Genomic DNA, 230,686 nt, shown 5'->3' on the forward strand with positions numbered 1-230,686 from the left:
CAGTTCCGGATCACTCGCAGGCAACGACCTTCGCCAGCAAAACACAATCCAGAGAACCTAGTATGTTAACATACGAGGTTGAACGTATTATGTTCACATGCAATATGTGAGATGATCCGCTCATGGTTGAGCGCGATCCCTACAAGCCGTTGTACCTGGTCATCGCGGAGGATCTTCGAGACAAGATCGAACGTGGGGAGCTGAGGCCAGAGGCCCGCCTGCCCAGCGAACGGGAAATCTGTGAGCAGTACGAATGCTCGTCGATCACGGCTCGACATGCGATAACTGAGCTTCGCAATGCTGGTCTGGTCCTCACGCGCAAGGGCAAGGGAGCCTTCGTCGCCCCGAGTCCGCCCCCACGAGTGGTTCGCGTCGCTCCAGACCGCTTCCAGCGTCCACACAGTCGGCCGACCTACCAGCAGGAAGCCGACCGCGCGGCTATGGAGCTGGATATAGAGCACTCGACGGAACATGTTGACGCTCCTGCCGAGGTCGCTGAGCGACTAGGGATCGACGAGGAATCGCCCGTCACGGAGACGACATACAAGATCAGCATGGCTGGTCAGCCGGTCTCGATCAGCGTCGCGTGGGAGCCCCTCGCGCTCACCGGCGGTACCGAAATCGAGAATCCGCACGATGGACCCTACGGCGGAAAGGGAATCGTTCCGCGATTCGACGCAATCGGATATCACGTCGACACTGAGGAAGAGTTTCTCATTGCTCGCCTCCCCAAGGCACACGAGATCGAGCAGCTAAAGGTCCCTCCAGGCACTCCAGTGATCGAAATTTGGCAAACTTTCTGGGCCGGAGATGTCGCCACCGAGGTCGCAAAGATTATCTTCCGCGCCGATCGATACGAGTTCCATTACCGGCTGCTAATCGGCGCGACAAAGGAGGGCGCATCAGATGGAACAGAAGATTAATCAAGTGCCTTCGTCAAAGATAGTTCGACCACAGTTCTTGCAGACCTTGCACGCGATCTCCTCGCCAAACGCGAGGTCTATCGTCGTGGAGTCTTCAGTCTGATCCGAGCCGCAATAGGGGCACTCCTGTGCCTCGGGTAGTTCCGGCGAGGTGCCGTGTTCCTCGCTCATTTGTTCCTCGCCAATGACAAGACGTCGACGCGCGTTGTCTCTCCCGGCCAGACCGTCATCGTGTAGTCGATTGGCTGACCATCCTCGTCTTGTGTGACATCGATTCGGACGAGAACGCATGCGGTCGGAGTAAGTCCTAGCATTGCACCCTCTGCGTCGCTCGGATGGCGGGCAGAGATCGCGCTCTCAGCCAGAGTCAAGCGCCTTCCCGTGTGTTCGGACAATGCTTTGGACCATGGCTTGTCGATTGCGTCTGAGGTTTCGAGAGGTGTGCCCTCGCCAACCTCGCAAGCTGTGTAGCTGACGCGCAACTGCACAGGACTGCCATTAGCGTCTACGGCCACGCTGCGACGCACGATCGCGCGTGCATGTGGATCGGTCGCATGCAGAGCATGCGCCACTTCGACGGGGACGGGCTCTGACCGTACCTCGCACGCGGACGTCACGACCTCTAGAGAGCCATTCGCGGTTACGACTTGAGGGACTCGGGCGGCCGATAGTCCGGCTATCGGCTGCGGCATCGCGGCGCCCTGGTCCTCAGAGGTGCGCGTGCTCTCCCCCTGATCGGGGATCGCGGCTACGTAGCCTTTCGTACCTTGCGAGCGCGCCCAGCCGGACGCCGCCAGCTCTGAGACCACTTTGCGCGCCGTCGTGGTGCTCACGGTCCATGTGACCGTGATCTCTCGTACGGACGGCAGGAGCGCCCCCGGCGCGTACACGCCGGACTTGATGGCCTCAATCAGCTCATCTCTGACGATCTCGTAGAGCTTGCCGCCTGCCTGGGCTTCTTTCGCGGGGCCCGTCATGGCGCACCCTGCCTCCTCCGTCTCGGTCACGTGGTCACGACCACCCTAACGCGCATAGCTTCATGCGTCATGGTGTGCGCGTCAAGATTTTCGCGCACAGATGTGCGCGCAGGACTTGACGCGCGAAGCTGTGCGCGCACAAGATGGATGCGATCGCGCTGCCCCAGAGCGCGACAGGTCGAGAGGAGTGATCCAGATGGCATACGCGGACATGAACCAGCGGCCTCGGCTCATCGCGGGTCTACGCGCACTTGCGGCCTACCTCGAAGTGCACCCCGAGATCCCGGCCCCCACCACCGCAGAACTCATGGTCTTCACCCGTGGCAGCGACCACGCCAAGCGCGTCGAGATCGACCGCATCGCGGCCCTCATCGGATCGAAGACCTTCGGTAACGACTCGTCCAGCAGCCACTATCGCGCCGCACGGGACTTCGGCCCCGTGACCTACAGCGCGGTCGCGATCCCGAACGCCGACCTCGCCAACCACAACGCGCTGATGTCTTACGACGGCGCCGTGAACGCAGACACCTCCGAAGGGATGTGACCTGATGTCTTCCGGGATCTTCATCCTTCTACTCGCCGTGTTCCTGGCCGGTAGCGCCCTCGGCGCCTTTGTGTTCCTACTCATCGGCATCCACGCCGAGGAACACCACATGAGCCTGACCGGTACGCCCGGCTCCCGAACCACGGCGTCAACGCGCCGACTCCTCGGCGTCACGGTCCGATGCCGTACTCCCGAGACGACTCCCAAGCCCACCAGCCTCAAGAGGTGAATGTGCGAATCCCGAACGACATCCGAGGACGTTCCTGCCCGTGCGGAGCCCGTACCGAGATCGGCACCCGACGGTGCCTCAAGTGCCGGTCCCGCTCCCGTTGGCGCCGCCGCAAGTCCCGCAACGACGAAATTTGAGAGGACGGTCCCATGCCCCCGACCGATGCACACCTGACCGCAGTACCGAGCGCCGTACCCACTGACGACGGCACGGTACGGGACTGGTGGGTCGTGATCGGCATGACCATTGCAGCCGTTTCGGCTGCGGTCGCCAGCTTCACCGGCCTGTACGGGCTAGCCACCGTCGCTGGTTGGCCCGTACGGCTGGCGTGGCTCTTGCCGCTCACCATCGACGCACACGCCATGACCTCGGCGCGCGTCTGGTTGGCCACCACGACCCGTTCCGCTTCCGCACGTCGCTTCGCTCGGACGAACGCCATCGGCGCTATCGGGATGAGCATCACCGGCAACGCTGCGTACCACGCCATCGGCGCCGGATTGATCGACCTGTCATGGCCGATCGTCGTCCTCGTCGGTGCCGTTCCGGCCGCCGTCCTCGGACTCACCGCACACCTTCACGCGCTCCACAGTCGGACCGACACGCCATCCACCGTCGAGGACGCCTCAGGGAGCAGGACGAAGGACGCCTCGTCCCCGCGATCGAAACGCCGGGTACGGCGTTCGCCGCGCCGTACCGATGACGAACTGTTGGAAGCTGCACGGTTCGCCGACGCCCAGTACCGACAGGCGAACGGTCGTCCTATCACCCGCGACGCCCTTAGGACGTCGCTGAGGATCAGCACCCCGAGAGCGACCGAACTCCGGCGCCAACTCAACGACCCTGACCAGCCCAGCCCCGATGAAACCGACCGTTCGTAGGGGCTGTGTTCCCGACCCTCTTCGCCCTCGAAGGGAGGTGATGCACCTCATGAACGTTTCCATTCCGCTCGTCGTCGTCCTCGGCGTAGTCGCGTGGATCGCATGGCGTTTCCTCGGCTTGCGCGTATGGCACGCGGTCATCTGCCTGTTGTTCGGGTTCTTCCTGGCAGCGACCAGCGCCGCGCCGGAGATTCGCCGCCTGGTGGCCGTGATCGTCGAATCGCTCAGCTCCGGTCAGTCCTGACGCTGGCTCTCGGATGTCCAACGCCCCCTATCTAAGGAGGGGATGCCTAGTGACCAACGCTCCGTATCACCCGAAGATTGACCTTCAGGAGGCCATCAGGCGCAGCCGCACAGCACGCCGCATCATCGCGAACACGTGGCCTGACGAATCTCTCCCGACCATCCTTCGTAGAGCCCTCGATACCGCGCTCGACGCCGTTCCGGCTCTCGCCGAGGAGATCGAGCGCCTCAGCACCGAACTACGCGACACGCGCATACGTCGCGCCAACCTCGCAGCCGCCGCACGGGCCTCACTCAGCGCACAGCGTGACGGGGAACGCGACCCGCTCTCATACCTGCGAGACGAACTCAGCGCCCAGGGATACACCCCTGAGGGGCGCGCGTGAGAAATCGGCAGATGAAGCGACACGCGCGCCGAATGCGTCGCAACGGCCTTCAACCAATGGTGTTCATCGACTCCAACGGGCAACTTCCCGACCTCGCCGCAACCGTCATCGCCCGCGCACTTTGGCGCTACCGTTCCGAACTCGGACCGATCGCGCTCGCTCTCGTCCTCAACATCGCAGCCGTTACGCTCCACCTCTGGCACCCCGAATGGTGGATCGGCATCTTCATCTTGGCCATCATCACCTCGTCGGCCTTGCCCCTCGTCGGTGCGCGTATCGGTCTCTCGCTCCGAGTTGAGCGACTGTACGCGGCAACCATCACCGCAGGCGCCGGAGGTTGGCTCGCCGCAGCCACAGCGATCGGTGCCACCCACCGACCGCTGCCTCAAATCATCCTGGTCGGCACGCCCATCCTGGCCGTGCCGTGGTGGGCACATCGACGGAGACGCGCCCGCGTCCGCATCGAGCGCACGCTTGACGCCTGGCCCGACATCTCGCAATCGGTCGGACTCGCAGGCTCCCGCGTGATGTCGACCGTGGTGGACATGTGGGGATGGCGCGCCCGCTTCGGCCTCGCCCGCGGCCAAACCATTCAGGACGCGACCGCAAAGATCCCCGAACTCGAATCTGCGCTCGGCACCTTCCGTGGCGCCGTCCGCGTCTACCCGACTCGCGACGACAAAGCCAACCGCTTCGAGTTGCGGGTACTCAACATCGACCCGCACGCCAACGCCATCACGTGGCCAGGACCGTCCATCTCTACCATCACGGAACCCATCGACCTCGGGCCCTTCGAGGATGCCGCGCCCGCTCATGTCCTTTTCCTGCGTAGGCATGCCCTCATGGGAGGTGCCACAGGTTCAGGCAAGAGCGGCATCATCAACGTCGTCATGGGCAACCTTTCCGCGTGCCGTGACGTGGTCATCTGGGCAATCGATCTCAAACGAGGCATGGAACTACGCCCATGGGCTGCATGCATCGATCGACTCGCCACCACAGCCGAGGAGGCACGCGCCCTCCTGCGTGACGCCGTGGTGATCCTTGAGGGGCGTGCCGAATACCTCGCCTCCACTGGCCGTCGTGTCTGGGAGCCGACACCGGACATGCCCGCACTAGTGATCATCATCGACGAGTACGCGGAACTGACCGATGAAGCTCCGGAAGCTGCGGTCTCTACCGATTCCATCGCGCGGCGCGGACGGGCCGTCGCCGTGCAGCTCATCGCGGCAACGCAACGACCGACACAAAAGGCCATGGGAAAGGGAGCCGTCCGGTCCCAGATGGACGTACGGATCAGCTTCCGCGTCAGGGAACGTAAGGACGTTGACCTCATCCTCGGTCAGGGGATGCTGAGCGCAGGATGGCATGCTCAGACACTCAACGCCCCCGGCAAGTTCCTCGTGTCCGCCCCCGAACACACCACACCTCGACGCGCCCGCGCCTACCTCCTCACGGACGAGGCAGTCACTCAGACAGCCGCACAGAACGCCCAGAAACGTCCGACGCTGGACGAGGTGTCTCGACATGCTCTCGACGCGCACAGGGCGTCTGAGGAACGCTCAGCACCGTCGATCGACGAGGCTGTAGCCGACGCCTCTGAGAGCGGAGAGAGCCCAGAAGCAGGGCTCTGGGCCATGCTGGTGGCAGCCCCTGAGGAGGGTGTCCCTGTGCCCCTCCTGATCAAGGCCAGTGGCAAGAGCCGTAGGTGGGTCTACTACCAACTCGGCGGCCATGCGAGCGCCGGACGTGCTGTCCAAGTCAGCCGTGGACGGTGGCGCGCCACCTCACACGCTGACGACGTTCCGTGATCGTGCACAGGTTCGTGCAATGCACAAGTCTCACGCGCGTCTGCACGTAAGGGGCCGTGATTGCACGATGCACGTGCACGTTTCACACCTCCGCTTCGACTACACACAGTAGGGAGGTGAGGCCACACGGGGAGACATTCGAGAGAGCAAGCGCCAAGCCAACGCGAATGTTGGGATGAATTTTGGAAGGTAGCCGCTCATGTGCTCGCCAATGTCGAACGCAGACGGCGCGCTCAAACCGCAGAGCGACGAGACGACCTCAAGCGCTGAGACTTCCCCCTGCCGATGGATCACGGCAGGGGGAAAGTCGTATGACGGGTCACTCCCTGACCCAACGCGGCACGATACGCGCCTTGTCAGGGTTGGCCCACGTGCCCGGCTGGACCTCGATCCTCTTGACGACCCTGGTGAGCATCTCGTTTCGCTCGTGCGGCGTTGCGTCGTCCCAAAGGTCGGCAAGAGTCGTGAAGACGGACCGGTAGTCCTCGTCCAGCTCCCTCGCTTGTGCTTTGGCTATGCGTTCGTTGTGCTCAGCCACCGCCATCGCCTCGTCTATCTCGGCCTTCTGCTCGTCGTAGTCCTCACGTTCCACGGCGCCATCCGTGTGCAGAGCGAGGAGACGCTTGCGCTTGGCCTTCAATCGCTTGATCTCGGCGCTTGATGCTTCGAGGTCGGTCGTGGCCGCACGTGCCGCGATCTCACGGCGTGCGTCCGCTTCGATCGTCTCCCCGCCCTTTGCGTTCTTGAGAACCCACTTGCGGACGTATGCCTCAAGTCGTGAGTTGCTTGCTACCGCGCCAGGGCATGACTTGGAGTCTTGCCGCTTGCGGCATCGCCAGACGTGATACTGCCGGGCCCCGTTGCGGGCACTGATCATCGTGGTAGTACACGCCTTGCAGACGACCAGGCCGGAAAACGTGTGTGCGACGGTTCGGAGACGAGGGGTCTTGAGACCGTTGGCTATCCGCTTGTCGCGATACCTCTCCCAGAGATCGGCCGAGATGATCGCTTCATGCGCTCCCTCTCGCCAGACGTCGAATGCCGCGATCTTGCGTCCGTTCGTTGCGGCGTCCGGTGGCTCTGACCGCTCACGGATCAGCCCAGCGGCGAACCCTGTGTCCATGGTTCGGCCCAGAGCGGTTGGGGTGAAGAGGTTGCCGCGCGTGGTCCGGTAGCCGTTGGCGTTGAGTTCGAACGTCAGAGACCGCATGGACTCACCGTTCACGAACCGCTCGTAACACGACTTGAGGGCGGGCGCGGTCGTGGCATCGATGACGTAGCCTTCGCCCCTCACGTACGTGTAACCGAAGCGTTGGGCGGTTGTGTGCGGCAAGCCGAGACGGCGACGGCGGGCATGTGCCTCACGCCAGCTTTCTGCCATCTGGTTGGACTGGAGTTCCGCGATGGCAAGCATCTGGTCACGGGTGAACTTGCCGACGCTCGTCGTCGTGTCGAAGTCCTCCGTGACGGCGATGACATGTCCGCCAGCCTGTTCTACCTCCGAGAGGTAGAGCCGCGACTGTAGAAGGTTGCGGCCCCAACGAGACCACTTCCACAGGAGGACGGTGTTCCACCGTCCGGCCTTGACGCCTTCAACGATGTAGTCGACCGACCGACGAGCGAAGTCACGGCCGGACAGGTCGAGGTCTTCCACGCGTTCAACGATCGGGAATCCGTGCCGCGCGGCGTAGGTGTCTTGTTCGTGCGCCTGAAGTTCGGGGCTGACCATCTCTTCGCGCTTGGTGGACACTCGCGTGTAGGCGACCGCGAGAACGGGGGACTGGTCGGCGCGCTCAGGAGGGGGCATCGTCCGCTCACCTGCTCCGTAGAGTGTGTTGTTTAGTGCAGTCTACGAACATCGGCGCCATCTTCCGGTGCGCGGCGGCGCTCGGCGTGGACGCCGCCGTCCTCGCGCCCCGCTGCGCCGATCCGCTCTACCGCCGGTCGGTCAAGGTGTCGATGGGCGCGGTGTTCGCGCTTCCGTACGCGCGGATGACCGACTGGCGGGACGGTCTGTCGGCGCTCCGCGACCGCGACTTCCAGCTCCTCGCCCTGACCCCGGCGCCCGACGCCGAGCCGATCGACGATGTGAAGGCGGCGGAACGGCGGGCGCTGCTGCTCGGCTCCGAGGGGGACGGGCTGTCGTCCCGCTGGCTGCACGAGGCGGACCACCGCGTCCGCATCCCGATGAGCGACGCCGCCCTGGCGCGCGGCGTCGACTCCCTCAACGTCGTGGCCGCCGCGGCGATCGCCTGCTACGGCCTCACGCGCTGATCACTTGCCGAACGAGCCGCGGCGGGGGCGGCGGTGCGTGCCCTTCGTCTTCTTCGCGGCGGCACCGGCCGGGAGGCGGCGCCGTCCGAGCCGCAGCTGGGTCAGCAGCAACGAGAACGCCACCAGCAGCGCCGCCAGCCACGCGATCTGCGTCCGCGCCATCCGGTCGAACGTGAGGTCCTGCGCGACGGGCGCCTGGTTGCCCTGCAACCGGCTCTGCGGCGTCATGTTCGGGCTCGGCGCCGCGACCGACGGGTCCTGCGCGCCGGGCGGCGCGATCGGCGGCAGCGCCACCTGCGGGTTCCGCGGGTCGAACGACGAGTTCGGCACGGGTGGGAGCACGCCGCCCGTCGACGGTCGCGTGCTCGACGAGCCGCCGGACCCGGAGCTCTTGCTCGAACCACCGCTCCCCGACGCGGGCGACGACGGTGTCTTCTTGGTGGGCTTCGCCGGCTTGGACGGATGCCCCGTGGTGTTCTTGCCCCCGCCCGGGGTCTCCGACGACTCCGACGGGTCGGGCGACGGGTCGGGCGGCGGCGAGAACTTCACGGTCGCGGGCCTGCTGTCGGTCACCGGCTGGCCTTCCACCGTGCCCTCGACGGTGATGGTGACCGTCACGTCGACCGGCTCCTCGATGGTCGTGTCGGTGAGGGAGACGACGGTCTTGACCTCGACGAGTTTTCCGTCCGTGTTGAGGAGCCCGCAAGGCTTCGCGTCGGCGCCGCACCCACTGGCGACGTGCGGTTTTCCCTTGTCAGGGACTGCCTTCAGCTCGACCTTGGTGAGATCGAGCTTGGTCACCTTGCCGGTGTTGACCTTGGCGGTGGTGAGGATGGTGGCGGACTCGCCGCGGTCGACACTGTTGTCGGTGGCGGCGACCGTGATGCTCAGGGTCGGATCCTCGGCGCCCGCGATGGCCGTGGCGCTGCCAGTGGCCACCACGGCGGCCGCGCTGATTCCGATGGCCATGGGTATGACCGCTGATCGGCAGATCACTGCCGAAACACCTCCGTCGCATCGCCGTTAGCGCGCATATGTCATGACGCCGAGGGTTCGCCTCGGGAGACATGCCAACACGGATCTCGGGGCCAAAGCAACCCCATCCGGAATCATGTCAATTCTTCCCGAACGTCCTCAACTTCCGATCGTGGGGCCCATGCCTGCCAGATGCCCTGGTCGACGCGGTCGAGCCCGAGATTCTCAGCCGCGGGGGCGCGTCCCCCGGCGAATTCGACCCGCAGCCAACTCTCGTGCTCGCCGACGACGATGAAGCGTTCACCGCGCCACCGGCAGGTCGTCCGGACGTAGCGGAGCTCCTCGACCTCGGACGCCGGGACGACGCGGCGGAACCGTCCTGGCCGCAGCTCCTCGAACCCGTCCGTCGGTTCGGGCGCGTACAGCCTGATCTCACCGTCGGCCCCGGGCGCGGCCTCGAAGTCGCGGCCGAGCCAGCGCGCGACGTATCCGTCCCGGGTCATTGCGCGGCCTCCGTTCGTCCGCCTCCCCAGGCCTCGGCGTTCGCGTCGGGCCGGAGCCAGGCGAGCTGGTCGGGGTCGTACATGGCGACGAACCGTTCGTTCCGGTCGCCGCCGAGATAGTACATCTCCGCCCCGTACGGCAGCCGGACGCTGTTCACCTTGTACTCGCGGATGGATCCGGCGCTGCCCGGCGCGAACCCGGTGCCGAGGAACGGTGCCTGTTCGATCACCCATCCGGCGTCGCCCCAGGTGGACAGCTCCTCCTCGTCCCGTCCGCCGAACGGGATCCGGTACAGGCCGGGACAGTACGCGGGCCACCGGACGACGTAGACGCCCTCGTCGTTGGGTGTGAACGGCGACCCCTCGTACAACAGGCCCAGCGCCTCGTACAACTGGGCGGGCGTCTGGAGTTCGCCCACGTCGCTCGTTGAGTGCACGAAACCGCCCACCCGGTCGTAACCCTGTTCCAGATACCAGGCGACGTGCGCGGGCGGCACGACCTTCTGCATGATGACCGGCGCCGCCGCACGGTCGTCGGGGTCGGGCAGGACCCGCGGCATCTGCTCGGCCCGCTCCACCGGCGGTTCGGCGCGCTCCACGGGCTCCGCCGGTTCGAGACGCTCCGCTTCCGGCTCGCGGGGCCGGGGCGGCGGCGGAACCTCGGGCCGCGCCGGGACGAGTCCGACCCGCGCCGCCCACTCGCTCAGCACCCGCACCTGGTCACCGCGCAGCGAGGCGCCGATGCGCGTCCCCGGGTTGAGGACCATCGTCCATTCATCCCGGGGCCACGCGCCGATCAGTTCGCGGAAGTCGGCGTACACGAACCTGGACTCCGGCAGCACTTCCCGCAACCGCACCAGCGACGTGAACACCTGCACGGCCGACTCGCTCCGTAGCGCCGCGTCCCACCGGAACTCCCGCTGGACGGGCGTCACCTCGGGCGCCCCGTCGTCCGGGATCGGCACCAGCACGTTCGCGTTCAGCAGGACCCGCAGGAATGCGTCGGCGTCACCGCTCGACGCCATCTCGTACAGCTCCTGGTCGATCCGGTTCCCGGGCTCGAACGGCACCTCGGGCTCCGGCACGGCCCGCAACCGCCGTCCGCCCCCAGCGTCCTCGCGCACCTCGCCACCGGACGGAGCAGGACCGGCCTCCGCGTCACCACCCGACGTCGACACCGCGCGCTCGTCGGCCGCTTCCTGCCCCTCGTCGGCACCGGCGGCATGCCTGCCCCGAGACCGCGCGGGCGCGTCCGGCGACTCCACCGCCTCCTCGTCCACGCCCGGAGCCGGGCCGAATGCGGCAGGCGGCGTCAGATCGACGGGCGAGCTCGGCGCCAGGTCCGCGACGGTCGCCGGAGCCGAATCGGCAGCCGCGGGCGGCGTCAGGTCGACGGGCGCGCTCGGCGCCGGGTTCGTGGCCGCGGGCGGGGCCGGATCGGCGGACGCGGGCGGCGTCAGATCGTCGGGCGCCGGTGGGGTCGGGTCGCCGGACGCGCTGGATGTCAGGTTCGCTGCGGCGGGCGGAGCCGGATCGGTGGGCGCCGGTTGGGTCAGGTCAGTGGGCCCGCCGGGGGTCAGGTTCGCGGCGTTAGGCGGAGCCGGATCGGCGGCCGGGGGCGGCGTCGGCCCGGTGGGCGCGGGCGGGGTCAGGTCGGTGGGCGCGCTTGGGGTCAGGTTCGTCGCGGCGGGTGCGGCCGGGGTGAGGCCGGTGGACGGTTCGACGGTCAGGTCTGTGGCCGTTTCGGTGGGCAGGCCGATGGGCGGGAGCGGGGTCAGGTTTGTGGTGGTTTCGGTGGGGAGGGCGGGGGCCGGGGCGTCGGGTTCGGCGGGGACGGCGGGTGCCACGGGGACGTCGGGCGTCTCCGGCGGTGGCGGGGTGGACGCGGACGGCGGGGTCGCCGCCGCTTCCGGGCCGCGCAGTGAACGGACCTGGTCGCCGGGCATCGTCGCGTCGATGGGGGTGCCCGGGTTGAGGACGAGCGTCCAGCCGGTGTCGGGCCAGGCGGCGACCAGGTCGGCGACCGTCGGCATGACGAAACGGGTGGAGCCGATGGCCTCGTTCATCCACTTCAGGGACGTGAAGATCTGGACGGACGCGCGGCCGTGGACGGGCACGGGCTGCCACGGGAACGCCGCGTCGCCGGGGTCGATGCCCCAGGGCGTCTCGACGTCGGCGGACACGAGCACCTGCGCGCCGAGGAGGATCTTGAAGAAGGTGTCGGTGTCGCGGCGGCGGGCGGCGTCGAACAGGCGCTGCTCGATGTCGTTCTGCGGGTCGAAGCTCTCCGTCATCCGTTGGGCGGCGCGCTGGTCGGCCCAGGTGGCGAGCCCCGGAAGCTGCTGCGCGAGAACCGTCCCCCCGGCGGGCGAACCGGAGTTGATGGCGAGCAGCCACTCCCCGTGGGGCCAGTAGCGCAACGCGACGGTGAACGGCAGCTTGATGTACTCGGTGCCCGTCCCGGCGGCGCGGGCGGCCTCGATGAGCCGCTCCGGCGAGGTGAAGACGGGCACGACGGTGGATCCGTCGACCTCCCGGGTCTGCCAGGGGAACCCGGGACGTCCCGGACGCATCGTGTAGTCGGTGTCGTCCGGGACGGGCAACAGCACGTCCGTCGCCGCGAGGGTCTGCAAGAACAGATCGTGGTCGTTGTCCACCGCCGCGCGGAGCAGTTCACGTTCCACGTCGTTGGCGGGCTGGAATTCCTGCCGCGACGTTTCGGGACCAGCCCCCGCCGGGGTTTCGGGTGTTTCAGCGGACGCCTCGCGCGGCAACTCGCGATGCTGGTCGCGGAGCTCCTCCCACGGCGCGGCAGCCCGGCCGACCTGTGGCGGGCGACCGTCGCCCCCCGCCACCTGGCGGACGAACCAGGACGGAAGCCGCGACTCGATGGGCAGGGACGCGCCGCCGCCGGACGCGGGCACGTCGACGGCGAGCCACCAGCGGTCGTCCGGCCACGTCTGGGCGATGTCCGCGAACGTGACCGTCATGAAGTGCTGGTAGGCCGGGCCGAGGCAGGCGCGCATCGCCGCCCCCGAGGTGTACACGAGCACGTGGACGCGGCCGTCCTCCTCCTGCGTCGGCCACGACGGCTGGGCCTCGTTGGCGAGGACACCGTCCACCAGCTCGGGCGGGACGGGCACGAGGAGCTCGCTGCCCGCCAGGAGGCGGAAGTAACTCTCCTGGTCGCCGGCCCGCACCGTCTCCTGTAGTCGGCGTTCCAGTTCCGATGTGGGTCGCCACACGTCGGCCACGGTCGCCACCCCCTCGTTCCTTCGAGCTCGTCCCCGCGCGACTGTCTACGCTACAGGGGCGAACAGGGCCGGAGCGCATCATCACCCGGCGGCCCGCGCGACCGTACAGGTCAGCTCGGCGAGGGCGTGCAGGAGCCGGTCGACGTGCTCCTCGCTCGTCCCGAGGCCGAGCCCGGCGCGGACGGCCGAGTCGTTCCCGTCCAGCAGGTGCCGGACGAACGGGTGGGCGCAGAACCTCCCGTCCCGTACGCCGATCCCGTACTCCTCGGACAGCGTGCGCGCCACGTCACCGGCGTTCCAGCCGTCCACGGTGAACGACACGATTCCCACACGCGGCGCGTCATCACCCCAAAGCCTCAGTTCCCGGACGGACGGCAGCTCCGCCAGCCCCGACCGCAGGCGCCGCAGCAATGCCTCCTCGTGTGCGGCCACCGTATCCCGGGCGTCCGACAATGCTTCGCAGGCGGCGGCGAGCGCGAGGGCGCCCAGCACGTTCGGGGACCCCGCCTCGTGCCGCTGCTCGGGCGCCGCCGTCCACCGGGTCGTCCGCCCGACGGACGCACTGGCCCCACCGCCCTTGAGGTACGGGTCGGCGGCACGCAGCCAGTCGGCCCGCCCCGCCAGCACACCGGCACCGAACGGCGCGTACAGCTTGTGCCCGGAGAACGCGACGTAGTCGACGCCGAGGGCCGTGATGTCGATCGGACGGTGCGGGACGAGCTGCGCCGCGTCCACCGCGATGCGCGCCCCGTTCCGCCGGGCGACCCGCGCCAGCTCCTCCACCGGCCACAGCTCGCCGGTGACGTTGGACGCGGCGGTCACGACGAGCAGCCGCGGCCCGATCGGACACTCCCGCAACGCCCGGTCGGCGGCCGCCACGGCCTCGGCCGCGCTGGCGGGCGCGGGCAGCCGCACCGACCGCCGCCACGGCAGCAGGCTCGCGTGATGCTCGGTCTCGAACACCACAACGGTCGTCCCCGCAGGAGCGACGTGCGCAAGCAGATTCATCGCGTCCGTGGTGTTGCGGGTGAACACGACGGCGGACCGCCGCCAAGCGCCGACGAACGAACGGACGGTCTCGCGCGCCTCCTCGTACGCCTCCGTCGTGAGCTGGGACAGGTGACCCGCCCCGCGATGCACGCTGCTGTAGTACGGCAGCGCCCGGGTGACGGCCTCGTGCACCGCCTCCAAACAGGGCGCGCTCGCCGCGTGGTCCAGGTTGGCGTAGGGGACGTGCCCGCCGCCCCGGACCGGCACCGGGACGTCCTCCCCGATGACTCGCGGAACGGGGCAGCGAACCGGGACCCCCTCCGCGCGCGTCACAGCGGGCGTGATCGGGGATCGGGGGAAGCGGGCGAGAGGCGTGCGCATGCCGGAACCTTCCGGGGTCAGGGACCCCGGGCGACGCACCGGGATCCGCGCTTGCCGGAACGCGGTCCCGCGTCCGGCCAGGTCTTCTCCCGGGGCACCCCGTCGCGGACGAAGGGTTGCCGGCCAGCGAGCCGGGGCTTGGCACTGGCACTCATGACCTATGCGGGATTATATGCGGGGATCAACCGGGAGGAAACTATGGGACAGCGGATGGTTCGGACACTCGCCGGAGGCGCGCTGGCGCTCGGCGCGTCCGTCCTGCTCGGCGGATGCGGCGCGCTCGGCGGCGGGACCGGCGAGGTCTGCACCGATACCAAGGCGGCGTTCCAGCAGTACATCACCCAGGTGAGATCCCTCCCCGCCGCCGAACCCGCCCAGTGGCAGCAGGCGACCGAACAACTCGCCGGACGCCTCGACGGGCTCGCCAAGGAGACCGGCGACGACGACCTGAAGAAGGCCCTCAAGGCGGAGGCCACCAAACTCCACGCCGCCGCCCCCGCCGTCGGCACCGGAGACGTCGCCCAGCTCGACTCAGTGATGAAGGACACCCCCGCCAGCATCGGCAAAGCCTGTTAGGGCTTCGACCGGGCGGTCAGTTGTCGGGGATTCAGTTATTGGGAATGGGGCCCCCGCCGCCCGGGTCGGGGCCGCCGCCTCCGTCGCCGTTACCGCCGTCGTCGGGCCCTCCTCCTCCGCCGCCGGGGTCGGGTGGGTCGATCGTGGGCGGGCCCGATGGTGGCGGTGGGATGTCCGGCTCGTCGGTGTCGTTGGACGGTGGCGGTTCTGAGGGGCCGTCGTTGCCCGGTTCCTCCGTGTTGCTCGGACCCAGGCCGTCGGGTGGGCCGTTTCCGCCGCCGGGACGCATGGACGGGTCGCCGAACGGTTCGGGGTCGTAGCCCTTGATGTTCACGGCGTCGCTCATGTACGTCCGCCAGATCCGGGCGGGGAGCTGACCGCCGTAGGCGCTGACGCCGGGGATCTTCAGTGGTTTGCCGTCGCTGCGGAACATCGCGACCGACGTCGCCATCTGCGGGATGTAGCCGTTGAACCAGATCGCGCGGCCCTGGTCGGTCGTGCCGGTCTTACCGGCGACCTCGCGGCCGTCCGGGAGTTGCGCGCCGGTCCCGGTGCCGCCGCGGACGACCTGCTGCATCGCGTACGTGGCGTCCCGCGCGTTCTGCTCGCTGAGGGCCCGCTCGCCCTCCTCGGTGAACGTTCGTTTGTGGCCGTCGTTGTCGTTGACGGACTTCACGACGTACGGGTCGCGGTGGACGCCCTCGGCCGCGAACGTCGCGTACACGCCCGCCTGCTGGACGGGGTGCAGCGACACGATGCCGAGCGGGAACGAGGCGGCGGTCCGCTGCTCGGGCTTCATCTGCGAGCCGGGGATGCCCATCTTCTCGGCCATCTCGACGATCTTCTTGTTGCCGATGTCCTCGCCGAGGTTCACGTAGGCGGTGTTGACGGAGTGCTCAGTGGCGGTGACCAGGTTGATCGTCCCGAAGTTCTCGCCGCTGTCGTTCTCGATGGCATGGCCGTTGAAGTACTGCGGGGAACTGCCGTTGTAGGTGGACGAGAGGGACCTGCCGTCCTCCAGGGCGGCGGCCAGCGCGATCGGCTTGAACCCGGACCCGGCCTGCGCCCAGTCGCCGAACGAGCTGCTCAGCGCCTCCTCCAGATAGCCGCGGCCGCCGTAGAACGCGACGACCTGGCCGGTCGCGGGGTCGACGGACACGGCGCCCGTCCGGATCTTCTCGCTCGTCGTCTTGGGGACGTTCTGGGACACCGAGCGTTTCAGCGCGTCCATCAGCCGCTTGTCGAACGTCGTGGTGATCTTCAGCCCGTTGCGGTTGATCTCGTCCTCGCTGTAGCCGCGGCGCTCGATCAGCTCCTTCTTGGCCACGTTGACCATGTAGCCCCGCTGGCCCTTGAGGACGTCGGTGATGTGCTGCTTGCGCGGCACGGGGAACTGCATCGACGCCGTCTGGGCGGGGTTCAGGGCCCCGTCCCGCACCATGTTGTCGAGGACGGAACGCCAGCGCTGCTCGGCGTGGGCCCGCTTCGGGCCGGACGGGTCGGCGAAGTTGCTCGGCTGCTGGATCGCGGCCGCGAGGTAGGCGCCCTCCGCGGGGGTCAGCTCCGAGACGTCCTTGCCGTAGTAGGCCTTGGCGGCGGCCTGCACCCCGTAGGCGTCGCGGCCGAAGTAGATGGTGTTGAGGTACTGCTCAAGGATCCAGTTCTTGGGCTTCTCGCGGCCGACCTTCAGCGACACCATCACTTCTTTGAGCTTGCGGGTGACGGACACGTCCTTGCCGATGCCGCCGTAGTAGTTGCGGACCATCTGCTGGGTGATCGTCGACCCGCCCTGGAGTTGCCGTCCGGTCACCGTCGACCAGAAGGCCCGCGCGGTGCCCGAGACCGACACCCCGGGGTCGTCGTAGAAGCTGCGGTTCTCCGCCGCGATCACGGCGGCGCGGGTGCTCTTCGGGATCTGGTCGAGCTTGACCGCGTCGCGGTTGACGCCGGTCTTCGCGATCTGCGTCTTGCCGTCGGAGTAGTAGAACGTCGGGCCCTGCGCGATGGCCTGCTCCTGCGGCGACGGCACCGGCGTGAACACGTAGGCGATGGCGAACGCGACGATGAAGAATCCGGCGCAGCCGAGGAGCGTGAACAGCGCCCGCCGCAGGTACCGCGACCGGCGGCTCCTGACCTTACGCGGCCTCCCCGCTCCGCGTCCGCCGTCACGGCCGCCGTCGCCGCCGCGTGCCGGTGGTTCATCCCGCCCGGCCACGTTCGCCCCCCTTGTCGCCGTTCTGAGATATGTCGGTCTGGTGGGCGAATTCTGTGCCTTGGGCGGATTCTTCGGTGCGTCTCGTCAGCCCGGCGGTCGTGGAACCGTCCCCGCCCGCCGGTGGCGCGACCTGGGAATGACGCAGGTCCGCCTGGTGCGGCCCGGTGCGCTCCCCACCCTCCGGGCCGTTTCTTCCGTTGCTCACAAGCCCCCCGTGATTAATGCGTAACCGACGATACCTGAGGGGATCGATGGGATGGCCGCCCAATGCACAGTCCCATGACTTCCCAATAGGTGGACGGGCAATGCGCCGCCCAGGTTGTCGTGACGGAGCCCCGGTTGTCGTGATGGACGGCCCATCGAGGGACGTTCCGGAACGCGAAGCGGCGGGGACCCGTCCGGATCCCCGCCGCTGTCGGCTCGGGTGGCGCGGCCCTACCGCGCCGCCCACCGCCCTACCGCGTCTGCGGAACTACCGCGCCCACGGCACTACCGCGTCCGCGTCACTTCTGGATCTTGGCGATGATGTCCACCACGAACACCAGGGTGTCGTCGCCCTTGATCTTCGGGGGGCTGCCCTTGTCGCCGTAGCCCTCCTTCGGCGGCAGGATCAGCAGCAGGCGGCTGCCGACCTTCGCGCCGGTCAGGCCCTTGTCGAAGCCGGGAACCGTGGCGCCGGTGCCGATCGAGAACTTGGTGGGAGCGCCGCCCGTCCAGCTGGAGTCGAACTCCTTGCCGGTCTTCCAGATCGTGCCCTGGTAGTTGACGATGGCCTCGTCGCCCTTCACCAGCGCCGGGCCCGTGCCCTCGACGAGCGTGTTGACCTGGAGCTTCTTCGGGGCGTCCTTGCCCTTGGGGATCGTCACCTTGGGAGCCTTGCCCGCGCCCTTGTCCTCCACCTTCGGCAGGGACTTGTCGGTGAGCTCCTTCTTGGTGCCCTCCGGCGCGGGGCTCTTCGGGACGACCGCCTGGACGTCCACGATGAACACGACCCAGTCGTCCTTGGCGAGCCCGAGCTGCTCGCCGTCCTTGAGGAAGCCCTGCGACGGCGGGATCTGCAGAACGACCCGGCTTCCGGCCGTCTGACCGAGCATGCCCTGGTCGAAGCCCTTGATGCCGCTCTTGCCGACGACGAGCGGCTGCGTCGCCTGGCCCTGCGCCTCCTGCTTGTAGGACGATCCGAGCTGCTTGTTCGTGCTCTTCTTGGAGCTGTCGTCCTCGTCGTTGTCCTTGGCCCACTGGTAGAAGGCGTACTGGACGAACAACGTGTCCCCGGTCGCGATCTTGTGACCGGCGGTGCCCCTGATCGGGACGGTCACCTTCCGGCCGCCCCGCGGCGCGAGATCGGTGGGAATCTTGACCTTGGGCTCGGCGGCGAACTTGCCGGTGACCTCGATCGAGGGCCCGGGCCGGTTCACCCACCACACGACGCCGCCCGAGATCGCCACCGCGACCGCGACGACCCCGGCGATCACCAGGATCCGGCGCTGTCTGGCCTTCTTGGCGGTCAGCGCGGACGGCGCGGAACGCCGGTTGAGCCCGCTGCCGCGCCCGGCGCTGATGCCGTGCGGCGTGAATTCCGGGCTGCGGATGCTCTTGGCGTTCGGGATCTTCGCCTTCGCCTTGATCGCCGGCTTGCCCCCGGGCTTGTCATCCTCGGACATGTTTCCTCACTCGCTCCGGGTTCGACGACATCAGGAACGTGACCACCCTTCCAGGGCCGGTCTAAGCACAGCGTGAAAACCGTGCAAAGGAGGCCGACCCGCAATCTATCGGTCACGCGGCCATGGGGGGGCGCCACGTGACCCGGACGGGTCCGACCCGCAATGTACCGGTCACTCGGCCACCTCAGGGGCCGCGCGCCGGGGACGGGGGCCGCCAGGATACCGCCGTCCGGCCCGCCGTTCACGCCCCGGACGCTTTCGGCGGTTCCCACGTTCAGGGGCGCAGGCCGGTGACCTCGTATTCGTAGAGAGCCTTGTTGCTGTTGCGCTTACGGATTGTCGAGATCTCCACATCGGCGAAGCCGATATCGCGCATCAGCGCGGCGTACCACTGCTCGGCGGGAACGAGATGGCCGTAGAAGGTCGAGTTGCCGATGATGTACGAGCACCGGCCGCCGCTCTTCACATGCTTGAACGCGGCCTCGAAATGCGCCTGCATGTCGCAGAAGTACTTGGCGACGTACGCGCTCAGCAGGGGGCCGTTCTTGCCGCCGTCCCGTTCGATCAGGGCGCGGACGTCGCGCATCTGGTCGTCAATGGGGAGCGTCCGGCCGTCGGAGGCCCATTCGTTGAGGCGCGACGTGGCGACGCCCCAGGTCCCGCCGATCGCCTGCCAGTCCAGCTCTCCCGCGTCGCTGGACTTGTCGAGGAACCTCAACCAGTACATGTAGGGGCGAAGCTCTCGGATGTAGGACATGCGGTTGACGTAGGGCGGGGACGTGAGAAGCAGGTCGCAGGGCTCCAAGGCGCCGCTCGTCTCCATGCCGCGCGAGTCGCTGAGGACCACCTTTCCCGTGCCCGGCAACGTCATCGCCGCGCTGTCCAGCACCTCCGCGCAGTCTCCGGAGAACTGCCGGATGGTCTCGGTGGATGCGTCCATGTCGACAAGGGTGTTTGTGTTGTCGACGTCCTTGAACGACATGCTCTGGTGGTTGAAGGCCGCGTTGCTCGCGCCGATGACCGTCCGGCAGAAGGCGAGATCCAGCAGGTCACGGCCTTCATGGGGCAGATCCGCCTGGTCGAGGGCGTGCCGGATCGCCTTGAGAGCGGCCAGCGTTCCCGGCGACCACCACCGCTCGATCTTGTGGAGCTTCGGCTTCCACAACTCGTGCGCGTCGCCGATGAGGGCCTCGGCCTGCTCGCAGATCGCGTGGACGGCGCCCCTAGTAAAGGTGAGCGTGTCGGTTGGATAGTGGCGAACCTTGACGTTGCCCAGCCAGACCAGGAAGGGGTTCACGTCCAGCGACTGGCCCGCGCAGCCGTGCTCGGCCGCCGCGAGCGTGGTCGTCCCGGTGCCCGAGAAGGGGTCGGTGACCACGGCGTTGGGTGGAAGACCGTTGACGCGATCCCGCACCAACCGGACGGAATAGGCGGGAGTGAGCCGCAGCCAGCCATGACGGCCGACGCCCGCGTTCGCCTTGTGCGTGAGGTGGGCGTTCTGCCGCTGGCGGGCCGGGGGCATGCGCGGGAGTCTACCGAGGATGTCCGTCGTCGCCGTCGGGTGGCAGGCTTGGGGGATGCGCCTCGCGACCTGGAACGTCAACTCCGTCAAGGCCCGCCTGCCACGACTGCTGGCCTGGCTGGACGAGAACGCGCCCGACGTCGTCTGCCTCCAGGAGACCAAGTGCCGTGCCGACCAGTTTCCGGCCGCCGAGGTCGAGGAACTCGGTTATACCGCCGCCGTGCATGGTGACGGGCGATGGAATGGCGTGGCCGTCTTGTCCAGGGTGGGTGTCGACGACGTCTCCATGGGGTTTCCCGGCGAACCCGCCTATGCGGGTGAGCCCGACGACCAGCAGTTGACGCTGGCCGAGCCCGTCCCGCAGGTGCCCGAGGCCCGAGCGATAGGCGTGACGTGCGGGGGCGTCCGGGTCTGGTCGTTGTACGCGCCGAACGGCCGGACGCCCGATTCGGCCCACTACCGCTACAAGCTCGAATGGTTCGCGGCACTTCGCGAAGCGCTCGCCGCAGAACTCGCTTCCGGCACGCCACTCGTGGCGTGTGGCGACTACAACGTGGCCCCCACCGATGATGACGTCTGGGATCCGGCCGTGTTCGTTGACTCTACGCACGTCACGCCCTCCGAACGCCAAGCGCTGGCTGATCTGCGTGCCCTCGGCCTACACGACGTCGTTCCCACGCCCATGAAGGGGCCCTTTCCCTACACGTACTGGGATTACCGGGCTGGGGCCTTTCACAAGAACCTGGGCATGCGTATCGACTTGTTCTACGCCTCGGCGGATGTCGCCGGACGGGTTCGTTCGGCCTACGTCGACAGGGAAGCGCGTAAGGGGAAGGGTCCTTCCGACCACGCCCCGGTGGTCGTGGACATCGACTAGGGGTGCGACGTTCGGCGGGCTAGGAAGCGGCGTTTCCCGGTGGACGGATCGTCGTCCTGCTGGATAACGGTGAACCCGTCGGGGAGCAGCGACGCGGGCTCGCCAGGCGCCAGGCACCATTCGGCGGGGAGAGTGGGGCGTTGCTGACGTGCGTCCTCGGTGAACGCCTCCCAGCCGAGCAGGCCACCGTCCAAGACGGCACGGGCTGCGTAGTCGAACACGACGCGATCCCAGAAGCCGGTGCAGAGGACGAGCGCGTACCCGGGCGGGTGCGGCGTCCAAGCGCTCAGGTCCGCTTGGACGAGCGTGAGCAGAGAGTCGAGCCCGCGACGGTGCGCCTCGGAGGCGAGCCGTCGCAGCGCGACCTCGGAGACGTCCACGGCCGTGACGTCGCGGCCCGTCTCCGCCGCGCGCAGGGCACTGCCGGACGGCCCGCACGCCAGGTCGAGCACGGCCCCGTCCGGCGGAGCGAGCGACAGCGCCCGCTCCGCCAGAGGGGGGACCGGCGAGAGTTCTGGAGCGTTCCCGTACTTGGCGTTCCACCGCAGCCTGTCCGGATGTTCGGCGAGGTCCGCCGGTACGTCGTCCATGCGGACGACTCTACGGCTAGCGCAACTCCGCGATGAGAAGGATGAACATGGCCGTCGGGAAGCCCTCCCGCCACCACGGGTCGTCGCGGAGCTGCTCCTCCGACGGGTGCGGTTCACGGAGGTCGGCGATGACGAATCCGCTGTCTCGGAGCGTTCCAGCGTAGAACTCCAGCGGCCGGAGCCACGATGTGATCTCTGAAGGTGATTCCAAGCCGTCCACAAGGAAGCGCTGGGCAATGCCGCGACCCCCGAAGTACTGGGCCGCCGGGACGCTGTCCCGCGCGCCCCGCTCGGAGTGGTGCACGTAGAAGCAGGGGTGCAAGGTCAACAGGATCAGCCGCCCGCCGCTCTTCATGACCCTGCCGAGTTCACGGAAGGCGTCGGTCGGGTCAGGCAGATGGCTGAACAAGTGGTTGCAGACCACCAGGTCGAACGTGTCGTCCTTGAACGGCAGGTCGTCGACGCTGGCGTAGGTGAAGTTGGCCGTCCCCTCCGGCGACGGATAGCTGGACGCCGCCTCGACCAGGGCCTCGCAGGCGTCGATCCCGTCGACTTCGGCGCCTGCGGCCGCCATCGTGCGGGACAGATAGCCCTCGCCGCAGCCCGCGTCCAGGACGCGCAGCCCCGCGCAGGGGCCGATGGCGTCCAGCACGGCCGCGTCGGTCAGCTCCGTCCGGTATCGGTCGCGGCGTTCCCTGATGACCTTGACCCAGTAGTCCGCGTTCGCCTCCCATCGTGAATGCGTCAGATTCGCCAAGGCCTGCACCGTGTCCTCCACCCGGCTCTCCCCATTCTCCAAAGCCGGTTCAGACGATGCTCTTGAGTCGCCGAACCAGCATGTTGCAGGTCTGTCTGATCCTTCTGTCCTGGCAGTCGATCCCGCGCAGTTCCAGCGCCTGGATCAGCTCGGTGAGCTTGCCGCCGAACGCGGGGTCGCGTTTCAGCGCGAGCGGAATGTACGTCGACACCAGGTAGTACAGGTAGGCGTCGTTGTACACGGCGATCTCGCGTAACACTTCGATGGCCGTGTTGCGCAGTGACAGCGAACTCGGCAGGGTGAAGTCGCTGCTGATGCGACCGTCCCGCGTGTAGGTGGGGAACGCCCACTCCTCCAGCGCCTTGTACACCGGCGCCGTCTCCAGCTCCCTGCGGTACCGCTCCGCCAGGTCGAAGTCGTTGGAACTGATCAGGAATCCCATCACGACGCCGCGGGTCATCCACGCGGTCTGCCGGGCGGGGACCTCGAACCCGAGATCGGCCTCTATTCCCTCGGTCACCTTGCTGACCTGGTGCGCGATCACGTTGAGCGCCAGGATCGAATGGAACGAGTACGCCTTGCGGTTCAGCCGGGGAGCCAGGTCGATGGACGCCTCGCGAAGGACCCGGGTGTCCTCCAGGATTCCCCGTCCGGGCTCGTCCGAATAGATCAGCTCAAGCGCGCGGTCCTGTTCGCGTCCCCAGAAACGGGCGATGAACGACGACGTCTTCTGCGTCGGCTCGCCGCGCACGATGCACAGCGCAGCCTCCAGCGCGTTCAGCAGGTGCTGCTGCGGGACGGGCGAGTTCTCCAGCGCGTCCAGATTGACGGCGAGTCCCTCGGCGTGCAGGTGGCCCAGGAGGACGTCACGCCTTTTCCGCACGGAGTGCGCCCGCGAGTACTCGGCGATTCCCGGGATGGACGACATCAGGCTCTGTAGGGACCGTCCGCTGACCCGGTCGAGCCATTCGACGTTGTCCCACAGCCGGAAGACCGTGCTCTCGTCGAGACCGGAGAAGGCCGCGACGTCGGACATGCTGAGACCCATGTCCCGGGTGATCTCGGAGAGTGACTTCGGCTCGCCGTCCGCGGTCATCGCTCGCCCTAGATGTGGCACTTGTTGGCGCTTCGATCGTAGCGAAGCGCCGGGCGGGTGGCGCGGGCCGACGGCGGTAATTTCCGCTCCGTCGTCGATGACGGCGAGCATGGCGGGAGGTCACCCCCTTCCGGCGTCCGGAATCATGGAATACGGCCTGTGCCTGGACGTGTTTCGCAGGCCCGTTTTTCGTCGGCCTGTGTCACGTCGGCCCGGGCGTCGTTGGAACACGGCGCGGGACGTCCGCGACCGTCCGCTGGTCGGGTTCGGCTCGGGATCGCCCAGCAGGGCGACGGGGTCGCGCACGTCCCCCTCGTACGCGACGCTGCGCCCGTGCACGGCGAGCAGCGCGCGTCCGTGCGCGACCACCATCGGGTCGTTGTCGATGTAGACGACACGGCAGGACGGGTCCGTCCGCCGGACGACGTCACCGACGTTGACGGGCCTCGGCGACCCGCGACCGCTGTCCAGGAACCGCCTGAGCCCCGCCTTGGTGGCGAGTAGCCCCGCCGCGTCGTCCAGGAAGCCCCTGTTCGCCTGGACGAGCGACCCCACGATCGGGCTTTTGCGGAGTGCCCATTCGGCGAGTTCCCGGTCGGCCGCGAAGGTGTCCTTGCCGCCGCGGAGATGGTCGTACACGTGAGCGACGCTTGGGGCCGACGCATCGAGCGGCCCGCGGGTGTCCGCCTCACCCACCCGCGGGTCGAGCTCCGCCCATCGGGCGGGGCTGAGCGTCGGCCCCGGCGTCACGGCAGCCGCCAACCTTCCCGGACGCCCACCCCGAACCAGAACGTGGCTCCGTTCTTGCCCCGGTGGGTGCCGAAATCGGTGGCGAGCGCCTTCATCAGTTGGAGCCCCCGCCCGTGTACTGGCAGTGGCTCCTCCGCCGCGCGCGGTCTCCCGGGCGCGACGCCCCCGTCGGTGACCTCCACGCGGACGTACCGGTCGATGTGCATGACCGAGAGCGTGACGGTCCCGTCCTGGCGCGGCCTCGCGTGCAGCACCGAGTTGGTCATGGCCTCGCTGGTGAGAAGTTCCAGGTCACCGAGCTCGGTCCGGTCGGCCCCGAAATGCTGGCCGATGAGTTCCCTGACATACGATCTCGCGAGCCGCACCGCGGCCGGGGTCGCGGCGAGATCGATCTCTCCGATGAGCCGCCCGCAGGACTTGCCGTTGTTCCAGGCGGACGGGATTCCGAGTTCCAGCGACGGTGCGGGGGCCGGGACGAGCACTGGTGTGCCGGACCACGCGTCTGATGCGTTCATGGCGGTGTGGGCTTCACGTCTCCGTGTCGGGCTGTATGCGAACATGTGTTCTTCGGCCTGGTCGAAGAGAACATCCCCATTCGGCCTGTCCGCGCTGCCGTGTGTGCTGTGCGGGCCTGCCGAGGATGGAGGCTGTTCGGTGGACGTGGAAGTGAGACGACACACACTCTGACGTACCGCGCGCGAGACAGTCACCGGCTCTTGCGCGCATGCAAGAGACTTACCGTACGCTGCGAACCTTCACTGTCAGTTAAGGATTCGCCACACTGCATCGACGGCGATTCGGTGGCGAATACGGATTCAGCCTCCGGCGCCCGGGTTCTGGACCAGGCTCGTCAGGGGATGAGCGTGGGCAGAAGGGTGTCGCGGAGGTCCGCCAAAGTTCTGTTCTCGTGGACGGCGGCCTCGACGCGCCGGGCCAGGGGCCGCACGAACTCGTCGAACCGGCGGGCGTCGCCGTCGCCCGTCCACGGGACTTCGTAAGCGGCGAGGTCCGGCCATTTGGCGCGCGGCATGCGCGTGCCGTCACCGACCGCCGAAGCGTGCGCCACGACATCGTCACTGGACAACGCCGCCAGCAGCCAGCCCCGATGGGTCTCCCGTTCCGGACGGACGACGAGAATGTCGGTCGACGCCACGCCGCCGACGAACGCGAGACCCACCTTGTGGAAATAGGGGCGGAGCCTGCCGAACAGCACATCGCCGGGTTGGAATCGCCTTTTCGGACTCGTCACGGCGGACGCGCCCGTCCACGAGGCGAGCCACAGGTGACGTTTCGGCATGTGCTCCAGCGCGATGTAGTTCTCGTCCGGACGGATCCGTTTGGCCGCGACGGTCGAACGAACCGGCGACCCGAGTTGGTCGATTCGGATAGAGGTGGTGGCCCCGGCGGTGAGTTCTTCATAACGGGCGCGCACAAGGTCGTCGGCCAGCGTCGCGACACGGCCATTCGCGGCGATCTTGTCATCGAGGGCGCCGAGGACGGCCACCGCCGAATCCTGCTCGTCCCGCGCCACGCGCCTGACGGTCAGGCGGCGGAGGATGCCCTGCGTGAGGAGCGGCTGACCCGACCCGATGCGGAACCGGTTCAGGTCGAGCCTCTTGAGCAGGTAGTAGACGTAGCGCGGGTTCACGCCTTCTCTCGCCGTGGCGATGATGGCGTTGTCGGTGACCCAGCATCGGTCAGGGCTGTAATGGACGGCACCGCAGTACGAGCCGACCCGTCCGATGACACTGGTGCGGCCCTCGGCATTGCAATGATCGGACGCCCCGATGACACCGTTCGCGCCATAGGTCAGGTACGCGATGCCATCGCTCGCCGGGTGCGGCTTCCCGTTGGCAAAGTCCACCAGGTCGCCCAAGGCCACATCATTCATTCAGCCGCCCCAGCTCCGCGCGGACGACCTCGTCGAGACGTGACGACTCCTCGAACTGCGCGAACAATTCCTTGGTGAGGCGCTCGACCCTGTTGGCCGCAGGCTCGTCACCAGTATCGGGACGGGCGGTGCCGACGTAGCGTCCTGGGGTGAGAACGTGGTCGCGGGACCGGATCTCGTCCAACCTGGCCGCGTGACTGAACCCGGGCACACCCGAATGGTTACCGTCGCGCCAGGAATGGTAGGTCCCAGCGATCGTGCCGATGTCAGTATCGGACAGGACACGCTCGGTGCGATCGACCATGATCCCCATCGCGCGGGCGTCGATGAACAAAACCTCGTCCCGCACAGCCTTTCCCCTGTCAAAGAACCAGAGACACGCGGGAATCGGAGTGCTGCGGAACAATTGCCCAGGCAGTGCCACAACGCATGACACCAGGTCGGCCTCCACCATCGCCGCGCGGATACCGCGCTCGGCGGACTGCCGGGACGACATCGACCCGTTGGCCATCACCACCCCGGCGGCGCCGCCGGGACCGAGCTTCGCGACGATGTGCTGCATCCACGCGAAGTTGGCGTTCCCCCCAGGCGGAACACCGAAGCGCCAGCGCGGGTCATTCGCGTCCCGGTACCAGTCCGACATGTTGAAGGGCGGGTTGGCGAGGACGAAATCGGCCCTCAACTCAGGATGCGCGTCCTTCTCGAACGTGTCGGCCCACCGCGTCGAAAGGTCACCGGCGATTCCATGGACGGCCAGGTTCAGCTTCGCCAGCCGCCACGTCCGTTCGTTCGCCTCCTGCCCGTGGACGGCGATGTCGTCCCGGCGTCCCCGATGGCTGAGGACGAACCTCTCCGCCTGCACGAACATGCCGCCCGAACCGCAGCACGGGTCGTACACCCGCCCCCTGAACGGCTCCAGTATCTCGACCAGAAGCCGCACCACACTGGACGGTGTGTAGAACTCACCGCCGCGTTTTCCCTCGGCCCGCGCGAACTTCTCCAGAAAATACTCGTAGACCTCACCGAGCACATCGCGGGTGGCCTCTCGCCCACCGAACCGCACATCACCGATCAGCGTCACCAGCTCACCGACGCGGCGCTGGTCTACACCGTCCCGTCCGAAAAGGCGGGGAAGCACACCGGAAAGCGCCGGATTGGCGCGCATCACGTCGTCCATCGCCGAGTCGATGACCGCACCCACCGTCTCCGACCCGGCCCGCTCGGCGATGTCGGCCCACCGCGCCCCGTCCGGCACACGGAACGAACCTTCACCAGACGAGTCCGACACGTACTTGAGGAACACCAGCCCGAGCACGAAATCCCGATACTGCGCCGCGTCAACGGACCCGCGCAACTTGTCCGCGGCCCTCCAGAGCGTCTCCTTGAGATCCAGACCAGAACCCATACCCGAGATCCTCCCGCGCCCCAACCCCCGACCACCCCCCCGCCACGCTGAACCCGTCTCGGTTCATCGACCACGACACCACCGGACACGACGACCTCGGACGTGCGTCAGAAAGATTTCACGATCGCGAAGACATAGAACAAGATCGTAATGCCGGCGACGACATATGCCGTCCCGTAGAAAAGGCGTTTCCGTCCCGGAACCTGCTGAGGTGGCGGTCCCAGGTTGGAGAGTCAGTTCGGCGTCGGTGGCCTTCTTGAGGTCGGCGGCCAGTTTCGCGAGATCTTTTCCGGCGTTGGCCCAGTTGTCGGGCATCGGCGCCGAGGCGTTCGCCGTTGCCGGTGACGAGCCCGAGAGCGTCCTCCAACGGCTGGACCACGTCGACGAGGAACCCCAGTCCTACTCCGATCAACCAGCGCCAGCGGGTCGATCCCGATAGCGACGGCATGCAGGCCTAGCTCGGTCAAGGACCCGGCGACGTCGTTGAGTTCCGGTCCGGTGGCAGAGCTGTAGAGCTTGTCGAAGGGTTCGGCGAAGGGAATGTTCTTGCCGGGGTCGACGGTGATGGGGCCGCTGGAGAATGGGGTGTTCTCTGACATTTGGGCCGGTCACCCGCTCTCGATCTCGCCCAGGTTTTTGAGGACCTTGGAAAGGTGTTTGATGATCGCCTCGTCGGCCACGTGGTAGTTTTCCGCTGACTTGTCGAGCGCCAGGCTGCTCTTACCGAGGAATTCGGCGATGTCGTCCAGCGAGTCGTAGATGGATTCCGCCAGGTCCTGGTATTTGTTTGGCAGTTGGACGAGCTGGCCGAGGCCGCCCCAGGTGAGGCCGTCGACGTCCGCTTGATGGGCGTCGGCCCGGATCTTCGAGGCGCTGTCGGAGAAGCGGTCCATCGTCTTGGCGGCATTGCGGAGCCCGCTCTTGTCGACACCGAACTGTGTCATCGGCGGTGCTCCCGTCCGGTGGTGTCCTCGTCGAGTGACTTCTCCGGGAGCCGGGCGTTGACCATGCTGACCACGTCGAATGTGTCGCCGACGGCGTCCTGGACACGTTCGGCCATTCGCGACGCCACCTGCGCCGCGGCCTGCTGGATGGTTTCCACCAGTAGGCGTTCGAGTTCTCCGTTGCTCTTGCGCATGGCGCGCACGGTGAGCTTGATGTTCTTGACGGCTCCACCGGGCAGGACCGTCACGGTCACGGTTTCGTCGTCGGACGTCACCGTGGATTCCATATCGGCGAGATCGGTGCGGAGCTGCCGGTACTTCTTGATCTTTTCCCCGGCCTGCCCTTCCAGATTCGAGATGAATTCGTCAGGTTCGATGCCCTTGGACGTCACGTGTGAAGGCTCTCCTGGGAGCGAACGGTGGGAGCGGGGATTGCAGGAGCATATTAGTTTTGGTCAAACAAGGTCAATGTGTCCGACAAATACGCCCCTGACCTGCGAATCTGGCGAGACGATAAGATCAAATTGCGGGGTTTTCGTGGGTTTGGGACTTCGGCAAAGGTCTATTTTCGGAACCCGAAATTCGTAGGCTGGGGCGGTGCTCGACGCGCCTGTTGGACGGACAGCGCGGGGTGGTGCGAGGCTGCGGGCGTGTTGGTCCTCGGTGTTCTGGCGTTGGCCGCGCTGGTCGGATGGCTGTATCTGGCGCTGGGGCACGGCGGCTTCTGGAGGACTGGGCCCGGTCTTCCGGCCAGCTCTGACCCGGGGGAGTGGCCGGACGTTGTTGCGGTAGTTCCGGCCCGTGATGAGGCGGCTGTCTTGCCCGAGACCCTGCCGACCTTGCTGGATCAGGGGTATCCGGGAGAGTTCCGCGTGGTCTTGGTCGACGATGCGAGCGATGATGGGACTGCCGAGACGGCCGAGCGTCTTGCCGGTGACCGGTCGAACTTCCAGGTGGTGCGGGCGAAGGACCGTCCCGAGGGGTGGGCGGGCAAGGTGTGGGCTATGTCGGAGGGTGTTCGGGCGGCGGGTGGGCCGGAGTTTCTGTTGTTCACGGATGCCGACATCGCGTATGCGCCCGGAACCGTGACCAGTCTTGTTAGCGCGGCGCAGGCTGAGGGGCGCGATCTGGTTTCGCAGATGGCGACGCTCAGCGTCCGTACCGGGTGGGAGCGTGTGATCGTTCCGGCGTTCGTGTACTTCTTCGCGCAGCTGTATCCGTTTCGCCGGGTTGCGCGCGATGGGGCCCGTACTGCGGCGGCGGCAGGTGGTTGCATGCTCGTCCGGCGTGCCGTGCTCGTGCGTGCGGGCGGGCTTGCGGCGATCACTGGTGCGCTCATTGACGATGTCGCGCTGGGACGCCTGATCAAGCGGAATGGGGGGCGTTGCCGCCTCGATCTGAGCAGGGATGTCGTCAGTCGTCGTCCTTACCCGCGGCTGGCGGATCTGTGGATGATGGTGGCTCGCAGTGCTTACGTCCAGCTCCGCTACTCGCCGGTTCTGCTGGTGGGCACGGTTCTCGTCCTGCTCTTGATGTATGCGGTGCCGCCTGGCGCGGCCCTGGCGGGGATGGTCGGGCTTGCGGCGGGGGTGGACGGTGCCGTGCTACCTGTGGCGGCGGGGTTGGGCGCTTGGATGGTCATGGCGGCGACTTTTGCGCCCATGCTTCGCTACTACCGGCTGTCGTTCGTCCGCGCTGTGGTTCTGCCGCTCGTCGCGCTTCTGTACGCGGGCATGACCGTCGACTCGGCCCGCAGGCATTATGCGGGCACTGGCGGCGCGTGGAAGGGCCGGACGACGCCAAGGTGATCACCTCGCGGATTCCAGTCTCCGGAACGGTCACCGGGCTCTCCGCCGCCGCACTGGGCAGGATGGCCTCATGGACCTAGTGGAATTCCTCCGGGACCGGCTGGCCAAGGACGAGCGGATCGCGCAGGCGTGCTCTGGTGGGCCGTGGAAGACCGCGCCGTCCGGGACGGTCACCGCCGACGCCGATGACCCCGGCTTCGTCGCGACCGCCGAGAACGAGGCGTACGCCGAGCACATCGCCCGCCACGACCCGGCGCGGACGTTGCGCGAGGTGGCGGCCGCGCGTCAGATCGTCGACGACTACGAGAAGGAGACCTGGATGCTCGGGCAGGGCCACCGGAGCCCGGAACTCGAAGCCGCCCACGAGGCTCGGGCGTCCGTGCTGCGCCTGCTCGCCCTCCCGTACGCCGCGCATCCCGCCTACCAGGAGGAATGGCGCCCCTGAGGCGGTTCGCGCGGCCCGTCCGTCCGACTGATCCGGAACGCCCCTGACAGAACGGACGATGGGCCTGTAACCTCGATGACGAAGCCGAGAGGCGCTGCAACGGGTGAGAGCCCGCCACGCTCGGCCTCGTCTCACGAGCAACAAGGGCGCCTCCCACATCAATGGGAGGTGCCTGGAATTGACCGAGACCAAGCTTCGTGACCTTCTGGACGAGCGGATCGCCGTCCTCGACGGTGCGTGGGGCACGATGCTCCAGGGCGCGAACCTGACTCCGGCCGACTACCGTGGCGACCGCATCTCCGCCGACCATCCGAAGGACGTCACCGGCGACCCCGACCTGCTGAACCTGACCCGGCCGGACGTCATCCTGGACGTCCACCGGCAGTATCTGGCGGCCGGGGCCGACATCACCACGACGAACACGTTCACCGCTTCGCGGATCAGCCAGGCCGACTACGGCCTGGAGAGTCTCGTGCACGACATGAACGTCCAGGGCGCCCGCCTCGCCCGCCAGGCCGCGGACGAGTTCGACGGACGGCTCGTCGCCGGTTCCGTCGGCCCCCTGAACGTCACGCTGTCCCTGTCGCCGCACGTCGACGACCCGGCGTTCCGCGCCGTCACGTTCGACGAGGTCAAGGGCGCGTACGCGGAGCAGATCCGGGGCCTCGCCGAGGGCGGCGTGGACGTCCTGCTGATCGAGACGATCTTCGACACGCTGAACGCGAAGGCCGCGATCGCCGCCGCCCGCGAGGTCGCCCCGCACCTGCCGCTGTGGATCTCGGTGACGATCGTCGACCTGAGCGGGCGGACGCTGTCCGGCCAGACCGTCGAGGCGTTCTGGCGTTCCGTCGCGCACGCCGAACCGCTCGTCGTCGGCCTCAACTGCTCCCTCGGCGCGGCGGAGAACCGCTCCCACGTCGAGGAACTGGAGCGGGTCGCCCCCACCAACGTCGCCTTCTACCCGAACGCCGGGCTCCCCAACGCCTTCGGCGGCTATGACCAGACGCCCGAGGAGATGGGCCGCAGGCTCGGTGAGATCGCCGCGTCCGGCCTGGTCAACGCGGTCGGCGGCTGCTGCGGGACGAGCCCGGAGCACATCGCCCGCATCGCCGCGGCCGTCCGCGGCGTCGACCCCCGCGAGCGCGTGACGCCCGCCCCGGCGCCCCGCTTCAGCGGACTCGAACCGTTCGAGATCGGCCAGGACACCGGCTTCGTCATGATCGGCGAGCGCACCAACGTGACCGGGTCGAAGCGGTTCCGCAGGCTCATCGAGGCGGGCGACCACCAGGGCGCCGTGGACGTGGCCCTCGAACAGGTCCGCGGCGGCGCGAACCTCCTCGACGTCAACATGGACGCCGACCTGCTCGACAGCGAGCGGGAGATGACGACGTTCCTGAACCTGATCGCGACCGAGCCCGAGGTCGCCCGCATCCCGATCATGGTGGACAGCTCGCGCTGGACCGTCCTGCTGGCGGGGCTGAAGGCCGTCCAGGGAAAGGGCGTCGTCAACTCGATCAGCCTCAAGGAGGGCGAGGGCCCGTTCCTGGAGCAGGCCCGCCGCATTCGTGACTTCGGCGCGGGCGTCGTCGTCATGGCGTTCGACGAGACCGGCCAGGCCGACACCGCCGACCGCAAGGTCGACATCTGCGGGCGCGCCTACGACCTGCTCACCCAGAAGGCCGGTTTCGCCGCCGAGGACATCGTGTTCGACCCGAACGTCCTCGCCGTCGCGACCGGCATCTCCGAGCACAACGGCTATGCCAAGGCGTTCATCGACGCTCTGCCCCGTATCAAGGAACGCTGCCCAGGCGTCCGCACCAGCGGCGGCATCTCCAACCTGTCGTTCTCCTTCCGCGGCAACGAGGTCGTCCGCGAGGCGATGCACTCGGCGTTCCTGTTCCACGCCGTCCGCGCCGGTCTCGACATGGGTATCGTCAACGCCGGACAGCTCGCCGTCTACGAGGACATCCCCGCCGACCTGCTCGAACTCGTCGAGGACGTCCTGTTCGACCGCAATCCCGACGCCACCGACCGGCTCGTCGCGTTCGCCGAGAACGTCAAGGGCAAGGGCACCAAGCGCGAGATCGACCTGTCCTGGCGGGACGCGCCGGTCGCCGCGCGACTGTCGCACGCGCTCGTCCACGGCATCATCGACTTCATCGAGGACGACACCGAGGAGGCCCGCGCGCAGGCCACCCGTCCCCTCGACGTCATCGAGGGCCCGCTGATGGACGGCATGAAGGTCGTCGGCGACCTGTTCGGCTCCGGCAAGATGTTCCTCCCGCAGGTGGTGAAGAGCGCCCGCGTGATGAAGCGGTCCGTCGCCTACCTGGAACCGTTCATGGAGAAGGAGAAGCAGGAGGCGCTGCGCGCCGGGCGCGTCATGACCGACCGCGGCCAGGGCAAGATCGTCCTCGCGACGGTCAAGGGCGACGTGCACGACATCGGCAAGAACATCGTCGGCGTCGTCCTCGGCTGCAACAACTACGACGTCGTCGACCTCGGCGTCATGGTGCCCGCCGCCAAGATCCTCGACACCGCGATCGCCGAGAAGGCCGACGCCATCGGCCTGTCCGGGCTGATCACCCCGTCGCTGGACGAGATGGTCTCCGTCGCCGCCGAGATGGAACGCCGCGGCCTGCGGCTGCCGCTGCTCATCGGCGGCGCGACCACGTCCCGCCAGCACACCGCCGTGAAGATCGCGCCCGCCTACGAAGCGACGACCGTGCACGTCCTGGACGCGTCCCGCGTCGTCGGCGTCGTCTCCGACCTGCTCGACGAGGGCCGCGCCGAGACCCTCGCCGTCACCAACCGCGCCGAGCAGCAGAAGCTCCGCGAGCAGCACGAAACACGGCAGCGCAGCCCAATGCTCACCATCGGGAAGGCGCGGGCGAACCCCGAGAAGGTCGACTTCGGCGACCTGCCGACGCCCGACTTCACGGGCGTCCGCGTCGTCCAGCCCGACCTGACCGCGATCCGCGAGATGATCGACTGGCAGTTCTTCTTCCTCGCCTGGGAGCTGAAGGGCAAGTACCCGGCGATCCTCGACCAGCCCGTCGCCCGCGAACTGTTCGACGACGGCAACGAACTGCTCGACCAGATCATCGCCGACGGCTCCTTCGAGGCCCACGGCGCCTACGGGTTCTGGCCCGCGCACTCCGACGGCGACGACATCGTCCTGCCGCAGGCCCGCTTCCCGATGCTGCGCCAGCAGACCGCCAAGCCGGAGGGCCGTCCGAACCGCTGCCTGGCCGACTACATCGCCCCGTCCGGCGACCACCCCTTCAGCGACCACCTGGGCGGCTTCGCCGTGACGATCCTCGGCGCCGAGGACCTCGCCGCCAAGTACGAGGAACAGCACGACGACTACAAGTCGATCATGGTCAAGGCCCTGGCCGACCGCCTCGCCGAGGCGTTCGCCGAGTACGTCCACCTGGAGGCCCGCCGCGCCTGGTTCGAACCGGCCGCCGACCCCGCCTTGGCTGACCTGCACGCCGAACGGTTCCGCGGCATCCGTCCCGCCCTCGGCTACCCGGCGAGCCCCGACCACAGCCTGAAGGAGACCCTGTTCGACCTCCTGGACGCCAACCGCCTGGGCATGAAGCTCACCGAGTCGTTCGCGATGATCCCGGCGTCCAGCGTCAGCGGCCTCATCTTCGCGCACCCGTCGTCCCGGTACTTCACGGTCGGCCGCGTGGGCCGGGACCAGATCGAGGACTACGCCACCCGCTGCGGCCTCCCCGTCCCCGAGGTCGAACGCTGGCTCGCCCCGAACCTGGCCTACGACCCGTCCTGACATGTCCTAATTAATCGCAATAATACCCAGCGCTTGTTCGAATTTTCTTTCATCAAGTTCGAAGAAAACGCTCCGTAAACTGTCGGCAACGGTTAGTCTTCAGTCATGCCAACAACAGCCCATGAGCTGCCGCTGGAGATGGTCCGCAACCAGCCGCAACTCGCCCCGACAATCCTGCGGACCGTCTTCGGCATGAACCTGCCCTCGGATGACCGAGCCACCTCGGCCTCCGAGGCCGTCGGCGACGTCAAACCAACCGAACTACGCTGCGACGCCACCATCCTCCTCGACGGGCCCAGCGGCCCGACCTGGGGCATCATCGTGGAATCGCAGATGCGCTTCGACAAGAAGAAGGCCTTCAGCTGGCCCGCCTACCTGTCCATGCTGCGGCAACGACACAAGTGCCCGGTGACCCTACTGGTCTTCTGCCCCACGGAGACAATCGCCCACGCCTGCGCGACCCCCATCGAAATGGGCCATCCCGAATGGGTGCTCAAGCCCCTGACCTTCCACCCCGGCATGCTGCCCCCCGTCACCGACACTGACCAGGCCGTCCAGATCCCCGAACTAGCGGTCCTGAGCACCCCCGCCCACTCCGACGGCCCGCACTCCAAGGCCGTCCTGACCAGCGTGGCAACCGTGATCGAGAGACTCGAAGACAACCGCGGTGCGTTGTACCATGACTACCTGATGACGCACCTCTCCGAGAATGCCCGCAAGCTCCTGGAGGACATCGTGAAGACCGCCGGCTACCAGTGGCAGTCCGACTTCGCCAAGTCCCACCGCGCCGAAGGCCGCGAAGAGGGCCGCGTCGAGGGCGAGGCGAAGATGCTCCTCCTCATGATGGAGAACCGTGGGATCGCCGTCCCGAACGACATCCGTGAGCGGGTGATGAGCTGCGCCGACACCGCCCAGCTCGAGCGCTGGGCCAAACGCGCGGCCGTCATCGACGACGCGCGTGACCTCCTCGACTGACTCTCGACGGGTTCCTGGACGACGCTGTGGACATCAAGAACCACGAGTGGCAGGTCCGACTTCGCCAAGTCCCACCGCGCTGCGGGCCGTGCGGAAGGCTACGCCGAGGGCTTTGCTGAGGGGCGGGTTCAAGGTTGGGTGAAGGCGGTTCTGGTCGTGCTGGAGGCGCGGGATCGCCGTGCCGGACGATGTTCGTCAGCGCGTGACCGCGTGCGCTGACCTGGATCAGCTGAGCGCTGGCTCAGGCGTGCGGCCGTTGTCGACGACGCGCGAGACCTTCTCGACTGACGGTCGCGGCGGGTTCTTGGAGGTCCCTGTGGACATCAGGAACAACGAGTGCAGTTCGACTTCGCCATGTCCCACCACGCTGAGGAGCTCCTTGGGTGATGGGTGTGGTGGTTGGTTTGTTGTCTGGGCGGCCGGGGGGTCGCCCAGACACTCAGGTTGGGGTGAACCGGGGGCGGGGTTGTTGCGTCGGTAGGGGGACGTGGTTGTCGATGAGGGGTAGCGGTGCTGAACGTTCACGGGTGGGACGCGATCGATGGGGTGCTGAAAGCGCGGTACGGGGACGTGGAGCGGGTGGTGTGGGACGCGCCGATCGCGCATCGGCCGTTCGGAATGCCGGTGCCGGTGGGGCGGTTCGTGACCAATACGATCGTGATGTATCCGCGGGACGAGCCGGTGCCGCACTGGCATCTCATCGGCTACGCGTTGACCGCGCCGTTCGAGGAGCGGGGGTACGAGTTCACGATTCGGGTGCCGCGTGGGCCGGGGGAGTCACACCCGCCGAACTGGGCGCTGGGGCATCTGGAGAGCCTCGCGTCGTATGTCTCCAAGAGCGGCAACGACTTCAAGGCCGGTCATTACATCGAGTTCCCGGATCCGATTGATCCGGATCGGCCCGGGTCGATGGTTCGGGCGGGTGCCTTTGTGCTTGATCCTGAGCTTGGGCGGGCGCGGACGTCTCTTGGCGACGTTGTCTTTCTTCAGTTCGTCGGTATTACCACCGAGGAGCTTCACGCGGCGCAGTCCTGGAACGTTGCGGGGTTCGTTGACGCTCTCGCGCCGCACCTGCCGGTGCTGCTGACCGACCTGGGCCGCTCTTGTCTGGCTGGGGTTTCTGAGGTGGCTGAGGTTGTGCGTGAGGGATCTGCTCGGGATGGGTCTGGTACGGGGTTCTTGTTCTTTCATCGGCTGGGCGTTGATACGTCTCAGGGCGTTACGTTGGAGATCGGTGCGCAGCATGTCGCGCAGTTCACTCGGGTTTTGCCCGCTCGGGTTCCGCATGGCAATCCGTTGGTTCTGCGTGGGCCCGGGACGCCTGTGGTGTTGCTTCCGGGGCGGGAGTTCACCCATCGGCGGACCGAACAGGCCCTGGAGATCACGCTCCCGGACGCTGTCAGTCGCGCCATCGCCGACGTGGTCCGTCCCCGGCCGGGGAACTATGCGATCCTCACCGCGCCGGGTCTCACTGTGGCCGTTGTCCCGTAGGTGACTGAACCAGTTCGGTGCTGGCGACGAAAGGGTGTGGGGGGAACGCCACGATGTCGGCCTGGGGGGTGGGCGGTTCGCGGCGGGAGAGCGGGTTCGTCGAGGGCGATCCGCTTCTGCGGTCGCCGGTCTCGCCGGTGGCGCCTTCGAGCCGGGAGAGGCCGCGGAGAAGTTCGGGGAAACGTTCCTCTCCCCGTTCCCACAGCCGTAGCTCGGTGATCCAGGCCGTCTCGCGCTCTTCTTCCAGCTCCAGAGCGGGTTCCAGCCTGTTGGGCGGACGCTCCGGCAGGGGGGGCAGATTCACAGCACGTCCTTCCTGACAAGCTGGATTATGTCATTGACGGTGTCGTCCAGACTCGTTCTCTTGGCCCGCCATTCGTCGCCGCCGTTCGCACCGGCCTGGACGAACTCGCGGAGCCGCCCCCGCAGCAGCTGGACGTTGGCGACGGTCTGCTGGCAGCCGATGATGTCCATCCGGCCCATCGCGGCGTTGACCTCGGAGAAGTCGAACCGTTTCGCGGTGGCCGCCGGGTCGTCGCCGGGTTCTGGACGCGAGTGGGCGACGCGCAGCTTCGACACGGCCAGCTTCAGGTCGACGGCGGCGCGCACCCTTTCCTCGCGGAGCCATTTGCGTTGCTCGTGGCTGGTGTTCATCCGCGCGACGATGATGACGGTCACCAGCGACAGGACGGCCGCGATGCCCGACATGACAGGCGCGATCCACATTCTTCGTTACTCCTGATCGTCATCGTCGTCGGACGTGCCGCTGGCGTCGTCGTCCGTTCGTTCCGCCGCGAGCAGTTTGCGCTTCCTCAACCAGTCGTCCAGGAAACTGCTTCCGCTGGATTTGGGGCGTTGGCCGGGGGATAGGTCTCCCTCCTCGTCGTCGGCCTCGCCTTTGTCCTCGTCCGCGGCGGGGACCTCCCGGTTCATCGAGGGAATGGTCACGGACGCCCTGGCCCGCGCCAACGCGTCCCGTGCGAAGGCCGCGGCGACGGTGGCGGCGACGACGCCGGGGCGCTCGTTGGAGTCGTTCAGGTCGACGGTGAACGGTTCGAGCCGTTCACCGTCGACCGTGAGCACCACGGCGGCCTCGTACTTCTTGATCCGGGTGAGGCCCTCCGGGGCGATCCCGACGTCGTCGGCGAGGCGTTCGGCGTCCCGCTTGTTGACGCCTTGGACGATGAGGTTTCCGACGTTGCCGAGCAGGGTGTCGGAGAGGTCGTCGCTTGACCTGCCCTCATGCTGGGAGAAGTTGCGCAACTGGCTGATGGTCTGGTTCGCGACGGTGATGGCGAGGTTGAACTTGCGGGCCTCGGGGATGAGGGTCGCGAACGGCGTGCCGACGAAGTTCTGGAACTCGTCGACGATCAGGCTGGCGGGCGTCTCGCTGGTGAGGAACGCGCCGTCCATCGTGTACTGGAGCACGCGGTCCACGATGAGGGAGCCGATGAAGCGGCTGGGTCCCGTGCCGAGCGTGGTCTGCGGGATCTTGACCAGGATGGCCGCGCCGCGCCGCAACTCCTCCTCCAGGTTCGCGCTCGGCCGCCCGCTGGTCGCCTTGATCAGCGTTTCGGACACGCGGAAGTCGCCGAACTTGGCGATGAACCACTGTTCGACCTCGGCCTGTTCGGTCTCGCTCATCCGTGAGTGCAGGGTCCAGCGGCGCAGGAGGGTGTCGCGTTTCAGTTTCCGCAGTTGCCGCAGCGCCCACGCCCGGTGGTCCTTGTCCTCGATCAGCCGGACGACGTCACCGAGATAGGCCCAGTTCCCCGCCTCCTCGTCGGCGATGGCGACGAGTGTTTGCAGGCAGAGCCGCAACAGGTCGGAGAAGCGCGGCCCGGCCCACTGGAAGTACATGCTGTTGCGGACGAGTTCGATCAGCTTCTCGATGTTGGCGTCGACGGCCTGGTGGTCGGCGGCGTCGAGGTAGAGCGGGTTGAGGCTCGGCACGTCGTCGCCGGAGAAGTCGAGCGCGAGGAACGAGGACCGGGACGTCGCGTGCCGCACCGCGTAGTCGAACAGGTCGCCGTGCGGGTCGATGACGATGGTCGGCCCGGGCCTGCTCAGGTCGTATCTGGCCAGGTTCTTGAGGGTGTTGGTCTTGCCGACGCCGGTGCGGCCGATGATGTAGGTGTGCACCAGCCGGTCGGGGTCGGGGATCCGGATGTCGATCTCTTCGTCGACGTAGGGCCGGGCCGCCTTGGCGGTGCCGATGACGGCGCCCTCCCCGACGACGGAGAACCCGGTGACCGGGATGGACAGCGGTCGCCGGGATCCGAGGCCGCGCCCCCCGATGTGCCCGTGCGGGGGGTGCAGGATGCGATGCGCGACCTCGACGGGGAAGACGGGCGTCGGGAGTTGCTCGGGGCTTTCGGCGCGGTCGATCGTTTCGAACCGTTCGCCGCTGAAAAGGGCGGCGCCGACGAGGTTGGCGAGGGCGTCGTTGGGTTCCGGCGTGGTGAGCCGGACGTGGATGCCGAGGCCGACGGTCGAGGTCGTCTGGGACGCGAACCATTCGGTCGCCTCCGCCTTGTCGTCGGCGTCACCGGACGCGGACGTCGGCCCGGTCGCCTCCGGGGGCAGCGTGTCGACCTCCCCGTCCCGCCGCAGCCCGCTGATCTCCAGGGCGCAGCCGCCGCCGATCGCGCGGAGCACGTCCACGAGGAACCCGAGGTCCTCCCGGACTTTCGGGAACACCCCGTCGCCGGGCACGATGTCGACGGTGTGCCCTTTGACGACGGGATCACGTGAGGTGTAGATCGACCAGCCGCGCAGGAATATCGGACGCGCTATCCGCTCCAGTTTCTTGAAGTATTCGACGCTCTTCTCGTCGGAGGGGCCGCAGTAGTCGATGAAGAAACGGGGGGAGATATTGCCGGTCGCCGGGTCTTGTGACGTTTCCAACCGGTAGGTGACGCGCGAGTCCGGCGGCGCCGATTTGGCGAAGGTGAGGAGCAGGTCCTGCTGGTCGGCGAGCGTCGCCAGCGCGGAGCCGGACTTGAACGTCCCGAGGCCGAGCGAGAAGTGCCGCCGCAGTTCGAGGGCCTGGTCTTCGCTTTCCGGCCGGTCGGATTCGATGGGGTGGTCGGTCCGGGCCGCCTCGTAGGGCCCGGCGGCGGCCAGCAGGAGATTGTTCTTCGCGGGGCTGTGGTCCTTGGCGATCTCGTCCCTGATCCGCCCGGACACGAGTTGGACGGCCTGCTGCCGGTGACCGCGCAGCGAAAGTGTCTGCTGCGAGACGAAATGGGTGGACAACTGCTCGGCGATGTCCGCCGTGACGAGGTCGTCGGTGTCCAGTTCCTGGTAGTACCGCAGGGCGTCGGCGATGAGGGCGAAACGCGGGTCGCTGTCGAGGTGGGTCAGCCAGCCCGGGAATTTGCTGAGCGTGTCCGGGCCGGCGGTCGTGTTCTGCGCGAGGCCCTGGAACTTGCGGACGATCTCGGCCACGGACTGCCCGTCGTCCTGCGAGATGATCGCACTGCGGAGGGTGACGGAGTTCTTCTCCTGCCGCAACCCGGTGGGCTTCTCGGGCGGCCCGTACCATTTGACGCCGATGACGCCCTCGGACTGCGCCGGGACGGGCCGAAGTTTTCTGTCCTCAACGAACCGGTCGCCGTCGAGCCCCGCCGCGAAGATGGTGGAGCCGCCGAACCTCGCGTTGTTGGCGAGGACCCGGGGGAAGTCGCGGGCCTCCTCCGGCTGGAACGCCGCGACGTTGCCACTGAACGCGGGAATCGCCGCGATGTCGGGTGCCGGTTCGATGTCGGCGAGATTGTGACCGGCCCTGAGATAGTCGATGCAGATCGCGACGGCGAGGTTGATCCGCTGACCGCCACAGGTCACGGGAACGCACCGGATCCCGCTTCCGGGGGTGAGGTCCTCGCCGTCGGCCGGGTGTTTCTTCGCGACGATGTAGCGGTCGTCTCCGCTGAACACGATCGCCACGTTGGATTTCGGTGCGATCTTCTCGTCCGTGTATTTCGACAGCAGGTCGAGCTGTTTCCCGCGGATCATCCCCAGCCCGGCGACGATGGTGATCTTCGGGGCGAACCCGGCGAAGATGTCCAGCGTGGCCTCGTTGGCGAGGAAGGCGTACTCGGGAAAGACGCACAGATCAACGGATTTGTCATCGAGGAACGACAGGATCTGTTCCAGCCGCCCCTTCTGGTAGGCCATCAGATCGCCTTCGACCTTCTTGCGAAGGCTCTCGAAGACGGGCATCTCGTTCTTGAGGTAGGAGAGGGTGGCCTCCCGCTTGGGTTTCTCCTCCCCCCAGGCGAGGGGTTCGGCCGGTGCCCACATGCCGAGCCCGCTGATGTTCGCGCCGGGAATGAAGTCGAGCTGAACGGATGCCAGATGAAGCACGGCGCCTTCTCTTCGTCGGTGTGGCGGCGAAACCACCGGTCCCCGAAGCGGCCCCCCTGGCACCGCCTCCCCCACCTCCGATTTTGCCCACAACGACAGGTCGCGCCGCCCGCATGATGCGGTTTGTCCGCTAACGGCCAGTTACCGGTCCGTATTCGGCCGCGCGAACCCGAAACATCATCCGGAGACGACGCTGGAGGTGACCAGGGACAGCCCCGCCGAAACCAGCGCGAGAATGATCCCGGGGATCACGACGTGTTTGTGGCCGTAACGGTCGGCGGCACGTCCGGCGACCGGCAGCGCCGGTACGGCCTCGAACGGCGCAGCCGCCTGCGCGCCGAGGACCTCGACCAGCGCGTCCCGAGCTCCTGAACCTGGTCGCGCGAACCGGCTGATCCACCCGGACCGCTCCCGGCTGGCCGGGCCGTGTGGTGGACGGCGTGGGCGTCAGACCTGGAGCCGCCGGGCGAGTCTCTTGACGGGGCCGATGCCGCCCGCCACGACAAGGACCCCGAGCCCGATTCCGACCCCCACCAGCAGGTCGTTTCCGATGCCCCTCGCCATGAGCGCCAGCACGATGCCCGCGATGATCACCATCAGCATCAGCAGGATCCCGGCGAGCATCGCGAGCGCCTCACCCAGCGGCTTCCCGTCGTAGAACAGCAGGAATCCCACCCAGACGGCGATCGTGACCAGCCCGATCGCGGTGAACCCGATCGTGCCCGCAAGGTCGACGATCTTCTCGTTGTGCTCGCCGTGGCCCGACGCGGACGCCAGTTGGCCGCGGAGGAGACCCCGGTTCTGGAGGGCCATGGCGAAACCGGCCAGGGGCGCCGTGAGTACGTAGAGCGTCCCGCCGAACGCCCGCTCCAACGCCAGGGCCAGGGTCACCCCGCCGAAGTAGGGGACGACGAAGAGAATCGCCACGGGATGAACGGACGCGGAATCGTCCTGCCGCCCGAGGACCACCTGCAACAGGGTGAAGCTCTGGCTGACGAACAGCACCCAGAAGACGAACGCCCACGTCTTGCGCGCGTGAGCGGTCGGCCCCATCTTGCTCAGCAGCCAGTGAACGGCCCAGTGGCCCAGGCATTTCGGATCGCCGTGCTTGCGCCGCGTCGCCGGTCGGCCGCATGGGGACGTGCCCTCCACGTCCGTCGTCCGCGTGTAGGAGCAGGTGAAGGAGAACCGCCTCATCGTGACGCCTCGCCGGGCCTACCGGACGGAAGCTCAGCGTCGCGCGTCGCCATGACCCGTTTGTGCAGCCACTCGATGGCCGCGCGGCGGTTCGGCGCCCAGATCTTCCACCACGGCGCCTCGTTCGATGGCGCGGAGAACCACGCCTTGAGCTCGGTGATGGAGACGCTGTGCTTCACGACGTCCTCGACCACTCTGCGACGCCTGCGAAAGCCCCTGCTCATCAGCAGGTAGGTCACGGTGAGGAGCCCGGCCGCGACCCCGAACGTCATCCAGAGCCAGGACGGCAGCATCCACGGGTCGCCGCCAGTGTCCGGCGGGTTGGCGGGGTGCGCGGCCTCGCCGGGGGTCGGCGCGTGGCCGGTTTCGGGCGCCTTCTCCGAATCGCCGAAGAACATGGGTGCGAGTCCGGCGCAGCAGACCGCCAGCATCGCGGCGAAGAAGCCCGCGGCGAGGCGGGAACGCAGGAGGTTTCGCCGCATCGTCATGAGTTCTGTCGCCGCCCAGCCGGGAGTGTTGACGATCCACAGGGCCCATTTGCTGAACCGGTCCCACTCGCTCGGTAGCAGATCGCGGTGCAGGCCCTCACAGCTCATCCGGTCGGACGCGACGAGGATCTCGTGCCAGGCGTGGGTCAGCTCGTCATAGCCGAGTTCGAAGTTCGGCCGCCCTTCTTCCCAGTCCTGGAAGAGCCTGCGGTCGAACGGCAGCCAGTGGAAGGCCGTCCCCGGGGAACTGAAATCCGGATTCCCCCAATGTTGCACCAGGGCCTCCCTGCTCGGAGCCCGGTTGACGACCGTCTCGACCCGCATCCGGTTGAACTCCGGAACGGTGTGAGTGGAGTTCGTCAGCATCGCCTCGCGCTTCTCCCGCGCACCGGCGCGCGCGGCGGCGACGACGAACGGATGGTGCGCGGCGGCGAAGGCGTTCACCACCAGGGGGTCGAACTGGGCGCCGCAGTCGATGACGATGCAGGTCGCGCCCTGCCGCATCCCCCGTTCGAACGCGGCGTCGAGGACCTGCCGGCAGATGGCGTTCGAGCGGCGGTCCTTGATCTCGGCGACCAGTTCGAAGCTGAACACCTTGTCGCTCGCCCGGGCCGCCGGAAGCAGCAGGATCCGGCCGCATTCGTGGCGTCGCAGGTATTCCGGGGTGACGTCCACCAGGTGGTCGGTGAGATGTCGCGCCGCCACGCGGTTCTTGGCGCGGGACTGCACGGCGACATGGTCGGCGAACGTGCGGGTGTGCCCGATGTCGGTGCCCGCCCGCTGGCACCATTCGCTCGTGCCGCCGTAATGCTCGATGTCGACGTCGAGGTACATGACGGTGTTGCCCGCCTCGGCGAGGAGTTCGGCCGTCATCATGGCGAGCGTGGTCTTTCCCACGCCGCCGGACGTCCCGATGAAAGCCCAACTCGGCACCGGCGGCTGGAACGGGGCCGGGGGCGGCAGCGGAATGGTCCAGTCGGAGCCGACCGCCGACTGGTGCAGGGACGGGGTCTGCCCGTTCCTCGTTATCCGGTGCACCTCGTCGCGAAGGCTGGAGGTCAGGGCGGGCACGCTGGCCGTCCGCACGCCGTCCGCGGCGCCCCGGTCGAGGACGGACAGCAGCGCCCTGGTGAAGTGCCCGTGCCCCTGTTTCGGGTCTTCGCGGGCGACCTGGTTCGGGCCGCAGGCCGTCACCACGATCCGGCCGTGGCCCTCCATCTTGAGGAAGTCGTCGGTGAGCGCGGGCGCCCCGCGCGTGTCGCCGAGGGCGAAGCCGCGGCCGAAGCCGTCCCCCGCGAAGGCGCCGCTGAAGCAGGTGTCGAGCAGGACCAGGAGCCTGCGGGTCCTGAGCCTGTTCAGCAGTGCCCACACGTGCTGCACGGCGAGCGCCGTGCTCATCGGCCGCTCGACGTCCGCGTCGAAGGGCAGCAGGAAGGTGGACCACTCGCGTTCGGCGTCGCGCAGGTCGGTCAGTCCGTGGCCCGCCCAGTAGACGAGGACGGGATCGTCCTCGTCGGCGGTGCGGTCGTCCAGGCCGCCGTCGAGTTCCCCTTCGATGGCCTTCTGGGTCGCGTTCTCATTGGTCAGCGTCACGACCTCGAAGCCCGCCGATTCCAGCCGCTTGGATATCTCGAGCGCGTCGTTGACCGCGCATGTCAGCGGACGTATCCGTGGAGCGGAGTACCGGTCGATTCCGATCACCAGGGCTTGTGGCATCTTCATGTCCCTCCCTTAACGGACGTCGTCGGGCTCTTCGTGCGCCCGGATCAGTTCGGTCAGCTCCGCCGCGAGCCGCTCTGCCTCGCGGGCGGAGTAGCCGTGGATGGAGAACGAGCTGTCGTCGACCCTGATACGGGCCGCCTTTCCGCGGTCCCGTCGCAGGTAGGCGACGATGGTGGCGCCCAGCGCCGTCCAGGCGCCCGGGTTGGACGCCGTCGCGATGATGGTTTCCGTCAGGACGGAGCGCGCGTTCTCCGCCTGGTCGTCGACGACGAAGCCGTGCGCGCTCAGGTGCCGACAGAGATCGGCCATGTCGGTGACGGAAAAGTGAACAATGATCTTATTGGCGTGGTCGGGAGACGTCAGGGTGAGCTGACTCGTCTCGTCGTCACTCGCGCGGCCGGGAGCTGTCATCGATATTTCCTCTTGAGGGAAACCGGGGCCTTGGAGACCCGAGGCTATCCGCCGAAGAATCGACGCATGGCGTCATTTCTGAATGTCTGACTCGCGGCAATTGACCGCTTTACTCGGATTCCTGGCGGTGCGGCGTGAGCGCGGAAGCGGGGCGCGATCTCTGCCGGGTCCGGGGCCGGCTCGGCTGGACGCGCCCGTGGCGCGCAGTGAAGAGGGGCCTCCCGCGGCAACGGAAGGCCCCTCGTGCCAATCGGTTCCGCCCGAGCCATCAGACGGATGCGTCGATCGGGTCGTCCGGTCGAGAAGACGGCGGTTACGGCGCTTCGGACGACCTCTCTAGGTAAGCCCGCGAAGGCGTTGTCCGGCAACCCTCCTGTCGAGCAGGCTTGACAGGTTGGGCGCGGGATCGAGAGTTGCGCGGCTGACCTGCGGAAACGCGCGACGTCTGACCGTTTTCGTTGTTCCGATTTCTCGCTGGCCCGGCGTTGTTCATGCTCTGCATGAACGTCTGCTTGTTCATCCGGACGAACTTCCGAACAACCAAGCCTTGACGGGGCCAGGTTTTCGCGGCTATAGGCCCCTGCCTGGTGAGACTCCGAACAACACGTGGCGCCGAACGCCTCCCGATTCCATCCGCCGTCCGCCACGATGATGCATAAGGCGGGAATAGGACGATCCCCTCGGCGGCAACCGGGTGGGTCGTAGCGACCCTGTTCCTCGCCACACCACCGCCCGAGCCATCGAACGAACCAGTCCCGAGAAGAGAGATGCGTCGATGTATTCGTCAGTCCCCCGCCGCCCCGGTCAGGCGTGGCTCCGATCCCGGCCGCTGATCATCGTGCTCCTGATCGTGGCCGCGGAGATCGTCGCGCTGGGCGGGATCGTCCTTCACCAGAACCGCCCGCGTCGCGGCGCGCACCGCGTCGGTCGCGGCGGCCGGGCCCGCCGTCCTGTTCGGGGGTGTCCGCGACGGGACCCGCGTTCGGCGTCCGCTCCCTCCACCGGCTATCTCGTAAGTCCCGAGGGCCATCGGCGGAGACTCTTGTGACGGGGCGGGCCGATGCCACGACCAGAGAATCCTCTGGACCCCACGGCGGGGCCCGTCGCCGCGTTCGCGGTGGCGTTGCGCCGGCTTCGCGCCGACGCGGGCGGCATCAGCTACCGCGCGATGGCCACCCGCTCGTTCTACGGCTACACGACCTTGGCCGAGGCCGCCTCGGGGCAGCGCTTCCCCAGCTGGGAGGTGACCCGTGCGTACGTCCTCGCCTGCGGCGGCGACCTGCGGGAATGGGAGCGGCGGTGGCGCGAGGCGGCGGACGTCCTCAGACGGGGGGGCGGTGACAAGAACGGGGAGCGGTCACCGCCGCGCCGGACGCCCTACGCCTCGCCGCGTACGCCCGCCGTCAGGGCAGCCCAGGTCGACCCCACGCGCGCCAGAACGTCGCACGAGCTGGTGGAGATGCTCGACGAGCTGCGTTCCCGGGCCGGGCTCAGCCTGAGACAGCTCGTCGAGCGTTCCCGAAGCGAGACGAGCACGGGGCCGGTCGCGGAGCTGGCGCGTACGACCGTTTCCGAGATCCTGCGTGGCGAACGTCCGCCCCGCGTCCAGGTGGTGCTGCGGATCGTGGAGCTGTGCGGGGGCACGTCGTCCGATCTGCGGAACTGGGCCGCCGCCTGCCACCGGCTGGCGCGCCCCCCCGAGGACGGCGTCTCGATGCTCTCGGCGCCGCCCGCGGTGGGGGAGACGGCGGCGGCGACCTGGGGGACCGTCCGGTTCGCGCCCGCCGGGTACGAGGTGAGCGCGGACGGGCCCTCGTCCGTCCGGGCGTTGGAGCACGGTCGGCGCGCCGGGCCGACCGTCCTGCGGATCCTGCTCGGCGCGCGGCTGCGCCGGTTGCGCGAGGACTGCGGGATCTCCGTCGAGGACGCGGGTTATGTGATCCGCTCCTCCGCCTCGAAGGTCAGCAGGATGGAGCTGGGACGGGTCGGTTTCAAGGAGCGGGACGTCGATGACCTGCTCACGCTCTATCGTGTGGCCGATTTCGACGAGCGGGTGTCGTTGCTGCGCCTCGCCAGGGAGACCAACGGCCCCGGTTGGTGGCATCGGTACGGCGACCTCGTGCCGAGCTGGTTCGAGACGTACCTGGGGCTGGAGGAGGCCGCCTCGGTGGTGCGTTCCTTCGAGCTGCGGCTCGTCCCCGAGTTGCTGCAAACCGAGGGCTACGCCCGCGCGGTCGTCCGGCGCAGCCGCCTCTCGGCCTCGGAGGGGGAGGTCGAGCGGCTGGACGAGATCCGTGCCAAGCGGTGGGAGCGGTTCACCTCTCCCGGGGCGCCGGAGCTGTGGGCCGTCCTGGACGAGGCGGTCGTGTACCGTCCGGTCGGCAATCGCGAAGTGATGCGGGCTCAGATCAGGCACCTCATCGAAATGTCGGAGCTGCCGCACGTGACATTGCAGATCATGCCGTTCGGGGCGGGCAGGCACGCGGCGGAGGGCGGCCCGTTCACGATTCTGCGTTTCGCCGACCCCGGCCTGTCCGACGTCGTCTACCTGGAGCAGCTCACCAGCGCCCTCTACCTCGACAAACCGGCGGAGGTCGAGATCTATGGTCGGGCCATGACCGCGCTGACCGCGGCCGCCGCGGAACCCGAGCTGACCGTGGGGTACCTCACGCGTTTCCTGAAGGAGCTGTGACCGGGCCCTGTGAAGCGGCCCGGTACAGGGGTAAGGGCGCCGGTATGCGTACTTTCATCAATGGGTTGATCGCGGGGGCGGCGGGGACGAGCGCGCTCAACGCGACCACGTATCGATCCGTGGGAGTGGTCGGCGTCGAGTTGGGTGTCGGACGTGGTGCCGCACCTGGTGTACGGGGCCGCGACCTACGCCGCGTTCGAGCGGATGCGCTGAGAGCCCGCCACGAGTCCTAAGCCGATGGGACCTTACGGTCTGGGTCCCGTGGCCGACGCGGCGGGACGGGCGGGGCGGGCAGCCTGGGGGGCATGACCACGATCCAAGGCTCCGATGTCGCCGGGAAGGCGGTGGACCGCCCGTCGACGCCAGGCTGGGCGGCGCTGCTGGCAGCGTCGATCGGGCAGTTTCTCGTTGTTCTGGACATCTCCGTCGTCAACGTCGCCCTTCCCGAGATGCGGACCGGGCTGGGGCTTGGCGCGACCGGGTTGCAGTGGGTCGTGAACGCCTACTCGGTGTCGTTCGCCGGGTTCCTGCTGCTCGGCGGGCGGGCCGCCGACCTGTTCGGACGCAAGCGCGTCTTCCTCGGCGGGCTCGGACTGTTCACCGTGGCGAGCCTCGCGGGCGGGTTCGCGCAGGACGGCGGCATGCTGATCGCCGCCCGCGCCGTGCAGGGGCTCGGCGCCGCGATCCTGGCGCCCGTCACGTTGTCGCTGGTGACCGCCACGTTCCCGGACGGGCCCGCGCGCACGAGGGCGATCGCCATGTGGACGGCCGTCGGCACCGCGGGCGGCGCGACGGGCGGCCTGGTCGGCGGGCTGCTCACCGACTATCTGAGCTGGCGCTGGGTGTTCCTTATCAACGTGCCCGTCGGTGCGGTCGTGGCGTTCATCGCGTTCACGTGGCTGCATAACGAGCGGGGCGCCACCGGGCGGCAGCGGCTGGACCTGCCGGGGGCGGTGCTCGTCACGGCCGGGGTGGGGCTGCTCGCGTTCGGCATCGGACGGATCGAGGAGCACGGCTGGTCGGCGCTCGGCCCGATCGCGGCGGGGCTTGTGCTGCTGGCCGCGTTCGTCGCGGTGGAGGCGCGGACCGCGCAGCCGCTCGTCCGGCTGGGGCTGTTCCGGCTGCGCAGCGTCGCGATCGGGAACCTCACCACCGTCGTGACCATGATGGCGGGGTTCGCGCTCTGGTACTTCCTGTCGCTCTACATGCAGAACGTCCTGCATTACAGCGCCGTCCGCACCGGCTTGTCGTTCCTGCCGCACACGGCCGGGATCATCATCGGATCCCGGCTGGCGCCCACGCTGATGGCGCGCGTGGACGCGCGGCTGCTCGCCGGTGCGGGCGGGCTGCTCGCCGCCGCCGGGTTCGCCTGGCAGAGCGTCGTGCTGGACCCGGACGGGACGTTCCTCGGCTCCGTTCTCGGCCCCGGCGCGACCATGGCGCTCGGCTTCGGGCTGCTGATGACACCGCTGGTGGAGGCGTCGACGGCGGGCGCGCCCGCGTCGGAGGCGGGTGCCGTGGCGGGGGTCGTGAACACGTCCCGCACCATCGGCGGGGCCATCGGCCTCACCGTTCTCGGCACGGCCGCGGCCCGTTCCGGCACCGACCTCGTGGACGGCTACTCGACCGCCTTCGTCGTCGCCTCAGTCATCACCACCGCCGGGACGGCGCTCGTCCCGTTCCTGCCGAGGCCGGGTAAGCGAACCTGAGGGCGCCTGCCGGAAGGAACGGACGCCCCCAGGTCGCGTCTTGGGTGGGACAGGGCCTGGGGCGCCCCCCGCCGGGCACCGCGCTCCGGCGGAGGGCACGCTCATCGGACGGTCAGCGCGTCGCGGCGCCGCCGATGATCTGGGTGATCTTGTCGCGGTAGGCCGAGGTGTCGCTGTAGATGGCGGGTCCCGCCGCGCAGTTCTGACCGCCGCGGCTGGTCGCGCCGACCAGTTCCCAGGAGCCGGGTCCGCCGATCACTGCCGGGCCGCCGGAGTCGCCGTAGCAGGCGCCCTTGCCCTGTTCGCCGCCGGTGCAGATCTCGGTCGACGCGGTGATCCCGTCGCACTTGGCGTCCGCGATGATGCTCGTGTCGAGCTGCTGGAGCTGGTCGGCCAGGCCACCGCAGCCGGGCGTCGGGCAGGTTTGGCCCCAGCCGAGCAGCCGGATGGCCGACCCGACGGGCGCGGACTTGGCGACGGCGATGGGCTTGCTCTTCGACGCGCTGGACAGGTGCAGGATGGACAGGTCGCCGCCCACCACCTGGGCGCTGTCCACCTTGATGACCTCACCACCCGACTTGTGCGTCTTCGTTCCGATCCTGACCTGTTCGGGCTGGCCGCAGTGCGTCGCGGTGATGACCCATTGGGGCGCCACGAGGGAGCCGCCGCACGTGTGCGAGCCCCCCTCCTGGAGCGACGCCATGAACGAGTAGGCCTCCGTCGCGTTCACGCCACCGACGATGGTGGTCCTGGGCGGTGGTGCCGGTTCGGTCGCCGCCGCCGCGACCGACGTGCCGGACAGTGTCAGCACGGCGAGCGGCATCGCTGCCCACAGTGTGCGCTTCCTCATGAGCGGGGGGTCCTTTCACGGGGTGGGAGAAGAAACGGGGTGACCGCCTGGCCCTGCCGGTCCCCGGCCGGTGCCACGGCAATGTCGTCACACCGGCCCCGTGCTCCCCGACTATTGACTACCGATGCGGAATGCACCACATCCGGATCTTGGCTCCAATCCCGGATAGAACGCGTTCGACAACCTTGGATGGGGCGACCTGCGCGCCTTCGAGTTCCGCGCCGCGTGACTGAACTGAAGCCCACTTTTTCAACCCGCCCGAAGGCTGTGAAACGGGTCCGGGCCCGACTACATGTCCGAGGTCGCGCCAACCCGCATTGTGACGGGGTGGGTGGACGCGCGGCGGGAGAGGGTGAGCGTGGCGGCACCGAACCTGGAGGTCGGGATTGGACTCGGGATGGGACGGGGACGCGCGGATCACCTGCGTCGGATTCAGCATCGGAGGGTGGCGGCGGCTGACCACGCCGGAACGGATCCGGGCGCGCGTGGAGTCGGTCGAGAGCGTGCGGCGGTCCGGGGGCGGCGAGGTCGAGGCGGTGTTCGCGACGGCCGAGACGCTCGTGCTCGTGCTCCGCGCCGAGCCCGTCGATACGGCGGTGGCGCTGGTGGACGCCCTGCGCCGCCACGACACCGAACCCTCGGAGCGAGGAGACGGCCCGGCATGGGCGGGACGAAGCGGAACACGAATCGGTGTCACGGGCGGCTCGGGCGCGGGCGCGCTGTCGAACGCCGAGGCCGTCGCCGAATCCATCCGGCTGATGGAACGGACGCGCGGGCACGAGGCCGAGGCGCCGTCGGCCGTCCTGCTGGGTGACCTGCTGCACTGGCATGTGACGAGGGCGTTCGCGTCGTCCGCGCCGAAGTTCCAGCGGATCACGGGCGACGCGTTCGGGCCGGGATTCTGGCTCTGGCGGGCGGGCACCCCCACGGACACGGACCCAGACCCGGACACGGACCCAGACCCGGACGCGGCCCCCGACGCGCAGCCTGAGAGCGAGGCGGGGACGGAGGTGCCGGTGACGACGTTATGGCGCCGGGTCCGGACGCAGATGCGCGCCGGGGAGCACGGCTCGGCGGCGGAACTGCTGCGGCGGATCCTGCGCGTCCGCCCCGGACCGGAACCCCTGCTCGCGCTCGGCGAATGCCATCTGCGGCTCGGCGAGCGGCGGCACGCGGTCGAGACGTGGCGCTACCTGCTGCGGCGCCACCCGCTGACGCCGGGCGCGTACCCGCTGCTGGACCTGGCCGAGCCGGACGACGTGGCACGCGCCTATCTGGAGGACGGCCTGCGCGTCGTCCGCGCGGGACCCGATCTGGCGGCGGAGCCGGAACGACTCGAACACGACCTGCTGCTGGCGCTGGCCGCGCGCGCGTACCGGCGGGGCGATCAGCGCGCGGGCGACCGGCTGGTGAACGCGGCGGTCGACGTCCACCCCGGGGGCGCCGCGCCGCTGCGGACGCTGGCGGTCGACGCCCTCCGGCGCGGGGACCAGGCGGGCGCGCGGAGGCTGCTGTCCGCCGCGCTCGCCCGTGGCCCGGAAAGGACATGGCCGGAACGGGCATAGATATGTGTCATGTGACCCGGTTCGGCCATGGTGGTCCTGCGATACTTGGTCCCCGTTCAGGCGATGTCCGGCCCTGGGGGGTCGATGCGGCGAGACGCGCGTGCGCGAAGGAGACGTCTGTGACGAGCTCCGGCTGGCATGAGCTTTCCTATCTCGGACGGCTGACCCCGTCCGCCCAGCGGACGATGCTGCGGCTCGGCCGGACCAGGACCCTGCGCCCGGGCGAGCCGCTCATGCACCAGGGCGAGCCGGGCACGGCCGTGTTCGTGCTGATCGACGGCCGGGTCGACGTGACCAGGGTCGTGGAGAACGGTTCGTTGTCGCTGCTCAGCATCCGGCACGCGGGCGACCTCGTCGGCGAGATGGCCGTGCTCAACCAGGAGGCGCGCAGCGCGACGGTGACCGCGTTGGACCGGTGCGTCGTCTCCATCATCCCCGCGCGGGACTTCCTGCGCTGCCTCGCCGAGCTTCCCGAGGTGCTGTTCGCGCTCAACCGCATGACCGGCGACCGGCTCACGCAGGCCAACACGTACCGCGCCGACGCCGCCGGGTACGACGTCGACGCGCGGCTCGCCCGCGCGCTGCTGTACCAGGCGCGCCGTTCACCGGACAGGGAGAACGGCCGTCCCGTCGTCAAGCTCAGGCAGCGGCAGCTCGCGATGCTCATCGGCGCGCAGGAGGGCACCGTGCAGAAGGCCCTGAAGGGCCCGGCGATGCGCGAGCTGGTCGAGTGCGGCCGGGGCTGGGTGGTGCTGCGGGACGTCCCGGCGCTCGCCCGACTCGCCGACATGCCGGTGCCCCCGGAGCTGTCCGGCTGAGGACCCTCCGCGCCCGAGGTCCCCGATTCCCGTCGCGTGATTAATCCCGGCCGAATCCCGCCTTGCCCGTACTGGTGCGGGTTGCGGCGCCGTCCGGGCCGCGAGACTTCATGCCGAGCCCCGGAGAACGGGCCGGAAGGGGGGTCGCATGGATGCCCGGTCGCGCCGTTCGCTGTGCGCGGGAATGGACATCGAGGGGTGGAGCAGGCGGCTCGTCCCGGAGCAGATCCGCGCGCAACAGGCGCTGGTCACGGTGGCCCTGGCGGCGTGCCGGGAGGCCGGGGTGCCCGAGGAGGTCGTGCAGAGCAGCGGCGACGGCGTGCTGATCATGCCGCCGAGCGACATCGACGAGAGCGTGGTCATCCCGGCCCTGATCGCGGAGCTGGAGGTCGCGCTCTGGCAGGAGAACCGGCTGCTGGCCGACGGCGCGCGGATCCGGCTGCGGCTCGCGCTGACCAGCGGCCTCGTCACGCCGGGCCCGGCCGGGTTCAGCGGCACCGCCGTGATCGACTGCTTCCGGCTGCTGGACGGCCCGCCGGTGCGGGCCGCGCTGGTCGACTTCCCCCGGGCGCAACTCGCGGTGGTCGTCTCCGACCATCTCTTCCACGACGTTGTCCGCAACGGGTTTCGGTCGCTGCGCGCTGAGGATTTCTGGAAGGTCCGCAGTTCCCTTCCCGGCAAGGGATTCTCGATGGACGCCTGGCTCTATGTCTCCGACCGCGTCGGTGGTCCGGCGGTGCCGCCGTCGTCCGGTTCAACGGGAGCATCGGACGCCGCGCGGGCCGCGGCGCGGGCCGATGGGGCGACCGGCGCGGTCGGAGACGCCGATCCGGCCGGGGCGGGCGCCGCGCCGTCCGGCCGCGTGGCGGAGGCGCGGGCGCTGCTCGCCGAGGCACGACCGCTGGACGCGATGCACCGGCTGGACGAGGTCTCCCCGGACGGCCGCGAGGAGTGGGCGGCGCTGCTGACCGTGCGCGCGGAGACGCTGATGCGGCTCGGCGAGTACGGGCGAGCGCGGCTCGACTTGGAGGAGTTGCTCGGCCTGGGCTGCGATCCGGTGTCGTCCGCGGGGGCGTCGACGCTGCTGCTGCTCGGCCGGTGCCACGCCGCGCTCGGCGCCGAGCAGGAGGCGCGGCAGACCTGGATGTTCCTGCTGGAGCACCAGCCCTCGTCGGTCGAGGCATACCTGGAACTCGGCGGGCTGGAGCGCCGGGCCGGACGGTACGCGACGGCGCAGACGCTGCTGGTGGAGGGGCTGCGCCTGGTCCGCAAGGAACCGCGCGGGACGGACGCCGTGACGGCCGACCGGCTGCTCGACGGGTTCCTGCGGGAGTTGGCGGCCCTCCCCGTGCTCGACGACCCGGAGGACGATACCGCCGGCTAGATCCGGAAATTCGGAGAACGATCTTAATTGCGCGTTCCGGTGGGGCGCACCGACGTTCCCCACTGAACGGGTCGATGCCATCCATAAGTGGAGCAATTTGGACATCGGGTCCTGTGTGATCTCAGGGATGGATGCCATGGGGCGAATTGGTAACAGTCGGATAACCGAGACCCACTCTGATGTAACAGTGGGGTAATCATCGGGATAGTCGGGGGAGTGGGGGTGACCTTATGCAGGGGGTCGGGAGAATGATGCGAAGAACAGGCCGTTCATTCGCGCGCCCGGTGGTAATGATCGCCTTGGCGCTGGCGATCATGGTCGTCCCAATGTGGCCATCGGTGGCGGTGAACGCCGCGCCGAGCATAAGGTCGAAGGCGACGCCGAACAGCGCGACGGGCGCCATTGTGAACGCGAAGTCGTTCGCGCCCGAACCGACGCTGACCGACGTGTCCATCCTGGTGGACGAGTCGGGAAGCCTGACGGAGGCCGACGTCCGGGAAGAGATCAAAGCCGCCACGACCATCGCGTTCAGCGGCCTGAATTCCCGCAGCCGGGTCTCGATCTACGGATTCGGCAGCCAGAACAAGACCGGGCAGAACGCGATCACCGCGGCGTGTCCGCCCCTCGTCCTGGACAGTTCCGTGAAAGCCGACGCCATCGGCGCCTGCGTCCGGAAACTGCATCACCGTGACGACTCCGAGGGCGCCGACACCGACCATGCCGCCGCGTTGGCCCAGGCGATGAGCGCCCTGAGCAACGGCGGGCCGCAGGGCGCCCTAAAAATGATCTTCCTGCTCACGGACGGGCGGCTCGACGTCCACGCCAGCCCTATTTACGGACGGATCGAAAGCGACCGTAATGGGGAGGCGCTAAAGCAGGTGGACACGCAGCTCGCGCTCGCGCGCACGAACGGCACGCAGGTGTGGCCGCTCGGCTTCGGCGACCAGATCGACCGGGCCGCGCTGGACCGGTTCGCGGCGGGCGGCTCGCAGGGCGGGTGCGACGAACGGTCCGCCTCCAAGCCGCGGGCGAGGGTCGTCCACGACTCGGGCGACGTGCTCGACTCGCTCACCGAGGCGTTCGCCGCCGCCGGATGCACGGGCCGCAGCCGCGGTGGCGAGACGACGCTCGGCGCGGGCGAGACCCGCGAACTGAAGATCAACATCCCGATCATCGCGACCGACGGCACCATCACCGTCGCGAAGGGCGACCCCCGGGTCCGGGTCGACTTCCTTGACCCGGACGGCAAGACCGTGCCCGCCGACGGGAAGATCGGCGACAGCGAGTTCGAACGCGCCGGTGAGAACGCGACGGTCGAGAAGCTGAGCATCGTCAACCCGAAGAACGGCGACTGGAAGGTCAAGCTCACCGCCCCGGACAGGCTGTCCAAGCAGCTCGTCAGCGCCACCGCGATCTGGCAGGGCGCGGTGAGCTCCTCCCTGGTCGTCGATCCGCCGAGCGCCCGCGTCGGCCAGCCGCTCACCGTGCGGCTCTCGCTGGTCACCCGCCGGGGCGCGATCACCGACGCCAAGGCCCTGTCCGGACTGACGTTCACCGTCCAGGCCCAGGGCCCGTCCCTCGGCGCGGCGAACAGCATCGTCGTCCGCGACGACGGCAGGGCCCCCGACGACCGGGCCGGGGACGGCCGGTACGCCGGGACGTTCGACGCGCCGCCGCGCCCCGGCGACCTCACGTTCACCGGGGTCGTCAGCGGCTACGGCGTCCGCGCCGAGAAGGTCCCGGTGACCGTCGCGGTCACCGCCGAGGGGCTGCCCGTCCAGGGCCGCGTGGCGTTCTCGTCCGGCGCGGTCGTGCACCCGGGCGGCGAGGTCCGGGGCAAGGTCACGATGGAGAACAAGGCCGCGCCCGCCCGCGGCCGGCTGGTCCTGGAGGGTTCGGGGAGGGCGCGCGCCACGCTCGCCGGTGCCACCGACCTGGCGATCGGGTCGGGCACCACGACGCATCCGTTCACCGTGCGGTTCCCCCCGGACGCCGGTCTCGGCGGCACGTCGCTCACCGTGAAGGTCGTTGACGCCGCCGACCCGTCCAAGACGTACGCCGTCAACCAGCTCACTGTCACGGTCAAGAATCCGCCCGGCTGGTTGCAGCGGCACTGGCACGAGATCGCGGGCGTGCTGCTCCTGCTGCTCCTGGTCGCGTTCCTGGCCTACCTGCGGCGCCGTGCCCGTCGTGCCCGCGTCGACGTGCGCGGCCTGCGGGCCTCGTTGCGGCAGGACGGCGAGGAGCTCACCGTCCTGAAGGCGCCGGGCAAGTGGGCGCCGGAGTTCCGGTTCGTCGTCCACGACTCCTCCGACGGCCGCGATCCCGGGCTCGACTACCCGCACCCCGGTGACCGGCCCGTCCGGGCCCGGCGTGGCGCGCCGGGCAAGGTCGTGGTGCAGATCCCGGACGGCCCGCGCTACGAGATCGAGATCGGCACCGGGGGCGAGCCGTACGAGGAGACCGGCCTGATGCTGGCCTTCACCGACGTGACCCGGCGCCGCTCCGTGCGTCCCCGCCGAACCGGGGACCGCGCCGGGGACAGGGCCAGGACCAGGGCCGACGCGACGTCCACCGACCGGCCCGACGACCTCGGCACCTCCGGCGGCCGTCCGGACGACCCCGGTTCCGGTACGGGCCAGGCGGAACCGTCCACCACCTCCACATCGTCGACCTACAACGACCCCTGGCTCTAGCGGCCGGTCAGAAAGAGGTCCCCCCAGTCATGAAGCTTTACCAGCCGGTCCTGTTCGTGGGGCTCGGTGGCACGGGCTGTCTGATCGGCGCGGAGCTGGAGCGTCGGCTCAGGGAGGAGATCTGCGGCCCCGACGGCACCGCGTTCCAGCGTCTCCGCGAGGACGCGCTGCCCTACCAGCTGCCGGGCTGCCTCCAGTTCGTGTACGCCGACGTCAACCAGGCCGACCTGGACCGGTTGCCGACCAGCGTCGTGCCCGGCCCGCAGCACGTGACCGCCGCCCAGCGGACCGCGCACTACGTCCGTGGACTGGTGCCGCTGGTCGACACCTACCCGGAGGTGGCGCGCAACCTGCGGGTGAACGTCGGGCGGGAGGTGGAGCCGTGGCTGCCGCCCGACCCCGGCGAGCCGAGGGTGACGCCGCTGCAACGCGGCGCGGGCCAGCTGCCGACGATCGGCAGGGCGGCGCTGTTCGAGACGTTCCGTGGCGGCACCGGCCCGGCGACCACCGACCTGAACGCCGCGATCGGTGGTCTGTCCGGCCCGCAGGCCGCCAGTGACCTGTACAAGCTCGGCGGCAAGTCCAGCAACAAGAACGCGGTGGACGTGTTCGTCGCGTTCTCGGTCGCGGGCGGGACGGGCGCCGGAATCTTCTACGACTACCTGCACCTGATCGGTGAGCTGTTCGACCGCACGAACCTGCGGCCCAAGATCTACCCGCTGGTGCTGATGCCGTCGGCGTTCGTCGACGGCCTGGGCGGCGGCCGTCCCGCGCAGTTGAACGCGGGCCGCGCCCTGCTGGACCTGTTCCGGCTCGTCGACCACCAGAACGGCGGCGACGCGCAGCGGGACCTGCGCGGATACACGGCCCGCGCCGACATCGACCCCGACGAGGTGGCCGTCCACTACCCGGTGGACGGCCGCATCGCGCTGCGGCCGGGCACCGCGCAGACGGCGTTCCTGTTCTGCCGTCCGGTGGGCGCCGAGCCGGGCGACCTGCGGCGGTCGGTGGTGTCGCTGATGCTGTCGCTGCTCGGCACCGAACTCGACCAGCGGACCAGGTCGGACGGCGAGCAGCACCAGTCGTTCGCCGACAGTTTCATCAACGCCAGCGTCGACCGGCAGATCCCGGCCGAGAACGGCATCGGCAACCGGGGCGCGTCCACCGCGCTGGTGGCGTCCCTGACGGTGCCGGTGGACGAACTGGCCGACCTGGTCGCCGGACGACTGCTGCGCACCGGGGTCGACGACCTGCGCGGCCCGCTGCCCGGAGTGGAGACGAACCGGACGCTGATCCAGGAGTTCTTCGCCGTCGCGAACATCGCCGAGATCTTCACCCGCCCGGCGCAGGACCACGCCGAACCCGACCCGGTCACCGGGGCCAAGGACGTCACGACGGCGCTCAACGACCGGGCCGAGGCGATGCGGGTGGCGCTGACCCGGCTGCGCGCCCGGCTCGACCGCGACATCCCCGACCGGGTGAACGCGTTCGATCCGCGCGACGCCGTGCCCCGGATGCTCGCGGGCGTCGACCCGTTCCGGCTGGCGCGGGCGCTGTTCGGCAACCCCGAGTCGGCCGACGAGGTGGAGCGCGGCGGCGCGGTCGGGCTGATGCAGCGCCGCCGCGTCGAGCCGCCCGCGCCCGAGGGACTCGGGCCGAACCCGCCGCCGCTGCCCGCGCTGCGCGACCGGAGCCTCGGCATGGTCAAGGTGAAGTGGGCCGACCCGGATCCGGTCGACGCCCGCCAGCGCCAGGACCAGTGGTACCGGTGGCGGACCAACGTCGCCTGGACCGAGCCGTGGTCGCAGCTCGCGCCGCGCTGGCGCAAGCCGATGGACCAGGTGGAGGCGATCCTGCGCGCGATGACCCGGGCGCTGGCCGACCACGCCGGGCAGGACCGTGAACGGTTCCGCGACCGGGCCGCCGACCTGTCCAAGGCCCGCGTCGGCGTGTCCTATCTCCTTCCGCCGGGCGGCGACCTGGAGCAGTTCTACGCCCGGGTCGTCCGGCGGATCACCGACGACCTGGTCGGTAAGGGGCAGTTGCAGCCGAGCGCGTCCGGGGCCGACCTGCTCGGCGTCCTGCTCGGCGCGGACGCCTGGCGGGAGGCGTACCGGACGGCGTGGGAGGCCACCCCCGAGGCGGCCGTGGCCGAGCTGCGCGAACGGGTGAAGGCCGAGGTCAAGACGTACTTCCGGATGGCCGAGCAGGGCCGGGTGCCGCTGCTGCCGACACTGCACGACCTGGTCGCGCAGGCCGCCGGGCAGGCGCCCGCCGAGTTCGGCGAGGCGGAGCTGGAGGAGTTCCGCAGCAAGCTCGCGGGGCTCGTCCCGGCGAACTTCAGCCCGCAGGGCACCGGCCGGTTGAAGGTCCTGGTGTCCTACCCGGCGGGCGCGGACGACCCGGGGATCGAGCAGTACCTGCGGGAGGCCGTCAACCTGCCCGCCGGGCCCGACATGGTCTACGACTTCACCCACACGACCGCCGAGTCGATCGCCGTCGTGCTCTTCCGGTCGTCCATGGGCATCACCGACGTCCGCGAGGTCCGGGACGTCCTGCGCACCTGGGCCGACGCGATCGACCGGCCGCAGCGGCAGGACTACCTCAAATGGCGGCAGCGGCTCGGCTACGACTTCGGCTACCTCGCCACCCACGAGGAACACCGCGTTCAGATCCTCCACAGGATGCTGTGCGCGATGTGGAACGGCAAGGCGACGGTGGACGGTGACCCGGCGTCGCCGATCAGCGTGTCGGTCCAGCTCGCGGGCGGTGTGTCGATGACGCTGGAGTTGACGCCGCTGGAGCACGCGTCGTCCTGGGGAAGCCTGCTCCAGTCCTACGAGCTGTGGACGTTCGCCGACAACGCGGGCATCCGCCGTGACTTCTGCTCGCAGCTCATGCAGGAGGCGCCCGACGGCGTCGGCAGCATGCCGAAGCCGCCCGGCGACCTGTACCTGGTGCTGCGCGACATGGCGGAGGGCCAGGTGCGGCGGCTCGACGAGATGCTCGAAGAACTGCATTCCTCCAGCCGTGCCCGCGCGAAACAGCTGCGCGACTTCTGGGCCCGCACCTATCCGGCCGCGCTGGACGCCGAGTTCACCGACGTGTCAGCGGTGCGCGCCAACCTGCGCGCCCTGGAGCGGCCCGCCATGGACCAGCCAGGGGAGGGCCGGTGAGCACCCGTGTCGTCCGGCTCGACCTCAAGGACTGCGACGCCGGTGAGGCCGCCACCCGCGTCGAGGAGCTGCTGCACACCTCCCAGGACCTCGGCATGCTCCTGGTCGAGGACACCGCCACGGCCGTCGTGCGGCATCGCGCCGCGTTCGAGGCGCTGGACGGGTCGCACCAGGTGACGCAGATGCTGTGCCTGGTCGTCGGACGCCAACCGGACGGCGCGGGCGCCGGCGACACGGACGGCGCGGGGCCGGGCGGCGGGGCCCCCGGCGGCGGAGGGCCGGGCAGCGGTCTGCGGCTGCCCGGCAACATCCAGCGGCGAACCCTGTGGGCGATCGAGGAGATCGGGGTGGACTGGCCGCTGCGGCCCGGTGCCCGCGCCCGGCGCCGCGACGCCCGCGACGGCGACGGCCTCGGCCGCCTGTCGGAGCTGCTGCGGCTGCCCGGCGTGTTCCGGCGCACCCATGAGCTGCTCGGCGACGTGCCGTTCGGCGCGGCCGTGCCCGGCCTGCGCATCGCCGGGGCCGCGGGCACCGGTCAGGAGGACTTCCTGCGCGTGCTGCGGGCGGCGATCCGCGGCATGCTCGCCGACGACTCGCCCGTCCCCGCGCCGCGCGACGACGACGCCCCCGCCGGACGGGTCGCGCTGCGGCTCGCCCAGGACGGTCCCCTGCGCCGCGCCGTCGACGCCGCCGACCTCGCCCTGGACGACGCCCAGGAGATGGCGGCCGAGCTGCCTGGCGTCCGGGCGCTCGTCCGGGAGCTGCCGATCGCCGCGTCCGTCGAGGCCGTCGGCGGACGCTTCACCGAGCTGCGGGAACGGGTCGCCGCGCTGTTCCAGGCGGTCCCCGGCGACGACCGGATGACCGAGGACCGGCGGGCCGCGATCGCCGCGCACGGCGTCCACCCGCCGGTGCCGGAGCCGTTCGAGGCCGAGCGGTTCCAGGAGACGCTGCGCTCGTGGGTGCGCGCGAGCCTCCGGGGCGGCGCGTCACTGCCCCGCATCGACCTGGACCTGCGCGCGTGGACGAGCACGCTGGAGCAGCACGGCGGGTACCCGCGCCGCCTCGGCCAGGTCTGCCCCGACGAGACGTTGCGGCGGCTTCGCTCCCCGGGGCCGTTCCCGCCGCCGCAGGCGTGGTCGCCGCTGCCCGGCGCGGTGTGCGCGGCGTTGGCGGGCCTGACCCCGATCGGCGTCGCCGGTGGGCTGGTCATGGCGCTGCTGTGGACGGCGCTGGTCGTGCTGACCGTGATCCGCGGCCCCGGCGGCCGGATGGAGGACCACTCCCGCGCGCTGGCGGTCAACGCGATCGGCGCGCTCGGCGGCGCGATCCTGGGCGGTCTCGGCGGCGACTCCGCCGCGTTGCCGGCCGGGGCGTGGGCGGCGGCGGTGTTCGCGGCCGTCGCGGGCGGGCTGGCCGTGATCGTCCATTCGTGGCGGTCCCGCGCGATCCGCTGGGTCGACGAGGCCGGGCTCGACCTCGCCGAACGAGCGCTCCAGGACATGCAGCACCTCCTCGGGCAGGCGGTGACCGGCTGGTCCCGGCTGAACCGGCGGCTCGACACCGTCGACGAGCTGAACCGGATGCGGCAGGGGCTCGGCGGGGTGCGCACGGAGCTGACGGAACGCTGCGGCGCGCTGGACGCCGAGGTCCTCCCCGAGGCCGCCGGGTCGCTGGCCGGGTACGGCGACTCCGTCCAGGTCTGGCTCGTCGACCTGGTGTTGCAGGCGCTGCGGCCCACCCGGCAGGCCAGGGCGGACGGCGAGGCCGAACGGCTCGCGCGCAAGGAGACCGGCCACCTCGTCGACGAGTGGGAGAGCGCCGTCGAACAGGGCCTGTCGGCCGAGGCGCTTCCGTTCGTCACCGACGCCCGGCCCGCCGCCCGCATCGAGGGCGAGGACCTGGCCTTCCTCACCGAGCAGGTCGGCTACGACCCGGCGGGGGAGATGTGGCAGCTGTGCGCGCCGCGCGACCTCGGGTTGCTGGACACCGCGGCGGGGGCGCGCGCCGTCCGGTTCGGCCCCGTCACCCGCGACCGGGCCGACGGCGGGGCCTTCCCGCCCGAGACCGTCCCGGTGTCGTCGTCGGCGCACTGCGGGGTGCTGCGCCTCGTCCCGTTGCACGCGCGGGTCGTCGAGTGGACGTGGACCGAGGACGAGCACGAGGCGGGTCACGAGGGAGGCAGGGCGTGAGCATCAAGCTGAGCTACCGCGACGTCCACGGCGCGAGGGTCGAGGCGAAGGCCGTCGAGCTGGAGGCGGGCGAGCCGTACCTGGCGCCGCCGCTGGAGGCCGGGCGACTGGATCTGGAGCTGCCCGACCGGACGGTCGTCGTCCGCCGCGTCCGCCCGATCGACCGGGGGCCCGGTGGGCTGGCGGCCGGATACCGGCAGCTCGACGCCGAGATCCTCGCCGGGCTGCGGCTGGCCCGGCTCTGCGACGGCCGCCCCTATCCGCGGACGGTGTCCCAGCTGGTCGGGTACGACGCCGACGCCGCGGAGCCGTTCGCGCTGCTGGAACCGCTGCGCGGCGTCGAGGTCGGGACCCTCGCCGGGACCCTGCCGACCGACCAGCGGCGCCGCTTCCAGATCAGCCTGCTGCGCGCCGTCCGGCTGCTCGGCGCGGCGGGCGTCGCGCACCGCGGCATCGGGCCCGGCAGCGTCCGGTGGGACGGCGCCGACGTGCAGATCACCGACTTCTCGCAGGCCGCGCTGATCGGGTCGCCGCGGGCCGTCACCGGCGCCCTGCCGTGGCAGGCGCCCGAGCAGCGGCCGGACACCCCGCCGGGCTGGGACCGCGGCGACGTCGGCCCGACCGACGACATCTGGGCCGCCGGTCGGCTGATCTTCCACATCGTCACCGGCGACGACCTCGACGACACCGCCAAGCTCGCCGCGCGGCCCGATCTGGAGTCGCTGCTCGCGGGCGTCATCGACCGCCCGGAACGCCGCCCGGACGCGCAGGCGCTGCTGCGCCGTCTCGGCGAGGCCGACGCGCCGCCGCGTCCGCTGCCCGCCGACCCGGCGTTCACGCGGGGTCGCGCCGAGTTCTTCGCGCAGCGGCACCGCAAGCATCCGCACACGGCGCCGCAGGCCGCCCCCGAGGCGCGGCCCGATCCGGCGGCCCCGCCGCCGCCACCGCCCGTGGAGCGGCGGCGGCGCGACGGTTCGTGGCTGCTGTGGGCCGGTGCCGCGGTGCTGGTCGTCCTTGCCGTCGTCCTCGTCCTGGGGCGGTGACCGTGGCCGCGTCACTGCTGCATCAGACGCTGTACCGCTGGGGCACGGCGGGACGCCTCGGCGACACGGCCCAGCCCGGGCTCCGGCCGGTGGCCAGCTCGCTCGACCTGTCGTCCACCGACGAGCTGCGCCGCTGGGACGGGCTCGTCAACGAGTGGCTGCGGGTCGGCGACCGCGGCATCCCCGCGCCGAGCCTGTTCTACGCGGCGTTCGGCGACGAGGCCGCGTTGATCAGACGCAGCCAGCCGGGCGTCGCCGACAGCGCGTCCGCGCACCTGCTGTTCGGCTCCGCCGACGTGCTCACGACCCGGTTGGCGGTGGAGGTGCACGACTGGTCGTGGGCGCCCGACGACATTCCCGGCCGCGCGCCCATGGTCAACCCGAACTCGCTGACGCCGTTCCGGTCCGACCTCAACGGCCCGGCCAGAGCGGCGGGGCTGCGGGAAGCGCTCACGACGCTGCTGTCCCGCGTGCTGGCGGGGCTCGGCCCGATCGAGGCCCCGGCCGGTGGCGAGGCCATGGCGCTGCTGTGGGCGCTCGACGACATCTGCGCCACGATCGGTTCCGGGCTCCAGGACTGGCCGCACTGGCGGATCGCGTTCGAGACTCTCGCCGGTCGGCGCCAGTCCGCCGAACCGCCCGGGGTGTTCGTCCGGTTCCGCCGGGAGGCGCTGCGCCCGACGCCCGATCCCACCACCCGCGCGGCCGCCGCCGCGCTCGTCGGGATGTACGAGGAGGGCGGCGCCGACGCGCTGCGGGGGATGCGCGACACCGCCGAGCTGGCCCGGCTCGACACGATGGCGGCGCGCGTCGCCCGGCTGATCGAGACGGCGCCGACGGGGGCCGCGCCGACCGGCACGACGCCCCCGGCGTCCGACCCGAAGCCCACCACGCCCGCCGGGTCGGTCACCGAGCCGTCCACGGGCGAGGCGGTCTCCTGCCCCATCTGTCTCGGACGGCTCAACTGGGGCAGGCTTCCCCTCTACACCTACGACCGGGGGCTCAACCAGTACACCGAGCTGACCGTCCCGCACGACACCAACAACGACCAGCGGGCCAGGATGCTGCGCACGGCCTCCGTGCGCTGCCCGAACCCGGGCGGCACGACGACCGCGCACTACCTGCCCGCTGGATATGGGCGGTACGGGCCGCCCGCCGTGTACGGGTTCATCGGCGGCACCACGTCCGGGAAGACGCACCTGGCCGCCACGATGGTCGCGGCCATCGAACGCGGCGCGCTCGGCGCCTACGGGATCACCGCGCTGCCGGTGGACCTGGACCGGCACCAGACGTTCCTGCGCGACATGGTCCGTCCGCTGTTCAGCGAGTCGACCTGGTTGACGCCCACCCGCGAGGGCGAGGTCGCGTTCGCGGACGCCTTCGTCGTGTCGGGCGGCGGGACGCCCCGGGCGATGGCGCTGTTCGACGTGGCGGGCAGTGAGCTCGGCGACGTCGGCGACGCCAAGCGGTTCCTCGACATCGCCGACGGGCTGATCTTCGTCGCGGACCCGACCCGGTTCGGTCCGGGCAACCTGGGCGACCCCGCGTTCAACACGGTGCTGAGCCTGCTGCGGTCCTCGGGACGGTTGTCGCGGGTCAGCGCCGCGATCGTCCTGAACAAGGCCGACCTGTTCAAGTTCGACGACCCGATCGCGCGCTGGCTGGACCGTGACGTCGCCGTCCTGGACCCCGCCGAGACGCTGGAGGAGAGCGCCGACGTGTTCGCGTACATGCACCAGCGGGACGCCGAGGCCTGGACGCGCCCCTACCAGGAGTGCGACCGGGCGACCCTGCACGTCGTCTCCGCCACCGGCACCGACGCCGTCGAACGCGGCGTCCGCCCGCTGCGCGTGCTGCGGCCCCTCGTCTCGCTCATGGCGATGACGGGCCTGCTGACCTCCGCCGAAGCCCAGGACATGGGGATCTGAGATGACCGAGGCATCCATCGACCAGATCGAGTACCGCTGGGACTCCGGGGACGACCTCACCGGGATCGCCAGATCGTTCGGAAGCGTCGAGTTCGACCGCTGGAACGGCCTGCTGCGCCCGTACACCGGCGTCTCGGGACGCGGCAGGTCGGCGGCGGCGGACGCGCCGTCCAGCGCGGTGTACCTCACCCAGCCGGACGGGATGGCGGCGCTCATCCTGCGCAGCCGCGACCCGGCCGCGCGACCCCTGTACGACCGGGACGCGCCGCGCGCGCACGGCGCGGGCGAGGGCCGCCTGGACCTGGTGGCGCGCGCCTTGGTGGCGCCGTGCACGTTGTTGACCGCGGAGATCGCCATGCGGATCGTGGTGTCCCATCCGCAGGGCCTGCTCGACCCGATACCCGGGCAGGCGGCCCGGGGCATGCTGCCCCGGCTGCCCTGGCAGAAGTTGCAGGCGAACATCAATCCGGCGCACACCCTGGAGCGGCCCGCCAAGCTCGCGGCGGGCCTCGCGCCGGTGATCGCCGCCGTGCTGGCCGCCCCCGCGCGGCCGCTGATGGTGGTCATCGGGCCGGAGGAGATTCGCCGAGCGGCGTGGCAGAGCCGGGCGCTCCCGCTGCTGTGGGCGTCGCGGTTGCTCCTCGAACCGCTGCTCAGGGACCCCGACGACGGCCGCGAGCTGTTCGGGTGGCGGCCCAGCTTCTCCACCTGCGAGGCGCCGCTGAGTTCCGGTGACGGCCGCGAGGGGCTGTGGCTCACGTTCCGGGAGCGGGGCCCGGACGGGCCGCCGCTCGGCGAGGGGCCCATGGTGGTCGACCTCGGCCGTCCCGTCGCGCGGCAGACCGTCTTCGAGGACGCGGCCAACCGGCTCGCGGAGGCGTACGCGGCCGACGGCGAGGAGTGCGTCAGCCTCGTCGAGCGGGCGGTGCGCGGGCACCGGACGCTGGAGGCCAGGATCGAGGCCGTCGCGTGCAGCGAGGAGATCGCCCGCGTCCTGTCCACGCAGGCGCCCGCCGTCACGATGCGGCGGACGCCCGCGCCGCGCCAGGTGCCCGCCGCGCCCGTGCCCGTCGCCGAGCCCGTCCCGGCGGTCGGCGTTCACCGGCCGACCGCGCCGCCCCTCGAAACCGCACCGCCCGTCCACACCGTCCCGCCGGTCCCGGAGCCGGTGGCGCCGCGTCCGGAATCGGGGGCGCCCGGCGCCGACCCGTACCTTGTCGGGCTCTACCACCGGCTGGAGACGACCCGTGACCCGCGGATCTTCCGGCGCCAGGTGGCCTGGATCGCCGCGCGGGCCGCGAGCGGCGGCGGGCTCGACCCGGACGGCTTCACCACCGTCCTGCGGATCATGGAGCAGCACCGCTGGTTCACCGACCCGGTGCGCGAGCTGGACGACCCCGCCGAGCGGATGGCCGACCTCATCCACGCCCTCTTCACCTGCGTGGCCGGTGAGGGCAGGCTGGAGGAGCGGCTGGAGGCGTGGCACGCCAACGGCCCGCCCTCGGCGCTGGTCGCCGACGCGCTCGCCGTCCTCGCGGGGCGGCTGGAACCCGGCCGCGCCGACTGGCTCGCCCACCACTGCCTGCGGCAGCGCCAGCCGGTGGCGCGTGCGGCGCAGGGCGCCGTGCTGCTCACGCTGGTGCGGCTGCCCGCGACCTGGCCCGCCGTGGTCGTCGGTCCGCTCGTCTGGCTGTCGCTGGTGCTGCTCCCGGTCGTCGTCTACCTGCTGCTGACCTGACGCCGATGGTCGAGTGGTTCCGGAGGCACCGGATGAGAATCGCCTGGGGGGTCGCGGTCGCCGCGCTCGGGCTCGTCATCGCGCAGGTGGCGTGGGACGACCCGAAGGACCCGGGCGACGAGGCACGCGCGGACGCCAGGCGCCTGCACTGCCTGTCGGCGAGGCAACGGCCGGGGCTCGTCGAGGCCGCGGTGCGCCTCGGCGTGGCCGCGCCCGGCAGCACCGCCACCGGCACCGGCTTCCGGCCGAAGCACGGCGACCGCGTCACGGCGGCCACCACGCTGGACGCGTGGAACCGGACGTCCCGCGCCGACTTCGACTGGGCCTGCACGGCGCTTGCCGCGCTGACCGGCCCGAAGACGGTGCAGGATCCCGCGCCCAAGCCGACGCTGTGGCGGCGCGTCGCCGCCAACCCGACGTTCACGCTCGTCCTCGGCGCGTTCCTCACTCTCGGAACCCAGCGTTCGACCGAGCGGAGCGTCCGCCGCCAGGCGCTCGCCGACCAGCTCAACACGGCGGCGGCCGAGTACCTCAAGGCCGCGCACGCCGCCCGCCTCGCCCGCGCCGCGGACAAGGCGACGGACCGGGCCGGGCTGGAGGGCCGCCGCGTCGACCTCGGGTCGGCGATCCTGCGGGCCGGGCTGCCCACCGCGGAACGGCGGAACCTGGACGGCCTCCTCGGAACCGCGCACGACGTCCTGGTCGGGTCGGCGTTCCGGCCGCGACCGGCGGAGGAGGCGGTCCGGCGGCTGGAGACCGCGCTGGGACGGGCCGTCCGCGGCGAGAGCGTGGTCGAGGTGGTCGCGCCGTGAACCCGTTCGAGGGCGACCTCAAACGCATCCGCGCGTGCAGGGACGGCCATACCTGCCCGTACCAGCCCGCCGACTTCTGCCGTTTCGGCAACGCTCCGGCCGTCCTGCCGCTGACGCAGGTCCAGGGAGGCGTCGTGGTGATCGCGGGCTGCGCGGGGCACGGCAAGTCCGTCTACGGTCACCGGCTGTTGCACGAGTACCGCCAGAAGGGCCTGGCACCGGTCGACCTCCACGGCTCCGCGCCGTACCGGGCGTGCATCGCCCGGCGGGCGCAGGTGCTGCGCAAGCTGAGCAGCAGGAACGGTCTTCTGGACGCCGACGACGTGGCCGACGAGAAGGCCGATGACACCCATTGGCCCGCCAGGCTGCAAACCGTCCTGGGCCAGACGGGCGAGGAGATGGTCGTGCGGCTGCCGAGGATCGAACCGGAAGCGTCCGACGCGGGCACCAGGAACATCGCCTGGGAGATCGCCTGCTACGCGAACGCCGCCGAGGAGAGCAAGAGCGTCATCATCTACGAGTACAACGCGACGGACTGGCCCAGAGACTGGGAGTCCCTCCGCAGCGCGATCGACCAGAACTATGACGCCAACGTCCGTGCGTGCGTTCTCGATCCGGTCGCTCCCGCCGATCTGTGGGCCTACGCGCAGGGCGTCATGGACCGGTCGCCGCATCAGCGGTTCACCATGGAGGAGGGTGTCCCCGAGTGGCTGAGACGACTCTTCGGCACGTTCTCGGTGTCCCCCACGAAGGCCCACGACCTCATGCGCCGGGTGTTCGCCAACGCCATAGCCGCCCAGAGCACGAAGGTCACCCTGGAGCACCTGATGCCGGAGGTTCTCGAGCCGGCGGCATGGAGCGGGGCGGCATGAACGTCGGCGCCGCTCCACTGGAGCACAACCCGTTCCCCGCCCGGCTGCCCGACCTGGGCGTCCACGACGCGTACTGCGCGGGGCCCGAGGGGCGCGACGGGTACTTCGCGTTCGCGGACCGGCCGGAGCCGCCGGACGCCGACGAGGGCGGCGTCATCCTGATCGGCGGCCGTCCGCATCTCGGCAAGTCCGTGCTGGCCCACCGCTGCCTGCACCGCCACGCGGACGCGGGTCGCCTTCCGGTCGACCTGGCGGGACGGACATCCGACGGGCTGCCGGGCCCGGCGGAATGCCTGGCCCGGATGCGCGGCGTCCACCCGCTGCCGGACGAGGTGCGCGCTGCGCTGCGCGAGGTGCGGTCCGCCGACCCCGTCGAGGCCCATGACGAACTCGGCCGGGCGCTGGACGGGCGGCGCCTCACCGTCCGGTTGCCGCGCCCCGACCCGAACCTGCGTCCCGCCGCGATCGCCGACCGGGTGCTGGCGTACGCGCGCGCCGCCGTGGCCGCGAACACCGGCGTCTACCTGTTCGAGTACCCGTACTGGGTCGAGGACCAGTGGACGGAGGTCACCGAACTCGTCGAGCGCGACCCGGACGGGCCGCTCGTCACGCCCGTCGTGCTGGAGCCGTTCAGCGACCGCGACCTGATGGCGTTCATGCGCGCCCGCGTCGGCGGCGGCGACGCGCTCGACGCGCTGCTCGACCTCGACCCGAAGGTCCTGCTCCGGGCGCTCGGACGGCAGCGCGCCAGCCTCAGCCCCAACAACCTGACCTGGTTCAACGTGCTGTGCCACCAGGCGTTCGCCGCGGCCATCAGGGCGGGCGCGGCCAGGGTCGCGGTCCACCACTACCTGGAGGCGGCGGTCAGGGTCGGTGCGCCGTGAACCGTCCACAGCCACAACCCGAACCGCGCGGCTCCGCCCGCAACCCGTTCCCCGACGTGCCGGAGGTCCGGCTCGACGGGGACGGCGGATTCGTGCAGGTGGAGACCGACGCCGTCCGCGCCGTCCGGCTCCTCGCGCTGGACTTCCTCACCTCCCGCCCCGACGTCGGCGGGTACCAGGATCTGAGGCGCTCCGGGCGGGTCGCGGCGATCCTCGGCGACTACGGCGTGGGCAAGAGCCACCTGGCGCGGACGTTGATGGACGAGGTCGGCCGCATCGCCGGGACCCGGCCCGTCGTGCTCGTCGCGTCCGGGCAGCCGAAGGACACCGTCCTGTCCATCTACCGGCGGCTGCTCGCCCCGCCCGGCTCCGGGTCCGGCGGCCGGATCCGGCCCGTCGACACGGCGGCGGGGGTGCTGCTTTTCGGCGCCGTGGAGAAGATGGTGGAGGCGCTGAGCGTGGGCCCGCGCGGCGCCGCCGGGCCGGACGCGCCGCCGCCGACCGCGTCGGACGACCTGCCCGTCGACCGCGTCTGGGACCTGCGCGCGCGGCTCGCCGAGATCGTCGGTGAGGACGCGGACGTCGCCACCGTGCTCGGCCTGGTCTGGCACAGCTCCGCCGGGGCGGCGGCATGGCGGTGGCTGCGCGGCGACCAGGACCAGACGGAGGACGAGCGGCGGCTGCTCGCCGACCGCGGGGTGGAGTCCCCGCCCGTCGACACCTCCGAGCGCGCCATCCAGGTGCTGCGCGCGCTCGCCCGGCTGTGCGGCGCCACGGGCGGGCGGATGGTGCTCGTCCTGGACGAGCTGCACCAGATGAGGCCGCAGCGCGGCGACGGCCTCACCGAGACCGCCGTGACCCTCATGGAGCTGATCGGCTGGGCCGGGGACACCGGGGCGCTGCTGGCGGTCTGCGGGCTGCTCGACTTCTGGGAGGCGCTGCCGCAGAGCGTGCGGGGGCGGGTGCCGGTCGCCAGGATCGTCCCGTCCGGGCTCACGAAGGCGCAGATCGGCGCCTACATCGACGCCGCGCGGCACCCGGACGACCCCGAACCGGCCGGGGCGCCGGTGTTCACTGACAAGGCGGTGGAGGAGCTGTGGAAGATCGCCGAGGGGCATCCGCGGCGCACCATCACGCTCTGCCACCACGCCTACGACCTGGCCCGGGGCGGGCTGATCGGGCCACGGCAGGTCCAGGAGGCGGGCCGGGCCCTGTGCGCGCCCGACACGCCCGACCACGTCCGCGAGAAGCTGTTCCGCTGGTGCACCGAACTCGGCTACCACGTGCGGCGCGCCGCCCGCGACCAGCCGTCCCGCCGGGAACCCGACCTGCGGGTCGGCTCCCGGCACGGTGACGGCGCCTGCGCGCTGGTGGTCAGCGGCCCCGTCGTGGAGAAGTCGGAGCTGGACGACCTGCACGCGCGGGGGTTCGCGGTCGCCGGGCGCGGCGCGGAACCCGGGCGCGACGTCGTCCTGGTGATGGCGGGCTCGCTGGCCGCCGCCTACACCCGCGAGGTCGAGGACCTGTTCGCGCACGTCCTGTACTGGGACAGCGACACCTTCAGGGACGACCTCGCCGCGACGCTGCACTCCTACGTCTCGGCGGGCGACCTGGCGGCGATGAACGCCGGGCTGTACGACCTCGTCCTCGACATGCGCCGGGAGATCCGCGAACTGGGCGCCGGGGCGCCGGTCGCCGCTCCCGTCCCGGCGGACACGGCGGCGGGCACGGCGGCCAAGGTGTGGACGGACCCCGACCGCCGCGTCCGCTTCGAGGAGGCCGACCGGCGCTGCCGGGACGCCCTGGAGTTCCTGGGCGGCGCGCACGGCAAGGCGCACGAGTTCTGGCGCGGCCGGTTCCACATCGACGCCAAGGGCCCGTCCGTGCGGCGCGACGCCGCCTCGGGCGAACGGCCGGTCGCGCTCAGCGACGCCACCGGCATCGAGATCCGCCTGGCGCGCGGAACGCTGCTGTTCCTGGAGGACGCGGTGCGGGAGCTCGCCCAACTCGTCCACGACCTCCTCGCCGACGAGGCCAGGCCCCTCTGGGAGATCCGCGGCGACCTGCGGTATCTCACGACGAAGTTCGACCATTCCGTGCGCGACCTCATCCAGCTGTTCCCCGACCGGAACAGCATCGCCGGACGCTTCCTCGGGGTCAGCCAGCCCCGGCTCAAGGAACACCTCGCCGGGCTCGGCGAGACCGTCTACAGCGTCGTCGTCACCGCCCGATCCAAGGACGGCACATGAGCTACCGGACAGTCATGGCGGTGGACCTCCAGGGATACGGGTCCACGCCGCAGAACGTGCAGCACGTGCTCCAGGCGAACCTCGTCGACTGCCTGCGCGAGGCGGCGACGAACGCGCGTCTGGACGCCGACCGCTGGGAGGACCAGGGCAGCGGGGACGGGAAGCTGATGGTGCTGCCGCACGGCGTCGCCGTCGAGGCTCTCGCCGGACGGTTCGTCCGCGACCTGAACGGCGCGCTGCGCGCCCGGAACAGGCTGGCCAGCGTGGAGGCGCGGACGCGGATGCGGCTCGCGATCCACCACGGCCCGGTCGCCGAGGCGCCCAACGGGTACACGGGCAGCGCGCCCGTCGTCGTGACACGGCTGGTCAACGCGGACCCGCTGCGGCGGGCGCTTCACGCGGCGGGCACCGACCTCGCCGTCATCGTGTCCGCGTTCGTGTTCCGGGGCTCGATCGAGGCGGGCATGACCTCCCTGGACCCGACGGAGCTGCGCCACGTCCACGTGCCGGGCCTCGGCGCCGACTCCGACGCCTGGTTCTGGCTGCCCAACGGCCCCGACCCCCGCACCCTCGACCTCGGCGACGACCCGTCGGCCGACACGGAAGCCGGAGGAGACGCCGGAGGAGACGCCGCAGGAGACGACGGCCCGGCGCCGGAGCCGCCTCCGTCGTCGGGCGGGAACGGCGGAGCCTACGGAGCGAACGGCGTCCACATCAACGCGCCCGGCGGCACGGTCATCCTCCGTGACCAGAACAACACCCACTACTACGGAGACCGGTCATGAGCGAGCCGCCCGCGCCGCCCAAGGGCTCGCAGCCCAAGGCCCAGCAACCGAAGGCGGCGCAGCCCAAGGCCGCGCAGCCCAAGGCCGAGGAGCCGAAGGACGACGAGCCCAAGGCGCCCGAAGCGGCCCCTCGCGGTGGCGCGGAGGAGAAGCCGCCGTCCCGGACTGACGTCCTCAACGACCGCGGGCAGCGCGGCACGATCCAGGACCGGATCGGCACCGAACAGGACGCGCTGTCCGGCTACTACGCCCCCGGCGGCACGATCGTCGGCCGTGACCTGAACAGCGTCCACTACTACGGCGCGCCGGGCGGGACGCTCAGCCGGGTCGCGCCGCTGCGGCCCGAGGAGGTGCGGGAGGCGCGGGGCGCCTTCGTCGCGCCGGAGGACTTCGACGAGCTGTGCCGCATGGCGCAAGGCCGCCGCATCGTGATCCTCCAGGCCGACCGGGGCAGCGGCCGGTTCGCCGCCGCGCGCCGCCTGCTGTGCGTCCTCGCGGGGGCGACGGAGCCGAGCCTGTTCGGCGTCGACCCGGCGGTCCGGCTGGACGAGCTGACGAGCGACGACCTCACCAAGGGCGCCGGATACGTCTACCCGGACCCCCCGCGCACGGACACCCTCACCGCGTTCGGGCTCGACAAGGCCGCCGAGCTGCTGGAGAAGGCCGGCGCCACGTTGGTGATCACGGTCGACGCGGCGCGGCCGCTGCCCGGCGACCGCGCGGCCGAGCTGGTGCTGCGGCTCGGCCGCGTCCGCGACCGGCGCGAGATCGTGCGCGGCCTGCTCGTCCTGGAACTCGGCGCCGACCGGGCGGAGCTGGTGCTCGCCGAGCCGGACGTCCGCGATCTGCTCGACGCGCAGCTCGGCGAGGACGGCCCGCCCCGGCACGCCAGGACCGTCGCGGTCGAGCTGCTCGGCGCGTACCGGCAGTCGCTGCCGCTCGCCCGGACAGCCGAACAGGCGCTGCGGCTCCGGGACGACGAGCAGCGCGCCCAGTGGTTCGCGGGCCTGGAGACGCTGTCCTTGCAGTGCATGGCGGTCGCGACGGCCGTCCTCAACGGCGAGTCGTACGAGACGGTGGCGCTCGCGGCGATGAAGCTGAAGGACGGCCTGGAGACCACCAACCCGCACTCGGATTCGCTGCGCAAGCTCGACGGCGCGCTGACGCCGACCAGGCGCAAGTGGTTGAGCAGTCTCGGTGCGCGGACGGTCCGGTCCACGGTCCGGCTCCGGTTCGGGGCGACCGCCCCGGCCGAGGCGATCCGGTACCTCGACCGGTACGCGCAGGGGAAGGTCCTCGGCTACTTCTGGAGCGAGTTCGACGAGCAGCGGTCCGATCTGCTGGTCTGGTTGCGCTGGTGCGCCGAACATTCGCTGGAGAGCGTCCGGACGCGGACCGCCGTCGCCATCGGGTTCCTCGCCGCCCGCGCGTTCGACCTGGTTCGCGCCACCGTGATCGAGCCCATGGCGTACGACGAGGACCCCAGGTCCCGGACCGTCGCCGCCGCCGCGCTGCACGCCACGGTGACGCAGCGGCCCGCGCTGCGCGAGCCCGTCCAAGAGCTGCTGCGTTCCTGGGCCAAGCCGGGCGTGCTGGACAGGCTGCGTGCCACGGCGGCCCGGGCCTGGCGGGTGGCGTACGGCGACGACGACGCCGACGCGGCACTGGACTGGCTGGAGGAGCACGCCGCCGACGACTCCGTCGTGGTCACGGCGGCGGTGTGCGACTCCGTCACCGAGCTGTGGGAGACCGAGCAGGCGGGCGGGCGGACACCGGCGCGGCTGCTGGCGTGGATGTCCGGGAAGGACGAGACCCGCCGCCTCACCGCGCGGCTGGCGTTCCTCTGGGCCGCGGAGCAGCTCGTGCGGCGGCTGCCGGGCGACGACTTCGACTGGCCGGGCCTCCTGCACATCGCCGCGATGGACGCCGACCGGATGCGCGACGTCGCGGCGCTCTGGCGTGACGTCCTGAACGATCCGCTGGTGCAGGAGGACGCCCAGCAGATCCTGCGCGAATGGGCCCGCACCGTCGACGAGGCGCCGCTCGTCCGCCGCTGGTTCGTGCGTCTCGCCCGGGCCGTCGCGACCGATCCCCTGATCACCGGGCGGCTCCGCTACGCGGCCCGCTCGTGGACCGAGGGCGACCGCGCTCCGGCGAGTTCCGCCGACGTCCTGACCGCACTCAACGGAAGGTGACCGCCGTGGCCGAGAACCCCGAGGACCCCCGACACGCCGCCGACCAGCCCGACCCCGGGGCCGCGCCCGTCCCGGCCCCCGACCCGGGCGCCGGACCCGACCCCGGCGGGCACCCCCGTGCCGGGGTCGCCGCCGTCCCGGTTCCGGCGCTGCCCGAGGCGCTGCCCGAACGGTTCGCGCGGGTCGAGTCCGGACCGTCCGCGCCGCTCATCGTCGGACGGCAACAGGTCCGGGGCCCGCGGCCCGCGGCGGCGATGCCCGGCCGCGCCTTCGTGTTCTCCGACCGCGACGGCGGCACCGTCCATCTCGCCTCGCAGCCGCGCCGGTTCCCGGGGCTCGGCGGGCCCCGCTACGAGTGGCGGATCGAGGTCGACACGTCCCTGCGCTCCGACACGTTCGTGGACGCGATCCCGAGCCGGACGGAGGCGGCCCGGTTCATCGTGGCGGTGGAGGTCGAATGGTCCGTGACCGATCCGGCGTCGGTGGTCAACCGCGGCATCGAGGACGGCGCCAGAATCGTCCGGTCCCGGGTCATGAGGGTCGTGCGGGCGGCGGGCCACGACTACCGGATCGAGCAGATCTCGGAGCTGGAACGGATCCTCACCGATCAGCTGGCGGCCGCGTGCCGCGAGCTGCCGGAGGGGATCACCCTCCACCGCTGCTACGTGACCGCCGAACCCGACCAGCGCAGCCGCGCGATCCAGGAACGGATCGACGACGCGCGCGTCCAGCGGCGGCTCAGCGAGGAGGAGATCGGCGCGCTGCGCGCCTCCGTGAACAGCAGCTCCGACCTCTTCCTGCTCTACCTGGCGCAGGACCGCGACCGCGTCGGCGACCTGATCGTCGACATGCGCAAGCACGAGATGATCAAGGAGGATCGGGTCATCGACCTGTTCAACAAGGCCGTCGAGCAGAACATCATGCAGCCCGCCGAGATCAACGACATGTTGGGGCGGCTGCTCGGCCCCATCACGGGCGTGCTGCAACCGGGCGGCCGGACCGACATGTTCGGCACCCAGCAGATCCCGCAGGCCGCGGCGGCGCCACCGGCGATCCAGGGGGCGCTCGCGGGGTCCGGCGCCGATTCCGCCGACGAGGACGAGGACGTCATGCCCGCGGAGCTGCGGCAGCGCGCCGAGGACGGCGTGGACGGTTGGAGGCCGATGCCGTGGGATTCCTGAGCCGCCGCCGACGGCCCGTCCCGCCGGAACCACCGGATCCGGACGGCCCGTCCGCGATGGAGTTCCCGCGCCCGTTCGGCGCGGGCGCGCGGCAGTCCGGAGAGCCGTGGCGGCTGCCGGACGAGCCCGCGATCTCCGGCATCGCCGCCGACGCCGTCCGGGTCGGGTCGCTGACCGTCCGAGCCGCCTCGCTCGTCGGCCCGGGGCACCGCTGCGCCGAACCCGCCCAGCACCGGCAGGACGCCTACCGCCTCGGCCGCGACCCGGACCGGCGGCATCTGCTCGTCGCCGTCGCCGACGGCATGTCCGACAGCAGCCGCTCCCATCTCGGCGCGAACGTGGCGGTCACCGCGCTGATCGGCAGGCTCCGCGCCGACCTCGGACGCGGCACCTCGCCGGACGGGCACGCGCTGTTCCTGGACGCCGCCCGGCAGATGTCGGGCATGGCGGTCCAGCAGGGGCTGGCGGAGGACGACGTGCGGGCCGCCGCGCTCGCCGCGATCGTCCCGGTCGAGCCCGCCGCCGACGGCCGCCGCCGCGTCTGGGCGTCCTGGATCGCCGACGTCGGCGTCTGGGCCCGCGCCGACGGCGGCTGGGCGCGCCTCGTCGGAGCCGACAAGGGGGGCCTGGACGGGGACGTCCTGACCGAGTTCCTCCCGTTCCACCCGGACCGGGCGCAGACGGCGGAACTCACCCTCGAAGAGGGGGCGGTCCTGGCACTCGCCACCGACGGGATCGGCGACGTCCTCGCCGACGGCGGCGCGCCCTGGTTCGCCGACCGGTGGGCGGCGCCGCCGCACATCGCCTCGTTCGTCGCCGACGTCGGCTACGATGCGCGCGGCAGGCTCGACGACCGCACCGCCGTCGTGATCTGGTGCGACCGATGAGGGCCTGGTCGGACCGGCCGTTCGGACCGGTCACGCCACTGGCGGAGGTCCGTGCCTCGGGCGCCAGGATCGCCGGTGAGAACGGGCAGTCCACCGAGGTGTACGAGAGCGCCGCCCATCCGGGCTGGCTCGTCAAGCGCTTCAAGCCCGGGTTCCCCGACGAGGGACCCGACGTCCTGGACCGGCTGATCGGGCTGCCCGCCGCGATGACGCCCGCCGAACTGGCCGTGGTGGACGCGGCGACCTGCTGGCCCGTCAGCCGCGTCGTGTCGGACGGGACGACGGTCGGGGTCGTGCTGGCGAAGGCGCCCCCGGAGTTCTTCACCGAGGTGCGGACGCCGTTCGGGCCGCCCGAATGCGTGCCGCTCAGCCTGGACCAGCTCGTCCAGGACGACCCCGACTTCTACGCGGCCCGCGATCTTCCCGTCCCCGACCTGCGGGAACGGTGCCGCGTGGCGCGAAGCCTGCTGCGCGTCGGAGCGCTCTTGGAACGCCGCGACGTCGTCTACGGGGACTGGTCGTACGCGAACCTGTTCTGGGAGCGCGGCGAGGGCCGGGTCTTCCTCATCGACATGGACAGCTGCGGGCTCTCCTCGCGGCCCTGGGTGGAGTGCAACTCCTGGAACGACCCGGCGGTGCCGCAGGGGCAGCGGCTCACCGTCCGCACCGACCGGTACAAGGTCGCCGTGGCCGTCCTGCGCGCGCTGACCGGCGTCCGCGGCGAGGACCCGCACCCAGCCCTGGACGCTCTGGAGCCACGGCTGCGCACCGCCCCGTTCGGCGAAGCCCTGCGCTGTTCCCTGGACGACCCCCCTGACCTGCGACCCAGCTCCGGCGAACTCCTGGAACTCCTGGAAAGCGAACTGGACCCCCGCACCCCCAAACGTCCCACCACACCACTCGCCGCCCCCCCACCCCCACAGCCCGCACCAGCCCCACCGCCCACGCCATCGCCCGCACCAGCCCGACCCGCGCGTCCGACGGCCTCGGCTCCGGCCGTGTCGCGTCCGGTTCGGGAGCGTGAGGTTCCCGCGCCGCCGCTCGGGGAGAACGACCCGTTCGCGGTGGACTTCCATGGCGGAGGCGGGCGCGGGGCCGAACGGTTCGTCGTCCCACTGATCATCGCGTGTCTCGGCGCGCTGGCCCTGCTCCTGCTGATCGGCGTCGCCTCGGCGCTGCTGCCCTGATCCGCCGTCCCACGACAAGGACCCGACATGACCACCTCCACCGAACCGGCGCCCGGCCGCGGCAAGGGCATGCCGACCTACCTCGCGCTCGACGTCTCCAGGTCGATGCGGGAGCACGAGACGCTGCTCAACGAGACCCTCGCGGAGATCATCAAGACGCTGTACCTGAACCCCCGGGTCTCGGAGTTCGTGCACCTGTCGATCGTCACGTTCTCCTCGGAGCCCACGGTCGTGCTGCGGATGACGGAGCTGACGAAGATGCGGCAGATGCCGGTGCTGCGCTGCCGTGGCGGCACCAACTTCGGGCCGCTGTTCGAGCTGCTCCGCGATCGGATCGACATCGACGTCCCGCTCCTCCAGGACCAGGGCTACAGCGTCGTGCGCCCTGTCGTGTTCCTGCTGACCGACGGCGCGCCGACCGACCGTCCGACCACCGCGTGGCAGGAACCCCACCGCGCCCTGGTCGACCCGGAGTGGAAGCGGCACCCGCGCGTGATCTGCTTCGGGTTCGGCGACGCGGTGGAGGAGATCGTGCGCAGGATGTCCACCGTCCAGACCTATATGGCCGACCCGGCGCTCGGCGACGCCACGAGCGCGCTCCCCGAGGCGATGAACGGGATGCTGGGCAGCATGGTCGCCTCCGTCCAGGCGCGGGAGCTGCGGCTGCCGACCGAGGTGGCGGGGTACCGGGTGCTCTCCGAGGACTACGTCGAGCAGTGACACCCCCGCCGCTCAGGAGGCGAGGATGTGCGGTTCGACGCTCGGTTCGGTCCGGGCGGGACGGATGAGGCGGCGGCCGAGGCGTTGCGCGGGCGCCTCGATCCAGCGCTGCGACGCCCAGCTCACCGCCAGCAGGACCAGGAGGAAGAACGCCAGGCCCACGAGGTCCTCCCGGCCGGACACGTCGAGGAACTGGGCCGCCACCATCAGCAGCAGCGGGTGCAGCAGGTACACCGAGAAGCTGATCGTGCCGAGGCCGGTGGCCCAGCGGGGGAACCGGCGGCCTCGCGCCCACCAGGCCGCCGCGAACGTCGCCGCCGCCGCGAGGACCGTGGCGCACCAGGCGAGCTGCGCCTCCCGGCCGTAGGGCGCCGCGCGCCAGGCGCCGGTGCCGACCGTGCCCGCCAGCACGACCACGGCCGTGATCGCCGCCGCGCGCCGGGAGATCTGGCCGTGCTCGGCACGGTGCACGGCCGTCCCGGCGAACATGATCGCGAGCAGGGTCAGGCCCTCCCAGATCTGGACGCGCCCGTTCAGCACGACCAGCATGGCGGCGAGCAGCCCGCCGAGCAGGCCCCCCGCGACGCGCGGCGCGGCACGTCCCGACACCGCCGCCGCGATCGCCACCACGAGCCCGAAGGCGGCGACGGCCACGACGGCTCCCGTCCCCACGGTCCGCGACAGCAGCACAGAGGGTGAGTGATCACCCACCAGGATCCCGCCCGTGGTCAAGGCGGCAGCGATGAACGCCGCGACGGTGAGCCCGGTCGCCGCGGTCGCCGACCGCCGATGCCCGCCCACCACGAACATCGCGACGATCAACAGATAGAAGGCCATCTCGTACGAGAGCGTCCACAGCACGTTCATCACGTTCGGCACGGCCAGCAGGTCCTGCATCATCGTGAGGTGCGCGAGGACGGCGGTCGCCGGAGAGTACGACTCCAGCCCACCCCGAAGCCCGAGCACCCCGAGCAAGAACGGCAGCACGGCCAGAAAACACGTCACGGCCAGCAGCGGATAGATCCGGAAGAACCGCCCGACCCAGAACCCCCGAACGCTGCCGCGCCGCTCCAGCGACGCCGGGACGATGTAGCCGCTGACGAGAAAGAACACCAGCACCCCGTACATCCCGGGGTCGAACCAGTCGATCAGCTGGACCCGCAGCGACGGCAGGTAGATGTAGCTGGCGTGATGCAGCGCCACTGCCAGGGCCGCACCCCCACGAAGCGCATCAAGCCACCCAAGCCGGGATGTCACGGGGGAAACAGCCAAAGGGGGAGCCATCCCGACAGACTAGACGCCCGACGGCCCCCCGCCACGGGGTGCGCGAGTAAAGATCGCGGGTTGCGGGGGGCCGGGCGAAGCCGGGGCGGACATGGTTCAGGGCCGGTGCCGTGCTGGCGCAGGCGGCACCGGCCCTGACAAGGGAAGGGTCAGCCGCCGAGACCGTCGGACAGGGTCTTGGTCAGCACGCCCGGGTCACCGGACATTTCCCAGATCATGGCGCCGAGCAGGCCCTTCGACTTGAGCCACTCGACCTTCTTGCCGATCGACCAGGGGTCGTCGAACGACCACCACTGGCCCTTGTCGCCGGTGAAGCAGGACGTGGCGACCGCCTGTTCATCGTGGATGATCTTGCAGTTCGGCACGCTGGCGAGCAGGTTGCTGTAGCCGCGCGTACCGGCCTCCTCGGCGAACTGCCCGGGGGCCGCGCCGTTCGCGTCCTGCCATTCGCCGCTCTTGCCGCCGTCGCTGACTTCCTTCCAGCCGCGCCCGTAGTAGGCGAGGCCGATCGTCAGCTTGCGGGGGCTGACCCCGGCGTCGAGGTACGGCTTGACCGCGTTCTCGACGCTGAAGTGGAACGAGTACGGGTCGTCCTTGTCGGTGTACAGGTTGCCCGCGTGGCCGGTCCGCTTGGGCTCCCAGGAGTCGTCGCTGCCGGAACCGTGGAAGTCGTAGCCCTGGATGTTGAAGATGTCCATGTACTTGGCGACTTCCGCCAGCTCCCAGCCGGCCTCGATCTTGGCCGGGTCGGCGGGCGTGAACGCGCTGAGCAGGTACCGGTTGCCGGTCTCCTTGGTCAGAGCGTCGAGCTGCTCGCGGAACTCCTTGATCAGCAGGGTGTTGTTCTTCTTGTCGTCCGCGCCGATGTGGTTGCCCGGGTGCCCCTCGGCGCCCGGCCACTCCCAGTCGAGGTCGATGCCGTCGAAGATCCCGGCGGCGGCGCCCTGGCCACCCGCACCGTTGTAGCTGGGCAGGTTGCCCTTGATGTAGGTGTCGAGGCAGGACTTCACGAACTTCTTGCGGGACGCGTCGGTCTTGGAGACGTCGGAGAAGTACTTCGAGTATGTCCAGCCTCCGATCGAGATCAGGACCTTGAGGTTCGGGTACTTGGCCTTGAGCTTCTTCAACTGGTTGAAGTTGCCGCGCAGTGCCTCGCGCCCGCCGTCGGCCTTTCCGTCCACCGACTCGGCGGCGGTCATCGCCCGCCCGTAGTCGGCCTCGGCGTCGCCCGCGCCGTCACCCTGGCTCGGGTCCTGCGGGTCCTTCGTGGTGCCCTTCGTGACGCCCTGGAGGCACGTCAGGTTCTGCGGGTCGATGTTGCCGAAGGCGTAGTTGATGTGGGTCAGCCGCTTGGCGTTGCCAGTCGTGTCGAGGTTCTTCACGAAGTACTGGCGGCCGTAGATGCCCCACTGGACGAAGTAGCCGACCTTGGCGTAGCCGTCGCCCATCACGTCGTCGGTCGTCACCTTGACGGCCGTGCTGACGCCGGACAGGTTGTCGTACATGTCGCGGGCCCGGACGGTGAAGGTGTACTCCGTCGACGGGGAGAGCCCGGCGACGGTCGTGGACGTCCCGATGACGGTCGTCGCGACCTGCCCGTTCACCAGCACGTCGTAGTTGGCGACCTGCTTGTTGTCGGTGGAGGCGTTCCACGCGAGCTTGACGGTGACCGAGTCCTTGCCGGTGCTGTGCAGCCCGCCGGGGACGGACGGAGCCTCGGTGTCGTCGGCCGGGTTGTTGGTCTTGACGGTGAGCGCCTCGCTGGCGGCCGACAGGTTGCCCTTGCGGTCCCGCGACTTGACCGTGAACGTGTAGTCGGTGTTGGGCGTGAGGCCCGTGACCGTGGCGTTCGTCTCGGGCACCGTGGTGGCGAGCTTGTCGCCGTTGTACACCTCGTACGCGGTGATCGGCAGGCTGCCGGGCTTGGCCGCCTCCCAGGCCAGCGAGACGGTCTTGGTCGTCTTCACCGGCGAGGTCAGCTTCCCGGGCGCCGCCGGGGGAGCGTCGGCCGCGCCGTCGCACCGCACGTCGTTGACGCGGCAGGACGTGGGCTCGGCGCCCGACCTGCTGACCGTGAACGTCGGGCTGTACGGCTCGGTCGTCCTGCCGGCGCCGATGGTGGTGTTGTAGTAGGCGGGGGACAGGGTCACGGTCCGCCCGCTCTGGGTGACCGAACCGTTGTCGCCGCCGCTGGCGGTGACGCCTTCCGGCAGGTCGAACACGACCGACCAGCCGTTCACCGTCTCCGACGAGTTGTTCGCCACGACGAACTTGGCGCGCGAACCCTCGATGGAGTACGTGGCGATGACGCCCGCCGCTTCGGGCGGCGCCTCGCCTGTGCCGTCACAGTTCGCGCCGTTCAGCAGACAGCTCGTCGGCTGCGCCGCCGAGCTCAGCGAGAACGTCGGGCTGTACGGCTCGGTGTTGCCGCCGCTGCGGATGGTGTCGATATAGAACTGCGGACGGAGGGTGACCTTCGTGCCGTTCTGCGACAGCGTGGCGTTCTGCGCGTTGCTCGCGGTCACGCCCGCGGGCAGCTCGAACACCAGCGTCCAGCCGCTGACGGAGGACGATCCGGGATTGCTGACAACATATTTTCCGGTCGTCCCGGACAAGCTGAAGGTCGCCGTCAGTCGATCCGCCGCGCTGGCCGGGGCGACGGCGAGCGCGGCCACGACGACGATGGAGAGCAAGATTCCGATCATTCGGCGCATGCCGAACACCTACTTCCGGTGGGAGTCTTCCGGGGGTCGGGGTCCTTCCGGGGATTGGGGGCCGAGAATCTTCAACATCTGGTGGATCTGCGCCGACCGGGAGTGGTCGACGCGTTCCGCGAGCCGTTTCGTCCAGCCGTCCTCGCCCTTGCCGGTCTCCAGGCGGGCCATCTGGACCGCGTCGTCCTGATGGCCGATCAGCAGGTTGAGGAACTCGCGTTCGAAACGGTTCGGCGGGGTCTGGTCCAACGCCTCGAGCTCGGCGTCGGTCGTCTCGGGCACGCCGCCGTGCGCGGCATGCTCGTTCGTGTTCGCGCGCAGCGGCCTGCGCCATTCACGCAGCCGCCGCTGGATCTGTTCCGCCTCGGCGATCTGTGTGGTCTCGATCGCCGCGGCCAGCGTCCGCACCTCCGGGCTGACGGAATGCCGTTTCGCCAGCCGCACGAGCTTCACGCCCTGCTCCTGATGGGGAAGCATCATTTGCAGGAACATCACGTCGTCGCTGTTGAAGCCGTTTCCGCCTTTGGACGCTGGGGCGGGGCCGCCGGACGTTGAATGGTCGGCGGCCCCGCACTGGGCGAACACCAGGACGACACACGCGGCGAGGAGCGCCAGCGCGCCGTATTTGACTACGCCGCGCACAGCCGCCGGACGTTCCGCCGCGTCGCCGTCCGCCACAGGGGGTTCGGCCGCAGGGGAGTCGGCCGTATGGCGGTCGGACGAGGAATGGACGGGGGCCCGGGGGCCGGCCGCGGGAGGTACGGCCGCGGGGCGTTCGGTCACGTGGCGCTTCATGAGGTGCGACTCGTCGCGTGCGTCATCCGCCCTCGCTCAGACCTTCTGCCAGAGCGCGGCGGTGTTCGCTGGTTCCCAGCCCGTGAGCGCGGTGTGCGCTTGCAGGCACTTGTAGGTCGCGCCGTTGAACGTCACCTGGTCGCCCGCCTTGTAGGCGGTGCCGGTGGCCCAGGTGCCGCTCGACGGCGGATCGGTCGGCGGGTCGGTGGGGGGGTCGGTCGGTGGGTCCGTGGGTGGGTCGGTCGGGGGGTCGGTGGGCGGGTCGGTCGGGGGCGTCGTCGTGCCGCCGAAGTCGACGTCCGAGCAGGTGTAGAACGCCTCGTCGCTGTACAGCACGCGCTGCCAGATCGAGTACAGGATGTGGCGGCCGGTGCGCTGCGGGATGTTGATCGTCCACTTGGTGAACGTGGTCGGGTTCTGGGCCGTGAACGTCTGGATGTGCACCAGGTCCGACCAGCGCAGCGGTTGCGTCGGGTCCCAGCCCTCACGGGTGATGTAGAACTCGAAGTTGCTGCCGCCGTGCGGCGCGGTCGCGTGGTAGGTGATCGTCTGCGGCCCGGACGACATCTTCGTGGCGGGCCAGTCGGCGCGCTGTAGGTCAAGGCCCCGGTACTTGGCGCGTCCGGCGCTGCACAGTTGCCCGTCGGGGATGAGTTCGCGGTGCCGCCCGCCCGCGTTGAGCAGCGACACCTCGTTCCAGTCGTAGAACGCCTGGGTGCCGCTGGCCGCGACGGCCGCCTTACAGGCGTCCGACTGCGGGTGCTCGGGGCCCTCCTGGTCGCAGACGTAGACGCGGCTCGGCGGGTCCGACATGGTGCCGTGGGCGCTCGCGGCCGTCGCGCCGCCCAGCACGACGAGGACGGACGCCGCCGGGACGGCGACCGCCGCCGCGGCCGCCCTTCTCGATCGGGTCGATCTCATTGGGTTCCTTCCGGTGGGGGTGGGGGTCCGCCGGGAGCCCGGGGGCTCCCGGCGGGGTGAAACGTCTCGGAAAAGGCCCGGAAGGCCTGGGGAAGAGCTGGGAAGAGCTAGGGAAGGCCGTTGAGGAATGGTTCGTGGCTGTCCATGAATTCCCACTTGTAGTAGTTGTCCCAGTTGATCGACCAGGTCATCAGCCCGCGGAAGCCCGGGGACGTCCCGCCGCGCAGCGTGTACGAGCCGCAGCCCGTGCCCTTGACGAGGCAGTTCACGGCCTGCTGCACCTGCGCGGGCGGGGTGTAGCCGTTGCCCGCGCTGACCGCGGCGGGCAGGCCGATGGCGATCTGGTCGGGCCGCAGCCCGGGGAACGTGTGGCCGGTGTTCGCGACCGTGAAACCGGCCCTCACCATGTCGGTCATCGCGATGTGGAACTCGGCGCCGCCCATGTTGTGGTACTGGCCGTCCAGTCCCATGACCGGTCCCGAGTTGTAGTCCTGGACGTGCAGGACGGTCAGGTCGTCGCGCATCGCGTCGATCACCGGAAGGTAGGCGCCGGTGCGGCCGTCGCCGCCGCCCGCGCCACCGTAGAACTGGTGGCCGACCTGCACGAAGAACGTCTCCGGCGCCATTGTCAGGACGAACTTGGAACCGTATTTCGCCTTGAGCGTCTTCAGCGCGGAGATCAGGTTCACGATCACCGGGGTGGTGGGGTTGCGGAAGTCGGTGTCGCCGCTGTTGAGGTACAGCGAGTGGCCCTCGAAGTCGACGTCCAGACCGTCCAGCCCGTACTTGTCGATGATCGCCGAGACCGACCGGACGAAGGTGTCGCGCGCCGCCGTGGTGGTGAGCTGCACCTGCCCGTCCTGGCCGCCGATCGAGATCAGCACCTTCTTGCCCTGCGCCTGCTTGTCGCGGATCGCGGCGATGAACTCCTCGTCGCTCTCCACGTTCTTGCACTCGCTGACCGGGCACCGGTCGAACCGGACGTCACCGGACGTCGGCGACGTCGGTTCGCCGAACGCGAGGTCGATGATGTCCCAGGCGTCGGGTACGTCCGCCATCCGCACGTACCCGGACCCGTTGGCGAAGCTCGCGTGCAGGTAGCCGATCAGCGCGTGCTTCGGCAGGCCGATGTCGGTACAGCCGCTCGTCCTGCCGCTGACCTGCGCCGACTTGGCCGACTCGCCGACGTCGTTGTAGGCGGCGACCGTGTACCGGTGCGTGGTGCAGGCGTCGAGACCGGTGAGGGTGGCGCTGGTACCGGTCACGGTGGCCCGCAACGCGGAACCCTCGTAGACGCGGTAGCCGGTGACCGTCCCGGAGGCCGGTTCCCACGACAGGGCGATCGAGTCGTCGGTGACCGTCCCCACCTTGGGGCCGTCGGGTGCGCCCGGCACGCCCGGCTGGGGTTCGCCGCCGGGGCCGTCCAGCAGGACGTCGTCCGCGTAGTACGCGGAGTTGCCGTACCAGCCGTGCAGGAAGATCTCCACGGTCTTCTGGTCGGCGCCCGTCGTGAACGACAGGGACAGTTTGGTGTAGTCGGACGCGGACGGCGTCCACGTCTGTGTCCCGCCGGTCACGCCCATGTACACATAACTGCCGCGAACCCATGCCGACAGTGAGTAGGCCGTGTTCGGTTGGACGTTGACGGTCTGCGTGCACTGCCCGGTGCTTCCGGTGCTCACTCCGCCCGCGAGGGCGTACGAGCCCGTCCGCACCGGGGTGCTCACGACCGAGCCGCCCGCGCAGGTCCACCCGCTGAGCGACCCGCTCTCGAAACCGGCGTTGGCCAGGACGTTGTCCGCGTGCGCCGGGCTCGGAAGCCCGACGAGCAGCCCGGCGGTGAGGACCGCCGGGGCCCAGATCCTCTTCATGTCCGTCCCTCTACGGAAGCGTGTCCAGGTGGGGGCCGACGGTCCCCGCGAACCGGCCGCCGTTGGTGACGTCCCAGTTGATCGACCAGGTCATGGCGCCGCGGATGCCCGGGTAGGTCTTCGGCGGCTTGAAGGACCCGCAGTTGGTGGCCTTGGCCAGGCAGTCCAGCGCGTTGTTCACCAGGCTCGGCGAGACGACTCCGCCGCCCGCCGCACCGGCGCCCGCGGGCAGTCCCAGCGCGACCTGGTCGGGACGCAGCCCGTTCTCCAGCTGGATGCAGGCGAGCGACGTCATGAAATCCACTGTTCCCTGGGAGACCACTCCCTGGTCACAACCCAGCATCGTGCCTGAGTTGTAGTACTGCATGTGGACGACGGTGAGGATGTCCTTGATGTTCAGCGCGAGCTGGAAGTACGCGCCGCCGGTGGACTGCATGTCGAGCGTCTGCGGTGCCATCGTGATGATCAGGTCGTTGCCCGCCTTGGCGCGCAGGGCGCGGAGTGCCTGCCCCATGTACTGCGGGCTGATCCCGTTCTCCAGGTCGATGTCGACGCCGTCGAAGCCCCACTCGGTCATCAGGCTGGAGACCGAGTTCGTGAACAGGTCGGCGGCGCTGGCGTTGCCGACCCAGACCGCGCCCTTCTCGCCGCCGACCGACAGGATGACCTTCTTGCCCTTGGCCTGGAGCGCCTTGATGTCGGCCTTGAACTGCTCGTCGGTGTAGCCGCCGACCGCCTTGGCCAGACCCGGGTCGACCTTGAAGCTGACCTCGCCGAACCGGCTGGTGGCCTCGCCGAACGCGACCGCGACGACGTCGTACTCGTCCGGGACCTGGGAGAGCTTCAGCGCGCGGGCCGAGTTCACGAAGTCGTGCCAGTAGCCGGTGAGGAAGTGCTTGGGCAGCGGGCCGGTCGCGCACCCGTCGGTCGAGCCGGTGACGGCCGTGCTGGCCGGGGACTCACCGTCGTCGCCGTAGGCCTTGACCGTGTAGCTGTGCGTGGAGCACTTCTCCAGCCCGCTGATCGTGGCGGTGGTGCCGGAGACGGTCGCCCGCAGGGTGGAGCCCTCGTAGACGTGGTAGCCGGTCGGCGTGCCGGTGCCCGCCTGCCAGGCGAGCGTCAGCGAGCTCTCGGTGTGCGCGCTGATCGTCGGTGCGCTCGGCGCGCCGAGCCCGCCCGGATCGGGATCACCGTCGCCGCCGCCCGCGCAGGAGCCGCCGTTGAACGTGCAATTCTCAGGGGCGCCGGGACCGTTCCCAAGGAACCCGAATGTCACCGAGCCGCCGGAGGGTATAGCGGCGTTGTATTCCCTGTCCGTGAACGTGAGGTGTTGCCCGTCCTTGGTCATCAGGGCGTTCCAGTAGGATCCGACCGTCGTGCCGGACGGCAGGTCGAACTCGACCTGCCAGCCGTCGACCGCGGCGCCGGACCCGTTGGTGAGCGTGAACCGGCCCTCCCATCCGGAGCCCCAGTCGGACGGCTTGCTGAACGTCGCCGTCGCCGTGTCGGCGGCGTACGCGGGAGCCGGTAGGAGCAGTGCCAGGAGCAGGACGGCGAGGACACTGAGAGCAGAACGGGGGCGCAAGGGCTCCTCCATCGCGATCGGAAGCTTGGCGGATTCCCCCGAACCCCGAAATCCAGCGCTATTTGATAGGAAGGTTTCCTATCAGTTTTGGAAGCAAGGTAACCGCCCGCCGTGACCTGGGCAAGCCCCTCGCCCAACCTCGTCCACGCCCGCCGGGCAACCACCCCAGCTTGTACACCGAACCAGCCCGGGCCCCCGCGAATATCGGCACTACCTGCCAATGCCGGCGCCATTTCACAGGCGTTAGTCGACGATTAGCCCGTGTTAGGTGCCACCCGGAACAACCGGCGAGTGTGCCATTCGCGGTGTTCCGGACGCGTCGGCTCCCGACCCGGGCATGGCCCGTCCCGCCGCCCGGGGCACCCCGCCGCACCGGGTGTGGCCTGCGACGGCACGGGTATCGGCGGCCATGACGGAGCGGTCAGGAATCGAGAAGCACCGGTCGGGACGCCGTGGCTAGCGTGACCGCCACGAGCTTCGGGATCGCCCGCTCGGCGCGATCCCGTCCTGAACCGAGTGGAGGCGGACGATGACGCACGGCCAGCAGGCGGGCGGCCACGACAAGCGCAGGCCCGGCACGCCCGGGGCGGTCTCGCGGTGGATGCAGCACCGGATGAACACGCGGATGAACCGCAAGATCCGACGAGGGAACGGCACGTTCATGAGCATGGACGTCCTGATCCTGCACACCGTGGGCAAGCGGAGCGGGGAGCCCCGGGAGACGCCGGTGGCGTGGTTCGCCGACGGGGAGGACGCACGGCTCGTGGTCGCCTCGGGCGGCGGCAGCCAGCACCCGGACTGGTTCGCCAACCTGATGGCGCATCCCGAGCGGGCGTCGATCGAGCTGCCCGACAAGGACGCCGTCGAGGTCACGCCGGAGCGGCTGGAGGGCGCCGAGCGCGAGCAGGCCTGGCAGCGCATCGCGGCCGCCCAGCCGCGTATCGCGAAGTACCAGAGCAAGTCCGACCGGGAGTACCCCGTCGTCCGCCTGACCACGCGGTGAGGCCCGGAGCGGGCACGCGGAAGGGTGCGGCCCGCGTCCCCGGAGCTGGGACGCGGGCCGCGTGGGGAAGTGGCTAGAAGCCAGCCGTGATCTTGCAGAACTCCCACGGCTGCTGGTTGGTGCCGCTGTCACCCGGACGGTCGCGGTTGACCGCCCAGAAGGTGAACCGGGACAGGTTGTGAGACTTCGCCCAGTCGCGGATCTGGGTCCAGATCGCGGTGGTCGTCATCTCCTGCTGGTCCGACGCGCCGTTCATGCCGGAGATGCCCATGTGGGTGTAGGCCTCCGTGTCGGAGTACTTGAACGCCGACACCAGCGCCGCCTTCAGACCCTCGGACGCCTTGACGGTGTTGCCGTACATGTCCGAGCCGCCGCCGAAGTCGAACGGCATGATCGAGAAGATGTCCACCGGGACCTGGAGCTCGGCCGCGCGGTCGATGAGGCGCTTGCCCCACGAGTTCGGGCCGCTGGTCAGGGTGGGCATCGTCAGGATGGTCTGGATGCCGGGGTTCTTCTGCTCGACGATCTTGAGCGCGCCCAGGATGCGGTCCTGCACGGCCGGGCTCTCGAACTCGTCGGTGTTCTCGATGTCGACGTCGATGGCCTTGAGGCCGTAGGCGTCGATCACCTTCTGGTAGGCACCCGCGAGGGCCTCGTTCGTCTGGCAGTTCGGGCCGAGCTTGTTACCCGACCAGCCGCCGATGGACGGGATGATGTCCCCGCCGGCCGCGCGGATCTTCTTGATCGCGGTCTCGTCCACGCCGCCCTTGAGCGGACGCTGGCTGTCCCAGGACGGGTTGCACCCGTTCTGGGCCAGGATGAAGGCCATCGTGAACACCTTGATGCCGGACGCGCTCATCACCGTGGTCGGGTCCGGGGGGTTGCCCCAGCCGAGGTACAGGTAGGGCGCGGCGTGCCTGCCCACGTCCGGTGTGGTGCACCCGGACGTCGTCCCGCTCACGGTCGCGGCGGACGACTCACCGGCGGCGTTGTACGCCTTCACGGTGTAGGTGTGGCTGGAGCACTTGTCCAGGCCGGAGACGGTGGCGGTGGTGCCGGTCACCGTCGCGCGGACGTCGGAACCCTCGTAGACGCGGTAGCCGGTGACGTCACCGGACGACGCCGACCACGCCAGGGTCAGGGAGCTCTCGGTCTTGGCGGTCACCGACGGCGCGCCGGGCACGGAGGGCGCTCCCGGCGTGCTGTCGTCGCCGGTACACGACCCGTCGTTCAGCTCGCACCCGTCCGGCGCTCCGGAGCCGTTGACGAGGAAGCCGAACGTGACGGACGCCCCGGGCGCGATGCCCGCGTTGTAGTTGCGGTTGCTGAAGGTGGCGTGCTGCCCGTCCTTGGTGAGCAGCGCGTCCCAGTAGGAGCCGACCGTCGAGCCGGACGGCAGGTCGAACTCGACCTTCCACGACGCGAGCGCCGCTCCGGTCTCGTTCTTGATCGTGTACTTGCCCTCGTAGCCGGACCCCCAGTCGGAGGCCTTGGCGAACGACGCCGTGACTGTCCCGGCGGCGTTGGCCTGGACCGGGGCGACCATGGCGAGGACGAGAGCGGACGTTGCGGTCAGTGTGATGCCGGGGAGAAGTCTTCTTCTCAATGTCACTCCCGGGTAGGAGGGGTATGGACGAGCGGGAATCCCCCGAACCCCGAGTCGGTCGCGATGCGCGTGCTCAATCGGGTGGCGGGGGGCGATCGCGGCATTTGGGGCCTGCCTCGAATCTGATAGGAAACTTTCCTGTTAATCGACGTGAACGGTAATCGGCCCGCCGCCCTCGGGCAACCCCCGTCCGGGCGACGGGTGATCAGCCCAGTGCAGCTAATGGACCGAACCACGCCCTTGTGCGAAGAATGTCGGCACTTCTTGCCGACGCGAGACCTTTCCTTGGGCAAGATCAGGACAGTGGTGCAGGGAGCGGTCCTGTTTAGCCGACTCTCGTCTGCGCAGATTGTGAGGGAAGAGAGCCGATCTGTCACGGGGGGATGGCCGGTGCGGATTCATGGGTGCGGTCCCAGTCGTGTCGCGGGGCTCGGGGCCGTCGCCGGGTTGTGCCTGGCGATGCTGGCCGCGTGCGGGAGCTCCTCCGACGACCGGACGTCGCCGTCCCCGACCATGGGCGGCTCGTCGCCGGGCACCGGGGGGTCGCCGGGCGGGACGCCGCCGCCCGCCCCGGCGGGGGTTCGCGGCAAGGTCATCGTCATCGACCCGGGGCACAACGGCGGCAACGCCGACCATCCCGAGGTGATCAACAAGAAGGTGTTCGTCGGCAACGGCCACAAGCCCTGCAACACGACGGGGACCGCCACCGCCGAGGGCTACAGCGAGCACGCCTTCACCTGGGACGTGGCCCAACGCCTGGTGAAGGTGCTCCGGAGCCAGGGCGCCACGGTCACCCTGACGCGGCAGAACGACACCGGAGTCGGGCCGTGCGTCGACGAGCGGGCCGCGATCGGGAACCGGGCGCACGCGGACGCCGCCCTGTCGATCCACGCGGACGGGTCGACGGCGTCCGGCCACGGGTTCCACGTCATCGAGCCCGTCGCCGTGGGGAAGAACGCGGCGATCGTCAAGCCGTCCCGCAGGCTCGGCACCGCGATCCGGGACGCCTACCACTCCGGCACCGGCATGCCGTACTCCACCTACCGTGGCAAGGACGCGTTGGACCGGCGCAGCGACCTCGGCGGGCTGAACATGTCCACGGTCCCGGCCGTGTTCATCGAGTGCGGAAACATGGGAAACCCGGGTGACGCGGCGAAGATGTCCAGCGCCCCGTTCCGGCAGCGCGCGGCCGAGGCACTGGCCACCGGGCTCGGGAACTACTTCCGGTGACTCGTTCCCACGGAAAATATTCCGTGGGGCGTAGGTCAGGCGAGCCGCGCCGACATCCTGGTGAGCAGGACCTTGAGCAGCGCCAGCTCCTCCTGGCCCACCGCGTCCTGTACCCGGCGCCACTCGTCCTCGATCGCGCCGGTCAGCCGAGTGGTCGTCTCCTTGCCGTGTTCGGACAGGAACGCCAGCACCCTGCGCCGGTCGGCCTCGTCCACCCGCCGGAACACCAGCCCGGCCGACACCAGTCGGTCGACCACCTTGGTGAGGGTCGGCGCGGGGAGCAGCGCGAACTCGGCCAGTTCGGTCATCGTGTGGCCGGAACCGTCGGCGAGGAGGGAGATCACGCGCCATTCCTCGACGGTGGAGCCGGCCGCCTTGAGCGCCGTGCCGAGCCGGGCCGCGATGCCGCGTTCCACCTGCGCGAGCACCCGCGGCAGGTCCAACTCGTCCTGCGCAATACCTGTTTTAGTCATCGCGAGACCCAAGATTACCGTCTCTTCAAAACTATTTTGGGCGAGGATCCACTAACGTCCAGGACATGGACGACTTGGACGTCGCCCTGGTGGTGCCGCGACGGGGGCCCGCGGGACTCTTCGGGCCCTCCGCGGAGCTGTGCGCCCGGCTCGCGCAGGAGGAGATCAACGCCGAGGACGGCGTGCTCGGACGCCGGCTGCGGCTCACCGTCGTCGACGGCGGCGCCCCGCCCGCGCGGGTCGCCGACCAGGTCGCCGACCTGGTCAACGTGGGCGCCGTGCAGGCGGTCACCGGCTGGCACGTCTCGACCGTCCGGCAGCGGCTCGTGCCGCGCATCGCCGGGCGCGTCCCCTACGTCTACACCGCGCTCTACGAGGGCGGGGAGCACGCGCCCGGCGTCTTCCTCACGGGCGAGACACCCGAGGGGCAACTGCGTCCGGCGCTGCGCTGGCTGTCGTCCGAACTGGGCGTCCGCCGCTGGACGATCGTCGGCGACGACTACGTCTGGCCGCGCGGCACCGCCCGCGCCGTCCGGTCCTACCTGGCCGAACAGGGCGCCGTGCTGTGCGACGAGATCTACGTCAGCCTCGGCACGGAGGATTTCAGCGAGTCGCTGCGCCGGATCGACACGAGCGGCTGCGAGGCCGTCCTGATGCTCCTCGTCGGGGACGACGCGGTGGCGTTCAACCGGGCGTTCGGGGCGTCCGGGCTGCCCCAACTGCGCTTCAGCCCGCTGATGGACGAGAACATGCTGCTCGCGTCGGGAGTGGAGGGCACCCGCGGCCTGTTCGCCGCGGCGGGGTTCTTCGAGTCGCTGCCCACCGGTGACGGCCTGGACTTCAGCGCCCGCTACCACCGCCGCTTCGGCCCGCAGGCGCCGCCGCTCAACAGCATGGGGGAGTCGTGCTACGAGGGCGTCCGGCTGCTCGCCGAGCTGTTCCGCCGCAGCGGTGACCTGGACGTCGACAAGATGACGGCCGTCTCGGAGGGCCTCGGCTACGACGGTCCGCGCGGTCCGGTCGAGGTCCGCGACCGGCATCTGCGGCAGAAGGTGTTCCTCGCCGCCGCCGACGGGCTGGAGTTCGACGTCCTGTACCAGCTCACCCCTTGACCATTGATTCAAGACAAAATAGTTTCGGCAGGAACTAAGGGGGGCTTATGGCCACGACGTTCGATCTCGGCGACTTCGTCCTGCAAGGCGGCGCGACCCTGCGCGGGGCGCAGCTCACCTACGAGACCTACGGCGACCTGGCGGCGGACAAGAGCAACGCGATCGTCTACCCCACCTGGTACTCCGGACGCCACCAGGACAACGAGTGGCTCATCGGCGAGGGCATGGCGCTGGACCCGTCCCGATACTTCATCATCGTGCCGAACATGCTCGGCAACGGCCTGTCCAGCTCGCCCAGCAACACCCCGCCCCCCTACGACCGCGCCCGCTTCCCCAACGTCACCATGTACGACAACGTCGAGGCCCAGCACCGCCTCGTCACCGAACACTTCGGCATCGAACGCATCCCCCTCGTCACAGGCTGGTCCATGGGCGCGGGCCAGACCTACCAGTGGGGCGTCAGCTACCCCGACATGGTGGAACGCATCGCCCCGTTCTGCGGGTCGTCCCGGTGCAGCTACCACAACAAGGTGTTCCTCGAAGGCGTGAAGGCCGCGCTGACCGCCGACGGTGCGTTCGAGCACGGCTGGTACACCAGCCCACCCACCACGGGCCTACGCGCCGCGTCCCGCGTCTACGCGGGCTGGGGCTTCTCCCAGGCGTTCTACTGGGACCGCCTCTGGGAAACACTCGGCTACAGCTCCCTCGAAGACTGGCTCGTCGGCTTCTGGGAGGGCTTCTTCCTGGACGACCGCGACGCCAACAACCTCCTCACCATGTTGTGGACGTGGCAGAACTCCGACGTCGGCGCCACCCCCGGCTTCAACGGCGACACCAAGGCCGCCCTCGCGTCCATCCGGGCCCGCACGCTGGTCATGCCCGCCGAGAAGGACCTGTACTTCCCGCCCGAGGACGAGGCGTGGGCCGTCCAGCACATTCCGGGCGCCGAACTCCGCGTCATCCCCGGCGTCTGGGGCCACTTCGCCGGACACGGCAGCAACCCCGTGGACACCGCCTTCATCGACGCCGCCCTGAAGGAGCTCCTCGCCCGCTGACTTCGTCGGGAATTGCCAGTACCCCGCCAGTGCGGTGATCACTAAGTTTGGAGGCTATGAGACCGCGCTGGATCTTCCCCACGCTGGCCGTCGCCCTGACCGCCTCCCTCCTCCAGATGGGAGCCGCCGAGGCGTCTCCGGCGCCCTCCGTGGCCCGGTGCGTGTTCACCCCGACCCCCGACAACCCGCCCGCGAAACGGGTGCACCCACCCCGCTCCAGGGCGCGCTCGCACGGCAAGGTCGACGTCGCTCTGATCACCAACTACGGCATCGTCGCCATCCGCATGGACCGACGAAACGCCCCGTGCGCGGTGCACAACTTCGTCAGCCTCACCCAGCAGCGCTTCTACGACCACACCCGCTGCTGGCGGCTGACGAACTCGGCGCGACTCGGCGTCCTGCAATGCGGTGACATCTACGCGGCGGAAAAGGGCGGCCCCGGCTACAAGTTCGACGACGAACTGACTGGCAAGGAGACTTACCCGCGCGGCACAGTCGCGATGGGCAACTGGGGCCCGGACACCAACGGCAGCCAGTTCTTCCTGGTCCACTCCCGCGCCGACATCCCACCCGCCTACACCATCCTGGGCGAGGTCACCTGGGGCCTCCCCGTCCTGGACCGCATTGTCAAGGGCGGCATAACCCCGGGCCCCAACGGCCCCGAAGACGGCGAACCCACTCACCCCGTCAAGATCCACAAAGTCCTCATCTGGAATTGACCAACACCCGCCAAGCTTCCGCTCCCCTCGCGAACAGCACCCGCCCAACGAATTGTTCGTCGGCATTCCCACCACAAGCTTCCGCCCGGGAGGCGGCCTCCGCATCAGCAAACGCGTTTCGTCTGATCGCCCTGCCGAACCAGAGGGGTGCATTTTTCGGGCGCACGCGATTTCATTGACGGGCGGCGTTTCCGGAGGTTGTCTCCGCGCGTTCCGGAGGACGTCCCTGCCGGGCTGATCGGCCCGGTGCCGTCCAGCGGAAGGGCTGATGGTGGGCGTCGACCACACCAGCGGAACCGACACCAAGGTCGAGACCGACAAGCCACAGCCGCCCGACGACACCTACCAGCCGCCACCGGACCGTCCAGGCTCACCCGGCCAGCCGTCCCGCCTGGAAAGCAAGGCCGCAGCCCAGGCCCCCACGGAAACCAGCGACGACGATCCCCCGGCAGAGGAAAGCGGCCCCACCACAGAGTTACAGGCCAAGGACTTACCGGACGAGCCCGAACCCCCGGCAACCACCGAGCCGCCCACTCGAGACCGGTACCTCGACCCCAACGACGACCCAAACCGAGTAGGCACGCCGCGCGCCGACTCCTGGGCACGCGCAGCAGAGCGCAACGAGGAAACCACCGACCAGCGCGCCCCCGAGCCCACCGACCAAGCCTCGCCCGGCCCAGAGCAGCCCGCCGAATGGCCGGACGTCCCCTTGGGACCCCGCGCGGAGTCAAGAGCACGAGCAAGAGAAGCACAACAAGCAGCACTGACAGCCGACACCGACCAGCCAGACGCGCCGGACGCCCACGCTGAGGCGCAACCAGGCGCGAACACAGACCAGCCCACAGCGCCGGACACCACCGAGGCCACAACAGACCGTCCGGACCCAGAGGACGAGCAGCCCAACGACCGCGACGTCCCACCCCAGGACCAAAGCGCCGAGGCCGAGCCGCCGACAGACGACTACGACCTCCAGTCCCTGGACGACGCGGAAACCGAGCCTGACCCAGTCGAGCCCGAGCCCGAAAAGCCCGACACCGATCGCCCCGACGACCGAACGCACGACGCCTCCGCCGACGACGGCGAACGCTTACCCACCGACCGTGACGATCCGCGTCCGCTCCCAGACGGCACGGAAAGAAACGAAGAAATGCCGGACGGCACCGGCGACGGCAATGACACCCGTGGTAGTAATTCGGAGGACCAATCCGAATCCCCGGCGCCCGAAGAGAACGAAACCGACCAATTCGCCGGATTGCCGACCCGCGCCGACCTGGACCCCGCCTCCGCCGGAGAAATCACCGCAGAACGCGGCGAACCCCTCCAACCCATAAACGAAACCCAAGACCTCCGCGAACCCGATCCGGAGCGGGACTCGGACTGGAGGAAATTGCTGCGTAATGTCGGCAATGACGCCGACGACGCCCTCAGTACCAGTGATGGTATGAGCAGTACCACACTCAAGCTCACCAACCACAGACCGCCGACGGACCTCCGTACTGGCACGAGAGAAAACACTCCCGAAGTCGGCAATACGGACCACTCGGCCAATTATCCAAGTGCGGCAGTGGGGGCTTTGGCTGCTGTTATGGTGATGTACAGCTTTGTGCGGGGCCTTCGTGCGACCGGCCGTAAAATTATGAGGAGAAATAATGACAGTAGTGACTGATGATCAGGTGGCCGCCCTGCGTGCCCAGCTCGCTGGCCAGGGCGATGAACACCGACGACTACTGAACCAGCTCGACCCGAAGGCGGCCAACATCGGATACACGGCACTCGTCACCGGGGCCTTCTTCGAAGCCGTACGCCGCCGCTTCCTCAAGGATGGAAGGCCGGCGGATGATGGCGAGATCATTGACTTTGTCACCTCTGTGCGGCTGAGGCTCGAAGAGGAGGAGAGCAAGCTCGATCCGAACGTGGGCGAGATAATGATTAAAGTAGCCCTTGGTAAGCTTCCCGTTGAGGCCCGAAAGAGCATCAGCGGCGATGTCGGCCATGGAAGTCAGATCCTGTTGCTCGCCGGGATGATCGGGGACGCGGGGTTCACTCCGGATGAACTCGATGAATTCCTAAGGAAGGCGCGATTCTTCGCAGAGGAACTGCGATCGTGATCGACCTCTCCGAGTTGGTGCTGGGAGACGGGCATATCGATCTTCTCCGCCACCTTCTGAGTGAGGATGACGACGAGCCCGGGCAGTACGATGAGCCGACCGCCCCAAACGACATCGTGATTCACAACCTGATGGGCTATTCGGCGTTCGTGGTGGCGGTCCTGCGGAAATTCTCGCCAACCTTCTCAGTTTCGGAAATCATTCAGTACGTCTCAGATCTGCGGAAGTCCCTCATCGGGGACGAGTCGTTGCAGGTCAATCCCCGTGTCGCAGAAGGCCTGATTCGTGACGTTCTGCAAGACAAGACTTTCAAGGACACGCCACCGTTCGGGGCCGACAACGAGACCATGGCGAAGACCAGCTTCGTGATCCTGCTGGACCTCGTCCAAAATCTGCAGCTCGACGGGCCGGGGCTGGAGGAGTTCTTGCGGGAGTCGGTGGACTATGCCCGGCGTTGGCTTGTGGCGCAGCAGGCCCCGGACGTTGAGGAGCGGGCGGCCACTCCGTAATTGCGGTCGCGAGGGCCGCACGTGTGTCGCGGGTTCGGTATGGCGCGGGGTGGCGATAGCGGATGAGCAGGTGGCGGCCCTGCGAGCGCGGCTGCCGGGCGTTACGACGAGCACCGACAGATCTTGCAGCGGGTTGGACCGGCGTGTGGACAATGTCGCGTACAACGTTGGGTGACGGGGCATTTGGGATTGCCTTTGGGTACTGATTGGTTGTGTCCCTCATTGTGCCCGGCGGTGCCTCGGCAAGCTTCTGTCAGCGATCTAGCCTGCTGGGATGAACAAGATCATTTTTGTTGGTTACGACACCTTGAGAGCCCTGGCACGGTCTCGGCGCGTGGTCCAGGGCTTGGCCGCGGCGTTGATCGCGATGGCGGCCGTTGTGGTCGCCCCGGCCGCGCCGTCGGCGCGGGCCATCATCGGCGGCGACATCGCGGCGCACCTGTGGGGGCAGGTCCAGGTGGAGCAGGACGGGGAGTATATCTGTACCGGATCGCTCATCGCGCTGGACTGGGTCCTGACCGCCGAGCACTGCCTGGACGATGACGTTCCCATGTCCGTGCATGTCGGCTCCAAGATTCTGGGCAGCGGCGAGGCCAGACGGGTGGTCACCCGGGTGAGACATCGCAGCGCCGATGTCGCCCTGCTCCAACTCAACTCCCCGGTGACCCAGCCCAACTGGGTCATCTCCTACGACGACACCCGCAGGCCGCCGAATGCCAACAATGTCGGCATCCACGGCTGGGGAAACACCGTACCGGGCGATTCCGTGCCGTCGGCGGGCCTCAAGAGCGCATCTCTCAGGGTGGACCTCAATCGCGCCGACGCGCCGGGGGCCCCTCCCACGGGAGCCCTGGGGATGCGACCGCTCCATGGCATCCCCACCCAGGGCGACTCCGGAGCCGCAGTGGTCTATAACCATCGGGTCATGGGCGTCTATATCGGTTACCGGGACGACGCCACCCAACTACAGTTCGCGGTGGCCCTGGAGGCCATCCGCGGATGGATCGAGCAGCACACGGGGCGGCCGCCGGCCAACACAGCGCTCGCGACCAAGAACCTGCGGGTCATGCCACTGGGCGACTCCATCACCTACGGCACCGGCAGCTCGACCGGATCCGGCTACCGGGCCGAGCTGTGGCACAGCCTGGACGGCACGGCCAAGGACCTGGACCTCGTCGGTTCACAGCAGTCCGGGGATCTGCCCGATCGTGACAACGAGGGCTATCCCGGCGCGATGATCAACGATATCGCGCGCAGAGCCGATTCCGCGGTCCCGTTGTACGACCCCAACGTCGTCCTGTTGCACGCCGGGACCAACGACATGGACCGCGGCGACGCCGCCGCCGCCCCGGCCGCGCTGGGGTCGTTGATCGACCAGGTGTTCGAGGACGCTCCCAAGGCCACCGTTCTGGTGTCCACGCTGGTGCCCTCGAAGAACTCGGCGACCGAAGCCAAGATCGAGGCCTTCAACAAGCAGATCCCGGGGGTGGTCGACCAGCGGGCCAGAACCGGCAAGCACGTCGCCGTGGTCGACATGAGCGAGGTCACGACCGACGACCTGTCCGACTACCTGCACCCCAACGACCGCGGCTACACCAAGATGGGCGACGAGTTCGAGGACGCCATCCTCGCGGTCGCGCAGGAGGGGTGGATCGCCGACACCGACGACCAGACATGCACGGACACTCCTGGACGCTGGCTCCCGCGCGGGAAGATCGCCTCCGGCACCGGTCTCGCCGACGACGAGGAGGTCCAGTTCGCCGACATCGACGGCGACGGACGCGACGACTACCTGGTCGTCAACGACGAGTCCGGCGCGGTGAAGGCGTGGATCAACGCCGGCGGCGACCAGGACGGCAAACCCGGCTGGATCGAACGCGGACAGATCGCCTCCGGCGTGGACCTCGGTCAGAACGACCACATCGACTTCGCCGACATCAACGGCGACGGGCGCGACGACTACCTGGTGTACAACGTCGGGTCCGGGGCGGTGAAGGCGTGGATCAACATCGGTGGTGACCAGGACGGAAAACCGGGTTGGATCGAACGCGGACAGATCGCCTCCGGTGTGCCGGACGCCCCGGCGCGACCGGTGTTCGCCGACGTGGACGGCGACCGGCGCGCCGACTACCTGTTGGCCAACCCCAGAACCGGGGCGGTGAGGGCATGGATCAACGCCGGCGGTGACCAGGACGGCAAGCCCGGTTGGATCGAACGCGGGCAGATCGCCTCCGGCGTGACGCCGATGGGGGCCGGGCCCTACTTCGCCAACGTCGACTGCGACATACGCGCCGACTACCTGATAGCCGACCTCAAGACCTCGGCGGTGAAGGCGTGGCTGAACCGGGGTGGTGACCAGGACGGCAAACCGGGCTGGATCGAACGCGGACAGATCGCCTCCGGCAGTGTCCCGGAGGGCCACACCCTCGCCTTCGCCGACATCGACGGCGACGGACGTGACGACTACCTGGCCGTCAACGTCAAGGACGGAAGCGTGCAAGCGTGGATCAACAAGGGCGGAGACCCCGCCTGACAGCAGGCTGACCACCGTTACCGTCCAGGCGGGCCCCTGAAATCTGGATCAACACAAAGCAGCGCCCCCGTCCTTTCGGGCGGGGGCGCCTGGTGGGCACAGGGCGGGGACGTCACCGCTTCAGCGCCTTGGCAATGCGGACGCGGCGCGCCTGCTTCGCCTCCTGGCGCAGTACCGGCGGGGAGAATTAAGGAGTCGGATACTGCTTGATCCGCTCCACCAGCCTCCTGAACTGTGCGCCGCTCAGGGTGAGATGTCCACCGTCCCGGTCCATTGAGTCCCGCACACCGACACCTGAGGTGAGACGTCCCAGTTCAACGCACTGGTGGTCATTAGTGCCGCCGCTGTAGCTGCTCTTCCGCCACTGGCCGGGCATGGCTACCGATCCCGCTTGATCTGCTCCACCAGTTCCGTGAACTGGGCATGGGTCAGCGTGAGGTGACCGGTGCCCGGGGCCTTCGAGTCACGCACGCCGACGCCCGACGGGAGACGTCCCAGCTCAACGCACTGCTTGTCTTGGACGCCGCCGCTGTAGCTGCTCGTTCGCCAAAGAACTCTCATGAGTGCTGCTCCAAGTACCGCTCGATGAGGGCGCGCGAGGCATCCTCCGGGAGGGCTTTCGCGCCGATGCGTTCGAACATAGTCGAAAAGTCCCGCACCTCGCTGGGCCCTTCGATCAACCGCCCACCGTTCTGCGCGCCCGCGTACGCGACATCCCGGTCAGCCTGACAGATGACCTGGAACGGCCCGTCGAATCCGTAGTGCGCGCCCTCTGAATTCGGCACTATCCGCATGACGACGTTCTGCTGGCTTGACATGATCAGCAGGTGTTGCAACTGGGCTTTCATGATCTCTGGGCCGCCAACGGGGCAGCCGAGCACGTTCTCGTCAACCAGCATCCAGAGTGTGGGTTGGTCTGAACGTTCGAGAATCAAACTCTGCCCTGCCATGCGTTCGGCGACCTCGGCCTCGACGTCCTTGTACGGTCCCGCTTCGACCAGCGCGCGGATGTAGCCCTCCGTCTGGAACGGGCGGGGGATCGCCTTGCCGTGGTAGGTCTTGATCGCCGTGGACGTCTTCTCGTACTCCATGCACTGGCGCGCCCAGTCTGGATCATGGGCCATTCGGGCAAACCAGAGAATAAGCTGAAATAGAAGGCCCGTCCCGAAGTGCTTGTCGAGCAGGCGCATTTGATCGTCCTGTGGACGACGCCTGCCCGCCTCCAGGTTGGAAACAGTCGAGCGGGCAGCGCCCATGATCTCGCCGCACTGGGTGAGCGACAGGCCCGCCTTCTCCCTCATGAAACGCATGAAGAACGCCAGGAAGTGCCACATCGAGATCCGGGGGTCGAGAGGTTCGCGAACCGAGGGCATTCCGTCTCCTTCGTTTCAACCCTTGCGGGTACAACGGAAGCCTAGACATCATCCGTGATCCTTGTCACGAGAAATCGGAACCTCGGGCGAGGAGGGGAATGATGGTGATGACGGCGACAGGGGAAATGATCGTTCCCCTCATGGGCACACCGGCGTCGGTGGGGCTCGCAAGGACGCTTGCGGCCTCGCGGCTGTGCAATTGGGACTATTCCCGCATTCTTGACGATGCACTTCTTATCGTCTCCGAGCTCGTTACCAACGCGGCTCGGCAGACGCCGAATGAGGAGATCCGTCTCCAGATCAGTCGGGACGCGGGCGGCGTCATCATCGCCGTGTGGGACCGCGACTCTCAGTACCCGCAGGCCAAGCGGCATCGGCAGCCGCTCACTCTTGAGGAACTGGACCTGTCGAGTGAGGCGTTCGACGACAACGGTGGGTGGGGGCTGCACATCGTCCAGGCCCTGTCCCTGCGGTGTGGGGCTACGCGGGACCCGGCCGGGGGGAAGTGGGTCTGGTCGCGAATGCGTCCGTAGGGGGCGCTTTGTGCTGGGTCGCGGTGTGCGGCGTCAGGCGGGAGGGGGCGTGATGGCGGACACTGCGGCTCGCTCGGCGGTTAGTGGGGGCTGGTGATGGTTCGGCGTGCCCAGAATTGGGCGTGGCCGGTTTCGCCTTCTGGGATGAACTGTTGGTCGGTGACTTGTAGACCGCTGTGTGTTAGCCAGGAGCGGTAGGTGGTGGCGTCGGCCTGGCTCCACCACATGGTGGCGGGGCCGTCGAGCCAGTTGTCCTGGCTGCCGGTCCAGGCGTCCTGGCCGGTGGTCGCGAGGAGCCAGCCGCCGGGACGTAGCCACCGGGCGATGTTGTGTATGAGGTGGGGTTGCTGGTCGAGCGGCATGTGGATCAGCGCATAGAGGCAGATGACGGCGTCGAACGATTGGGGTGGGAGGTCGAGTGTTGTGGCGTCGGCGCGAATGAATGTGGCGCCGGGAACCAGGGATCGGGCCCTTTCGATCTGGACGTCGCTGATGTCCACGCCGGTTACCTGGTGTCCGGCGGCGGCCAGGCTCCGGGCCATCGGGACGCCGCAGCCGCAGCCGATGTCCAGGACGTTTCCACGCTCGGGGAGGCGAGCCAGGACGTCGGACAGCCAGCGGTCGTACTGTTCGGTTGTTTCGTCGTCGCCGCGGTAGTGGCGCGACAGAGCGTCGTAGCCGGAGCGGACCAGGTCGGTGGGGTCGGGATCCACGGTCGCTCAGTCGATGATGGCGGTTGCTTCGACTTCGACCAGTAGGTCGGGTTCGGCCAAGGCGGCTACGCCGATTCCTGTCAGTGGTGGGGCGATTGTGACGCCCAGCTTTGCGGCGGCGCGGGAGACGCCTTCGGCGAAGAGGGGGAGCTTGTCTGGGGTTAGGTCCACGGCGTAGACGGTCAGCTTCACTACGTTGTCGAAGGTGGCGTCTACCTCGGCCAGGGCGGTGTTGAGGTTGAGGTAGCACTGTTCGACCTGGGCGACCAGATCGCCTTCGCCTACCTTGCGGCCGTCCGCGTCGCGGGCGACCTGGCCCGCGATGAAGACCATCTTGGACCCGGTCGCGACGGACACCTGGCGGTAGAGATCGACCTTCGGGAGCCCATCAGGGTTGATCAGTGTGACGACCATGCTCAACTCCTTGTCGTAGTTGAAGCACACAACGGCCGCCACCCTGCGGCTGTTCCTTGATCACTGCTGGAACATGCAACCTTGCTCGGTGGGCTCTATGGGACGTCTGGGTCGGTGGACGATTCCACCAGCTCGGGCAGGTCACTGACGTCGGGTACGTCGAAGCCGAGTTCGCGCATCCTTTCCGCAACCTTGGCGATGGGAACGTCGGCCTGTACGGCCCCGGTCACTAGGTTCCACAGTGGCACTGGCTCCTCTTGGTCGAGCCACCAGCCGCGCTGGTCATGGCGGTGCAGGCGCCAGGCTTCGGGCTGTGGAAAGCGAGCGAGTCTGCGGCTCATGAGAAGGAGTTCGGTGGCGCCGACGGGTTCGTTAGGTGTCGGCGGCACCGTGAACCCCAGTTCCGTGAGGCGTTGGACGATTTGCGTAGGTTCGCGCTCAAGGTGCCGGGCGGCCGTAACAACATGGCCCAGTGGCACGACGCGGTCCGTGAGCCATGGCCATTCTGCGGTCAGATCCCTGCTGGTGAGCACTAGGTCGCCCGGCTGGGGAACGTCCAGGTGAGCGAGGGCGGACGGGACGAGGAGGCCGAGCTGTGAAAGGCGGCCAGCGGCTTGGCCGATCGAACATTCCAGCTTTTCCGCCGCCGCGATGATATGACCGGGCGGTACTTGTACCAGGCCCTCGTCATTTTCCCACTGGTCTAGGTAGGGAGCGTGTTCTTCCAGCCCCAGCCTGATGAGAAGGTGATCGTTCGGTTGGACGTCGCCCGAGTCAAGGATTCCTTCGGGCAAGTCGAAACCGAGCTCGGCCAGCCTGTGAGCCACTTGTCCCAACGGATGCCGGACCTTGATCGCAGCGTTGAGTACGTGGGAAGAACGAACGTGCTCCTCCACGCTCAGCCAGGGAGGTTCGCCATTCGAGTTTTTGCTCAGGATGCGCAGATCGGCGGTACGAGCCTCGGTGAGCGTGTCCGGGATGTGAAAGCTCAGTTCGACCAGTCGTCGGGCGACGTCGTCGATGCTCTTGCCGAGCCTCTCGGTCGCGAGGAGTAGGTGTCCGAGGGGAACCGGGTCGGCCCCGGACAGCATTCGCGGTCGGCCGTTAAGGCCCAGGCTGAGAAGCTTGCGATCGTCTGCGGCGACCTGGCCCCGTACGGGAATGTTCTTCGGTGGGGTGAAACCAAATCCTGTCAGCCGGTCGGCGACCTGGGTCCCCGTAAGGCCGAGTTGTGCCGCCGCGGACACGATGTGGCCCGGCGGGATCGGTACCGGATTCCCCTCGGCGTCGTGAGAGCGCAACCAGGGTCGGCTTCCGTCGAGATTCCTGCTCACCAGGATGCGGTCTGCCGGTTCGGCGATGCCCGCGTCCATGAGGATCCGCGGCACGCTGAATCCAAGGGCCGTCAGGCGCTCCGCCACCCTGGAGATCGGCCGACCGAGTTGGGCCGCGGCGGCGACGATATGCCCCGTGCTCACTTCGTTCGCGTCATTGCCCGGATCGCATTGGGGCAACCATGGCGAGGACGCGTCGATGTCCTGGCTGATGATCAGAAGATCCGACGTCTCGATCTCCCCGACACCGAGCAACTTCGGCGGTAGGCGATATCCCAGGTGGACGAGGCGCTTCGCCACCTCGCCAATGGAGTACCCGGTGCTTTCGGCGGCCCGGATGATTCTGTCGATGGCAGCCGTCTCGCCTAGGGGTGTCCGTTGTTCCCTCCGGCGAGCGCGGTCTTCCCTGAAGAGTTCTTCGATGATGCCGAGAACTATTTCATCTGAGGGTCTGGCCTTGGGGTCCGGGCTGGAAGAACGGGGGCCGCGCGACTGGTCAAGGCTCGAAAGCCGCCATCTCAGCATACGATCCGTGAGCCGTGTGTTGCGGCTCCTCCTCATCGCTCCCAAAGACTCAAGACGTTTCGATCTGTAGGCGGAAGGCGCGGGCCTGATCAGGAAGCGGTCGGGGGAGAAAAGGCCGGGCCGTGTCAAGTCGAGTTCCTGCTCGTTCACGGTGAAGACGTGGCCGACGTCGAGTGCCGTTTGAAAGATCAGATCTGCGATGACGGGCTGCTGTTTGACGAGTTCGGTGATCCAGTCGAATGTCGCCAGCGGGAGCTCGGGGGACGCGAACGCTTTTACCGCGCTCGACAGGACGCGAGTGACCATCCGTTCGTTCTTGGGGGAGGCGAGCAGCGATTTGCGGTCCACGGACAGCTCGGGTTTGTTCTCCCCGGTCAGGTTGACGATGTAGCCGAAGCAGGTCTCATCGGTGATCAGGCCGTCGGCCAAAACGGAACCAAGGCCATCGCACCACCAGACCGATGTTTCAGAAACTGGATAGACTTTGCGGTCGTACGTGTGCAATTTCAACTGGTGCGGCTGCCATGTCTCGGTGGCCGCGCCGTCCCAGGCCTCCACGTGAAACTCCGAGTAATGGAGCACCCGGCTCAGGGTCAGCCTGCTGGACACGGACGTCATTTCGCCCGCGGTGCGGAGGTGGAGTCGTACTGTGGTGCCCGCGTCCGTTCCGGGGCCGAGGGGTTCGATATGGAAGAGCGTGCCCGGACCGGCGATCGACACCCTGAGCTGGTCACCGGGTCTGCCATCGCGGCCGAGGCGGCAGGTGGTCACCGTAATGTCGTCGGCGAGCATGAAATAGCTGAGCACGCCGATGCCGAACCGGCTGTTCGGGTAGAACTTCACCGATTCGTCGAGCGATTCCCACTCGGCCTGTTCCTCCAGGAACTCGGGCAGTTCGGCGAAGCGGGCCCCGGCCTGTGCGAAGACGTCGCGCAGTTCCCTGACGCCCATCCCGATGCCGTTGTCCTCGCATTCGATGTAGGGGCGCCCCTGATCGTCGATGCCCTGGCTGAAACGGATGTGCCCGTCCCAGTCGGGCAATGACGTCCCGGTGCGCCGTAGGTACTCGGTGCGCGCCCGGCGGTAGCGGCAGGCGTCCAAGGAGTTCTGGTAGATCTCGCGGATGGCGAGGTCGGCGTCCCCGTAGAGGTTCTCGCCCATGAGCAGTTCCTGGACCCGGTCCTCGTCGAGTTGGAACCGGATACCCGCTGACGCGTACGCGGGGCCTTGTTCCGTTTCCGCCGCCCGCACCTGGGAGGCGTCCGCGTACCGGGGGAGCCGTTTGAGTCCCGCGAGGGACGGGTCCTTGGAGTTGCAGAGATCGGCGAGGAGCCGGTCGAGGGCGCTGACATGCTCGCGCAGTGCCACTTCCACGGCGGGATGGGAGCAGGCCGCGCGAAGCGCCCGTCCGGAGCCGCGCGGTTCCGGACGGGCTTCGTCCAGGGTTCGCAGCACCTCTGAGGGGACCACGGACTTCGGAATGCCAATGTGCTCCACGAGGACGGAGGGCAACCGGGTGATCTCGATCGCCATCCGGTGCGCGACCACGAGGAGATAGATCACCAGCCGTTCGCGCAACTCCTGTTCCCCGAGGCGCCCCGGAGCCACGATGAGCGATGGGGAAAGGCCGTGCGGACGGTCGGTGCGGGCGATGAACCCTTGGTCCGCGTACAGGAGCCGAACCATTTCGCTCAAGCGGCGGGTGCTCAGGACCTCCTCGGCGAGACGGCTTCCCGGCGTCCAGCCCGTGAGTGACCCGGTGAGCGCGGGGTCGCCGTAGAGCTCCGGACGGCCCATGCACCACTGGTGCAGAAACCACCAGCCGATCTGTCCCGCCACTTCGCGGTCGCCGGTGGCGTTGGCCGCCGCGGCACGGCGGAGGAGACGGGGCCGGTCGCGAGCATAGGACTCGAAGCTCTCGCGGGCCGGGGACGGCGCGGTCGCGGGCACGGGGTCGAAGGGGTCGACGGCTCTCGCCTCGGCGGCGGCCCGGGACCAGTGGGCCTCATGGACGAAGGGCATCGCGACCAGCAGCGCCGCCTCGGCGGGTGTCAGCAGCAGGTCGTCGAGGAGCGAACCGAGGATCAGGCTCATCCGCTCGTTCATCCGCAGGGCGAAGCGCCGGTCGTGCCACGGGTCGTCCGCGAGCATCGACGCGGACTCCCGGCGCGCGGCGGCGAGGTGCCGGACGAGGGACGTCACCTCGTCCTTCAACGAATCGCGGCCGTGGACGTTGGCGGTCTTCTCCCACGCGATGTGCTTCTCCGCCGCGGTGGCCCAGTCTTCGGTCTCGCTGTCGACCATCGAGCCCGGCAAGACGACGAAGGTGGTGCCGTCGGCCTCTCCGGCGACCCGTGTCTGCTGGGGTTCCTTGTTGTGCTCGGTCGTGAGCGCCGCCATGTTCGCGGCGATGGCGTTCGCGAAGTCCGTCAGCGTTCGTGGCGCGGCCCCGGCGTTGATCGCTTCCTCCACGGCGGCGGCGAAGAGGCTGAACGACCGTCCCTCCGGCTCGACCGTGGCGAACCGCGAGACCTGGCCGGGTGAGCACGGGAAGATCCAGGCGACGTTCCGGCGGTCGGAGTGGGCGACCTTGTCCGGCGACCACGCGGTGCGCGCGGCGATGGACATGGTCTGCTCGTGGAAGCCCTCCCGGCAGGCGTCGACGAGGAACACGATGCCGCCCGCCCTGCTGGACTCGATCGTCGACGCCCACCCGTTCAGCGGCACGGCGCCTTCGGCGAGCGGCAGCCACTCCAGGTCGATGTCGCTGGGCAGCAGATAGTCGACGCCCTCGCCGTGAGCGCCGTGCCCGCTCAGGTAGACGAGCAAGGTGTCCTGGGGCTCCGCCGTCTTGAGGAAACGGTTGACCTCGGCGCGGATCTTGGTGGGTCCCAGCCAGCCGCTGCCGTCCGGGAGCTCGGTGGAGTAGCCGCGCGCCTCCAGCGCGGCGGCGACCCTCGCGATGTCGTCGGTGACGAAGGGCAGCGGCAGGAGGGCGGGGGTGTCGTACTCGGCGACTCCCAGGAGCAGTGCCCGGAAACGTCCCACGGTCGTGCTTCTCAGTCGCCGAAGACCAGGACGATGTTCGCCTTGGCGCCGACCTTGGCGGTGCCGATGAGCTGGATGCCTCCCTCGGAGGAGATCTCCACGCCGAGATGCGCCTCCTTGAGCCGGAGGCCGTCCTCGCCGGTGGTCAGGCCGGAGAGGACGGAGCGGAGGGAGTCGGTGGTGCGGCGCAGGTTCTCGCGGAGGATGTCGATCGGGACGTGCCTCAGCGCCGCCTGACCGTCCCCGCCGGAGAACAACCCCATCGTGGTGTCCTGCTCCCTGACCGAAACGATGAAGGGAAGAGTGTCACCCTTCCCTTCGGTGTCGCCGTGTCCGTCAGAGTGAACCCGCTGCGCCGCGTCCCCGCCCACCGTCACATCACCGTCCATAATCCAGAAACCGCTACGTTCTGGCACAGAATGCTAACGTGCGCGGTCGTCCGGATCGGGGCAGTGGCCACAATGGGCGGGGCCGCCTGCCGGGGTTAGAGCGGGTACTGCGGCGGGGTGCCGCGCATGGTGATCCAGCGGGTTTCGGTGAAGGCCTCGATGTTGGCCGCCGCGCCGCCGAAGCGGGAACCGGTGCCGGACGCGCGGACGCCGCCGAACGGGGCGTTGGCCTCGTCGTTGACCGTCTGGTCGTTGATGTGGACGATGCCCGTCGGGATCTGTTCGGCGACGGCGAGGCCGCGCATGGCGTCGCGGGTCACGATGCCGAGGGACAGGCCGTACTCGCTGGCGGCGGCCAGCTCGATCGCCTGGTCGATCGACGAGACGCGCGTGACCGGGGCGACCGGGCCGAACACCTCGTCGGCGAACGCGGGGGCCGCGACGGGGACGTCGGCCAGGACCGTGGGCCGGTAGAACAGGTCCTCGTAGGTGCCGCCGGACGCCAGGGTCGCGCCCTGGTCGACGCTCGCGGTGACCAGGCCGTGGATCTTGTCCCGCTGGCCCGCGTCGATGACGGGGCCGAGCGCCACCTCACCGGTGGCCGGGTCGCCGACCGGGAGCTTCCCGGCCTTGGCGGCGAGACGCTCCACGAAGTCGTCGTAGAGACGGTCGGAGACGAGGTGGCGGCCGGTCGTCATGCAGATCTGGCCCTGGTGGAAGAACGAGCCCCAGGTGGCCAGGTTCACCGCTTCGTCGACGTCGGCGTCGTCCAGGACCAGCAGGGCGGAGTTGCCGCCGAGTTCGAGGTGGGCGCGCTTGAGGTGCTTGCCCGCCAGTTCGCCGATGCGGCGTCCGACCGGGGTGGAGCCGGTGAAGGAGATGACCCGGATGTGCGGGTCGGTGATCAGCGCCTCGCCGACGTCGGCGCCGCCGGGCAACATGTGCAGCAGGCCCGGGGGCAGCCCGGCCTCCTCGAAGATCCGGGCCATCAGGGCGCCGCCGGTGACGGCGGTGCGCGGGTCGGGCTTGAGCAGGACGGCGTTGCCTAGCGCGAGCGCCGGGGCGACGGAGCGGATGCCGAGGATGATGGGCACGTTGAACGGCGAGATCACCGCGACGGCCCCGGCGGGCATACGGCGCGCCATGGAGAGGCGCGGTTCCTCTGACGGGAGCACCTCGCCGATCGCGCGGGCGGGCAGCGACGCCGCCTCGTAACATTCCTCCGCCGCGACGTGCAGCGCGAACCCGGCCATGCCGGGGACCGCGCCGACCTCGCGGACGTTCCAGCCGCTGATCTCCTCGGCATGCTGTTGCCACAGGTCACCGGCCTTGCGCAGGACGGCGGCGCGCGCGGTGTGGGGGAGGGCGGCCCAGTCCCGCTGCGCCTGCGCGGCGTTCGCGGCGGCCTCGGTGACGTCCTCGGGGGTCGCGCGTCCCATCCGGCCGAGTTCGGCGCCCGTGGCGGGTTCGACGACGGCGTAGTCGCCGCCGTGCGACGCGGTCCACGCACCGTTCTTGAAGATGTTCCCTTGCCAGTCGACGCTGTCGAGCAGTCCCACGGCGGTTCCTCCCTGTCAGTGGTTCATTCGCAGTACGGGTTTGAGCACCTCGCCGCGTCGGCTGTCGTCGAGGGCGCGGTCGATGTCGGCCAGGTCGTAGAACTGGACGAGCCGGTCGAACGGGAAGCGGCCCTGGCGGTTCAGGTCGACGAGGGCGCCGATCAGGACGTGGCTGCGTCCGCTGCCGCCGAGGGTGCCGACGACGCGCTTGCCCCAGAGCGTGTCCAGGTGGTCGAGGGCGAACTCGGCTCCGGCGGGCGCGCCGCCGATCAGCACGCAGGTGCCGAGCATGCCGACGCTGTCGGCGGCCTGCCGGACGACCTTGATGACGCCGGTGCATTCCAGTGCGTAGTCGGCGGGGCCGCCGCAGATGCGGTTGACCTCGGCCACGGGGTCGGTCGCGTCCGTCTGGATGGGGTGGGTGGCGCCGAACTCGGTGGCCAGGGCGAGGCGGGACGGGTGCCGGTCCACGGCGATGATCGTCGTGGCGGGGGAGAGGCGGGCGGCCATGACGGCGGCCAGGCCGACAGCGCCGACCCCGTAGATGACGAGGCTGGAGCCGGGGGTCGGTTTGAGGGTGTTGAAGACCGCTCCGGCGCCGGTGGAGATTCCGCAGGCGAGGGGGCCGAGGAGTTCGAGGGGCGCTGTTGGTGGGACGACGACCAGCGCGTCCGCCCAGGTCAGTGAGTAGGTGGAGAAGGAGGATTGGCCGAAGAAGTGGCTGTGGACTGGGGAGCCGTCGGTGCGGCGGAGGGCGCTCTGTCCGGCGCGGGGGCCGAGGAGGCGTCCGCCGCCGCAGAGGGCCTCGCCGAGGCGGGCGCAGTAGCGCGGTTCGCCGTCGCGGCAGTTGCGGCACGATCCGCAGGACGGCCAGCCGATGACGACGTGGTCGCCGGGCCGGACGGCGGTGACCCCCTCGCCCACGGACTCCACCACGCCCGCGCCCTCGTGGCCGAGCACGCTCGGGAACGGCATCGGCAGGTCGCCGTGGCGGGTGATCTCGTCGGTGTGGCAGATGCCGGACGCGACGATCCGCACCAGCGCCTCGCCGGGGCCCGGCTCGTCCAGGTCGAGTTCCTGGACGCGGAACGGGCCGCCCAACTCGTCGACGACGGCGGCGCTCACTCTCATGACTCGTTGCTCCTCTGGCCGAGGTCGGGACGGGGCAGGCGCGGGGTCAGGCGCTCGACGAGGCGGGCGGCGGCGAGGACGGCGCCGTCGCGTCCGGCGGCCCCGGCGAGCTGGACGCCGACGGGCAGGCCGTCCGGCAGGGCCACCGGCAGCGAGATCGCGGGCAGCCCGGCGGCGTTGAACGGGGAGGTGAGACGGGTCAGCACCGGCTCGATCGGCAGCTCGCGGCCCGCGACGGCGACGGTCATCGCGCCGATCGGCGGCGCCGTGATCGGGACGGTGGCGCTCGCCAGCACGTCGTAGGTGGCGAGCGCCTGGGTCAAGAACGCCGTCATGCGCGCGGTCGCGGCCTCGTCGTCTTCCGCCTCGTCGGAGGTGCGGGGTGGCTGGTGCAAAAGGTCGGCCAGGTCGGGCGCGAACAGGTCGGGGCTCTTCTCGAACGCGCGGCGGTGGAACGCGCCTGCCTCGGCGACGATCCTGTTCAGCAGCGCTTCCGGGAGGCGCGGCTCGGCGGGGACGACGACGTCCTCGACTTGGACGCCGTGCTCTTCGAGGCGAGCACGGGTCGCGGCAAGGGCGGCGCGCACTTCGGGGGCGAGCACCGCGTCGAACCAGCCGCCGAGCCAGCCCACGCGCGGCACGTCGGACGATCGCAGAGGCGCCGATGGCGCGAGGGCGGAGAGGAGCAGTGCGGCGTCGTCGACTGTCGCGGCGAGGACGCCCAGATGGTCGAGAGACGGGGCCAGCGGCAGCACTCCGTCGAGCGGGAGCAGTTCGCGGGACGGCTTGAACCCGACGCAGCCGCTCAGAGCGGCGGGGATGCGTACGCTGCCCGCCGTGTCCGAGCCGAGGGCGCCCAGGCAGCTGCCCGCGACGACGGACGCCGCCGAGCCCCCGGACGACCCGCCGGGGATGTGTCCGCGCCTGTACGGGTTGTGCGTGGGGCCGAAGAACGCGCTGTCGGTGCGTCCTCCCCAGGCCAGCTCGTGGGTGGTGTGCTTGCCGACGATCACCGCACCCGCCACCCGCAGACGCCGAACGATTTCCGCGTCGCGTGTTGGGACGTGGTCGGCGAAGAGGGGCGAACCGTAGGCGGTCCGGACACCGGCCGTGTCGATCAGGTCCTTGATCCCAATGGGGATGCCGTGCAGCGGGCCGCGCGCGGGTTCGTCGGCCAGTTCGGTGGCGCGGGCGCGGGCCTCGTCCGCCATGACCGTGGCGTAGGCGTTCAGATGTGGCTCGCTGGCCTTGATCGTGGCCAGGGTGCGTTCGGTCAGGTCGACCGGCGACACCCGGCCGGTGGCGATGGCCTCGACCGACTCAGCCAAGGACATGGGGCCTCCCGCACGGACAGTTGAGGTGACCGTATGTGCCCCCTGACCGGCAGGGCAACCTGTCGTTCCGAGGGCTCGAACGCAATTCAGCTATTCGGAACTCATGGGGCGAAAGCCGAGGCGTCGGGAGATCTCGGTGGTGGTGCGTCGCAGGGGCGGTTCGATGCGTGTGGCCAGGGCCTCGATGGGCGCGGGGGCGACCGTCAGGTGGACGGCTACGTTCACCGCGGCGACGACCGCGCCCGAACGGTCGCGTACCGGTGCCGCGAACGAGCGCAGGCCGGGCGCCAGCTCCTCGTCGTTGACGGCGACACCGCCCTGGCGGACGCGGGCGAGCGCCGCCGTGAGCTGTTCGCGGTTCGTGATCGTCTTCGGGCCCCGGCGGGCCAGGTCGATGCGATCGAGGATCTGCCGTAGCTCTGCCGCGTCCTTGTAGGCCAGCAGTACCTTCCCCATCGCCGTGCAGTAGGCGGGGAGCCGTGAACCCACGTGCAGGTTGAGGTCCATGGCGAGAGTGCTGCGCCGTCCGCTGCGCCTGCGGTCGACGTAGACGACGTCGGGGCCGTCGCTCAAGGCCATGCTGACCGTGTAGCCCGTCTCGTCGGCCAGCGCTTGGAGCGGGGGACCGGCGAGGCGCGTCAGGTCCATGGAGTCGATCGCCGCGAAGCCGAGGTCAGCCGCGCGGGGGCCGAGGGTGTACTTCCTGGTCTCCGGGTCCTGCTGGAGGTAGTCGAGCCTGGTCAGCGTGGCGACGTAGCGGTGCGTCGTGCTCTTGGTGAGGCCCACGGCGCGGGCCAGGTCGGCGATCCCGAGCACCGAGCGGTTGCCGGTGAACGCGGACAGGACGCGCAGCCCGCGCTCCAGCGAGGCGGAGAACGATGGGTCGGTCACGTTATTCAGAATACGTGCTCAGAGTTCCAGATATTCGAACGTTTCGATGATCTTCGCGTCCGGGATGGCAGTCTTCTGACCGTAGGCGACCGCGTGAGCGAGGAGAACGAGCCCCATGGCCGGAGCGGGCCCTGCTGAGAGCGGCTGGCGCAAGCCGCGCGTCGGGCACTTCATCGGCGGCGACTGGACCGACTCCGCGTCCGGGCGTTCGTACCCGAAGCGTTCGCCGTGGTCGGGGGAGACGCTCAGCGAGGTCGCGGCCGGTGACGCCGAGGACGCCGACCGGGCCGTGGCCGCCGCCCACGCGGCGTTCGACGGCTGGGCGGCGGCGCTGCCGCACGAGCGGCAGCTGGTCTTCCTCCGCGCCGCCGACGTTCTGGAGCGGCGCGAAGAGGAGATGCTCGGCGCCCTCGCGGCGGAGACCGGGTGCGGACGCGTCTTCGGCGGCGTGCAGCTCGCGTTCGCGGTCCGGCTGCTGCGGCAGGCCGCGCAGCTCGCCTACCGTCCGGCGGGGGAACTGCTGCCCTCGGACGTCGCGGGCACCACGGCGATGGCGGTGCGGCGCCCGGTGGGGGTGGTCGCGGCGATCGCCCCGTGGAACGCCTCGCTGACCCTCGCCGGACGGGCGATCATCGGGCCGCTCGCGCTCGGCAACACCGTGGTGCTGAAACCGTCCGAGGACTCGCCCTACACCGGGGGCGCGCTGTGGGCGGAGGTTCTGCATGAGGCCGGGCTCCCCGCCGGGGCGCTCAACGTCGTCACCCACGCGCCCGGCGAGGCGGGCGGGATCGGTGACGCGATGCTGGCCAACCCGCTCGTGAAACGAATCAACTTCACCGGCTCCACGGCGACCGGACGCCGCCTGGCCGAGCAGGCCGGGCGGCACCTGAAACGGCTCGTCCTCCAGCTCAGTGGGCAGAACCCGCTCATCGTCGCGGCCGACGCCGACCTGGACTACGCCGTGGACGCCGCCGTCTACGGCGCGTTCATCCACCAGGGCCAGGTGTGCATGTGCGCCCGGCGTGTGTACGTCGAGCGGCCGCTGGCCGAGGAGTTCGCCGGACGGTTCGCGGCCCGCGCGGCGGCGCTGCCGACCGGCGACCCGTCCGACCCGGCCACCGTCGTCGGGCCGGTGATCAACGAGTGGGCGCTCGCGCTGATCGACCGGCGCGTCCGGGAGGCGGTCGGACTCGGCGCCCGCGTCCTGGCCGGGGGCGTGCCGAGCCCGCCGTGCTATCCGGCGACTGTGCTCGCCGACGTCCCGGACGAGGCCGAGATCGCCCACGGCGAGACGTTCGGCCCGGTGGTGGTGCTGGAGACGGTCGACTCGGCGGAGGAGGCCGTCGCCCGCGCCAACACCTCCGACCTGGGCCTGGTCGCCTCGGTGATCACGGGCGACCGGCCGCGCGGCCTCCGGCTGGCGGCCGCGCTGGAGGTCGGCATCGTGCACGTCAACGATCAGCCCGTCAACGACGAACCGCACATGCCGTTCGGCGGCGTCAAGGACACCGGGTGGGGACGGTTCGGGCTCGGGTTCGCGGCCGAGGAGTTCTGCGAACTCCAGTGGATCACCGTCCGCGACCAGGACCGCGAGTTCCCCATCTGATCTCCGCGGACGACCTCTCAGACGATCTGCACCGGATGCCGGACGACCGCGCCGAACAGGTACCCGAAGGTGTTGAACGTCGTGCGGTCGGGCTGGACGCGTCCGGCCGCGTCGGTGGCTCGTGCCAGCAGCGTCGTCGACCCGGTGTGGGTGGGACGCCACGCGATCTCCCAGCGGCGCCATCCCCGGTCCGGGCCGAGCAGGCGCGCGCCACGCCAGGACGCGCCGCCGTCCGTGCTGACCTCCACGCGATGGACGGGCCGACGCGGCGACCAGGACCGGCCGCGCAACACGACCGGACGCCGCGCGCGCACGGTCGCGGGATACGGCAACTCGAACGCGCTCTTGGTGACCTGCTCGCCGAGCGGCGCGCTGCCCTCCGCCGGGTAGTCGGGCCCGAAGAAGCGGTAGAACTGCGTGTTCCACGGCGAGAACAGCGGATGGTCGGCGACCTCGATCGACCCGAGCCACTTCACGCAGGACACCCCGATCCAGCCGGGCACCAGCAGCCGGACGGGGAAGCCGTGGTCGGGCGGCAGCGGCTCGCCGTTCATCTCGTACACCAGCAGCGCGTCCTTCAGCGCCTTGGCGATCGGCAGCGGGCGCCTGACCCGGCCGATGTTGACGCCGCCGCTGACGACCTCGGGGTCCAGTCCCTGCGGCAGGACGTCCACCGCCGAGGGAAGTAGCCCGGCACGTTCCAGGACGGTCGCCAGCGGCACCCCGCGCCAGCGCGCCAGTCCGACGCCGCCGAGATGCCACGGCGTGCCCTCGGCCGGGGTCCCCTGCTGGAGGTCGAAGAACGCGCGCCCGTTGCCCGCGCACTCCACGACGGCGCTGGTCGTCCGGGCGGGGAGGGCCAGCAGGTCCTCGTAGCTGAACGTCCTGGCCTGGTCGGCGGTGGGCGTGCCGTGCAGGCCCGAGCCGAACAGGCGAAGCCGCCAAGTGCGGGCGTCGACGAGGGGCGTGCGGGTGTGGTTGCGGACGAAGAACCGGTCGTTCGGGACGTAGAGGCCCTGGCCGCGCATGGCCTCCCAGCGCATCTCGGCGTTGGACCCGTGGTTGACGAACAGGTCCGGGGGCAGCGGCTTGACGATCGGGCCGTCCTCGGCGGCGGCGCGCGCCGTCCCGGAACCGGCGGCGAAGCGCCAGGTGGCGGCGGCGCCCCCGGTGACGAGGAGCGAACGCAGCAGGTCCCGGCGGCCGGGGACGCCGGGGGCGGCGAGAAGCTGCCGCGCCCGCGTCCGGTCGTAGTGGTGCTCGGAGGTCAGTTCGTCCTCGTCCATCCGATTTTCCCTTTATAGTCTACCTATTAACTAGGAATCTAGTCCGATCCTCTGGTCAAGGCAAGGAGACGAGCGACCGCCGCGCGTACGCTCGGACGTCTGCGTCGACGTCGGAACTGGCCCGGCGCAGCGCTTCGGCGGCGTCGGTCTCGGTGTCCGCCCAGCGGCCGAGGGCGATGACGGCGGCCTTGCGGACGTCCAGGTTCAGGTCGTCCAGGGCCTTCACCAGTGGGCCGACGGCCGACGGCGCGGATGCCGCCGCCAACGCGCGGGCCGCGCCGACGCGCACCTCCCAGGACGGGTCGCCGAGCGCCCCGGCGGCCGTCGCGTCCAGCGGCGCGGGGCAGCCGATCCCCGCGAACGACGCCAGCGCGGCGGCCCGCACCAGGTCGTCGGGGTCGTCCGCCAGCCCGGCCAGCAGGGGAGCGGTGGCCGGGTCGCCCGCCGAGCCGAGCCCGTGGGCAGCGGCGACGCGTACCTCACGGGACGAGTCGCGCGCAGCCGGAGCCAACTCCTCGGGCGCGCCGACCGAGACGAGCCCCTCCACGGCGCGCAGCCGGACCCGGTGGTCGCCGTCGTCCAGCGCCGCCGCGAAGACCGGACGCTCCGCCAGCCGCAGGACGCGGAGGACGTCGAGCGCGGCGGCCCGGACGAGCGCGTCCCCGTTGTCGAGCGCGGACGTCAGGTCGTCGCGCAGCCCGGACGTGGCAGGCAGCACCTCGACCAGTTCGCGCAGCGCGGTCGCGGCGGCGCGGCGCACCGAGGCGTGCCCGTCACCGAGCGCGCCCGCCAGTGCGCGGCCGAACCCCTCCGGCACGACCTCGGTCAACGTCGCCACCGCCGCCCGCCGCACCTTGGGATCGGGGTCGGCCAGGTAGGACGTGAACGCCGCCAGCTCCGGCTCCGTGTCGGCGAGACGCTGGACTTCGAGGATGCGCGGCGACCGGCCGAGCGCGGGCGCCGCCGCCGTCCCGATCCGGGCCGGGGCCGCCCCGCCGGGCTCCGCACCCCCAGCGAGGGGCCCCACCGGCCCGAGGACGACCGTCTCGCCGCCCTCCGGGACGGTGAACTCCTCCACCGGCACCAGATAGGGCGCGACCGGACGCTTCAGGAACTCCATCGCCCCGTCGCCGCGCCGCCGCAGGTTGAGATGGCAGAACCAGGAGTCGTCGTCGCGTCCCGGCAGGTCGGCGCGGTCGTGGTAGAGGCCCCAGCGGCTCTCGGTCCGGGCCAGGGAGGCGCGCGCCGCCATCTCGGCGCAGTCGCGGATGAAGCTCACCTCGACGCAGCGCATCAGCTCGTGCGGGGTGCGGGCGCCCATCGCGGCGATCTCGTCCTCCATCCGCACGAAGGACTCGACGGCGATCTCCAGCTTCCGCGCCGTCTTGGCCGGGGCGACGTAGTCGTTGACGAACCGCCGCAGCTTGTACTCCACCTGCGGTTGCGGCGGGCCTTCCGGATGCCGCAGCGGCCGGTAGACGAGCGCGTGGGCGGCGGCGATCTGCGCCTCGTCCAGCGAGCCCGGGGCGGTGTGGGCGGCGGCGTGCTCCCCGGCCAGGTCGCCGAAGACGAACGCGCCGATCATGTAGTTGTGCGGGACGCAGGCCAGGTCACCGGCCGCGTACAGGCCGGGGACGGTGGTGCGGGCGTGGTCGTCCACCCACACGCCCGACGCGGAATGCCCTCCGCACAGCCCGATCTCGGAGATGTGCATCTCCACGTCGCGTGTCCGGTAGTCGTGGCCGCGCCCGGCGTGGAACGTGCCCCGGGTCGGCCGCTCGGTGGTGTGCAGGATGCCTTCCAGCGCGGTGATCGTCTCATCGGGCAGATGGCTCAGCTTGAGGTAGATCGGCCCGCGGGCGGAGTCGATCTCCCGCTTCACCTCGGCCATCATCCGCCCGGACCAGTAGTCACAGTCGACGAACCGTTCCCCTCGGGCGTTGACCTGGTATCCGCCGAACGGGTTGGCGACGTAGGCGCAGGCGGGCCCGTTGTAGTCCTTGATCAGCGGGTTGATCTGGAAGCACTCGATGCCGCTCAGCTCGGCGCCCGCGTGGTACGCCATGGCGTAGCCGTCCCCGGCGTTGGTGGGGTTCTCGTAGGTGCCGTAGAGGTAGCCGCTGGCGGGCAGGCCGAGGCGTCCGCACGCGCCGGTCGTCAGGATCACCGCACCGGCCGCGACGGTCACGAACTCGCCGGTCCGGGTGTCGAAACCGACCGCGCCGACCGCCCGCCCCTCGTGCGTCAGGACCCGCACCGGCATCACCCGGTTCTCGATCGTGACCTTCTCGCGGATCGCGCGGCGCCGCAGTACCCGGTACAGGACCTTCTTGACGTCCTTGCCCTCCGGCATCGGCAGCACATAGCTCCCGGACCGGTGGACGCGCCGGACGGCGTACTCCCCGCGCGCGTCCTTCTCGAACTTCACGCCGTAGCCCTCCAGCCGCCTGACCATGGCGAAGCCCCGGGTCGCGGTCTGGTGGACGGTCCGCTGGTCGACGATGCCGTCGTTGGCGCGGGTGATCTCGGCGACGTAGTCCTCCGGCGTCGCGCGGCCGGGGATGACGGCGTTGTTGACGCCGTCCATGCCCATGGCGAGGGCGCCGGAGTGCCGGACGTGGGCCTTGTCGAGCAGCAGCACCGACGCGCCGCGCTCGGCGGCGGTGATCGCGGCCATGGTGCCCGCCGTGCCACCGCCGATGACGAGCACGTCGCAGCGCAGTTCGCGGCGCTCGGTCGGGTCGGGGACGCGCATCACGCGGCCCCCTCGGCGACGAGGCGAGCCGGGACGGCGCCCAGCTCGGCGAGGATCTCCGACCGGAGCCGATCGTGATCGTGCCGTCCCGTCACCGCGAACTCGGCGGTGATCCCGGCGGTGCCGAGCACCACCACGCGGTCGCCGAGCGTCAGCGCCTCGTCCACGTCGTGGGTCACGAACACGACGGTGGCGGGCGCGTCCTCCAGCACCTCCGCCAGCAGCCGCTGCATGGACCCGCGGGTCTGGGCGTCGAGGGCGCCGAACGGCTCGTCCATCAGGATCGCGCGCGGCGACGCGGCCAGGGTGCGGGCGAGCTGGACGCGCTGCCGCATCCCGCCCGACAGCTCCCGGGGCAGCCGGTCGGCCGCGTCGCCGAGGCCGACCCGCGCCAGCCAGTCGTCGGCGGCCCGGCGCCGTTCGGCCCGGCGCGCGCCGCCGATGGCGGGGGCCAGCTCCACGTTGCGGCGCGCCGTCCGCCAGGGGAGCAGCGCGTCGTCCTGGAACACCAGCGCCCGGTCGCGGGACGGTCCCGTGACCGGCGCACCGCCCGCCAGGATCCGGCCGCTGGTTGCAGGCAGCAACCCGGCGAGGGCGCGCAGCAACGTCGACTTTCCGCCGCCCGAATGGCCGACGACGACGAGGAACTCCCCGGCGGGCACGGTCAGGTCGAGGCCGGTGAGCACCGGTTCGCCGCCGTAGCCGAGGGTGACGCCGTCCATCCGCAGGTCGAGTCCGGTGGTCATCGGTCACTCCCTTCCCGCCGGGGCAGCCAGCGGGTCGTCCACCGTCCGGCCAGCTCCACCGCCCCGGACGTGAGCCAGCCCAGCACCCCGATGGTGATCATGCCGACGAGGACGCCGGGATAGTCGACGATCGTGTACGCCTGCCAGGTGCGGTAGCCGACGCCGAAGTCCCCGGAGATCATCTCCGCGGAGATCACGCAGATCCACGCGACGCCCATGCCGACCGACAGGCCTCCGAACACGCCGGGCAGCACCCCCGGCAGGACGACCCCGAGCAGCACCCTGGCCCGTCCGCCGCCCAGGGTCCGGACCGCGTCCTCCCAGGCCGTCGGCAGGGCCCGCACCGCGTGCCGGGTGCTGACCAGGACGGGGAAGAACGCCGCCGCGAACGTGATGAAGACGATGCCCTGCTCGTTGGCGGGGAACAGCAGGATCGCCACCGGCACCAGCGCGATCGCCGGGATCGGCCGCACCACCTCGAACAACGGTTGGAGCAGGTCGGACGCCCACCGCGAACGGCCCACCAGAATGCCGAGCGCGATGCCCGCGACGGCCGCCAGCGCGAAGCCGGTGAGGATGCGCACCAGGCTCTGCGTCACGTCGGCGTAGAACTGGCCGTGCCGGAGCTGGCGGCCGAACTCCTCGGCGACCTCCGCCGGTCCGGGGAAACGGTCGAAACGGACCCACAGCCGCACGTTCGCGGCGGTCAGCAGTTGCCAGGCGCCGAGCGCGGCGGCGAGCGAGACGACCCGCAGCGCCCAGCGGGGCGCGGCCGCCGCCCGCCGCTGGGCGGCCCGGACTGTGGGACGAGCTGCCAGCACGGTCATGACCGCTTCACCGCCTCCGCGTAGGGCACATCCTTCGCGCCGGAATGGGCCGTGACGTATTTGCGGGCGCCCTCGGCGGTCGCGAACGGTTTGAACCGGTCGTCCTTGGCGGCGCCCGGATCCTCAACCCACGACATCCGGTCGGCGAACCATCGCGTGCCGGTCACGGCGTCGGGGATGTAGACCGCGCGGGTTCGCCTGCCGCCCGCCTGGACGGTGCGCAGCAAGCACACCGGGCTCGCCACCGGACGGATCGTGCTCTCGCCGTCCACCCACACCTCACCGGCGCGGGCCGGATCGTCGACCTTCGTTCCGCAGACCTGGTCGGTGCCGGTGATCGCGGCCGGGTTCGCCGTGGACGCGACCGCGCCGTCATAACCGGAGCCGTAGACCTTGCGCAGGTAGGAGTCGTTGACGAACGACTTCAGGTCGATCGAGTCGCGCAACACCCCGATCGACTTCAGGAACGGCACGTCATGGGCGAGCGCGGCACTCAGCCGGGGCTTCATCGTCGTGTCGAACGTCGCGACGCCGCCGCGCCCGTTGTAGAGGTAGATCGTCTCGACGGGCAGCCCGGTCACGGCGGCCACCGACTCGGACGCCTTCAACGGCTCGCGATGCAGGTAGCCGGTGGCGTCGATCTGCGCCCGCAGGAACGCCGCCAGCACCTTCGGCCGCTCCTCGGCGACCCGGTGCGGCACCACCACCCCGTGGAAGGTCGGGACGTCGAGGTCGCCGCCGTCGTACAGCAGCCGCGCCCCGTCCTTCTGCACCAGCAGCCCCGGCCAGGCCACGAACTGGGCGAGGCCCGCGACGCCGCCCGACTGCAAAGCCGAGACGCCGACCGACGGCGTCTGGTTCTCGATCTTGACGCCCTTGCCGGGGTCGATGCCGTACTTGCCGAGCGCCTGCACCAGCGTGCCGTGCCCCGCCGAGCCGACGCTCGCCGAGACGCTCTTCCCCTTCAGGTCGGCGAGCGTCCGGGCCCGCGAGTCGCCCGCCACCACGACCCCGTTCAGGGATCCGCGCAGGTTGTAGCCGGTCACCGACACGAACTCGGTGCGGGCGTCCGCGCCCTGCGCCTGCGCGCGGGTGCCGTTGATGAGCAGCGGATAGTCGCCCATCGACCCGATGTCGATCTTCTCGGCCAGCATCTGGGCGGTGATGGACGCGCCCGTCTCATAGTCCTGCCAGACGACGCGGTAGGTGCGTCCCTCCGACTTGCCCAGTTCGGCCAGCCGCTTCTCGAAGTAGCCCAGGGAACGCAGCAGCGTCCCGGCGGTGACCGTGTTGATGGTCTTGGACTGGTAGCCGACGACGACCGTCGTGGCGCCGTCCCCGCTCGCGGCGTTCCCGGCCACGGTGCAGCCGCTCGCCACCGCCACGGAGAGGGCGGCGACGGCGGCCCACCGGGTCGGTCTCGGTTCGCTCTTGGTTGTCATCGGATCCTCAACGCAGCAGGTAGGGCATGTTCACGGTCACGGCGCCCGTCGGGCAGCGGTCGGCGCAGGGCCCGCAGTACCAGCACTCGTCGACGTGCATGTAGGCCTTGCCGGTCTCGGGGTGGACGGCGAGGGCGTCCAGCGGACACACGTCGATGCACAGCGTGCAACCGTCGATGCACAGGGCCTCGTCGACCGTCACGGGGACGTCGGCGCGGTTCTCCACCAGCGACATGGGGATGCTCCAGAAGGTCGTGGGCAGGACGAGCGGGTCGTGGGCAGGACGAACAAGACGCACGGCGACGCGGGCGTCAGAAGCGAGGGGCAGGGGCAGGGGCTAGCCGGGCGACGCGCGGGGCCCGCGCCGCGACGTGCCGCGCAGGGTGATCCGGTCGCCGCGGAACCGGATGTACTCCAGGTCGACCGGGCGGCCGTCCGCCAGATGCGTCATCCGCTCGACCATCAGCAGGGCCGCGCCGCGCGGGACGTCCAGCGTCGCGGCCGAGTGCGGGTCGGCGTTGACGGCCTCCACGGTCAGTTCCGCCCGTCCGAGGGGCTGCCCGGCGATCCGCTCCAGCAGGACGAAGATGTCGTTGTGCGCCAGGTCCTCGGCCAGCAGCGGCCCGCCGAGGTCGCGGGCGACGTAGGTCAGGTCGAGCGAGAGGGGCCGCCCGTCCAGGCGCCGCAGTCGCTCGATGTAGACGACGCGCTCTCCCGCCGCCACCTCCAGCCGCCGCGCGATCTCCCCGGGCGGTTCGATCAGCCCGGTCGTGCGGACCTGGTTGGTGACCTCCCCATGTCCGCCCAGCGTCTCGGCGAGTCCGAGGAGAACCTCCAGCCCATGCGCGTACTTCTCCCCGGCGACCACGGTGCCGACCCCCGGACACCGCTCGACCAGGCCCTCGCCGCACAGCAGCCGCAGCGCCTCGCGCACGGTGTTCCGCGACGTGCCGAACTCGATCATCAGCTCGGGCTCGGACGGAAGCGCCCCGTCGGCGAAACCGCCGAACAGCACCTGCCGCCGCAGCACGTCCGCGACCTGCCGGGCACGGTCGGCGCGCAGCCGCCGTGCGTCGGTCAGGGAGAGGGGTTCCGCCACCGCGTTCTTCCTGGTCACTCGGTCAACATACTAAAGCAGTCGGAATAGTGGAATAGAGGACGTGTTACGCCACCCGGCCACTCCCGGAACCCCTCTCCCACCTGCGGTTTCACCGAACGGCGAGCCCCGCTCCGCCACCCCGTGACGGGCGGGCCGTCTCAGCGGAAGTCGTCGACGTGGTCGGCCGCCCAGGTGTCGAAACCGGTCGGGGGGTATCCCAGGACGTCCTGGACGGTGGAGGTCGCCGGGGAATTCCCAGCGGCCGCGTCATCGAAGAAGCGCACCACCGCTTCGGCGTCGGAATCGGACATGTCCTGTGAGAACGCCCGCAGTGCCGCCTCGCGCGACAGCTCCGTGACCGGGATCTCCGTGCCGAGGGCCCGGCCGATCGCGGCGACCTGGCCGCGCAGGGAGAGCCGGACCGGGCCGGTCAGCATCCCGCTCACCTCGGACGCCGCGGCCCCGGTCAGCGCGGCGCAGGCGACGGCGGCGACGTCCCGCTCATGGACCGGCGCGGTCATCGCCTGCGGCCGGTACAACTCCAGGCCCCCGGTGGCGCGGATCTCGGACGCCCAGCGCAGCGCGTTCGTGGCGAGGACGAGCGGACGGATCGGCACCACCGGCACGTCCGAGTCGGCGAACGCGGCCTCGACCTCACGGTGCTCCCTGGTGATGGGGTTGCCCGCCGAGGTCGGATGGATGACGCTCCCCGACGACAGCAGCACGACGCGCTCCACCCCGGCGGCACGGGCGGTCTCGACGACACCGTCGACACCCTCGCGGTGCGCGTAGAGGAACACCTGCCCGGCACCGTCGAACGCCGGGACGAGGCTCGCCGGGTCAGTCAGGTCGGCGGCGAACACCTCGACGCCATCCGGGAACTGGCCTGGCCGTGGCCGCCGGGCGGACGCGCGAACCGGGACGCCCTTGTCCAGAAGCCGCCTCAGAACGAACTTGCCGACACTTCCGCGGGCTCCCATGACCAGGGTGGGCTTGCGTAGAAGATCTGGCACAACCGGCTCCAATGCGTGAGTCGCGATGCGCCATGGAGACCCGGTCGGCCGATGGGGCGTTCCGACGCGGCACCCCACCACGGGTCAGCATAGCCCGCCAGGCCCGTGCCCATGACTCTGTACCTACTAGTATGTATAGTAGGTGTGTGAACGCGAGAGAACGGCTTGTTGAGAGCACCCGTGAGCTGCTGTGGGAGCGGGGCTACGTCGGGACGAGCCCGAAGGCCATCCAGCAGCGGTCGGGTGCCGGGCAGGGCAGCATGTACCACCACTTCGCGAGCAAGGAGGCTCTCGCCCGCGCCGCCATCGACCGCACCGCCGACGACCTGCGGACGGCGGCCGACGAGCTGCTCTCCGCCCCCGGAACCGCCATCGAGCGGGTCGCCGCGTATCTGCATCGCGAGCGTGACGTCCTGCGGGGCTGTCCCATCGGCAGGCTCACCCAGGACCCCGACGTCATGGCCACGCCCGCGCTTCGGGAGCCGGTCGAGGAGACCTTCGCCTGGTTGCGCGGTCGGCTGGCCGAGGTGCTGCGGGAGGGCGTCGACGGTGGAGAGCTGAGCCCCGCCCTGGACCCGGCCGCCACCGCGTCCGCGATCGTCGCCTGCCTCCAGGGCGGCTACGTCCTGGCCCGCGCGGCGGACACCACGGCCCCCTTCGACCAGGCGATCGAGGGCACCCTCGCGCTACTCCGCCTCCACGCCGTCGTCACGCACGGCATCGGGCGTGTGCAGGGCCGGGGCGGGGCCGTCTCGGCCATTCGGGCCGGTGACACCGTCCGCATCGCGCCCGGTGAATGGCAATACCGTCTTGCCGACGATGCCGAGAACGGTTCGCCGGTCGTTCGGTCGCCGGTTCTGGACCAGTTCTTGGCAGAGCCCCACAACACTCATCGGGTCGAGGTTCGGCGCATCACCATCGCTCCGGGGCACGCGGCCGGACGGCATGTGCACAATGGTCCGGTGTTCGGGAGCATCGAGACCGGCTCGGTGGTCTATCAGATCGAGGGTGTGACGTTTCTGGGCTACTTCCTGCTCGCCGCCGATGAGAAACCCGAGATCGAGTTCATCGAACAATGAGAAACTTAGGGCGCGTGACCGGCTGTGCCACCGCGATGCTGGCAGGCGTCATCGACCTTCCGGTGACGCCGCTGACGTCCCAGCTCGACCCGGCCAAGGTCCGCATGGGGAAGCCGAGGGTCCTCGGCCTGCGGACCCTCACGGAGGGCGCGGAGCAGTCGGTCGCCGACGACGCCGACGACCGGTCCGTGCGGTTGTCCGCCGACGTCCTGTTCGCGGTCGACAAGGCTGACCTGACGCCGCGCGCGGACGGATCCGATCCGAGTCCGCAGAGGATGGGGACCACCGGCGGCGTCACGCTCGTCGACTCCGCCCGGCAGACGCGCTACAACCCGCTGAGCACCCAGAATGGCCCCTGCACGTGCAGCATGATGGCTTTTCAGGAGGCCAAGCACGTTCTCGGGCCGGGCGAGAGCCTCGTCTTGTGGGACGCCTACAAGCCTCCGTCGGACGCGACGAACCTGGAGTTGCAGATCCCCTGGGAGAAGGGCGCCGACGCCGTGGTGGCACCGCACGAATACCTGGTGTCCCGGCGGATCGACGCGGCCCGCGCGCTGGTGAAGACCGGCCTGCCGCTGCCTGAGATCGCGCAGCGCACCGGATTCGCCGACCAGAGCCATCTGCACCGGCACTTCACCCGGATCGTCGGGGTCACGCCGGGTCGCTACCGCCGGGCCTGAGCCGGGACGCCTCGTCGGCGAGACGCTCCAGCAGCGCGATCACATCCTCGATGTCGCGGGCCGTGGTCTCGGGGTGGGTGACGCACAGGCGCAGCACCGGCCGTCCGTGGATCTCCGTCGTCAGGATCAGCGCGAAACCGTCCTCCAGCGTGCCCGCCGCGATCCGGCGGGTGAGGGCGTCGACCTGGTCTTTCGTCGCCCCGGGCACGCGCGGACGGAACGTGACGATCGCGAGCTGTGCCGGGCTGACGATCTCCCACCGGTCGCCGCCGAGCTGTTTCTCGGCATGCTCGGCGAGTTCGATGCCGTGCTCGATGGCCTGCTGGAACCCGTCCAGGCCGAACGTCTTGAACGACATCCACAGCTTGAGCGCCCGGAAACCGCGGGTGAGCTGCGGCCCGATGTCGTAGTAGTTCAGCGGGGCGGACCCGTGCCGCGTCTCCCGCAGAATCTCGGCGTTCATGCTGTAGGCGTCGAGCAGCGCGCTCTCGTCGCGGACCAGGACGCACCCCGCCTCGTACGGCTGGAACCACCACTTGTGCGGGTCGAGGGCGATGGAGTCGGCGCGTCCAAGCCCGCTGAGCAGCCCTCCGGCCCGCTCGGACAGAACAGCGGCGGCCCCGTACGCGCCGTCCACGTGCAACCACAGATCATGCTCCGCGCACAGGTCGGCCAGCTCGTCGAGAGGGTCGACGGCACCGGTGTTGGTCGTGCCCGCCGTCGCCACGACGCAGGTGGGCCACAGCCCGGCGTGCTCGTCCCGGGCGATGTGCTTCCGGAGCGAGGCGACGTCCATCCGCTGGTGGGCGTCGGTGCCGACGACCCTGATCTGGTCGGGGCGGAAACCGATGAAGCCGAGTCCCTGACGGATCGAGCCGTGGGTCTGGGACGTGACGTACACCAGCCCGTCCCCGTCCCCGTCCCCGTCCCCGTCCCCGTCCCCGTCCCCGTCCCCGTCCCCGTGCCCGTGCCCGTCGCCGTTCCGGGTGCGCGCCGCGTGAATCGCCACCAGATTGGCCATGGTGCCGCCGCTTACGAACAGCCCTCCGGCGGTCGCGGGGAAACCGCAGACCGTCCGCAGCCAGTCAATCGTGATCCGCTCCATGACGGCCGGACCCGCCCCCACCAGCCACTGCCCGGCGAACACGTTGAGCCCGGACGCGAGGAAGTCGGCCACCGCCCCCACATAGGTGCTCGGACCGGGAATGTACGCCAGGAAACGCGGATGGTCGGTGTGCACGATGTTGTCGCGCACCTGCCGCACGGCCTCCGACATGACCTCGAAGGCGTCGCCCGGCTCGATGGGGAGCCCGCCGTCGAGAAGAGCCTCGATCTCCTTACGGTCCGAGGGCCCCCCGACCGGCCGCTCACGCAAGGTCGCCAAATGGTCGACGACCTGGTCCACCGCCTGATACCCCAGTTCCCGCATGTCCGTGGCGGAAAGCCGCAAGGGAACGTCCACAGATCCTCCTCAAACGCACGTGAACGCAACCCTCGCAACGACCAGCCCAAACCGTCTTGAACGATCTGCTCAGACTGCGAAGGCGGGCGACGAGGAGGGCCCTATTGCGGCTGGCCACTCTGGACAGGGCCGCTCGCAGGGGTGGACGGTGTGCCCGAAGCGGTCAGTGACGCGGACGGCGTACGCATGGTCGCTGCCGGGAGTCAGCCCGGTATCGGCGTAGCTGAGGGTCGGCGGATTCCAGAAGTCAGAGGGCGAGCTGTCACCTATGTCATTTGGACATTTGTCCAATCGGGCCGCACCCGAAGTGTCGACCGGGACGCCGATAGTGTTGGCGGCGGCGCGGTCCAGGCGCCCACCATGCAGGCAGACCCACTACATTCCGAGCGTCCGAAAAGTCGCCGATCACGATCACGAACGCGCCGTTGACGGCAAGAGGCTGAAAGCTCGACCTGGTATGCCCGACCCGCCGGTCAGGCCAGGGCCAACGCTCCAAGCGGAGTGGCCGACAGCGTCGGCCGCGCAGGGTTCGCGCCTCGCCATTATTCGGATGACTTGAGCAAGTTGGCAGGCAATAATACCCATGTAAGTACGATGAGGTGAAGGTGGATTGCTGTGAGTGATCTTTCGAGGCGAGCGTCCCTGGCTCGATGGAAGTGGAAAGCAGCTAAGGCGCGTGTCGCTGTGGCAGACGTTTTCGAAGCTCACGGTCAGTATTTGACTGGAGACTGGTGTGACCATGGAGACTGCCTGAGCTTGACGCAAAGAGCCCAGCGTCTCGGTGGCTCTCCTGATCGCTTCATTCAGCGCTGGCCTGTCAAACGTCAGCTCATGGACGCGACGCAGTCGTGTGGACGCTCAATATGCGAGTTCGAGTATGTCTTTGTCTCCATCATGGACGAGCCGGATTCTGAGTGGATCCGTGTGTCGACGCCAATCATTCTGGACGAGCTCGTCCCGGCCGCATGCGAGTGGATGACTGATGGGTTCATCTCGCTCGAGGCAGTGACGAATTCCATACTGAGCGTGGACGTGGAGGAAAAGCGTGGTCGGTCGATCATTGAGACGACGCTGATCGGGCATGGCTTTGCGGAGCTTCTGAGTTGCCTCAGTGAATCTGGTCCGGCGCCGCAAACCATCGTTGATCAGGACCGGCTGCGTGAGCAGAGAGGGTACGGGGAGGGGCGTCATGGGCGTGCACGTAGTCCTGATGCGCGTTCAACAGCAAGGGACCAGCCCCAGGCGACGACGTTTGAGCTATGTGGAGTCCGCCTCGGATGAACGGGACAGGTTTGCCCGGCTATGCGAAGCGAGCGAGCTTCCGATGCTGAGCCGAGTGGACCCTTATCGAACGTTGATCCTTACGTCTCAAGAGATGGAGCAATTCATTTCTGAAATAGGGGTGGAGCTGGCGCGTTCGGGTGATCGGCAAGTTCGGGACGTTCTGGAGGAAATACTCCGGCTGGCTCGTGAATGCAAGGATGATCGCGCGACGGAACTTCATCTTCAAGGCGATTGATCCCGCAGGGGATTCTTCGTCAGGATTCTGCGTTGGGTGGGGTGCGGCGGAGGAGGTAGGTGTCCATGATCCAGCCCTTGCGGGTGCGGGCCTCGGTGCGGGCGGCGCGGATCTGGTCGGCCACCTCGGTGACCGGGCCGGAGATCAGGATCTCGTCCGGGGTGCCCAGGTAGGCGCCCCAGTAGATGTGGAAGTCGTCGGCCGCCTCGGTGAACGCGCAGGCCGCGTCCAGCATGACCAGGACGTCGTCGGCGGTGGTGCCCTCGGCTGCGAGGCGGCGGCCCGTGGTGATGTGGACGGGGCGTCCCACCTGGGTGAGGGGGACGCGGTGCCGGGCGGTGAGGGCCGAGACGCTGCTGATGCCGGGGATCACCTCGTGCTCGAACTCGGCTTCGACCTCGTCCAGGGCGGCGAGGGTGCTGTCGTAGAGGGCCGGGTCGCCCCAGACCAGCAGGGCGCCGGTCTGACCGTCGGCGAGTTCGTCGGTGATGAACGACTTGTAGATCTGCGCGCGGCGGGAGCGCCAGTTCTCGACGGCGGCCGTGTACGCGGGGGCGGTGCGGTCGCGTTCGGGGTCGCGGGCCTCGACGATCCGGTACGGGTCGCGGGCATGCGCGGCGATGAGGTCGTGCCGCAGCTGGGACAAGTCGTGTTTGGCCTCGCCCTTGTCGACCAGGAGGAAGACGTCGGTGGCGGCGATGGCCTTGGCCGCCTGGAAGGTGAGGTGGTCGGGGTCGCCCGCGCCGATCCCGATGAGCAACAGCCGCTTCACCCGAGTAAGTGTGACAGAACGGCACGGACCCTCTGTGGGGGACGACCCCCACACCCCCCAGAACGGCGTGTATAGGCTTGGCGCCGCATGTTGGGTTAGGAGGCCAGTGGACGCGCGGGTCATCACGGTCGTGGGCATTGGCGCGGACGGGTGGGACGGGCTCCCGGAGACCTCCCGGGCGGCGTTGCGTGAGGCGGACGTGCTGTTCGGCAGCTCCCGCCAACTCACTCTCGTGCCTGACTGCGGCGCCGAGCGGGTCGCGTGGCCGTCCCCGCTGTTGCCGGAGCTTCCCGGGCTGATCCGTCGGCACGAGGGGCGCGCGATTGTCGTCCTGGCCAGCGGTGATCCGATGTTCTACGGGATCGGGTCGACTCTGGCCGGGCTGGTCGGCGCGGAACGGCTTCGGGTGCTGCCGCATCCGTCGTCGGTGTCGTTGGCGTGTGCGCGGCTCGGGTGGCCGCTTGAGCGGGTGGACGTCCACAGTCTTGTCGGTCGACCGGCGGAGACGCTGAACGTGTCCATTGCTCCTGGGCGCCGCCTTCTTGTTCTCGGTGCGGGACGTGACGCCCCGGCGGTCGTCGCGAGGCTGCTCGTCGGGCGGGGGTTCGCGCCCAGTCGGATGACTGTGTTGTGCGACTTGGGGGCGGAGAGCGAGAGCGCGCGGTGCGGTGTCGCGGGGGAGTGGGACGAGCCTGCGGACTCCGCGTTGAACATCGTCGCCGTTGAGTGCCTGCCGGGCGCTGATGCGGCTCCGCTGCCACGGGTGGCCGGGCTGTCTGATGATCTTTTTGAGCATGACGGGCAGATCACCAAGAGCGAGATCCGCGCGATCACGCTGTCGCGCCTGGGGCCGTTGCCTGGTGAGCTGCTCTGGGACGTTGGCGCCGGGGCGGGGAGTGTCGCGATCGAGTGGGCGCGGACGCATCCGTCGTGCGCGGCCATTGCGATCGAGCGGGACGCGGAGCGGGCCGCCCGGATCGGACGTAATGCGCGGGCCCTCGGCGTGCCCGGCGTGCGCGTTGTGGAGGGCTCGGCGCCGGATGCGTTGGACGGCCTGCCCGCCCCTGACGCCGTGTTCGTGGGCGGGGGCCTCACCGTCCCCGGCCTGCTGGAGCGTTGCCTGGACGCGCTGAAGCCCGGCGGACGGCTCGTCGCGAACGCCGTCACCCTCGAATCGGAGGTCCGGGTCGCCGAGGCCCGTCGCGTTCATGGCGGCGACCTGGTCCGCGTCGGCGTCGAGCGCGCCGCGCCACTCGGCGGGTTCACCGGCTGGCGTCCCGCGATGCCCGTCACCCTCTGGACGACCTGGAAGGACCACCCATGACCGTGTACTTCATCGGGGCTGGCCCCGGCGCCGCCGACCTCATCACGGTGCGCGGCCTGCGGACCCTGGAGGCAGCACCGGTCTGCCTGTACGCCGGGTCGCTCGTCCCGCGCGAACTGCTGGACGCCTGCCCGGACGGCGCCCGGCTCGTCGACACCGCGAACCTGACGCTGGACGAGATCGTCGCCGAACTGACCGCCGCGCACCACGGCGGCCTCGACGTCGCGCGCCTGCACTCCGGCGACCCGTCGGTGTACAGCGCCGTGGCCGAGCAGATGCGGCGGCTCGAAGCGGAAGGCGTCCCGTACGAGATCGTCCCTGGCGTGCCCGCGTTCGCGGCTGCGGCGGCGTCGCTCGGGCGGGAGCTGACGGTCCCCGGCGTCGGGCAGACGGTGATCCTGACTCGGACATCCGCGCGCGCGACCCCGATGCCGGACGGCGAGGATCTCGCGACGCTCGGGCGAAGCGGCGCCACGATGGTGCTGCACCTGGCCGTCCAGCGCATAGAGCAGGTCGTGGCGGAGCTGCTCCCGAACTACGGCGCGGACTGCCCGGTCGCCGTCGTCGCCCGCGCCAGCCGTCCCGACGAGGTCATCCTGCGCGGCACGCTCGCCGACATCGCCGACCTGGTGCGGGAGGCCGGGGTGAAGCGCACGGCGGTGATCGTCGTCGGACGGGTGCTGACCGCGTCGGCGTTCCCCGGCAGCCACCTGTACTCCGCCGAGCGGGACCGGGGATGCGCCGCGTCCTGATCCTCGGCGGCACGGCGGAGGCACGGGCCCTCGCGTCCCGGCTCGCCGACGCCCCGAACGTCCAGGTTGTGTCGTCCTTGGCCGGACGAGTCACCGACCCGCGCCTGCCCGTGGGGGAGGTGCGCATCGGCGGCTTCGGCGGCCCAGACGGGCTGGCCGCGTGGCTGCGCGAGCACCGGATCGACCGCCTGGTGGACGCCACGCATCCCTTCGCGGAGCGGATGCGCGCGTCGGCAGCGGCGGCGTCACGGTCGACGGGCGTGCCGCTTCTGGCGTTCCGCCGCCCTGGCTGGACGGAGGAGGATGGGGACGACTGGCGGCGCGTCCCGTCCCTGCCAGATGCCGCCGCCCACCTCCCGGCGGGTGCCCGTGTGTTTCTCACGACCGGGCGGCGGAGCATCCCCTTGTTCGCCGCCCGGACGGACGTGTGGTTCCTCGCCCGGTCCGTCGATCCGCCGGAACCACCCGTCCCACCGAACGTGCGAGTGCTGGTCGCACGCGGCCCCTACACGGTGGACGGCGAGCGCGCGCTGATCAGCGAACACCGGCTCGACGTCCTCGTGACCAAGGACAGCGGCGGCGAGTTGACCCGCGCGAAACTCACGGCCGCCCGCGATGCCGCGATCTCGGTGATCATGGTCGACCGTCCGAGTCCACCGGATGGCGTCCGGACGGTCGGCGACCTCGCGGAGGCGGCACGCTGGGCTCAGGGATAGCGGCGCGGCGTGTAGACCACGCCCCGGTCGGTGATACGGGTCATCGACGATCCGACGATGAGCAGGCACCGCATGTCGACCTGCTCAGGGTCCAACTCGCCGAGCGTGGTCACGGTGACGCACTCCCCAGGGCCGCCGACGTCGCGTCCGACCACGACCGGCGTCTCGGGCGAGCGGTGTTTCAGCAGCAGGTCACGGGCGGCGGGGAGCTGGTGCCTGCGGCGGCTGGACGACGGGTTGTACAGCGCCAGCACCAGGTCGGCCTCGGCTGCGGCGGCGAGGCGGCGCTCCACCACGTCCCACGGCTTGAGCAGGTCGGACAGCGACAGGACGCAGAAGTCGTGTCCGAGCGGTGCGCCCGCCCGGCTCGCCACGGCCTGCGCGGCCGTCAGCCCAGGGACGACCCGCACCGGCACGTCGGCGAACTCGTCCTCCGCCGCCGCTTCGAGGACCGCCGCCGCCATGGCGAACACGCCCGGGTCCCCGGACGAGACGACGGCGACGCGCGCCCCGTCCCGAGCCAGTAGCAGCGCGTGCCGGGCCCGGTCGGCCTCCACCCGGTTGCCGGACGGGTGCCGCCGCTGCCGCGCGTTCGCGGGCACCCGGTCCAAGTACGGGCCATAGCCGACGAGGTCCGTGGCCGACGCCAAAACGTCCTGCGCCTCGGGAGTGAGCCAGGGACGCCCCGCCGGGCCCAGCCCCACCACCGTGACGCCGCCGGGCCCCTCCGGCCGCTCCGGCGGTGGCGCCTGGAACGACTGTTCCGCCGGGCTCGTCAGCAGCGCCAGCGACATATAAGGGACGTCTTCCGCGTCGACCTCTGCAAACGACGCGATCCGTTGCCGGTCGGTCGCGGCCCGTTCGACGTAGCGGGCGTCACCGAGGCGTCCGGCGTCCTCGAACGCCTGCCTGACCTTGGGGAACGTGCGCCCGAGCTTGAGGACCGCCGCCGAGTCCGCGCCCCGCAACCGCTCGGCCAGCACGTCGCCGGGCAGTGTCCCGGGAAGGACGGTGAGCGTCTCGTCCCCCTCCACCAGCGGATGGCCTGCGGCAGCCGACGCGGCGCTCAGCGACGTCACACCCGGCACCACCTCCGTCAGGTAATGCGGCGCGAGCCGTTTGTGCAGGTGCATGTACGAGCCGTAGAAGAAGGGATCGCCCTCGCTCAGAACGACGACGGTGCGCCCGGCATCCAGATGCTCGGCGAGCCGCGCGGCGCAGTCGGCGTAGAACTCCTCAAGGGCACCCCGGTAACCACCCGGGTGATCGGTTGTTTCGGTCGTCACCGGATACAGCAGCGGCTCCTCGATCTGACCGTCACGCAGATAGGGCGCGGCGACGGAACGCGCGATGCTGCGGCCGTGGCGCGCGGAGTGGTACGCGACCACGTCCGCCGCCTCGATCAGCCGCACCGCCTTCACCGTGACCAGCTCCGGATCACCGGGCCCGACACCCACGCCGTACAGCCGTCCGACCATCACTCCGCCCTACCTTTCCGGGAGGCGCGCCCCCGACCCCAGGAGGGGAGACGCCGAGATCCTCGCTCCACCGCCGTCATTGCGCCTCACTGGCCATGGCGTTGACCGCCGCCGCCGTCATCGCGCTGCCGCCGCGCCGTCCGCGCACGGTCAGATGGTCGAGCCCGCTCGCGGCGAGCGCGTCCTTGGACTCGGCCGCGCCGATGAACCCGACCGGAATCCCGATGACCGCCGCCGGACGTCCCGCGCCGTCCTCGACCAGTTCAAGCAGCCGGAACAGCGCGGTCGGAGCGTTGCCGATCGCCACCACGGCGCCGTCCAGCCGGTCGCGCCACAGGTCCAGCGCCGCCGCGCTCCGCGTGGTGCCGAGCCGCGCCGCCAGCTCCGGGATGCCCGGCTCGCCCAGCGTGCACACGATCTCGTTATCTGTCGGCAGCCGTGCCCGAGTGATCCCGGACGCGACCATCCGCGCGTCGCACAGGATCGGCGCCCCACCGAGCAGCGCCGCCCGCGCTCGCTCGACCACCCTCGGAGACCAGGCCAGATCGTCGACCAGATCCGTCATCCCGCAGGCGTGGATCATCCGGACGGCGGCCCGCGCCACATCGTCCGGCAGACCCGACAGATCAGCCTCGGCCCGGATGGTCGCGAAGGACCGCCGGTAGATCTCGGCGCCGTCCCGGACGTACTCCATCATCGCTCCGCTCCGCCCACCATCTTCAGAACGACCGGGCCGCGGGGCGTCCCGCAGCACCGTTCGCATCCCACCCAGTGCACGGGCGTCTCAGGGGCACCGTCCAACCCCCCGACCCACCCACGGGCCTCGCCCTGAACGTCGCCGCGTGACCGCGCACAACCAGGGCTCCCCGTGCACGCCGTGACACCGACCCACGGCGACGCGGCATCAGTCGCGAATCCCGCTGCCGCCAACCTCTCCGCAGTAGCCCGCACTTCGCCCGGAGCCAGGTCGCGCAGCACGACACTCCGCCACGGCGTCACCCGAACCTCCCCGGCGACCTCCGCGAGCACCTCGGCCTGCGCCCCCGACAACCGCCCCAGCGGCGGCACGACCTCAAGCGAAACAAGCCCGTCACGCTGCTCGATCACCCCGGCGAACGGCGACGCGCCCTCCGCACGTACCGGGCCCTCACCCGCCACCGTCCGGCCGAGCCGCGCGGCGACGACCGACGCACCGTTCGGCACCTCCGCCAGCCGCCAGGCGTCCCCTCGCACATCGAGGAACGCCCCAGCCGCAGCGAGCATCGTTCCCACCGGATCCTCCCCGCCCGCCAAATCAACCGGCGTCCCGCCCAACCGAAACCCGGCGGGGCCATAGGCGACATCGGCGTCCAACGCGGCTATATCGCCGGTGCCGTCGTCGAACGCGAACAGGAACCGTCCCGGCAACCCGGCCAACCGCGGGTTGGCGCACAGCCGCCGGTCGAGCGCCGCCACCAGCGGATCTGTCGCAAGCGTTCCGCGCGGCCCACGCCCGCCGAGCGGCGACGCGACGATGTTGCGCACCCGCTCGTGCGATGCCGAGGGCAGCAACCCGGCGTTCGCGAGAAGCACCGCTAGCCGCTCAGTGGCGCGCACGCCGCGCACCTGCATGTTGCCTCGCGAGGTCAGCTCGATCACATCCAGCCCCAGCTCACGTGCGGCGGCGCCAAGCACCGCGAGCTGCGCGGACGTCACTGCCCCACCCGGCGTACGCACCCGTGCCAACGGCCCATCGGCGGCGTCGTGCGTCCGCAACGCCCCGGGACAAGCATCGGGCCCCGACCGCCCCGCCCGGACATTAGTCACAGTTTCCACGCGGTCTCCGCTGTCGTACGCTTCTGCCCAGACGATGGCAATGGGAGGAAGCCGGTGAAAATCCGGCACGGTCCCGCCACTGTGACCGGGGAGCGAACCCCGCTTTAGGCCACTGTCCCTTGTGGACGGGAAGGCCGGGGCGAGCACTGATCCGGAAGCCAGGAGACTCCTGCCGTCGCGATACCCGCGACCGGGGCGAGGACCCCAGGGGGAGGATGCGCCGTGTCCGCTGAGGAGCGCGCGGTTCTGTTGCTTTCGACATCTGACACCGATCTGCTGAGCGCGCGTGCGTCCGGTGCCGAGTATCGGCTCGGCAATCCCGCTCGGGTTGCCGTGGACGACCTGGCGGAGCTGGTCGAAGGTGTTGATCTTGTTGTGGTGCGGCTGCTGGGTGGGCGTCGTGCCTGGGAGGACGGGCTCGACGCGTTGCTCGCGGGGCCCAGGCCCGTTGTTGTGCTGGGCGGTGAGCAGGCGCCTGACGCGGAGCTGATGGAGTTGTCGACCGTCAGTGGTGGTGTGTGCGCCGACGCGCATGCCTACCTCGCGCACGGTGGGCCCGCGAACCTGGTCGAGCTGCACGCCTTCCTGTCGGACACCGTGTTGCTGACCGGCCGTGGGTTCGCGCCGCCCGCGCCCACGCCGACGTGGGGGCGGCTTGAGCGCGATGTCCGTGACGTTGAGGGGCCCGTGGTCGGGGTGTTGTACTACCGCGCGCACCACATGGCCGGGAACACCGCTTTCGTGGAGGCGTTGTGCGCCGCGATCGAGGACGCGGGCGGACGGCCCCTGCCCGTGTTCTGCTCGTCGCTGCGCACGGCCGAGCCCGAGCTGTTCGGCACGCTCGCCGAGGCGGACGCGCTGGTCGTGACCGTGCTCGCGGCGGGCGGGACGCGGCCCGCGACGGCCGGGGCGGGCGGCGACGACGAGGCGTGGGACGTCGGGGCCCTCGCCGAGCTGGACGTCCCCATCCTCCAGGGTCTCTGCCTGACGACGTCCCGCGCCGACTGGGAGGCCAGTGACGACGGGCTCTCGCCGTTGGACGCCGCGTCGCAGGTCGCGATCCCCGAGTTCGACGGCCGGATCATCACCGTCCCGTTCTCGTTCAAGGAGACCGGCGAGGACGGTCTCACCGTCTACGCCGCCGACCCGGAGCGGGCCGCGCGGGTCGCGGGGATCGCCGTCCGGCACGGGCGGCTGCGGCACACGCCGCCGTCGGGCCGTCGTGTCGCGGTGATGCTGTCGGCGTATCCGACGAAGCACTCGCGTGTCGGGAACGCCGTCGGACTGGACACCCCGGCGAGCACCGTCCGGTTGCTGGCGCGACTCGCGGACGCGGGCCACGACCTCGGCGACGGCTTCCCCGGCGTCGAGGAGCAGGACGGCGACGCGCTCATCCACGCGCTGATCGCGGCGGGCGGGCAGGACGAGGACTGGCTCACCGAGGAGCAGCTCGCGGGCAATCCCGTGCGGATCTCCGCCGCGTCGTACGAGCGCTGGTACCGGACGCTCCCCGAGGATCTGCGCGCGGACATGGAGCGCCACTGGGGGCCGCCGCCCGGGGAGTTGTTCGTCCAGGACGGCGACATCGTGCTCGCGGCGCTGCGGTCCGGCAACGTCGTCGTCATGGTGCAGCCGCCGCGCGGCTTCGGGCAGAACCCCATCGCGATCTACCACGACCCGGACCTGCCGCCCAGCCACCACTATCTGGCCGCCTACCGGTGGCTCGGCGAGGAGTTCGGCGCGCACGCGATCGTGCATGTCGGCAAGCACGGCAACCTGGAGTGGCTGCCCGGCAAGTCGGCGGGCATGTCGGCGTCGTGCGGCACCGACGCCGCGCTCGGCGACGTGCCGCTGATCTACCCGTTCCTCGTCAACGACCCCGGCGAGGGGACGCAGGCCAAGCGCCGCGCGCACGCCGTGCTCGTCGACCACATGGTCCCGCCGATGGCGCGGGCGGAGTCCTACGGCGACATCGCCCGCCTCGAACAGCTCCTCGACGAGCACGCGACGATCGCCGCGATGGACCCGGCGAAGCTGCCCGCGATCCGCGCGCAGATCTGGACGCTGATCCAGGCCGCGCGGCTCGACCACGACCTCGGCCTGGACGACCGCCCGCACGACACCGAGTTCGACGACTTCATCCTGCACGTCGACGGGTGGCTGTGCGAGGTGAAGGACGCGCAGATCCGCGACGGCCTGCACGTGCTCGGCGAGGCGCCGCAGGGGTCCACCCGGGTCGACCTGGTGTTGGCCATGCTGCGCGCCCGACAGTTGTGGTCGGGACGGGAGACGCTCCCCGGCCTGCGTGAGGCGCTCGGCCTCGTCGAGGACGGCTCCGCGGCGCTCGGCGATGTGGACGCCGCCGAGTCCGCCGCCCGCGCCCTCGTCCAGGCCATGGAGGACGAAGGCTGGGCCGTGGCCGCCGTTCCCGAGGTCGCTCGGCAGGTTTCCGACGAGCGCCGTGACCTTGTGACCCGGGTCCTGGAGTTCGCGGCGACGGAGGTCGTCCCGCGCCTGGACCGGACCTCCGACGAGATCGACCACGTCCTGCACGCCCTGGACGGCGGGTACATCCCGGCCGGGCCGAGTGGGTCGCCGTTGCGGGGTCTGGTCAACGTGCTGCCGACCGGCCGGAACTTCTACTCGGTCGACCCGCGCGCCGTCCCGAGCCGCCTCGCCTGGGAGACGGGGCAGGCGATGGCCGAGTCGCTGCTGGCCCGGTACCGCGACGACCACGGCGAATGGCCGCGTTCGGTGGGCCTGTCGGTGTGGGGGACTAGCGCGATGCGCACGGCGGGCGACGACGTCGCGGAGGTGCTGGCGCTGCTCGGCGTCCGCCCCAGTTGGGACGAGGCGTCCCGCCGCGTCACCGCGTTGGAGCCCGTTCCGATCGCCGAGCTGGGGCGGCCTCGCGTTGATGTGACCGTCCGCATCAGCGGGTTCTTCCGGGACGCGTTCCCGCACGTCGTCGCCATGCTGGACGACGCCGTCCGGCTCGTCGCGGAACTCGACGAACCGGACGACGACAACTACGTCCGTGCCCACGTCCAGGCCGATGTCCGGGAGCACGGCGACGATCGGCGCGCGACCCTGCGCGTGTTCGGGTCCGCGCCGGGTGCCTACGGGGCGGGGCTGCTGCCGCTCATCGACAGCCGGAACTGGCGCGACGACGCCGACCTCGCCGAGGTGTACGCGGTGTGGGGCGGCCACGCCTACGGCCGCGACCTCGACGGCGTCCCGGCCCGCGCGGACATGGAGAGTGCCTACCGGCGGATCGCGGTGGCGGCCAAGAACGTCGACACCCGCGAGCACGACATCGCCGACTCCGACGACTACTTCCAGTACCACGGCGGCATGATCGCGACCGTCCGGGCGCTGACCGGTCGGGCACCGGAGGCGTATGTCGGCGACAGCACCCGTCCGGACGCCGTCCGCACCCGCACCCTGTCGGAGGAGACCGCGCGGGTGTTCCGTGCCCGCGTCGTCAACCCGCAGTGGCTGGCCGCGATGCGCCGCCACGGCTACAAGGGCGCGTTCGAGCTGGCCGCGACCGTCGACTACCTGTTCGGCTACGACGCGACGACCGGTGTCATGGCCGACTGGATGTACGACCGGCTCACCGCCGCCTACGTCCTGGACGAGGAGAACCGCGCGTTCATGGAGCAGTCGAACCCATGGGCGCTGCACGGCATCGCCGAACGGTTGCTGGAAGCGGCCGAGCGCGGCATGTGGGAGCACCCCGATCCGGAGATCTTCCAGGGCCTTCAAGACGCCTACCTCAAGTCCGAGGGTGACCTGGAGGACGACACCAACCGCTGAGCCGCCTCCGGATGCCCCGCCCAGTGCAGGTGCAGGTAGGACGCGGCGATCCGGGCGTCGCCGTAGCCGTCGCCGCCGTTCTGCCACCGGAACAGCGGCGGCGCGTCGGTGGTGAGGGTCGTCCGGTGGAACTCGTGCCCGTGGAACCGTTCGCCGGGACGGGTCAGCGGCGACTCCGCCACCGCGACGGCGTCCCGGTATCCGAGGGTCAGCCGGGACGTCATCGTGGCGCGTCCCGGCACCCGGCCGCACATCGTCTGACCGTCCAGCTCCTCGCACAGGTAGAGGAGCCCGGCGCACTCGGCGGCGATCGGCCCGCCGAACGCCGCGACCTGCTCGCGCAGCGGCGCGTTCGCGGCCAGCTCGGCGGCGTGCACCTCGGGGAACCCGCCGCCGAGGACGAGCGCGGCCGTCCCGTCCGGGAGCGCCTCGTCCCGCAGCGGGTCGAACACCGCGACGTCGGCGCCCGCCGCGCGCAGCAGCTCCACGTGCTCGGCGTAGCCGAAGGTGAACGCCGCGCCGCCCGCCACCGCGACGACCGGCCCGCTCGCCACCGACACGACCTGCTCGGACGGGTCCCACGGCGTGCCGGGCAGTGGGGGAGCGGTGTGTGCCAGCCGCAGCAGAGCGTCCAGGTCGCAGGATTTCCCGATCAGCTCGCCGAGCCGCTCCACTGCCCGCACGGCCTCCGTCCCCCGCTCCGACGCCGGGATCAGCCCCAGGTGCCGGGACGGCGTGACCACCGCGTCGTCCCGCCGGATCGCGCCGAGCACCGGCACGCCCGTCGCCTCCAGCGCGTCCCGGCACAGCTCCGCGTGCCGGTCGGACCCGACCCGGTTGAGGACGACGCCGCCGAGCCGCACGCCCGGTTGGAACGTCGCGAACCCGTGCACGAGCGCCGCGACCGACCGGCTCTGCGCCGCCACGTCCACGACCAGCACCACGGGCGCGGCGAGCAGCTCCGCGACGTGCGCGGTGGAGGCGAACCCGGTCTCGTCGCGCCCATCGAACATTCCCATGACGCCCTCGACGACCGCGATGTCGCAGCCGTCCGCGCCGTGCCGGAACAGTGGGACGATCCGTTCCTCGCCGACCAGCCACGGGTCGAGGTTGCGACCGGGGCGTCCCGCCGCGAGCGCGTGGTAGCCGGGGTCGATGTAGTCGGGGCCGACCTTGTGCGGCGACACCGTCAGGCCGCGCGACCGCAACGCCGCGATCAGCCCGGTCGCGGCCGTCGTCTTCCCGCTTCCGGACGACGGCGCCGCGATCACCAGCCGGGGTGTCACCACTCGATGCCCTTCTGGCCCTTCTGGCCCGCGTCCATCGGATGCCTGACCTTGCCCATCTCCGTCACCAGGTCGGCGGCGTCGACGAGCCGGTCGGGCGCGTCCCGTCCGGTGACGACGACATGCTGGTCGCCGGGACGGGACGTGAGCGTCTCCACCACGTCGTCCAGGTCGAGCCAGCCCCATTTGAGCGGATACGTGAACTCGTCCAGGACGTAGAAGCGGTGCGTCTCGGCGGCCAGGTCGCGTCTGATCTGCGCCCAGCCCTCGCGCGCGTCCGCCGCGTGGTCGTCCTCGGTGCCCGGCCGCTGGATCCACGACCAGCCCTCGCCCATCTTGTGCCAGGCCACCGGACCGCCCTCGCCGGTGTCGCCGAGCACCCGGAGCGCCCGTTCCTCACCGATGCGCCACTTCGCCGACTTCACGAACTGGAACACCCCGATCGACCAGCCCTGGTTCCACGCCCGCAACGCCATCCCGAACGCGGCCGTTGACTTGCCCTTGCCCGGACCCGTGTGGACGATCAGCAACGGCCGGTTGCGGCGCTGTCGAGTGGTGAGTCCGTCGTCGGGGACGGACGCGGGTTTCCCCTGGGGCATGTCAGGCCGCCTTCCTGCGCTCGTGTTTCCGGTGATCTCGGAAGATCCCGTCGAGATCGCCCAGCGGAATCAGCCGGGCCCCGAGTCGGACGGCGAGCTTCCCCGCCAACCCGAGCCGGACCGGGCCGTCCTCGCAGTCCACGACGATGCCCGCCGTGCCCGCGAGCAGACCGGCCGCCCGGTCCACGTCGCCGCCCGCCGTGGCGCGGCCGTCGGTCACGACCACGAGCAGCGGGCGCCGGGACGGGTCGCGCAGCCGCTCCGCGCGCAGCACCTCGGCGGCCCGCACCAGACCGGCGGACAGCGGTGTGCGGCCCCCCGTCGGCAGGGCCCGCAGCCGCGCCGCGCCCGCCTCCACCGAGGACGTCGGCGGCAGCACCAGATCGGCGTCCCGGCCCCGGAAGGTGATCATGCCGATCTTGTCGCGGCGCTGGTAGGCGTCCAGCAGCAGGCTCAGCACGGCCGTCTTCACCGTGGTCATGCGGCGGCGCGCGGCCATCGAACCGCTGGCGTCCACGACGAACAGCACGAGGTTGCCTTCGCGCCCTTCGCGGACGGCCTCGCGGAGGTCGTCCGGGCGCAGCACGAGCCCCGGGCCAGATCGGCCCCGCGCCCGCTGGTGTGGGGCGGCGGCCAGCAACGTGGCCAGCACATGCGGATGGCGGACGCGCGTCTCCGGCCGCCGCGCCCCGGTGACCCGCCCTCGCGACGTCCGCGACCGCGACCGGCGACCCGCCGCGCCATCGCCGACGCCCGGCACCTCCAACAACGGCACCGCGTGCGGGGCGGCAGCCGCCGCGACGCTGTCACCGCCACCCGGGCCGTCCACCTGCCCGCCGTCCGATTTCGTTTCGCCTCCACCGTCCGGCGACGGCTCATCCCCCTCCGGACGGGTGCCACCGGACGGCGGCGTGTCATCGGGCCCGCCGTCGTCCTCCGGGGAGGTGTTGTCGAGAAGCTCGTCGAGCAGCGACTCGTCCAGCCCGGGCGCGTCGAACGGGTCGCGGCGGCGGCGATGCGGCAGCGACAGCCGGGCCGCCGCGCGGACGTCGTCGGCCGTCACCTCGTCCCGGCCCTCCCAGGCCGCGTGCGCGAGCGCCGCGTTCGCCGTGACGAGGTCGGCGCGCAGCCCGTCCACCTCGAACCCGGCGCACACCGTCGCGATCTGCTCCAACCGCTCGTCGAGGAGCCGCACACCGCCCAGCCGGTCCCGCGCCCGCGCGATGTGGTCCGCGAGGGCCTTCTCGGCGTCGACCCAGCGCGCGGCGAACGCCACCGGATCCGCCTCGAACGCGAGCCGCCGCCGGACGACCTCGGCCCGCTCCCTCGGATCCCGCGACGCCCGCGCCTCGACGGTCAACCCGAACCGGTCGAGGAGCTGCGGACGCAGCTCGCCCTCCTCGGGGTTCATCGTTCCGACGAGCAGGAACCGGGCCGCGTGCCGGACCGACACCGACTCCCGCTCGACATAGCAGGTGCCGAGCGCGGCGGCGTCCAGCAGCAGGTCCACGAGGTGGTCGTGCAGCAGGTTCACCTCGTCCACGTACAGGACGCCCCGGTGCGCGGCCGCCAGCAGCCCCGGTTCGAATGCCCGGACGCCCTCGGTCAGCGCCCGCTCGACGTCCAGCGACCCGGAGAGCCGGTCCTCGGACGCCCCGACCGGCAGCTCCACCAGCGCGGCCGGACGCCGCACCGCCGGAACGTCGTGCGCGCCGTCGTGCGGGCCGTCCGGGCAGGACGGGTCCGGCGCGGCCGGGTCGCAGGCGAACCGGCACGCCGCGACGACGTCCACGGCGGGCAGTTGCGCGGCCAGCGCGCGGACGATCGTCGACTTCGCGGTGCCCTTCTCGCCGCGCACCAGCACCCCGCCGACGCGCGGAGACACGGCGTTCAGCAGCAGCGCCAGCTTCAGGTCGTCCATGCCGACGACGGCGCTGAAGGGAAAGGTGGTGTTCAAGCAGGAACCTTCCGATTGACGTGGGCGACCCGCCAGCCGCCCCCGGCGGAGGTGAGCCGGGTCGTGGACAGGGGCGCGAGGTCGAAACGATCGGCCGCCATGACGTCCAGACCGAGAACGTGGGCGAGCGCGGCCCGGATGACCCCCGCGTCACAGACCGCGATCCCCGACGCGCCGCTACCGAGCCAGTCGGCGACACGGTCCGCGAGGTCGGCGCGGCTCTCCCCGCCATGCGGGACGGCGCGCGGATCCGACAGCCACGAGGCGAGCGCGTCCGGCTCGTTCTCCGCGACCACCGCGTAAGGGACGCCCGCCCAGCGCCCGCACTCAGCTTCGGCCAGCGCCGCGACCGGCCGGGCGTCGAGACCGAGGGCGGCACAGGTCTCCCGCGCGGCGCGGGCGGGCGACGACCACGCCTCGGCGTCGCGCGGCAGCGTCCCGCCCAGAAGCCTCGCCCTGGCCAGCCCGCTCGCGTCGGCCGGGCCGTCGGCGGAGTCGTCGGCGGGGAAGCGAACCTCTCGCATCCCCGCCGACGTCGCGTGCCGGACGAACAGCACCTCGCTCAGGCGGGCACGGCAGGACGCCGGGCCCGGTCGCACACCCACCCGAACAGGACACCGAACGCCGCCCAGAACACCAGTTGCGTGCCGAAGGAGACGATGCGGAACTCCCACAACAAGCTCGCGGGGAACCCGTCCGGCACCTCGTTGACCCCGGGCAGCAGCAGCGACGCCACCACGACCGGGACGAGGAAGGCGACCACGGCGGCCGCGCCACGCTCCCAAGGCCCGGCGGTGACGCGCCTCGCCGCCGTCACGGCGGCCACCGCCGCGAACAATCCGACACCGACCATCGCCAGATAGAGCAGCGTCCGGCTGGTGATGGTCTCGGGATCGCCCACGGCGGGGGGATTCGCTGGATATTTCAGGAACGGGACGACGATGACCGCGGCGAAGGCCGTCCCGGCGGAGGCGAGCGCGAGCCCGCCGTCCGACCGGGGCCCGACCCGTCCGCGCAACGCCGCGTAGACGAGCGCGAACACGCCGCCGACGGTGAGCCCGTACAGGCCGGTGGCGAGGAAGAGCCCGGCCTTCTGACCGGTGCGGCTCACCTCCGCCTCGTCGCCGTGCTCATGCTCCGCATGGGCCTTGCCAAGGTCGTGCGCGTGGTCGTGGTCGTGCGCGTGCTCGGCCGCGGCGGCGTTCTCGAACGCGATCGCGTCATCAATTCTGGGCTCGCCCGCGGCGAACGCGAACGCGCCCGCGACGAGCCCGGCCAGCAGGCCCAGCAAAAGGCCCCTGACCAGCAGGGTTCGGATCACAGGGCGGCCCTAGTGGCAGGGGACGCCGAGCAGATGCCGCCCGTCGTGCATCAACTCGTGCAGGTACCCGCCGGTCTGCGAGACGGCACCGTTGTCCATCAGGACGAGGTAGCCGATCAGCAGCAGCACGGGAACCGCGAGCAGCCATGGAACGAAACGGGGAAGGGGAATGTTGCCTGGAGCCGACAGCGTGCTCACAGTGGTGCCTCCGCAGGGGATCTGGCGCGTCCCGGACAATGAGGTCGCGGCCGCCCGAGCGACCTGGCTCCCGGGATCGTCGTCCCGGATACAGTGGCGCGTCCGCACCGGCATCTCACCGGATTTCCCTCGGGCAACCGTGAATCACGCGAACCGTACGGTTCCGTCCGCGCGGTTGTCAAGGGACGATCCTGTTACCCCGGCGGCGGCTCGCAAAGATACGTCTGTGCTGGAGGCAAGGCTTCCGCCGGGCGGCTATCCGGCGCCCGGCGCGCGGGCATTCGCCGGTCATGAGCGAGCGGCGTCCCACCGGCGTGATCGTGATCCGTGGCGCGCGGATCTTCGACGGGCTGAGCGACCAGGTCCGGACCGGGCATGTGGTGACCGAGGGCACCAAGATCAAGCACGTGGGATCCGGGGACCCGCCGCCCGTCCCGGCGGACGCGACCGTGATCGACGGCCGCGGCCGGACGCTCATTCCCGGGCTCAGCGATGCGCACGCTCACGTCCTGCTAGCCGGTGCCACTCAGGAGGAACTGCTCCTCGGGGGCGCGGGCGTCGGCTACCTGAAGGGCGCCGCCGAGGCCGAGGCGATGCTGATGCGCGGGTTCACCACGGTGCGCGACATGGCGGGCGACACCGGAGACCTCAAACGGATGATCGACGCGGGCGCGCTGCCCGGCCCCCGGATCTATCCGAGCAACGCGGCGCTCTCCCAGACCGGCGGGCACGGCGACTTCGGCATGGTCTACGACGTGCCGACGATTCTCGGCGGAACCCAGAGCCGCGCCGAGAGCCTTGGGATGATGCGGGTCGCCGACGGGACGTCCCAGGTGCTGGCCGGTGCGCGCGAACAGCTGAAGAAGGGCGCGTCCCAGATCAAGATGATGGCCGGGGGCGGCGTCGCGTCCGCCTACGACCACCTGGACGTCATGCAGTACACCGCCGACGAACTGCGCGCCGGGGTGCGGGCCGCGTCCGACTGGGGCACCTACGTCTCGGTTCACGTGTACACGGGGGCCGGGATCCGCCGGGCGGTGGAGGCGGGCGTGCAGGTGATCGAGCACGCCCACCTGGCCGATGAGGACGACGTCAGGTTCATGGCCGACCACGGGATCTGGCTGTCCACGCAGCCGTTCGCCGAGTCCGACCACGCCTACGCGAACCCGGCGTCGGCCGCGAAGAACCGGGAGGTGTGCCGGGGCGTGGAGCGCCTCTTCGGCTGGGCCGCCGACCACGGGGTGCGGCTCGCGTTCGGCACGGACCTCCTTCTGGCCCCGTCCAAGTCCACCCTGCAAAGTGAGATGCTCACCCGTCTGGCCGGGCTGACCGGCAGCGCGCTGACCGGGCTGCGGATCGCCACGTCCGGCAACGCCGAACTGTTCCGCAAGTCCGGCCCTCGGGACCCTTACCAGATCCCGACCATCGCCGACGAGGCCGCGTTCGGGACGGCGCCGCACCTGGCCCGGCTGGGCGTCGTCGCCGAGGGCGCCTGGGCCGACCTCCTCCTGGTCGACGGCGACCCGACCCGCGACCTGAGCGTCCTCGGCGACCCCGCCACCACCCTCAAGGTCATCATCAAGGACGGCCGCGTCCACAAGAACACCCTGTGACCACGGCCGTCAGCGGAAGGAGCGGCGGTAGGCGGCCGGGGTGGTGCGCAGGGCGGTGTGGAATCGGCGGCGGAGGTTGACCGCCGAGGAGAGCCCGACGCGGGTGGCGATGGTCTCGACGGGCAGGTCCGTCTCCTCCAGCAGGGCGCGGGTGGCGGCGAGGCGGCGTTCCAGCAGCCAGCGGGCGGGCGGGACGCCCAGTTGGTCGGTGAACTGGCGGGTCAGGGTGCGGGCGGAGACCCCCGAGTGGGCGGCCATGTCCTGGACGGTGACCTGGTCGGGCAGACGGGCCAGGAGCCATTCGAGCAGCGGCGCCAGCGAGTCGGGCATGGGGCCGTTGGTCGGGAGGGGAGGGAACTGCCGCTGGCGGCCCTCACGATGTGGACCAGCGGCGAACTGTCGTCCGACCCGCATGGCGTGGGCCGCGCCGTGCTCTCGGCGGACCTGGTGGAGGCAGAGGTCCAGGGCGGCGGCCGAGGCTCCGGCTGTCGCGACGTCACCGTGGTCGATGTAGATGACGGTGTCGTCCGGGACGACGCGGGGATGGCGGACGGCGAAGTCGGCGGCGAGTTCCCAGTGGACGGAGGCGCTGCGACCGTCCAGCAGGCCGAGCGCGGCCGGGATGAAGATTCCGGCGCACACGGCGACGACACGGGCGCCCCGGGAATGGGCCCGTGACACCGCGTCGAGGATGGCGGGCGTCGGATGGATGGTCCAGCCCGCGATGAGCACGGTGTCGGCGTCGTCGATGGCTTCGAGCCCGTCGTCCACCTGGACGGGAACGCCGAGCGTCGTCGTGAGCGACCCGGGCCGCTCGGCGCACAGCCTGAAGCCGTAGTGCTGCGGAATGTCGGGCCCGTGGTACCCGAAGACGGCCGACGCCGACGTGACCGGATACAACTCCTGGTTCGGGGCGACCAGCGCGACCACACGATGCGGGTCCAGGGGCCGGGGCGGCGTCTCCCGGCAGTTCACGACAGCCATGGCGCAAATGTACCTAATGATGTCATCTGGGACACCGGCGGTCTGATCTGGAGAAATCCAGAATTGGGGCCATGTGGACGAGGACCTTCACCCTCTACTTCGCCGCCCGCACGGTCTCCCTGCTGGGCGACGCGATGATGCCCGTCGCCTCGGCGCTGGCGATCGGGGACGTGTACGGAATCGCGGGTGTCGGCTACGTCCTCGGCCTCTGGACCGCGTCCGCCGTGCTCGTCATGCTGTTCGGCGGCGTCGTCGCCGACCGCATCGGCGCCCGCCGCATAATGATCTTCGCGGACGCGGTCCGGATCATCACCCAGGGGACCGTCGCCCTCGCCTTCCTGGACGGAACCCCGCCCTACACGTTGCTGCTGGTGACGGCGTCCTTCTCCGGGATGGCCGCCGGACTGTTCGAACCGGGCGTCTTCGGCATGGTCCCCCTGGTCGCCGAGGACCCGCAGCGGGCCAACGCGACCCTGAAGATCTCCGAGGCGGTCACCCAGCTGGCGGGCCCCGCACTGGCCGGAGTCCTCGTCCTCGCCACCGGCCCGGTCTTCGTCTACGCGCTGGACGCCACGACGTTCCTGGTCAGCGGGCTGTGCCTGACCCTGATCCGGGTCGCCGTGCCGAAGCCGGAGCCGTCCGATGTGCTGAGCGACCTGCGCCGGGGCTGGGACGAGTTCCGCGCCAGGACCTGGATGTGGTCGGTCATCCTCGTCTGGGTGTTCTGGGGCCTGCTGGTGATCGGCCCGTCCGTACCACTGGCGTCCCAGCTCATCGGCGCCGACTACGGCTGGGTGATGGCGGCGCTCGGCCTCGGCACCGTCCTCGGCGGCCTGGTCGCGATCAGACTCCGCCCACGCCGCCCCCTCGCCGCCGGAGCGATAGCGCTGACCGGCTACGTCCCGGCCCCCCTGACGATCGCCCTCGACCTACCCCTCCCCGCCCTGATGGCCGGACACCTCCTAGGTGGCTGCGCGATGGCCTTCTGGTCCGTGATGTGGTCGACGACCGTCCAAACCCAGATCACCCCGGACGTAATGAACCGCGTCAACGCCTACCAGGTCGCTGGCTCAGTAACAGGAATGGCGATAGGCCAGGCCCTGGCAGGCCCAGCCACCAAGCTGGTAGAACCACGCACCTTCATGCTCGGCTCAACCCTAATAACAATCACCACGATCACAGCCCTACTCCTGATCAAGCCAATCAGAAACCTACGCCACACAACCCCAAAAGCCCCCGACCAACCCACTCCCACCCCGGCCGCCGCGTCCACATAGCCACGGAACGACCTCACCCACGGCCCACGTCCGAACCGCTGCGGCACGGTTCAGGGGCTTCTGTACGACGAGAGCGTCGAGCTGCCAGTCCTCCAGATCCTCGCTCGCAAGCGGAAGCTGTTCGACGTCTTCTCCGCGCGCGCAAGTGAGACGCCCCGAGGCAGTCGACCTTTGTCATTGCTCGAGAGGGTGGAGAGTAAGGAGAAGGGCTTGTTCGGCGGGATGGGAATCCCATGCCTTTGCGAGGCATTCGTGGACGTGTTTCCGGGCTCGTGGGTCGAGTTCGAGTGCTCGGGCGGTGTCGTGTAGGAGTGAGATCTGTTGGTTGAACGATTCGGGCGTTCGCGTTGCTTCAGCGATCTGATGTGCGTAGACGACCTGTGCGTGGGTGCTCATCGCGGGTATGGGCAGCGTGCGACGAAGCGGTGCGGCGGGTGTGTGGGCGCGCTGTCGGCACCGTCTCTGTGTCTGCGGCCGCCCTCCAGCCACCGCAGGTAGGCGGCACGACACTGAGGGGAGATCTCCGCGTAGGAGGGCCAGTAGCCCAGGTCCTTGCCCGTCCAGTCAGGCGAGCCGAAGTCGGCTGGGAGACGCGGATCGATCAGCGCCGGTTCGACATCCCGTCCAGAGACCGCGGGAAGGTCCGCGCCCACGTACAGCATGCCTCCCGGCAAGGTGCGCCCGGCGACACGGCACGCTTCTCCCGGCCCCCACCAACGGACGGCCGACGGCCGCCGCACACCCCCCTCCACGCCCGCCCACGACACGCTCGCGCCCCCTCACCACCCCGAACACCCCGTTCGAAGCTCACAGCCGATGCGCTAGTGATGACGCTTCTCTCCGGTGCTCGGATGACGTCCGCGTGGCCGCGAACTCGCTTGTGACGGCATCGTGACGTACGCGGCGGGGACGCGTTCGTGCGCGACGGCGTGGGTTGATGGGGCGTGGGTGGGGAAGCGGGGGTGTGGGTGGGTAAGGAGAGTGAGGGAGCCATGGCTGGGCGGGAGCACGCGGGGGAGAGTCGGGATCTGGAGATCAATCCGATTTTCAGTCGGGAGCCGATCCGGGTGCCGCGATTCGCCTTGCCGGACGGGGAGATGGAGCCGGGGACCGCTTACCAGGTCGTGCATGACGAGTTGATGCTTGACGGCAACGCGCGGCAGAACCTGGCGACGTTTGTTGCGACGTGGGCTGAGCCGCAGGCCAGGGAGTTGATGGCCGAGTGCGCCGAGAAGAACATGATCGACAAGGACGAGTATCCGCAGACCGCCGAGCTGGAGCAGCGGTGTGTGCGGATGCTCGCTCGGCTCTGGCATGCCGAGGATTCGCGGCACGCCATGGGGTGTTCGACGACCGGGTCCAGCGAGGCCGCGATGCTCGGTGGGCTTGCCCTCAAGCGGCGGTGGCGGGAGCGGCGGCGAGGCGAGGGGAAGTCGACGGACCGGCCCAATCTGGTGATGGGCATCAATGTGCAGATCTGCTGGGAGAAGTTCGCCGACTACTTCGAGGTCGAGCCCCGGTACGTGCCGATGGAAGGCGACCGGTTCCACCTCACTCCTGACAAGGCTGTCGAGCTGTGCGATGAGAACACCATTGGGGTTGTTGCTGTTCTTGGCTCGACGTTTGATGGCAGTTATGAACCGGTTGCTGACATCTGTGCCGCGCTCGATGATCTGTGCGCGCGGACTAGCCTGGATATTCCGGTTCATGTGGACGGTGCGTCGGGCGCGATGATCGCGCCCTTTCTCGATCCTGATCTGGAGTGGGACTTTCGGCTGCCGCGGGTCGCGTCGATCAACACGTCCGGGCACAAGTACGGGCTCGTCATGCCGGGTGTCGGGTGGGCGCTGTGGCGCGATGGGGACGCGCTGCCCGACGACCTGGTGTTCCACGTCAACTACCTCGGCGGCGACATGCCGACGTTCGCGCTGAACTTCTCCCGGCCTGGGGCCCAGGTCGTCGCCCAGTACTACAACTTCCTGCGGCTCGGCTTCGAGGGTTACCGGCGTGTGCAGCAGACCTGCCGGGACGTTGCCAAGCGGCTGGCCGCCGAGATCGCCGCCCTTGGTCCGTTCGATTTGGTCACCGATGGCTCGGAGGCTCCGGTCTTCGCGTTCCGGACGCGGGAAGGCATCACCGACTTCACCGTTTTCGATGTTTCGGCGGCCCTGCGTGAGCGTGGGTGGCTGGTGCCCGCCTATACGTTCCCCAAGAACCGTACCGATTTGGCGGTGCTGCGCATTGTTGTTCGCAACGGTTTCAGCCATGACCTGGCGGACCTGCTACTGGACGATCTGCGCCGCGTTCTGCCGAGACTGAGCAGGCAGGGGAAGCCGCACCGTGATGCCGATGACCTCGGTGGCTTCGCTCACGGGGCCGAGACCAAGAACCCGCGTCGGCCGGGGCGCCACTGATTCGTTCAGGGAGGAAGGTAGGAGATCATGTGCCGTCTTTTCGGTCTCAGCAGCGCACCGCAGCCGACGCAGGCCACCTTCTGGCTACTGGACGCTCCCGACAGTCTCAGCGCGCAGAGCCACCGCGACCCCGACGGCACCGGGCTGGGCTTTTTCACCGCTGACGGGACGCCGCAGGTGCACAAGGCGCCGATCGCGGCGTATGAGGATCGTTGTTTCGCGGCGGAGGCCACGCATGTCGAATCCACGACTTTCGTGGCGCATGTTCGTTACGCCTCCACCGGTGGGCTGCAAGCCCGCAACACGCATCCGTTCCAGCAGAACGACCGGCTCTTCGCACATAACGGGGTCATTGAGGGGCTGGACTTGCTTGATCGGCACCTGGGGTCGGATCGGTCGCTTGTTCAGGGCGATACTGATTCTGAACGGTTCTTCGCGTTGATCACCCGTGAGGCTCGGGCCCATGGTGGTGATGTCGGCGCTGGGATCGAGCGGGCCGTGCGGTGGATCGCTGAGAGTCTTCCTGTTTTCGCTCTCAACCTTGTTCTGACCACGCGCGACGAGCTGTGGGCGCTGCGCTATCCCGACACGCATCGGCTGTACGTGCTCGAGCGTGAGGCGGGCGGCCACCATGGTGACCGGCGCCTTGACCACAGCGGGACGGACGGGCACATCCGGGTTCATTCGCAGACCTTGACGGACGCCCCGGCCGTCGTGATCGCCAGTGAACGCATGGACGACGACACGCGATGGCGGCCGCTGGACCCCGGCGAACTGCTCCATGTCGACTCCGCCCGCCAGGTGCACAGCAAGATCATTTTGGCGCGGCCGCCGACGCATCGGCTCACCCTCAAGGACCTGCGGCCTGACGCCGCTGCCTCCCAGCAGGCCGCCTGACCAGGAGCCTTGTGGTTGTTCGAGTTAGTCCTCGGCGCGGACAAGGGCTTGGGCGACGATGACCCGGTCTCCGCTGAACGTGAGGGACGGGGCGCCGTGCAACTCGTATCCGAGGTCGAGCGCCTCGCTGACCCGCCAGCAGAAGGAATCGTCGTCGGGGCCGGTGAGAACGCGGTATCGGGGGAGTCGTCGATCGTCAGCCATGCGCCGATCCTACGGCGGCGGTGAGCCGTCCATGAGTGTGGTGGACGGCTCACCGGAGCGGGGGGGACGCGGTTCAGCGATTGCGCTCGTTTCGGGCGAAGAAGAATGTGCCCACGAGCACGAAGACTGCGAAGAACTCCAGCCCGCTGGTCGGTTCGTCGAGGAAGAGCGCGTCCGGCGAGCACATGAGCGAGCGGATGATCTCCAGGCTCCGCTTCATCCCGCCCGAGAATGTTCTGAGCGGCTTGAAGAGTTGGCCGCCGATGCCGATGCCGATGCCGATGAGCTCGGTGAGCTGGCCGACTTGATCACGATAGCTCCGGGGCATCACCCGGTAGAATCGTCGTGGTCTTTCCCGCGCCGTTCGGGCCGAGGAAGGCGAAGAACTCTCCGCGCCGCACCGAGAAGCTGATGTCGTCGACGGCGTTGCGATCGGCTCGGCGATATCTCTTCACCAGATTGGAGACCTGGACGGCAGGATCTCCGGGCATGTGGCCCCTGAGTGCGAATCCTACACTGTAAGACTTGAATTCTACGGCGTGAGATTAGCTATCGCGCGCGCGATGGAGTCAAGTCCGAGGAGGAGACCCATGGCACTGCAACGGCATGAGGTGGTCGACGCCGCCCTCCAGCTGCTGGACCGCGACGGTCTCGAAGGCGTGACGCTCCGCCGGTTGGCGAAGGAACTGGAAGTCCAGGCCATGTCGCTGTACTGGTACGTGCGGAACAAGCAGGACCTGCTCGACGAGATGGCCAACGCCATCCTCGGCGTTCAGTTCGACGACCATCCGGAACGTCGGGCGGACCAGCCCTGGCAGGATTGGCTCACCGATTCGGCTCACGCACTGCGTGATGCGCTGCTGTCCCGGCAGCATGGCGCGCGAGTGGTCGTCGGCGCGAACCTTGACCGGGCGGTGCGGTTCGCCGATATGTCAGAGATGTTGATCCGGACGCTCGTCGAAGCCGGATTCGACCTCCTGAGCGCCCGCAATGTGACGCTGACGGTCATCCATTACACGTTCGGCCAGGTCATCGAGGAACAGGCGTTCAACGAACTCTCAGGGGTCGATGAGGCGGCCATGAAGGAACTCAACGAGCGCGTTCCGACCGTCGCCGCGTCGATCGGCGAGGTCATGGCGAGCGGGCGGACGCCCAGAGACCTGTACGACGACGGCCTCCAGCTGATCATCAGAGGAGCCGCCCCCGTCCAGGCCGGACCTGAACGAACCCGCCCCCCGGCCTGGCACCGGTCGCCGCCCGAACATCATCGATATCCCGTGTAATCCGAGGGCGCCTTCTCCGACTTCTTGGCGTATCGCTCCGAGAAGAAAGGAGGTGGCGTGGACGAGCAAGAGGCCCGATTCACCCGCCTCTACGAGACGTACTACCGCAACGTGTTCGGCTACGTCGTGCTGCGGGTCCCGTCCAACGCGGCCGAGGACGTCACCGACGAGGTGTTCACGATCGCCTGGCGGAAGATCGCGGACATCCCGGAACGGGCGCTGCCGTGGCTGCTGGGCGTCGCGCGGAACCTCGTCCGGCGGTCGCACGCCGACGCCGGGCAGGCGCGGCATCTCGTCGACCGGCTGGCCGACCTGTCCACCGACACCGACCGGTACGCCTGGGACGCCGCCGACCACGTGGTGGCCCGTGACCAGGCGCTGGCCGCGTTGCGCACGCTGTCGGCCAAGGAAGCGGAGGCGGTGACGCTGGCCGCCTGGCACGGCCTCGATCCCGCCGACGCCGCCCGTGTCGCCGGGTGCTCCCGCACCGCCTTCGTCGTCCGGCTGCATCGCGGACGACGACGGCTGGCCCGGGCGCTCGACGCGTCCCCCGAGCCCGCCGAGCCCCGCGAGCCCGCCGAGTCCCCCGAGGCCCGTGGGCCCGCCGTGCGGATGCCCGAACCCACCCCGTCCGCCCGAGCCATTCCGGAGAAGCGATGAAGCAGAGCGAACTCGACCGAGTGATCCACGACCTGAAGCCCGTGTCGGCCGACGAACTCGCCGACGCCGCCTACGCGCGGCACTCCGACGCGGCGATGGTCCGAGCGCGCGCGGGACGGCCCGAGGCACGAGAGAGGCGACGGCCCGTCCGGCGGCTGGCGTTCGCCACCGGCGCCGTCGCGGCGGTGACCGCGACGGCGGTGCTGGCTACCGTCGCGCTGTCCGGAGGCGACCAGGGCGCCCATGACGGCAGGGCCAAGGGCCCCGGCGAGGTCGCGACGATCGACGCCCGCACGTTCCTGCTGGCCAGCGCCGAAAAGGTCGCCAAGGAGCCCGCCACCCACGGGACCTGCTGGTACACCCGGACGCGCACCTGGCAGGACCTGGCGCCCCGCAAGCCCCGTCCCGGCGAACCGATCTCCCGGGACCCGCGCCAGACGTTTCGAGCGCAGACCGCGAGCAGCGCGGAGACCTGGTCGTGCACGCTCCCGGGCGTCACCCGGATGAGGTTCCGCACGCGCGTGCCGCTCGACATCAAGGTCACCTTCCCGACCGAGGAGGACGAGAAGCGCTGGCGGGCAGCAGGGTCGCCCCCGATCTCCTTGGACGGCGGCGACACGACGTCCAAGCCGTTCACGACGACGTACGAGCAGCGCTCGCACCTGGTGAACCCCGTGATCGGCTCCCATGAGATCGAGTGGAAGAACATCGCGAAACTACCGGCGACGAAACAGAGCCTGAACAGCTACCTGCGGAAACTCTGGAACCAAGACCGCAAGGGTGGCGCGAACGGGTACACGGCGCCCGCCGACTACGGTCAGTACGTCTTCGTCAGCGCCTGGGATCTCTTCATGGCCCCGACCACCCCCGGCACGCGGGCGGCGCTCTACCGGATCCTGTCCGACGACCCGTCCATCCAGGTCACCGGCCGGATGAAGGACCGGGACGGCAGGTCGGGCGTCACCGTCACCGCGCGCGGCACCGGCGTCCGCCTCGTGATCGACCCGTCGACCGCCCGGCTCCTCGACTACCTGGAATTCGGCGACGGCGGTACGGTCAACGAGTACCTCGCCTTCGAACGCCAGGGCTGGGTGAACAAGATCGGCACCACTCCCGCGAGCTGACCGGCAGGACGGCTCTCCGGCCCGTCACGCCGTCAGGGAGGCGAGCCAGCTGTCGAGCGCCTGTTGGGAGCCCTGCAACTGGCTGATCGTCTGGCTGATGCGGGCGCGTTCGCGGCGCAGGTGGGTGACCATGCCGGGGCAGGGCGACGGGATCAGCCGTCCGCCGTCGTCGTGGACGCAGTCCAGCAGCTGGGCGATGACCGCCGTGGGCAGGCCCGCGTCGAGCAGCGCGCGGATGTGCCGGACCGCGTCGACGTCCGACTCGCTGTACTGGCGGTAGCCGTTGGGCAGGCGGGTCGGACGCAGCAGGCCCTGTTCCTCGTAGTAGCGCAGCAGCCGCCGGTTCACTCCCGTCTGGTCGGCCAGGTCGCCGATCCTCATGCGCGCGTCCTCTCGACCTGCTGGTTCCCGTGGTTGACCTTCACATGATGTGACGCCATAACGTCACGACCACCAGGGATCTTCCATCCAAGAAGGGGGCAACGATGTCCGGAGCCGTGGTGGTCGGGGCAGGTCCGGGGATCGGCCGGTCGGTCGCGCTCAGGTTCGCGCGGGAAGGGCTGCCCGTCGCCGTCGTGGCCAGGACGGCCGCGACGGTGCGGGCGGTCGCCGACGAGGTCGCCGCGCTGGGGGTCCGGGCCGTGCCGTTGACGGCGGACGTCGCCGACGAGGTGTCCGTGCGGGCCGCGCTCGACGCGGCGACCAGCGAGATCGGCCTGCCGGACGTCGTCGTCTACAACGCGGCGCTCGTCCAGCCGGACGCGCTCGGCGAGCTGACGGCGCGCGCCCAGCTGGACGCCTGGGCCGTCAACGTCGTCGGCGCGTTGACGGCCGCCGCGCACGTGGCCCCGGAGATGGCCCGGCGCGGCACCGGCTCGTTCCTGATCACCGGCGGGATGCCCGAGCCCAAGCCGCAGTACGTGAGCCTGTCGCTGGGCAAGGCCGGGGTGCGGACGCTGGTTCGCCTCCTCGACCAGGAGTACGGGCCCGCGGGCGTGCACGCGGCCTCGGTGACCGTGGACGGTCCCGTCGCCCCCGGCACCCCGTTCGACCCGGACCTCATCGCCGAGCACTACTGGCACCTGCACGGCCAGCCGCAGGACCAGTGGCAACAGGAAGTCCTGTACAGCGGGCTGAGCCCGGCGCACGACCATTGATCAGGCGTGCCGGTCACACGTCAGGATCGTCCAGCACCCACGGGTGTGAGGTGGCCGAGGGCCTGGAGGATGTCGTTGACCCGTTCCTTGGCGTCGCCGAAGAGCATCTGGGTGTTGTCGCGGAAGAACAGCGGGTTCTGGACGCCCGCGTACCCGGTGGCCATCGACCGTTTGAACACGATGACCTGCTGGGCGTTCCAGACCTCCAGGACGGGCATCCCGGCGATGGGGCTGGTGGGGTCCTCCTCGGCGGCGGGGTTGACGATGTCGTTGGCGCCGATCACCAGGACGACGTCGGCGGCGCCGAAGTCGTCGTTGATCTCGTCCATCTCCAGCACCAGGTCGTAGGGCACCTTGGCCTCGGCGAGCAGCACGTTCATGTGGCCGGGCAGGCGTCCGGCGACCGGGTGGATGCCGAACCTGACCTGGACGCCGCTGTCCCGCAGCCGCGCGGTCAGCGCGGCGACCGGTGCCTGGGCCTGGGCGACGGCCATGCCGTAGCCCGGAACGATGATCACTGAGGAGGCCGCGGCGAGCGCGCCGGCGGTCTCCTCGGCGGTGATCTCGCGGTGCCTGCCCTGGTCGCCGCCGGAAGCGGCGGGCGCCTCAAGCCCGAAGCCGCCCGCGATGACCGAGAGGAACGAGCGGTTCATCGCCCGGCACATGATCGCCGACAGGTAGGCGCCAGAGGAGCCCACCAGCGCGCCGACGATGATCAGCAGGTCGTTGCCGAGCAGGAACCCGGACGCGGCTGCCGCCCACCCCGAGTAGCTGTTCAGCATGGAGACGACCACTGGCATGTCGCCGCCGCCGATGGAGGCGACCAGGTGCCAGCCGAGCAGCAGCGCCACCGCGGTGACCGCGACGAGCGCCCACGCCTGGGGTTCGACGACGAAGACGACGGTGAGCGCGACGAAGGCGACGAGCGCCGCGACATTGAGCAGGTTCTTGCCCGGCAGCATCAGCGGCGCGGACTTCAACCTGCCCGACAGCTTCCCGAACGCCACGATCGAGCCGGTGAGGGTGACGGCGCCGATGAACACGCCGATGAAGACCTCGGCGCTGTGGATGCCGAGCATGTCGTCGCGGGCGAGCGCGGCCGCCTCCGACCCGTCCGGATGGCGCTCGACGTGCAGGTAGCCGCTCCAGCCGACCAGGACGGCGGCCAGCCCGACGAAGCTGTGCAGCAGTGCGATGAGCTCGGGCATCGCGGTCATCTCCACCGCCCGCGCCCGGTTCAGTCCGATCAGCGCGCCGACCGCGACCGCGGCCACGAGGAGCGCGAACGCGGGGACGCCGATGCCGTCGTCGATGGTCAGGGCGATGGTCGCGACCAGCGCCACGGCCATGCCGAGCATGCCGTAGGTGTTGCCCAGGCGTGCGGACTCGTGCCGGGACAGCCCGGCAAGCGCGCGAATGAAGAACAGTGCCGCGACGATGTACGCCGCGGTCGCCGTGGTTGCGATCGTCATCGGCTAGCTCCTGACGAACATGGCGAGCATGCGGCGGGTGACCGCGAATCCGCCGAAGACGTTGATGCTCGCGAGCAGGATCGCCGCGAGCGAGAGCACGGTGATCGCCGCGTTTCCGGAGCTGATCTGCACCAGCGCCCCGACCACGATGATCCCGGAGATCGCGTTGGTCACCGACATCAGCGGGGTGTGCAGCGCGTGGTGCACGTTCCCGATGACGTAGTAGCCGATCACGATGGCCAGCGCGAACACGGTCAGGTGCACCTGCAACGCCGCCGGTGAGAGGGCGATCAGCCCGAACATCGCGGCGGCCGCGACCGCGGTCCCGATCCGGCGCAACGCGGGATTCGCCGTGCGGGACGGGGCGTCCGCCTCGGCCTCCTGCCGAACCGGTTGGGCGACCGTGGGGGCCGCCGAGACCGACACGGGGGGCGGCGGCCAGGTGAGTTCGCCCTCGCGGACGACGGTCATCGAGCGTTGCACGACGTCGTCGAAGTCCAGGACGAGTTCGCCGTCCCGCTCCGGGGTCATCAACTGCATCAGGTTGACCAGGTTGGTGCCGTACAGCTGGGACGCCTGCGCGGGCAGCCGCCCGGCCAGGTCGGTGTAACCGAGGATGATCACGCCGTTCGGGGTGACCACCCGCTCGCCGGGAACCGTGCCCTCGACGTTGCCGCCGTTGGCCGCGGCCATGTCGACGATCACCGAGCCCGGCCGCATCGTCGCGACCATCTCGGCGGTGATCAGCGTCGGCGCCGGTTTGCCCGGAATGAGCGCGGTCGTGACGACGATGTCGACCTCACGACACTGGTCGGCGTAGAGCGCGGCGGCGCGGACGTTGTAGTCGTCCGACATCTCCTTGGCGTAACCAGTGTTCGGGGCGCTGTCGGGCTCGTTCTCGGCGACGGCGAGGTAGTCACCGCCGAGCGAGCGCACCTGGTCGGCGACCTCCGGCCGCGGGTCGGTGGCCCGCACGATCGCGCCCAGGCTCCCGGCCGCGCCGATCGCCGCGAGCCCGGCGACACCGGCCCCCGCGACCAGCACCTTCGCCGGTGGCACCTTGCCCGCCGCGGTCACCTGGCCGGTGAAGAACCGTCCGAACTCGTGCGCCGCCTCGATCACCGCCCGGTATCCGGCGATGTTGGCCATCGAGGACAGCACGTCGAACGACTGCGCCCGGGAGATCCGCGGCACCGCGTCGAGGGAGAGCGCCGTGATGGGACGCTTCGCGAGCTCCTCCACCAACTCGGGCTTGAACCGAGGACTCAGCAGACCGATCAGCGTGGCACCGGGCCGCAACGCGTCCAGCCGCTCAGGGGAAGGCGGGTTGACGCCCAACACCACGTCCGCGGCGTCCGCGTCACCGATGGCGGCGCCCGCGGCCTCGTACTGGTCGTCGGGAAAGCCCGACTCCGCCCCGGCCCCGGTCTCGACGACCACCTCGTACCCGAGCTTCTGCAGCTGGAGGACGGTGTCCGGCGTCACCGCCACCCGCCGCTCACCGGGTGGATCCTCCTTGAGAACCCCAACGATCATGACAAACACCTCACATCTCTTGCGCATCAGCGGCCAACGGACGCAGCGCGGGCACCGCGCGCCGGGCCGGGTCGCCCGCCTGTCAGGAGCGGGCGCGGACGAGCGGACGGCATCAGGTATCTCGGTATCAAGCTAATTCTGCCGCGCCCACACTCGCATCCGCTTTGCGCTGTGTGCCAGTCTTCGTCACCAAAGTTTGGGCACATGGGATAGTCCCGCTACCCACAGCGACGACGGGAATGCGCTCAGACTCACAACCGGCGAGTCTGTCCCCTTCACCGTACGTCCCCGTCCCAAGCGGGTGACGTGCCGCCGAGCGCGGCGGCCGAGGGGGGCCTTCGGGCGTCGCGGTGGTGGTGCTAGCCCGAAGATCGTTTGTGCGGGCAGCACCAAGGGGATTCTGGGTGATCACCGCAGTGTGTCCGGGTGGGGGCCGCTTCTAGCGTTCTCGCCATGACGACAACTGAATCGAGGCGGAGCCGTGCCGTCCGCGGGACGGTCGCGGTGCTGGCCGTGGGCACCGCGATCGGCGGCACGGTCGCGGTCCCGACGTCCGCGCGGGCCGCGCCGCCGCGCGGGTGCGGTGATCGCGTCGCCGTCCGGCAGGTCCTGAACCGGGTGACGGGCGTCCACGGGCTGACCGGCGCGGCCGTGCGCGTGGACGACCCGCGCTGCGGACCGTGGACGGCCGCGAGCGGAAAGGCCGACCGGCGCACCGGACGGCCGATGAGCGCGGACATGCGGGTCCGGATCGCCAGCATCACCAAGACGTTCACCGCGACGGCGGTGCTCGGGCTCGCCGCCGAGGGACGGATCTCGCTGGACGCCCCGATCGACCGCTACCTGCCCGGCCTGGTCGATCGGAACGGCTACGACGGGCGCACGATCACCGTGCGGAGCCTGCTGCGACACACCAGTGGGCTACCCGACCACATGGAGACCTTCGAGTCCACGGAGGAATACCGGTTCCGGCACTTCGAGCCCGAGGAACTGGTCGAGCGGGCCCTGTCCCTGCCGCATCCCCCGGCGGGCTGGAACTACTCGACCACCAACTACGTCCTGGCGGGGCTCATCATCGAGAAGGTGACCGGCCACCGCGCCGAGGACGAGATCAGGCACCGGATCATCGACCCGCTGCGGTTGCGCGACACCTACTGGCCGGGCGACCAGGTCCGGATCAGGGGCTCGCACGCGCACGGCTACGTCCGCCAGGAAGAGGGTGGAACGGTCCGATGGGCGGACTACACCGCGCTGAACTCCACCGTGGCCTGGACCGGCGGCGCGCTGATCTCCACTCCCCGCGACGTGAGCGTCTTCCTCGGCGCACTCCTCGGCGGGCGGCTGCTCCCGCCACGGCTGATGGCGGAGATGAAGCGGACCGTCGCCGCGGATCCCGACCGCGTGTGGGAGGGCGCCCGGTTCGGTCTCGGCCTGATCGGGACGCCGCTGCGCTGCGGCGGGACGTGGTGGGGGCACGCCGGTGACATCGACGGCTTCACCACGATCGCGGGCGTCGCGCCGTCCGGCCGCCGCGTCTCCATCGCCTTCAACGAGAACCCCTCGACCTGGGAGGCGTTCAACGAGGAGCTGAACCTCGTCCAGACCGCCCTGTGCGACCCCCGATGAACGGAGTGACCTTGAGCAGGTTCCGAACGGCGGCCTCGCTGGCCGCTGGTGCCACGATGGTCGCCACGGTGATGGTGTCGGTGGCGCCCTCGTCGACGGCCGCCGCCCCGAAGGCGGGCGATCTGGACCGTTTCTACCACCAGCGCCTGGACTGGAAGGCGTGCACGCTGGGCCCCGACGACCAGGTCGGCAAGGAACTGGACGCGGCCGGAGCCCGGTGCGCCGACGTGACCGTCCCACTCGACTACTCCAAGCCGGACGGCCGCACCATCAAGGTCGCGATCTCGCGGCTGAAGGCGTCCGGCAAGGCGCCCAGGCTCGGCATGATGCTCCTCAACGGCGGCGGTCCGGGACCGGCCCTGGACATGCCGCCCTACATGCGGCAGCTGATGGGACCGGCCGGGCCGCGCTACGACCTGGTCGGCATGGACCCGAGGTCGCTCGGCCGGAGCGCCGGGGTCGACTGCGGCTGGAACGTCGGCACCTGGATCAAGGGGGCGGGGCCGAACCGCCGATCGTTCAGGCGGGCGGCTCGCTTCGCCAAGGACCTCGCGGACCGCTGCGCCCGGACGAACCGGAGCGTGCTGCCCCACATCAGCACCCGCAACATCGCCCGCGACATGGACGTCATCCGGGGCGCGCTCGGCGAGCGGATGATGTCCTACAACGGCGCGTCGTACGGCACCTACCTCGGCGCGGTGTACGCGACGATGTTCCCGGGTCGGCTCGACCGCGTCGTCCTGGACAGCTCGGTCGCCCCCGACATCTGGGGTCCGCGTCTGATCGCACCCGCCGTGGACGCCAACGAGGAAGCGTTGGCGGCCTGGGCCGGATGGGCGGCGGAACACGACGACAAGTACGGGCTGGGCGACAGCAAGGCCAAGGTTCTCAAGCTCGTGCACCACATCATCGCGGTGTCCGCCAAACGCCCCTTGGAGATCGGCCAGTACCGGCTGGACGCCACGCTGGTGCCGGTCTTCCTGCTCGACAACATCAGCACCGATGAGGAACCGGCACGTGCCGCCCTCGCCGAGTCCGTGCGGCTGATGCGGGAGGCCGCGGCGGGACGACCCGTCCAGCCGTCCCCGGACTTGGCCGCGGAACTCGAGTTCCTGACGGCGGCGACCCGCGAGGACGGAGCGGGAGGCAGCGGACAGGCCGCGATCATCTGCGGGGACGTCGCCGCGCCCCGCGACCCGGCCGTCTACTGGCGGGACGTCCAGAAGCACCGGGCCGAAGCGCCGATCTTCGGTGCGGTGGGCTACGACATCGGGCCCTGCGCGTACTGGCCGACGCGCCCCGTGGAGCCGCCGACCAAGATCAACATCGACCTGCCCGCCCTGATGGTGGCCGCCACCGGCGACACCCGCACCACGTACGAGAGCAACAAGACCCTGCACGGGCTGCTGCACGGCTCCAAGATGATCACACTGGACGCCTATGTCCACGCGCCCTACCAGCGCGGATACCCCAACAACTGCATCCTCGACCGGGTCAACGACTACCTCGTCACCGGCCGCCTCCCGGCTGACGACCTGACCTGCGCCCCAGAGATGTAGGCACCTGACAAGGCCCGGGAAGCGCACCCCACACCAGGAACGCGCCTCCCGGGCCTTTTCACCATTTCAGACGGCCCTGCCTCCGCTCTACGAGCGCTGTCGGTCGTCCAGGAAAATGGGGTTGGTCATGGCCGCCATCGCGCCGGACCTGCGCACTTCCGCGCGCACCCAGCGGCTGTACCGGCGGTAGGTCGTCCAGCGCGTCGTCAGGGTGCCGGTGTCGGGGACGACCTCGGTGTGCTGCTGTCCGACCTGGTCAAGAAGCCGCACCTTGGTGCCCGGAACGCCGCTGACCGTGAGTTGGAAGGTGACCGGCGTGCCGATGTCCACGGGGAGTTGTTCGCCGATTCCGACGGTTCGTTTTCCGTCTGTTGCGGTGAAACTCAGGTTCACCTTGGACGATTCGGCCAGCCAGGAACGTCCGGCGCGCAGGCCAGCGATCAGCGAGTCGCGGCGCAGGTGATCGGCGAACACCACGGTCTGCGGGGAACCGACGGTGTTCTGCGGGTTGTGCGCGTCGGAGTTGCCGATCGCCGGAATCCACCGGCCAGAACGCAGGAGGCCGTCCCAGTGGTTGAGCGCCGCCTCCTCTTCTTCGCTCCAGTCCTGATTCCATACCTCGACGAGGTCCGCCAGTTCATAGGCGAATTCGTAGCTGCAACCGAAACAGCTGGCAAAGGGGTGCGCGGCGGTGACCAGACCGCCCGCCTTGTGGACCTGGTGGACGAAGCGCCGGTAATCGCGCGAGTCCCCGGCTCTGTAACGCCAGTCGACCCACATTCCGGCGGGCAGACCGATGGCGGGCCAGTGCCCGGAACGCGTAGTGACCTCTTCACCATTGAGGATCAGCAGGTCGTCGGTGGCGTGATAACCCCACTGCAAAGACGCCGACGAAGTGTTGTGCTCGGTGGAGGTGATGAAGTCCAGCCCGGCGCCACTCGCCGCGGCGACGAGTTCCTCGGGCGTCCGGCGGCCGTCCGAATGGACGGTGTGCAGGTGGCAGTCGCCGCGATACCAGGAACGGCCACGGTCCCGAGCCGGGGCGCTCTGCGGAGCCGGTTTGGGCTTGAAAGGTGTGCCGGCGGGACCGAACCGCAACGTGATGTCGACGCGGTAGGCCATGCCCTGCGGAGCGACGGTGTACGGACCGAGAATGACGTGCCACGTGCCCCGCTTGATTGGACCCGCCAGATACCCCGGGGTGGCGCTGGACGCGCTGATGGTGAAACGGTCCCGGAACCCGCCGGACCAGCCACGGAAGCCGCGCGCGTTGCCCAGCTCATGCCCCTCCGGCCCGAAGATCCCGATGTCGCAGGCGTTGCCGCGCGTGCCCGCCGGGACCGTGGGCCTGTCGTAGGAGTAGACGACCTCGATCTCCTTGACCCCGTGCGGCACGTCCACCGGCAGGTAGAACCAGTCGTCGATGCTCGGCGGGAGGGTGCCGGTGACCGTGCGGGTCCTGTCGCCCCCGGCCTGCTCGGCGAACGCCACCCCCGGCAACAGATTCGCCGCCGCGACGACACCCCCGGCGGCGAGAAGACCGCGTCTGCTCAACTGGTTCACACTGACCTCCGATTCATTTATGGCCAGAGGAAGTCAGCCAGCTCCCCGTAACCATTCCGGGTATGGCAGGTAAATGGGGCGCAGCCGGGCCGAGATACCTGCGCCATTGCGGGTCGACTCTCAGCCGCGCAGGTAGGTGAGGACGGCCAGGACCCGGCGGTGGTCTTCCTCGGTGCGTGGGAGGTCGAGCTTTGCGAGAATGTTCCCGATGTGCTTGGCCACCGCCGCCTCGCTCACCGTCAGCGCCCGCGCGATTCCCATGTTGGTGCGTCCCTCCGCCATCAGGGCGAGCACCTCCCGTTCGCGGGCGGTCAGCCGGGCCAGCGGGTCGTGGCGGCGGCGCAGCAGGCGCCGGACGACCTCCGGGTCGACGACCGTGCCGCCCGCCGCCACCCGCTCCAGCGCGGCGCGGAACTCGTCGATGTCGCCGACCCGGTCCTTCAGCAGGTAGCCGACGCCGTGGCCGCCGACGGAGTCGAACAGCTCGGCCGCGTAGGCGTGCTGCACGTACTGGCTGAGCACCAGGACCGCGAGCCCGGGGTGGGCCGAACGCAGCTCCACGGCGGCGCGCAGCCCCTCGTCGGAGAACCCGGGCGGCATCCGCACGTCCGTCAGCACCAGGTCGGGCGCGTGCTCGGTGACCGCGGCGGCCAGCTCCCCGGCGTCGCCGACGGCGGCCACCACCTCGTGGCCGAACCTGGCGACGAGGCCGATCAGCCCCTCGCGCAGGAGCACGCCGTCCTCGGCGATGACTAGGCGCAGTGGTCGCCCGGGTCGCACGGCACCTCCAGCCGGACGAGGGTGGGCCCACCGGGCGGGCTGGACAGGTCGAGCGTGCCGCCCACGACGGAGATCCGGTCGATCAGCCCGGCCAGCCCGGTGCCCCGCGCCACCGCCGCGCCGCCGATCCCGTCGTCGCCGATCTCGACGGTGACGCGGTCGCCGTCCAGCCGGGCCGTGACCCGGGCGCTGGACGCCGCGCTGTGCTTGGCCACGTTGGCGAGCGCCTCGCTGACCGCGAAGTACAGCGCGCTCTCCACCGGCTCGGGGAGGCGCCCCGGCAGGTCGAGGTCGGCCGTGACCAGGACGGGGGAGCGACCGGCCAGCTCGTCGACCGCGGCGGGCAGGCCCCGGTCGGTGAGCAGCTGGGGATGGATGCCGTGGATCAGCTCGCGCAGCTCGTCCAGCGCGCGCTTCGCCTCCGCGTGCGCCTTCGCGACCAGGTCGCCGACCTCGCGTCCCGCGGCCGCGCCGGCGAGCCCCAGCGTCATGGTGAGGGCGACGAGGCGCTGCTGGGCGCCGTCGTGCAGGTCGCGTTCGATCCGGCGCCGCTCGGCCTCGAAGGCGTCGACGAGCCGCGCCCGCGAACGGGTCAGCTCGTCGACCCGCTCGGCCAGCTCCGGCTCGCGCGAGGCCACCAGCAGCAGCCGGGTGAGCGCCGCCCGCGCCGCCGCGACCGCCGTCATCAGGTATGCCGCGACCAGCGACGCGACGGCGCCGAGCGGCACCATGGCCCAGGACTGCCAGGCGGCGGTGAGCGTCCACGTCTTGAGCAGCCGTATCTCGCCGTCCGACCCGGCCGCCGCCATGATGGCCGGGGCCGAGAGCAGCGCCCCGGGCACCGCCAGCCCCGCCACCAGGGCCGCCAGCTCCAGCGGCCACAGCACGGTCGCCGACAGCAGCGTGAACGCCAGGTCCCGCCAGGTGGCCTGCTCGCGGAAACGGGTCCGTAACCAGGGCCAGAAGCCGGGACGTTCCGGGACGCGATGCGGGCCGGGCGCGGGCTCACCGTCGACCAGCCGCAGTCGACGCCGCTCCGCCGCCGCGACCGGCAGGCCGGACAGACCCAGCCCCAGCAGCAGCGGTACGCCCACGAGCAGCACGGCCGACACGATCCCGACGCTGAGCGCGACGGTCAGCAGGACCAGCTCCAGCGCACCGGCCACCGTCCCGGTCAGCAGGTACGCCACCGCCCGCCACGGCCAGCCGCTGATCAGGAACCCGCGATCGGTCAGCGCCTGCCAGGCCGTGCGTGATCGCATGGGACCGACCGTACCGGCGTGCCCCGCCCGGCGCCCATGACGGAAGGACCACCACCGAGGTAGTACCAGGACTACCGCGAAGACTCGTATCAGGGCCAGTGCGATGACGGCGCCCGGACGGTTGGCTGACGCCATGAACGGTGCGGAGGCAAGCGGCACGGGGACGAATCCCGCCGGGACGAACACCACGGGGACGGTCGTGTCCGATGTGGCCGTGCGGCTGGACGACGTGACCAGGACGTACGGGTCCGGGGACGGCGCGGTGACGGCGCTCGCGGGGGTGACGCTGGAGTTCGCCCGCGGCACCTTCACCGCGGTCATGGGGCCGTCCGGCTCGGGGAAGTCGACGCTGCTCCAGTGTGCCGCCGGGCTCGACCGGCCTGACTCCGGACGGGTCGTCATGGCGGGCACCGACCTCACCGGCCTCCGCGAGACGAAGCTCACCCTCCTGCGCCGGGACCGGATCGGGTTCGTCTTCCAGTCGTTCAACCTGATGCCGTCCCTCACAGCCGAGCAGAACGTGGGGCTCCCACTGCACCTGGCCGGACGCCGTCCAGGAAAGGCCGAGATCGCCGCCGTGCTCCGGGACGTGGGCCTCGCGGACCGGGCCGGGCACCGGCCCAGCCGCATGTCGGGCGGCCAGCAGCAGCGGGTCGCGATGGCGCGGGCCCTGGTGACCCGGCCCGACGTGCTGTTCGCCGACGAGCCGACGGGCGCGCTGGACAGCTCCACCTCGCGCGACGTCCTGACCATGATGCGCGGCCTGGTCGACCAGCGCGGCCTGACGATCGTCATGGTGACGCACGATCCCGTCGCCGCCTCCTACGCCGACCGTGTGGTGTTCCTGGCCGACGGTCGACCGGCGGGCCGGTTGGACCGGCCGACCGCCGAGGCCGTCGCCGCCCACATGGCCCGCCTGGAGTCGGCGCCGTGCTGAGGATCGCGCTGCTGACCGTCCGCGCCCGCTGGACCGCGTTCACCGGGTCGTTCGTCGCCCTCACCCTCGGCGTCGGGCTGGTCGCGACCATGGGGCTCGCGCTGGCGGCGGCCCCCGAAACCAAGCCGACGTCCGCCGAGAAGGGAAGGGTGCGGTACGGTGCCGCGCCCGCCGTAGTCCGGGCACCCGGCAGCCTGAGCGTGCGGATCGGAGACAAGACCAAGACACGCGACCTGGAAGCGCCGCGCGGGCTGGACCCCACCATCGCTTCACGGGTCTCCGCGCTCGGCGGCGACACCGTCCAGGACCGCGTCTTCTACGCGCAGCCCGAGACGGGCGGCGGTCCACGGGTCACGATCGGCCGTCCATGGTCGGTGGCCCGCTACGCGCCCTACCGGCTGGTCGCGGGCCGGGCCGCCACCGCGCCCGGCGAGATCGTGCTCCCTGCGAGCGCGTCGCGTCTGGGTATGGCGGTTCCCGTCCTCACCGCTCAGAGCGTGACGACATACCGGGTGGTGGGGCTGGTCGACCCGGACGAGGCCGAACCGGCGGTCCTGTTCACCGACGCCGAGGCCGCCCGCCTCTCCCCACGGATCGACGCCGTGATCAGCAAGGCGCAGGCGGCGAGGCTGCGCGACGCCGTCGGCGGCTCCGCCGTGGTGCTCACCGGCGACCGGGCCCGGACGGCGAGCGCCGGAGTCGCGACGACCGGCGGCACGGACACGCTGGCCGGAACCAAGATCATGCTCGGCACGGCGGGCGGGATCTGCGGGTTCGTCGCGGTCTTCGTCGTCGCGTCCACCTTCGCGCTGGCGGTCGTCCAGCGGCGCCGCGAGCTGGCGCTGCTCCGCGCGATGGGCGCGACGCCCCGCCAGGTCCGGCGGATGCTGTCCGGTGAGGCGTTCGCCGTCGGGGTGATCGGCTCGACGCTCGGCTGCGCCATCGGGCCCGCCTGCGCCCCGGTGCTGGGCGGCTGGCTCGTCGACCAGCGCCTGGCACCCGCGTCGTACACCGTCCCGACGACGGCGTGGCCGCTGGCCGTGGCGTTCGCGACCGGCCTCACGGTCGCCCTGCTCGGGGCGGGGGCGGCGGCGCGGCGGGCCGGACGGATCCGTCCGGCCGAGGCGCTGCGCGACGCGGCGCTGGAGACCCGCGCCATGACCGTCGGCCGCTGGGTGCTGGGCGTCGGCGGCATGCTGGCGGGCCTGTGGATGCTGGCCTCGGTGCTCGGCGATCCCGGTGGCGCGACCACCCGCAAGCAGTACATCCCGGTCACGATGCTGCTGATCGTCGGCGTCGCGATGCTCGCGCCGATCGTCGTCTCACCGGTGGCCCGGCTGGTCGCCTGGCCGCTCGGCCTGCTGCCGGGCGCCGGGGCGATGGTCGTCCGGGAGAACGCGTTGACCGCCGCCCGTCGGACCGCCTCGACCGCCGCGCCGGTGCTCGTCACCGTCGGCCTGGCGCTCTCCCTGCTCGGCGCCACCGCCAGCGTCGACCACGCCGAACGGGCCGAACTGCGCGACCAGCACCGGGCCGACTTCATCGTGACCCCGGACGGGACGCCCGGCCTCAACCGGGCCGTGATCGCGGCCGTCGCGGCCGTGCCCGGCGTGGACACCGTCGTCCGGACGCCGACCGCCCTGTTCGCCCTGGAGGACGGCGAGGCCCTGGTGAAGTATCCGGCCCAGGCGGTGACGCCCAGGTCGCTCGCCGATGTCGCGAAGCTGCGCGTGGTGTCGGGCGACCCGTCCCGCCTGGCGGACGACTCCTGATGGTCGGCATCGGCGCGGTGCTCGCCCTGCTGGTGTCCGCGTTGGCCGTGGGCGGGGTGGTGTTCGGACTGCTGAACCTGTCCGGGCGTCTCGACCTCGCGGTGCCGTGGCCACCGATGGCCGGAATTGTCACCGCCTGCGCGGTCATCGCACTACTGGCCTCGACACTGCCCGCCCACGCGGCGATGCGGACCCGTGCCGTCGAGGCGTTGGGAACCCGTGAATAAACGGCGCGGCCACCATTCCGCTGCACATCGGACACGACCTGAAGGACGTGGGTGAAACCTTGGGTTGGTCGCCATCGCTTCCGACATCGACGTCCTAGTCCACCCGGCGAACCTGGCACGCGGCGGACGCGAAACGCCGAACAACAAGTGACCGACCGTAATCGGCAATGGTCACGTCTGTCGGAGTGGACGTGCAGAAGACGGCTCACATGAAAATGTTGTGGTTCGCGGCGACGGCAGTGGAATACCGGTAGCGTTCGTGATCACCGTATTCGAGGGGAATGCGGCTATGTCGCGTCGGGGGCCGTAGCGATGCCCATTTGGGGGATGTTTCTCTCCGCGATCGCGGAGATCCGTACCAGTAAGGTGCGGGTCGCCCTGTCGCTGATGTGCGTGTCCGCGCTCGTCGCCGTGGTCACGTTGGCGATCGCGTTGGGCGGAATGGCGCGGCAGGCCCTCGTCCAGACCTTCGAGCAGGAGGTCGGCCGTCCGGTCACGCTCACCGTGATGGCCCCGACCGACAACGGCCCGTCCGCGATGTCGGACGAGACGGTCGCCCGGATCGAGTCGGACATGCGCCGCTACCAGATCACGGGGAGTCCGCTCCGCGAGGCGGTGAACGTCTCCTACCGGCAGGTCCTGCCCGGCGGCACCCGTCCGATCAAGGGCGACGAGGACACCGGCGGCGAGATCCGGACGGTCGGCGCCAACCCCGGCCTCGACCGGATCCGCCGCATCCAGGTCGCGTCCGGCCGGTGGCTGGTCCCCAACGACAACGCCCGGCTCGAGCCCCAGCTCGTGGTCAGCGCGAAGTTCGCCGAGCAACTCGGCCCGCGGCCCGTCGGCGCGATCGTGGAACTCAGCGCGCCCCGGCTGTGGGTTCGGGCGAGGGTCGTCGGCGTCCTCAGCGGAGGCACGCCCTGGTCGCAGACCGAGATCTACATGCCGTACCGGACGATGGCCCGCTGGGGCATCGGCGCGGACCAGACCCAGTACGTCGTCCGCGTTCCGAAGGCCGACGCCCGGCAGGTCATGGAGCGGTTCCGGTCGGACGCCGCGACGTCCTGGGGCCTGGGCAAGGCGGAGATCTACCGCGAGGAGGGCGACACCGGGGCCATCAGCGGCACGTTCGGCAAGGTGCTGGTGGCGGCGGCCTTGTTCCTGCTGCTCCTCGGCTCGCTGCCGGTGCTGGTGCTCGGCCTGATGGCGGTACGGCAGCGCCGCAGCGAGCTGGGCGTCCAGCGTTGCTTCGGCGCCACCGGCTCCGACCTGTTCCTCGGCGTCCTGCTGGAGGGGCTGATCGTCTCCTGCGCGGGCGGGCTGATCGGCATCACCGGCGTGTACGCGATCAGCGGGCCGCTGTTCGGCCTCCTCAAGGACCGGGGGCCCTTCGCGAACGCCGATCTGGCCATGACGTTCCCGTGGCGGGCGGCGCTGCTCGGCATGGGCGTCGCGGTCTGCGTCGGCCTCATCACCGGCCTGATCCCGGCGATGCGCGCGATGCGCCGCTCGGTCATCCAGGCGATCCGGAGCTAGGAGACGATCATGTTCCGCGTGGGGAACCGCCTGGCCAAGGCCGGGATCATCGTGGCGGTGCTCGGTGTCGTCGGCGGCACCGGCTGGCTGGCGGGCAACGGCGCCGCCGAGCCCCCGGCGCCGTCCGACCCGCTTCCGTCCGTCGACCTGTCGGCCAAGGTCGTCACCGTGGAGAAGGGCACGATCGTCAGCCGCATCACGGTGGACGCGGTCGTCCGGGCCGACCCGCCGGTTCCGGTGCGGGTCACGAAGGCGGGCACCGTCAGCGCCGTCCGCCACAAGAACGGGCAGCGGGTGAACAAGGGTGAGCCCCTGCTGACGGTCAAGGTGCCCCCCGAGGACGAGAAGGCCAAGCCCACCACGATCGCCGTGACCGCGCCCACGTCCGGCCGGATCTCCGGCCTGAGCGCGACGGTCGGGCAGGAGCTCAACCCGTCCGACACGGTCGCGCAACTCGACCGCGGCCGCTACCAGGCCGTCGCCACCATCTCCAGCAAGGAGATCTACAAGCTCTACAACCGGCCGGAGTCGATCAAGATGGCGATCGACCACGGCCCGGCGCCGTTCACCTGCCGCCTGCTGGCCTACGGCGCCGGGGTCTCGAACACGCCCCCGGCCGGACAGCCGGAGGGCCCTCCCGGCGGCGGTGGCACGGACGACGGATCCGGCGGAGGCGGCGGGGACGACGTCGAGGTGACCTGCCGGATCCCCACCCGCCAGAAGGTCTTCGCCGGGATCCGCGGCAAGATGGCCATCACCACCGACTCGGTGACCGGCGCCGTCGTGATCCCGCTGTCGGCCGTCCTCGGCGAGGCGTCCAAGGGCAAGGTGACGGTGGTCGGCGACAACGGCGAGCGCCAGGTACGCGACGTCCGCCTCGGCATCAACGACGGCAAGCGCGTCGAGGTCGTGGACGGCCTGGAGCCGGGTGACAAGATCCTCGACCGGGCCCCGGACGACGCCGCGTTCGACGCGCCCGCCCCGCCCCCGGAGAACGGCGGCGGCGCCCCGGTGGAGGGCGGCCCGTGAGCGCGGTCACCCCGGAGCCCGGCGACGTCCGCGTGGCGGAGGCGCGGGAGCCCGTCCTGGCGATCAGCGGCATCACCAAGCGGTTCACGCTGCGCCGCCGCAAGGAACCGCTGACCGTTCTGGAGGACGTGTCGCTGACCGTCCACCCGGGTGCGACGGCCGCGATCGTCGGGCTGTCCGGTGCGGGCAAGTCCACGCTGCTGAACATCCTCGGCCTGCTGGAGCGTCCCGACGCCGGGACCGTCCGGATGTACGGCAGGGAGACCACCACCCTGCGCGAACGCGAACGCGCCCAATTGCGCGGCGAGACGATCGGCTTCGTGTTCCAGCAGCTCAACCTCCTGCAACGGCGCACCGCCCGCCAGCAGGTCGCGGCCCCGCTCCTGTACGCGGGCGGCCGCAGCCTGCGCCGCCGCTACGACCTGGCCGACGAGACGCTCCGCCGCGTCGGCCTGGGCGAACGCCTGCACGCCACCCAGTCCAGCCTCTCCGGCGGCGAACAGCAGCGCGTCGCGATAGCCCGCGCCCTCATCCGCGACCCCCGCCTGATCCTCGCCGACGAGCCCACCGGCGCCCTCGACCCGGTCACGGCGGGCCAGGTCATGGACCTCCTCTTCGACCAGGCCCGCGCCGACGGCCGCGCCCTCATCCTGGTCACCCACGACCACACCCTCGCCCGCCGCGCCGACGCCGTCTACGTCCTGGAGAACAGCACCCTCACCCCGGCCTGAGACGGGCGGCGGTGCCGAGGTCACGGCCTCCAATGTCGGGGCAGCGTCACCGCGGGGGTGTGGTCAGGTACACCTGCGTCCGGTGTTCAGGCCCATCGAGCGCCGGTGCCGCCAGCCCTAGCGTCGCGGGTATGACGAAATCCAAGGCTCGTACGCGGCGTTTCCGCTGGGCCATGCTGGGTGGTACCGGGATCGCACTCATCGCGCTCCCCGCCACCGTTATCACCCTCGCCACCGGAAGTCAGGACGACGGCCAGCCGGTCGCCGTGGCCGCTGCCTCGTCCGTCCAGCGAGGAAGTGTCGTGTCGGCGACGCGGGTCGCGCGGATGTCGGCGGCTGAAGCGGGGGCCTATCTCACCGAAATCGATCCCCGTTTCGGGTCGCCGCGCCCGCGCAACGGGGTGGACACATACCGCGTCGTCTACCGGACGATCTCTCCCACCGGGGCGCCAACAACGGCAAGCGGCGTGATCTCGTTGCCCCGGAATTCTGGGAAGGCGACACTGCGACCGGTCAGTTTCGCCCATGGAACCCACGTCTCCAAGAATTACGCGGGCTCGGTCGCCGAGGACGGCCAGGGCCGGGCCGTCGCGATCTACTACGCGGCGGCCGGATACGCCGGGGTCGCGCCCGACTATCTCGGGCTGGGGCTCGGCCCGGGCCCGCACCCGTATATGCATTCACCGTCCGAGGCGTCGGCGTCCTTGGACATGCTGCGCGCCGCCCGTTCGGTCGCCGCCGCGCATGGCGGACGGTTCGAAAGGCGGGTCCTGGTGACCGGGTTCTCCCAGGGCGGTGTGGCCGCCATGGCGCTGGGCCGGGAACTACAGCGCGGCGCCGACCCGTATCTGCGGCTCGGAGCGCTCGCTCCGATCAGCGGGCCTTTCGACCTGCGGCACGCGCAAATCCCGGAGTCGTTCCGCCCAGGGTCGACGATCGCGCCGAAGGCGTCGGTCTTCTATCTCGCCTATGCGACGGTGGCATGGAACCGTCTCTACGGGCTGTACGAGTCGCCGTCCGAGGTTTTCAGGGCCCCTTACGACAAAATCGTGGAAGGCCTCTTCGACGGCACCAAGGACCAGGACACCGAGGTCATGCCGCGCCTGCCCGACACGCCGCAGGAGCTGCTCACCCCGTCCTACCAGCGCTGGGCGCTCCATCCCTCCGGGAAGCTGCTGCAAGCCATTCGGTCATCGGACGGCACCTGCGATTGGCGACCGCGCGTCCCGGTCCGGTTGTCGGCCGGATCCCATGACGAACAGGTCGCCTCGTCCAACACCCGCAACTGCGCGGCGGCCCTGCGGGCCCACGGCGCCGCACCCCAGGTCATCGACTTTGGCCCGAACACGCAGCACATGGAGTCGTTGTCCCGTGGCGTCCCCGCCACTCTCCGCTGGTTCCGGTAGCTGACGAGAACGACCGGGAATTAGCCCGTCCCGGGAGCGGAAACAAGGCCATAGTGGGGGTCGCGCTCTAACGGGAGGTTCGGGGGATGGACGGCGACGCCCGGCGGGAAGTCATCCTGAAGGTGCTCGGCTGGGGAACGGTCGTCTACTTCCTCATCATCGGGTTCGCCTTGGACAAGCACGCGCTCTTCGAGTTGAAGTCACCGCCCGGCTCGGCACGCCTCCAGCAGGCGCAACTCGCCCACGCCGACGCGCTCGACTCGAAGTCCCGCGGCCTGACCGGGGCGGACCCGGTGGCGTCCGCCGACCTCAAGGCCCAGGCCGCCAGAATCCGTTTCGACGTGGCCACGGCCCGCGGCGACCAGTCGGACGGCCGCTACCGCGCGATCGGCCTCATCGCGGGCACGGCGGCATTCGCCCTCCTCTATCCACCGCTCATCTATTTCACCTACCGCCGCACAACCCCAACCTCGTCCGCCCCCACGCCGCCCGATCTGATTCCCCTCAAAACCGCCCTCGGCTATGGCGCAGTCATGAGCACCATCACCTTCATCGCCGGTTTCACCACCGCCTACCAATAAGCACCACCACCAGACGGACAGCACCCGGCCCCGCCACGGGGGACGGCGGCGATTGAGAGGCCGTCCGGGCTTTTGTGAACAGTGGGGTCGCGTCTCCGCCGAGGTGCCGTCGTCAGCACCGAGCGCTGGCGGCTCGCACGTCGTTCAGGATTCGCCGGGCGAGTTGGCCGAAGTCGTCGTCGTTGGCCGTGTCCCTCCAGCGCTCGTAGGCGATTTTCCAAGCGAGCGCGCCCAGTTCGGCGGCCACGCGCGCGGTCAGGTCGGGAACGCCGCGCCGCTTGAGCGCGTCGACCATCGACGCGGTGAGGCTGAGTTGCTTCAACGCGTCGCGTTCTCGCAGCTCCGGATTGGCGGCGATCACCGCCGACCTCCGGGCGCCGAACTCGCGACGGTCGGGGGTGAAGGCCTTCTTGCCGATCACGTCCAGTGCGTGCGCCACCGTTTCGAGCGGGCTGGCCCCCGCTGGCGCCGCGTCGAGCCCGTCGACGAGCAGTCCGGTCATCGTGCCCCCGCCGAAGAGCACCTCCCGCTTGTCCGGGAAGTGCCGGAAGAAGGTGCTCTTCGTGAGCCCGGCACGCTCCGCGATCTCGATCACCGTCGTGTTCTCGTAGCCTCGTTCCTCGAACAGCTCAAGGGCGGCGAGGACGAGTCGCTCGGACGCGTTGGGTTGCCATCGGGCCATGAGGACATTCTACGGGACTTGGTGCCGTCACTCGTGTACAGTGATGAGACCAAGTCCCATCACGCTCCGTTGGAGATGTTCATGAGCCGAGCCGTCGTCTTTGAGTCGTTCGGAGGTCCCGAGGTGCTGGAGGTGCGGGACGTTCCGGAACCGCATGCCGGGCCGGGCGAAGTCCGCGTCCGCGTAACGGCGGCCAGTCTGAATCCCATGGACTGGGGCATCGCCTCGCGCCCTGAGGTGGCGGCCCGGTTCGGCATCACCCTGCCGTCCGGCTTCGGATACGACCTTGCCGGGGTCGTCGACGAGGTCGGCGCCCACGCCACGGGTTTCGCCGTGGGCGACCGTGTCCACGGCGGCGCGCTGAGTAGAGCCGTTGCCGATTTCGTGGTGGTCAAGACCCCCACCGAGGCGACCGAGCCGCTCTGGCATACGCCGGACGGCATCAGCGACGAGGTGGCGAGCACACTTCCGGTGGCCGGAATGACCGCCGCCGCCGCGTTGGCGGCGATCGACCTGCGGCCCGGCGACACCGTCCTGGTCGGCGGCGCCGCAGGCGGCGTGGGCGTGTTCGTCATACAGCTCGCGAAGCTCATCGGTGCCCGAGTGATCGGGACCGCAGCGGAGGGCACGTTCGAGTTCCTGCGCCAATTCGGTGCCGAGCCCGTGACCTACGGCCCAGGACTGGCAGACCGGGTGCGGACCCTGGCTCCGGAGGGCGTGACCGCGGCAACCGACTTGTACGGACTCGAAACGGCCGAGACCGCGCTCGCCCTCGGTGTGCAGCCCGAGCGAATCTCCACGATCGCCGCAGGGCCCAATCCTCCCGGCGGCGTCCGCGCGACCGGTGGGTTCGACGCGGCAATGGAGGCCATGGAGCGCATCAGCGACGCGATCCTCGCCGGCACGATCACCGTGCCGATCGCCGCGACCTTCCCGATCGAGCAGATCCGCGACGCGGTGACCCTGCAAGCCGAAGGCCACGTCCACGGCAAAATCGTGATCACCGGCTCGACGACGGGCTGATTCGGCGGGGGCGCTAACCGCTGCGACCGTGCCCGGCTCTCGACGCCAATATGAGCGGCGGCCGTTGCTCTAGGACGGCTCCCCGAACGTGCACAGCGGACTAGGGCCGTGGACGGGTGGGTGGGGTGGTGCGATGCTCACAGGTATGGGCGTGTTCTCCGGAGATGCGGGTGGGCGAGTTCGGGGGCCGGTTTGAGCGATGGGGCGCGGACGCCGCTGCTGGTGCTGATGGGATCGGGTGAGACCGCCCCGACGATGGTGAGCGTGCATCGGGAGATCGCCGCGCGGCTGTGTCCCGCGCTGGCGGTGTTACTGGACACGCCGTACGGGTTTCAGGAGAACGTCGCGGAGATTTCGTCGCGTGCGCAGGCGTATTTCGAGCGCAGTGTTGGGCTTCGTGTGGACGTCCCGTCCGGCCTGCGCGGGTGCGCCGAGATCGGTGTGGACGCTCGCGAGGCCGGGACGCGCGCGGACGTGGGTTTGGCGGCGGTGCGCGGCGCGGACTGGGTGTTCGCGGGTCCTGGAAGTCCGTCGTACGCGCTGGCGCAGTGGCGCGGCGGGCCGGTGGGGGAGGCGCTGGCCGATCACGCCCGGACGGGACGCGCGGCGCTGGTGTTCGCTTCGGCGGCGGCGTGCACGTTGGGCGCGTACGCGCTGCCGGTCTATGAGATCTACAAGTCCGGCGTGCGCCCGCACTGGCTGGAGGGCCTGGACGTCCTCGGCCATCTCGGGCTGAAGGTCGCGATGATTCCGCACTTCGACAACGCCGAGGGCGGCACGCACGACACCCGGTACTGCTACCTGGGTGAGCGCCGGTTGCGGGTGCTGGAAGAGGATTTACCGGACGACGCGGCGGTGCTCGGCCTGGACGAACACACGTCCGCCATGGTCGACGTGGGCCGTGACCTGGTGGAGGTGCGTGGCCGGGGTGTCATGACCGTCCGGCGGTGCGGAGACAGCGCGGTCGTCCCCTCCGGTTCGTCGATGAGTCTGACCGAGCTGCGGGCGTTGGTGCGCGGTGAGGTCGCGCGGCGGGACGCCCGGCCCGAGGAGGAGATTCCGGAACCGGCGGTGCCATCGGTGACCTTGCGAGACACGGTCGTCGGATGCGAGCGACGCTTCGAGGTGGGTGTCCGCGAGGGCGACGCCGACGCGCTGGTGCGGGCCGTGCTGGAGATCGACGCCGCCGTGGCCGAGTGGGCCGGGGACACCGAGGAGGACGAGGGCGGCACCGACTGGGCCAGGGACGTGATGCGCAGCCTGGTCGTCCGGCTCGGCCAGACGGCGGGACGCGGCCTGGCCGACCCTCGCGACGTCCTCGAACCGGCGGTGGAGCCGCTGATCGGTGTCCGTGCGGAGCTTCGCCGCACCGGGGCCTTCTCGCTCGCGGACACCGTCCGCGACGCACTCCAGGCGGTCGGGGTGGAGGTGCACGACACCCCGGACGGTACCCACTGGCGGTTGGGTGCGTCGTGAGGAGGGTGCGGCGTGACGCACTTACTGCGCGTGAGATGCTGTTGCGATGGGGTTGCAACAAGCCGTCGTGGGGGGCTCCGCGGTCGTGGTGGAGGTGCTCGCCCTCCGCGTGACCGGTGACGGTGGTCTGGCCTTCCGAGTGTTGGCGGGCGAGCTGGGCCGCGAACGGCACCCGGACGAGGTCGCGCGGGAGTTGCTGGGCCTGTCCCGCGACACCGCCGCGTACCTGCTGCACTCGACGAGCTGGCGGCACGAGCCGTCCGGACGGGTGCTGCTCACCTACGCCTGCTGCCCCGACCCGCGGCCCGACCTCCCGGCCGTCCCGCTGACCGCCTGGACGCTGGCCCACGGCGACGGCCCGGCGAGCCCGTCACCGGACAGGCCGCGAGCCGAGCACGTGGCCGCCCACGCCGTCCGTCACCTGGCGTTCCTGCGGCACACCGATCCCACCGCCCGCCGGGTCATCGAAGCCGTCCCGGGGCTGTCGGGCATCCTCGCCTCGTGGTCACCGGCCCCCGCCGGCCAGTTGCCCGGCACGGGCGGCCAGGCAACTTTCGCGTCCCGCTGAGCCACGTCCCGCTGAGTCACATCCCGAAGCCCTCGTGCTCGCGGCGCTTGGCGCTCGTGCCTGTCGTCGGTACGGCCAGGTGATGGCGGGGTGAGCGTCGGGTGGAGAATGCGGAGCGGCGCCCGCCGGACCCGGGGAACGTGTTCTGAGCATGATCCGGGGTCCGGTGGGCGCCGCGGTTCGCGGGCCTGAACCGGTGTCAGGCGTTCTTGGCGGCGGTGAGACGGGCGCCGACGTCGTTCCAGTTCACCAGGTCCCAAAGTTTCTGGACGTAGTCGGGACGCACGTTCTTGTACTGCAGGTAGTAGGCGTGCTCCCAGGCGTCGAACACCAGCAGCGGCGTGGAGCCCATGCCGACGTTGCCGTGGTGGTCGTAGACCTGCTGGATGACCAGCCGCTGCCCGAGCGGCTCCCAGCCGAGGACGCCCCAGCCCGATCCCTGAACGGTCGCGGTCGCGGAGGTGAGCTGCTTCTTGAACGCCTCGAACGACCCGAAGTGCTCGTCGATGGCCGAGCCGAGCTCGCCGTCGGGGCGGTCGCCGCCGTCGGGGGACAGGTTGTCCCAGAAGATCGTGTGCAGGACGTGGCCGGACAGGTTGAACGCCAGGGTCTTCTCCAGGCCGACGAGCCCGCCGAGCTGGTCCTTGTCGCGTGCCTCGTCCAGCTTCTCCAGCGTGTCGTTGGCGCCCTTGACGTAGGCGGCGTGGTGTTTGGCGTGGTGCAGCTCCAGGATCTCCCCCGTGATGGCGGGCTCAAGGGCGGCGTAGTCGTAAGGAAGGTCCGGCAGTGAGTAGGCCATGACGTCCACTATTGCAAAAGACTTGCAACTGCATCAACAATGCAGCGATGTCGCCCCCCGGACTCGACCCGCCCGGATCACGCGCTGCGCCACTCCTGGGCGCTGTCACGGGTGCGCGGGGCCGGTCACCGCAGGACCCGTCCGCGCACCCTCATCCTGGCCGTCCTCGCGGAAGCGGACGGTCACCTGACCGCCGACGCCGTTCGTGAACGCGCCGTCGCCACGAGCGGCATGGACCCGTCCACCGTCTACCGGACGCTGGCGCTCTTCGAACGCCTACAGATCGTGCACACCCTGACGATCGGGAAACGTGTCACCTACGGCCTGGCCGACCATCCGCACGCGCACACCGTCTGCGACGGATGCGCCCGGGTCACAGCGCTCCGCGACGCTGAACTCGGCGACCTTCGGACGCTGGTGCGGCGCGACCTGGCCGGTTTCGCCGCCACGGGGATCGTCATCCGGGGTCGCTGCGCCGCCTGCCGACCGGCCCCGGACGACTGATCTCGCCCCGGTGAGGTCAGCGATCGACGGCGGTGTCGGCCAGGAGCCGGGCGAGGACGGTCAGAGCGGCCGGCGGATCGTCGGAGAGCCTGCCCTGGGCCAGCCGGGCGGTGCCGCCGCCTCGTCCCGCCAGGACCTGCTTGATCAGTTCACCGGCCGACAGGCCGAGGTCCTGGGCGGCCCGGTTGGCGGCCACCACGAACCCCGACGGCGACGTCACGGCCATGACGCCGGGGCGGCGGCCGGGCAGGCGGTCGATGACCAGTTTCGCGAGCCTGCGCGGGGGCGCGTCGGTGTGGGCGCAGGCGAACCGGCCCCCGCCCGCGTCGGTGGCCGGGGCCGCGACCTGGTCGAGTAGCCGCCCGTTGGCGCGCTCGGCCTCCCTGAGCCGTTCGACCAGGGCCACGACGCGGTCGGGGAGCTGGTCGCTCGGCGCGGGGCCAGCGGCAGAAGCCGCCCATCCGCCTGCGCGGCGGGGTTTCCGGCGGTCACCGGATGAGCGTGCTCATGGCGTGGCTGAGCGGGTGCGCGCGGTGAGTCACTGGGGGTGGTCGCGACAGGCCCGCGACATTCGAGCGAACACGGGGACATATCGGGACATAGTTTGGGATCTTGGCAATGGTAAGACCGCAGGTTGGGGGTGGCGCGCCCGGCAGGATTCGAACCCGCGACCGTCGGATTAGAAGTCGGCTATCGGTGCTGTCGGCGCGTTATTCCAGGTGCTGAAGCCCGTCAGTCTATCTCGTTCTGTATAGCCAACAGCGGCCAGCGCTGTCGCTTCGTACCGCTGGCTACCAAAGCGCTCCGCAACATTCGAGCAAACAACGAGCGAACACGATCCAACGCTGCGCAGGTTCGAACCCGGTGCAGGGCACGCAAAACATGGGAACAGGCTTGACCGGGCTGCTCATCGTGGAGGAGCGGTTCTCCCTGCCTGGTACGCCGCGAGGGAGGGGGAATGGCCGTGGCCGAGGGCTGGAGCGATCAAGCGATCCGGTGGGCGACCACCATCAGCGTCATGGTGCTGGCCGCGATTCGCGGCCGTGCACGGGGCCGAGCCGGTCTGGACGTGCGGCGCGATGCACCGACGAAGGGGGCGAATTCGCGCGTCCGATAGATTCCGGCAATTCGCCACAAACGGACCGTTCGGCGCACCGATCGACCGTTTGGCGGACAGCCCTTGACCGCCCTCCTGACCAGCCGTCGTGATCATGCGATGCTCCGCCCGACGACGTCGAACGGTCGGTCGGGCGGCCCCGCCGCCCCGGCCAGGAAGGAGTTGCGGCGATGCGCGCGAGACGGCGGACGACCTGGGCGAACAGAAGAAGTCGCAGTTGGCGGCTGTCCCTTGTAGCGGCGGCCGTGCTGCTGCTGGGTGGCGTCGCCGCCGCGCCCGTTGCGGCGGCCGACGCCCCGCCGAAGGCGGAGGAATGCGAATTCAGCGTCCAGAAGGACGTCCCGGCCACTATGCGGGACGGGACGGTGTTGCGCAGCAACGTGTTCACGCCGAAAGGGGACGGCGAGTTCCCCGTCATCCTGATGCGGCTGCCCTACAACAAGGAGGGCGCCCTGAGCTTCGTCTATGGCCCTCCCGACCGTTACGCCAAGGCCTGCTACCTCGTCGTGGTGCAGGACGTCCGCGGCGAGTACAAGTCGGACGGCACCTTCTACCCGTACCAGAGTGAGGCCGAGGACGGCTACGACACCATCGAGTGGTCCGCCGCTCTGCCGCACTCCAACGGCAAGGTCGGCATGTACGGGTTCTCCTATCCGGGGCTCACACAGTGGCTGCCCGCCACCCTCACGCCCCCGCACCTGGTCACGATCGCCCCGGGGTTCACGTCCTCCGACATCTACGACGGATGGACCTACGAGGGCGGCGCGCTGTACCAGTCGTTCATCCAGGACTGGCTGCTGAGCTTCCTCACCGGAGGCGTCACCAGCAAGCTCCCGGACGGCGCGAAACTGCGGGCGGAGATGAACCAGGCGTCCAAGGACCTGCACGCCAAGTGGTACCGGCACCAGCCGCTGAACAACTTCCCGCCGCTGTACCCGGAGGACGACCGCATCGCGCCGTACTACTTCGACTGGATCGACCACCCGAGCTACGACGACTACTGGAAGCGCTGGGCGATCCGCGACCACTACCCGCAGGTCAAGGTGCCGTCGCTGAATTTCAGCGGCTGGTCCGACATCTTCCTCAACGGGACGGTGGAGAACTTCGCCGGGATGCGCGCCCAGGGCGGGTCCGAGGTCGCCCGGCAGGGCACGCAACTCCTCGTCGGGCCGTGGACGCACGGCGGCTCGGGCCGCAAGGTGGGCGACGTCGACTTCGGTCCGGAGGCGGTTGTCGCGTGGGGCGATCTGCACCTTCGCTGGTTCGACCACTGGCTGAAGGGGATCGACAACGGCGTGGACAAGGATCCGCCGGTGAAGGTCTTCGTGATGGGCGCCAACAAGTGGCGCACAGCTGACTCCTGGCCGATCCCCGGCACCGCCAACACCACGTACTACCTGCACAGCAAGGGCGACGCGAACACGGCGAACGGCGGCGGCGCGCTCGATACCACCGCGCCCGCGACGGACGAGAAGGCCGACCAGTACCAGTACGACCCGGCGAACCCGGTACCAAGCGTCGGCGGCCGTTTCCAGAGCTCGGTGCCCGGCGGCCCGCGGGACCAGCGGTCCGTCGAGCAGCGGCCGGACGTGCTGGTCTACAGCACCCCGCAGCTCACCAAGGACACCGAGGTCACCGGCCCGATCTCGGTCACGCTGTACGCCAGGTCCTCGGCGAAGGACACCGATTGGACGGCGAAGCTCACCGACGTCCAGCCGGACGGCACCTCGATGCTGATCAGGGACGGCATCCAGCGCGCCCGGTACCGGGTCTCGCTGGAGAAGCCGGAGCTGATCACCCCCGGGGAGGTCTACAAGTACACGATCAAGCTGTGGCCGACCAGCAACATGTACAAGGCGGGCCACCGCATCCGGCTGGAGATCTCCAGCAGCAACTTCCCGATGTACGACCGGAACCCGAACACAGGCGGGAAGTTCGGCGCCGACACGACCACGCAGCCCGCGTCGCAGACCGTCCTGCACGACCCGGAGCACCCGTCGTCGATAACGCTGCCGATCATGCCGGCGCCCGTCCGCTGACCCCGGCGTAACGGCTGGCCCGCGCCCCCGCCGCGGGTCAGCCGGAGGCCAGGCAGACCTGCTCGAAGTGGGCGTTGCCGAACGTCCGTCCGGAGAAGTCGTTCTTGGGCCAGCCGCTGGTCCGGACCTTGTAGGCGTTCTCGACGTTGGCGAAGAACGGATGATCCAGCCGCCGCGCTCGAACTGGATCCGGTACATCCGCTCGGTGAGCCGCAGCCGCTCGGCCTGGTCGCCGGTGGCCTGCGCCTTCTCGGAGATCGACCGCAGCTCGCGGAGGTCGGCCTCGGGCGGGTGGGCCAGCGTGGTGGTGTCGCTGAGGTCGGTCAGCGTCATCAGGGTCAGGTAGTCGCCCTGCGGCGTCCACTTCTCGACCGAGAACTTCCAGTCGTGGAATTTGGGGCCGAACAGCGTGGGGGGTGTCGACCTGCCGGACCTTGATGGTCATCCCGATCTCGGCGGCGTTCTTCGCCAGCACCGTACACATGGGCACGGCCTCGGGCGAGATCGGGCCGGTGACCAGCTCGACCGTGACGCCCTCCTTACCTGCCTCCTTGAGCGACTGACGCGCTCGGGCGACGTCCCGCCTGCGCACCAGCGACTGGGATAGCCGGGCGCGAACGGCTCGGGCAGGTCGTTCGCCACCACGCCGTGCCCGGACGTGCACGCCGTGAGCGCCTGCTCCCGGTCGTTGTCGTCGATCACCATCGCCTCCGACACCTACACCAGCGTCCTGCCCGATCTGGCCCGCCAATCGGCTGAGGACGCCGCTGCGGTCATCCTCAACGCCCGCACCCAACCGGACAGAACGGCAGCACCGGGCCGGGTCGTCCGAATTTCAGAGACGTCGAGGCGATGACCCGCGCGGGTTGACCATCGGATTCGCGACGTTGGCGTCCGCTCCCGAGCCGTTTGCGGGGGCGGACACCGGCGCCCGTATGGTCGCGCGGCCGACGGGGAGAAGCCCGCACATCCGCCTGCGCGGCGGGTTTCCGGTGGTTACCGGGTGGGCGTGCTCGGGGGGTGGGTGAGCGGGTGCGTGCGGTGAGTTACTGGGGGTGGTCGCGACAGGTCCGCGACAATCGAGCGAACATTGAGCGAACACAGGGACGTATCAGGACATAGTTGTGGATCTTGGCAGTGGTAAGACCGCAGGTCAGGGGGTGGCGCGCCCGGCAGGATTCGAACCCGCGACCGTCGGATTAGAAGTCCGATGCTCTGTCCAGCTGAGCTACGGGCGCTCGGCGCCCGGCGGGACGCCGGGACACAGTGTAAGGGGGGCGGTCGCTGGGCTCCACATCTATTTGGGGCGTTGTCGCGGGGGAGTGGATCAAGGGTTCTATCTTTGGTTGGTGTGGTGGTGAACTTTGAGGTCCCGCTCTTCGGTGGAGGTGTGTCGGAGGGCGTGGTTCGGGTCGGGGAGACGGTGCGGAGGCCGTTGCGGGCGCATAGTCCGGCCGTGCACGAGTTGTTGCGGTATCTGGAGTCGGTGGGGTTCGACGGGGCGCCGCGGGTGTTGGGGGTCGACGGGCGGGGGCGGGAGGTTCTGAGTTGGGTGCCGGGGGAGGCGCCACGGGTGCCGTTGCCCCCGTATGTGGGGTCTGAGGAGGTGTTGCGGGGTGTTGGGCGGTTGCTGCGGCGGTATCACGAGGCGGTTGCGGGCTATGAGGCGCCGGACGGGGCGCCCTGGGACGGGGAGACGTCGAACCTCGACGGGGAGCCGGAGGTCATCGGGCACTGTGACGTGACGCCGGAGAACGTGGTCTTTCGTGGTGGGGTGCCGGTGGCGCTGATTGACTTTGATCTGGCGCGGCCCACGACGCGGTTGTTCGACGTGGTGACGGCGTTGCGGCATTGGGGGCCGATCGCCGATCCTGCCGATCGGGACGCGGTGCTCTACCAGGTCGATGTGGGGAGGCGGCTGCGGGTTTTCTGCGATGCCTACGGGTTGGAGCGGGAGCTGAGGAGGGATGTCCTGCCGACGGCCCAGGTAAGGTTCGAGCGGTCTTATCGGGTGATGCGGGCTCGGGCCGAGAGTGGTGGGGGCTGGGCGCGGATGTGGCCGGGGTCCGGGCAGCGGATTCGGCGGGCGCAGGATTGGCTTGAGCGGAACTGGGATGAGCTTGATGCGTGTCTCTGGTGAGGGGCTGCTTCTCGGGGTGGCGTTGGACGCTCTGTTCGGGGATCCGAAGAGGTGGCATCCGGTCGCTGGCTTCGGGAAGGTCGCTTCGGCGGCCGAGAAGTGGGTTTACGGGGATTCCCGGTGGCGTGGGGTTGTGTATGCCGGGGTTTTGGTCGGCGGTGCGGGGGCCGTTGGGGTCGCGCTTGAGCGGGTCGCCGGGAGGAGTGTTCTGGTGACGGCGGGATGCACCTGGGTTGTGCTCGGGGGGACGTCGTTGGGGCGCGAGGGCCTTGTCATGGCGCGGTTGTTGGAGGGTGGGGAGCTTGAGGGTGCTCGGGGACGGCTTTCGCATTTGTGCGCGCGGGATCCGAGGGGGCTGGACGAAGCCGGTCTGGTGCGGGCCGTTGTCGAGTCGGTGGCGGAGAACACGTCGGATGCGGCGGTCGCGCCCTTGGTGTGGGGTGCGGTGGCGGGGATTCCGGGGTTGTTGGTCTACCGGGCCGTCAACACGTTGGACGCGATGGTCGGGTACCGGAGTCCGAGGTATGAGCGGTTCGGGTGGGCGGCGGCGCGGTTGGACGATGCCCTCAACTGGGTTCCGGCGCGGGCGACGGGCGCCCTTGTCGCGTTGTTCTCGGGGCGTGATTCGTGGCGGGTGTTGTGGCGGGACGGGAAGAAGCATCCGAGTCCCAATGCCGGACGGTGTGAGGCGGCGTTCGCGGGTGCGCTCGGGGTTCGGCTCGGTGGCGTCAACGAATACGGCGGACGGGTCGAGCGGCGCCCCGAGATGGGCGACGGGCGTGCCCCCGAAGCGCGGGACATCAGGAGGGCCGTGGGCCTTTCGGCGGCGGTGACGTTCGCTGCGGCGGCCATTGTCTGGAGTCTGCGGTGAGCGGGCTGCTCGTCGCCGGGACGACGTCGGACGCGGGGAAGAGCGTGGTCACGGCGGGGTTGTGCCGGTGGCTCGCGAGGCGGGGCGTGAAGGTCGCGCCGTTCAAGGCCCAGAACATGTCGCTGAATTCGATGGTGACGAGTGACGGTGCGGAGATCGGCCGGGCCCAGTACATGCAGGCGCAGGCGGCGGGCGTCGAGCCGAGGGCGGTGATGAATCCGGTGCTGCTCAAACCGGGCAGCGATCGGCGCAGTCAGGTCGTGGTTCTCGGACGTCCGGTGGGAGAGGTCGACGCCCGGCAGTACGGGGAGCGCAAGGCGTGGCTCGCGGGCGTGGTGGAGAGGAGTCTCGCGGAGCTTCGGGACGAGTATGACGTGGTGATCTGCGAGGGCGCGGGAAGTCCGGCCGAAATCAATCTGCGGGCGGGCGACATCGTGAACATGGGGCTCGCGCGAGCCGCCGACCTTCCCGTGGTCGTGGTCGGGGACATCGACCGGGGCGGTGTGTTCGCCTCGCTGTTCGGGACGGTGGCCCTTCTTGAGCCCGCGGACCAGGCACTGATCGCGGGGTTCGTCATCAACAAGTTCCGTGGCGCGCGGGAACTGCTGGAGCCGGGTCTCGACCAGTTGGAGAAGCTCACGGGCCGTCCGACGCTGGGTGTGCTGCCCTGGAAACTCGGGCTGTATCTGGATTCCGAAGACACCTTGGCTCTGGACGCGCCCCGACCCGACGCGAGAGGCCCGGTCGGAAAGCAGACCCTGCGGATCGCGGTGGTCAGGTTTCCACGGATTTCCAACTTCACCGATCTGGACGCGCTGGCCTGCGAGCCGGGTGTCGTCGTCCGCTACGCGGCCAGCGCCGGGGATCTGGCGGAGGCCGATCTGGTCGTCCTGCCGGGAACCCGCGCGACGGTGAACGACCTGGCGTGGCTGCGGGAGCGCGGAATGGCCGACGAGATCCTCAAGCGCGTCCGAGAAGGGCGCCCAGTCCTCGGCATTTGCGGCGGCTATCAGATGCTCGCCCGTGAAATCGTCGATGACGTCGAGTCGGGCGCCGGACGGGTCGCCGGGCTCGGGATTCTGCCCGCGACGGTGGAGTTCGGGAAAGAGAAGACCCTCGGACGTCCGTCCGGGCGCGCATACGGCGAAGACGTCCACGCCTACGAGATTCACCACGGCACGGTGACGGCGGAAGGAGAACCGTTTCTCGACGGCTGCCGTGAAGGCGCCGTCTGGGGGACGACCTGGCACGGCGCAATGGAGAACGACGGGTTCAGGCGCGCCTTTCTCAAGGACGTCGCGGAGGAGAGCGGCCGCGATTTCACGCCCGCGCCCGACGTGTGTTTCCAGGCGTTGCGGGAGGCGACGTTCGACGCGCTCGGCGACCTCGTCGAGGAGCATCTGGACACCGACGCCGTGTGGCGGATCATCGAGGGCGGCGCGCCGCGCGGCCTTCCCGTCGTGCCGCCGGGCGGGGCGCCCGCCGCGACGGTAGGGTGATCCATCCGAGACACCGGGCGCAGGCTTCAGGAGGACTCCCGTGACCGACCCGCGGTCCAGTCTGATCGTCCCGCTGATGAGGGCGCGGGTGCCGGCGGAGGTCCAGTTGGAGTTCCCGCTGCCGCCGGACGAGGAGCCGATCCGCGACCCGTTCGCCGCCGACCTGTACGCCACCTACGCGCTGGAGATCGTCGACGAGGGCGTCCCGTCCGGCCGCCGGCACGAGCATGTGGCGCGGCGGCACTGCGACGAGCTGGGCGTCCCGCCGGGGGAGCTGCGCCGCCGCGCGGTGCTCAACCTGCGGAACCTGCGTCCCGACCTGCGCCTGGAATGGTCTCCGGACGTGCGCGCCGTGACGGTGTCGCTCGGCGGCGGTGACGCGGCGGCGTCCATCGGCACCCTGGAGTCGGGCCTGCTGCTGGACGAGGGCTTCCTGGACAAGCTCGCGCAGGACGTCGACGGCGACCTCGTCGTCGCGGTCCCGGCGCGGGACGTGTTCGTCGCGTCCGGCACCGGCCACCCGGACGGCGTCGACAAGCTCCGCTGGACGGTGACGCAGGTGTGGGCCGGAGACCGCGCGGACCGCGGCGACCCCGGCGGCGACCCGGCATGGGACGTCCCCGCCGGAAGCCTCCTCACCCACGACCTGCTGGTACGGCGCGGCGACATCTGGAACGTCTTCCAGTCTTGATCACAAACGCCGCTCGACGCGCCGGTCCAGCCCGGGCCGTCTGGAGCGGTGGAGGGCCCGGAAATTCGGTGGGACGGGCGGGACGGGCTGCGTAGTGTCGCGGGCATGGTGTCGATGCATCAAACGCTCGCGTTCGCCGTGATGGCGTTCGCGATCATTATCATTCCGGGGCCGAACGTGCTGTTCGTCGTGGGGCGCGCGCTGGCGCACGGTCGCCGGACGGCGCTCGCGGGCGTCGGTGGCGGGGTGCTCGCCTCGCTCGTGCTGACCGTCGCCGTGGCGATCGGCGTCGGCTCGATCGTGGAACGCTCCGCCATCGTGTTCACCGCGTTGAAGGTGGTGGGTGCCGTCTACATCGTCTATCTCGGGGTGCAGGCCTTCCGGCACCGCCGGTCCCTCCAGGAGACGATCGCGGCGGACGAGGAAGGCCAGGGCGGCGACGGGCGAGCCCTCCTGCAAGGGTTCGTGGTCGGTGTGACGAACCCGAAGACGACCGTGTTCTTCGCGGCCGTCCTCCCGCAGTTCGTCGTCCGGGAGCAGGGGCACGCGCCCGTGCAGATGATGGTGTTCGGGCTGGTCTTCGCGGTGATCGCGCTGCTCAGCGACAGCGTGTGGGGCATCGCCGCCGGGACGGCCCGCGAATGGTTCGCCCGCTCGCCCCGCCGCCTGGCCGCGATCGGCGGCACTGGTGGGCTGATGATGATCGGCCTCGGCGTGACCGTCGCGACGACCGGGCACAAGGACTGAGGCCCCTCGGAGGGCCCCGCCGGGCTCCGGTCTGTACCGTTCAGTCACGGTGACGTCTGTGACGAGGGAGGCGGCGTGGAGGCGACGACGGATGTGCTCGGCCCCGGGTACGAGGCGATCGAGCTGCCGCTTGGCCGGGACGCCGAAGGGGAGGTCGTCGCGACGCTGGTCCGGCGGCGCGGTACTGAGCCGTCCCGGCGTGCGGTGCTGTATCTGCATGGGTTCATCGACTACTTTTTCCAGAAGCACCTGGCCGACTTCTATCTGGGCCTGGGTTTCGACTTCTACGCGCTGGACCTGCGCAAGTACGGGCGGTCGCTGCGTCCACACCAGACGCCGAACTACATCGAGAGCCTGTCGGACTACTTCCCGGAGATCGACGAGGCCGTCCGGATCGTCCGGGACGTGGACGGGCACGACACCCTCCTACTGAACGGCCACTCGACGGGCGGGCTCATCGCCGCGCTCTGGGCCGACAAGGCGAAAGGGCAGGGCCTGGTCGACGCGGTCTTCCTGAACAGCCCGTTCCTCGACATCGCGGAGCCGCTGCTGATGCGCAAGCTAGGCGCCGGTCTTGCGCGGGCCCTGCGGCCACGGTTTCCGAAGGCGAAACTGCCTGCGAGCGTGTCAGACCGCTATCCGCGCAGCCTTCACCGTGACCACGATGGCGAATGGGACTTCGATCTGGGTTGGAAGCCGATCCCCGGGTTCCCGGTGCGTGCGGGGTGGTTGGCGGCCGTCCGGCGTGGTCAGCTGCGCCTGCACAAGGGTTTGGACGTTGATGTCCCTGTGCTGGTCATGGCGTCCACGCGCAGCGTCCGTCCCACGCGCAGGGTGCCCGACGTGACGGGCGCCGACGCCGTCCTGGACGTGGAGCACATGGCGCGGTGGGCGCCCAGGATCGGACGGCACGTCACGCTCGTCCGCATCGACGGCGGCCTGCACGACCTGGTGCTGTCGGCCGAGCCCGCCCGGTCGCAGGTGTTCACCGAACTGGCCCGCTGGACGAGCGGCTACCTGCCCGCAGACGACGGCGAGGGCTAACCGCGAATCTTCGACATGTCGAAGTCGTCGAACTGGGCGCTCACCTGCTGGGCCTCGTTGCCGCCCCGGTCGACCTCCATCCCGACCCAGCCGTTGCCCAGCGGCTGGTCGGAGTCGGTGGTGTCGATGACCTGCTTCCCGTTCACCCACAGGCGCAGCCGGACCTGCTTGCCGCCCTTCCCCTCGCAGGCGATCTGGAGCTTGTTCGGGCCCTTGTCGGAGTAGCCGGGAACCGAGTCGGGCGCGGCCAGTTCCTTGATGCCCTGGTCCCCGTTGGTCTTGCGGAGCACCGCGCCCTTGCCGTCGTTGCGGACCATGAACAGGTACTGGGAGATCTTGCTGTTCTGGTTGTTTCCCCGGCACAGAAGCCCGAACAGCGCGTCATCGGGGCCCTGCGTGACGTTCACCGTCACGGTCGCCAGGACCGGGTCGGGGAAGGCGTTCACGTTTTCCTTCGGCACCCACCGGGTGACGGACGCGGTGTAGGTGGCGGTCTGCATCCAGTACTTGCCGTCGCGGTAGCCGTAGTCGGTCCCGATGTTGCCCCAGCCGGAGTCGTCGTTGGAGAAGTCGTCGCTGAACGTGGTGGCGAGGTTGTCGGGCGGGCCGTCCGGGCGCAGCACGGTGAACCCGACGACGGCGAGGACCGCGAGCACGGCCACCGCAGCCCCGGCGATGATCAGCGGACGGCGGGGCGCCCCACCGGCTCGGCGGCGGGGGCCTCCGGTGTCGCGGCGCGTGACGTCGGCGCCGAGCATCGCCGTCGGGCCCTGCTGGAACGCGGTCTGCCCGGCGGGCGGACCGGCGGCTGGTCCGGAGGGCTGCCCGGGGTGGGCCTGCACGGTCGGGTCGGTCGGGGTCGCGTGCCAGCCCGCCTGGACGGTCTCGGCGAGCGTCGCCGGGTCGGCCTTGCCGTTGCCGACGAGCCGTCCCAGCAGGTCCTGGACGGACGGCCGGTTCCGTGGGTCCTTGTCGAGCGCGGCGGCGACCACGTCCCGCAGGCCGGGGTCGAGCCCGTCCAGCTTCGGCTCGTCGTGCGCGACGCGGTAGAAGATCTCCGGGACGGTGTTGCCCGCGAACGGCGCGCTGCCCGTCCCGGCGTAGGCGACGACGCAGCCCCACGAGAACACGTCCGACGCGGGTGTGACCGGTTCGCCGCGCAGCAGTTCGGGCGGCAGGTAGTTGGGCGTCCCGACGAACTGGCCGGTGCGTGTGGGCCCGTCGGCGGCGTCGAGCGCGCGGGCGATGCCGAAGTCGATCACGCGGGGGCCGGTGGACGACAGCAGCACGTTCGCGGGCTTCAGGTCCCGGTGGACGATCCCGGCCCCGTGGATCGCGGCGAGCGCCGTGGCGACCCCGACCGCCACGCCCTCCAGGTCGGAGCCCGGCAGCGGGCCGCGCTCGGCGACCGCCCGTTCCAGGCTCGGGCCCTCGATGTACTCGGTGACGACGTACAGCGGGTTCTCGTCCAACTCGGCGTCCAGCACGGGCGCGGTGCAGAACCGGCGGACCTGCCGGGCCGCCGTCACCTCGCGCCGGAACCGGTCGCGGAACGCGGCCTCCCCTGCCAGCTCCCGGTTGATCACCTTGACGGCGACGCGGCGACCGGTGCGGTCCGCGCCGAGATAGACCGTCCCCATGCCGCCGCGGCCGAGCCTGCCGACGATCTGGTAGGGGCCGAGTTCCGTGGGGTCGTCAGGGCGCAGCGCCTCGCCGTTCTCTCCCGCGTGCGTAGTCATCGTGGTCCTGAACTGGATATCGGCAGTCGTTTCCGTGGAAACCCTAGTGGGTGCGCTATTTCGGACGCACAAAACGGTCAGCGCGTTCGACGTTCCGGGGGAAGAGACCGGAACGGCGGGAGTTTCTCGCCGGTGAGACCGAAGGCGTACGCCACCACGCGGCCGGACCAGCGCTGCCAGCCGACGACCAGCCGGTACAGGCCGCGCGGGTAGCGGCCGGTGAACGGAATGACCAGCCAGCTCAGCACCATCACGGCGACCAGGATCGCGAACATGGCCGTCATCAGCATCAGGTGCGGGAGGACGAGCAGGCCCCTGATCAGGGTGAACCAGCGCCGCGGCCCCTGCCACTGCGCCGGGTACGGCAGGTCGACGACCACGGTGTCGGTGTCCGCGGCGGGTCCGCTCCGGGCGGGGGAGGGCGCCTGCGTCGGGGGCGTCGAGGGTGCGTCGGCCGTGGTCGACCGGTCCGCCTCCGGGGCGAACCTCGGGCGCGGTACGTCCTTTTCCGGCGCCGGGTCGGGGGCGGGTCCCTTCCAGGTCGCCGTGATCGTCTCCACGGCGTGCTCCGGGCTCTCCTGGCCGACGAGCCGGGTGAGGATCTGCCGCGCCGTCGGACGCTCGCGCGGGTCCTTGACGAGCGCGGCGGCGACGATCTCGCGCAGCCGCGGGTCGAGACCGTCGAGATCGGGTTCCTCGTGGCTGATCCGCTGGAACGTCTCCGCGACCGACTTGCCCTGGAACGGTGGACGGCCCGTCCCGGCGTAGGTGACGACGCAGCCCCATGAGAAGACGTCCGACGCCTGCTCGACGGGCTCGCCGCGCAGCACCTCGGGCGCGATGTACGCCGGGGTCCCGACGAACTGGCCGGTGCGGGTCGGGCCGTTCGGCGCGTCCAGCGCGCGGGCGATGCCGAAGTCGATGACGCGGGGGCCGGTGGACGACAGCAGCACGTTCGCGGGCTTCAGATCCCGGTGGACGATCCCGGCCCCGTGGATCGCGGCGAGCGCCGTGGCGACCCCGACCGCGATGCCCTCCAGGTCGGAGCCGGGCAGCGGCCCCTTGCCCCCGACGGTGCGTTCCAGGCTCGGACCGTCGATGTACTCGGTGACGATGTAGGGCGGATCCTGGTCGAGCCCGGCGTCCAGCACGGGAGCGGTGCAAAAGCGATGAACGCGACGGGCCGCGGTCACCTCCTGCCGGAACCGGGTGAGAAACGCCTGCTCCCCGGCCAGTTCACGGTTGACGACCTTGACCGCGACCCGGCGTCCGTCGGGCTCCGCGCCCAGGTAGACCGTTCCCATGCCGCCGCGGCCGAGCCGTCCGAGCAGGCGGTAGGGCCCGAGGACGCGTGGTTCGTCCTGCTCCAGCGGTTCGGCGGCGTATGCGGTCATGGCGGGCGGTCTCCTCGAAGATCGTCTATACGAGGCCAACCCTAAGGGAGCCGCCGGGCCGCGGCGGACGGTCAGGGAATCAGCAGGAGCTTGCCGGTGGTCCGCCGTCCCTCCAGATCGGTGTGCGCGGCACCCGCCTCGGCGAGGTCGTAACGGCGCCCGACATGGACGTTGAGGTCGCCGGACTCCACCCACCGGTAGACGTCGGCGGCACGCTCCAGCAGCTCGTCGCGGGCCGCGACGTAATGGGCCAGTGTCGGCCGCGTGAGGAACAGCGACCCGCCCGCGTTGAGCCGCTGCGGATCGAACGGCGGCACCTTCCCGCCCGCGGCCCCGTACAGCGCGAGCATCCCGCGCGGACGCAGGCTCGCGAGGCTCCCCTCGAACGTGGGCGCGCCGACGCCGTCGTACACGGCCGCGACGCCCGTCCCGCCGGTCAGCTCCCGCACCCGGTCGGCGAAACCGTCGTACCCCATCGTGACGTCGGCGCCCGCGTCCTTGGCGAGCTTCTCCTTCTCCGGGGTGGACGCCGTCGCGAGCACCGTGGCGCCGAGGGCCTTGGCCGTCTGCGTGAGCAGCAGACCCATGCCGCCCGCCGCCGCGTGCACGAGGACCGTGTCGCCCTCCTGGATCGGGTACGTCGACCGTGTCAGGTAGTGCGCCGTCATGCCCTGCAACAGCGCGGCGGCCGCGTCGTCGAGGCCCACCCCGTCCGGGACGGGGACGACCCTGTCCGCCGCCGCGATGGCCTTCTCCGCGTACGCGCCCGTCACGTTGGCACTGGCCACGCGGTCGCCGACCGAGAACTCCGTCACACCCTCCCCGACCGCCGCGACCGTGCCCGCCGCCTCCATGCCCGGCGTGTACGGCGGCGTCCGCGGGTACGCGCCCGTCCTGAAGTACACGTCGATGAAGTTGACGCCCGCCGCCGCCACGTCGATCAGCACCTCCCCGGGACCCGGCTCCGGGACGGGAGGCTCCCCGATCACCAGCACCTCGGGGCCGCCGTTCTCGGTGATCACGATCGCGCGCATGTCGTTCTCCTACCGGTCGGAAGATCGCTCTCGCGGAACCTGCCCGCCCGGCGGCCTATTCCACCCGGCGCTCAGACCCAGTCGCGCATGGTCTCCCCGACCAGCGCCACGGCGGTCTCGACCCGTTCCGCGACCGTCGCCGGATCCCAGATGTCCAGCCGGGCGCAGTCCTCGAACGCGATCTTGGTGGCGGACATGAAGAACGCGACGACGACCCGGGGGCGCAGATCGTCCAGTGGGTCCACGCCCTCGCGCCGCGCGATCTCGGCGGCCAGCGCCTCCGTCGACGCCGCGTACCGCGCCATCTGCGCCGCCATCAGCGACGGCGTCGCCTCGATCACCTGCCGGACGCGGCGGAACCGGACGCTGTCGGCCGGGTCGCCCGTCGCGATCGTCCGCAGGATGGCGCGGAGCGACTCGTACAGCGCGGTGAACGGCCGCTCCCCGGCCGGTCTTGCCGCCAGGGCGTCCTCCATCCCCTGGTCGTGCTCGCCGAGGAAGCCCGTGACGACGTCCTCCTTGGTGGCGAAGTAACGGAAGAACGTCCGCTGCGACACGTCCACGGCCGCCACGATCTCGTCGATCGTCGTCTCCTCGTACCCCTGGGAGACGAACAGCTCCAGCGCCGCGTCGATCAGCGCGAGCCGGGTCCGCTGCTTCTTGCGCTCGCGGAGCCCCGCCAGCGCGGGATCAGACGGGTCGCCGGGCGGCACGGCGCTCATCGGCTCGCTCCTAACTCTCCGCGTCACGCGGACGGGTGAACGCCCGTCCTTTGAGAGGCTTTTATCACGGACGTCACCTCCGCATGAGCGACGGGCCACCCGATTCCGCGGGTTTCCCTGCGCGGCCCGACGATCCGGGTCATGCTGATGCTGGTCACCAATTGTCGCCGGACGATCGCCCGTGGTCATTATCCGGCGCCCCGGACCACTGAGGCGGCTGATGTGTCTGTAGTCGGTGGGCGGGAGATCGCCGAGACGCGCCGGCGTCACCTCGCGGCGCTCGCACGCGAGGTCGAGGCCCGCGGCCTCACCTGGCGGCTCGCCGGCCCCGAGGAGTCCCTGCTGAGCGTGTCCGGCGCCCGGACGCGCCGCCGCCTCATGGTCGTCGCCACCCCGTCCGGCGACGGCTGGTACTACCTCTGGCCCGGCGGCGGCATGGCCGACGTAACCCAACCAGAAACAGTCGCCGCCCGCCTCGCCCAAATGCTGTGTTGACCCAGGGGGGCGACCCCCTGGAACCCCCGTCGCGACGCAGGCGATCCTCACGGCGCTGTCGCGGTTTTTGGGGCCTGTCGCGGTTCGTTTGCGTCGCTGCGGTCGCCTGCGTCGTCGGGTTGGGTGGCCGGAGGCGCTGGGGCGCCTCCGGCCACCCAACCCGTGATTGTGGTCGCGGTTTGTCCACGTGGTGGGGTGCCTTGCTCCCGGGGTGGGGCGTTCCCTAGACTCTGTGCGAACGTTTGTTCGAATAGGCCGCATGCTCTCTTCCCCTCGTGCGGTGAGGTCGAGGGGGAGGCAGATGACGCGTGTGTTCGGTGACCCGGTGGACGTGTGGGTGAGTGACGGGCGTCCCGTGCGGTTCGTGTGGGGTGGACGGCTCTACACCGTGCGGCGGGTGTTGGAGCATTGGGTCACGACGCGTGACTGGTGGCGGGAGCGGTATCCCGACGGGGAGGCCAGCGGGGAGCGGGAGTTCTGGCGGGTCGAGGCGGCTCCCGGGCGGGAGGTCGGCGTTTACGAGCTGCGTTACGACGTGGTCGCCGACAGCTGGTTGCTTTCCCGGGTATGGGACTGACGTGCACCTTCATGTCGCCTCGTGCTACTCGCTGCGGTACGGCGTCGCGCCGCCCGCCGCGCTGGCCGAGCGGGCGGCGGGGCTCGGGATGGAGACGCTCGCGTTGACCGATCGCGACGGTCTGTACGGTGCCGTCCGTCACGTTCGGTCATGCGCGGAGGTTGGGATCGGGGCCGTTGTCGGTGTCGATCTGCGGGTCGCGTCCACCGGCGAGGAGCGGATCGTGGTGCTCGCCGAGGGACGGGACGGGTGGCGGTCGCTGTGTCGGCTCGTGACGGCGGCGCATGCTGTGGGGGAGCGCGGAAAGCCCGTGGTGACGCGGCAGATGGTCGGGGCCCATGCCGAGGGGCTGGTTGTGCTGCTCGGTCCGGAATCTGATGTGGGACGTGCTGTCGCGGGGCGTCGGCCTGACTTGGCGGAGGGGCTGTTGGGGCAGTGGCGTGGGGTGGCCGAGGTCGTGGTGGAGATCGTGAACCGGTTCGACCGGGGGGATGGGCACCGGGCGGCGCGGATGTTGGCGCTCGCGCGGGCGGCCGGGGTGCCTGCCGTGGTCGGCAACGCCGTCCGGTATCTGGACGCGGCCGATTATCCGGTCGCGCAGGTCTTGGACGCGACGCGTCGCCTTGCTCCGCTGGATAGGCGGCACCTCGACGATCGGACCGGGCATGCCTATCTGAAGTCGATACCTGAGCTGCGGCGTGCCGTGGAGTTGGGGTGCGGGCTTGATGAGGCGGACGTGTTGTTGGCCGAGACCCGGCGGCTGTCCGAACGCTGCGTCGTCGATCTTGACCTGGGTGGCCTTCACCTGCCGGATGTTGATGGCGATCCGTATGCCCTGCTCATGGCTCGGTGTGCGGACGGGATGGTTCGGCGGGGGCTTGTCGGGTCGGGGGAGGCGGGTGCTCGGCTTGATGACGAGCTGGGTGTGATTGGGAGGAAGGGGTTGGCTTCCTACTTCCTGACGGTTGCCGATGCCGCCGCGTTGATCAGGGGGCGGGGTATTCGGTGTGCTGTACGTGGGTCTGGTGCGGGGAGCCTGGTCAATTACCTGCTCGGGATCGGTGACCTTGATCCGTTGCGGCACGACCTCGTCATGGAGCGGTTCCTCGCCGACAGTCGTGAGGGGCTGCCCGACATCGACCTGGACGTGGAGTCGGCGCGGCGGCTGGAGGCGTATCAGGCGCTGTTCGACCGGTTCGGGGCGGAGAGCACCGCCTGCGTGTCGATGATGGAGACCTACCGGGCGCGCAGCGCGATCCGGGACGTCGGCAACGCGATGGGGCTGCCGCCGCTGGAGATCGACGCGATCGCCAAGGCGTTTCCGCAGATCAGGGCGAACCAGATCCGGGCGGCGCTCGACGACTTGCCCGAACTGCGGCAGAGCGGTCTGGGGAGTGCGCGGTTGGAGGTGCTCTTCCGGATCGCCGAGCGGCTGGACGGTCTGCCCCGGCATATCGCGATGCACCCCTGTGGCGTCCTGCTGTCGAATCCGACGCTGCGCGACCGGACGCCCGTCGAGCGGGCCGCGGTGGGGTTCCCGATGAGCCAGTTCGACAAGGACGACGTAGAGGCGTTGGGCCTGCTCAAGCTCGACGTGATCGGGGTGCGGATGCAGTCGGCGATGGCGCACGCCGTGGCGGAGGTCGCTCGGCTGTCGGGGGCGGAGATCGCGTTGGAGGACGTCCCGCGCGACGATCCCGCGACGTTCGAGCTGATCCGCACATCCCGGACGCTCGGCTGCTTCCAGATCGAGTCGCCCGGCCAGCGGGAGCTGATCGGCCGCCTTCAGCCGCGTGACCTGGACGATCTGATCCTCGACATCTCGCTGTTCCGTCCGGGGCCCGTCAACTCCGACATGGTGTCGCCGTTCCTGGAGGCGCGCGCGGGCGCCCGGGAGCCCGCCTATCCGCATCCGGACCTCGAATCCGTGTTGCGGGAGACCCTCGGCGTGATCATCTTTCACGAGCAGGTGCTGTGGGTCTTCGACGTCATGACCGGGTGCGGCCTTTCGCGGGCGGAGGCCGCGCGGCGGAGCCTCAACCACGAGCGGGGGCAGGCCGTGGTCGGCGCGTGGTTCCGGAAGAGGGCGCTGGCGCGGGGGTACGAGGAGGCGTCCGTCGAACGTGCCTGGCGGATGCTGACCGCGTTCGGGGCGTTCGGCTTCTGCAAGGCGCACGCCGCGTCGTTCGCGCTGCCCACCTACCAGTCGGCGTGGCTGAAACGGCACCACACCGCCGAGTTCTACGCGGGCGTCCTCACCCACGACCCCGGCCTGTACCCGAAGCGCGTCATCCTGGACGACGCGCGGCACTTCGGCGTGCCGATCCTGCCCCTGGACGTCAACCGCTCGGCCGCCGACTGGCACGCCGAACCCGTCTCCGAGGGCGGCCCGACCGGCATCCGGGTCGCGTTGAACGAGGTCAAGGGGATCTCGGACGCCGAGGTCAGCACGATCGTCGAGTCCCGTCCGCACACGTCGCTGACCGATTTCTGGCGCAGCGCCCGGGTGTCCAGGCCGACCGCCGAGCGGCTGGTCCTGGCCGGTGCGTTCGACGCCGTGCACGGTGGCGTGGGGCGGCGCGACCTGCTGTGCCGCGTCGGTGTCCTGGACCGGCTCGGCGCCCGTCCCGCCCGCGTCATGGAGGGCCAGCTGCTTCTGGACGACGACGTGGTGCCCGGCCTGGAGGAGCACATTCCCGTGGGCGAGCTGCCTCCGATGACGCCCGCCGAGATCGTCGAGGCGGAGCTGGACGTCCTGGGCATGGACGTCAGCCGTCACGTCATCACGTTCTACGGAGACCTGCTCGCCGACCTGGGCGTCGTTCGTGCCGTCGAGCTGCCCGGCCGTCCCGACGGAAGTGAAGTCCTCGTCGCGGGGGTCAAGGTCGCCACGCAGACCCCGGCGGTCCGGTCGGGGCAGCGGGTCATCTTCGCCACGCTGGACGACGCGACCGGCCCCGTCGACCTCACGTTCTTCGAGTCGGTGCAGGACCGGTGCGCCGCGACCGTCTTCGGCCACTGGCTGCTCGTCGCCCGGGGGCGCGTCCGCCGCGCCGGGGCCCGCGCCGTGTCGATCACCGCGAACGCCTGCTGGGACCTGAACGCCCTCCACGAGGAATGGCGCCGTGGCGGACGGGACGCCCTCCGCGCCGCGATGGCCGTCGCGTCCCCGCCCGCGCGTCCGGTCGGACGACGGATCGTCCAGCCGACGGGGTTCGCGATGTCCCCGTACTCCGACATCGGGCACGCGGGCGGGGCCGTCAAACGGCCGCCGTCGACGCGGCTGTGGCACACCAGCCCGGGCAGTTCGGGCTCGTAGGTCAGGCGTTTCCGGGCGTCTGGGCCGAGGACGACACGGGCAGGCACTGGAGGCGGGTGATCTGGAAGACCGTCGCCATGCACAGGGTGGCGGCCAGGGCCTGGAACGCGGCGGCGGCGACGCCGACGTGGACGTCGAAGCGGGCGTCGGCGAGGGTCTCGACGCTGCCGTGGGTGAACGCGCGGCCGAGGACGAGGCCGAGCAGCGAGCACGCCCACCAGGCGGCGACCACGAGGCCCGCCGCCTGCCGTTCGGCCGTCCGGTACCGGCCACTGTTGACCCACACCTCGTACACCATGCGGGGCGGCAGCCACAGGTTGACGACGGGACAGAACCAGCCGAGCAGGACCCAGGCGCGACGATGCCGGTGCGGGCCGGGCGACTGCCGGTAGGCGCGCCACAGCCACGTCAGGTACAGCGCGCCGGTGACGACCGCCATGATCGCGCTGATCGTGAACACGTCGGCGTAGGGCGAGAGGGCGTCGCCGGTGACGGTGGCGCTGTAGCCGTCGTGCGTCTCACCGCGCAGGGGATGGGCGAGGCGGAGCAGGCTGATGCCGGAGCCGAGCGCGACGAAGGCGTTGAACCCGAGCAGCATGAACACGGCGACGCCGACGGCGCGGAAGTCGCGGCGCCGCGCCCAGGCCCCGCACGCCGGGCAGCGGGCGACCTCAGCCGGGATGATGTCGCCGCACAGCGCACACGGCATGGTTCACCTCCGACGGCCTTTGCGTTCCCCTGCTCTGGATACTACGTACGTTTGACTGACGCCTTCCAACACAGGTTCGCCCCGGTACGTGTGGATCTTCACACCCGGAAGACGAGCCGGGCGGTGGCGTACGTGACGGCCGCGGTGAGCGCGGCCCAGGCGGCGAGACGGCCGAGGCCGCCGGTGCTGAGGAGCCGTTCGGGACGGAAACCGGTGACCAGCAGCAGCGCCCACCATTCGGCGGTCAGCGCGATCGTCGCGTACAGCGACCCGAAGCCGATCAGCGAGAACGTCAGCACGACGCCCGGAAACGTGATGGTGTGCGCGAACAGGGACGGGCCGCGCGCCCGCCCGTGGACGCCGTTGCGCAGCCCGGCGAGGACGGCGCCCCACCCGGCGGCGCACAGCACCCAGAGGGTCACCACCACGACGGGCAGGCCGTTCAACGACTCCGGTGCCAGCGCCTCGTCCTTCCCCCGTACGTTCGTTCGTCTCCCCGTGCCCTTGTGGGGGACGACCCCCACACCCCGGAACGGCCCGATTCAGGCCATGAGACCTGACTCCCAGGCCCAGGCGGCGGCCTCGACCCGGTTCCGGGCGCCGAGCTTGCGGTGGACGCTGCCGAGATGCGTCTTGATCGTGGACAGCGACACGTGCAGGTCCCCGGCGATCTCCTCGTTGGTCCGGCCGCGGGCGACGAGCCGCACGACCTCCAGTTCCCGGTCGGTGAGGGCGTCGCGGGGCGGGGCGGGCGCGGCGGGCCGACGGGCCAGGTGCTCCAGCAGCCGGACGGTGATGGACGGCGACACCAGCGACTCCCCGTTCGCCGCCGCGCGGACGGCCTCGACCAGCAGCGCGGGCCCGCTGTCCTTGAGCAGGAACCCGACCGCGCCGTCGCGCAGGGCCCCGTACACGTACTCGTCCAGGTCGAAGGTGGTGACGATGACGATGCGCGGCGGGTCGGGGACGCCGGGACCGGTGAGGGCCCGGGTCGCCGCGAGGCCGTCCAGCTTCGGCATCCGGATGTCGAACAGGCACACGTCGGGACGGAGGCGGCGGGCCAGCGCGACGGCCTCGGCGCCGTCGGGGGCGTCCCCGACCACCTCCATGTCGGGCTGCGAGTCGACGATCATCCGGAACCCGGTGCGGACCATCTCCTGGTCGTCGGCGATCAGTACGCGGATGGGCACGACGCCGATTCTGTCAGGTCTGCCACATTCGTCGGGTCAGCCGTCCCCGGTGGGCAGCACGGCGACGACCTCCCAGCCGCCCCCGGCGCGCGGGCCGGCGCGCAGCCGCCCGCCGAGCGCGCCGACCCGTTCGGACAGGCCGGTCAGCCCGAACCCGCCGGACGGGAGGCGGCGGCCCCGGCCCCGCCCGTCGTCGCGGACCGCGACCTCGACGTCGCCGCCGAGGCGCGTGAGCGTGACCTGGACGATCTCGGCGTCGGCGGCGTGCTTGCGGATGTTGGTGAGCGCCTCCTGCACGACGCGGTGCGCGGAGGCCGCCACCTCCGGCGGGAGCGCGCCGAGGTCGGACGCGAGCGTCAGCGCGGCGGGCGGGTGGGTGAACCCGGCGACGAGGTCGTGCAGCTGCCCGAGGTCACCGACCGGATGGGTCGTGACGGTCCCGTCCGCGCCGCCGGTCCCGTCGCCGTCCCCGGCGACGTGCTGGGCGTCGCGCAGCAGTCCGACCACGCGGCGCATCGAGGTGAGGGCCTCGGTGCCCGCCTTCTCGATCTCCCCGAACATGGCGTCGAGCTGCCCGGCCGTGGGCGGCGCCGCCCCCGACCGGGCGACGAACCGCGCCGCCTGCGCCTGGACGACGATGCCCGTCACATGGTGGGCGACGAAGTCGTGCAGGTCGCGGGCCAGGTCGAGCCGTTCGTCCCGGCGCGCGGCGGCGACGGACCTGGTCCGCCGCGCGTCCAGTGCCCGCAGGTACAGCCCGACCCCGACGGCGACCGCCCCCGCGATGCCGAGCGGTGCGGTGAACATCACCGCAGTGATCGGCGACCAGCGCAGCGGCGTCGCGAGGATCGCGGTGGCGAGCAGGGCCGCGATGGGGACGAGCCGCCGCCGCTCCGCCTTCCACGCCGTCCGGGCGAGGAGGATCAGCAGGGCGCCCGTCTCCGCGACCACGCTCTCCACGGGCGAGATGAGGCCGCCCGACATTCCGAGGGCGAGGGTCGTGAGCGCCGACAGGGATCCGGCGGTGACCGTCCACACGACGAAGCGCCGCCCGGTGACCGCGGCGACGTTGGCCACGGCCGCGACGAACACCATCCACAGGTTGGGGTGGTAGCGGAGGTCGGCCACCAGGCAGACCAGCAGGAACAACCCGGCGAACGCCGCGTACGCGGCGCGCGCCAGGCAGCCGCCCACCAGGTGGACGCGGTCGAGCCGTGTGCTTACGTCGCTCACGCCAACGCAGCGTACGACCCGTGGCCGACTGGCGGATCGACCGTTCGGCTGATATCGCCCCGCTGGAAACGACCTCAGGTCCGATGTGAGGGCCAGGTGGTTCCGCGCACGCTGGAGCCATGAATGCGATCTATATACCTTTCATCCTCGTGTTCGCCGTGTTCTTGATCTACGGCGGCGTGGTCATGCCGGTCATGGAGATCGTCGACTCGTTCCGTGGACGCACCTCCCGGGCCGTCGAATAAGGGTTCGAGAATGTCAGTGGTCGTGCGTAGCGTTGACCATGTGATTCGGGCGACACCGGGGAACATGTGTCGAACCGAGTGGCTTGTAGTGACGTAGTTACGGGTACGTAAGTAGTCGGTGGTGACCGCAGAGGCGCGGCCCACCGGGCTAAGGAAGGGGTGTCGGCATGAGCGCAGCGACTGGCACGTTCCATCTCTCCCACCCGCGGTTCGACGGGTCCGCCGAGCGGACCGTCGTCGAGCCGTGGCTCACCGAACTCTCGCACGCGGTGCTGAACGCCTACCCCGAACCCGCCCCCGCGCTGGCCGCTGTCGAAGCGCTGCCCATGCGGACCGTTCCGAGGCGCGTGCCCGCCGCCATCGCCGCGGCGGCCTGACCCGCGAGCACCGCCACCGACGAAGACAAAGACGAAAGGGACCGGGACGACCCGGTCCCTTTTTCTTGCTCCTCTTTTCTTGCTCCTCGTCTCATATAATGAGATTGATTTCTCAAAATATGAGAAGAGATCGTAGGGTGGGGGCACGGCACAGAGAGGCGATCCGATGTCCCCGAACGCGACCTACACCCACGGCCACCACGAGAGCGTCCTGAGTTCGCACACGTGGCGGACCGTCGAGAACTCCGCCGCCTACCTGGTCGAGCATCTGCGTCCCGGCGCCTCGGTGCTGGACGTCGGCTGCGGCCCCGGCACGATCACCGCCGGGTTCGCCCAGCGGGTCGCCCCGGGCCGGGTCGTCGCCGCCGACTCCGCGCAGACCGTCCTGGACGAGGCGCGCAAGAACACCGAAGGGCTGGGCAACGTCGAGTTCGCGGTCGCCGACGTCCACGCCCTCGACTTCCCGGACGGGATGTTCGACGTCGTCCACGCCCACCAGGTCCTCCAGCACGTCGCCGACCCCGTGGGGGCGTTGCGCGAGATGCACCGCGTCGCCAAGCCCGGCGGGATCGTCGCCGCCCGCGATGCCGACTTCGGCGCCATGATCTGGTACCCGAACCCGCCCGGCATGGACGCCTGGCTGCCGATCTACTACCGGGTCGCCCGCGGCAACGGCGGCGAACCCGACGGGGGCCGCCGCCTCGTGTCCTGGGCCCGCGCCGCCGGGTTCACCGACATCACGGCGTCCTCCTCGGCGTGGTGCTACTCCACCCCGGAGGAGCGCGAATGGTGGAGCGAGTCGTGGGGTGGGCGACTGCTCCGGTCGTCGGTCGCCGACCGGGCCGTGAGCGGCGGCTACGCGACCCGCGCGGAACTACGACGCGTCTATGACGGCTGGAAGGCGTGGGCGGCCGCCGACGACGGGTGGTTCAGCGTCACCCACGGCGAGATTCTGTGCCGAGCCCGGCGGAGCGGCGATCAGGACGAAACGTAGAATGGAACGGTGCCCGACGCTGACCTGCTGATCGTCGAAGACGACGCGGAAATCGGCTCCGATCTGGTCGCCATTCTGCGCGCCGAGGGATACGCGGCGACGCTGGCGCGCGACGGCGGGCAGGCGACCGAGACGGTGCTGCGCGGCCGCCCCCGGCTCGTCCTGCTCGACCTCGGCCTGCCCGACATGGACGGCGTCGTCCTGTGCCGGTGGCTGCGGGCCAGGCTGCCCGAGGTGGGCATCCTCGTGGTCACCGCCCGCGCCCGCGAGGTCGAGATCGTCATGGCGCTGGACGCGGGCGCCGACGACTACATGATCAAACCGTTCCGGCCGGGGGAACTGCTGGCCCGGCTCCGGGCGCTCGGCCGCCGCCGGTCCGAGATGTCCCCCGAACTGATGAAGGTCGGGGCGCTCACGCTCGACGTCGCGGCCCGGCAGGTGTTCCTCGCCGACCGCGAGCTGAACCTGCGGCCCCGCGAGTTCGACCTGCTGGCGGCGCTGGTGCGCCGGGCCGGGCGGCCCGTGCCGCGCGACGTGCTGATGCGGGAGGTGTGGGGCGAGAACTGGTTCGGCGCGACCAAGACGCTCGACGTCCACGTGTGCGTCGTGCGCCGCAAGCTCGCGGCGCACGGCGACGACACGGGCCGGATCGTGACCATGCGCGGCCACGGCTACCGGTACGACCCGCCCGCCTCAGCCGTCCCGGACGTCGCGGTCCCCGCGCCGCGGCCCCCGGGGCGGGCCGGGCACCGGCGGCTCGGACCCGGGAGCGGCCCGGAGCACGAGGCTGAACACCGTGGGCCCGGACCCGGAGAGGTGGAGGCACCCGCCCTCGGCCCGGGCGAGTGACCGCGCGAGCGCGAGCCCGATCCGGTGCCGGACGACCGCGCCGTCGTCGGGCACGCGCCGGAAGACGTCGTCGTCCGGGTCGGGGCCCGGACCCTCGTCCATGACGTCGACGGCGACCCCCGACTCCACCAGGTGGGCGGTGAGGGTGATCGTCCCGGCGCCGTGCGCGAGGGCGTTGTCGATCAGCACGTTGAGGATCTGGATCAGCGCGGTCGCGGAGGCGTGCACCGGCGGCAGCGGCCGGTGCACCGCGACGGCGAGCCGCCGTCCGGCCGCCGCGACGTCGGGGGCGCGCCGCCGGTAGGTCTCCTGGACGAGCCGCGCCGGGTCGAGCCGCTCCCGGGGCTGGGTGTCGCGGGCGAGGTGCAGCATGTCCTCGACGATGTCGGCGAGCGACCAGCCGCGGTCGAGCGCCGTCCGGATCGCCGTCCGCGGATCGCCCGGCCGCCGCGTCGCCGCCTCCAGGCCGAGCAGCAGCCGGGTGAGGGGCGTGCGGAGCTGGTGCGCGACGTCGCTGCTGAAGGCGCGCTCGCGGTGCAGGGCGTCCTCGAGCCGCTGCGCCGTCTCGGCCGCGAGGCGCCGCACCGGGCGCACCATCCGTCCGGCCACGAGATGGGCCGCGGCGGCGGCCAGCAGGAGCAGGACGAACGCGACGCACCCGATGAGCGCCCACGCGCATTCGGTCTGGTGGTGGATCCGGGCGGACGGGATGCCGACCCGCACCACCGTGATCCTCCCCGCCGGGTGCAGGAGCGGCGCGGTCGCGGTGTACTGGCCGTCCTCGACGGTGTCGTGCATGCGGCCGTCCTGACACAGCGACGCGGCGGAGGAGACCGGCGGGCCCTGCCCGAGGACCAGCCGGCCGTTCTGCCCGTACATCCCGACGATCGCGGACGCGGTTCCGAGCGGCGCGTCGCGGTCCATGCTCGCGGCGGGCCGGGACGCTTGGAGGGCGCGCGCGACGTGGTCCAGGTGGGTGATCGCCTCATCGTTGTAGAAGCGCTGGACGGCGAAGGTCAGCGGGACGGCGCAGACCAGCACCGCCAGGGCGGTGATGCCGACCACCCAGCCCAGGAGGCAGCGTGACAGTGGCGTGCTCATGCTCGCGGCGGGCAGCCGGTCAGGCCCGCTGATGCTGTCCATCACGACCGTGCGCGCCGCGTGACCGGTACACGATGTAGGGGCGCACCAGGTAGCCGACCGGGGCCGCGAACGCATGCACGAGGCGGCTGAAGGGCCACAGCGCGAACAGCGCCATGCCGGTGAGCGTGTGCACCTGGTAGACGAGCGGCGCGTTCCGCATGGCGTCGACGTTCGGGTCCAGCTCGAACAGGCTGCGGAACCAGATGGACACGCCGAGGCGGTAGTCGTAGTCGCCCGACACCCCGCTCGGCAGCGTCGCCGCCAGCCCCGCCGCCAGGACCAGGGCGAGGATCGGGTACAGGACGCGGTCGCTCGGCAGCGACGCGGCGCGCACCGCCCGGGTCCGCAGCCGCCGCCAGATCAGCACGGCGAGCCCGGCGGCCGTGGCGAGGCCCGCGGCACCGCCGACCAGCAGCGCGTTGGCGCGGTAGAAGGACTCGGAGACCTGGAGCCGTTCGGTGACGCTCTCGGGCACGAGGAGCCCGACCAGATGGCCCGCGATGACCATCAGCAGGCCGACGTGGAAAACAGGCCCGGCGACCTTCAGCAGCCTGCTCTCGTGGAGCTGGCTGGAGCGCGTGGTGATCCCGAAGCGGTCGTAGTGGAACCGCCAGGCGCTGCCCAGGACGAACAGGGCCAGGACCAGGTACGGCAGCACCCCCCACAGCGTGATGTTCAGATGTTTCAACGTCGTGATCCTTCCCCTGGGGCGCGGACAGGGCCGAAACCACTTTCCAGACCCACCGTCTCTGTCGGGGGGCCCGTGCGCGCGAGTTCGCGCGCCTCCTTGCGATCCCGTGGGCTGGCGCCGGGCAGGACGGCGCACAGGGCGCGCAGCACGGCCGCGTAGCCGCTCTTCGCGTCCTCCAGCGCCAGCCGGAGCAGTTCGAGCCCGGGACGGTGATCGGTGAGCAGCGCGACGCCCGGTGCGGGGACGCGGGCGGCGAACTCCAGCATGACCGGTAGGAAGTCCGGGAGTTCGCCGTCGTCGCCGAGGCCCCATCCGTGCGTGCGGTAGAGGGCCTTCATGTCCGCGAGCCGGGCGCCGCGCGCGCGGGTGTCGCCGTCGGTGTAGTAGGTCATGAACAGGGTGCGGCGGCGGCTGCGGTCGAAGGTCGCGACGTACCGTTCGCCGAGTTCCAGGGCGGGGACGGCCGCGATGTCCGCGCAGAAGTCCGCGAGGGTTCGCGCGGGTGTCTCGCGGGAGTCGGCGAGCGACCCGGCGACCAGCGACAGCGTCTCGGCCCAGCCCTCGCCCGGGTAGGTGAGCAGCAACGACGCGGACTGGCAGACCAGCCGGACCGTCACGCCTCCTCCCCGGTGCGCGGCGGGAACAGACCCGAGGGCCGCCCGTCGCCGTTCCAGTTGAGCAGGTTGATGCGGCCGGGACCCGGGCCGCCGCCTGCGGCGCGGGCGGCGGGCACCCCGGCGCGCGGGGTCGGCACCGGCGGCGCGTGGAAGGCGTCGGCGAGGGCGCCGTCGTCCAGCATGCCGGGGCCGCCGAGCCCGTCCAGGCTGCACGAGTCGATGTCGTGGGAGTGGCCCGAGGCGGTGTACGCGGTCGGGATCACGTAGCGGTCCTCGTACTTGGCGATCGCGAGGAGCCGGTACATCCGCTCGATCTCGGCGGGTTCCATGCCGACGCTGCGCGCGATCTCGGGATCCTCCGCCTCGCCGAGGTTCACGCGGCGCATGTGGGAGCGCATCGCCGCGAGCTTGCGCAGCGTGTCGCGCACCGGCGCCTGGTCGCCCGCCGTGAACAGTTCGGCCAGGTAGGACACCGGGATCCGGAGCGAGTCGATGGCGCCGAACAGGTTGTCCGCGTCCTCGCCGTCGTTGCCGGTGCCCGCGAGGGCGTCCACGATCGGCGACAGCGGCGGGATGTACCAGACCATCGGCATCGTCCGGTATTCCGGATGCAGCGGCAGCGCGACCTTGTAGCGGCTGATCAGCGCGTGGACGGGTGAGCGCTGCGCGGCCGTCACCCAGTCGTGCGGGACGCCGGACGCCTCGGCGGCCGCCGCGACCTCCGGGTCGTTCGGGTCGAGGAAGCAGCCGAGCTGCGCCGGGTAGAGGTCCTTCTCGTCCTCGACGGAGGCCGCCTCGCCGACCCGGTCCGGGTCGTAGAGGATGACGCCGAGGTAGCGCAGCCGCCCGACGCAGGTCTCCGAGCACACCGTCGGCTCGCCCGCCTCGATCCGCGGGTAGCACAGCGTGCACTTCTCGGCCTTGCCGGTGTTGTGGTTGAAGTAGACCTTCTTGTACGGGCAGCCGGACACGCACATCCGCCAGCCCCGGCAGCGGTCCTGGTCGACGAGGACGATCCCGTCCTCCAGCCGCTTGTACATCGCCCCGGACGGGCACGCCGCGACGCACGACGGGTTCAGGCAGTGCTCGCAGATGCGCGGCAGGTAGAACATGAAGGAGTTCTCGTACTCCAGCCGCACGTCGTCGCCGACCTTGCGGAGCACCGGGTCGTCGGCGACGTGCGCGGGGCCGCCGCCGAGGTCGTCGTCCCAGTTCGGGCCCCACGTGACGGCCTGCGGACGCCCGTCGATCAGCGAGTGGGGCCGCGCGGTCGGGACGTCGTCGCCGAGCGGCGCGGACGTCAGCGTCTCGTAGTCGTAGGTCCAGGGCTGGTAGTAGTCGTCCAGCTCCGGCAGGTCGGGGTTGGCGAAGATCCGGGCGAGGCGCGCGAACCGTCCGCCCGCCCTCGGGACGAGCCGCCCGCGCCGGAGCTGCCAGCCCCCGCGCCAGCGGTCCTGGTCCTCGTAGCCGCGCGGATAGCCCTGGCCGGGCCGCGTCTCGACGTTGTTGAACCAGACGTACTCGGTGCCGGGACGGTTCGTCCAGGTCTGTTTGCAGGTGACGGAGCAGGTGTGGCAGCCGATGCACTTGTCGAGGTTCATGACCATGGCGATCTGCGCCAGCACGCGGCGGGGTACGGGCATCAGTAGCGGACCTCCTGGGAGCGGCGGCGGACCACGGTGACCGCGTCGCGCTGGTTGCCGGTGGGGCCGTAGTAGTTGGGAGCGAAGGACAGCTGGGCGTAGCCGCCGATCAGATGGGTGGGCTTGACGAGCAGTTTGGTCAGCGAGTTGTGGACGCCGCCCCTGCGCCCGGTGGCCTGCGATTTCGGCACGTTCACCAGGCGTTCCTGGACGTGGTACATGAACACCGCGCCGTGCGGGATGCGGTGGGACACGATCGCGCGGGCGACGACGACGCCGTTGGCGTTGACGGCCTCGACCCAGTCGTTGTCGGCGACGCCGATCGCCTCGGCGTCCGGCACGCTCATCCAGATCACCGGCCCGCCCCGCGCCAGGGTCTGCATCAGCAGGTTCTCCTGGTACTCGGAGTGGATGGACCACTTGGAGTGCGGCGTGATGTACCGCACCGTCACCTGTCTGCCGTCCTGCCCGTCGGGATGCTCCGCGCCGCCATGACCGGGGACGGCATGGTCGGAGACGCGGTCGGGACGGCTCTCGCCGAGCGCGGTCATGTCGAGCGGCGGCCGGTAGATCGGCAACTGCTCCCCGTACTCGATGATCCAGTCGTGGTCGAGGAAGAAGTGCTGGCGGCCGGTGAGCGTGTGCCATGGCTTGTGATGTTCGACGTTCACGGTGAACGGCGAGTAACGGCGGTCGGGGGCCTCCTTTCCGGACCACTCGAAACTCGTCCCGGCCTGGACGGGCCCGTTCTGCGTGTCGGAGAACACGGTCCGGCGTTCGGCCACCCCGGTGGCCAGTTCCGCGAGGCCCGAACCGGGCCCGCACTTGCGGTCCAGGTGCCGCAGCCCCTCGGCGGCGACCCGTCCGTTGGTGGTGCCGGACAGGGCGAGGACGGCCTCGCACAGCTTCACGTCGGTGTCCAGCAGCGGCCGTCCGCGCGCGGGCCCGTCCTCGGCGGTGCCGCAGCGGGCCGCCAACCAGTCGTCCTCCGGGCCCGTCCGGACGCGGACGCCCTTGACGAACATGCCCTCGTCGCGCGGCAGCGGGCCGAGCGCGGCGAGCTTGTCGGCGATGGCGGTGTAGTCGCGTTCCACCAGCGTGATCGTCGGGAAGTCGACGCCCGGCACGGGACGCTCGCCCCCGGCCGGGACGGCCCCGCCGGGCTGCGCGGTCTCGGTGGCCGTGTCGTGCTGCAACGCGGTCGCGACCAGGTCGTGGACGGTGTCGAGCCGCCCCCTGGCCAGCTCGCCGAGCCGCCGGGCCAGCGCGTGGAAGATCTCGAAGTCGGTGCGGGCCTGCCAGGGCGGCGCGATCGCGGGGGAGAAGGCGTGCACGTACGGGTGCATGTCCGTGCTGGACAGGTCGTGCTTCTCGTACCAGGTCGCGGCCGGGAGGACCAGGTCGGCGAACAGCGTCGTCGACGTCATCCGGAAGTCCAGCGCCATCAGCAGGTCGAGCTTGCCCCGGGGCGCCTCGTCGGTCCAGGCGACCTCGCGCGGCCGGTCGCCGGGCGGGGCCTCGGCGGCGCCGACGGCGTCCTGCGCGCCAAGCAGGTGCCGCAGGAAGTACTCGTTGCCCTTGGCCGACGACCCGATCAGGTTCGCCCGCCACACCGTCAGCACGCGCGGCCAGTTCCGCGGGGCGTCGGGGTCGTCGCAGGCGAAGCCGACCCGTCCGGCGGCGACCCGCTCGGCGATCCAGTCGGCGGGGCTGCCGCCCGCCTCCCGCGCCTCCCGGCCGAGGTCCAGCGGGTTGGCCGCGAAGGTCGGGTAGGACGGCATCCAGCCGAGCCGCGCCGACTGGGCCACGAGGTCGGCGGTGTGGCGTCCGGCGAACGCGCCGGGACCGGTCGGCGACGACAGCGCGTCGGCGGAGAAGCTCTCGTACCGCCACTGGTCGGTGTGGATGTACCAGTAGGGCGTCCCGGCCATCTGGCGGGACGGACGTTCCCAGTCGGCGGCCGTGGACAGCTGCTGCCATCCGGCGAGGGGCCGCACCTTCTCCTGCCCGACGTAGTGGGCCCAGCCGCCGCCGTTCACGCCCTCGCAGCCGGTGAGCATCAGCAGCGACAGGAACGCCCGGTAGATCGTGTCGGAGTGGAACCAGTGGTTGGCGCCCGCGCCCATCACGATCATCGACCGGCCGCGGGTGCGCTCGGCGTTCTCGGCGAACTCGCGGCCGATCGCCGCGGCCCGCTGCGCCGGGACGCCCGTGATGCCCTCCTGCCACGCGGGCGTGCAGGGGAATCTCGGGTCGTCGTACCCGTCCGGCCATTCTCCGGGCAGGCCGGGACGTTCCACCCCGTACTGGGCGAGCAGGAGGTCGAACACGGTCGTCACGGTCCGGCCGTCCACCCGGCGGACCGGGACGCCGCTGCGGATCGTTCCCGTCCCATCGACGCCGTCGAAGCGGGGCAGGACGATCTCCACGCTCTCGGCGCCGTCCTGGTGGAAGGTCAGCAGCGGGTCCAGGTCGCCGAGGTCGAGGTTCCAGCGGCCCTCGCCCTCGGCGCCCCAGCGGTCGGCCAGCGTCCCGGCCGGGGCCCTGGGCGCGCCGGTCCGGGCGTCGAACAGCACCGGCTGCCAGCGCCGCCGCGCCGGGGTGGCATCCGTTTCCAACCCCAGCGCGGCGGCCGTCACGAACTTGCCCGGCGCGAACCCGCCGCCCGGCAGTTCCCGCAACTCCACCAGGAACGGAAGGTCGGTGTACTTCTTGATGTATTCGTCGAAATAGGGCGTTGTGCGTTCGACGAAGTGCTCCCGCAAGATCACGTGGCCCATCGCCATGGCCAGCGCGCCGTCGGTTCCCGGATGCGGGTGCAGCCATTCGTCGGCGAACTTCGTCGCGTCGGAGTAATCGGGGGAGACGACCACGACCTTCTGCCCGCGATAGCGCGCCTCGGTCATCCAGTGCGCGTCCGGGGTGCGCGTCACCGGGACGTTGGAACCCCACAGCATGAGATATCCGGCGTCCCACCAGTCGGCCGACTCGGGGACGTCGGTCTGGTCGCCGAACACCTGCGGCGACGCGATCGGAAGGTCGGCGTACCAGTCGTAGAACGACAGCATCGGCGCGCCGATCAGCGCCATGAACCGGGCGCCCACCGCGTGCGAGGCCATCGACATCGCGGGGATCGGGGAGAAGCCCGCCACCCGGTCCGGCCCGTGCTCCATGATCGTGTGCACATGCGCGGCGGCGGCGATCTCCAGCGCCTCGTCCCAGCCGATCCGCACCAGGCCGCCGCGTCCGCGCGCCGACTGGTAGCGGCGGCGCCGCTCCGGGTCGCCCGTGATCTCCGCCCACGCCGCCACCGGGTCGCCGAGACGGCGCCGGGCCTCCCGGTACATCTCGACCAGCACGCCGCGTGCGTGCGGGTAGCGGATGCGGGTGGGCGAGTAGGTGTACCAGGAGAAGGACGCTCCGCGCGGACACCCCCGGGGCTCATATTCCGGACGGTCGGGCCCCACGCTCGGATAGTCGGTCTGCTGCGTCTCCCAGGTGATGAGGCCGTCCTTGACGTACACCTTCCACGAGCAGGACCCGGTGCAGTTCACGCCGTGTGTGGAACGCACCACCCGGTCGTGTGCCCAGCGCTCCCGGTACGGCGCGTCGTTGACCTTCTGGTCGTCCTGGTACACCGTCCGGAGGTCGGTCGAGGTGCGGGCGGGCCGCAGCAGCCTGCCCGCCTCCAGCAACCGCGCCTCGGCGGCCGCCACCATCCGCTCGGCCTGCCCGCGATTTCCGCCAAAGACCACGGCAAACCCCTTTGTGAGAATTTCAGAGGGTCGGCGGTGCCCTGCGGACAAGTCGTCCTCGGGAAGCCGTCCATCGAGAAATCTCACGCGCCTTGACCGCCCAAGTCAATCTTCTTTGCCATGCTCTAATCTTGGGCGAGTCCGCCGTATCAGTTCCGATAATGCGGGTGGCGGTCGAGTGGCGGCGAAAATCTGTCCGCTTCGACGGGATTTCGCGGTATTTATTGCTGGCGTACCTCCTTGCCGGGAGCTTGTGAACCTCGTCACATACCCCGCGCGGTGTCGACCGCGCGGTCGGTAAGGGCTTCCAGTCAGCGGTCCGGTCAGAACGGGTCGGTGAGGTCGCCCAGCTTGTCCGTCAGTTGGAGGTTGTGCGAGTAGTCGACCGGGACGGCGATGACCGACACCGTGTCGTCGGCGAGCGCCTTGCGCAGGGTCGGCAACAGCTCGTCCGCCGACTCGATCCGGTAACCGCGGGCACCGAAACTCTCCGCGTACTTCACGAAGTCGGGATTGCCGAACGTGATGTTGGAGCTGGTGCCGATATCGAGGTCCATCTTCCAGCCGATCAGGCCGTAGGCGGAGTCGTCCCAGATCAGCACGGTGATCGGAATGTTCTCCCGGACGGCGGTCTCCAACTCCTGCGAATTCATCAGGAACGCACCGTCACCGGTTGCCGCCAAAACCCTCCGGTCGGGATGGGCGAGCTTGGCGGCGATCGCGCCCGGAACCGCGAACCCCATCGACGACAGCCCGTTCGACACCAGCAGGGTGTTCGGCTCGTACGTCGGGTACATGCGCGCCATCCACATCTTCACCGCGCCGGTGTCGGCGAGGACGATGTCAGCGCGTCCCATCGCGGCCCGGATGTCGGAGACGATGCGTCGCGGCGACAGCGGATACCCGTCCTCGACGGCCCCCTCCGCCAGCTCCTCCCGGATCATCTCGCGGATCCGGCTATGAGTCGAGCGGAGCTCGTCCGTTGAATGGTGGTGGGTGGGGGCTGGAGGACGGTGAGTCGAGCGGAGCTCGTCCGTTGAATGGTGGTGGGCGGGGGCTGGAGGACGGTCCGTGCCGTTGACGTCGAAGCGGCGGTGGACGGAGTCGGCCAGGACGTGCAGCGTCCGGGAGATGTCGCCCTGGACGCCGACCTCGACCGGGTAGTGGTCGTCCACCTCGGCGGGGAACTGGTGGATGTGGATGATCTTCTTGTCGGCCTGTGGGTTGATCTTGGTCGGGTCGAACTCCTGGAGCTCGTAGCCGACCGCGATGAGGACGTCCGCCTCGTCGAAGCCGAAGTTGACGTAGTCGTGGCGCATGAAGCCGACCGCGCCGAGCGCGTTCGGATGGTCGTCGGGGAACACGCCCTTGCCGTTGAACGTGGTCGCGACGGGCAGCCCGAGCCGCTCGGAGAAGTACCGCAGCGCCTCGCTCGCGCGGGCCCGGGTCGCACCGTGCCCGGCGAGGATGATCGGGCGGCGGGCGAGGGCGAGCACGTCTGCGGCGCGGGCGATCTGCGACGGCGACGGCTCCTGCGTCCGGACGACGTTGACCGGCAGCGGCCGCAGCCCCGCCGCGACCTTCGCGGACTCGACGTCCTCGGGGATCGCCAGGTAGACGGCGCCCGGACGCTCGGTCTGCGCCGTCTTGAACGCCTTGCGGACCATCTCGGGCAGCGCCTCGGCGGTCGGGGCCAGCTCCGACCACTTGGTGATCGGGCGGAACAGCGACACCAGGTCGACGATCTGGTGCGACTCCTTGTAGATCCGGTCGAGCCCGACCTGCGCGGAGATCGCCACGACGGGGGTGCTGTTGGTGGTGGCGTCCGCCACGCCGAGCTGGAGGTTGATCGCGCCGGGGCCGAGCGTCGCCGACGCCACGCCCGCCTTGCCGGTGAGGCGGCCGTAGATCTCCGCCATGAACGCCGCGCCCTGCTCGTGCCGGACGAGGACGTACCGGATGGACGACTCGTTCAGGGCGTGGACGAAGTGGATGTTCTCCTCGCCCGGAATCCCGAAGACGTACTCGACGCCCTCGGCCTCAAGGGCTCGGACGAGCAACCGTGCGGCGTCCTCCTGTGTGGCGTCCTCGTGCACGGCGCCTTCCTGCGTGGACATCGTGTGTCCCATCTCCAGACATCTGATCGCTGGGTGCTGTCCGGTGCAGCACCCGGTGCCCTACCTCCATTCCGGGCGTTGATGTGCGATCGGTCTCACCGGGCCGCGCGGGCCGTCACGTCGCGGGCCTCGGTAAAGGAGCGTTTCGGTTTTCGGGAAAAGGCGAGGGCCGCGGCGTGTCACGCCGCGGCCCCTGAACCGTAGCTCCGTCGCTAGGCCTCCTTGATCGCGCTCAGCAGGTTCCGCCAGGCGGACGGCGTCAGCACCAGCGCCGGGCCGCCGGGGTCCTTGGAGTCGCGCACCGCGCGAAGGTCGCTGGACAGAGGCGCCACCTCGACGCACTGGTCGCCGCTCCCGCTGTGGGACGACTTGCGCCAGACGGCACCGGTGAGTTCGCGCTGCGGGTTGGTCACGGGCTGCTCCTTGCTGCCTCGGCTATGAGGTGCGCGGATTCCTCGGGGGACAGGGCGGCCGCCTCGATGCGATCGAAGCGATCCCTATGTTTTGCTATTGCCTCAGCACTCTCAAGGTAAACGTCACCCATGGTCCCCTCCACATAGGCGATATCCGGGTCTGCGGGGTTCGGGTACGACAATATGGTGAATCGTCCGTCAAGGCCCGCATGCTCCCTTGTCGTATATGGAAGTACCTGAATCACGACGGATGGGCGGGTTGTCGCGGCGGTGGCGAGGGCCTCCAGTTGGGCGCGCATCACCTTCTCGCCGCCGATCGGACGGTGCAGCACCGCCTCGTCGAAGATGACGTGCAGGCGCGGGGCGTCCGGCCGGTCCAGCAGCGACTGCCGGATCTTGCGGGCGGCGATGCGGCGCTCGATGTCCTCCGGGCTGGGCAGCAGCCGGCCCGCCGTGATCACGGCGCGGGAGTACTGCTCGATCTGGAGCAGGCCGTGGACGAGTTGGGGGTCCCAGGTGCGGATGTGCGAGGCCTCGTCCTCCAGCGCGACGTAGCTGCCCGTGAAGACGTCCTGGTAGGCCGTCCACCAGCCGCGCTGACCGGCCTGCCGGGCCAGGGTGATGAGCGCGTCGCGCGCCGGGCTCGGCACGCCGTACAGGTCGAGGATGTCGGCGATGTCGCCGGGTTTTGGCCTGGTCTGGCTGGTCTCCAGGCGGGACACGGTGGCCCGCGACCAGTCGAGCCGGTCCGCGACCTCCTGCAAGGTCAGGCCCTGCTCCTCGCGCAGCTTGCGCAGTTCCCGCGCCAGGCGGCGGCCACGGACGGTGGGGCGGTAGGTCATGGCAGTGGAGTCTTACGACTCTTGACGCTTGTCACAACGCGATTGGCGAACCCGGCAGGAAGGGCAGAGCAATTTCGCGAAGGCAGTTGCGGACGTGAGAATCTCACGACACGCTTGGGTTCCGTGACCACCGGGGGACCGACAGTGACACGCGCGCCCGTGCACGCCGACCGCGGGAGGAACCCGTGAAGAGCACGACAGCCGATCTGACGGCGGAGACCTTCGCCGACGCGATGGCCGACGGCACCGGTGGAGCCGACACCTCCGCGGGCACCATGCCCGGCTGGGTCTGGGCCCTGCCGGGCGGCGCCGGATGCGCGGGCCACGCCCGCCGCGTCCTGCGCGAGGCGCTCGCCGCCCTCGACGTCCCGCGCGACGCGATCGCCGACGCGCAGCTCATGGTGAGCGAGCTGGCGACCAACGCGCACCAGCACGCGGGCGAGCACGGCCCGCACGAGCTGTGGCTGTACCGGGGCACGGGCCAGCCCGTCGCGGGCTCGACGGCCGGTGCCGCGAACGGTCCACCGGGTGAGGTGCGGTGCGCCGTCTTCGACGCGTTCGCCGACGCCGCGCTGCCCGGCTACTCGTGGACGTCGGGCGACTGCGGGCGCGGGCTCAGCATCGTCCGCGAGCTGTCCGGCGGGCGCTGGGGCACGCGGCGGACGCGCTCGCGCCTCGGGCCGCCGGTCCGCGGCAAGGCCGTCTGGTTCGCCATCCCCGGCGCCGCGGGCGCGCTCGGCTGACCTCCCTCTTCACGAACGGCGCGCCGACCCGGCGCGCCGTTCGTGTTGGACGACATGGCCTCGCGGCTCACGCTGGGTTATCGTGCCGCGGTGTCGGCCGACAAGATCGGCGCCTGCGGAGGGGAGCGTGCGTGAGGGCCTTCGAGGGCAACGTCCGGCTGGAGGGTGCACGGCTCGTCCTGCGCCCGTTCGGCCTCGACGACGCGGCCGCGCTGATCGAGGTGATCCGCGCCAGAGAGGACTTTCTCCCGCCCAACTTCCCCTGCGGGCTGGAGGCCGAGCCCCTCGCCTGGTTCCTGCGCGAGGGCGTCCACAAGCTGCAGCGTTTCGGCTTGGGCATCCACCTCGCGGTGGTCGGCCGCGACACCGGCGACCTGGTCGGTACCATCGGCCTGTTCAAGGTCAGTTGGGAGCATGGGACGAGCGAGGTCGGCTACGGGATGCGGCCCGGGGCCCGGGGGCGCGGCTACGCCACCGAGGCGCTCTCCCTCGTCTCCGACTGGGCGCTGAACGGCTGCGGGATCCACCGCGTGGAGCTGCGCGCCATGGTCACGAACGGGGCGTCCATCCGCGTCGCCGAGAAGGCGGGCTATGTGCGCGAGGGCGTCGCTCGGGGCGCCGAACGTGATTCCGACGGCGTCAACCAGGACATGATCGTCTTCAGCCGGTTGGTGACGGACCCACCGGCCGGGGACGGGGGACAAGAGTGATCGAAGCGGACGAAACGCTCGTCATGTACGGGGGCGGGGCGCACGAGGTGGCCCGGCGCATGCTGCCGGGCCTGCCCGACTCCCGCTTCGTCTCCGTCGCCGCGCAACCGCCCGAACGGTCGGGGGCGGCGCGGCTGCGGGAGGCGTTCGAGACGGCCCTCAAGGACGCGCCCGCGCGGGTCGTGCTGGTCGCGGGCATCGACGAGCAGGCCCTTCTCCTCGGCGGCGACCGGGGCGTCGCGGGCGTCCTCGGCTCGATCACCCTGGACATGGACGGCGGCGTCGCGCTCGCCGCCGAGGTGACCGAGGCCCCGACGACGCGCGCCGCCTACGAGGCGTGGGACGCCGCCGGGAAGCTCGGCCCCTGCGGCCGGGAGCTGTGCCGCCGGACGGCCGGTGAGCTGGAGCGTCTCGCCGCCGCGGGCGCGGGCGCGTCCACCAGCCCGGTCGCCGCGCAGGTGGTCCTGCTCGATCCGGCCTGCGAACGCATGGTCGGCATGTACGGGCGAATGGCCCGGTAGGCGACTGGCGGTGTAGGCGATGCTGACTGTCGTCGGTCGCGACGGCTCCCCGCTGAGCGAGACGGCCCGTGCGGCGCTGGAGAGCGCCGCGCTGGTGATCGGCGAGCCCGGACTGCTGGACGGACTCCCCACCGCCCCGGACGCGGAGACGGTCGCCGCCCACGATCTGGTGGAGGCGTTGCGCGGCGTCGACGTCACCGACCAGGACGTCGTGCTCGTCGTGAACGGCGATCCCGGCTGCTTCGGCGTCCTGCGGATGCTGCTCGAACAGGGTCACGCGCCAGAAGTCCTTCCTGCCGCACCCCTGGTGGCGCGGGCGTTCGCCCAGGCCGGGTTGCCCTGGGAAGACGCGCTGGTCGTCTCGGCCCGCGACGGACACCTGAGGCAAGCCGTGAACGCCTGCCGAGCCCACCCCAAGGTGGCGGTGCTGACCGGGCCGGGTGCCGGGCCCGCGGAACTGGCGCGCGCGCTGTTCCCCGTCACTCCGCGTTCGTTTGTCGTCTGTGAAGACTTGGACGGGCCCCGGGAACGGGTCGTCTACGTCCGTCCGGCAGAGGCGACCACCCGTCCGTGGAACGACCCGCATGTGGTGCTCGTCCTGGACAACCGTCACGCGCTCGGCGAGACGACCTGGATCTCCGGGGCCGCGCCGGGCCCGGCGGGCTGGGCGCTGCCCGCCGACGCCTTCGGCGAGCGCGGCGGGCTCCGGCCCGACGTGCGGGCCTTCGTGCTGGCCAAGCTCGGCCCCCGGGTCGGCGACATGGTGTGGGACGTGGAGTCCGGCGACGGCTCGGTGGGCATCGAATGCGCGCGGTTCGGCGCGGCCGTCGTCTGCGTCGACCGCGACTACGCGACGTGCGAGCGGATCCGGGAGAACGTCCGGGTGCACGGTGTGAAGGTCGCGATGGCGTCCGGGGACGTGCGGTCCACGGGCCTCCACCTGCCCGAACCCGACGCCGTGTTCATCGGCCCGGGGCTCGCCGAGCCGGACGCCGTCCGCGCGTGCGCCGTGCTGAAACCGTCCCGGTTGGTCGTGCTCCCCGATGCGGCCACGGCGCGGGAGACGTTGGACGTGTTGACCGAACACGGATTCGTTGCCGACGCTGTCCAGCTTGGTGCCGCCCCGCTGGGCGCGGAGGTCGAACCGTCCGACAACCCCGTGATCGTCGTGTGGGGTGAGCGGGACATTCCCGCGACCGGGCGGCGAGCGTCCCGGACGATCCGTTCCATCGAGACCACCCCCGGACTTCCCGGCGACCCGGACGAGCCTGGCGCATAAGGACGTAATACCCCGCAAGCCATGAAACCCTGGTGGCGGCCCTGGAAGCGACGCGGGAGGCGCAGGTGACCGTCCGTCCGTTCCTTACCGGTTCCCAGGACATCGCCCTGCGGCACCATGACATAGATCTGCGGCACCACGGTGACTCCGAGGTCGGCGACGGGCTCGTCGACTTCGCCGTGAACGTCCGCACGGGAGCCCCGCCGCCCTGGCTGGCCGAGCGACTGCGCGCGTCCGTCGCCGACCTCGCCGCCTACCCCGACCCGCGTCCGGCCCGGCGGGCGGCGGCGCGGCGGCACGGCAGGTCGGTGGACGAGGTGCTGCTCACCTCCGGTGCGGCCGAGGCGTTCGTCCTGCTCGCCCGCGTCCTCGCGCCGCGCCGGGCGGTCGTCGTCCACCCGCAGTTCACCGAGCCGGAGGCCGCGCTGGAGGCCGCCGGGCACCCGGTGGAACGGGTGATCCTCGGCAAGGACTTCACGCTCGACCCGGCGGCCGTCCCCGCCGACGCCGACCTCGTCATGATCGGCAACCCGACGAACCCGACATCGGTGCTGCACCCGGCGAACGTGATCGCCGCGCTGGCCCGCCCCGGCCGGACCGTCGTCGTCGACGAGGCGTTCATGGACTGCGTCCCCGGCGAGCCCGAGACCCTGACCGGCAGGCTGCCCGTCGGCGTGGTCGTCGTCCGGTCCCTGACCAAGACCTGGGGGCTCGCCGGGCTCCGCGCCGGATACGTCCTGGCCGACCCGCACCTGATCGCACGGCTGGCCGAGGCGCAGCCGCTCTGGGCCGTGTCCACGCCCGCGCTCGTCGCGATCGAGGCGTGCTCGGCCCCCGGCGCCGTGGCCGAGGCCGAGGCGTGGGCCGTCGACCTCGCCGCCGAACGCGACCGGCTCGCGGCGGAACTCGCCAGGCGCGGCCTCTACGTCGTGCCCGAGGCGCGAGCGTCCTTCCTCTGCCTGCGCGTGCCGGACGCCCTCGGCATCAGGGCGTTGCTGAGGGAACGCGGCTACGCCGTCAGGCGCGGTGACACCTTCCCGGGGCTCGGCCCCGACTGGCTGCGCATCGCCGTGCGGGACAAGACGTCCAACGACACGCTGCTGAACGTGCTCGGCGAGCTGGGCATCTGAGGTGGGCTGGGCATCTGAGGGAGAACACGTGGATCTGATCGACGAGACCATCGCCGCCATCGCGCCGCCGGACGAGGCGGCCATGCGGGACGCCCGTGACCACCAGGCCCGCCTCACCAAGCCGCCCGGGTCGCTCGGCGTCCTGGAGGAGGTGTCGATCCGGCTCGCCGGGCTGGCCGGGCACTGCCCGCCGCCGCTGCCCGTCCCCGCCGCCGTCGCGGTGTTCGCCGCCGACCACGGCGTCCACGCCCAGGGCGTCACGCCGTGGCCGCAGGAGGTCACCGCGCAGATGGTGGCCAACTTCCTGGCGGGCGGCGCGGTCGTCAACGCCTTCGCCGCCCAGGTCGGCGCCGAGGTCACCGTCGTCGACGTCGGCGTCGCCGCCGAGCTCGACCCGGCCCCCGGGCTGCTCCGACGCAAGATCGCGTCCGGCACCGCCGACCTGACGCTCGGCCCCGCGATGACCATGGACGAGGCCCGCCGCGCCGTCGCGGTCGGCATCGAGGTGGCCCGCGACCGCGTCTCCGCCGGGGCGCGCTGCCTGCTCACCGGGGACATGGGCATCGCCAACACCACCGCGTCCGCCGCCCTGATCGCCGCGTTCACCGGCCTGCCGCCCGAGCGCGTCACCGGCCGGGGCACCGGCATCGACGACGCCACCCACGCCCGCAAGGTCGAGATCGTCGCCGCGGGCCTGGCCCGCCACGGCCTCCCCGCCGGGGACGGCGCCGACCCCCTTGAGGTGCTCGCGGCGGTCGGCGGGCTGGAGCACGCCGCGATCGCCGGGTTCGTGCTCGGCGCGGCGGCGCTGCGCGTCCCCGTCGTCCTGGACGGCGTGATCGCCGGAGCCGCCGCCCTGGTGGCCGCGGCCCTGTGCCCGGACGTCGTCGGGGCCTGCGTCGCCGGACACCGTTCCGCCGAGCCCGGCCACACCGCCGCGATCGACGCGCTGGGCCTGCGCCCCCTCGTCGACCTGGAACTCCGGCTGGGCGAGGGGACCGGCGCGCTGCTGGCGTTGCCGCTGGTCCAGGGGGCGGTACGGGTGCTGCACGAGGTGGCCACGTTCGACTCCGCCGGGGTCAGCGGCAAGGACGCCGGAGACCTGTAACTAAACGATCACGGAATGAGTCGCGATCGGCTATCGACTGCCCGGCGGGCCTCTCCATGCACTCCCGAACCCGAGTACCGTTGTTCCACGAAGACGCTTGTCCGTCACCGGCGACCGCAAGCTGATCCGCACACCCGATCGAGAGAAACACCACGTGCCCCCGTACCTGCTAGGACTGCGACTCGGCGGCCGGCGCGTCCTCGTCGTCGGCGGGGGCCGGGTCGCCCAGCGCCGCGTGCCCGCGCTGCTGGACGCGGGCGCCGACGTGGTGCTGGTCTCCCCGAGCGTCACCCCCACCCTGGAGGACCTCGCCGCCCGCGGCCGGATCAGCTGGCATCAGCGGCCCTACCGGCGTGGTGACTGCGCCGACGCCTGGCTCGTCCAGGCCGTCACCGACGACTCCAAGGTCAACGGGGACGTGGTCGCCGAGGCCGACGAGGCGCGGATCTGGTCCGTCCGGGCCGACGACGCCGAGTCCTCGCCCGCCTGGACGCCCGCCAGCGGCCACGCGGGCGACGCGACCGTCGGGGTCCTGCTCGGCGGCGACCCCCGCCGCGCGGCGGGCATCCGCGACGCGGTCGTGGCCGGGCTGCGCGACGGCGGCCTCGAATCCCGGCACTCCCGGCGCAAGCCCGTCGGCGTCGCCCTCGTCGGCGGCGGCCCCGGCGACCCCGGGCTGATCACCGTCCGGGGGCGACAGCTCCTCGCGATGGCCGACGTGGTCGTCGCCGACCGGCTGGCCCCCGGCGGCCTGCTGGACGAGCTGGCCCCCGACGTCGAGGTCATCGACGCCGCCAAGATCCCCTACGGCCGGACGGTCGCACAGGACCGCATCAACGAGCACCTCGTCGAGCACGCCAAGCAGGGACGGTTCGTCGTCCGGCTCAAGGGCGGCGACCCGTTCGTGTTCGGGCGCGGCGGCGAGGAGGCCCTGTACTGCGCCCGGCACGGCGTGCCCGTCACGGTGGTGCCCGGCATCACCAGCGCGGTCGCCGTCCCGTCCGCCGCGGGCATCCCGGTCACCCACCGGGGCGTCGCGCAGGAGTTCCACGTCGTGTCCGCGCACGTCCCGCCGGACCACCCCGCCTCCACCGTCGACTGGGAGGCGCTCGGCCGGGGGAAGGGCACCATCGTCCTGCTGATGGCGGTCGAGCGGATGACCCTGATCGCACCGGCCCTCATGCGCTATGGTCGAGCGTCCGACACGCCGGTCGCCGTGATCCAGGACGGCACCCTGCCCGGCCAGCGGGCGCTGACGGCGACGCTGGGCACGGTCGCGGGCGAGATGGCCGCCGGAGCGGTCCGGCCCCCGGCGATCGTGGTCGTGGGCGACGTGGTCGATGTGGCACGAGAGTTCGACACGATTCGAGCGGACATGGGACGGGATCCGTGACACCCCCCGCAGAGCAGAGCGCTGTCCACGACGAGGAGGCCGGCACCGGCCAGGGACGCGGCGGCAAGGGCCCCGCGCCCCCCGCCGACGCCGCCACGCCCGGAACCGAGCCCGAGGGCCGCGCGGACGACGAGGGCACCGGCGAGGGCCCTGGTAAGCACGCGGGCAGAGAGGTGTCCAGGAAGGGCGCCCGGGCCGGGGTCCGCAAGGGCGTGCGGCCCGGCAGGCACGCCGGGTCCGGCGGTGGCGGGACGGTCCGGCAGGGCGAGCTGACCCGGGCGGTCACCAGCCTGCGCGACCATCTCGGCGCGTTCAACCTGCTGCTCGACGTGCCGGGCGTCCAGGAGGCCCGCGAGGCCCGCGACGAGCTGCGCGACCAGCTCCAGGACTACGTCCTCCCGCGCATCCAGGCCGCCGGGGCGCCGATGCTCGTCGTCCTCGGCGGATCCACCGGCGCGGGCAAGTCGACGCTGGTCAACACGCTCGTCGGCGCCCGGGTGAGCGCCACCGGCGTGCTGCGCCCCACCACCAGCAGCCCGATCCTCGTCTGCCACCCCGACCACGCGCGGTGGTTCCTTGAGGGGCCGCTGCTGCCGGGCATGGGACGGGTCCGCGGCCCCGCCCCCGACGCCATCGCCGGTGACCAGCTCGTCGTCATCACCAGCGACGTCCTGCCGCCCGGCCTCGCCCTGCTCGACAGCCCCGACTTCGACTCCGTCTTCGAGGACCACTTCGAGTTCGCGACCAAGCTGATGGCCGCCGCCGACCTGTGGCTGTGCGTCACCACCGCCGCCCGCTACGCCGACGCGCAGGTGTGGCAGATGCTCCAGCGCGCCAGGGAGAACGGCGCCACGATCGGCGTCGTGCTGTCCCGCGTCCCGCAGGGCGACGGGACGCAGAGCGACGAGGTCGTCGAGCACTTCGGCGAGATGCTGGACGAGCACCAGGTCGGCGACGCGCGGCGCTTCACCATCCCCGAGACCCGCGTCGAGAACAGCCGCCTCCCCGTCGAGACCGTCGAGGACGTGCGCGCCTGGCTCACCGGCGTCGCCGAGGACGCCGAGGACCGCGAGATCGTCATCAGCGACACCCTCGCCGCCGTCCTGGACAGCTTCCGCACCCGCGTCCCCGAACTCGCCCGGCAGGTCGAGGCGCAGGTCGAGCAGCGCGCCGAACTCGCCGGACAGGTCGAGGCCGGGTACGGCACCGCGCTCGCCGAACTCGACGAGGCCACCCGCAACGGCTCCCTGCTGCGCGGCGAGGTCCTCGCCCGCTGGCAGGAGTTCGCCGGCACCGGCGACCTGCAACGCTCCCTGCGCGTGCAGCGGTCCAAGCGCGGCCGGTCCGCGCGGCGCCGTAGCCGCAGCCCCGCCCGGGTCCGCGCGCTCAAGGCGGCGCTGCGCGGCGGCCTCGAATCGCTGATCATGGCGTCCGCCGAGCACGGCGCCGACCAGGTCATCGTCCGCTGGCGCGACCATCCCGCCGGACGGCAGGTCCTCGCCGCCGCCGACGCCGAACTCGGGCACGTTTCGCCGGAGCTGTCGCGCCGCGTCACCCGGGCCGTCAGCGCCTGGCAGGACCACGTACAGGAGCTGATCCGCACCGAGGGCGTCACCAAGCGCTCGGTCGCGAAGCTGGTGTCGTTCGACACCGAGGCGGTCTCGCTCGTCCTGATGATCGGGCTGCTCGGCTACGGCACGTCCGACGTGGCCGTGGAGGGCGGCACCAGCGCCGTCCCGCAACGGCTGCTGAAGGCTTTGTTCGGCGCCGAGTCGCTGCGCGGCATGGGCGCCAAGGCCCGCGCCGACCTGCGCAGCCGCATCGGGATGCTGTTCGACGAGGAGGCCATCAGGTTCGGGCAGGTGCTCGACTCCGCGGGCATCCCGGACGAGACCGTCCCCGTCCAGCTGTACCAGGCCACCTACAACCTCGAGGTCGCCCGATGACCACCTCGGCCATCCCCCCGGCACTGGGCGCGTCCGAGCGGGGCGCCGCCGAGCCCGCGGTCCCGCCCGGGCTGACCGCCCGGCTCGACGGCCTCGACCGGGTCGTCCGCGCGGGCACCGGCAGGCTCGACCGGCCCGTGTTGGACGAGGCCGGGGCACTGCTCGACCGGGCCGGGCAGCGGCTCCGCCTCTCCGGCGAGCACACCGTCGTGGCACTGGCGGGCGGCACCGGCAGCGGCAAGTCGTCCCTGTTCAACGCCATCTGCGGCCTCGAACTGTCGCCGACCGGGATGCGCCGCCCGATGACGTCGCAGGCCCACTCCTGCGTCTGGGGCCTGGACGGCGCCGGGCCCCTCCTCGACTGGCTCGACATCGACAAGCGCCACCGCTACGCCCGCGCCAGCGCCCTCGACCTGGAACGCGCCGACGCGAGTTTGCAGGGCCTCGTCCTCATCGACCTGCCCGACCACGACTCCATCCAGGCGATGCACCGCGCCGAGGTCGACCGGTTCGTCACCATCGCCGACCTGCTCGTCTGGGTCGTCGACCCGCAGAAGTACGCCGACGCGGCCCTGCACCGCAACTACATCGTGCCGTTCGCGCGGCACACCGGCGTCACCCTCATCGTCCTCAACCAGGTCGACCGGCTCGCCCCGCACGAGATCGACGACTGCGTCGCCGACCTGCGCCGCCTGCTGGAGGCCGAGGGCCTCGCCGACCCGCGCATCGTGACGTCCTCCGCCGTCGCCGACGATGGCGTCCACGGCTTCCGGGACGTCCTGGTCGACTCCGTCGCCGCGCGCCGGGCCCGCAGCGAACGCCTCACCGCCGACGTCGACCGCATCGCCGAACGGTTCACCGGGTACCGCCTCGACGCCGACCCGCCCACCACCGTCGACGACGGGCGGCGCACCGACCTCGTCCAGGCCCTGACCGACGCCGCCGGGGCGCCCGCCGTCGCCGAGGCCATGGAGAGCGCCTACGAGCTGCGCGCAGCCGACTTCGTCGGCTGGCCCCTCACCGTCCTCGCCGCCCGGCTCCGCTCCGACCCGCTGCGCCGGATGCGCCTCACGGAGCTGCGCGAGGAACTCCGCGACGCCTTCACCGGCCCGGTCGGCGCCCAGCAGGGCGACGTCGACAACGCCCTCCAGGCCGTCACCGAGGGCATCACCCCGGAGCTGCCCCCGCACTGGGGACGCTCCGTCCGCGACGCCGCCCGCTCCCACGCCGCCGAGATCCCTGAGGTGCTCGGCGAGTCGCTCAAGGAGGCCCTGCCCACGTTCAACCAGGTGCCGCGCTGGTGGTGGCTGGTGAAGACGTGGCAGTACTTCCTGGTCCTGGTCGCCGTCCTCAGCGTCGTGTGGATCGGCCTGCTCGTCGCCTACGGCGTCCTGGACGCGGGCGGCGACAACCCGAACGACCTGGTGGGCGAGGCGGGCCTCATCCCCTACGTGGCCGTGCTGGCGGTCTGCGCGCTGGGCATGGGCTGGCTCACCTCGTCGGCGTGCCGCAACCTGGTCGCGCTGTCGTCCGCCAAACACGGCGACAAGATGGAACAACACATGCGCCAGGGCATAGAGCGGGTCGCCAAGGACAAGGTCATCGTCCCCATCGAGGACGAACTCCAGACCTATGTCCGCTTCCGCCAGGACGTCGATCTGGCCGCGGGCCGCACCCAAGTTATCCACAACTGACCAACCGCCCGCGCCGCCCGCCTCCGCCGCGTCACCGTTGATTCGTACGCACGAGACAACGGAGGACCGCGATGAACGAGGCGCACATCACCATCACCGGCTGGGTGGCCGCCGAACCCCGCTACGCCGTCACGACGAACGGAACCCCCTTCCTGTCCCTGCGGGTCGGCTGCACACCCCGCCGCTACGACCGCCAGACCTCCCAGTGGCAGGACGTCGACACCCTCTTCCTCACCGTCAACTGCTGGCGGAACCTGGCCGACAACGTCAACGCGTCCGAGTTCCAACGCGGCACCCCGGTCCTGGTCACGGGCCGCCTCCGCATCCGCCAGTACGAACGCGACGGCCAGTGGCGCTTCTCCGCCGAGGTCGAGGCCACCACCCTCGGCCCCGACCTGTTCCGTGGCACGGCCGACTTCCGCCCCGTCCAACGCGGCGGCCCCCTCAGCGACGAAGACCGCCGCATGGCCGAAGACGCCGCCGACGAATGGGCCCTGGCCACCCCAACCCCCGACGAAGAACCCAAAGCCGCCTAGCCCCACCGGAGGGAACGGCCACCCAAGGCCCACGATCGCCGGGCAACGCGGCGTGGCACCGCGGCGGCCGTGGGCCGGCGTCAGTGTCGCCCGGGACGGCCGTCGGCCCGGTGCGGTGCCTCGGCGTGGCGACCTCGTGAACCGGGAGGGGGGATTCCCGTCGTCGCCACCGAACTCTGCGGCCTGGTCAGATCCAGGAAACGCCGCGCATGCTGGTATCCCCCTCAGGAAGGTGCGTGGAGCCCCGCGTCCGCGGGCCCTGATGCGTGGTGACGCCGCTGGTCACGCGCATGTGCTTTCCCGAACGTACCTGTTTCACGCCCCTTCCGCACACCTTGCAACTATCGTGTTACGCAACGTGATGCGCGTAAGGGGGAAGGATGACGGCAGTGCAGTCGTCCGCCGAGGACCGTGGTGGGGAGTTGGCCCGTAGACCACCCAGGCGTCGAGTGCGACTGGGACGTCCACCCCAGCTCCTGATCTATGTGCCGGCGGTCGTGGCCGTCGACCTGGGCCTCATCGGCGCGGGGTTGCTCGGGACGCCGTTCCGCGCCGGCGACCTGGTGGCCTTCCTGGCCCTGTTGGCGTGCGGCGCGGTCTGCATCGAGGCGACGCGACGGCTCGGCATGCCCGCGGGCGTCGGCCGCGACCTGCTGTCCGCGTGGTGGCTGCCGGTCGCGCTGCTGCTGCCCCCGATGTACGCGCTCCTGATCCCGGTGCCGATACAGGCGCTGCTCCAGTTCAGGGTCCGCCGAACCCTGATCTACCGCCGCGCCCTCGTCGCCGCCGCGCACGGCATCGCCGGGGCGTGCGCCTCCATGGTGTTCCACCTGGTGGTGCCCGAACCGTTGCAGGGCGCGCCGCAGTGGGTCGTCGACGGCTACCCGGGCATCCCGGCGGCGGTGGGGTGCGCCGCGCTGTACACCGTCATGAACACGGCGATCGTGGCGGTGGCGGCCCACGCGGCGAACCCCGAGAGCCGCTGGCGGGACGTCCTGTGGACGCGCGAGATCCTCCTCCTGGACGTCGTGGAACTCTGCGTCGGCATCCTCGTCGCGATCACGAGCGCGCTGTCGCTCACCCTGCTGATCCTGGCGTTGCCCCCGGTGGTCCTCCTCCAGCGCAGCCTGATGCACCAGCAACTCCAGGCGGCCGCGCGAACGGACGCCAAGACGGGCCTCCTGAACGCCGCCGCCTGGCAACGCGAGGCCGACACCGAGCTGTCCCGCGCCCAACGCACCCACGGCGCGGTCGCCCTCCTGCTGATCGACATCGACCACTTCAAGCGCGTCAACGACACCCACGGCCACCTGATGGGCGACCAGGTGCTCGTGGGAGTGGCCAGCACGCTCTGCCACCAACTACGCGACTACGACGTCGTGGGCAGGTTCGGCGGCGAGGAGTTCGTGGTCCTCCTCCCGGGCGCCGACACCGTGGAGGCGTGCCGGGTGGCGGAACGCCTCCGGGGCCGCGTCCGCCGCCTGGCCGTCCCCGCCGAAGAGGGAACCGTGACGGTCACGGTCTCCGTGGGCGTCGCTCTGTTCCGCACCCACGGCGACGACCTCCTCGAACTCCTGACGGCCGCCGACCTGGCCCTCTACCGAGCCAAATCGTCCGGACGCAACCGCGTCTGCCTCCCCGCCCTGGACGGCCCGACCGCACCTGCCGCCTGACCCTGGGTCAGGGCGTCAGGGCTTTGGTCAGGGCGGCGTTCAGATGGTAGGCGGTGCGGACCTCGGTGATCACGCGGTCTTGTTCTTGTTCGTCCCAGGGGGCGGTGTCGAGGAGGGTGCGGTAGCGGTCCTTGAGTCGTTTCGGGGGTTCGTTGAAGTGGTAGAAGCGGACGCCTTCGGTGTTGTCCAGGTTGTAGGTCTGGGCCAGGCGGCGGCCGATGACCTGGCCGCCGGACAGGTCGCCCAGGTAGTGGGTGTAGTGGTGGGCGATGTAGCCCGCCGGCCAGGTCGCGCAGACCTCGTCGAGACGTTCGCGGTGGCGGCGGGTGGCGTCGGTGGGCTGGATGTGGGACGGCCAGTCCGGGCCCCAGTAGAACTCCAGATCGGCCTCCAGGGCGGTGCGTCGGCGCAGGCCGGGCAGGTCGAAGCGGGCCACGGTCGGGTCGTCGCGCAGGCGGTCGGCGGCGTCCTCCAGGGCGGTGTAGACGATGTGCAGTTGGCCCAGGAGCGTGGCGTACTCGTCGCGGGGCAGGTCGCCGTTGAGTAGTGCGGTCATGTAGGTCGATTGCTCTGTGTCGCCGTGTTCGGGGCGGGTCGCGGCGCGGAGGCGGGCGGAGAAGCGTTCCTCGGGTGGCAGGTCGCGGAGGCGGGTCGCCTCGGTGTGCATCCGGACGACCTCGGCGCGGACCTGGGTGCGTTCCGTCAGCCGGTGGCTCCAGGGGAGGTGTACCTGGACGGTGCCGCTCTTCACCTCGGCGGTGAAGGTGGCACGGTCGGCGTTGACCCCGGTCATCTTCGTGGACGTCGCGTCCGGCACGCCGCCGAGCAGCCGGACGATCAGCAGTGAGTCGGCCGGATGGTCGTCGTTCATGTGCCGGGCGATGGCGGCGACGACGTCGGGGGTGAAGGGGTCCTGCGTCATGGGGTCTCCTTGGTGGGGGGCCGTTCGGGCAGTACGAGCGGCCGGTTCGTGCGGGGGTGGGGCAGGACCTCGATGTCGTGCCGGTACACGTCGGTGAGCAGCGCGGTGGTCAGCACGTCGCGGGGCGGGCCGCAGGCGGCGACGCGGCCGTCCGCGAGGACGGCGACACGGTCGGCGTAGGCGGCGGCGAGGTCGAGGTCGTGGACGACCGCGAGCACCGCGCGACCCCGGGAGGCCTGGGCGCCGAGCAGGGCGAACACCTGTTCCTGGTGGCGGATGTCGAGCGCGGCGGTGGGCTCGTCGAGCAGGACGGTCCCCGCGTCCTGGGCGAGGACGCGGGCCAGCGCGACCCGTGCCTGTTCGCCGCCGGAGAGGGCGGTGAAGGGGCGGGTGGCGAACGCGGCCACGTCGACGTCCCGCATCGCCCGTTCGACGATCAGGTCGTCGGCGTCGGACGCGGCGGTGCCCGTCCAGGGGGTGCGGCCCATTCGGACGACGTCGGCGACGGTGAACGCGAACGCGAGGGTGTGGTGCTGGGGGAGCATCGCCCGCCGCATGGCCTGCTCGCGGGGCGTCCAGCCGTCGAGCGCGCGGCCGTCCAGGGTGATCTTGCCCGAGGCGGGGCGGATGTCTCCCGCGAGCGCTGCGAGCAGGGTTGATTTGCCCGCGCCGTTGGGCCCGACGAGGAGGAGGATCTCGCCGTGCCTGACGTCCAGGTCGACATCGTCCAGGGCGGGTCTGCCGCCGCGCCGGACGGTCACGTTCCGCGCGGCGAGCGCCACGGTGCCGGGTTCCGTGGGGCTTGGTGGGCGGGGGCGGCGGACGCCGATCACTGCCAGCCCCCGGACTGGTTGCGCGCGCGCCGCAGCAGCCA

The 230,686-nt window shown here is 70.4% G+C and carries 196 protein-coding genes, 1 tRNA gene, 2 pseudogenes and 2 riboswitches (1 of these 201 only partly in view); of the genes and pseudogenes, 101 read left to right on the forward strand and 98 right to left on the reverse strand.

What is annotated here, in order from left to right; genetic code table 11:
• The first annotated feature begins 122 nt into the window (after positions 1–122).
• On the forward strand, positions 123–923 hold the full coding sequence (locus tag ABD808_RS16205; protein ID WP_344896985.1) for a GntR family transcriptional regulator: 801 nt from the start codon (positions 123–125) through the stop codon (positions 921–923).
• A 167-nt stretch (positions 924–1,090) separates the two neighbouring features.
• On the opposite strand, the gene ABD808_RS16210 is transcribed toward ABD808_RS16205, so the two are convergent.
• Positions 1,091–1,930: a GntR family transcriptional regulator gene (locus ABD808_RS16210; RefSeq protein ID WP_344896988.1), complete on the reverse strand. Its 840-nt coding sequence runs from the start codon at positions 1,928–1,930 to the stop codon at positions 1,091–1,093.
• A 166-nt stretch (positions 1,931–2,096) separates the two neighbouring features.
• On the opposite strand from ABD808_RS16210, the gene ABD808_RS16215 reads away from it, so the two are divergent.
• The 6 genes from ABD808_RS16215 (at position 2,097) to ABD808_RS16240 (ending at position 5,988) form a co-directional block, all read left to right on the forward strand.
• Positions 2,097–2,444 (forward strand): hypothetical protein, encoded by a 348-nt coding sequence (locus ABD808_RS16215; RefSeq protein ID WP_344896991.1) that lies wholly within the window; start codon positions 2,097–2,099, stop codon positions 2,442–2,444.
• Positions 2,445–2,448: 4 nt separating this feature from the next.
• On the forward strand, positions 2,449–2,673 hold the full coding sequence (locus ABD808_RS16220; protein ID WP_344896994.1) for a hypothetical protein: 225 nt from the start codon (positions 2,449–2,451) through the stop codon (positions 2,671–2,673).
• A 149-nt stretch (positions 2,674–2,822) separates the two neighbouring features.
• Positions 2,823–3,551, forward strand: a complete 729-nt coding sequence (locus ABD808_RS16225) for a DUF2637 domain-containing protein (RefSeq protein ID WP_344896997.1) — start codon at positions 2,823–2,825, stop codon at positions 3,549–3,551.
• A 49-nt stretch (positions 3,552–3,600) separates the two neighbouring features.
• Positions 3,601–3,795, forward strand: a complete 195-nt coding sequence (locus ABD808_RS16230; RefSeq protein WP_344897000.1) for a hypothetical protein — start codon at positions 3,601–3,603, stop codon at positions 3,793–3,795.
• A 49-nt stretch (positions 3,796–3,844) separates the two neighbouring features.
• Entirely contained in the window at positions 3,845–4,180 is a 336-nt protein-coding gene (locus ABD808_RS16235) for a hypothetical protein (protein WP_344897003.1), read from the forward strand.
• A gap of 56 nt (positions 4,181–4,236) precedes the next feature.
• Complete coding sequence (locus ABD808_RS16240) at positions 4,237–5,988, forward strand: cell division protein FtsK (protein WP_344897006.1); 1,752 nt, start codon at positions 4,237–4,239, stop codon at positions 5,986–5,988.
• A gap of 319 nt (positions 5,989–6,307) precedes the next feature.
• Here the strand turns inward: ABD808_RS16240 and ABD808_RS16245 are convergent, their stop codons facing one another.
• Positions 6,308–7,795, reverse strand: a complete 1,488-nt coding sequence (locus ABD808_RS16245; protein WP_344897009.1) for a recombinase family protein — start codon at positions 7,793–7,795, stop codon at positions 6,308–6,310.
• 32 nt (positions 7,796–7,827) lie between these two features.
• On the opposite strand from ABD808_RS16245, the pseudogene ABD808_RS16250 reads away from it, so the two are divergent.
• Positions 7,828–8,262: pseudogene (locus ABD808_RS16250) on the forward strand (TrmH family RNA methyltransferase); the annotation flags it as partial.
• Here the strand turns inward: ABD808_RS16250 and ABD808_RS16255 are convergent.
• From ABD808_RS16255 to ABD808_RS16270, 4 genes are all read right to left on the reverse strand, one after another.
• Entirely contained in the window at positions 8,263–9,231 is a 969-nt protein-coding gene (locus tag ABD808_RS16255; RefSeq protein ID WP_344897012.1) for a hypothetical protein, read from the reverse strand.
• Positions 9,232–9,371: 140 nt separating this feature from the next.
• Positions 9,372–9,740 (reverse strand): hypothetical protein, encoded by a 369-nt coding sequence (locus ABD808_RS16260; RefSeq protein WP_344897015.1) that lies wholly within the window; start codon positions 9,738–9,740, stop codon positions 9,372–9,374.
• Positions 9,737–13,003 (reverse strand): SseB family protein, encoded by a 3,267-nt coding sequence (locus tag ABD808_RS16265; protein WP_344897018.1) that lies wholly within the window; start codon positions 13,001–13,003, stop codon positions 9,737–9,739. Before ABD808_RS16265 ends, ABD808_RS16260 begins: the two co-directional genes overlap by 4 nt.
• 72 nt (positions 13,004–13,075) lie before the next feature.
• A complete protein-coding gene (locus tag ABD808_RS16270; RefSeq protein WP_344897021.1) occupies positions 13,076–14,365 on the reverse strand; it encodes an aminotransferase class V-fold PLP-dependent enzyme in 1,290 nt (429 codons plus the stop codon).
• A gap of 42 nt (positions 14,366–14,407) precedes the next feature.
• Positions 14,408–14,524: riboswitch (SAM riboswitch) on the reverse strand.
• A 39-nt stretch (positions 14,525–14,563) separates the two neighbouring features.
• On the opposite strand from ABD808_RS16270, the gene ABD808_RS16275 reads away from it, so the two are divergent.
• On the forward strand, positions 14,564–14,941 hold the full coding sequence (locus ABD808_RS16275) for a hypothetical protein (protein WP_344897024.1): 378 nt from the start codon (positions 14,564–14,566) through the stop codon (positions 14,939–14,941).
• Positions 14,942–14,972: 31 nt separating this feature from the next.
• On the opposite strand, the gene ABD808_RS16280 is transcribed toward ABD808_RS16275, so the two are convergent.
• The 3 genes from ABD808_RS16280 to ABD808_RS16290 form a co-directional block, all read right to left on the reverse strand.
• Complete coding sequence (locus tag ABD808_RS16280) at positions 14,973–17,156, reverse strand: transglycosylase domain-containing protein (protein WP_344897027.1); 2,184 nt, start codon at positions 17,154–17,156, stop codon at positions 14,973–14,975.
• 503 nt (positions 17,157–17,659) lie between these two features.
• Complete coding sequence (locus ABD808_RS16285) at positions 17,660–18,820, reverse strand: FKBP-type peptidyl-prolyl cis-trans isomerase (RefSeq protein WP_344897030.1); 1,161 nt, start codon at positions 18,818–18,820, stop codon at positions 17,660–17,662.
• A gap of 274 nt (positions 18,821–19,094) precedes the next feature.
• Complete coding sequence (locus tag ABD808_RS16290) at positions 19,095–20,342, reverse strand: TRM11 family methyltransferase (protein ID WP_344897033.1); 1,248 nt, start codon at positions 20,340–20,342, stop codon at positions 19,095–19,097.
• A 19-nt stretch (positions 20,343–20,361) separates the two neighbouring features.
• Here ABD808_RS16290 and ABD808_RS16295 point away from each other — a divergent pair, with 19 nt between their 5' ends.
• Entirely contained in the window at positions 20,362–21,219 is an 858-nt protein-coding gene (locus tag ABD808_RS16295) for an exodeoxyribonuclease III (protein ID WP_344897036.1), read from the forward strand.
• Here the strand turns inward: ABD808_RS16295 and ABD808_RS16300 are convergent.
• The 9 genes from ABD808_RS16300 to ABD808_RS16340 form a co-directional block, all read right to left on the reverse strand.
• Complete coding sequence (locus tag ABD808_RS16300) at positions 21,216–21,809, reverse strand: class I SAM-dependent methyltransferase (RefSeq protein WP_344897039.1); 594 nt, start codon at positions 21,807–21,809, stop codon at positions 21,216–21,218. The two genes, ABD808_RS16295 and ABD808_RS16300, sit on opposite strands and share 4 nt — an antisense overlap.
• 16 nt (positions 21,810–21,825) lie before the next feature.
• Positions 21,826–22,587 carry a class I SAM-dependent methyltransferase gene (locus ABD808_RS16305; RefSeq protein WP_344897042.1) on the reverse strand — a complete coding sequence of 254 codons (762 nt, stop codon included), beginning with the start codon at positions 22,585–22,587 and terminating at the stop codon, positions 21,826–21,828.
• 28 nt (positions 22,588–22,615) lie between these two features.
• The gene (locus ABD808_RS16310; protein WP_344897045.1) at positions 22,616–23,662 is read right to left on the reverse strand and encodes a hypothetical protein; all 1,047 of its coding nucleotides are present in this window, start codon (positions 23,660–23,662) and stop codon (positions 22,616–22,618) included.
• A gap of 120 nt (positions 23,663–23,782) precedes the next feature.
• A complete protein-coding gene (locus ABD808_RS16315; protein WP_344897048.1) occupies positions 23,783–24,412 on the reverse strand; it encodes an SAM-dependent methyltransferase in 630 nt (209 codons plus the stop codon).
• Complete coding sequence (locus tag ABD808_RS16320; protein WP_344897051.1) at positions 24,409–24,927, reverse strand: ATP-binding protein; 519 nt, start codon at positions 24,925–24,927, stop codon at positions 24,409–24,411. Before ABD808_RS16320 ends, ABD808_RS16315 begins: the two co-directional genes overlap by 4 nt.
• A gap of 335 nt (positions 24,928–25,262) precedes the next feature.
• A complete protein-coding gene (locus ABD808_RS16325) occupies positions 25,263–26,303 on the reverse strand; it encodes a restriction endonuclease subunit S (RefSeq protein ID WP_344897054.1) in 1,041 nt (346 codons plus the stop codon).
• On the reverse strand, positions 26,296–27,708 hold the full coding sequence (locus ABD808_RS16330; RefSeq protein WP_344897057.1) for a type I restriction-modification system subunit M: 1,413 nt from the start codon (positions 27,706–27,708) through the stop codon (positions 26,296–26,298). The genes ABD808_RS16325 and ABD808_RS16330 overlap by 8 nt, the downstream gene beginning before the upstream one ends.
• A gap of 608 nt (positions 27,709–28,316) precedes the next feature.
• Complete coding sequence (locus ABD808_RS16335) at positions 28,317–28,652, reverse strand: hypothetical protein (RefSeq protein ID WP_344897060.1); 336 nt, start codon at positions 28,650–28,652, stop codon at positions 28,317–28,319.
• The gene (locus tag ABD808_RS16340; RefSeq protein ID WP_344897063.1) at positions 28,649–29,044 is read right to left on the reverse strand and encodes a YbaB/EbfC family nucleoid-associated protein; all 396 of its coding nucleotides are present in this window, start codon (positions 29,042–29,044) and stop codon (positions 28,649–28,651) included. The genes ABD808_RS16335 and ABD808_RS16340 overlap by 4 nt, the downstream gene beginning before the upstream one ends.
• A 258-nt stretch (positions 29,045–29,302) precedes the next feature.
• On the opposite strand from ABD808_RS16340, the gene ABD808_RS16345 reads away from it, so the two are divergent.
• The 5 genes from ABD808_RS16345 to ABD808_RS16365 all read left to right on the forward strand — a co-directional run bounded on the left by ABD808_RS16345 (position 29,303) and on the right by ABD808_RS16365 (position 37,167).
• Positions 29,303–30,460, forward strand: coding sequence for a glycosyltransferase (locus tag ABD808_RS16345; protein ID WP_344897066.1), 1,158 nt, complete (start codon positions 29,303–29,305; stop codon positions 30,458–30,460).
• A gap of 70 nt (positions 30,461–30,530) precedes the next feature.
• Positions 30,531–30,905: a DUF6221 family protein gene (locus tag ABD808_RS16350; protein ID WP_344897068.1), complete on the forward strand. Its 375-nt coding sequence runs from the start codon at positions 30,531–30,533 to the stop codon at positions 30,903–30,905.
• Positions 30,906–31,083: 178 nt separating this feature from the next.
• Positions 31,084–34,701, forward strand: a complete 3,618-nt coding sequence (gene metH / locus ABD808_RS16355) for a methionine synthase (protein WP_344897071.1) — start codon at positions 31,084–31,086, stop codon at positions 34,699–34,701.
• Positions 34,702–34,806: 105 nt separating this feature from the next.
• Positions 34,807–35,676: an RpnC/YadD family protein gene (locus ABD808_RS16360; protein ID WP_344897074.1), complete on the forward strand. Its 870-nt coding sequence runs from the start codon at positions 34,807–34,809 to the stop codon at positions 35,674–35,676.
• A 510-nt stretch (positions 35,677–36,186) separates the two neighbouring features.
• The gene (locus ABD808_RS16365; protein ID WP_344897077.1) at positions 36,187–37,167 is read left to right on the forward strand and encodes a suppressor of fused domain protein; all 981 of its coding nucleotides are present in this window, start codon (positions 36,187–36,189) and stop codon (positions 37,165–37,167) included.
• Here the strand turns inward: ABD808_RS16365 and ABD808_RS16370 are convergent.
• The 7 genes from ABD808_RS16370 to ABD808_RS16400 all read right to left on the reverse strand — a co-directional run bounded on the left by ABD808_RS16370 (position 37,145) and on the right by ABD808_RS16400 (position 46,383).
• Entirely contained in the window at positions 37,145–37,471 is a 327-nt protein-coding gene (locus ABD808_RS16370; RefSeq protein ID WP_344897080.1) for a hypothetical protein, read from the reverse strand. The two genes, ABD808_RS16365 and ABD808_RS16370, sit on opposite strands and share 23 nt — an antisense overlap.
• The gene (locus tag ABD808_RS16375) at positions 37,468–37,893 is read right to left on the reverse strand and encodes a hypothetical protein (RefSeq protein WP_344897083.1); all 426 of its coding nucleotides are present in this window, start codon (positions 37,891–37,893) and stop codon (positions 37,468–37,470) included. Before ABD808_RS16375 ends, ABD808_RS16370 begins: the two co-directional genes overlap by 4 nt.
• Before the next feature lie 6 nt (positions 37,894–37,899).
• Positions 37,900–41,535, reverse strand: coding sequence for a type IV secretory system conjugative DNA transfer family protein (locus tag ABD808_RS16380; RefSeq protein WP_344897086.1), 3,636 nt, complete (start codon positions 41,533–41,535; stop codon positions 37,900–37,902).
• A gap of 447 nt (positions 41,536–41,982) precedes the next feature.
• Entirely contained in the window at positions 41,983–42,732 is a 750-nt protein-coding gene (locus tag ABD808_RS16385) for a hypothetical protein (protein WP_344897089.1), read from the reverse strand.
• Positions 42,729–44,942 (reverse strand): caspase family protein, encoded by a 2,214-nt coding sequence (locus tag ABD808_RS16390; RefSeq protein WP_344897093.1) that lies wholly within the window; start codon positions 44,940–44,942, stop codon positions 42,729–42,731. Before ABD808_RS16390 ends, ABD808_RS16385 begins: the two co-directional genes overlap by 4 nt.
• 9 nt (positions 44,943–44,951) lie before the next feature.
• Positions 44,952–45,251: an effector-associated constant component EACC1 gene (locus tag ABD808_RS16395; protein WP_344897096.1), complete on the reverse strand. Its 300-nt coding sequence runs from the start codon at positions 45,249–45,251 to the stop codon at positions 44,952–44,954.
• An 886-nt stretch (positions 45,252–46,137) separates the two neighbouring features.
• The gene (locus ABD808_RS16400) at positions 46,138–46,383 is read right to left on the reverse strand and encodes a hypothetical protein (RefSeq protein WP_344897099.1); all 246 of its coding nucleotides are present in this window, start codon (positions 46,381–46,383) and stop codon (positions 46,138–46,140) included.
• 30 nt (positions 46,384–46,413) lie between these two features.
• Here ABD808_RS16400 and ABD808_RS16405 point away from each other — a divergent pair, with 30 nt between their 5' ends.
• Together ABD808_RS16405 and ABD808_RS16410 are read left to right on the forward strand one after the other, a co-directional pair.
• Complete coding sequence (locus tag ABD808_RS16405; RefSeq protein WP_344897102.1) at positions 46,414–48,045, forward strand: helix-turn-helix domain-containing protein; 1,632 nt, start codon at positions 46,414–46,416, stop codon at positions 48,043–48,045.
• Positions 48,046–48,350: 305 nt separating this feature from the next.
• Complete coding sequence (locus ABD808_RS16410; protein WP_344897105.1) at positions 48,351–49,754, forward strand: DHA2 family efflux MFS transporter permease subunit; 1,404 nt, start codon at positions 48,351–48,353, stop codon at positions 49,752–49,754.
• A 112-nt stretch (positions 49,755–49,866) separates the two neighbouring features.
• On the opposite strand, the gene ABD808_RS16415 is transcribed toward ABD808_RS16410, so the two are convergent.
• Positions 49,867–50,604, reverse strand: a complete 738-nt coding sequence (locus ABD808_RS16415) for a S1 family peptidase (protein ID WP_344897108.1) — start codon at positions 50,602–50,604, stop codon at positions 49,867–49,869.
• Between the two features lie 386 nt (positions 50,605–50,990).
• Between ABD808_RS16415 and ABD808_RS16420 the strand changes: the two genes are divergently transcribed.
• The 19 genes from ABD808_RS16420 (at position 50,991) to ABD808_RS16510 (ending at position 78,916) form a co-directional block, all read left to right on the forward strand.
• The gene (locus ABD808_RS16420) at positions 50,991–52,169 is read left to right on the forward strand and encodes a tetratricopeptide repeat protein (RefSeq protein WP_344897111.1); all 1,179 of its coding nucleotides are present in this window, start codon (positions 50,991–50,993) and stop codon (positions 52,167–52,169) included.
• A 119-nt stretch (positions 52,170–52,288) separates the two neighbouring features.
• Positions 52,289–52,987: a Crp/Fnr family transcriptional regulator gene (locus ABD808_RS16425; protein ID WP_344897114.1), complete on the forward strand. Its 699-nt coding sequence runs from the start codon at positions 52,289–52,291 to the stop codon at positions 52,985–52,987.
• Between the two features lie 148 nt (positions 52,988–53,135).
• Positions 53,136–54,371 (forward strand): tetratricopeptide repeat protein, encoded by a 1,236-nt coding sequence (locus ABD808_RS16430; protein WP_344897117.1) that lies wholly within the window; start codon positions 53,136–53,138, stop codon positions 54,369–54,371.
• Positions 54,372–54,697: 326 nt separating this feature from the next.
• Positions 54,698–57,067, forward strand: coding sequence for a vWA domain-containing protein (locus ABD808_RS16435; RefSeq protein WP_344897120.1), 2,370 nt, complete (start codon positions 54,698–54,700; stop codon positions 57,065–57,067).
• Positions 57,068–57,096: 29 nt separating this feature from the next.
• Positions 57,097–60,243: a tubulin-like doman-containing protein gene (locus ABD808_RS16440; protein ID WP_344897123.1), complete on the forward strand. Its 3,147-nt coding sequence runs from the start codon at positions 57,097–57,099 to the stop codon at positions 60,241–60,243.
• Positions 60,240–62,435, forward strand: coding sequence for a hypothetical protein (locus ABD808_RS16445; RefSeq protein ID WP_344897125.1), 2,196 nt, complete (start codon positions 60,240–60,242; stop codon positions 62,433–62,435). Before ABD808_RS16440 ends, ABD808_RS16445 begins: the two co-directional genes overlap by 4 nt.
• On the forward strand, positions 62,432–63,478 hold the full coding sequence (locus ABD808_RS16450) for a protein kinase family protein (protein ID WP_344897128.1): 1,047 nt from the start codon (positions 62,432–62,434) through the stop codon (positions 63,476–63,478). Before ABD808_RS16445 ends, ABD808_RS16450 begins: the two co-directional genes overlap by 4 nt.
• Positions 63,479–63,480: 2 nt before the next feature.
• Positions 63,481–65,406 (forward strand): Rab family GTPase, encoded by a 1,926-nt coding sequence (locus tag ABD808_RS16455; RefSeq protein ID WP_344897131.1) that lies wholly within the window; start codon positions 63,481–63,483, stop codon positions 65,404–65,406.
• A 1-nt stretch (position 65,407) separates the two neighbouring features.
• Positions 65,408–67,144 (forward strand): hypothetical protein, encoded by a 1,737-nt coding sequence (locus ABD808_RS16460; protein WP_344897134.1) that lies wholly within the window; start codon positions 65,408–65,410, stop codon positions 67,142–67,144.
• A gap of 32 nt (positions 67,145–67,176) precedes the next feature.
• Positions 67,177–67,956 (forward strand): hypothetical protein, encoded by a 780-nt coding sequence (locus ABD808_RS16465; RefSeq protein WP_344897137.1) that lies wholly within the window; start codon positions 67,177–67,179, stop codon positions 67,954–67,956.
• Entirely contained in the window at positions 67,953–68,828 is an 876-nt protein-coding gene (locus ABD808_RS16470) for a hypothetical protein (protein ID WP_344897141.1), read from the forward strand. Before ABD808_RS16465 ends, ABD808_RS16470 begins: the two co-directional genes overlap by 4 nt.
• Positions 68,825–69,712, forward strand: a complete 888-nt coding sequence (locus ABD808_RS16475; protein ID WP_344897144.1) for a hypothetical protein — start codon at positions 68,825–68,827, stop codon at positions 69,710–69,712. The genes ABD808_RS16470 and ABD808_RS16475 overlap by 4 nt, the downstream gene beginning before the upstream one ends.
• Positions 69,709–71,961: a hypothetical protein gene (locus ABD808_RS16480; protein WP_344897147.1), complete on the forward strand. Its 2,253-nt coding sequence runs from the start codon at positions 69,709–69,711 to the stop codon at positions 71,959–71,961. The genes ABD808_RS16475 and ABD808_RS16480 overlap by 4 nt, the downstream gene beginning before the upstream one ends.
• Positions 71,958–72,746: a hypothetical protein gene (locus ABD808_RS16485; protein ID WP_344897150.1), complete on the forward strand. Its 789-nt coding sequence runs from the start codon at positions 71,958–71,960 to the stop codon at positions 72,744–72,746. Before ABD808_RS16480 ends, ABD808_RS16485 begins: the two co-directional genes overlap by 4 nt.
• On the forward strand, positions 72,743–74,941 hold the full coding sequence (locus tag ABD808_RS16490) for a hypothetical protein (protein ID WP_344897153.1): 2,199 nt from the start codon (positions 72,743–72,745) through the stop codon (positions 74,939–74,941). The genes ABD808_RS16485 and ABD808_RS16490 overlap by 4 nt, the downstream gene beginning before the upstream one ends.
• 5 nt (positions 74,942–74,946) lie before the next feature.
• The gene (locus ABD808_RS16495) at positions 74,947–76,122 is read left to right on the forward strand and encodes a hypothetical protein (RefSeq protein WP_344897156.1); all 1,176 of its coding nucleotides are present in this window, start codon (positions 74,947–74,949) and stop codon (positions 76,120–76,122) included.
• The gene (locus tag ABD808_RS16500; RefSeq protein WP_344897159.1) at positions 76,110–77,009 is read left to right on the forward strand and encodes a protein phosphatase 2C domain-containing protein; all 900 of its coding nucleotides are present in this window, start codon (positions 76,110–76,112) and stop codon (positions 77,007–77,009) included. The genes ABD808_RS16495 and ABD808_RS16500 overlap by 13 nt, the downstream gene beginning before the upstream one ends.
• Complete coding sequence (locus ABD808_RS16505; protein ID WP_344897162.1) at positions 77,006–78,196, forward strand: hypothetical protein; 1,191 nt, start codon at positions 77,006–77,008, stop codon at positions 78,194–78,196. The genes ABD808_RS16500 and ABD808_RS16505 overlap by 4 nt, the downstream gene beginning before the upstream one ends.
• Positions 78,197–78,223: 27 nt before the next feature.
• Entirely contained in the window at positions 78,224–78,916 is a 693-nt protein-coding gene (locus ABD808_RS16510; protein WP_344897165.1) for a vWA domain-containing protein, read from the forward strand.
• Positions 78,917–78,928: 12 nt separating this feature from the next.
• On the opposite strand, the gene ABD808_RS16515 is transcribed toward ABD808_RS16510, so the two are convergent.
• The 6 genes from ABD808_RS16515 to ABD808_RS16540 all read right to left on the reverse strand — a co-directional run bounded on the left by ABD808_RS16515 (position 78,929) and on the right by ABD808_RS16540 (position 88,086).
• Positions 78,929–80,200 (reverse strand): acyltransferase family protein, encoded by a 1,272-nt coding sequence (locus ABD808_RS16515; protein WP_344897168.1) that lies wholly within the window; start codon positions 80,198–80,200, stop codon positions 78,929–78,931.
• 149 nt (positions 80,201–80,349) lie between these two features.
• Positions 80,350–82,914 (reverse strand): glycosyl hydrolase family 18 protein, encoded by a 2,565-nt coding sequence (locus ABD808_RS16520; RefSeq protein ID WP_344897171.1) that lies wholly within the window; start codon positions 82,912–82,914, stop codon positions 80,350–80,352.
• Between the two features lie 9 nt (positions 82,915–82,923).
• The gene (locus ABD808_RS16525) at positions 82,924–83,697 is read right to left on the reverse strand and encodes a DUF305 domain-containing protein (protein ID WP_344897173.1); all 774 of its coding nucleotides are present in this window, start codon (positions 83,695–83,697) and stop codon (positions 82,924–82,926) included.
• Between the two features lie 48 nt (positions 83,698–83,745).
• Entirely contained in the window at positions 83,746–84,630 is an 885-nt protein-coding gene (locus ABD808_RS16530) for a lytic polysaccharide monooxygenase auxiliary activity family 9 protein (protein ID WP_344897176.1), read from the reverse strand.
• A gap of 107 nt (positions 84,631–84,737) precedes the next feature.
• Positions 84,738–86,501, reverse strand: a complete 1,764-nt coding sequence (locus tag ABD808_RS16535) for a chitinase (protein ID WP_344897179.1) — start codon at positions 86,499–86,501, stop codon at positions 84,738–84,740.
• Positions 86,502–86,511: 10 nt separating this feature from the next.
• On the reverse strand, positions 86,512–88,086 hold the full coding sequence (locus ABD808_RS16540; RefSeq protein ID WP_344897182.1) for a chitinase: 1,575 nt from the start codon (positions 88,084–88,086) through the stop codon (positions 86,512–86,514).
• A gap of 529 nt (positions 88,087–88,615) precedes the next feature.
• Between ABD808_RS16540 and ABD808_RS16545 the strand changes: the two genes are divergently transcribed.
• A complete protein-coding gene (locus ABD808_RS16545; RefSeq protein WP_344897185.1) occupies positions 88,616–89,089 on the forward strand; it encodes a nitroreductase family deazaflavin-dependent oxidoreductase in 474 nt (157 codons plus the stop codon).
• Positions 89,090–89,162: 73 nt separating this feature from the next.
• On the opposite strand, the gene ABD808_RS16550 is transcribed toward ABD808_RS16545, so the two are convergent.
• Entirely contained in the window at positions 89,163–90,695 is a 1,533-nt protein-coding gene (locus tag ABD808_RS16550) for a cellulose binding domain-containing protein (RefSeq protein WP_344897188.1), read from the reverse strand.
• A 390-nt stretch (positions 90,696–91,085) separates the two neighbouring features.
• On the opposite strand from ABD808_RS16550, the gene ABD808_RS16555 reads away from it, so the two are divergent.
• On the forward strand, positions 91,086–91,925 hold the full coding sequence (locus ABD808_RS16555) for an N-acetylmuramoyl-L-alanine amidase (protein ID WP_344897191.1): 840 nt from the start codon (positions 91,086–91,088) through the stop codon (positions 91,923–91,925).
• A gap of 35 nt (positions 91,926–91,960) precedes the next feature.
• Here the strand turns inward: ABD808_RS16555 and ABD808_RS16560 are convergent, their stop codons facing one another.
• Positions 91,961–92,398 (reverse strand): MarR family winged helix-turn-helix transcriptional regulator, encoded by a 438-nt coding sequence (locus tag ABD808_RS16560; RefSeq protein WP_344897194.1) that lies wholly within the window; start codon positions 92,396–92,398, stop codon positions 91,961–91,963.
• A gap of 65 nt (positions 92,399–92,463) precedes the next feature.
• Between ABD808_RS16560 and ABD808_RS16565 the strand changes: the two genes are divergently transcribed.
• From ABD808_RS16565 to ABD808_RS16595, 7 genes are all read left to right on the forward strand, one after another.
• Positions 92,464–93,510, forward strand: a complete 1,047-nt coding sequence (locus tag ABD808_RS16565; RefSeq protein ID WP_344897197.1) for a substrate-binding domain-containing protein — start codon at positions 92,464–92,466, stop codon at positions 93,508–93,510.
• Between the two features lie 47 nt (positions 93,511–93,557).
• The gene (locus ABD808_RS16570; protein WP_344897200.1) at positions 93,558–94,565 is read left to right on the forward strand and encodes an alpha/beta fold hydrolase; all 1,008 of its coding nucleotides are present in this window, start codon (positions 93,558–93,560) and stop codon (positions 94,563–94,565) included.
• Between the two features lie 56 nt (positions 94,566–94,621).
• Entirely contained in the window at positions 94,622–95,284 is a 663-nt protein-coding gene (locus tag ABD808_RS16575) for a peptidylprolyl isomerase (RefSeq protein WP_344897203.1), read from the forward strand.
• A gap of 268 nt (positions 95,285–95,552) precedes the next feature.
• Complete coding sequence (locus ABD808_RS16580; protein ID WP_344897206.1) at positions 95,553–96,950, forward strand: hypothetical protein; 1,398 nt, start codon at positions 95,553–95,555, stop codon at positions 96,948–96,950.
• Entirely contained in the window at positions 96,934–97,392 is a 459-nt protein-coding gene (locus ABD808_RS16585) for a hypothetical protein (RefSeq protein WP_344897209.1), read from the forward strand. Before ABD808_RS16580 ends, ABD808_RS16585 begins: the two co-directional genes overlap by 17 nt.
• On the forward strand, positions 97,389–97,901 hold the full coding sequence (locus ABD808_RS16590) for a hypothetical protein (protein ID WP_344897212.1): 513 nt from the start codon (positions 97,389–97,391) through the stop codon (positions 97,899–97,901). Before ABD808_RS16585 ends, ABD808_RS16590 begins: the two co-directional genes overlap by 4 nt.
• Positions 97,902–98,175: 274 nt before the next feature.
• Positions 98,176–100,434 carry a GDSL-type esterase/lipase family protein gene (locus ABD808_RS16595; protein WP_344897215.1) on the forward strand — a complete coding sequence of 753 codons (2,259 nt, stop codon included), beginning with the start codon at positions 98,176–98,178 and terminating at the stop codon, positions 100,432–100,434.
• Between the two features lie 187 nt (positions 100,435–100,621).
• Here ABD808_RS16595 and ABD808_RS16600 read toward each other — a convergent pair whose 3' ends face one another.
• From ABD808_RS16600 to ABD808_RS16610, 3 genes are read right to left on the reverse strand one after another with little or no spacing between them, the layout of a single operon-like run.
• Positions 100,622–100,810: a DUF397 domain-containing protein gene (locus tag ABD808_RS16600; protein ID WP_344897218.1), complete on the reverse strand. Its 189-nt coding sequence runs from the start codon at positions 100,808–100,810 to the stop codon at positions 100,622–100,624.
• A gap of 2 nt (positions 100,811–100,812) precedes the next feature.
• Complete coding sequence (locus ABD808_RS16605) at positions 100,813–100,995, reverse strand: DUF397 domain-containing protein (RefSeq protein ID WP_344897221.1); 183 nt, start codon at positions 100,993–100,995, stop codon at positions 100,813–100,815.
• Positions 100,992–101,807 (reverse strand): helix-turn-helix domain-containing protein, encoded by an 816-nt coding sequence (locus ABD808_RS16610; RefSeq protein ID WP_344897223.1) that lies wholly within the window; start codon positions 101,805–101,807, stop codon positions 100,992–100,994. Before ABD808_RS16610 ends, ABD808_RS16605 begins: the two co-directional genes overlap by 4 nt.
• Before the next feature lie 98 nt (positions 101,808–101,905).
• On the opposite strand from ABD808_RS16610, the gene ABD808_RS16615 reads away from it, so the two are divergent.
• Positions 101,906–102,340 carry an ATP-binding protein gene (locus ABD808_RS16615; RefSeq protein WP_344897226.1) on the forward strand — a complete coding sequence of 145 codons (435 nt, stop codon included), beginning with the start codon at positions 101,906–101,908 and terminating at the stop codon, positions 102,338–102,340.
• A gap of 80 nt (positions 102,341–102,420) precedes the next feature.
• Here ABD808_RS16615 and ABD808_RS16620 read toward each other — a convergent pair whose 3' ends face one another.
• The 8 genes from ABD808_RS16620 to ABD808_RS16655 all read right to left on the reverse strand — a co-directional run bounded on the left by ABD808_RS16620 (position 102,421) and on the right by ABD808_RS16655 (position 113,678).
• Complete coding sequence (locus tag ABD808_RS16620; protein ID WP_344897229.1) at positions 102,421–103,053, reverse strand: class I SAM-dependent methyltransferase; 633 nt, start codon at positions 103,051–103,053, stop codon at positions 102,421–102,423.
• Positions 103,054–103,059: 6 nt separating this feature from the next.
• Complete coding sequence (locus ABD808_RS16625; RefSeq protein ID WP_344897232.1) at positions 103,060–103,509, reverse strand: RidA family protein; 450 nt, start codon at positions 103,507–103,509, stop codon at positions 103,060–103,062.
• A 53-nt stretch (positions 103,510–103,562) separates the two neighbouring features.
• Positions 103,563–108,374, reverse strand: a complete 4,812-nt coding sequence (locus tag ABD808_RS16630) for a wHTH domain-containing protein (protein ID WP_344897235.1) — start codon at positions 108,372–108,374, stop codon at positions 103,563–103,565.
• An 11-nt stretch (positions 108,375–108,385) separates the two neighbouring features.
• Complete coding sequence (locus ABD808_RS16635; RefSeq protein WP_344897238.1) at positions 108,386–108,637, reverse strand: Pepco domain-containing protein; 252 nt, start codon at positions 108,635–108,637, stop codon at positions 108,386–108,388.
• A 221-nt stretch (positions 108,638–108,858) separates the two neighbouring features.
• Positions 108,859–110,322: a benzaldehyde dehydrogenase gene (locus ABD808_RS16640; protein WP_344897241.1), complete on the reverse strand. Its 1,464-nt coding sequence runs from the start codon at positions 110,320–110,322 to the stop codon at positions 108,859–108,861.
• Positions 110,323–110,337: 15 nt separating this feature from the next.
• On the reverse strand, positions 110,338–111,453 hold the full coding sequence (locus ABD808_RS16645) for an NAD(P)-dependent alcohol dehydrogenase (protein ID WP_344897244.1): 1,116 nt from the start codon (positions 111,451–111,453) through the stop codon (positions 110,338–110,340).
• A complete protein-coding gene (locus tag ABD808_RS16650) occupies positions 111,450–112,787 on the reverse strand; it encodes an amidase (protein ID WP_344897246.1) in 1,338 nt (445 codons plus the stop codon). The genes ABD808_RS16645 and ABD808_RS16650 overlap by 4 nt, the downstream gene beginning before the upstream one ends.
• Before the next feature lie 90 nt (positions 112,788–112,877).
• A complete protein-coding gene (locus ABD808_RS16655) occupies positions 112,878–113,678 on the reverse strand; it encodes an IclR family transcriptional regulator (RefSeq protein ID WP_344897249.1) in 801 nt (266 codons plus the stop codon).
• A 115-nt stretch (positions 113,679–113,793) separates the two neighbouring features.
• On the opposite strand from ABD808_RS16655, the gene ABD808_RS16660 reads away from it, so the two are divergent.
• Complete coding sequence (locus ABD808_RS16660) at positions 113,794–115,284, forward strand: aldehyde dehydrogenase family protein (RefSeq protein ID WP_344897252.1); 1,491 nt, start codon at positions 113,794–113,796, stop codon at positions 115,282–115,284.
• Between the two features lie 17 nt (positions 115,285–115,301).
• Here ABD808_RS16660 and ABD808_RS16665 read toward each other — a convergent pair whose 3' ends face one another.
• The 8 genes from ABD808_RS16665 to ABD808_RS16700 form a co-directional block, all read right to left on the reverse strand.
• Complete coding sequence (locus ABD808_RS16665) at positions 115,302–116,570, reverse strand: sulfite oxidase (RefSeq protein WP_344897255.1); 1,269 nt, start codon at positions 116,568–116,570, stop codon at positions 115,302–115,304.
• Between the two features lie 55 nt (positions 116,571–116,625).
• The gene (locus ABD808_RS16670; RefSeq protein WP_344897258.1) at positions 116,626–119,325 is read right to left on the reverse strand and encodes a fumarate reductase/succinate dehydrogenase flavoprotein subunit; all 2,700 of its coding nucleotides are present in this window, start codon (positions 119,323–119,325) and stop codon (positions 116,626–116,628) included.
• Positions 119,325–120,071 (reverse strand): ABC transporter ATP-binding protein, encoded by a 747-nt coding sequence (locus tag ABD808_RS16675; protein ID WP_344897261.1) that lies wholly within the window; start codon positions 120,069–120,071, stop codon positions 119,325–119,327. The genes ABD808_RS16670 and ABD808_RS16675 overlap by 1 nt, the downstream gene beginning before the upstream one ends.
• Positions 120,068–120,898: an ABC transporter permease gene (locus tag ABD808_RS16680; RefSeq protein ID WP_344897264.1), complete on the reverse strand. Its 831-nt coding sequence runs from the start codon at positions 120,896–120,898 to the stop codon at positions 120,068–120,070. The genes ABD808_RS16675 and ABD808_RS16680 overlap by 4 nt, the downstream gene beginning before the upstream one ends.
• Positions 120,895–122,340, reverse strand: a complete 1,446-nt coding sequence (locus tag ABD808_RS16685) for an ABC transporter substrate-binding protein (RefSeq protein WP_344897267.1) — start codon at positions 122,338–122,340, stop codon at positions 120,895–120,897. Before ABD808_RS16685 ends, ABD808_RS16680 begins: the two co-directional genes overlap by 4 nt.
• Positions 122,341–122,347: 7 nt before the next feature.
• Positions 122,348–122,575 carry a 4Fe-4S dicluster domain-containing protein gene (locus ABD808_RS16690; protein WP_131763497.1) on the reverse strand — a complete coding sequence of 76 codons (228 nt, stop codon included), beginning with the start codon at positions 122,573–122,575 and terminating at the stop codon, positions 122,348–122,350.
• A gap of 102 nt (positions 122,576–122,677) precedes the next feature.
• Positions 122,678–123,457, reverse strand: coding sequence for a GntR family transcriptional regulator (locus tag ABD808_RS16695; protein ID WP_344897270.1), 780 nt, complete (start codon positions 123,455–123,457; stop codon positions 122,678–122,680).
• A 140-nt stretch (positions 123,458–123,597) separates the two neighbouring features.
• On the reverse strand, positions 123,598–124,452 hold the full coding sequence (locus ABD808_RS16700; protein ID WP_344897273.1) for an SDR family oxidoreductase: 855 nt from the start codon (positions 124,450–124,452) through the stop codon (positions 123,598–123,600).
• Positions 124,453–124,598: 146 nt separating this feature from the next.
• Here ABD808_RS16700 and ABD808_RS16705 point away from each other — a divergent pair, with 146 nt between their 5' ends.
• Together ABD808_RS16705 and ABD808_RS16710 are read left to right on the forward strand one after the other, a co-directional pair.
• Complete coding sequence (locus ABD808_RS16705) at positions 124,599–125,531, forward strand: TetR family transcriptional regulator C-terminal domain-containing protein (protein ID WP_344897276.1); 933 nt, start codon at positions 124,599–124,601, stop codon at positions 125,529–125,531.
• Positions 125,532–125,545: 14 nt separating this feature from the next.
• Positions 125,546–126,211, forward strand: coding sequence for a helix-turn-helix domain-containing protein (locus tag ABD808_RS16710; protein WP_344897279.1), 666 nt, complete (start codon positions 125,546–125,548; stop codon positions 126,209–126,211).
• Here the strand turns inward: ABD808_RS16710 and ABD808_RS16715 are convergent.
• On the reverse strand, positions 126,183–127,673 hold the full coding sequence (locus ABD808_RS16715; RefSeq protein ID WP_344897281.1) for a pyridoxal phosphate-dependent decarboxylase family protein: 1,491 nt from the start codon (positions 127,671–127,673) through the stop codon (positions 126,183–126,185). The genes ABD808_RS16710 and ABD808_RS16715 overlap by 29 nt on opposite strands.
• 831 nt (positions 127,674–128,504) lie before the next feature.
• On the opposite strand from ABD808_RS16715, the gene ABD808_RS16720 reads away from it, so the two are divergent.
• Positions 128,505–128,954, forward strand: a complete 450-nt coding sequence (locus ABD808_RS16720) for a hypothetical protein (RefSeq protein WP_344897284.1) — start codon at positions 128,505–128,507, stop codon at positions 128,952–128,954.
• Positions 128,955–129,211: 257 nt separating this feature from the next.
• Here ABD808_RS16720 and cobF read toward each other — a convergent pair whose 3' ends face one another.
• Positions 129,212–129,964 (reverse strand): precorrin-6A synthase (deacetylating), encoded by a 753-nt coding sequence (gene cobF / locus ABD808_RS16725; RefSeq protein ID WP_344897286.1) that lies wholly within the window; start codon positions 129,962–129,964, stop codon positions 129,212–129,214.
• A 106-nt stretch (positions 129,965–130,070) separates the two neighbouring features.
• Here cobF and cbiE point away from each other — a divergent pair, with 106 nt between their 5' ends.
• From cbiE to ABD808_RS16740, 3 genes are read left to right on the forward strand one after another with little or no spacing between them, the layout of a single operon-like run.
• Positions 130,071–131,288: a precorrin-6y C5,15-methyltransferase (decarboxylating) subunit CbiE gene (gene cbiE / locus ABD808_RS16730; RefSeq protein ID WP_344897289.1), complete on the forward strand. Its 1,218-nt coding sequence runs from the start codon at positions 130,071–130,073 to the stop codon at positions 131,286–131,288.
• The gene (gene cobM, locus ABD808_RS16735) at positions 131,285–132,040 is read left to right on the forward strand and encodes a precorrin-4 C(11)-methyltransferase (protein ID WP_344897292.1); all 756 of its coding nucleotides are present in this window, start codon (positions 131,285–131,287) and stop codon (positions 132,038–132,040) included. Before cbiE ends, cobM begins: the two co-directional genes overlap by 4 nt.
• A complete protein-coding gene (locus ABD808_RS16740) occupies positions 132,025–132,756 on the forward strand; it encodes a cobalt-precorrin-6A reductase (protein ID WP_344897295.1) in 732 nt (243 codons plus the stop codon). The genes cobM and ABD808_RS16740 overlap by 16 nt, the downstream gene beginning before the upstream one ends.
• Here the strand turns inward: ABD808_RS16740 and ABD808_RS16745 are convergent.
• From ABD808_RS16745 to ABD808_RS16755, 3 genes are all read right to left on the reverse strand, one after another.
• Entirely contained in the window at positions 132,747–134,234 is a 1,488-nt protein-coding gene (locus ABD808_RS16745) for a precorrin-2 C(20)-methyltransferase (protein WP_344897956.1), read from the reverse strand. The two genes, ABD808_RS16740 and ABD808_RS16745, sit on opposite strands and share 10 nt — an antisense overlap.
• A 76-nt stretch (positions 134,235–134,310) precedes the next feature.
• Positions 134,311–134,931, reverse strand: coding sequence for a precorrin-8X methylmutase (locus ABD808_RS16750; protein WP_344897298.1), 621 nt, complete (start codon positions 134,929–134,931; stop codon positions 134,311–134,313).
• Positions 134,928–136,049 carry a precorrin-3B synthase gene (locus ABD808_RS16755; RefSeq protein ID WP_425548932.1) on the reverse strand — a complete coding sequence of 374 codons (1,122 nt, stop codon included), beginning with the start codon at positions 136,047–136,049 and terminating at the stop codon, positions 134,928–134,930. Before ABD808_RS16755 ends, ABD808_RS16750 begins: the two co-directional genes overlap by 4 nt.
• Positions 136,034–136,240, forward strand: a riboswitch (cobalamin riboswitch). (Overlaps the previous gene by 16 nt.)
• 31 nt (positions 136,241–136,271) lie before the next feature.
• On the opposite strand from ABD808_RS16755, the gene cobN reads away from it, so the two are divergent.
• Positions 136,272–139,868: a cobaltochelatase subunit CobN gene (cobN, locus tag ABD808_RS16760; RefSeq protein WP_344897304.1), complete on the forward strand. Its 3,597-nt coding sequence runs from the start codon at positions 136,272–136,274 to the stop codon at positions 139,866–139,868.
• Here cobN and ABD808_RS16765 read toward each other — a convergent pair.
• The 6 genes from ABD808_RS16765 to ABD808_RS16790 are packed head-to-tail and all read right to left on the reverse strand — an operon-like array spanning position 139,823 to position 145,229.
• Positions 139,823–141,142 carry a cobyrinic acid a,c-diamide synthase CobB gene (locus ABD808_RS16765; protein WP_425548939.1) on the reverse strand — a complete coding sequence of 440 codons (1,320 nt, stop codon included), beginning with the start codon at positions 141,140–141,142 and terminating at the stop codon, positions 139,823–139,825. The genes cobN and ABD808_RS16765 overlap by 46 nt on opposite strands.
• 8 nt (positions 141,143–141,150) lie before the next feature.
• The gene (gene cobO, locus ABD808_RS16770; protein WP_344897309.1) at positions 141,151–141,753 is read right to left on the reverse strand and encodes a cob(I)yrinic acid a,c-diamide adenosyltransferase; all 603 of its coding nucleotides are present in this window, start codon (positions 141,751–141,753) and stop codon (positions 141,151–141,153) included.
• 1 nt (position 141,754) lies between these two features.
• Positions 141,755–143,674, reverse strand: a complete 1,920-nt coding sequence (locus ABD808_RS16775) for a VWA domain-containing protein (protein WP_344897959.1) — start codon at positions 143,672–143,674, stop codon at positions 141,755–141,757.
• Positions 143,675–143,706: 32 nt separating this feature from the next.
• Positions 143,707–144,315 (reverse strand): histidine phosphatase family protein, encoded by a 609-nt coding sequence (locus tag ABD808_RS16780; protein WP_344897312.1) that lies wholly within the window; start codon positions 144,313–144,315, stop codon positions 143,707–143,709.
• The gene (locus ABD808_RS16785) at positions 144,273–145,031 is read right to left on the reverse strand and encodes a CbtA family protein (protein WP_344897315.1); all 759 of its coding nucleotides are present in this window, start codon (positions 145,029–145,031) and stop codon (positions 144,273–144,275) included. The genes ABD808_RS16780 and ABD808_RS16785 overlap by 43 nt, the downstream gene beginning before the upstream one ends.
• 9 nt (positions 145,032–145,040) lie before the next feature.
• Entirely contained in the window at positions 145,041–145,229 is a 189-nt protein-coding gene (locus ABD808_RS16790; RefSeq protein WP_344897319.1) for a CbtB domain-containing protein, read from the reverse strand.
• A gap of 290 nt (positions 145,230–145,519) precedes the next feature.
• Here ABD808_RS16790 and ABD808_RS16795 point away from each other — a divergent pair, with 290 nt between their 5' ends.
• Positions 145,520–146,842: a metal-dependent hydrolase family protein gene (locus tag ABD808_RS16795; RefSeq protein WP_344897322.1), complete on the forward strand. Its 1,323-nt coding sequence runs from the start codon at positions 145,520–145,522 to the stop codon at positions 146,840–146,842.
• A 9-nt stretch (positions 146,843–146,851) separates the two neighbouring features.
• On the opposite strand, the gene ABD808_RS16800 is transcribed toward ABD808_RS16795, so the two are convergent.
• Positions 146,852–147,826, reverse strand: coding sequence for a GlxA family transcriptional regulator (locus tag ABD808_RS16800; protein ID WP_344897325.1), 975 nt, complete (start codon positions 147,824–147,826; stop codon positions 146,852–146,854).
• Positions 147,827–147,897: 71 nt separating this feature from the next.
• Between ABD808_RS16800 and ABD808_RS16805 the strand changes: the two genes are divergently transcribed.
• The gene (locus tag ABD808_RS16805; RefSeq protein WP_344897328.1) at positions 147,898–149,103 is read left to right on the forward strand and encodes an MFS transporter; all 1,206 of its coding nucleotides are present in this window, start codon (positions 147,898–147,900) and stop codon (positions 149,101–149,103) included.
• A 392-nt stretch (positions 149,104–149,495) separates the two neighbouring features.
• Here the strand turns inward: ABD808_RS16805 and ABD808_RS38515 are convergent, their stop codons facing one another.
• Entirely contained in the window at positions 149,496–149,870 is a 375-nt protein-coding gene (locus tag ABD808_RS38515; RefSeq protein ID WP_425548933.1) for a TerB N-terminal domain-containing protein, read from the reverse strand.
• Between the two features lie 225 nt (positions 149,871–150,095).
• Between ABD808_RS38515 and gad the strand changes: the two genes are divergently transcribed.
• Both gad and ABD808_RS16815 read left to right on the forward strand, forming a co-directional pair.
• Positions 150,096–151,517, forward strand: coding sequence for a glutamate decarboxylase (gene gad / locus ABD808_RS16810; protein WP_344897331.1), 1,422 nt, complete (start codon positions 150,096–150,098; stop codon positions 151,515–151,517).
• 27 nt (positions 151,518–151,544) lie between these two features.
• Positions 151,545–152,414: a class II glutamine amidotransferase gene (locus tag ABD808_RS16815; RefSeq protein ID WP_344897334.1), complete on the forward strand. Its 870-nt coding sequence runs from the start codon at positions 151,545–151,547 to the stop codon at positions 152,412–152,414.
• A 24-nt stretch (positions 152,415–152,438) separates the two neighbouring features.
• Here ABD808_RS16815 and ABD808_RS16820 read toward each other — a convergent pair whose 3' ends face one another.
• The 3 genes from ABD808_RS16820 to ABD808_RS16830 form a co-directional block, all read right to left on the reverse strand.
• Positions 152,439–152,618, reverse strand: coding sequence for a DUF1737 domain-containing protein (locus ABD808_RS16820; RefSeq protein ID WP_344897337.1), 180 nt, complete (start codon positions 152,616–152,618; stop codon positions 152,439–152,441).
• A gap of 73 nt (positions 152,619–152,691) precedes the next feature.
• Positions 152,692–152,946, reverse strand: coding sequence for an ATP-binding cassette domain-containing protein (locus ABD808_RS16825; protein ID WP_344897962.1), 255 nt, complete (start codon positions 152,944–152,946; stop codon positions 152,692–152,694).
• Positions 152,927–153,109: an ATP-binding cassette domain-containing protein gene (locus ABD808_RS16830; RefSeq protein ID WP_344897340.1), complete on the reverse strand. Its 183-nt coding sequence runs from the start codon at positions 153,107–153,109 to the stop codon at positions 152,927–152,929. Before ABD808_RS16830 ends, ABD808_RS16825 begins: the two co-directional genes overlap by 20 nt.
• 99 nt (positions 153,110–153,208) lie before the next feature.
• On the opposite strand from ABD808_RS16830, the gene ABD808_RS16835 reads away from it, so the two are divergent.
• The 3 genes from ABD808_RS16835 to ABD808_RS16845 are packed head-to-tail and all read left to right on the forward strand — an operon-like array spanning position 153,209 to position 155,685.
• Positions 153,209–153,901 carry a TetR/AcrR family transcriptional regulator C-terminal domain-containing protein gene (locus tag ABD808_RS16835; protein ID WP_344897343.1) on the forward strand — a complete coding sequence of 231 codons (693 nt, stop codon included), beginning with the start codon at positions 153,209–153,211 and terminating at the stop codon, positions 153,899–153,901.
• A gap of 57 nt (positions 153,902–153,958) precedes the next feature.
• A complete protein-coding gene (locus tag ABD808_RS16840; protein ID WP_344897346.1) occupies positions 153,959–154,561 on the forward strand; it encodes an RNA polymerase sigma factor in 603 nt (200 codons plus the stop codon).
• Positions 154,558–155,685, forward strand: coding sequence for a CU044_5270 family protein (locus ABD808_RS16845; protein WP_344897349.1), 1,128 nt, complete (start codon positions 154,558–154,560; stop codon positions 155,683–155,685). Before ABD808_RS16840 ends, ABD808_RS16845 begins: the two co-directional genes overlap by 4 nt.
• Before the next feature lie 24 nt (positions 155,686–155,709).
• Here ABD808_RS16845 and ABD808_RS16850 read toward each other — a convergent pair whose 3' ends face one another.
• Positions 155,710–156,066, reverse strand: a complete 357-nt coding sequence (locus ABD808_RS16850; RefSeq protein WP_344897352.1) for a MerR family transcriptional regulator — start codon at positions 156,064–156,066, stop codon at positions 155,710–155,712.
• A gap of 104 nt (positions 156,067–156,170) precedes the next feature.
• Here ABD808_RS16850 and ABD808_RS16855 point away from each other — a divergent pair, with 104 nt between their 5' ends.
• Entirely contained in the window at positions 156,171–156,842 is a 672-nt protein-coding gene (locus ABD808_RS16855; RefSeq protein WP_344897355.1) for an SDR family NAD(P)-dependent oxidoreductase, read from the forward strand.
• Between the two features lie 20 nt (positions 156,843–156,862).
• Here the strand turns inward: ABD808_RS16855 and pntB are convergent, their stop codons facing one another.
• Together pntB and ABD808_RS16865 are read right to left on the reverse strand one after the other, a co-directional pair.
• Complete coding sequence (gene pntB, locus ABD808_RS16860) at positions 156,863–158,314, reverse strand: Re/Si-specific NAD(P)(+) transhydrogenase subunit beta (protein ID WP_344897358.1); 1,452 nt, start codon at positions 158,312–158,314, stop codon at positions 156,863–156,865.
• Between the two features lie 3 nt (positions 158,315–158,317).
• Positions 158,318–159,850: a Re/Si-specific NAD(P)(+) transhydrogenase subunit alpha gene (locus ABD808_RS16865; RefSeq protein WP_425548934.1), complete on the reverse strand. Its 1,533-nt coding sequence runs from the start codon at positions 159,848–159,850 to the stop codon at positions 158,318–158,320.
• A gap of 453 nt (positions 159,851–160,303) precedes the next feature.
• On the opposite strand from ABD808_RS16865, the gene ABD808_RS16870 reads away from it, so the two are divergent.
• Both ABD808_RS16870 and ABD808_RS16875 read left to right on the forward strand, forming a co-directional pair.
• Positions 160,304–161,476 (forward strand): serine hydrolase domain-containing protein, encoded by a 1,173-nt coding sequence (locus ABD808_RS16870; protein ID WP_344897364.1) that lies wholly within the window; start codon positions 160,304–160,306, stop codon positions 161,474–161,476.
• Positions 161,477–161,487: 11 nt separating this feature from the next.
• Positions 161,488–163,035 carry an alpha/beta hydrolase gene (locus ABD808_RS16875; protein WP_344897367.1) on the forward strand — a complete coding sequence of 516 codons (1,548 nt, stop codon included), beginning with the start codon at positions 161,488–161,490 and terminating at the stop codon, positions 163,033–163,035.
• 87 nt (positions 163,036–163,122) lie between these two features.
• Here ABD808_RS16875 and ABD808_RS16880 read toward each other — a convergent pair whose 3' ends face one another.
• From ABD808_RS16880 to ABD808_RS16890, 3 genes are all read right to left on the reverse strand, one after another.
• On the reverse strand, positions 163,123–164,589 hold the full coding sequence (locus tag ABD808_RS16880; RefSeq protein WP_425548935.1) for a CehA/McbA family metallohydrolase: 1,467 nt from the start codon (positions 164,587–164,589) through the stop codon (positions 163,123–163,125).
• Positions 164,590–164,718: 129 nt separating this feature from the next.
• Positions 164,719–165,378: a LuxR C-terminal-related transcriptional regulator gene (locus ABD808_RS16885; RefSeq protein ID WP_344897373.1), complete on the reverse strand. Its 660-nt coding sequence runs from the start codon at positions 165,376–165,378 to the stop codon at positions 164,719–164,721.
• Complete coding sequence (locus ABD808_RS16890; protein ID WP_344897376.1) at positions 165,351–166,640, reverse strand: sensor histidine kinase; 1,290 nt, start codon at positions 166,638–166,640, stop codon at positions 165,351–165,353. The genes ABD808_RS16885 and ABD808_RS16890 overlap by 28 nt, the downstream gene beginning before the upstream one ends.
• 133 nt (positions 166,641–166,773) lie before the next feature.
• Here ABD808_RS16890 and ABD808_RS16895 point away from each other — a divergent pair, with 133 nt between their 5' ends.
• The 8 genes from ABD808_RS16895 to ABD808_RS16930 all read left to right on the forward strand — a co-directional run bounded on the left by ABD808_RS16895 (position 166,774) and on the right by ABD808_RS16930 (position 174,859).
• Positions 166,774–167,577 (forward strand): ABC transporter ATP-binding protein, encoded by an 804-nt coding sequence (locus ABD808_RS16895; protein ID WP_344897379.1) that lies wholly within the window; start codon positions 166,774–166,776, stop codon positions 167,575–167,577.
• On the forward strand, positions 167,571–169,349 hold the full coding sequence (locus ABD808_RS16900) for an ABC transporter permease (protein WP_344897382.1): 1,779 nt from the start codon (positions 167,571–167,573) through the stop codon (positions 169,347–169,349). Before ABD808_RS16895 ends, ABD808_RS16900 begins: the two co-directional genes overlap by 7 nt.
• Positions 169,349–169,576 carry an ABC transporter permease family protein gene (locus ABD808_RS16905; protein ID WP_344897385.1) on the forward strand — a complete coding sequence of 76 codons (228 nt, stop codon included), beginning with the start codon at positions 169,349–169,351 and terminating at the stop codon, positions 169,574–169,576. Before ABD808_RS16900 ends, ABD808_RS16905 begins: the two co-directional genes overlap by 1 nt.
• A 327-nt stretch (positions 169,577–169,903) precedes the next feature.
• Positions 169,904–171,112 (forward strand): ABC transporter permease, encoded by a 1,209-nt coding sequence (locus ABD808_RS16910; RefSeq protein WP_344897388.1) that lies wholly within the window; start codon positions 169,904–169,906, stop codon positions 171,110–171,112.
• A gap of 9 nt (positions 171,113–171,121) precedes the next feature.
• A complete protein-coding gene (locus ABD808_RS16915; protein ID WP_344897390.1) occupies positions 171,122–172,141 on the forward strand; it encodes an efflux RND transporter periplasmic adaptor subunit in 1,020 nt (339 codons plus the stop codon).
• The gene (locus ABD808_RS16920; RefSeq protein WP_344897393.1) at positions 172,138–172,872 is read left to right on the forward strand and encodes an ABC transporter ATP-binding protein; all 735 of its coding nucleotides are present in this window, start codon (positions 172,138–172,140) and stop codon (positions 172,870–172,872) included. The genes ABD808_RS16915 and ABD808_RS16920 overlap by 4 nt, the downstream gene beginning before the upstream one ends.
• A gap of 131 nt (positions 172,873–173,003) precedes the next feature.
• Positions 173,004–174,278, forward strand: coding sequence for a hypothetical protein (locus tag ABD808_RS16925; protein ID WP_344897396.1), 1,275 nt, complete (start codon positions 173,004–173,006; stop codon positions 174,276–174,278).
• Positions 174,279–174,364: 86 nt separating this feature from the next.
• A complete protein-coding gene (locus ABD808_RS16930; protein WP_344897399.1) occupies positions 174,365–174,859 on the forward strand; it encodes a hypothetical protein in 495 nt (164 codons plus the stop codon).
• Between the two features lie 112 nt (positions 174,860–174,971).
• On the opposite strand, the gene ABD808_RS16935 is transcribed toward ABD808_RS16930, so the two are convergent.
• Positions 174,972–175,541, reverse strand: coding sequence for a TetR/AcrR family transcriptional regulator (locus tag ABD808_RS16935; protein ID WP_344897401.1), 570 nt, complete (start codon positions 175,539–175,541; stop codon positions 174,972–174,974).
• 81 nt (positions 175,542–175,622) lie between these two features.
• On the opposite strand from ABD808_RS16935, the gene ABD808_RS16940 reads away from it, so the two are divergent.
• The 3 genes from ABD808_RS16940 (at position 175,623) to ABD808_RS16950 (ending at position 178,608) form a co-directional block, all read left to right on the forward strand.
• Complete coding sequence (locus ABD808_RS16940; RefSeq protein WP_344897403.1) at positions 175,623–176,564, forward strand: NADP-dependent oxidoreductase; 942 nt, start codon at positions 175,623–175,625, stop codon at positions 176,562–176,564.
• Positions 176,565–176,756: 192 nt separating this feature from the next.
• Positions 176,757–178,040 (forward strand): CysS/YqeB C-terminal domain-containing protein, encoded by a 1,284-nt coding sequence (locus ABD808_RS16945; protein WP_344897405.1) that lies wholly within the window; start codon positions 176,757–176,759, stop codon positions 178,038–178,040.
• 46 nt (positions 178,041–178,086) lie between these two features.
• Positions 178,087–178,608, forward strand: a complete 522-nt coding sequence (locus tag ABD808_RS16950; protein ID WP_344897408.1) for a hypothetical protein — start codon at positions 178,087–178,089, stop codon at positions 178,606–178,608.
• A 199-nt stretch (positions 178,609–178,807) separates the two neighbouring features.
• Here the strand turns inward: ABD808_RS16950 and ABD808_RS16955 are convergent, their stop codons facing one another.
• The gene (locus ABD808_RS16955) at positions 178,808–179,407 is read right to left on the reverse strand and encodes a superoxide dismutase (RefSeq protein ID WP_344897411.1); all 600 of its coding nucleotides are present in this window, start codon (positions 179,405–179,407) and stop codon (positions 178,808–178,810) included.
• 39 nt (positions 179,408–179,446) lie between these two features.
• Between ABD808_RS16955 and ABD808_RS16960 the strand changes: the two genes are divergently transcribed.
• Positions 179,447–179,911 (forward strand): Fur family transcriptional regulator, encoded by a 465-nt coding sequence (locus tag ABD808_RS16960; protein ID WP_344897414.1) that lies wholly within the window; start codon positions 179,447–179,449, stop codon positions 179,909–179,911.
• 16 nt (positions 179,912–179,927) lie between these two features.
• On the opposite strand, the gene ABD808_RS16965 is transcribed toward ABD808_RS16960, so the two are convergent.
• A complete protein-coding gene (locus tag ABD808_RS16965; protein ID WP_344897417.1) occupies positions 179,928–180,317 on the reverse strand; it encodes a hypothetical protein in 390 nt (129 codons plus the stop codon).
• Positions 180,318–181,198: 881 nt separating this feature from the next.
• On the opposite strand from ABD808_RS16965, the gene ABD808_RS16970 reads away from it, so the two are divergent.
• Complete coding sequence (locus ABD808_RS16970) at positions 181,199–183,067, forward strand: CocE/NonD family hydrolase (protein WP_344897420.1); 1,869 nt, start codon at positions 181,199–181,201, stop codon at positions 183,065–183,067.
• A 1,161-nt stretch (positions 183,068–184,228) separates the two neighbouring features.
• Here the strand turns inward: ABD808_RS16970 and ABD808_RS16975 are convergent.
• A tRNA-Arg gene (locus ABD808_RS16975) sits at positions 184,229–184,305 on the reverse strand.
• Between the two features lie 389 nt (positions 184,306–184,694).
• Between ABD808_RS16975 and ABD808_RS16980 the strand changes: the two genes are divergently transcribed.
• The 6 genes from ABD808_RS16980 (at position 184,695) to ABD808_RS17005 (ending at position 190,059) form a co-directional block, all read left to right on the forward strand.
• A complete protein-coding gene (locus ABD808_RS16980) occupies positions 184,695–185,207 on the forward strand; it encodes a phosphotransferase (protein WP_344897423.1) in 513 nt (170 codons plus the stop codon).
• Entirely contained in the window at positions 185,182–186,078 is an 897-nt protein-coding gene (locus tag ABD808_RS16985) for a cobalamin biosynthesis protein (protein WP_425548940.1), read from the forward strand. Before ABD808_RS16980 ends, ABD808_RS16985 begins: the two co-directional genes overlap by 26 nt.
• Positions 186,075–187,577, forward strand: a complete 1,503-nt coding sequence (locus tag ABD808_RS16990) for a cobyric acid synthase (protein ID WP_344897429.1) — start codon at positions 186,075–186,077, stop codon at positions 187,575–187,577. Before ABD808_RS16985 ends, ABD808_RS16990 begins: the two co-directional genes overlap by 4 nt.
• A 40-nt stretch (positions 187,578–187,617) precedes the next feature.
• Entirely contained in the window at positions 187,618–188,268 is a 651-nt protein-coding gene (locus ABD808_RS16995; RefSeq protein WP_344897432.1) for a DUF1444 domain-containing protein, read from the forward strand.
• A 105-nt stretch (positions 188,269–188,373) separates the two neighbouring features.
• A complete protein-coding gene (locus ABD808_RS17000; RefSeq protein ID WP_344897435.1) occupies positions 188,374–189,015 on the forward strand; it encodes a LysE family translocator in 642 nt (213 codons plus the stop codon).
• 75 nt (positions 189,016–189,090) lie between these two features.
• The gene (locus tag ABD808_RS17005) at positions 189,091–190,059 is read left to right on the forward strand and encodes an alpha/beta hydrolase (RefSeq protein WP_344897438.1); all 969 of its coding nucleotides are present in this window, start codon (positions 189,091–189,093) and stop codon (positions 190,057–190,059) included.
• On the opposite strand, the gene ABD808_RS17010 is transcribed toward ABD808_RS17005, so the two are convergent.
• The 4 genes from ABD808_RS17010 to ABD808_RS17025 all read right to left on the reverse strand — a co-directional run bounded on the left by ABD808_RS17010 (position 190,056) and on the right by ABD808_RS17025 (position 194,948).
• On the reverse strand, positions 190,056–191,798 hold the full coding sequence (locus tag ABD808_RS17010; protein ID WP_344897441.1) for a serine/threonine protein kinase: 1,743 nt from the start codon (positions 191,796–191,798) through the stop codon (positions 190,056–190,058). The genes ABD808_RS17005 and ABD808_RS17010 overlap by 4 nt on opposite strands.
• 77 nt (positions 191,799–191,875) lie before the next feature.
• Entirely contained in the window at positions 191,876–193,192 is a 1,317-nt protein-coding gene (locus tag ABD808_RS17015) for a DUF4389 domain-containing protein (RefSeq protein WP_344897444.1), read from the reverse strand.
• A 71-nt stretch (positions 193,193–193,263) separates the two neighbouring features.
• On the reverse strand, positions 193,264–194,226 hold the full coding sequence (locus ABD808_RS17020; RefSeq protein WP_344897447.1) for a quinone oxidoreductase family protein: 963 nt from the start codon (positions 194,224–194,226) through the stop codon (positions 193,264–193,266).
• Between the two features lie 71 nt (positions 194,227–194,297).
• On the reverse strand, positions 194,298–194,948 hold the full coding sequence (locus ABD808_RS17025) for a TetR family transcriptional regulator (RefSeq protein WP_344897450.1): 651 nt from the start codon (positions 194,946–194,948) through the stop codon (positions 194,298–194,300).
• Between the two features lie 222 nt (positions 194,949–195,170).
• Here ABD808_RS17025 and ABD808_RS17030 point away from each other — a divergent pair, with 222 nt between their 5' ends.
• From ABD808_RS17030 to ABD808_RS17040, 3 genes are all read left to right on the forward strand, one after another.
• Entirely contained in the window at positions 195,171–195,443 is a 273-nt protein-coding gene (locus tag ABD808_RS17030) for a hypothetical protein (RefSeq protein ID WP_344897453.1), read from the forward strand.
• Between the two features lie 301 nt (positions 195,444–195,744).
• The gene (locus tag ABD808_RS17035; RefSeq protein WP_344897456.1) at positions 195,745–196,020 is read left to right on the forward strand and encodes a DUF6504 family protein; all 276 of its coding nucleotides are present in this window, start codon (positions 195,745–195,747) and stop codon (positions 196,018–196,020) included.
• A gap of 1 nt (position 196,021) precedes the next feature.
• A complete protein-coding gene (locus ABD808_RS17040; RefSeq protein ID WP_344897459.1) occupies positions 196,022–199,339 on the forward strand; it encodes a DNA polymerase III subunit alpha in 3,318 nt (1,105 codons plus the stop codon).
• A gap of 1 nt (position 199,340) precedes the next feature.
• Here ABD808_RS17040 and ABD808_RS17045 read toward each other — a convergent pair whose 3' ends face one another.
• The 4 genes from ABD808_RS17045 to ABD808_RS17060 all read right to left on the reverse strand — a co-directional run bounded on the left by ABD808_RS17045 (position 199,341) and on the right by ABD808_RS17060 (position 202,471).
• The gene (locus ABD808_RS17045; protein ID WP_344897462.1) at positions 199,341–200,048 is read right to left on the reverse strand and encodes a DUF4328 domain-containing protein; all 708 of its coding nucleotides are present in this window, start codon (positions 200,046–200,048) and stop codon (positions 199,341–199,343) included.
• Positions 200,049–200,146: 98 nt separating this feature from the next.
• Positions 200,147–200,572, reverse strand: coding sequence for a hypothetical protein (locus tag ABD808_RS17050; RefSeq protein ID WP_344897465.1), 426 nt, complete (start codon positions 200,570–200,572; stop codon positions 200,147–200,149).
• Positions 200,573–200,590: 18 nt separating this feature from the next.
• On the reverse strand, positions 200,591–201,238 hold the full coding sequence (locus ABD808_RS17055) for a response regulator (protein WP_344897468.1): 648 nt from the start codon (positions 201,236–201,238) through the stop codon (positions 200,591–200,593).
• Between the two features lie 36 nt (positions 201,239–201,274).
• Positions 201,275–202,471, reverse strand: coding sequence for a sensor histidine kinase (locus ABD808_RS17060; protein WP_344897471.1), 1,197 nt, complete (start codon positions 202,469–202,471; stop codon positions 201,275–201,277).
• 119 nt (positions 202,472–202,590) lie between these two features.
• Here ABD808_RS17060 and ABD808_RS17065 point away from each other — a divergent pair, with 119 nt between their 5' ends.
• The 4 genes and pseudogenes from ABD808_RS17065 to ABD808_RS17080 form a co-directional block, all read left to right on the forward strand.
• The gene (locus ABD808_RS17065) at positions 202,591–202,716 is read left to right on the forward strand and encodes a hypothetical protein (RefSeq protein ID WP_344897474.1); all 126 of its coding nucleotides are present in this window, start codon (positions 202,591–202,593) and stop codon (positions 202,714–202,716) included.
• Positions 202,717–202,883: 167 nt separating this feature from the next.
• Positions 202,884–203,093: a hypothetical protein gene (locus ABD808_RS17070; RefSeq protein WP_344897477.1), complete on the forward strand. Its 210-nt coding sequence runs from the start codon at positions 202,884–202,886 to the stop codon at positions 203,091–203,093.
• 166 nt (positions 203,094–203,259) lie between these two features.
• A complete protein-coding gene (locus ABD808_RS17075) occupies positions 203,260–204,087 on the forward strand; it encodes a methyltransferase domain-containing protein (RefSeq protein WP_344897480.1) in 828 nt (275 codons plus the stop codon).
• Positions 204,088–204,096: 9 nt separating this feature from the next.
• Positions 204,097–204,753 (forward strand): annotated as a pseudogene (locus tag ABD808_RS17080) (response regulator transcription factor); the annotation flags it as partial.
• A 27-nt stretch (positions 204,754–204,780) separates the two neighbouring features.
• Here the strand turns inward: ABD808_RS17080 and ABD808_RS17085 are convergent.
• From ABD808_RS17085 to ABD808_RS17120, 8 genes are all read right to left on the reverse strand, one after another.
• On the reverse strand, positions 204,781–206,079 hold the full coding sequence (locus tag ABD808_RS17085; RefSeq protein WP_344897483.1) for a sensor histidine kinase: 1,299 nt from the start codon (positions 206,077–206,079) through the stop codon (positions 204,781–204,783).
• Positions 206,057–206,767 carry a respiratory nitrate reductase subunit gamma gene (gene narI / locus ABD808_RS17090; protein ID WP_344897486.1) on the reverse strand — a complete coding sequence of 237 codons (711 nt, stop codon included), beginning with the start codon at positions 206,765–206,767 and terminating at the stop codon, positions 206,057–206,059. The genes ABD808_RS17085 and narI overlap by 23 nt, the downstream gene beginning before the upstream one ends.
• Complete coding sequence (gene narJ, locus ABD808_RS17095) at positions 206,764–207,387, reverse strand: nitrate reductase molybdenum cofactor assembly chaperone (protein ID WP_344897489.1); 624 nt, start codon at positions 207,385–207,387, stop codon at positions 206,764–206,766. Before narJ ends, narI begins: the two co-directional genes overlap by 4 nt.
• Positions 207,384–209,030 carry a nitrate reductase subunit beta gene (narH, locus tag ABD808_RS17100; RefSeq protein ID WP_344897491.1) on the reverse strand — a complete coding sequence of 549 codons (1,647 nt, stop codon included), beginning with the start codon at positions 209,028–209,030 and terminating at the stop codon, positions 207,384–207,386. The genes narJ and narH overlap by 4 nt, the downstream gene beginning before the upstream one ends.
• Positions 209,030–212,749: a nitrate reductase subunit alpha gene (locus ABD808_RS17105; protein WP_344897965.1), complete on the reverse strand. Its 3,720-nt coding sequence runs from the start codon at positions 212,747–212,749 to the stop codon at positions 209,030–209,032. Before ABD808_RS17105 ends, narH begins: the two co-directional genes overlap by 1 nt.
• A 359-nt stretch (positions 212,750–213,108) precedes the next feature.
• Positions 213,109–214,902, reverse strand: a complete 1,794-nt coding sequence (locus ABD808_RS17110; protein WP_344897494.1) for an acetolactate synthase large subunit — start codon at positions 214,900–214,902, stop codon at positions 213,109–213,111.
• Between the two features lie 212 nt (positions 214,903–215,114).
• Positions 215,115–215,315, reverse strand: coding sequence for a DUF397 domain-containing protein (locus ABD808_RS17115; RefSeq protein ID WP_344897497.1), 201 nt, complete (start codon positions 215,313–215,315; stop codon positions 215,115–215,117).
• On the reverse strand, positions 215,312–216,157 hold the full coding sequence (locus tag ABD808_RS17120; RefSeq protein WP_344897500.1) for a helix-turn-helix domain-containing protein: 846 nt from the start codon (positions 216,155–216,157) through the stop codon (positions 215,312–215,314). The genes ABD808_RS17115 and ABD808_RS17120 overlap by 4 nt, the downstream gene beginning before the upstream one ends.
• A gap of 185 nt (positions 216,158–216,342) precedes the next feature.
• On the opposite strand from ABD808_RS17120, the gene ABD808_RS17125 reads away from it, so the two are divergent.
• The 11 genes from ABD808_RS17125 (at position 216,343) to ABD808_RS17175 (ending at position 228,890) form a co-directional block, all read left to right on the forward strand.
• Entirely contained in the window at positions 216,343–216,900 is a 558-nt protein-coding gene (locus ABD808_RS17125) for an ATP-binding protein (RefSeq protein WP_344897503.1), read from the forward strand.
• A 131-nt stretch (positions 216,901–217,031) separates the two neighbouring features.
• Positions 217,032–217,610, forward strand: a complete 579-nt coding sequence (locus ABD808_RS17130) for a GNAT family N-acetyltransferase (RefSeq protein ID WP_344897506.1) — start codon at positions 217,032–217,034, stop codon at positions 217,608–217,610.
• Positions 217,607–218,131, forward strand: a complete 525-nt coding sequence (locus tag ABD808_RS17135; protein ID WP_344897509.1) for a hypothetical protein — start codon at positions 217,607–217,609, stop codon at positions 218,129–218,131. Before ABD808_RS17130 ends, ABD808_RS17135 begins: the two co-directional genes overlap by 4 nt.
• Positions 218,132–218,150: 19 nt before the next feature.
• Entirely contained in the window at positions 218,151–219,410 is a 1,260-nt protein-coding gene (locus ABD808_RS17140; RefSeq protein WP_344897512.1) for a bifunctional cobalt-precorrin-7 (C(5))-methyltransferase/cobalt-precorrin-6B (C(15))-methyltransferase, read from the forward strand.
• Between the two features lie 101 nt (positions 219,411–219,511).
• Complete coding sequence (cobC, locus tag ABD808_RS17145; protein WP_344897968.1) at positions 219,512–220,540, forward strand: Rv2231c family histidinol phosphate aminotransferase CobC; 1,029 nt, start codon at positions 219,512–219,514, stop codon at positions 220,538–220,540.
• A 28-nt stretch (positions 220,541–220,568) separates the two neighbouring features.
• A complete protein-coding gene (gene cobT, locus ABD808_RS17150; protein WP_344897515.1) occupies positions 220,569–221,648 on the forward strand; it encodes a nicotinate-nucleotide--dimethylbenzimidazole phosphoribosyltransferase in 1,080 nt (359 codons plus the stop codon).
• Between the two features lie 154 nt (positions 221,649–221,802).
• Positions 221,803–223,041: a uroporphyrinogen-III C-methyltransferase gene (cobA, locus tag ABD808_RS17155; protein ID WP_344897971.1), complete on the forward strand. Its 1,239-nt coding sequence runs from the start codon at positions 221,803–221,805 to the stop codon at positions 223,039–223,041.
• The gene (locus ABD808_RS17160; RefSeq protein ID WP_344897518.1) at positions 223,038–224,987 is read left to right on the forward strand and encodes a GTPase family protein; all 1,950 of its coding nucleotides are present in this window, start codon (positions 223,038–223,040) and stop codon (positions 224,985–224,987) included. The genes cobA and ABD808_RS17160 overlap by 4 nt, the downstream gene beginning before the upstream one ends.
• The gene (locus ABD808_RS17165; protein WP_344897521.1) at positions 224,984–226,681 is read left to right on the forward strand and encodes a GTPase family protein; all 1,698 of its coding nucleotides are present in this window, start codon (positions 224,984–224,986) and stop codon (positions 226,679–226,681) included. The genes ABD808_RS17160 and ABD808_RS17165 overlap by 4 nt, the downstream gene beginning before the upstream one ends.
• A 71-nt stretch (positions 226,682–226,752) precedes the next feature.
• Positions 226,753–227,217, forward strand: a complete 465-nt coding sequence (locus ABD808_RS17170; RefSeq protein ID WP_344897524.1) for a single-stranded DNA-binding protein — start codon at positions 226,753–226,755, stop codon at positions 227,215–227,217.
• Between the two features lie 380 nt (positions 227,218–227,597).
• Positions 227,598–228,890, forward strand: coding sequence for a sensor domain-containing diguanylate cyclase (locus ABD808_RS17175; protein ID WP_344897527.1), 1,293 nt, complete (start codon positions 227,598–227,600; stop codon positions 228,888–228,890).
• 7 nt (positions 228,891–228,897) lie between these two features.
• On the opposite strand, the gene ABD808_RS17180 is transcribed toward ABD808_RS17175, so the two are convergent.
• The 3 genes in view from ABD808_RS17180 to ABD808_RS17190 are tightly spaced (each overlapping or abutting the next) and all read right to left on the reverse strand, a layout consistent with a single transcriptional unit that may run on beyond the window.
• The gene (locus ABD808_RS17180) at positions 228,898–229,812 is read right to left on the reverse strand and encodes a biliverdin-producing heme oxygenase (protein WP_344897530.1); all 915 of its coding nucleotides are present in this window, start codon (positions 229,810–229,812) and stop codon (positions 228,898–228,900) included.
• Complete coding sequence (locus tag ABD808_RS17185) at positions 229,809–230,645, reverse strand: heme ABC transporter ATP-binding protein (RefSeq protein ID WP_344897533.1); 837 nt, start codon at positions 230,643–230,645, stop codon at positions 229,809–229,811. The genes ABD808_RS17180 and ABD808_RS17185 overlap by 4 nt, the downstream gene beginning before the upstream one ends.
• A protein-coding gene (locus ABD808_RS17190) for a FecCD family ABC transporter permease (protein ID WP_344897536.1) crosses the window boundary here: on the reverse strand, positions 230,642–230,686 show its final stretch. 1,038 nt of this gene lie beyond the right edge of the window; 45 of the gene's 1,083 nt are visible here — the last part of the coding sequence; its start codon lies beyond the right edge, outside the window; its stop codon occupies positions 230,642–230,644. The genes ABD808_RS17185 and ABD808_RS17190 overlap by 4 nt, the downstream gene beginning before the upstream one ends.

Source organism: Actinomadura meridiana (assembly GCF_039537545.1).
GTDB classification, from domain to species: Bacteria; Actinomycetota; Actinomycetes; order Streptosporangiales; family Streptosporangiaceae; genus Spirillospora; species Spirillospora meridiana.

What these genes read in the sequence shown, in the direction of transcription:
- ABD808_RS16895 (WP_344897379.1), top strand. Translation starts at nt 166,774, where the DNA reads ATGAACGGTGCGGAGGCAAGCGGCACGGGGACGAATCCCGCCGGGACG.
- ABD808_RS16595 (WP_344897215.1), top strand. Translation starts at nt 98,176, where the DNA reads ATGAACAAGATCATTTTTGTTGGTTACGACACCTTGAGAGCCCTGGCA.
- ABD808_RS16300 (WP_344897039.1), bottom strand. Translation starts at nt 21,809, where the DNA reads ATGGACGACGTACCGGCGGACCTCGCCGAACATCCGGACAGGCTGCGG.
- ABD808_RS17075 (WP_344897480.1), top strand. Translation starts at nt 203,260, where the DNA reads ATGTCCCCGAACGCGACCTACACCCACGGCCACCACGAGAGCGTCCTG.
- ABD808_RS16685 (WP_344897267.1), bottom strand. Translation starts at nt 122,340, where the DNA reads ATGACAACCAAGAGCGAACCGAGACCGACCCGGTGGGCCGCCGTCGCC.
- ABD808_RS16390 (WP_344897093.1), bottom strand. Translation starts at nt 44,942, where the DNA reads ATGAAGATGCCACAAGCCCTGGTGATCGGAATCGACCGGTACTCCGCT.
- ABD808_RS16890 (WP_344897376.1), bottom strand. Translation starts at nt 166,640, where the DNA reads ATGCGATCACGCACGGCCTGGCAGGCGCTGACCGATCGCGGGTTCCTG.
- ABD808_RS16360 (WP_344897074.1), top strand. Translation starts at nt 34,807, where the DNA reads ATGCCAACAACAGCCCATGAGCTGCCGCTGGAGATGGTCCGCAACCAG.
- ABD808_RS16260 (WP_344897015.1), bottom strand. Translation starts at nt 9,740, where the DNA reads ATGACCCGGGACGGATACGTCGCGCGCTGGCTCGGCCGCGACTTCGAG.
- ABD808_RS16325 (WP_344897054.1), bottom strand. Translation starts at nt 26,303, where the DNA reads ATGAATGATGTGGCCTTGGGCGACCTGGTGGACTTTGCCAACGGGAAG.
- ABD808_RS16505 (WP_344897162.1), top strand. Translation starts at nt 77,006, where the DNA reads ATGAGGGCCTGGTCGGACCGGCCGTTCGGACCGGTCACGCCACTGGCG.
- ABD808_RS17065 (WP_344897474.1), top strand. Translation starts at nt 202,591, where the DNA reads ATGAATGCGATCTATATACCTTTCATCCTCGTGTTCGCCGTGTTCTTG.
- ABD808_RS16610 (WP_344897223.1), bottom strand. Translation starts at nt 101,807, where the DNA reads ATGCCCTCGGTTCGCGAACCTCTCGACCCCCGGATCTCGATGTGGCAC.
- ABD808_RS16215 (WP_344896991.1), top strand. Translation starts at nt 2,097, where the DNA reads ATGGCATACGCGGACATGAACCAGCGGCCTCGGCTCATCGCGGGTCTA.
- ABD808_RS16680 (WP_344897264.1), bottom strand. Translation starts at nt 120,898, where the DNA reads ATGACCGTGCTGGCAGCTCGTCCCACAGTCCGGGCCGCCCAGCGGCGG.
- ABD808_RS16335 (WP_344897060.1), bottom strand. Translation starts at nt 28,652, where the DNA reads ATGACACAGTTCGGTGTCGACAAGAGCGGGCTCCGCAATGCCGCCAAG.
- ABD808_RS16240 (WP_344897006.1), top strand. Translation starts at nt 4,237, where the DNA reads ATGGTGTTCATCGACTCCAACGGGCAACTTCCCGACCTCGCCGCAACC.
- ABD808_RS16750 (WP_344897298.1), bottom strand. Translation starts at nt 134,931, where the DNA reads ATGATGGAGTACGTCCGGGACGGCGCCGAGATCTACCGGCGGTCCTTC.
- ABD808_RS16225 (WP_344896997.1), top strand. Translation starts at nt 2,823, where the DNA reads ATGCCCCCGACCGATGCACACCTGACCGCAGTACCGAGCGCCGTACCC.
- ABD808_RS16960 (WP_344897414.1), top strand. Translation starts at nt 179,447, where the DNA reads ATGCAGCGATGTCGCCCCCCGGACTCGACCCGCCCGGATCACGCGCTG.
- ABD808_RS16870 (WP_344897364.1), top strand. Translation starts at nt 160,304, where the DNA reads ATGACGACAACTGAATCGAGGCGGAGCCGTGCCGTCCGCGGGACGGTC.
- ABD808_RS16605 (WP_344897221.1), bottom strand. Translation starts at nt 100,995, where the DNA reads ATGAGAGTTCTTTGGCGAACGAGCAGCTACAGCGGCGGCGTCCAAGAC.
- ABD808_RS16815 (WP_344897334.1), top strand. Translation starts at nt 151,545, where the DNA reads ATGTGCCGTCTTTTCGGTCTCAGCAGCGCACCGCAGCCGACGCAGGCC.
- ABD808_RS16545 (WP_344897185.1), top strand. Translation starts at nt 88,616, where the DNA reads ATGACGCACGGCCAGCAGGCGGGCGGCCACGACAAGCGCAGGCCCGGC.
- ABD808_RS17085 (WP_344897483.1), bottom strand. Translation starts at nt 206,079, where the DNA reads ATGGACAGCATCAGCGGGCCTGACCGGCTGCCCGCCGCGAGCATGAGC.
- ABD808_RS16650 (WP_344897246.1), bottom strand. Translation starts at nt 112,787, where the DNA reads ATGTCCTTGGCTGAGTCGGTCGAGGCCATCGCCACCGGCCGGGTGTCG.
- ABD808_RS16910 (WP_344897388.1), top strand. Translation starts at nt 169,904, where the DNA reads ATGTTTCTCTCCGCGATCGCGGAGATCCGTACCAGTAAGGTGCGGGTC.
- ABD808_RS16855 (WP_344897355.1), top strand. Translation starts at nt 156,171, where the DNA reads ATGTCCGGAGCCGTGGTGGTCGGGGCAGGTCCGGGGATCGGCCGGTCG.
- ABD808_RS17035 (WP_344897456.1), top strand. Translation starts at nt 195,745, where the DNA reads ATGACGCGTGTGTTCGGTGACCCGGTGGACGTGTGGGTGAGTGACGGG.
- ABD808_RS17175 (WP_344897527.1), top strand. Translation starts at nt 227,598, where the DNA reads ATGACGGCAGTGCAGTCGTCCGCCGAGGACCGTGGTGGGGAGTTGGCC.
- ABD808_RS16320 (WP_344897051.1), bottom strand. Translation starts at nt 24,927, where the DNA reads ATGAACGCATCAGACGCGTGGTCCGGCACACCAGTGCTCGTCCCGGCC.
- ABD808_RS16930 (WP_344897399.1), top strand. Translation starts at nt 174,365, where the DNA reads ATGGACGGCGACGCCCGGCGGGAAGTCATCCTGAAGGTGCTCGGCTGG.
- ABD808_RS17110 (WP_344897494.1), bottom strand. Translation starts at nt 214,902, where the DNA reads ATGTCCACGCAGGAAGGCGCCGTGCACGAGGACGCCACACAGGAGGAC.
- ABD808_RS16950 (WP_344897408.1), top strand. Translation starts at nt 178,087, where the DNA reads ATGGGGTTGCAACAAGCCGTCGTGGGGGGCTCCGCGGTCGTGGTGGAG.
- ABD808_RS16690 (WP_131763497.1), bottom strand. Translation starts at nt 122,575, where the DNA reads ATGTCGCTGGTGGAGAACCGCGCCGACGTCCCCGTGACGGTCGACGAG.
- ABD808_RS16385 (WP_344897089.1), bottom strand. Translation starts at nt 42,732, where the DNA reads ATGAGGCGGTTCTCCTTCACCTGCTCCTACACGCGGACGACGGACGTG.
- ABD808_RS16285 (WP_344897030.1), bottom strand. Translation starts at nt 18,820, where the DNA reads ATGTCCGAGGATGACAAGCCCGGGGGCAAGCCGGCGATCAAGGCGAAG.
- ABD808_RS16665 (WP_344897255.1), bottom strand. Translation starts at nt 116,570, where the DNA reads ATGGACGAGGACGAACTGACCTCCGAGCACCACTACGACCGGACGCGG.
- ABD808_RS16395 (WP_344897096.1), bottom strand. Translation starts at nt 45,251, where the DNA reads ATGGCCGATCTCTGTCGGCACCTGAGCGCGCACGGCTTCGTCGTCGAC.
- ABD808_RS16490 (WP_344897153.1), top strand. Translation starts at nt 72,743, where the DNA reads ATGAGCGAGCCGCCCGCGCCGCCCAAGGGCTCGCAGCCCAAGGCCCAG.
- ABD808_RS17070 (WP_344897477.1), top strand. Translation starts at nt 202,884, where the DNA reads ATGAGCGCAGCGACTGGCACGTTCCATCTCTCCCACCCGCGGTTCGAC.
- ABD808_RS16905 (WP_344897385.1), top strand. Translation starts at nt 169,349, where the DNA reads ATGGTCGGCATCGGCGCGGTGCTCGCCCTGCTGGTGTCCGCGTTGGCC.
- ABD808_RS16745 (WP_344897956.1), bottom strand. Translation starts at nt 134,234, where the DNA reads ATGGTCGGACGGCTGTACGGCGTGGGTGTCGGGCCCGGTGATCCGGAG.
- ABD808_RS16835 (WP_344897343.1), top strand. Translation starts at nt 153,209, where the DNA reads ATGGCACTGCAACGGCATGAGGTGGTCGACGCCGCCCTCCAGCTGCTG.
- gad (WP_344897331.1), top strand. Translation starts at nt 150,096, where the DNA reads ATGGCTGGGCGGGAGCACGCGGGGGAGAGTCGGGATCTGGAGATCAAT.
- ABD808_RS16585 (WP_344897209.1), top strand. Translation starts at nt 96,934, where the DNA reads ATGACAGTAGTGACTGATGATCAGGTGGCCGCCCTGCGTGCCCAGCTC.
- ABD808_RS17045 (WP_344897462.1), bottom strand. Translation starts at nt 200,048, where the DNA reads ATGCCGTGTGCGCTGTGCGGCGACATCATCCCGGCTGAGGTCGCCCGC.
- ABD808_RS16410 (WP_344897105.1), top strand. Translation starts at nt 48,351, where the DNA reads ATGACCACGATCCAAGGCTCCGATGTCGCCGGGAAGGCGGTGGACCGC.
- ABD808_RS17015 (WP_344897444.1), bottom strand. Translation starts at nt 193,192, where the DNA reads ATGACCGCATACGCCGCCGAACCGCTGGAGCAGGACGAACCACGCGTC.
- ABD808_RS16970 (WP_344897420.1), top strand. Translation starts at nt 181,199, where the DNA reads ATGCGCGCGAGACGGCGGACGACCTGGGCGAACAGAAGAAGTCGCAGT.
- ABD808_RS16515 (WP_344897168.1), bottom strand. Translation starts at nt 80,200, where the DNA reads ATGGCTCCCCCTTTGGCTGTTTCCCCCGTGACATCCCGGCTTGGGTGG.
- ABD808_RS16850 (WP_344897352.1), bottom strand. Translation starts at nt 156,066, where the DNA reads ATGAGGATCGGCGACCTGGCCGACCAGACGGGAGTGAACCGGCGGCTG.
- ABD808_RS16615 (WP_344897226.1), top strand. Translation starts at nt 101,906, where the DNA reads ATGATGGTGATGACGGCGACAGGGGAAATGATCGTTCCCCTCATGGGC.
- ABD808_RS17165 (WP_344897521.1), top strand. Translation starts at nt 224,984, where the DNA reads ATGACCACCTCGGCCATCCCCCCGGCACTGGGCGCGTCCGAGCGGGGC.
- ABD808_RS16740 (WP_344897295.1), top strand. Translation starts at nt 132,025, where the DNA reads ATGCGCCGCGTCCTGATCCTCGGCGGCACGGCGGAGGCACGGGCCCTC.
- ABD808_RS17010 (WP_344897441.1), bottom strand. Translation starts at nt 191,798, where the DNA reads ATGACTACGCACGCGGGAGAGAACGGCGAGGCGCTGCGCCCTGACGAC.
- ABD808_RS16915 (WP_344897390.1), top strand. Translation starts at nt 171,122, where the DNA reads ATGTTCCGCGTGGGGAACCGCCTGGCCAAGGCCGGGATCATCGTGGCG.
- ABD808_RS16570 (WP_344897200.1), top strand. Translation starts at nt 93,558, where the DNA reads ATGGCCACGACGTTCGATCTCGGCGACTTCGTCCTGCAAGGCGGCGCG.
- ABD808_RS16830 (WP_344897340.1), bottom strand. Translation starts at nt 153,109, where the DNA reads ATGCCCGGAGATCCTGCCGTCCAGGTCTCCAATCTGGTGAAGAGATAT.
- ABD808_RS17180 (WP_344897530.1), bottom strand. Translation starts at nt 229,812, where the DNA reads ATGACGCAGGACCCCTTCACCCCCGACGTCGTCGCCGCCATCGCCCGG.
- ABD808_RS16475 (WP_344897144.1), top strand. Translation starts at nt 68,825, where the DNA reads ATGAACGTCGGCGCCGCTCCACTGGAGCACAACCCGTTCCCCGCCCGG.
- ABD808_RS16415 (WP_344897108.1), bottom strand. Translation starts at nt 50,604, where the DNA reads ATGAGGAAGCGCACACTGTGGGCAGCGATGCCGCTCGCCGTGCTGACA.
- ABD808_RS16330 (WP_344897057.1), bottom strand. Translation starts at nt 27,708, where the DNA reads ATGGGTTCTGGTCTGGATCTCAAGGAGACGCTCTGGAGGGCCGCGGAC.
- ABD808_RS16670 (WP_344897258.1), bottom strand. Translation starts at nt 119,325, where the DNA reads ATGCGCGTCCCCGACCCGACCGAGCGCCGCGAACTGCGCTGCGACGTG.
- ABD808_RS16955 (WP_344897411.1), bottom strand. Translation starts at nt 179,407, where the DNA reads ATGGCCTACTCACTGCCGGACCTTCCTTACGACTACGCCGCCCTTGAG.
- ABD808_RS16510 (WP_344897165.1), top strand. Translation starts at nt 78,224, where the DNA reads ATGACCACCTCCACCGAACCGGCGCCCGGCCGCGGCAAGGGCATGCCG.
- ABD808_RS16375 (WP_344897083.1), bottom strand. Translation starts at nt 37,893, where the DNA reads ATGTGGATCGCGCCTGTCATGTCGGGCATCGCGGCCGTCCTGTCGCTG.
- ABD808_RS16295 (WP_344897036.1), top strand. Translation starts at nt 20,362, where the DNA reads ATGTCCGTCGTCGCCGTCGGGTGGCAGGCTTGGGGGATGCGCCTCGCG.
- ABD808_RS17140 (WP_344897512.1), top strand. Translation starts at nt 218,151, where the DNA reads ATGCTGACTGTCGTCGGTCGCGACGGCTCCCCGCTGAGCGAGACGGCC.
- ABD808_RS16350 (WP_344897068.1), top strand. Translation starts at nt 30,531, where the DNA reads ATGGACCTAGTGGAATTCCTCCGGGACCGGCTGGCCAAGGACGAGCGG.
- ABD808_RS16220 (WP_344896994.1), top strand. Translation starts at nt 2,449, where the DNA reads ATGTCTTCCGGGATCTTCATCCTTCTACTCGCCGTGTTCCTGGCCGGT.
- ABD808_RS16535 (WP_344897179.1), bottom strand. Translation starts at nt 86,501, where the DNA reads ATGAAGAGGATCTGGGCCCCGGCGGTCCTCACCGCCGGGCTGCTCGTC.
- ABD808_RS16600 (WP_344897218.1), bottom strand. Translation starts at nt 100,810, where the DNA reads ATGCCCGGCCAGTGGCGGAAGAGCAGCTACAGCGGCGGCACTAATGAC.
- ABD808_RS16660 (WP_344897252.1), top strand. Translation starts at nt 113,794, where the DNA reads ATGGCCGGAGCGGGCCCTGCTGAGAGCGGCTGGCGCAAGCCGCGCGTC.
- ABD808_RS16485 (WP_344897150.1), top strand. Translation starts at nt 71,958, where the DNA reads ATGAGCTACCGGACAGTCATGGCGGTGGACCTCCAGGGATACGGGTCC.
- ABD808_RS16460 (WP_344897134.1), top strand. Translation starts at nt 65,408, where the DNA reads ATGACCGAGGCATCCATCGACCAGATCGAGTACCGCTGGGACTCCGGG.
- ABD808_RS16565 (WP_344897197.1), top strand. Translation starts at nt 92,464, where the DNA reads ATGGACGACTTGGACGTCGCCCTGGTGGTGCCGCGACGGGGGCCCGCG.
- ABD808_RS17025 (WP_344897450.1), bottom strand. Translation starts at nt 194,948, where the DNA reads ATGAGCGCCGTGCCGCCCGGCGACCCGTCTGATCCCGCGCTGGCGGGG.
- ABD808_RS16400 (WP_344897099.1), bottom strand. Translation starts at nt 46,383, where the DNA reads ATGGCCCTCGGGACTTACGAGATAGCCGGTGGAGGGAGCGGACGCCGA.
- ABD808_RS16530 (WP_344897176.1), bottom strand. Translation starts at nt 84,630, where the DNA reads ATGAGATCGACCCGATCGAGAAGGGCGGCCGCGGCGGCGGTCGCCGTC.
- ABD808_RS16520 (WP_344897171.1), bottom strand. Translation starts at nt 82,914, where the DNA reads ATGCGCCGAATGATCGGAATCTTGCTCTCCATCGTCGTCGTGGCCGCG.
- pntB (WP_344897358.1), bottom strand. Translation starts at nt 158,314, where the DNA reads ATGACGATCGCAACCACGGCGACCGCGGCGTACATCGTCGCGGCACTG.
- ABD808_RS16580 (WP_344897206.1), top strand. Translation starts at nt 95,553, where the DNA reads ATGGTGGGCGTCGACCACACCAGCGGAACCGACACCAAGGTCGAGACC.
- ABD808_RS17020 (WP_344897447.1), bottom strand. Translation starts at nt 194,226, where the DNA reads ATGCGCGCGATCGTGATCACCGAGAACGGCGGCCCCGAGGTGCTGGTG.
- ABD808_RS16310 (WP_344897045.1), bottom strand. Translation starts at nt 23,662, where the DNA reads ATGACCGCGGACGGCGAGCCGAAGTCACTCTCCGAGATCACCCGGGAC.
- ABD808_RS16720 (WP_344897284.1), top strand. Translation starts at nt 128,505, where the DNA reads ATGGACGCGACGCAGTCGTGTGGACGCTCAATATGCGAGTTCGAGTAT.
- ABD808_RS16940 (WP_344897403.1), top strand. Translation starts at nt 175,623, where the DNA reads ATGAGCCGAGCCGTCGTCTTTGAGTCGTTCGGAGGTCCCGAGGTGCTG.
- ABD808_RS16675 (WP_344897261.1), bottom strand. Translation starts at nt 120,071, where the DNA reads ATGACCACCGGACTCGACCTGCGGATGGACGGCGTCACCCTCGGCTAC.
- ABD808_RS16865 (WP_425548934.1), bottom strand. Translation starts at nt 159,850, where the DNA reads ATGATCGTTGGGGTTCTCAAGGAGGATCCACCCGGTGAGCGGCGGGTG.
- ABD808_RS16935 (WP_344897401.1), bottom strand. Translation starts at nt 175,541, where the DNA reads ATGGCCCGATGGCAACCCAACGCGTCCGAGCGACTCGTCCTCGCCGCC.
- ABD808_RS16985 (WP_425548940.1), top strand. Translation starts at nt 185,182, where the DNA reads ATGAGCTTGATGCGTGTCTCTGGTGAGGGGCTGCTTCTCGGGGTGGCG.
- cobM (WP_344897292.1), top strand. Translation starts at nt 131,285, where the DNA reads ATGACCGTGTACTTCATCGGGGCTGGCCCCGGCGCCGCCGACCTCATC.
- ABD808_RS16820 (WP_344897337.1), bottom strand. Translation starts at nt 152,618, where the DNA reads ATGGCTGACGATCGACGACTCCCCCGATACCGCGTTCTCACCGGCCCC.
- ABD808_RS16270 (WP_344897021.1), bottom strand. Translation starts at nt 14,365, where the DNA reads ATGCGCACGCCTCTCGCCCGCTTCCCCCGATCCCCGATCACGCCCGCT.
- ABD808_RS16245 (WP_344897009.1), bottom strand. Translation starts at nt 7,795, where the DNA reads ATGCCCCCTCCTGAGCGCGCCGACCAGTCCCCCGTTCTCGCGGTCGCC.
- ABD808_RS16775 (WP_344897959.1), bottom strand. Translation starts at nt 143,674, where the DNA reads ATGGACGACCTGAAGCTGGCGCTGCTGCTGAACGCCGTGTCTCCGCGC.
- ABD808_RS16465 (WP_344897137.1), top strand. Translation starts at nt 67,177, where the DNA reads ATGAGAATCGCCTGGGGGGTCGCGGTCGCCGCGCTCGGGCTCGTCATC.
- ABD808_RS16255 (WP_344897012.1), bottom strand. Translation starts at nt 9,231, where the DNA reads ATGGCCATCGGAATCAGCGCGGCCGCCGTGGTGGCCACTGGCAGCGCC.
- ABD808_RS16805 (WP_344897328.1), top strand. Translation starts at nt 147,898, where the DNA reads ATGTGGACGAGGACCTTCACCCTCTACTTCGCCGCCCGCACGGTCTCC.
- ABD808_RS16290 (WP_344897033.1), bottom strand. Translation starts at nt 20,342, where the DNA reads ATGCCCCCGGCCCGCCAGCGGCAGAACGCCCACCTCACGCACAAGGCG.
- ABD808_RS16230 (WP_344897000.1), top strand. Translation starts at nt 3,601, where the DNA reads ATGAACGTTTCCATTCCGCTCGTCGTCGTCCTCGGCGTAGTCGCGTGG.
- ABD808_RS17105 (WP_344897965.1), bottom strand. Translation starts at nt 212,749, where the DNA reads ATGGTGGCGGCCGCCGAGGCGCGGTTGCTGGAGGCGGGCAGGCTGCTG.
- ABD808_RS17170 (WP_344897524.1), top strand. Translation starts at nt 226,753, where the DNA reads ATGAACGAGGCGCACATCACCATCACCGGCTGGGTGGCCGCCGAACCC.
- ABD808_RS16925 (WP_344897396.1), top strand. Translation starts at nt 173,004, where the DNA reads ATGACGAAATCCAAGGCTCGTACGCGGCGTTTCCGCTGGGCCATGCTG.
- ABD808_RS16575 (WP_344897203.1), top strand. Translation starts at nt 94,622, where the DNA reads ATGAGACCGCGCTGGATCTTCCCCACGCTGGCCGTCGCCCTGACCGCC.
- ABD808_RS16440 (WP_344897123.1), top strand. Translation starts at nt 57,097, where the DNA reads ATGAAGCTTTACCAGCCGGTCCTGTTCGTGGGGCTCGGTGGCACGGGC.
- ABD808_RS16405 (WP_344897102.1), top strand. Translation starts at nt 46,414, where the DNA reads ATGCCACGACCAGAGAATCCTCTGGACCCCACGGCGGGGCCCGTCGCC.
- narH (WP_344897491.1), bottom strand. Translation starts at nt 209,030, where the DNA reads ATGCCCGTACCCCGCCGCGTGCTGGCGCAGATCGCCATGGTCATGAAC.
- ABD808_RS17120 (WP_344897500.1), bottom strand. Translation starts at nt 216,157, where the DNA reads ATGACCTACCGCCCCACCGTCCGTGGCCGCCGCCTGGCGCGGGAACTG.
- ABD808_RS16795 (WP_344897322.1), top strand. Translation starts at nt 145,520, where the DNA reads ATGAGCGAGCGGCGTCCCACCGGCGTGATCGTGATCCGTGGCGCGCGG.
- ABD808_RS16275 (WP_344897024.1), top strand. Translation starts at nt 14,564, where the DNA reads ATGGGACAGCGGATGGTTCGGACACTCGCCGGAGGCGCGCTGGCGCTC.
- ABD808_RS16825 (WP_344897962.1), bottom strand. Translation starts at nt 152,946, where the DNA reads ATGCCCCGGAGCTATCGTGATCAAGTCGGCCAGCTCACCGAGCTCATC.
- ABD808_RS16430 (WP_344897117.1), top strand. Translation starts at nt 53,136, where the DNA reads ATGGATGCCCGGTCGCGCCGTTCGCTGTGCGCGGGAATGGACATCGAG.
- ABD808_RS17000 (WP_344897435.1), top strand. Translation starts at nt 188,374, where the DNA reads ATGGTGTCGATGCATCAAACGCTCGCGTTCGCCGTGATGGCGTTCGCG.
- ABD808_RS16645 (WP_344897244.1), bottom strand. Translation starts at nt 111,453, where the DNA reads ATGAGAGTGAGCGCCGCCGTCGTCGACGAGTTGGGCGGCCCGTTCCGC.
- ABD808_RS16205 (WP_344896985.1), top strand. Translation starts at nt 123, where the DNA reads ATGGTTGAGCGCGATCCCTACAAGCCGTTGTACCTGGTCATCGCGGAG.
- ABD808_RS16435 (WP_344897120.1), top strand. Translation starts at nt 54,698, where the DNA reads ATGTGGCCATCGGTGGCGGTGAACGCCGCGCCGAGCATAAGGTCGAAG.
- cobO (WP_344897309.1), bottom strand. Translation starts at nt 141,753, where the DNA reads ATGCCCCAGGGGAAACCCGCGTCCGTCCCCGACGACGGACTCACCACT.
- ABD808_RS16560 (WP_344897194.1), bottom strand. Translation starts at nt 92,398, where the DNA reads ATGACTAAAACAGGTATTGCGCAGGACGAGTTGGACCTGCCGCGGGTG.
- ABD808_RS16845 (WP_344897349.1), top strand. Translation starts at nt 154,558, where the DNA reads ATGAAGCAGAGCGAACTCGACCGAGTGATCCACGACCTGAAGCCCGTG.
- ABD808_RS16635 (WP_344897238.1), bottom strand. Translation starts at nt 108,637, where the DNA reads ATGGGGTTGTTCTCCGGCGGGGACGGTCAGGCGGCGCTGAGGCACGTC.
- ABD808_RS16800 (WP_344897325.1), bottom strand. Translation starts at nt 147,826, where the DNA reads ATGGCTGTCGTGAACTGCCGGGAGACGCCGCCCCGGCCCCTGGACCCG.